The following is a 224,070-nucleotide window of genomic DNA, read 5'->3' as shown; positions in this document are numbered from 1 at the left end:
CCGCCGCTCCGAGCTGATCCGCTTTGCCGACGACTTCGAGAGCGCCGTTGGCGCCATCGTGTCGAACGTCTCGTCTTCCGCAGTGCAGCTGGAATCGGCAGCCTCGACGCTCACCCGTACCGCCGAGACGACGCAGAGCCTGTCGAGCCAGGTCGCCGGCGTCTCCGAGCAGGCCTCTTCGAACATGCAGTCGGTCGCAACCGCGACGGAAGAGCTCTCGGCTTCGGTCGAAGAGATCGGCCGCCAGGTCCGCGACTCCAGCCGGATCGCCGAAGCTGCCGTGGTTCAGGCCAAGGAAACCGACGGCCGCATCGGCAAGCTCTCGCACGCTGCTCAGCAGATCGGCGAAGTTGTGAAACTGATCACGGCGATTGCCGAGCAGACCAATTTGCTGGCTTTGAATGCGACCATCGAGGCGGCGCGGGCAGGCGAAGCCGGTCGCGGCTTTGCGGTGGTTGCCAGCGAGGTGAAGTCTTTGGCGAGCCAAACCGCCAAGGCCACCGACGAGATTTCTTCGCATATCGCCGGCATGCAGGGCGCCACCGCCGAGTCCGTCGCTGCGATCAAGGAGATCGGTGCGACCATCGGCCAGATCTCGTCGATCTCGACCTCGATCGCGAGCGCCGTCGAGCAGCAGGGCGCCGCGACGCAGGAAATCGCGCGCAGCGTCCAGACCGTGGCGCAGGGCACCCAGACCGCGGCCACCGACATCGGGCAGGTCAACCGCGGCGCCGCCGAAACCGGCTCGGCCTCGGAGGAAGTGCTGAACTCGGCCAAATCTCTCTCCAGCGAAAGCACCCGCCTGCGCGCCGAGCTCGATCGGTTCATGGCGAACATCAGGGCGGCGTAAGGCCGCTGTAGCGCCACCCTCCACTGTCGTCCCCGCGAACGCGGGGACCCATAACCACAGGGAGCGGTTTGGCGAAGACTCGGAGTTACCCGCTCGCCCGATAACCACTCCCTGTGATTATGGGTCCGGATCTGCGCTTCGCTGCGCTTGTCCGGGACGACAGCGGAGCAAGAAGCGCGAACCTCACTCCCTCCCGAACGCCCGCTTCAGCTCCACCTTCGCACGCTCCAGCCGCGAGCGCTGCGTCTTCGGCAGCGTCTTGCCGGCGCGATTGATGTAGAAGGTCAGCATCGACAGCGCCGACCGGTACGCGCCGGTCTTGCGGCGCGAGCTGTGCTCGGCCGATCGCTTCAGCGAGGCCGCGATCTTCTTCGCGCTGGTCAGCTTGAATACGCCCTGTTTGAGGTCGAGCGCGTCGCTCTCTTTTGTCACGCGCTGTGACCAGCGCTTTGGCGCGGCGCGCTTGGTGCTGTTGCGCGCGGTGCTGCGCCGGGCGCTGGTCTTCCGGCGCGCGGTCTTGTGGCCGGCTGTTTTGCGCGAATGTGTCGTCTTTCTGACATGAGCCATGCGTCAACTCCTTGCGGCTCCATCGGAAACGGGCGGTATTGGCGGCCGTTCCCAAGGGAACCTGCCTTCGCCGCAGACGTTGTCGCAGGTGGCAGGTCGAATGCCCCAGCTCCATCATCGCCCCTGTCCACATCCTGTGAACCGGGGCTGCTTTCATTGGTCAGACAACAACGCGATGGAATTGCAGCAGAGCCCAGCGTTGAATTATGGACCTGCGATCTCGGCGGCGGCCGCGACTGAGCGCATCGTCGAGACCAGCATTCCTTCGCGGCTCGACGCGCTGCCGTGGAGCGGCTTTCATACCCGCGTCGTGCTGGCGCTCGGCATCACCTGGATCCTGGATGGGCTCGAGGTGACGCTGGCCGGCGCGCTCTCCGGCGCGCTGAAGCAGAGCCCGGTGCTGCAATTCTCCAATCTCGATCTCGGCATTGCCAACTCCGCCTATCTCGCCGGCGCGGTGCTCGGCGCACTCGGCTTCGGCTGGCTCACCGACCGTATCGGCCGCAAGAAGCTGTTCTTCATCACGCTCACGCTTTATCTCTCCGCGACGGCCGCGACCGCGCTGTCGTGGGATATCGCGAGCTACGCGGTGTTCCGCTTCCTCACCGGCGCCGGCATCGGCGGCGAATATACCGCGATCAATTCGACGATCCAGGAGCTGGTGCCGGCGCGCTATCGCGGCTGGACTGATTTGGTCATCAACGGCAGCTTCTGGATCGGCGCAGCAATGGGCGCGGTTGCAGCCATCGTCCTGCTCGATCCCGCCGTGATCGGTCCCGATCTCGGCTGGCGCCTCGCCTATCTGATCGGCGCGGCCATCGGCCTCGTCGTGCTCTTGATGCGGATGTGGATCCCGGAAAGTCCGCGCTGGCTGATGATCCATGGCCGGCCTGACCAGGCCCATGCGATCGTCGATGAGATCGAACGCTCGGTGATCGGCCATGACCAGCATGCGAGCGACGGGCGCTTCGCAAAGATCCGGCTGAAGATGCGCGATCACACGCCGATCCGCGAGGTCGTGCACACGCTGTTTTTCGTCTATCGCCAGCGCGCGCTGGTCGGCCTCGTGCTGATGAGCGCGCAGGCGTTCTTCTACAACGCCATCTTCTTCACCTTCGCGCTGGTGCTGACCGATTTCTACGGCATTGGTGCCGAACACGTCGGCTGGTATCTGCTTCCCTTCGCCGCCGGCAACTTCCTCGGCCCGCTGCTGCTCGGCCGCCTGTTCGATACGCTCGGCCGCCGCACCATGATCATGTTCACCTATGGCATGTCGGGCCTGCTGTTGGCGCTGTCGGGCTATCTGTTCTCGATCGGCGCCTTGAGCGCGCAGGGACAGACCATCGCCTGGATGGTGATCTTCTTCTTCGCTTCGCCCGCCGCGAGCGCGGCCTATCTTACCGTCAGCGAGACGTTTCCGCTCGAAGTCCGCGCGCTGGCGATCGCGGTGTTCTATGCGGTCGGCACCGGCATCGGCGGCGTGATCGGGCCGGCGCTGTTCGGCGCGCTGATCGACACGGGATCGCGCACAAGCGTGTTCGCCGGCTATCTGCTGGGATCGTTCCTGATGATCGCGGCCGCGATCGTGGCGTGGCGCTATGCCGTCTCCGCGGAACGCAAATCGCTCGAACAAATTGCGCGGCCGCTCGCCTTCATGGAGTAGACTATGACATCAGAACTCGCTGAACTGGATCAGATGCGCGCCATGGCCGATGATGAAGCTCCCGACGCCGTGCCGGTGCCGCATGCGCTCGTGCCGCATCTCGGCGAAACCGCGATCCTGCTCGACATCGACGGCACGCTGCTCGACCTGATGCCGACGCCGCGCGAGGTGTGGGTGCCGCCGGGCCTGTCGGAGACGCTCAAAGCGCTGGTGGAGCGCACCTCCGGCGCGCTGGCGCTGGTCAGCGGCCGATCGCTCAACGACATCGACCTGATCTTCGCGCCGGATGTTTTCCGCGCCGTTGCCGGTCACGGCGCCGAGATGCGGCTGTCGGTCGACAACGAAGCGGACGACGTGCACGCACCGCCGCTGGACAAGGAGCTGAAGCGGCGGCTCGCTGCGATCGCCAAGCTCAGCCCCGGCATCCTGCTCGAGGACAAGGGCTATTCGCTGGCACTGCATTACCGCCTTGCGCCGCATGCGGAGAAGGCGATCTACGAATCCGTCTCGCTGATCCGCGCCGATCTGCCCAATGCGCCGATCGAGGTGCTGCCCGGCAAGTTCGTCTGCGAGATCAAGCATTCGGGCTTCACCAAGGCGAGCGGCGTGCGCGAGCTGATGAAGCACGAGCCGTTCAAGGGACGCCGCCCGATCTTCATCGGCGACGACGTCACGGATGAAACCGTGTTCGCGATCATGCCCGATATGAATGGCCTCGCCTTCTCGGTCGGCCGCCGCGCCATCGGCGTCAACGGCCACTTCGACGCGCCGAGCGACGTGCGCGCGTTCCTCGCGCACCTGCTCGACCCGAAAGCATGATCCGGACCCGAAGGGCCGCGTTGGCGCAAAGTGTCGATCGGTTTTCCGAAAGCATCATGCTCAAAATTACCTAAAGCGCGAACGCGCTTTAGGTAAAACCAAGGCAACGCCACGTCACCGACACAATAAGCCCGGCGCGGTATCATTGCGCGCCGCAATGCGTGCTGCGCGATCAGTCGCAAATACTGTCTTTGCAGTGGAATTTCAGGTTCCGCAAGGAAAACCAGTTCCAACGCGCATGCCCGATTTTGGTTTCAATCCGAAGAAATCATGACAGGAACCATATTGATGAACGGCAGTTAAACGGGGTGGAATGAACAGGAGGGGACGACCTGTGAACTTGGTTGTCGTTTCAAATCGTGTCGCGCGCGGCAAGCCCAACGAGCCCATGACGGGCGGCTTGGCGGCCGCGTTGCTTCCAGTTGTTGAACATTCAGGAGCGATCTGGGTGGGTTCCTCCGGCCGTGTGCGCGACGGCCATCAGAAGGAACCGTTTGCCGAGATCGAGGCGCTGGGTTCCGGCGCGATTGCGACGCTGGATCTGCCGGCGGCGCATTACGGCGGCTATTACGAAGGTTTTGCCAATTCGGCGCTGTGGCCGGCGCTGCATTCGCGCAGCGATCTGATCCGCGTCTCGCGCGACGACTATGTCAGCTATCGCGAGGTCAACGCCTTCATGGCGCGCGCCTTGATGCGCTTCCGCAAACCCAAGACCGCGTTCTGGGTGCAGGACTATCATTTCCTCGCGCTCGGCGCGGAGCTGCGCGATCTTTCCGTCGACGATCCGATCGGCTTCTTCCTGCATACGCCGTGGCCGGTCGCCGCGGTGATGCAGGGCGTGCCGCATCATCGCGAGCTGATCACGGCGATGCTGGCCTACGATCTCATCGGCTTCCAGACCGAGGAGGATCGCCAGAACTTCCTCTCCTATGTCGGCGGTGAGCTCGGCCTCGCCGTCGAGGATGGTATCGTGCTTTCGCAGCACGGCCGCACCCGCTGCGAGGTCTTCCCGATCGGTATCGATGCGGAGAAGTTCGCAGCCTATGCCGCGAAGTCAGCGTCGCATCCGGATGTCTCGCGGCTGCGCCGCAGCCTCAACGGCGAGCGGCTTGCGATCGGCGTCGACCGGCTCGACTATTCCAAGGGCCTCGTCAACCGCATCAGCGCGTTCGACCGGCTCTGGACCGAGCAGCCGCAGTTTTCGCGCAGCATCTCGCTGCTCCAGATCGCCAACCCCTCACGCGGCGGCATCGAGGCCTATGGCAATCTCCAGAACGAGGTCGCGCGCCTCGTCACCGACGTCAACGGCCGCCATGGCGAGGTCGACTGGACGCCGATCCGTTATCTGAACAAGGGCTTCAGCCAGGCCGTGCTCGCCGGTCTCTACCGCACCGCGCAGGTCGGCGTGGTGACGCCGCTGCATGACGGCATGAACCTGGTTGCCAAGGAATACGTCGCCGCGCAAAACCCGGCCGATCCCGGTGTGCTGGTGCTGTCGAAATTCGCCGGCGCCGCCAACGAGCTCGACACCGCGCTCTTGGTCAATCCGCACGACATCGACGGCATGGCGCGCGCCATCGCGGTCGCCGCCGCGATGCCGCTCACCGAGCGCAAGATGCGCTGGGACGCGATGATGAAAAAGCTGCGCGGCCACACCATCCAGCAATGGTCGGCGGACTTCGTCGCGGAGCTCGAGAAGTGCCGGACCGAGAAGGCCGCAGTCGCCCCGCTTGTCTCCCAGCCGCCGCAGGCGCTGCGCTGGCTGAAGTCGGCGATCTCGGGCGTGCGGCTGATTTAGCCTCTCCTCCCTCTCCCCGTTCTTACGGGGAGAGGGTCGGGGGGTGAGGGGCCTCTCTCCACATGTGAGATCCATCGAGAGACCTGTACCCCCTCACCCGGATCGCAAAGGCGATCCGACCTCTCCCCGCAAGCGGGGAGAGGTGAAGACGAAAACCTCAATAACAATACGACACGCCATCCAGGATCGCGCATTGCCGCTTGTTCGGCGCGTTGGGATCATCCAGCGGCACCATGCCCTTGCCCTGGCCGACGAACACGCCGGGGCCGACATGGATCGAGCTCTTGTTGCCGATGATCACGCTCTGATGCGGCGTCGAGCTCGAGCGCGTCCCGTCCGGCCACAGGATGGCGTTGCCCGACAGGATGCCCCGCCGCCCGTCGTCGCAGCTGACGTCGACGCCCTGCCGGGTGCAGACTTGGGCGAGGGCCGGTGCGGCAAAGGCTGAGCCAAGGGCCGAAATCAGGCTCAGCGCGGCGATGGTCTTGCGGATGGTCATGGCGTCCCCGGCGGTCATTGGTGGGCTCAGGTGAATCGTCGCGCCAAACCCTCCGCCGGTTCAGCCCCTCGGTGGTTCCGAGCGGTCTCGTGACACGCGATATTCTCGTGCAAATACAATATGTTGCGGAAAATTCACCCGATTTCTCCGCGATCCCTTGCAAAATCATCGGCGCCCCTTCAAGAGAGGGCGCTCCGGAGAGATGGCCGAGTGGCTTAAGGCGCACGCTTGGAAAGCGTGTGTGCGGGAAACCGTACCGTGGGTTCGAATCCCACTCTCTCCGCCAGTACTCCTGAAGTCCTATAAAACCTTATAAAACAAGGACTTCACGATGAGCAAGAAATCTCAAACCACACCCGCCAACCACACCCGCACTGCTCAGCAGCTTGCAGACCTCGCGACGCTGCTAGGTCTCATGCAGTCCGCTTCGAAGCTCAGCCAAGAACTTGACGTGCTCGCCAACCAAGTCGGCGGCTCGCTGGAGAAGATTGCGGAGCGGTTTGGCGTGCCATTCGGGGAGGTCCATCAGACCTTCGTGGAGCAGCGTGTGGCCGGTACGAGGGAGAGGAAGATAAAGAAGCCGCGTAGGGCTGCACCTCAGCGGTGATCAACACCATTCGTCCATCACTTCGCCGCTCAGAAGCCGCGAAGCACAGAGGGGCCTCACGGTTTCGCCGTGGGGCCTTTTCTCTGTCCTGATAGGTTTCCGTGCGCGCTGTTGTTGATATCAGGCTCGGCGCGGTTGATCGCGACGTTATTGTTAGACCGAAATGTACCGATGAAGCCCCATGCGGGACCTCACCGGCCAAGTCTGATCCGACCGCCTTAGGCGGCTTCGTGCTTCACGAGGAAGCTCTTTGCTCCTCGCCCTCTGCCTGACACGTACTCCACGCCAATCTCGTGTAGAGCCTTGCAAGTTGCGTGAGAGGCGTTACGCAGAACTGCCCTCAGTTTATCCATGCCCCTTGGCTTCAGCCCCAAAGCGCGCTGCACGGCGGTCATAGGGATATTCTCGCCGGGCTCAGTATTCCGCATCAGCGTGATCAGTCCTGCATGCGCGCTTCCCTCACGAGGTCGCAGCACTTTCGGACCATCCATCTCGAAGGACCAAGGCACCACATCGATATCAGTCATGTCGGCCTTGATGTCCGTCAGGATGGCATCGCCCATGCTGTCGGCGGGAAGGACAATGAACACCTCAGCCGCATTGCAGCCGCCGTGCTCGTCAACGACCTTACGGCATCTAATGCGGTTAATGGCCTGGATAATCTCCACGGACATTTGACGCTGCTGCATCAGGCGGCGGACGTTCGTGTAACCCTTCCACGTTGGCGCCTTCAGCCAATCATCGTCCTGCACGCCTTGGAGAGCGAAGAACACGTTCGTGGGCCATATCAGGTCGCGATAGGGCAACCCGAACAGCACCGCCGTATCATAGTCCTTCCAGTCGTTGCGGCCATCCACGGCTCCCCAATGGCCGAAGCCGACGCGCTCGAAGGGATGCTTGAACCTCTCCGCAGCGTGCTCATAGTCCTTATGGACGCAGACAAACAACGACCTCTCAGAGCCCAACTGTGCTTCAAGCGCTTCCAGCAAGCGTGCGTAGCGCGCCGCAAATGTTTTCTCCATTGTGGTCTTGCCAACACCCTTGGCTCTCGCGACGTGAAGGGTCACGTTTCGATAATTGCGAGCACCGGCACAGATAGGCTCGATTTGTGCTCTGCCTTGGAATAGCTCCCACAAGAAGTTCTGGCTGGCTGTCGCATCCAACACCACCGCACCGGGGACAGCATAGGAGACCGTGAGCGTGGAGGAGTTGAGCGAGTGGTCCTTACCGATGCGAGCATAGTAGGCCCACCGATCCGTGAGAGCTTGGATGCTCGCGAGCGTATCGTCCACCAGCTTGGCAATGTTGCGCTTGGTGTTGCCCTCCCTGATCCTCCGATCGTACTTCACCTTGCGCATGGCCTCACGCAGAGGTTTCATGGCAGCCGGGGGAGCGTTTAGTGCTTCTCTTGCCCCTCCATCCCTCCACATCAGTTTCGCCGTGCCGTCGTTGGTGTCAGATTGCGCCTGCTGTACCAACGCGTCTTTGAGCGCTTCGACGAGCTTGACTTGGTCAGGATGAGCTTGCGCGACATCAAAGGGCACACAGCCAAGGACAAACTGAAGGCTCTCCAGCGTGACTTTGTTCTCCTCCACCACGTTGGCTAACGCCTCATCAACGATGGTCAGGAGCCGACGACCTCCGTTCCACTGCACGAGGCGCGACCATGCGGCACCGGCAAAGGTCTCAGCAGCATTGACGAAGGCTTGGTGTGTCACGACCAGAACGTCATATCGCCCGATATCATCGGCATCAGTTCCGCTCTTTGAGTGATGAGCAACAGCGACGTTCGCCCCCGCCATTGCGTTGACCTGAGCAGCGAGGTCGTCGGCCTGCTTGATCAGGCGAGTCACGAGGAGCACACCCACAGGCTTGAGGTGGGCTAAAGCGTCCCGATTGCGCCTCGCCTGCATTGCCGAGTAAAGGCACGCCCCTTGTGTCTTCCCTGACCCGGTGGGGGGCTGAAGGACCTTCCAGCGCGCATCACGCTCGCTGATGTTGTCGATAATTGATCGTTCAAAGACATTCCCCATCGTCTCCCAAAGGGAGCGCAGGGAGCCTGAGGACGGCATGTGGAGCGTCTGTGTCCAATGATCGTTCATTGCGGACACGAACTCCAGCGGTGGCACGAGAGCGTACTGCTCGTGCATACCGATAACGGTAGTCATGAGTGGTGGACCTTGAGGTTGGTTTGAGATTGACGTTGGTGGCAACGAGGGGGGGCTCGTGCCTGCTCTGGAGGTCTGGCGAGGCTTGAGAGGTCAAATGCACTCCTCAAGCTCTTACCCCTCTCTCTAGAGGTTTCAGGGGTGTGTTTATTTGATCGTAGAAGACATGGCTTCAGGAGCGTCTAGGGACTCCATAGAGCCGTTTTGAGCTCTCCGGCTATCTCCCACCCGCCCTCCAACATCAGAACGCCCCAGTGAGTCCCGCTGCGAAGCCTGAGGCTGTTCTGACGATAGTTATTCGATAATTATTATGGTTGCCATTCAGAGGCCTGGAAGGTGAGTCCTAGCAGGAACAGCGACGCAGTGGCACTCACGCTGCCTTACCGGCAGCTCTTCAGCCTTTAAACGCGTGAGTGCGGCCCGCTGGAAGCCTGAGGGTCGTTCCTGATGCAGATCGCGGTCGCCTACGTACCTCACGCTGTACGACCACCAGACCGAGATTGCTTTGCTGCCTTCATAGACGCAATAAATTCTTCCAAGAACCGAAGCTCCTCGCGTTTCGCTTCGAGGTGACGCTCGCGCCGCTTGACAGATTGAACAAGCTTCAGATGGAAGTACATGAAGATGGAAAAGCACAAACTTAGGTAAGCTCGCTTTTCAACCCCGATCGCCAAAGTTGCGACGCTTAATGTCCTTTTGCCGTGTCGAATTGGCTTGGTCTTCCCTAGCTCCGCTTTGACAGTGGGGTGGTCAAAGGTGAGAAGAGTCCGTGCATGCGCAAACGCGTTTCTGATATTCTTCACGATGCTTAGGTTCTCAACTATCTCCTCGTCGTAGCGGCCAAGCGCGTAACCGAGGGCAATCTTTGAGCTAAAATCGCGTAACGGACCTGTGGGATCGGTTAAGCGGCCCCACGTACTTGCGTCTCCGTGTTTCAACTGAATGCGAAGCGCTTGCTCGATTTGGTGCTCAACCAGCGTGGCACCAAGTATCGCAGCTACCATGTCTGGAACGTCAGGCGCTTCGAGTTGCTCTACGACCGCTACATAATCTTCCTCTGACAATTCGCGACGGCTGAGATTACGAAGCTTCGGTTTTGCCATGGTTGGCCCTTTTGCAGCTTGGCAAGCGCGGCGACAAACTCGGCCGCGTGCATGATTTATCACATGAGGTTGCCCCATGTCCGCTTGCGTCCGCCACAGTGGGCTAAAGTCGTCGTTTTCATCGCCGACGAATTGGAGAAGATGAGACCTGAGCGTATAGCCAAATCCCATCTCCCTCGACCGCTAGGATCAACCGATGCGGATAATCCAGTTTACCGCTCTTGAAGGCTGCACGTTGCTGTGAGCCTGCCCGCCTGTGTTGGTGGATGACAAAGAGCCAGACACCGAAGCGCTGCCCGAGAAGCTACCAGAGACCCCAGCACTTCGCTCCTTGGTTGGAGCAGCGCTAGTTAGTGCGGCCAATCGCTATCGACGGCCGGAGCCTTTGACATAAGCCAATAGGCGTTGGAGGGCTGAGAGGCGTCGAAGGCGCGCTCTGAGCCGATCATGATGGCTTGATGGTAGGCCGCTTTGCACGGGCTGGTCCGGGGGCGGCCGGTGGCCGGGAAGGCCCCTGCCAGCTTGATGAGCGTTGGAGCGTCCCAGCCGTTGGCGTAGGCCCGTCCAAGGATGACGCGTTGAGCGAAGTGAGGGCACACACTACGGAGAAGCTGGGGCGCCTTTCGAGTGCTGTCAGGATTTGCTGTTGTCAATTTTGCGGTGAGGGATTTCTGCGGAGGGACGAGAGGCATGCATAGCGATGGGACGCTGCCCGCGTTCCTTGAGGAACCGTTTAGCGAAGCGGTCGCGCAGCAATGCCGAGTTGATCACTGCCATGAGCGTGCGTCTGTTCACGGCGAGGAAGGGTCTGCCGGTATGCCATCTGGCGAACTCGGCAAGATCGGTTTCGGTCCATCCGTGCTGGAGGACCGCCCTGAGCTTGGATAGCTCTGTGGGTGTCATGCAGGCGTGGAAGAATGCTCCGAAGTAGTCGTGAGGCTTCGTGAAGTCGATGTGTGATGGTCTCCTGTAAAGGTAGTCAAGAAAACGATCATCTCGCTGAATTGAAAGCCATAAAGGTCTCTGGAGCGCCGTCTGACGCGCGCGTTTCAATCGAACAACGGCGAAGGGCTTTAGCTGTCGTTCTTCAAGTCGATTTCAGCGGTCGTCCTTGGAATGGCGGGCGGCAGCAGGACCCATAGCCCGATAATGAGCCCTTCGTGTATAGGTACGCGCTGTAACTCTCATCCCTCTGACTTCGTTACAAGAAGTTGCTCTTCCAGCCTGCTTCGTATATACGAGGCAAAACACCTTGGAGGTCTCGTGCGGGCGGAAGATTGTAGGGCGGCTCTGGAGCGCATTAGGTGGCCCACCGGCCCCGTATGCCCGCACTGCGCGGCGTCTGGTCCTGTCGTTTCCGAGATAGGCGGCACGTCTCATCGCCCTGGTCTCTATCTGTGCTCCGAATGCAGGAAGCAATTCACCGTCACGGTTGGCACTCCGCTTGAGGGGTCTAAGCTTCCTCTTGCTGCGTGGCTTCGGGCCGCGCACATGCTCAACACGTCGCCCAAGCCGGTCACCGTGCGAGAGGTCGAGCGGGCATTGGGCGTAACCTATAAGACCGCGTGGCACATGGTGCAGAAGCTCTTAGAGGCTGTTGAGAACTATCGAGGCCCGTTGCCGCTGTTCGGCAAGACGGTTCAAATTCACGTTGAGCCTTTCCTGCCCAAGCACAGAAACAGCAAAGCAAGTTCGGCACGCAGGAGAGCAAAGAAAGCCGCAGGCACCTACAAGGCTCCCCGAGTGCCTTTAGCGGCTGGAGCACTTTCGACATTGCAGTTCACGCCGCCTGCGACTGAGGCTCACGTCGAGCGCACAGAGCGCTTCTTGCAATGGGTGTTGGTCGGCGGGAGCGGTAGATGAGTTCTGCGAAAGCTTCGAGCGTCGCCTTTCCCGACATTGGAGAACCGCTGATGTGCATGAGGTTTTGGGGCAAGCTCACGACGCGAGCCGTGATCTTGGTATGCTTTTCGACGGTATGTGCTCTTGCCGATGAATTGCCGAAAAATCTACTGCTAAAATGCGAGGGAAAGCTCACGATTATACTCAGCAAGCCAACCATCGAATCTTTGTCGCCTAAGACGTTTTCAACCACTCTAAGCTTGAGAGAGGGAGAATTGGCGGACAATGGTTCCGCATTCTTGAACACCGGAAATTGCGAACTTAAGAATGGGGTCGTCATCTGTACCGGCAAAGCTGTCTATCCGAGCACCATCGACGCAGGGAGCGAAAGCAGGGTGATGAAGTCATACATCAATCAAGAAACTGGAGAGTACAGCTTCTTCATGGAGACCACTCACCATGCTGGCCGGAACGCGACCGGTTCGAAATCGGAAGGTATGAAGTATATGCGGAATGGCGTATGTCGATCGATAGGCAAACCGATCTTCTAAGTTGAAGCAGCAAGAGGGCTTCCGTACCTCGCAAGTCCGGCATTCACTGGCACCGCCGTTTCAATGACAAGCGAGCCAGTGGCGAGTGGTTCAAGCTCACGGGCGCGGATGTGGCCGCGTTCAAGCGTCGGAAGTTCCAGTAAGCCGCGTGTTTGACCAAGATTTGCGTAAGCTAGGAGGGCCGCATGGGGGTGGATTTCGGACGTCGATTTGATGAATTGTGCCAGCAAGCGGACGCTATTGAAGCCTCTAAGAAATACGAGCAAGGTCCTTCTTATGGCGGTCACCGTATCGATCAGAACACACTCATCAATTGGTCCGTAAAGGTACGGCATCTGCTGGTCACTGTGTGCGGCGAGACCTCTCAACACTTTCGAGAGTTCGTGAAGCTCGAAGAGCCGACGATGTATACGACCAATTACGAGATATTTCGTCGACTGAGCGCGGTGCTATTGGCCGCAAAAGAAGATTTCGAGGGCGGCTATTTTTCCAGTCTCAAAACGCTCCTTCAAAGTGAAGTCTTTGACAGTGAGCTCGATCAGGCTACCGAACTACTAGCTTCCGGCTACGAAACTGCTGCTGCGGTCGTTGCAGGTGTTGTGCTGGAAACCACTCTTCGTCAGATGTGCGCCGAAAATGACTTGCCGATCGGGAAGCTCGACAAGATGAATGCGGATTTGGCTAAGGCTGGCGTCTACAACAAGCTTCGTCAGAAGCAGATCACAGCGTTGGCCGACATTCGCAACAGCGCTGCGCATGGGGACAGCAACGGCTTCAAGAGGGGAGACGTTGCCAGCATGATTAGAGACATCCAGAGCTTCCTCGCCGAACGCTGATATTGGTCAGTCCGCAAGTAGTTTTGCGACCTCGTCGGCTTCCAAGCGCTTCTTGTCGAGCAATGCGGTAGCAAGTCGCTCAACCATTGCGCGGTTCGAAGCAACAAGGTCAGAGGCACGAGCGTGCCCTTGATGCATCATCCGGACTTGCTCGTCTTCTTCGAAGTCTTCTAGTAGCTCCACCATTTTTCCGTAGTCGCCCCAGCCTGCTCCTTCGTGCGTCGGCGCGTCGAAGATCTCTTGAGCCTGTAGGCCAGCCGCGCAGATCGCAAGCTGTTCTAGTAGGTCCAGGTGGTCGGGGGTTTGAACTTCAGCAGTTCCCTTCGCATCATCGCCGCCAATCGCTATTTCAGCACCGCCAACCGCTAGACCGAGGCTCCATGCCACGACTATGTGCCCGGCCTCATGGAACGCTGCTCCCCGCTGGTCTCTCTCGCTCTTCGACTGCTCAGGGAGCATGACATTCCTTTGTGTGTTGAACGCTAGGGAGAGACCCTTTCGGGCTTTGTACATGTCGAGGGACCCTTTGCCTATCGGCGCGGCTCTCTAGGGACCGATAGCTTCACGCGCCGCTTTGGTCGAACAACAACGGCGACTTTAGACCCCAATTTTGAAATCGATTTCTCAAGAAATGTGCCAATTCATTGGGCCGGCAGGGACCCTAGAGGCCAAGGGAGCTGCCAAGCCAGCGAATGAAGGCGAGAGACCCAAGCGCCGCTTCGGAGCGAACGAGACTTCATGCTTTTATTACTGCCATCCTAAATCCGGCTAACGGCTCCCGACAATGGCTAGGCTACACTGCAAGCGAAAGCGCTTGGCACAGAGCGGAGAGTGCCGCAGATGCCGCAGCGAGCATGTTGAGGCGAGCTACCTTCCTCATGGCGGCATAGAACGCGTCAAGGCCTACGAGCGCGCCCCAGCCTGATCCAATCAGGGGAATGTTCACCGCCGCAGATGCGCCCCATAGCAGCGCCGCGAGGAATGCAAAGACGACACTGGCATTTGTCCAGTTGAGCACTTGAGCACTGACCATTGGGGCAATCTCCTAACAGGCAATGTAAAGGGCTGCACCAAGCCCGGCCAAGCTCCCAAGGATCATGCTGCGGTCCTGCACGAGGGCTGAGAGGATGACGGCGGCGATGGTGAGATGGATCAGCATGGGTCCGTTCCTGGCTGTGCTTAGGCGGCTTTAGGGAGACGATTGAGCAGCCTTGCAACGGCTGTAGGGTGCCACTCGCCCCCGCGCGGTGCACTGATGCCTTGGCGGTTGAGTTCTTCAGTGATGGCGCGGACACTCGTGACGCCTGAGCGCTTGATGCTCTCAATGATGCCCTGAAGGTCCATAGCGCGCTGTGCGGCCTTCTCTTTGATCCTCGTGATCGCTTCAGCGTTTCCGGTCTGCTTGCCCCGGAGAGCACGAGCACCGTTCGGGTTGCCCAGCTTGACGCCGCGCGCTTTCGCCGCTGCCAATGCCTTCTTTGTGCGCTCGCCTATCAGGCCGGCCTCAAGCTCTGCCACGGAGGCCATCTGTGTCAGGAGAAATTTGCCCATGGGGCCGGGAGGGACGCTTGGGAGGTCGCAGAACACCAAGTCTACATCGCTCGCCACGAGGGAGCGCAGGAGGTCAACGTTGCGCGTCAGGCGGTCCAGCTTGGCAAAGACCATCTTCGCGCCGATAGCCTTCGCGTGAGAGAGAGCCGCAGTAAGCTTGGGCCTGTCCGACTTCCGGCCGCTTTCGGTCTCGACGTATTCGGCCACCAAAGTCCACCGGCCGCCGTTGAGGTAGCTCGTGACGGCTTCCCGCTGCGCTTCGATCCCAAGGCCGCTTCGGCCCTGCTTGTCGGTCGAGACCCGCAAATAGGAGATGAATTTTCCCTGTGCCACGGCCAAAAGCCCTCATACACATTTCGATGTAACGGACGTTAGATGAATTTGTGTACAAGTCAATAAGGTTGTGCTTGCAGTTGAGAACAATTATTTGGCGGCAGTCAGGAGGGTGGAATGAGCGCAACCAAAACTGAGCAACCGGCCAAGACGGGTGGCGGACTTTCCTTGCCCGGCCAGCCGACCGAAGAGGCTCTCGCCGAGGTTGGCAGCGACGCGGGAAAGGCGTTGGTGCGGGGCTTTGGGAGGCTTGGTAACGCAGCGCTTGGCGAGTGGGTCGCCAAGAAGGAAGCAAAGGCAGAGGCTGCACGGCTTGCCATCGAAACAGATGCAAAGATTAATGCAGCTAAGGCTGTCGCCGCCGCAGGCCGCGAACAAGCGCTTGCGGACCTAGAGCATAACGCCGCCCTTCAACGGCGTGCGGAACGGCTTCGCATCGAATTGGCGCGCGAACAGTTGAATTTGGAGGCGATGGAGCGGCGCGCGCTGGAATACGTTGAGCGCGACCCTGAGAACGGCAGTGCCCGCGAAGTTGACGAAGACTGGCTCTTCAAGTTCGCCGACCTCGCTCAGAAGGTCTCGGATAGCGACGTTCAATCGTTATGGGCGCGCGCGCTCTCTTCAGTCGCCATACAGGGCGCCCCCAAGCTGTCTGCGGCCGCGCTACAGACGCTTGGATTATTTGACGCGCAGATCGCGGAAAGCTTCAGAAATTTTGTGGCTGTGGTAGCAACGTTCGGTTTCTTGCCCGAGCCTGAAGAGGGGGAGCATGATCCGCAAGGTATCAACTTAGGCATACTTCACGATTTGGGCTTGATCGACAACACCCTCTACGAGGGAACATACAGTTTCGAAGACTTCTCCTTTGAGGCGATCAAACGCACTGGACCGCTTCCTGCCGATCTGCGCAGTCACTACGCATTGACGCTGCGGGGAAGGGAGATTGCCAGCGCTGTCTTCCGTCGGTCTGAGGACGTGCCGTTGGGCGAACAGCACGAGCATCAATATCTACGTTTGATACTGCTCAATCAATTGAAACGTAAGCAAGCAGCAACGATCTTGCCAAGTCTTGCTCCTGATGGGCAACCTTGGTCGATACGTCTCACGCGGAAGAACCCTTTGACGAAAGCCAGTAGCAGCAATGACTGGAGGTCCTTCAGCGAACGGATCAGTGCTCGACTATTCAAGCTCCTTTTGTGGGCCGACGAGCGGTACGATATCGAGGCGCGATGAGCGACCAATGATAGTGAGCATGGGAGACGAGCGTACTTGAGGCGCCGCACGTGACAGCAAAGGGTCGTCAACCAACACGGAACGCTCTTGAGCGGATGGTCGGGACAAGCGTAGCCCTCAATGGCCTTCTGATCCCTGCTTCAACTCTGTCTATGGCGCTTGCTCGCTACGTGGAGAACCTTTTCGTCTGGAACGATCATGAAACCTACAAGGTCTCTTTAGTCGGATCAGCCGTCCCTATCAAATTTGCTGAGCGATATTTCTTGCTTTGCACCAATCATCAATTGCGCGGGTGTCAGCCGGAGGACGTTTCGCTGCTTGGACGGGACGGAAAACTGCTCATTACCTCCTCAGGCGTGCGCCACTTCAACGACGAGAGCAATCCGCACTATCTCGACCTAGCCGCTTTCGACTTCACTGAGCCGTGCGAGGCCCATCAGGACCTGAAGGAGCGGTTCTTTACGCTGCGGGAGGTTCCTCCAGACGCGCCCGCCACAGATATCATGTTTGCAGTCGTTGCGGGCTTTCCATCCAGCGACCAGCGATATGAACTTGAGGAAAGGAACCACATCGGCAAGGTGAAGCGAATTGTCGTCTGTCATCCTGATCCATCTTCTTACGATCCAGCGCTCATGTGCCTTCGCACGGATGAGCCGCTAGACTTCGATCCAGATGGCATGAGTGGAGGGTCGGCGTTTGTCGTCCAGGCAGTGGCTGGGGAATTTCGCGCTTACTTCGCGGGGCTCGTCGTGACAGGCGGGAAGGATCGATTTCACATCATCAAGGTGGGCGACATCTACAGATTCTTGGCGATGTTGGTCTAACTCACGTACTGGTTGGGTGAATTGCTGGAGGAGCTTTGATGGTCCATACGACCAGCGAGACGACTGACGTACTTCCCGACCTTCTAGGTCCTAACCTCACCGTTGTTTTCTGCGGCACCGCGCCAGGACGCACCTCAGCGCGGCAAGGGGCCTACTATGCTCACAAACGTAATCGGTTCTGGAGCATACTTCATGAGTGCGGCTTCACTGACCACAAACTAGAGGCGAGCGAATATGGACGGCTCAAACGATTTGGTATTGGCCTGACCGACCTGTGCAAGCGAGTTTCCGGAAACGACGACGAGTTGCCCAAAAGCGCCTTCTCGCCTGAGCGCCTTCTCGAAGCGTTGAGCACGCACAAGCCGCGCTACCTCGCCTTTACCAGCAGAACTGCTGGCCGAGTGATTTGCGGGAGTTCTGCTCAATACGGCCGCCAGCGGGCGCATCAAGCAACCGACATTTTCATCTTGCCAACTACATCGTCGAGGTGGGGTGAGCGATGGTGGAGTGAGCAAAAGAGGCATTGGCTCGATTTTGCGGAGACGGTGCGAACCTCGACCCCCACCGGGCCAGGAAACTCATCGTCTCCATGATCGCTGGTCGCGCACAATAGCACTCGGACTAAGTGATTGGCGGAAGGTTTAGTGAATTCATCGGACGTAGAGCAGCATGCAAGAGCGAAAATTCTTTGATCGAATTAGCTCGGCCCACGTGATGCCTTTAGGAGCCGACAAGGATTGGCTTCTCGGGGCAGAACGAGATGGCTTGCGCCTATTGACAGAGGAGGAGCATGAATCCGTGATCCTCTACGCGAGCTTCCAAAGCTTGCTGATCATCTCAATATTCGCGCGCGCCGCTAACCTCATCAATCCTGACAAAGACAAGCTGTACGATACCAGCTTTTATGTCGATGAAGCCTGGTGCATTCAGAAAGCGTGGGGCGGCGGACATGGGCATCAGATGTACCTTGAGCCTCCTTTCGACCTACCTGAGGAGCACCCGCTTCATGGGGCAGAGCCGATTGTATTTCGTCGGTCCTTTGAGGGCATGCCGAACTACGACCCGCCGATAGAGCTAAGTCAACAGCTTGTTCACTCACTTGGTTTGCATTTCATTGCCGAGCGGAGCGCGTACTGTCGTCTAAATTCGGAGGGTGACCTAGAGGAAGTCATCAAAGTGTTTCGCGACGCTGGCACCGGTGACTTTGACCGCAGTAGGACACTCGTGCTGATCAAGACCAAGCCCTTGGCGGAATTTATGGCAGTAGGTGGATACGCTCTTTATCGGAAGTTCGACCTGACGAGGTTCAGGCCAGGATCATTTAGCCATTGGGACAATGCGGAACGCCACTTCGATGCCCCCGACCTTTTCTACAACTCAGCGCTATCAGGTGAAAATGCGAGCTACATTCACGGCGGGCAAATCATTCGACCAAATGTCACGGTTGACGAGTTGATTGAGGAGTGGAAGCGAGAAGATGACCCAAATGCTCGTCAGTATGAAAACTTCAAAATCGACGACTGGAAAAACAAGCGGCTGGTGGAATGGTCGTGCGCGCCTTTTGAGCTAAGCAACTATTTCACAAAGTCCGAGAAGCCGTTCGAGATATCTCCCGCCTTTTTCAGCCCAGAGGTTTTGACCAAGTATAAGGCAGACCCAGACAAATACGATTTGGCAGATCGCTCCATCACTTGCCGCAATTCTTGGCATTTGAAGACCTTTGACATCAATGAAGCTGGTCAAGTTCACACCTATATAGGGTATCTCCAGAACCTACCGTTCAAGGAGCAGCAGCATTGGAAACTTCATAATGAGTGGCCCAAGGCCCCCATCTCGAAGCGCGCTTTCCAAACGGATTTCAAGGGAGAGTGGACGACCGAGAGTGATCCACTGCAATCCATGCGATATGCCGTAGCCGAGCTTGATCGTGATTCCCCGCCATGGTGGCGCGCGAGAGGGTCGCAGGTGCGCGATAGAGTGCACTATCCGGTTACGACGTCCTCGAAGGAATGGGCCGACGAGTTGCTTGCCTTGGACCAAATGCTCGTGGAAGGCTTCGTGGCGACAGAGCTTCGCAAGCTCGCAACAGCTTCTGGCGTCAAGTTCGAGCCCTCATGGCAAAGTCTCAAACTAATTCAGGAAATACTACGGTCCGAGGATAGCCTAACAGCAGATCAAATCGCGGAACCACTCAAGGAACTACACCACCTTAGAAGCAAGGTGCCGGGGCATCACACTGGAGAGCGAACGAAGCTGGAAGCGAGCGCCTTAAGAGACCATGGGTCACTCGCCGCGCACTTTCGGTCCCTTTGCGCGCGGTGTGAGGAGGCGTTCGAACGCATCATCACTACACTAACTAGCGTTCAAAGGCGGTAGGCTAGAGGCTGTGGTGGGGCTTGAACGCTCTAAGCAGCGTCTACCGCCTCCATGAATCTTTGGACCACACGCGACCTTCTCGATGGCCTCGCGGAGGTCAACAGGGGATCGAAATGAGAGCGGGTGACATTAAGGCGAGGCCGTACGACGAAATCGTCGAAACCTACAACTTAACGATTTTGACCGAGATGGGTGATTGGTCCCTGGACGGCACTGGTGACCTCGTAACGACAAAGGACGGCGACCCTCAGCACGGCGACATTGCTTACAACGGGCTATTCCGGCTCGTGCAGATGTGGCGCTATAGCGAGGCGCACCTTCGTTACCTGTTCGCGACCGTAGACGAAATGCAGTCCCAGCGCCGCGCTCTGGACGACGATTTAAACGCCGTGGGGAACAAGGCGCACGAAGAAATCATGCGTGGGCATCGGATGCCGTCCGGGGCTTTTGGCGCAGCCTTGCACGACGTGTGGGACCGACAAGCCGCAGCGGTCTTCGGCGCGGGCATTTATGCAGGTTCGCTGATGCTAATGCTCAGCACCGTTCTTCTTCGGCTCAGGGACGATATCGAGGGAAAGCGCTACTGGTCCATGATGGGGCCATCCGTCAGTGGTCACTCCATAGGAGCTATAATTGAAGCAGGAGCGAATGGCTTCCGCCATGCCGATGAGTGGGCCAAAACTCATCCTCCAACGCCACAACAGAAGCGCTCTCAGGACATTATTGCAGCAGCGCTTTCTGAGCGTCGCGAGCCCGACGAAGGCAGCCCCGGCGCGTGCGTAGAACTCTTAGCTGTGTTGAGTGGCGGCACCTTTGAAGGTCTGGCTACCAACGTGTTTACGTTCGCGCACAATCTGGCGGTCAGGTGCCGTCAAGCTCCATAGTGCTACTGAGGGTAATTGCGGGGCTACGGTTGCCCTGCCCCCTTTCTGAAGTCCCTATCAGATAATTGACGCGTTACCTCGCCAGCGACGAATTGCGCGCCCATAACTGTGTGACCAACTTCCACGCGCTTAGGCTGCTCCTTGGCATATCGGTTGCGGACATAGCGTGGCTGCGCCTCCGTTACCCTCCGCACTCTTGCAGCGTCCAGCGTTGACCACTTAGGTTCCAAGTAATTGATGAGGCGGTCGATATGGTGCCCGTAACCGTCTCTGATGTCGTTCTCGCCTAGCCCGGTTGCGGCGGCCAACGCTTTCAAAGCTAGTTCGGTGGCGAGGAGCCCGCTTTGCACTGCGCCTCTGAAGTCGTATCCGCCCGTGAGAATTGCAGCGGCGCCGTGGAGGTGCAAACGAGACAGATTGAGAAATCTTTCTACTAGTTCCATCTGTGCATAGGGCGCTCGTAGTTCACGAACACCGTATTCAAGGTCAAAAAGATCGGCGAATTGATCATGGTATGCATCAAAGGCAGCGGAGTCGCTGGCCAGTATGTGTTTCTGAACGTCTGTCAATTCAACATGGTCTATTGGAACTATCCGCACCGTTCCATATCCATGCGGGATGCCAATTCGCCCAAAGATGTCTCGGAACATGAACACGCCGATATGGCCACCTACGGCTAGATCGTGAGCGCTATAGAGCCGTGCGAATTGTGCCCTGATACGCTTGAGTATTGGCGAAGTGTAATCCCCGAATAGGCCGAATGAGACGTACCCCAATTGTCGCATTACAACGCTGGGAACGCGGAATTGTCGCTGTCGTATGTCCTCCCCAGCGGCGAATAGCTCCTCGTCGGCCTTCACCACCATCGACAGAAGGGCATCGTCTGATAGGTCATCGCTCATTGGATTGAACGCTTCCTTGTGAGAACAGAAATTCGCCCTCAATCGGCTCAAACTCGAACGGTGGAGGTTTAGGAGGTGCTTTGACAATCTGTACGGCGATCATCTTAGCAAACACGGCGCGTCTATTTGAGGACATCACCGCCCAGGCCGCGCATCTGATGCGGTAGCCCTTGTGTAGCTGAAAGGTCGGGGGCGCTGGATTGTTTTGCGCGTCAACGATAGGAGGCCATGAAACACCGAATGATGAGAACCGCAGACCGAATAGGCCGTTCTCGCACTCACCGAAGCGGCTGAAGCAGCCCAACTGCATATTAGCGCGCCGCGCACCGAGGAGCCTGAAAACGGCCTTTCGCAGAAGCTCTGCTTCTCCACGAGCGACGAGCAAGGAGAGTGAGTTCATCGTGAATACGTCGTTGGTGTCGGATGGATCGAGACCCAACCGCTCGCCCGCACGGACTATGCGCTGTATCTCGCCTATCGGAGATATGAACGCGCAGCCGCTGCCGCTCCTGGTTAGCTGGAATGTGCTGTGGGTCGCTGCTTCCATTAGCCGACTATGCGACCCCTACGCCGCCGTGCCAACTCCTGATGCAATCGTCTTCATGACTTCAGGCCCGTAATCCACTTTGTCGATGATCTTGCGAAGGTCCAAGCGTTGGCCGGTCGAGTAGACGCCATACGTGATATCCTCGCCCCTATCGTGTCCGATGATGAGTTTCACGGTGCTCTCAGGCACCTCCAAGCCCTCCATGAGGTCCACAAAAGTCTTGCGAAGAGCATGGAAGTCCTCGAAGCGCGCGCTAACACCAACATCCGGCTGCTTGCGGAAGCGCCCATAGGCTTTGCTGACGTTCCAAGAGCGCTTGTCGTCGGGACCTCCCGGCACCAGTCCGGGGAACAGATACTCATCGTTGCCCTTCAAGCGGCGCTTCAGGATGGGCACAGCGAGATTGTGGATAGGCACTTCGCGCGCGGCGGCTTCGGTCTTGCCTTCGTTGATGACGAACCAATAGCCATCGGCGCGCTTATGAACATCGACCTTCTTGAGCGAGCAAAGCTCATCAAGCCGGGCTCCGTGCAGCAGGGCAAGGCGTGTGAGGTCTGCAAGCACGTTGGCGTAGCGAGGGGTGCGATATCGACCCTTTAGGAGCTTCACTAGCTTCTCGTTGGTGAGGCCCTTCCGGGTAGCCGTCTTGCCCTTGCGCGACTTTTTGCCAACGCCGTGCTCCCGCCATGGATTGTCGCGGTTATTCGGGTCGGTAAGGCCGCTACTCATTAGCCATCGCCAGAAGGTCGAAAGCGTCGAAAGGTGCCTCTGGATCGTCTTGGGTGCTAACTTCTCATCTCTCAGCAGTTGAACGTATTCGCCCGCCTTGCGACGGTCGGTGGCTTGGATGGACGTATACTCGCCAGCCCAAACGAGATAGCGCTTAATGGCGGCCTCGTGTTGCGCCTTGGTTTGCTCCGTGCCTTCGCAGATGGTCAACCACGTTGGATAGTGGTCGCGGATGAGCGTCGCTTTGCCAGTCGCGAGACTGCGGAACAACCGCTCCGCTTCGGGGCCTTGGGCCTCCAACAGCGCTTCAGCCTCTTGGTTCACCACGTCGAGCAGTTCGCTGGCGGCAAAGCTCTCCTGATCGCCATGCGCAAGGTACTCGTTGTCGGAAGACGCGAACGCTTCACGGAAGGCGATGGCCGCGCCAATCGCGGCGGCGAGCGGGTCAGCTTGCCCCTTCTCATACATCTTGATGCGGCGCTTAAACTCAGCAACGTGGCTGTGCTTAAGCCGGTTCGCCTCCGTGAGGCTTTCCGTGCCCAGCGACTTCACAAAGCGAGGCTTGCCGTTGGCGGCTTGTCGAAGGGGCTTGGGTATCTCTACGACCACCCGCCACGTGTTGCCCTTCTTCTGAAGATACTTGGTGTCTGCCATCAAACCATACCCGAAAACCACACCTTGCTATCCAGCTAAGGCCTGATAAACAAGGGATTATTGGTCTTCAGGTGCTTTTGGTGGAGGTTCCCACTCTCTCCGCCAGTCCCCATCGAAATGTAAGGTGGATCTCTGTTTTCGACGGTCAACCCCCCGATTGCTTCCGGGTGCGACAGGCGTTGGAAAGCGAGATCCTTTCCGAATTCGGTCGAGATCCGCGCTTGACTGCGCTCGCTGGCAGAACTCGAGCCTGCAACCGCGGCTCGGTGTTGAGCAGCTAAATGCTGAGTTTACGGGCCGTCCGGGGGGTGAGTGTGGCTCCGAAGCGAATGCGGCGTGCATCCAGCGCGGACCGGCGCGCTGTCGTTACCGGTGGCGCCTGCTCCGACAGCGCCCGGCGCGGTGCCGAAACGCCGGCGGAAGCCGCGCGCAAAGTGCGTGTAGTCGCGAAAGCCGCAGGCGTAGGCAATATCGCTGAGAGGCTGACCTGTCTTCATCAACGCGCGGCGTTCGATCAGACGCGCTGCATGATCCAGACGGGCCGAACAGATGTGGTGACCGCATGTCGACCCGCGGGCCGTGAACAGCTTCTGCAAATAGCGCAGTGAAATTCCCGCCTCGGCAGCCACCTCGCGCGGAGAAATGTCCGGATCGGCAAAGCGGTCCTTGATGATGCTGCAGACGCGCATAAACAGCTTGTCGTTGTGGCGCGAGCCAAGCGGGGCGGGAGGTGCAAACAGTGCGCCGAGGAGATCGTAGACCACCAGATGCATAAATTTATCGGTCGACGCGAAAGCTGGTTCTGCATTGCCGACCAGGTCAAGAGCGAGTTGACAGAGTAGACGCGACGCTTGGGCCTGCCGAGGACCGCACGCGCCACCTTGCGGTTCGAAGCCGAGATGCGACGCCAGGCTCTGGCGCGGCACTTGCAAACCAAGCCATTGCGCGCTGTCCTGGGCCGGCGAGATGAATGTCACGGGTCTTGTGGAATCGAGCAGGATGACATCGCCAGCAGTGATATTTACGACCCGGTCGTTGTGAATGATGGTCGATTCGCCGGTATCCTGAACCGTGACGAAATAGTACTCCATATTATCGCGGCGAATGTCCAATTCCGTCCGCTCTAGACGGCTAGCGTTGCAGATGAGATCCACTGCAGCAAATCCGAAGACGCGCCGCGTGCGCACCTTGCTGGCGAAGATGTTGGTTTCGTGAGCAGGAGTAAACCATCCCCAATCGTCGCGCATTGCAGCTCGGAAACCGTCATAATCCAATTCTGGAGCGCTGAGAAAATCGTCGTTCGGGTGCATCATCCATCGCCTCCGCGGGTCTGGCTAAGCCTAATCGCACGCTTTGTAACGGCCTGCGCCGAAACCATGGGCAGCCGTTGATCAAGCTAGTGTGGCCCAAGACGCCTCCTGCTCAACTCTGCGTCACGCCAAATCACGCCCGCGAGATCGCGTCGGCATTGCCGCGAGGCGCGCCAGGCGGTGCGCGCCAGTACGGACGATTGGGCGCGATCGCCTCACGACACCTAAGGTCCAGCCGCCTAGATTCCGATCCTCGTAGTCATGCTTTGACGAGAATCGGAGACAACAATGATTACAGTGGTTGAGAATACAAAGACGCTAACGGGAGACCGGGCGCTTGTGACCGAGCAGGCAACGCAAAACGAGTCCGATCCTGCCTTGGGAGTTGCGCGGCCCGGGATTCCGGTTCCGCTTCATTGTTTGCCAGTGACGGATGCCACAGTTCTCGAGCTGTACGAGTATGTCTTCGCGCCTTGGGTGAAACTGCTCGGCCTTCGAGAGTTCAAGGTCTACCCGGGCATCGTGTCCGCGATGCTTCCGCAAAATGATGCGCTCAAATTGTCAAGCGGTGCGGTGTGTGGTCAGGCAATCATGGCGGCCATTGACTCGGTTGCGTCACTGTCTGTGGGCACGACGGGGCGCATCACCAAAGGCACCGTGTATCAGCACACTCACTTCCTGCGTCCAGCCGTCAACGACGACTATCATGTAAGAGCGGAAGTATTGCGCTTCGGCAAAGCTTCGGCCTTCACGGAAACCCGCGTTTCGTTTGCGTCCACGGGAAGGTTAGTTGCACACGCCAGCCTGGAATTCGCCTTCTGACTCGCATCCAGGGCTTCATCACCCCAACGCGCCGCTCCCGAGGTCTGTTCAAGCTCGTTCCCGGACATCCCGGTCGCGGTACTCCGCCAGTTCCTGACCAGCCATACCGGCTGATCATCTCGCAATGACCCGCAACCCTCGTCACCGGAGCCAAACCATGACTAGCACCATTCTCATCACCGGCACATCGAGCGGCTTCGGCCGCGAAACCGCCGAAAGGCTGGCGCGCGACGGCTATCGCGTGTTCGCCGCGATGCGCGACATCGCCGGCCGCAATCGCAGCCACGCCGACGCGCTGCGAAGCCAGAAAATAGGCGTCGTAGAACTCGACGTTACCGATGGCGTGTCGGTCGATCGCGCCATCGCTTCCATCCTTGCCGAGGCCGGCAAGATCAACGTGCTGGTCAACAACGCCGGCATTGCATCGGTCGGCGTGACCGAAGCCTTCACGGCGGATCAGGCGAAGGCGATCTTCGACACCAACGTCATCGGGCTCCTCCGCGTTACGCGGGCAGTGCTGCCTTCGATGCGCCGGGAGCGCGAAGGCCTCATTATCAACATGGGCTCAGTCCTCGGCCGGGTGACGTTCCCCTTCGTCGGCATCTACGGCGCGAGCAAGATGGCGATCGAAGCTTTGACCGACAGTATTCGGTTGGAGGTCTCCCAACTCGGCGTAGACGTGGTGGAAGTTCAGCCTGGCGCTTATCCGACAAGCCTGTACGCGAGCATCCAGAGGCCTGCCGACGGCGACATCACGAAGTCCTACGGCGAGGTCGGCCAGATTCCCGAAGCCATTTACAAGACCTTCACGTCAATGTTGCAGGGAAAGGACGCTCCGAAGCCTCACGACATTGCCGAGGCCGTTGCCAGGCTCGTCGGCCAGGCGAAGGGCAGTCGCGCCGCTCGGACGGTGGTGGGCACGTCGTTCGGTGCCGACAAGATCAATGCCGACATCGCGCCCGTCCAGAAGGCCGTCGTCGACGGTCTGGGCCTCGGGCATCTCGAAGCACTCGCATGATGGAGCGTTCCGGGTCGGCGACTGCCGTCGACCCGTCCTCATGCGGCGGCACGATGGCGGGCGCGCCGTGCCGGGAATAGGCCCGCGAGGGAATGAAGAAGCCAGGACGAATATCGCCAAAGCTTAGCGAGGAGAACTCAAATGCCTCTGTGGCATATCTACTGTCCGGAAAATGCGTACTCGGCCAAGGACAAGTGCGCGCTTGCGACGCGTATCACGGACCTCTACGCGGATGTCGGCCTGCCCCGGTTCTATGCAAGCGTTGTCTTTCACGAATTGCCAAGGAACTCGTTCTTTATCGGCGGAAAGGCAACGAACGATTTTGTCAGGATCTGGATTGATCAGATTGCTCGCGCAACTGCTCCCGAGCGGCGAGCGTGGTGGCTGGAGCGCGTCAACACTGCGCTCAATTCCTTCACGCGCGAGCGGGGTTATCGCTGGGAGATCCACATTGACGAAACGCCAATCGATTTCTGGACCATCCAGGGAATGAAGCCGCCTGACCCCTATTCCGAGGCTGAAAAGCTCTGGGTCCAAGAGGACCGCCCGTCAGCCTATACCTGAATGTCGGCGCAACCTACAGCGAGTTGAGCACGGCGACCCCGACGCTCTACGCGAGGCCAGGAAGAAAAACTGGACCATCATCAGCGTGAAGAACGACTGGAAGAACATTTTTTCGTTCCAGTAGCTGATGACCGAGTTGGCGGCGCGATGTGGCCGTGAACGGCGCGTGCCAGTACCGGCGAAAGGGCGCCGGCGGCTCACGACATCCGGCTTCCAGGGCCTCTAGCTTCATTCACAGCATCGAATTCAAATCGTGTTTGGAAGACAAATGCCCCTGTCAGTCATATGGCTCCTCACGTCCTTTGCGATCAGGCTGCTCGTCGTTCACTTCAAGCTCGTCATCCTTCCAGGTCTCGCGCGAAGGCGAGTTTTCGGAGGCCGGGCGCCCGAGAGGGCAGGCGAGACGTCGTCCTGGCTGATGAAGACCTCCCGCTGAATGGGTGCCCGTGCGGACAATATCCTGCCCGCATGAACGGCCGCTTGCGGCTGAAACGAAAGCGTTGAAACCGAGGACCATTCGCCATGCCTGGCTTGATGATGCAAACTCCTTTGCTCCTGTCGTCCATTCTCATGCACGCGGCGCGTTCCTTTCCCGATGTCGAGATCGTCTCCCGAACTCCCGACAAGCCCGATCACGTCACGAGCTACGGCGACCTTCTCGAGCGCAGCTCCCGGCTCGCAAATGCATTGGACTCGATCGGCATCAAGCCGGGCGATCGCGTGGCGACCCTGGCCTGGAATAGCTGTCGGCATCTGGAGCTATCCTTCGGCATTTCCGGAATGGGAGCCGTTTGCCACACGATCAATCCAAGGCTGTTCGTGGAGCAGATCATATACATCATCAACCATGCCGAAGACGTGGTTGTATTCTTCGATCTGGCATTCATCGATCTCGTACAGTCGCTGATACCGCAATGTCCGACTGTTGAAGCGTGGATATATCTGGGCGATGCTGGCGACGCGAAGATCGTGGGAGCCAAAGGCTTCCCCTCCTATGAAGGATTTCTCTCCGGGTGCTCGGAAGTTTATGCATGGCCGGAATTCGACGAGAACACGGCATGCGGACTTTGCTATACGTCGGGAACGACAGGAAACCCAAAGGGTGTGCTGTATAGCCATCGCAGCGCCGTGCTGCATTCCTGCGCTGCGGCGCTGCCGGACGCTTGCCGCATTTCTCTGCATGACACGGTCGCGCTTGTCTCGCCGATGTTTGACGTCATGTCTTGGGGAATGCCGTATTGTGCAGCGGCGACGGGTTCGAAGCTCGTGATGGCCGGACAAAACGTCGACGGTGAGAGCCTGCACAGGTTGTTCGAGGACCACGGGGTGACTTTCGCCGGCGGCGTGCCGACGGTCTGGCTGGGCTATGTTCGATACCTGCAAGGCGCCGGCGTGAAGCCGACGATGCTCAATCGCGCGCTGATTGGTGGCACGGCATATCCGGCCTCCCTGATGGAAACGCTGCAGGACGAATACGGAGTAGAAGTTCTGCATGACGGGGGCATGCTGGAGACCAGCCCGCTTGCGACGATCTCGAAGCCGCTGCGCAAGCACATAACCTCGTCGAGAGCTGAACGGCGGTCTCGCCAGGTCAAACAAGGACGTGCGCTCTTCGGTGTCGAAATCGGCATTCGCGACGGCAAAAACAGAAAATTCCCCCACGATGGCAAGGCAGTTGGCGACCTCGTGGTTCGGGGGCCCGGGATTGCCCGCGCTTATTACAGGATGCCGGAAAGCGAGCGTGCCGACAGCTGGCTTTTCACGGGTGATGTCGCCACGGTCGACAGCGACGGTTACATGCAGATTGCGGATCGTTCGAAGGGCGTCATCAAGTCCGGAGGCGAACGGATATCGTCGATCGAACTCGAAAACCTTACGATGGCCCACCCCGAAATCGTCGAAGCGGCGGTGATTGGTATTGCGCATCCAAAATGGGACGAACGCCCGCTCGTGCTTGCGGTCCGACGCCAGGGATCGAGGCTCAAGGCGCAAGATCTCCTGACCTTTTACGAGGGCAAGATCGCGAAGTGGTGGATGCCGGACGATGTTCTGTTCGTCGACGAGCTTCCGCACGGGGCGACCGGAAAAGTCGTGAAGACCAGATTGCGAGAGCTTTGCGGAAACCGCGTTTCCGCCGCGATCAGCCAGACGGGCGCCCCGCCCGCCGCCGAAGCCAACGGAGGTTCCTATGTCAGTGCGCAGCTCACTTCTCGCAGCCGCCGTCACCTTCTCACTCGCGGCCGCACACGCTAACGGCCTGCGGCCGATCGAGGGCCTGAGCATCAATCTCGGCGATGTATCCGGCGTCGCCTACTACACGGTCGAGCCCGATGGATTCCGCGTCGTCACGACTCTCGCACAGGGTGAAGCGGGAACGCCGATCCGCTTTGTGACAGTACTGGCGCCCGGTCAGCGCGTCGTTGTCTCAACGCCATACCAGGCACCCGCGCTCGAAATCAGCCGAAAGGGCGATGAACTGCTCGTCCGAAAGGCGAGCACGTTCTCCAATTCAAGGGGGGTGACTGACACTCTCTCCGCCAATGGCTTTCAAGTCGGGATCAAGCCGGATCCGCGATAGCTTTCGATCAGCGCATCGAACAACTTCAGATCTGCGCGGCTCCGCGCCATCAGCTGCGCGCCGGCAACGGCCGCGTAGATCGCGCGCGCCCTTGCTTCACGCTTGCTGGCGGGAACTGCGGCCGCGGCGAGCATCCTGGTCAGCCACGCCACGTTGACATCGGCAAAAGCCTGCACCTCGGTTTTCACCGCGTCCGGCAGATCGTCATATTCGGCCGCCATGAAGCTACAGAGGCACATGCGATTGTCCTGCTCCAGCGATCGACGAAAAAGTCCCGGATAGGCCCGGAGCGCCTTTCTTGGATCTCCGTTCGCTTTTGAAAGAGCTTCGAGGTTCGCCGCCGTATCCTCCCAGTAGCGTCTCGCCACCGCCGCACCCAGCTCGGCCTTGCCCGGGAAGTGGTGGTAGATGCTCGCAGCCTTGATGCCGACCTCGGCTCCGATGTCGCGGAAGTTCAACCCGCCATATCCGTGGGCCTGGGCCGTCCTGCGCGCTGCGGCCAGGATCGCCTCCCTCGCATTTTCGGTCATCTCGATCACCTCATCGTGTCCCTACCAAATGACAGGTAGGGATTGAAGTCCGAAAATGCGAGGAACATGTCCAGCCTACCAAATGACAGGTAGGATAACATGACCAACAATATCGTGAAAATGGACGCCACCCGCATCGCCCAGCTGATCGCTCAACGGGAGCTTTCGCCCGTCGAGGTCATGCAGGCGCACCTCGACCGCATCGCGGCGGTCAATCCCAAGCTGAACGCAATTGTCGCGCTGGCCGATAGCGCGATGGAAAGCGCTGGAAAGGCCGAGGCGGCAGTGATGTCAGGCGCTCAGCTCGGCCCTCTCCATGGTGTTCCGTTCACCGTCAAGGACGGAATCGACACGGCGGGTGTGCTGACACAGCGCGGTTCGCCGATTTTTAGAGGGCGCGTGCCTGACACCGATGCCACCGTTGTGGCGAGGTTAAAGGCCGCCGGCGCCATCCTCATCGCAAAGACGAACCCTCCCGAATTTTCCTATTCGATCGAAACCGACAATCTCCTGACGGGCCAGACCAACAACCCCTGGAATCTCGACTACACGCCGGGCGGATCGAGCGGCGGTGAATCGGCCGCCATCGCAGCGGGCATGTCGCCACTCGGTGTGGGCAGCGATCTCTCGATCTCATTGCGTGGCCCGGCAGCACATACCGGTATCGTTGGTTTTAAGGCCACGCATGGCCGAATGCCGATGACAGGTCACTGGCCACGGGTGCCGCGACGCTTCTGGCACATCGGTCCGATGGCGCGGTCGGTTCGCGATGTTGCACTGGCTTATTCCTTGATGGCCGGGCCCGACGGCGCCGACGGCTTCTCCATCAGCTCGCCCAGCCTCGACACAGGGGTGGGCACAACGTCGACCCGTAAGCTTCGCGTGGGCTGGATGGCCTCTCCAGGCTTCTTCGGGCCAATCGATCCCGAGGTCGTGGCGACGGTGAAGGCAGCGGCGCGTGCACTGACCAATGCCGGCTACCAGGTCGAACAGGTCCGGTTGCCAGTGGTGGAGCAGACCGATGCCAACAGCGTCCTCTGGCAGCTCCAGCAGATGGAAAGCCAAGCCGAGTTCGAGAAGGTCACCGCCGGCCACGAGGCCGAGATCTTCAGGCACGCCAAATTGGTCCTTGATGCACCTGATACGCCGATCGCCGATTTCGTCGCCGCCGAGCAGGCCATAGAGCGCCTTCGCGACACCTTTGCCGAATGCTTCCAGCGCTACGATGTGCTGCTATGTCCGGTGACACCGTTCCCGGCGACCAAGCATGGTCTCAACGACGTCGTGGTCGATGGCGTGACAGTCTCGCCGTTCCACGTGATGAGCGCCACATCACCGTTCAGCCTGACAGGAATGCCCGCTCTCTCGATGCGATTTGGAACGAGCCGTGACGGTCTTCCGATCGGCGTGCAGATCGTCTCGTCGTGGCTGGCGGAATCGACGGTGCTCGAGGTTGCCTCGGTCCTTGAAGACGTGAGCCCCGTCCGCAATCTTCATCCTGCGATCTAACGCTGCAGGGGGCGGGTCTTCCCGCCCCCTTCGATAGGAGCATTGAAACATGAGCGAATTCTACGAACTCACATCCCTTGCCTGCCCGATGCTCGGGACATCGGAAGTCGCCAAGGCCGCACGGGATTGGGTCACGGCGCCCGACGCCAGCGGCACGCTGTTGGGCTGCTGGCGAACGGAATTCGCTACGCTTGGGCGCCTGTTGATCCTGCGCAGCTTCGAAGCGCGAGATGCGCTGGATCAAGAACGGCGCCGCGCGTTGTTGAGCGCCAATCCGTTCAACGCCGGGCGGCTGATCACGGCGTTGGAGATGGATAGCTACCAGCGCTTTCCCTTCCTGCCGCCGGTGCAGCCGGGGGCTTACGGCGATGTCTACGAATTCCGCACTTACAAGCTGAAGCCGGGCGGACTGCCGCCGACGCTTGCGGGATGGGAGGCTGCGATCGCGCCGGCGCGGGACTACACGGCGCATTTGGTGATCAACATGTACGCGCTCGATGGACCACCCCGGATCACCCATATCTGGGGTTTCGAAAGCCTCGCGCAGCGCGCGTCGCTGCGCAGCGCCGCCTTTTCCACCAGCGTCTGGCCTCCGAAGGGTGGCCCGGAGAATGTCCTTCAGGCGGTCTCGGTCATCGCAATGCCGGAAGGCGAATAGCCAGGTCGTACGGCTGCCTCGCGACCAGCCCAGCGTCCTTAGGCCACCTTCCACCTCCCGTCTCCCGCGCGCTTCAGCGCGGGATCCGGCACCCGCACATGCGCGGCCAGAAAATCGATGAACGCGCGGACGCGGGCGGGCAGGGGGGCGGTGTGGCCGACATAGACGGCGTGGATGTCTTCGCGATCGCCGGGATTGTAGTTTTGGAGAACTGGGACAAGACGTCCGGCTTCGATGTCGGGGCCGATGTGGAAGAGGGCGAGGCGGGCCAGTCCCACGCCGCCGAGACAGAGCCGACGCGCGGCTTCGCCGTCGCTGGCGCGCGCGACTGGCGGCGGCACGATTTCCTCGGTGTGGTCGCCGCGCTTGAATGGCCAGGCGCGGATCGAGCGCGGGAAGGTCCAGCCGATGCCGCGGTGATCGGCAAGATCGGCCGGCGTCTTCGGCGTGCCTGCGCGAGCGAGATAATTCGGCGCGCCGACCACGACCATGCGGCTGGTGCCGAGCTTTCGCGCGACGAGGCGCGAGGCCCGCAGCGGCCCGGCGCGGATGGCGACGTCGGCGCGCTCCTGCATCAGGTCGATTAGCGTATCGGTCAGCACGAGATCGAGCGTGACCTCGGGGTGCTGCTCGAGGAAGCGCGGGAGCAGCGGCATCACATGCAGCATGCCGAACGGGATGTTGCAGTTGACCGTCAACCGGCCGCGCGGCGCAGCGCCCGAAGCCGCCTCGCGCTCCGCCTCCTCCATCTCGGCGAGGATGCGCACGGCGCGCTCGTAAAAGGCCCGGCCTTCTTCCGTCAGCGTGAGCTTGCGCGTCGTGCGGTTGACGAGCCGCGAGCCGAGTCGTGTTTCCAGCCGAGAGATCAGCTTGCTGACGCCCGAGGGCGTCAGGCGCAGTTTTCGTGCGGCCTGGGTGAATCCGCCGAGATCGACCACGCGGACGAAGACCTCCATCTCGGCGGAGCGGTTGGTGTCGAAACGGGCCATGTTGAATTCACGTCACAAATGATTGGATTGCGGACATTCTAATGGTTTTGCCGCGGTGCCGCTATCTGCGTGGCTCGTCTCATCCATTGGAGCCACGCATGCCTCCCGCCGTCCTCGCGCTCACCGCCGGTGCCTTCGGTATCGGCACCACCGAATTCATCATCATGGGTCTCTTGCTGCAGGTTGCCGCCGACATGCATGTCTCTGTGCCGGTCGCGGGCCTCCTGATCTCCGGCTATGCGCTCGGCGTATTCGTGGGGGCGCCAGTCCTCACCCTGGCGACGCGCAAATTGCCGCGGAAAACCGTGCTGCTGGCGCTGATGGCGATCTTCACGCTCGGCAACGCGGCCTGCGCGCTGGCGCCGAACTACGAACTGCTGATGGCCGCGCGTGTGCTGACCTCGCTCGCGCACGGCACGTTCTTTGGCGTCGGCTCGGTGGTGGCGACCGGCCTGGTGGCCGAGGACAAGCGCGCATCCGCCATCGCGACCATGTTCATCGGCCTGACAGTCGCGACACTGCTGGGCGTGCCCTTCGGCGCCTGGTTCGGCCTGATGCTCGGCTGGCGCGCGGCGTTCTGGGCGGTGACGGTGATCGGCGTGATTGCGTTTGCCGTGGTGGCTGCGCTGGTGCCCGGTCATGTCGGCAAGGGCGACAAGCCGATCTCGCTCGCGGAAGAGGTCGCGGTGCTCGGCCGTCCGCAGGTGCTGCTTGGCCTTGCCATGACCGTGTTCGGCTTCGCCGGGCTGTTCGTCGTCTTCACCTATATCCAGCCGATCCTGACGCGCTTCACCGGCTTCTCGGAGGCCGCAGTCTCGCCGATCCTGCTGGTGTTCGGTGTTGGCCTTGCGATCGGCAATGTCGCCGGCGGCAAGCTTGCCGATCGTGGCCTTCCGCGTGCGCTGATCGGCACGATCGCCGCGCTCGCGATCGTGTTGCTCGGTTTGGCCGCCGTGCTGTCGGTCAAGATCGCTGCCATCGCGCTGATCCTGCTGCTGGGCATTGCAGCCTTCGCAACCGTCGCGCCGCTGCAGCTGCGCGTGCTGGAGGCGGCTGGGCCCAGCGGCCGCACGCTGGCCTCCAGCCTCAACATCGCCGCGTTCAATCTCGGCAACGCGCTCGGCGCCTGGGCCGGCGGTGTCACCATTGATCGCGGGCTCGGCCTCTCCGCCCTGCCGCTGGTCGCGGCCGGCATAACCGCGATCGGCCTCGTGCTCGCGCTGTGGAGCCTCCAGCTCGACCGCCGGCAGGTCGCCGTCGTGGCGTGCCCGGCGGAATAGGAGCGCGATCATGGAATACCGCAATCTCGGCGCGTCCGGGCTCAAGGTCCCCGTCCTCAGCTTCGGCACCGGCACGTTCGGTGGCCAGGGACCCCTGTTCTCGGCCTGGGGCCGCAGCGGCGTGGAGGAAGCCCGCAGGCTGGTCGACATCTGCCTCGATGCCGGCGTCAATCTGTTCGACAGCGCCGACGTCTATTCGAATGGTGCCTCCGAGGAGATCCTCGGGGCCGCGATCAAGGGTCGTCGCGACAAAGTGCTGATCTCGACCAAGATGAGCATGCCGATGGGCGAGGGCCCGCTCGATGCCGGCTCGTCGCGGCAGCGGCTGCTTGCCTCGGTCGACGCGGCATTGCGCCGGCTTGGCACGGAGCATATCGACCTGCTTCAACTCCATGCCTTCGACGCGTTCACGCCGATCGAGGAGGTGCTGTCCACGCTCGACACACTCGTGCGCGCCGGCAAGCTGCGCTATGTCGGCGTCTCGAATTTCGCGGGCTGGCAGCTGATGAAGTCGCTCGCCATCGCCGACCGCCACGGCTGGCCGCGCTATGTCGCGCACCAGGTCTATTACTCGCTGCTCGGCCGCGACTATGAGTGGGAGCTGATGCCGCTCGCGCGCGACCAGGGTGTTGGCGCGCTGGTCTGGAGCCCGCTCGGCTGGGGCCGGCTCACCGGAAAGATCCGGCGCGGCCAGCCGCTGCCGGAAGCGAGCCGCCTGCACGCCACCGCACAGTTCGGGCCGCCCGTGGACGAGGAGCGTCTGTATGCCGTCGTCGACGTGCTGGACGCGATTGCCGCAGAGACTGGTCGCACCGTAGCGCAGGTCGCGATCGCCTGGTTGCTCTCGCGTCCCACGGTCTCCTCCGTGATCATCGGCGCGCGCGACGAGGCGCAGCTGCGCGACAATCTGGGGGCGGTCGGCTGGTCGCTGAGCGCGGATCAGATCAAGCGGCTCGACGAGGTCAACGCCGTGATGCCGCCCTATCCTTATTACCCCTATCGCATCCAGGAAGGCTTTGCGCGGCTCAATCCACCACCGGTGTAAAGGTCGCAAATATGGGGCGGCGATCGCGGCCTAGTAGAATGCCGCGATTGCCGTTGCGATTCCCGGCGGAAGATTCGACTCGCTCGTCAGCGTGTCCAGGAAGGCGGGATCGCCCGCCACCGTGAGGCCATCCAGCTTGATCGGATGCAGCGGCTCGGGCGCCGCCGCAGCGGAGGCCAACAGATCGGGACCGGTCCGGATGCCGTTATAGACGAGCCGCGGCCGCAGCTGGACATTGTTGCCGAACTGCTCGTCCAGCGCGAGACGCCATCCGGTGCGCGTCACCGTTCCGCCGGCGATCGCCGCCGACATCGCAAGGCTGTGCGGTTGCAGCGTGCCGAGATTGCCGAGCGCGGCGGTCAGGCGGTTCGTCGCCTCCGCCAGCGTGATGTTCTCGATCCCCGGATCCTGGTCGGGCGAGGTGAAGTCGATCACCCGCGCGCTGCTGCCGATCTTGATCGCTTCGCCGCTTCCGCCCGCCTTTTGCATGACGCTCTTCGTTCCATAGTGCGGCCGTCCGCCGATCACCACCAGCACGACATCCTGCTCGCGCGACTTGATCAGATGGCCGTAGGGATCGCCGGTGACGCCCTTGACGACCAGCAGATCGGCGAACTTGCCCTGGGCGATCGTCCCGAGCTTGGCATCCCATTTCAGGATCGTTGCCGGATTGCGCGTCGCCATCGAGACGATGTCGTAATCGCTGAAGCCGAGATTGAAATGCGCCGAGACGACCTTCGCCGCTTTCAGCTCACCCAAAAGGTTCTTGCTGCCGGATGGCGACCAGTCCGAGCCGAGCGCAATGGTGAGGCCGGCTGCGCGTGCGGCGGCGACATCGGTCGTCTTCCCGTACAGCAGCAGATTGCTCAGCGGAGACCAGACCACCTTGGCCTCGTGATGTGCCATCGTTCCGAAATCGGTCGCATCGAGCGCGGTGCAATGAATGCCGGCCAGCGACGGTTCGATCGCCCAATCGCCCGAACCGTTGCGCAAGGCCAGGAAGTGGCTGTGGGCCTTGGCATCGATGCCTTCGCTGAGATGCAGCAGGAAGCAGGCCGACGATTTCAGCTCGTTGTCGAACTTCGCCCAATCGTCGGCGTCGATATCGGGTATCTTCGAGTGCGCCCGTGGAAGGTCCGGAGGACTGCCGATCTCGGCGGCGCGCAGCGCGCCCTTGTAGTACTTGTGGATCGTGCCGCTCCAGTTCGACAGCGTGATCCCCTGGCTCGTCGTGGTGCCCGCGACCAGGCATTTGGCTTCGACGTAGCGGACCAGAGCCGGCAGCAGCGAGCCGTCATCGGCCAGCGCGATTGCGCTCATGGGGCCGGTCACGGAGGTCTTGTAGGATTTTGCGTTCTGCCACTGGTCGCGATTGCCGTAGAGCTGCGGCACCCGCCACAGCGGCAGGATGTTGTAGCTCAGATGATTGTGCAGCTCGATCAGGCCGGGATAGATGGTGCCGCCGGTCGCGACCGGAGCGACCGTCTCGAAGCCCGCCGGGGCCGGCTGTCCCTTGGGCACGACCGCGGCGATGCGGCTGTCCTCGATGAAGATCGTCCCGCTCTTGATGACGTCGCCGTCGGCCGCCATCGTCACGATCCGTCCGGTCAAGGCCCATCGCTTCGGATTAGCGGCCGGGCTCATGGGATCACTCCGTCGGGGATGGTGATCGTGATGGTGCGTCGCTTGGTCGCCGCGTCAGTGCCCTGGCGCACCGCCCATGCCGCATCACCGCGCATCCAGGCCGGCAGGCCGGCGGGTAGATCCTTCGCGATGATGTCGACGAGCTCGGCCGGCTTGAAGGCGTCGCCATAGGGCACGAGCGTCGTCGGCACATCGGGATGCCCGACCTGCGGCACGAGAGCCGCGAGCGCGGCGTTCCACTTGGTCAGCATGATCTTGGTGTTCGCGGCCTGGGTGGCGGCATCGTGCGCCGAGCTTTCCGGCCAGGTCGGGTGCGGAATGTGCTGATAGGCGAGGGTCTTGTAGGCCGCGCCATCGGACGTCTTGAGCCAGGCTTTCCAGGCTTCGTCCGCGAGGCCACCGAGCGAGACTGCGGCCTCGATGTTGCCGGACGCCAGCACGGCCTTAAGCCATTTGTTGCGATAGCCGACAATGCCCGGCTCGTTCTTGTGCTTGCTGCCGCCACTCTGTCCGTAGACGCTGTACAGGAAGGTGTTCACCATCACGTAGCTCTGCGTGATGCCGAGCTTCGCGAGGAAACCCTGGGTCCGGCGGCCTGCAGTGCCGACCAGGATCCTGCGTACGATGGTTTCGTGCTGGGCCGGATCCTGACCGACGACGAGCACGCGCGCCGATCCGTCGAGGCGGCCGCGGTGAAAGATCGGGCCCCACTCGATCCGGAAATCATGCGGATCGTAGGCCTCGGCGCCAGGGTAGTCGGCGCATAGATCGCGAAATGGTTGTTGGTCGTATCCGCTGTCGAATCCCGTGAGCATGGCAATTGCTCCGATAATGTCGCTGGCAAAATGGCTGCGTCAAAAAAAGCCGGTCGCAATGCCGCAATCTTAGCGGTAATTCACTGTTATGTTCAACCACAATATGGGTCAGGAGAGAGGACCTAAGAGGGCATCGCTGAGCGCAGCGCGAGCGGGTAATCCGCTTGATCTCCGCGATCAACCGCGCCGGCCTGGCGCCGCGCAGCCCGCGCGCCACCGGACGCCGCGACGTCGCGGGCGTGATCGGGAAAGCGCGCGGCTAGTTCGTCAGATGCGAGACGGCAATCGCCTTCTGAAACAGCGCATTCAGCGCGTCGGTGATGCTCGAATCGCTGGAGACTTCGTAATAATAGCCCGACGTCGCGCAGGACTGCATCTTGGTCGCGATCGAGCTGCGCCATGGCGCAATGTAGGTGTTGTACCAGCTGTTGTTGGTGATCGCGAGATAGGTGGTGTAGAGCACGGCGATCTTGACGCCGCGCGCCTTGATGGTGTCGCAGATCGTCGTCGTCAGCGGCTCCTGGCATCGGCCCGACGATGAGATCACGGTCTGGCTGCAATTCGACGGATAATAGTAATCGGCCACGCCGTCGGAGACGAAGAACAGCCATTTCTGCGGCGAGGATGAAGAGCCGTCGCCGGGCGTCGGAATCGCGCCGTTCATCGACGACAGGGTCCCGTCGAAATCGGTGCATATGTCGTTGTTGTAGTTGGTGTAGGGGATCGTCATCAGGTCGACGCCGGAAACCGCCGTCTTGACCGACGAGAGGCTCGAGGTGAGCGCCGAGATCGTGGTCAGGCCGATGGAGCTGCAGTCGCTGCCCATGGTGTAGACCGCCATCCGGTACTGGTTGCTGACGAGCTGGCTGGCGGTGGCGGTGTCGGTCAGCGACTGCGTCGCGTCGCGCACCAGGTCGATCCGCATCTTGATTCCGAGCTTCTTCGCGATCGAGTAATAGCTCGAGGTCTGGAGCGTCTTCTTCGAGCTCGATGTATAAATGTCATGGCAGGCGAAGGCGCAGCTGTCGGAGGTCGCGTTCTGCAGGGCCGTCATGTCGCTCGTGGTGGCGCCCAGCCCCTGCGACGGCGAGTTGTCGAGCAGCACGTAGAAGTCGATGTAGGCAGGCAGCGAAGCCGCCGCGGTCGAAGTCGCCGAGACGACGAGGGTCTTGTAGCCCACGATGCCCATGAAATAGGTCGTCAGGTTGGTCGTTGCGGTGCCCGAGGCGGTGCGTTTGGTGACGCTGTCGGTCACATCGATGGTCACCGAGCTCGCGGTCATGCCGAGTGCGGACATTTGCCCGTTGAAGACGTTCAAGGCGTCGTTCTTCGCGGTCGATGTGCTCTTCGTGATCTCGCTCTTGGCGGTGGCGACCAGCACGGCGGTGTCGAGCGCAGCCGCCAGCTTCACCTTGGCTCGCGCGGCGAGGGAGTAGTCGACGGCGGCGCCGACGAAGGACAACAGTGGCAACAGCGCTAGCGCAAAGATGATGGCGATGTTGCCGCGGCGGTCAGAAGCAAAGCGGGATAACAGGCGACGAGCATTCCCGGTAGCAAAGGTCAAGCAAACGCATCCTCGAACGAAAAACGATGCGCCAACCTAGGCCATCGAAACTTACGCAACGGTTGATCGCGACGCGAACATGCATGTCCGCGCGTTGCAGATCGTTTCTGCGATGCGCGAGAGTCCCTATAAAAATAGGCTCAGCGCGCGTCTGTATCGTTGAGTTCCGTAGTAACACGGGGGAGGCGCATGATGCGTCTTCGCGCGTCTCAATTTGCACGGACACCGCGTCGAGCGTGAGAGCGTCAACCTGTAGTGCTGCGAAAGAGACGAGATCTGTCTGTCGATTCGATCATTCCGAATCGCTTCGGGAGGCAGCGATTCGATCTCGGACGAAGCACAGGCGTTGAGATCTGTGAGAGCGTTCGAAGCGCTCGGCTGCACAGGATGACGCACCTCGGCCCGCAATGAGAAAGAGAAGCGGCGCTGGGCAAGCTGCGGCGGCGCGCTGCGATTCATTAAGCCAAATTAACTCGAATTTTAGCCAATTCACCAACAGCTGTTAGGGTTACTTCCTCGATCTCTATGCGAATTATTGTCCGCTTTACCACCCGCCTCTAACAGAGGGACGGCGGACAACGCACATGCCTCATACAGGCCAATAAGTGCGGCCCGCTCCACGCGGAGGTGGCACGATGCGAAACGAGACGATCGCTATTCACGCCGGTTACGAGCCCGAAGCCACCACGCACGCAGTTGCGGTGCCGATCTACCAGACCGCAGCCTATGCCTTCGACAGCGCCGATCATGGCGCTGCGCTCTTCAATCTCGAGGCCGAAGGTTTCCGTTACAGCCGTATCGCCAATCCGACCAGCGCGGTGCTGGAGAAGCGCATCGCCCAGCTCGAAGGCGGCGTCGGCGCGCTTGCGGTTGCGACCGGCCAGGCCGCGCTGCATTTCGCCTTCGTCAATGTCGGCGATCACGGCGGCAATATTGTTTCCGTGCCGCAGCTCTACGGCACCACGCACACGCTGCTCTCGCACATCCTGCCGCGGCAGGGCATCGCCGGCCGTTTCGCCGAGAGCGACAAGCCCGACGCGATCGCAAAGCTGATCGACGAGAACACCCGCGCCGTGTTCGCCGAGACCATCGGCAACCCCGCTGGCAACGTCTGCGACATCGAGGCGCTGGCCAAGATTGCGCATGCCCACGGCGTGCCGCTGATCGTCGACAACACGGTCGCCACCCCGATCCTGCTCAAGCCGTTCGATTACGGCGCCGATATCGCCGTGCATTCGCTGACCAAGTTTCTGGGCGGCCACGGCACCACGCTTGGCGGCGCCATAGTCGATTCCGGAAACTTTCCCTGGGCCAAGCACGCCGACCGCTTCCCGGCCTACAACAAGCCGGACGCGTCCTATCACGGCCTCGTCTATGCCGAGCGCTTCGGCCGGACCGCCTATATCGAGCGCGCGCGCAGCGTCTATCAGCGCACCATGGGCTCGGTGCTGTCGCCGTTCAACGCCTTCCTGCTGCTCCAGGGCATCGAGACCGTGGCGCTGCGCATGGAGCGCCATGTCGAGAACGCCCGCAAGGTCGCCGAATTCCTGCGCGGTGACTCGCGCGTGGCCTGGGTGAATTACACCGGCTTCCCGGACAGCCCGTATTTTCCGCTCGTCGAGAGGTACCTCAGCGGTCAGGCTTCGTCGCTGTTCACCTTCGGCATCAAGGGCGGCATGGAAGCCGGCAAGACCTTCTACGATGCCTTGAGGCTGATCACGCGCCTCGTCAATATCGGCGATGCCAAGTCGCTGGCCTGCCATCCGGCCTCGACCACGCACCGGCAGATGTCGGCCGAGCAGCAGCGCGCCGCCGGCGTGCTGCCGGAGACGATCCGCCTCTCGATCGGCATCGAGCATTCCGCCGACATCATCGAGGATATCGACCAGGCGCTGGCAAAGGCCTGTCCGTCGGCGCGCCTCCAGGCTGCGGAGTAGGCGGACGGCTCCGATGACGATCTTGATCGACAGGGATCAAGGTATAACGAGTCCGGCGCTGGTGCCGGCGGAGCGTGATCTCGCGCGCGACCATGGCGAGCTCACCATCGGTCTGATCAACAACATGCCTGATACGGCGCTGAAGGCGACCGAGCGGCAGTTCATGAAGCTGCTTCAGGCCGCGGCCGGCGCGCACCGCATCCGCTTCCACTGCTTTTCGCTGCCGTCCGTAAAACGCTCGCCGGAAGCGAAGTGGCATGTCGAGAGCGAATATTCCGATCTCGCGGATCTCAGGCGGCACAGATTCGACGGCCTGATCGTGACCGGAGCCGAGCCGGTCGCACCCGAGCTCGACCAGGAGCCGTATTGGCGGGATCTCACCGACCTGATCGACTGGGCCAAGCTCAACACGCGCTCCACGATCTGGTCGTGCCTCGCCGCGCATGCGGCGGTGCTGCATCTCGACCGTATCGAACGGCGGCGCCTGCCGGCCAAATGTCACGGCATCTTCGACTGCGAAGCCGTGACGGACGATGCCCTGACCCGCGCGGCGCCCGCGCCGCTGAAAGTCTCGCATTCGCGCCTGAACGAGATCGCCGAGAGCGATCTCGACGAGGCCGGCTATCAGGTGCTGACACGTTCGCTTCAGGCCGGCGTCGACGTCTTCGTCCGGCAATATGCCAGCCGCTTCGTGTTCTTCCAGGGCCATCCGGAGTACGATGCGTTGTCGCTCCAGCGCGAATATCTGCGCGACATCGGCCGCTATCTCGCCCGTGAGCGCGAGACCTATCCGCACCTGCCGGTGAGCTATTTTGACGCAGCCACGGAGGAAAAGCTCCTCCGCTTCGAGAAGCAGGCGAAGCACCAGCGTCATCCGGCGCTGACCAACGAGCTGCCCGCGCTGAATCTGCGCACGGATATCGCGGCCGGCAGCGCGGCGGCGGTGCTTTTCCGCAACTGGCTGCAATATCTCGGCGCGGATGCCGACGCGTCGGTCGTGCCGCGCTAGATCGGGGCGGCGGGTTCCGTTAGGACTAACGAAGTGTGAAGCTTGCCTCGGGCCGCGCACGAATGTTTGATTGAGCGAATCGGGGCAAACGGGAAATGCGGTCGTGTGGTCGGCACTCCAGGGACGCGTGAGCAATCGGCTGGCCCGGCATTTCCGCGCCGCGCCGCACCGCCTGCCCGCGCATGCGCCGATGGTGAGCTTCACCTTCGATGACGCTCCCGACAGCGCCGCAGGCGAGGGCGCTTCGCTCCTCGAAGCGCATGGCGGCCGCGGCACATATTACATCGCCGGCAGCCTGATCGACCGTCCGTCGGACCATTGGCATGGCCTGTCGAATGACGCCATCGTGCGGCTGCACCGCGCCGGCCACGAGATCGCCTGCCACACCTTCTCGCACCAGAGCTCGGCCGATCTCGACGAGGCCGCGATGGCCCGCGAGATCGAGCGCAACCGCAGTCATTTCCGCGGCATCGATTCTTCGATCGTGTTGGAGAACTTTGCCTACCCTTATGGCATCGCCTCGATTTGGCGGAAGCCCCAGCTCGCCAAAGCGTTCCGCTCGGCGCGCGGCATCCTGCCCGGCGTCAACAGCGACGTCATCGACCTCCAGTTCCTGCGCGCTTCGCCCTTGGTCAACTACGAGATCGATGCGGCCGGAGTAGATCGCTATTTCGACGAAGCCATCGCGAGCGGCGGATGGCTGATCTTCTACAGCCATGACGTCGTCGATGCCCCCAGCCCCTATGGCTGCACGCCGCACCTGATGCGCCACGCGCTGGAGGCGGCGGGGAAGCGCAGCATGCCGATCGTGACCGTCGCCGAGGCATTGCGAAGGATCGGGGCGTAGTTTTTCACCTCAGCTCAACCCCCTCAGCGCGGGCGAAGCTCGCGCGCAACGGTGCAAGCCCCGCAAACAGTCTTGCCATGCCCGCGCCAGCATGCGACTGGCCTTGTGACAAATCCCAAAGCATCGCTCCAGCACCATGTCCACATCCTCCACCGCTCCGCTGCCTGCGCCGGCCACCGGCCGTGACGCGCTGTCGGTGCTGCATTCGGTGTTCGGCCTGCCGGGGTTCCGCGGCGCACAGGGCGAGATCATTCGGCACGTTACCGACGGCGGCAATTGCCTCGTGCTGATGCCGACCGGCGGCGGCAAGTCGCTGTGCTACCAGCTCCCATCACTGCTACGCGAGGGCTGCGGCATCGTGGTCTCGCCGTTGATTGCGCTGATGCGCGACCAGGTCGCCGGCCTGATCGAAGCCGGCGTCAACGCTGCGGCGCTGAATTCGTCGCTGTCGTTCCAGGAGGCGTCCGACATCGAGCGGCGGCTGATCGCGGGCGATCTCGACCTGCTCTATGTCGCGCCGGAACGGCTGGTGACGCCGCGCTGCCTGTCGCTGCTGGCGCAGGCGAAGGTGGCGCTGTTCGCGATCGATGAGGCGCATTGCGTCTCGCAATGGGGGCACGACTTCCGCCCCGAATATGTCGGCCTCTCCATCATCGCCGAGCGCTTTCCCGAGGTGCCGCGGATCGCGCTGACTGCGACCGCCGATGAGCTGACGCGCAAGGAGATCGTCGAGCGGCTTCAGCTCACGGACGCGCCGCAATTCGTCTCGAGCTTCGACCGGCCGAACATCCGCTACGAGATCGTCGACAAGCGCAACGCGGTGTCGCAGCTCAAGGACTTCATCCGGGAGCGACATGCCGGCGATGCCGGCGTGGTCTATTGCCTGTCGCGCAACCGCGTCGAGGAGGTCGCCGCCGCACTCGACGATGCCGGCATTCCCGCGCTGCCCTATCATGCCGGTCTCGACGGAAGCGTGCGCTCGCGCAACCAGGACCGCTTCCTCAACGAGGACGGCATCGTCATCGTCGCGACCGTCGCCTTCGGCATGGGCATCGACAAGCCCGACGTGCGTTTCGTCGCCCATCTCGACCTGCCCAAGAGCATCGAGGCCTATTACCAGGAAACCGGTCGTGCCGGCCGCGACGGCAAGCCGTCGGCCGCGTGGATGGCCTATGGGCTCTCGGACATCGTGCAGCAGCGCCGCATGATCGACGAGTCCAGCGGCTCCGACGATTTCAAGCGGGTCTCGATCCGCAAGCTCGACGCACTGGTCGGTCTCGCCGAGACCGCACACTGCCGCCGCAAACGGCTGCTCGGCTATTTCGGCGAGATCGTCATGGGCGAGACTTGCGGCAACTGCGACAACTGCCTGACGCCGCCGAAGATGCGCGACGGCAAGGTGCTGGCGCAGAAGCTGCTGTCCTGCGCCTATCGCACCGGCCAGCGTTTCGGCGCGATGCACCTGATCGACGTGCTGATCGGCCGCTTGACCGAGAAGGTGACGCAGTTCGGCCACGACAAATTGTCGGTGTTCGGCATCGGGCGCGAGCTCAACGAGAAGCAGTGGCGCACAGTGTTGCGGCAGCTGGTGGCGATGGGCCATTTGCAGAGCGACAGCGAAGCCTATGGCGCGCTGAAGCTGACGGACTCTTCGCGCGGCGTGCTGCGTGGTGAGACCGAGGTCTGGCTGCGCGAGGAAGCGCCCGGCACGCGTGTCCGCGCCAGCCGCTCCAAATCCCGCCGCGGCGATCTCGCCCCGGCCGCAAACGCGCCGCAAGGCGACGTCGATCCCGAATTGCGCGCGCGGCTGCGCTCCTGGCGCTCAGACGTCGCGCGCGAGCGCGGTGTGCCGGCCTATGTCGTGCTGCACGATGCCACCATCGACGGCATCGTCCGCGCCTGGCCGACGACGCTCGACGAATTGCGCAATGTGCCTGGTATCGGCGACAAGAAGCTCGAGCATTATGGCGAAGAGCTGTTGCAGATCATCAGGACGCGGTAGGGGCGCCGCCGTTATCTCCGCTGTCGTCCCGGACAAGCGAAGCGCAGATCCGGGACCCATAACCACAGGAAGCGGTTTGACGATGACTCGCGGTTGCCAGCTCACGCCACACATCTCCCTGTGGCTATGGGTCCCCGCGTTCGCGGGGACGACAGCGGAGGGGGAGGCGAGACGCCGGTCTACTCACCCGTTCCGGAACGCATAAGCATAGCCGTTCAGCGCCGGTGCGCCGCCGAGATGCGCGTACAGGATCTTCGCGCCCTTCTCGAAATGGTCCTTCTGCACCAGGTCGATCAGGCCCTGCATCGACTTGCCCTCATAGACGGGGTCGGTGATCATGCCTTCCAGACGCGCGGTGAGGCGGATCGCGTCCTTGGTCTCGTCCGATGGCACACCATAGGCGGGATAGGCGTAGTCCTCGATCAGCACGACGTCGTCGGCGACGAGGTCCTGGCCGAGTTCGACGAGCTTGGCGGTGTTCTGCGCGATCTCGAGCACCTGGGCCTTGGTCTGTGCCGGCGTGAACGACGCATCGATGCCGATCACCTTGCGCGCACGGCCGTCCGCCGCGAAGCCGACCAGCATGCCGGCATGGGTCGAGCCGGTGACGGTGCAGACGATGATGTAATCGAACTTGAAGCCGAGCTCCTTCTCCTGCTTGCGGACCTCCTCGGCGAAGCCGACATAGCCGAGCCCGCCGAACTTGTGCACGGAGGCGCCGGCGGGAATCGCGTAGGGCTTGCCGCCCGCCGCCTTCACTTCCTCGATCGCCTGCTCCCAGCTCTTGCGGATGCCGATGTCGAAGCCGTCGTCGACGAGGCGCACATCGGCGCCCATGATGCGGGAGAGCATGATGTTGCCGACGCGGTCATAGACCGCATCCTCGTGCGGCACCCAGGCCTCCTGCACCAGGCGGCACTTCATGCCGATCTTGGCGGCGACCGCCGCGATCATGCGGGTGTGGTTCGATTGCACGCCGCCGATCGACACCAGCGTGTCGGCGTTTGAGGCGATCGCATCGGGGATGATGTATTCGAGCTTGCGCAGCTTGTTGCCGCCATAGGCAAGGCCGGAATTGCAGTCCTCACGCTTGGCATAGATCTCGACCTTGCCGCCCAGATGCTTTGACAGCCGCTCCAGCTTCTCGATGGGCGTCGGGCCGAAGGTCAGCGGGTAGCGCGGAAATTTGTCGAGCTTCATGGGATATCCCGATTGGCGTTGAGGTCTGGGGACGTCGCTAGCATCAACCCGGGAAAATGTGCTCTCGAATATTGCGCCCATATTGCGCGCTATCTTGCGAGGATGGCGGCTTCACGGCATATTCCTTCCGAATTATACCATAGATGCGGAAGCTTCTTCCATGGCCGCCCGGCTCGATCGCACTGACCTTAAGATCTTGAGATTGCTTCAGAATAACGGCCGGCTCAGCAATGCGGAGCTGGCTGAAACCGTGGCGATCAGCCCCGCCACCTGCCATCGCCGCACCCAGCGGCTGTTCGAGGGCGGCTTCATCGCGACCGTCCGGGCCATGGTGGCGCCGAAGAAGGTGGCGAAGGGCACGCTGGTGATGGTCGGCGTCGTGCTCGACCGCTCGACGCCGGAGAGCTTTGCGACTTTCGAGCAGGCGATCGCCAAGCTGAAATTTGTGCTCGACTGCCATCTCGTCGCCGGCGACTTCGACTACTTCCTCAAGATTCGCGTCGGCGACATGGAGGACTTCAACCGCATCCATGGCGAGCAGCTCATCGCGCTGCCCGGCGTGCGCCAGACCCGCACCTTCTTCGTGATGAAGGAGGTCGTCGACAACGCGCCGCTGGAGTTTTGAGCACGCGCTGGTGCTTCAACGCCACTTTTCGAATCGCACGGTCGTCACGGCAACTTCACTTGCCATGCAGGCGCACGCGCGCGAGCCTCGGCGCTTCTCAACGAGGAGATCCTGCCGTGCGCCTTCCCATTCTCGATCCCAAGGATCTGACCGCCGAACAGAAGCCGCTCTATGACGACATGCGAGCGGGCATCAAGGACCACTTCAAGGGCTTCGTGAACATGCGCGACGACGGCGCGCTGCTCGGGCCATGGAATCCCTGGATTCGCGAGCCGCGCTTTGGTGGGCCGGTGTGGGAGCTGGTCAAGGCGGTTGCGTCGAACCCGCTGCTGCCGGCGCCGGTGCGCGAGGTCGCTATCCTCGTCACCGGCTCGCATTTCCGCTCCGGCTACGAGCTCTACGCCCATGTGCTGGTCGCCGAGCAGCGCGGCCTCTCCGACGAGAAGCTCGCGACCATCGTCGCTGGCCAGCGGCCGGTCGATCTCACCAAGCAGGAAGCGGTCGCCTATGACATGGCCTCGGCGCTGGTCAGCGGCGGCGTGCTGCCGGAGCTGACCTACCGGGCGGCGGTGAAGGAGTTCGGCGAGCACGGCGCGGCCGAGCTGTCCTATCTCGTCGGCGTCTATTGCATGGTCTCGGTCACGCTCAACACCTTCGACGTGCCGGTGCCGGACTAAAAGCCGCTTCGTTCGATCACTCCGCCGCCTTGCTCGCAGGCGGCGGCGGTGCGAAGGCGATGCAGCGATTGCGGCCTTCGGCCTTGGCCTGATAGAGCGCATGATCCGCGGCGCCCATCAGGGCGTCGATGCCGGACATGCTGACGGTGGCCTCCGCGATGCCGATGCTCACGGTGAGACCGAATTGAATCTCGCCGGCGAGAACCTGCGTGCTCATCACGCGCTTGCGGATGCGCTCGGCGACAGTCCTCGCCCGCGACAGGCTGGTCTCGGGCAGCAGCACGGCGAATTCCTCGCCGCCGAGACGGCCGACGATGTCCGACTTCCGCTTGCCGTCGAGGCAGGCGGCCGCGACCGCCTTGATCGCGGCATCGCCCACCGCATGGCCGTAGCGATCGTTGACCGATTTGAAGTGGTCGATATCGAGCATCAGCACCGAGACGGCGCGATAGTAGCGCTGGAAGCGGCTCCATTCCGCATCGAGGTTGTCGAGGAAGTGACGGCGGTTGTAGAGGCCGGTGAGCGGATCGGTGGTGGCGAGCGTCTCCAGCATCGCGGCTTTTTGCGTCAGATCGGTGATGTCGACATAGGTCAGCATGCGCCCGCCGTTCAACATCGTGGTGCAATGGGCCCTGATGCGCCTTCCGTCAGGCGTCTGCAGGTCGCGCACGTGATCGCCGGCCTTGACCTCCTCGACGCGTCTTGCCGGAAATTTCGCAAGCTCGTTCGTTGGCAGATTGGGTGCGCTGGCGCGGTGCAGGCGTCGCACCAGCGACGAATAGGCAGGCCGGCTTGCGGCCTCGTCTTCGCTGACCTCCCAGAATCGCCGCATGCGCCGGTTCATGAAGGTGGCGTGCAGGTCGGAGTCGAGAAGGAGGACGCCGTCCTGGACGTTCTCCAGCGCATCCCTCAGCAGCTTCAGTTCGTCCGAGGCGCGCACGATGTCGGTGACGGGCGTATAGGTCAGCATACGTCCCCCATCGGGCAACGGCGTGACCTGGACGCGCACCACATCGCCGTTGGTGCGGCGCAGATCGATCGGCGTCGGATCGCCCGCCTCGATCACCCGGACGCGCTCCGCCACCAGGGCATCGAGCTCAGGGTCGGGCACCTCATAGGCGCCGGTGTCGCGGCCGTGATGAAGCAGCGTGAGGATGGAGGGATTGCTGTCGGCGACCTCGTCGGGCAGGCGCCACATCTGGCGAAACGACTGGTTGATCAGGCGCGCCCGGAGATGGGAGTCGAGCAGCACGATGCCGGTCGGCACATGATCGAGCGCGGCGCGCAGTGCCAGCATCTGGCCGCGCATCAGCGCGTCGGACGAGCGCTCCCGCTCCTCGCCGGTCGGGTGCTCGCTGCCAGGCCGCTCGAATGCGACTCCGACCTGGCGGTCGGATCGCCAGATCACGCGGCAGGCCAGGATCTCGCGGCCCGCGAGCCTGAGTTGGAAACGGTCGGGCACGCCGAGGCCGCTCTCCATCTCGAGCGTCGCGGCCTCCTCGGTCAGCCGGCGCACGACGCAATCGATCGAGGACTGGCCGAAATTGAAGAAAATCTTCCCGGCAAGGAACGTCCGTTCCGAGACCAAGCGGGACATTCGCAGCCTCCAACGCGAATACGATGCGACAAGCCGGCCTAGTGTCGCGCAAGGTTCCTTGCGGCGATGTAACGGAATAGAAGTTTTGGGATGAGGATTAACGATCGGTTGACGGGCGGCGCGCTTTATCCAAAATCCGCTATGGCCGCAGTCAGTTTCGCACGGCGTAGAGTGGCGTGCGCAAGGTCAGCTGATAGGCCGGCTTTGGCATCCACGCGATCTGCGCGGTGATGCCGAACAGGCGGTTGTCGTTGTCGTCCATGCGGTCGAGGTCGAGGCGCAGGATCGGCTGGGTGAAGGACTCCGCCAAGGTCCGGCCAGCGAGCTGCGCGCCGCCGAACGACTGCACGCCGAGCCGCCCGGTGAACTTCCAGTTGCTCGGCCATTGGTAATAGCCACCGGCATAGAGGATCGTGTTCGGCTTGATCCTGGCCAACTGGCTGGCGATGTCGGTGTGAGTGTACTGCACGCCCGCGAGCCAGCCTCGCGTCTCGTCCTCGTCGAGCGCGTAGTCGAATTCCAGGATGTTGTTGAACGAGTTCGTCATGCCCTGCTCGTTCGGCACCGACTGCGTCAGGGTCGATTGCAGCGTGATGGTCGGGATCTTCCCGCCGTTCTGCTGATAGAGGTCGGCCTGCACGCCGATGTTCCAGCTCGTGATGTCGAACGACGACCAGCCGCCGCCGATGTCGGTGGTCGAGCCCGACACGCCGCCATAGAGCGAGACGCGGTCGGTCACGTCGACGGTCAGCGGCAGGTCGACGGCAATGGCTTTCGCCGCCGGCAAGCCGTTCGGCAGCGTCGTGCCGCGTTGTGCTGCCAGCGCTTCGAACGCGGCCGACAAGGACGTGTTGCCGAAGCCGAGCCCGAGCGTGCCTGCGGGGATCGCCGCATAGATGGTGCGGAGATCGAGGTAGATGTTCGGGATGGCGGGCTTTGCGGGTTTGTCCTCGTCGTCATCGGCGGCGAAGGCAGCGCCTGCCGAGATCGTCAGGCCAAGCAGCCCGATCACGACGGGCAAGGCCGGACGGTATGATCGGCGAGAATGGGACACGTGACAATCCGGCGCGTGGCGCTCTGATGACGGAATCGTGTTCTAGATGGAACGTGATCATTCGCGCGGTCAAGCGCTATCCGCAAGCGGTGGACGAGGCGGATGTGCGCGGTTACCCTGCCGTGATCGCATTGACACACTCGCCGGCCAGAGTGCGGCCGGACAATGGAAGGACGACAGACATGAACACGTCACGCCGCATTTTGCTCACGGGTCTGGCGGGGCTTGCTGTTGCTCCGGCCGCGGTCGCCGCCGCCCCGTCGTCCGAGCCCGGGGACGTGACGGTCGCCGAAGAGCGCTTTGCTCGCACGATCGCCGCCGCCCATGCGCCCGATATCAACTGCGCGCGGCAGGCGGAACGGTATGCGGACGCGCACTGGCCGGAATATGTAGTGGCAGCCAGGGCGGTGATTGGCGCGCGCGTGTGAGTCGCGCTTTTATTTCTCCACCGCCCGCCTGACCTGCTCGCCGATCTGCGACAGCACGAGCTGGGCCTGTGGCAGGATCGCGCCCATGGCGTGGAAGTTGTGGACCATGCCGTCATGGCAGACGTGCTCGACCGCGACGCCCGCGGCGAGCAGCTTGCGGGCATAGGCATTGCCCTCGTCGCGCATCGGATCGAACTCGGCGGTGTGGATGATCGCCGTCGGCAGGCCCGCGAGCCGTGTCGCGCGCAGCGGCGAGATGCGGGGATCGGCGGCGTCCAGGCCCTCGGGCAGATAGTCGGCGAGATCGGCCTCGATCGTGACGCGGTCGATCAGATGGCCCTCGGCGAATTCCTCGCGCGAGGGCGAGGTCTCCTCGAAATCCAGCACCGGGCAGATCAGGCATTGCGCGACGATGGAAAGGCCGGCGCTTTGCGCGGCTTCCTGGCACACGATCGCAGCCAACGTGGCGCCGGCGGAATCGCCGCCGACCACCAGCCGTTCGGCGTCGATGCCGAGCGAAGCCGCTTCGCGCGCGACCCATTCGGTTGCGGCGATCGCATCGTCCACGGCGGCCGGGAATTGATGTTCGGGCGCGAGCCGGTAGTCGATCGAGACGAGGCGGCAGCCGGTTGCATGCGCCAGCGCCGCGGCGATGCGGTCATGCGTGGCAATGCTGCCGGCGACGAGGCCGCCGCCATGAAAGAACACGAAGCCCGGCGCGTGCTCGCCGGCGCTTGGGGGTGAATAAAGCCGATAGGACAGCGCTCCGCCGGGGCCGGGCAGCGTGCCATCTGACGCCGTCACGTCAGGCGCGTCAGCGCGCACGAATTGCATCAGCTTCGCCAGCGACTGCCGCCGCGCCTCGACGCTCGGCCGGCTCCGTGCTTGGGACCCGGCCGCAGCCATCATGGTCAACAAACGCTTTGCGAGCGGATCGAGCGGCATGGGACACTCCGTGACGTGCGCGTACTATAGCGGATTTGCTCAGTCTTACCCTCCCCTGGAGGGTATCCAAATCCCGCAGCAAATCGTTTAGAAATTGGGACAATAGTGCCGGAACATTTCCAGGGGAGGCCGGTCATGGCCGAGATCAAGAAGCCGATCGAATATTCGCCGAGCTGGACCTTCTTCGAGGGCAAATGGCACGACGGCAATGTGCCGATCATGGGCCCGCGCACGCATGCGGCCTGGCTCGGCTCGGTCGTGTTCGACGGCGCGCGCGCTTTCGAGGGCGTCGCGCCCGATCTCGACCGCCACGTCGCCCGCGCCAATCAATCCGCGATCAACTTTGGCCTGAAGCCGGTGGTCGATGCCGGAACCTGGCTCACGCTCGCGAACGAGGGCATCGCGCGCTTTGCACCGAATGCCGAGCTCTATGTGCGTCCGATGTACTGGGCGCAGAACGGCTCGGGCGGCGGCGTGCTGTTCGACCCCGAGACCACCAATTGGTGCCTGTGCATCTACGAAGCGCCGATGCCGAAGCCTGCCGGCAACGCCATCACGCTGTCGCCGTTCCGCAGGCCCACCGCCGAATGTGCGCCGGTCGAAGCCAAGGCCGCCTGTCTCTATCCGAACAATTCGCGCGCGCTCGCAGAGGCCGCCGCGCGCGGCTTCCAGAACGCACTGATGCTCGACATGCTCGGCAACGTCGCGGAGTTCGGCAATTCCAACGTGTTCATGGCCAAAGACGGCGTGGTGTTCACGCCGGTGCCGAACGGCACCTTCCTCAACGGCATCACGCGCCAGCGCGTCATCAGCCTGCTTCGCGGCGACGGCGTCACCGTGGTCGAGAAGACACTGCGTTATGCCGACTTCCTCGCCGCCGACGAGATTTTTTCAACCGGCAATTTTGCAAAAGTCGCGCCGGTGATCCGCATCGACGAGCGCGAGCTGAAGCCGGGTCCGCTCTATACCAAGGCGCGAAAACTCTATTGGGACTTTGCGCATGCGGTGAAGCTGGCGGCTTGATCTGGACGTTCCGCCGTCATGCCCCGGGCTTGTCCCGGGCATCCACGTTCTTCTTCGCCGTGATGCGTGGATGGCCGGGACAAGCCCGGCCATGACAGAGCTAAGCCAGTCGCCGAAACCGGCTGAACTGAAACGCCTGCGTCGAATCCCACGGCGTGTGATGCGTCTCGCGGCGCGTCTCGACCAGCGCGAATTCCGGCCCGAGCTCTGCGGCAAGGCTCGCGCTGTCGTGCCGCTGCACCGGCAGGCCGCTGCATTTCTCCGGACCATCAGGCGCAAACGTCGCGATGATGACATGCCCTTCTGGTTTGACCGCCGTCCGCAGGCGCTCGACATAAGCAGCCCTGTCGTGCGGGTCGGTCAGGAAGTGAAACGCCGCGCGATCGTGCCAGACATCGTAGGTCTTCATTGGCCGCCACGTCGTGGCATCGGCGACGATCCAGTCGACCGTTGAAGCGGCGGCGCCGATCCGCTTCTTGGTCGCATCAAGCGCGTCGGCGGAAAGATCCAGCACAGCGAGATCGCGATATCCGTCCCGCAGCAGCGCATCGACCAGCCGCGAGGCCCCGCCGCCGATATCGATGATGGCCGCGTCATGGTCCGGAGCGGCCGCGCGAATCATTTCGAGGGAGATCGTTGGGCTGGCCTGAAACCAGCTGACCTCGGTCTCGCCCTTGGTGGCGTAGACGCTCTGCCAGTGCGTGGTGCGGTCAGACATGGCGGCTCCGGCCTCGGCCGGGGGACAGCAGCGCGCAAGCGGCGCTGCCGGGATCAAGTGGCAATTCGCGCGTCCGCCGGAGGCGGACGCGCCGGCGCGAACGAAGGGCTACTCGTCCTTCTTCGACATCTGTTCGAGGCGCTCCTGCATTTCCTTCATCTGCTGGCGCAGGTCGTCGATGTTGCTGTCCTTGGGCGCCTCGGCGCTCGCATCGGGCTCCGGCTCGGGGCTCGCTGCCGGGCGGGGCGCGGCGAACGGCTTGAACATCGAGAAGGTCTGTTGGAACAGCTCCATGTTGCGGCGGACCTGCTCCTCCAGCGGCGCGAACGGCGTGCCGGACAGCGTGTTGGCGATCTGCTTGCGGAATTTCTCCTGCTCCTGGGTCAGCGTCGCGATCGACTGCTCCAGATATTTCGGCACCACCATCTGCATGCTGTCGCCGTAGAAGCGGATCAGCTGGCGCAGGAAGGTGGTCGGCAACAGGTTCTGGCCGGCCTTGTTCTCCTGCTCGAAGATGATCTGGGCCAGCACGGAGCGGGTGATGTCGTCGCCGGTCTTGGCGTCGTAGACCAGGAAATCTTCGCCGTCCTTGACCATGGCGGCGAGGTCTTCCAGCGTCACGTAGGTGCTCGTTCCGGTGTTATAGAGCCGGCGGTTCGCGTATTTCTTGATCGTGGTGGGTTGGTCTGATTTCGCCATGGGCTCTCACTTGCAAAACGCTGAGAACGGGAACCCGGCGGCTATGCCGCAGGGCGGGAAGAGTACGCAACGCAACAAAATAAGCATTTTCAAAGGGGTCACGCTACCGTTTTGTGCGCCACGGTTAATCGGGCAGCAAAAACATGCTTGCGAAAGCGCCAAGAACGCTATTTTGAATGCGCTGCGGTATGGATTCGGTCGTCGGCCGATTGACATGCCTCAACGACGTTAACAGGATGCCTGACGAGACTGACGGGCCTTTTCCCAACCGCCCGCCTGCCCCTTTTTAGAAAACCTCAAGCCCCAGGAGATGCCCATGTCAGACGATGTCGTCATCGTCAGCGCCGCCCGCACCCCGGTCGGAAGCTTCAACGGAGCGTTCGCGACCCTTCCCGCCCATGACCTCGGCGCCGTCGCCATCAAGGCCGCGCTGGAGCGTGGTGGCATCGAGCCCGGCCGGGTCTCGGAAGTCATCATGGGCCAGATCCTGACCGCGGCCCAGGGCCAGAACCCCGCCCGCCAAGCCTCGATCATAGCCGGCATTCCGGTCGAAAGCCCGGCCTGGGGCGTGAACCAGCTTTGCGGCTCCGGCCTGCGCACCGTTGCGCTCGGCTACCAGGCGCTGCTCAACGGCGATTCGGAGATCGTGGTCGCCGGCGGCCAGGAATCCATGAGCATGGCTCCGCACGCCCAGCACCTGCGCGGCGGCGTCAAGATGGGCGGCCTCGAATTGGTCGACACCATGATCAAGGACGGCCTGTGGGATGCCTTCAACGGCTACCACATGGGCAACACCGCCGAGAACGTCGCGCGGCAGTGGCAGATCACCCGCGCCCAGCAGGACGAGTTCGCCGTTGCCTCGCAGCAGAAGGCCGAGGCCGCGCAGAAGGCCGGCAAGTTCAAGGACGAGATCGTTCCCGTCACCATCAAGACCCGCAAGGGCGACGTCGTCGTCAGCGACGACGAATATCCGCGCCATGGCGCAACGCTCGATGCGATGGCCAAGCTCAAGCCCGCCTTCGAGAAGGACGGCACGGTTACCGCAGGCTCGGCCTCCGGCATCAACGACGGCGCTGCCGCCGTGGTGCTGATGACCGCCAAGCAGGCGGCCAAGGAAGGCAAGAAGCCGCTCGCGCGCATCGTGTCGTGGGCGCAGGCCGGCGTCGATCCGAAGATCATGGGATCGGGCCCGATCCCGGCCTCGCGCGCCGCACTGAAGAAGGCCGGCTGGAACGTCGGCGATCTCGACCTGATCGAGGCCAACGAGGCCTTCGCGGCGCAGGCCTGCGCCGTGAATAAGGACCTCGGCTGGGATACCTCGAAGGTCAACGTCAACGGCGGCGCGATCGCGATCGGCCATCCCGTCGGCGCCTCGGGCGCGCGCGTGCTGGTGACCTTGCTGCACGAGATGCAGAAGCGCGATGCGAAGAAGGGCCTCGCCACGTTGTGCATCGGCGGCGGCATGGGTATCGCGATGTGTCTGGCGCGCGACTGAACGTCGCCGGCGAGAAACTGACGCGTGCGCCGCACACCTGATTGAGTGCGTTGCACGCGACTAAAAAGGCGGCGGTTGCAAATCAAATATTCTTCGCAACTGCGCAAGCCTCGACTAAATACAAACGCCCGGCTCAACGCCGGGCGTTTTGTTCTTGATGTCCGTCAAACCAGCCGCATAATCCACCGTTAAAAACGATCACTCAGAAACGTCCGAAGAGTCCAAGGGAAGGAATACGATATGGCACGTGTTGCATTGGTGACGGGTGGTACGCGGGGCATCGGGGCTGCGATCAGCAAGGCGCTGAAGGCGGCCGGCTACAAGGTCGCGGCGAGCTACGCCGGCAACGATGCCGCGGCGGAGAAGTTCAAGGCCGAAACCGGCATCGCCGTCTACAAATGGGATGTCAGCAATTTCGATGCCTGCGCGGAAGGCGTGAAGAAGGTCGAGGCCGATCTCGGGCCGATCGAGGTGCTCGTCAACAATGCCGGCATCACCCGCGACACCGCCTTCCACAAGATGACGCTGGAACAGTGGAACGCCGTCATCAACACCAATCTCGGCTCGCTGTTCAACATGACGCGCCAGGTGATCGAGGGCATGCGTTCGCGCAAGTTCGGCCGCATCATCTCGATCTCGTCGATCAACGGCCAGAAGGGACAGTTCGGTCAGGTCAACTATTCCGCGGCGAAGGCCGGCGACATCGGCTTCACCAAGGCGCTGGCGCTGGAGAACGCCAAGGGTGGCATCACTGTGAATGCGATCTGCCCAGGCTATATCAACACCGAAATGGTGCAGGCGGTGCCGAAGGACGTTCTGGAGAAGAACGTGATTCCGCAGATCCCGGTCAGCCGGCTCGGCGAGCCCGAGGAGATCGCGCGCGCGGTCGTGTTCCTCGCCGCCGACGAGGCGGGCTTCATCACGGGATCGACCATGACCATCAATGGCGGCCAGTATCAGGCCTGATTTGGCCGCAGCCCTTTGATCCAAAAGCCTGTAGCTTCGGGCCCGACAAGGCGATAGTGAAGACGAAAATGCCCGGCCTCGTGCCGGGCATAAACGTCCTCAGAGCCTTTTGATCGATGAGCCCCCGCACAGCCACACTGATCGGACTGACCGCGATCCTGATGTGGTCGCTGCTGTCCGTGATGACGGTCGCGACCGGAAAGATCCCGGCGTTCCAGCTCGCCGCGATGACCTTTGCGATCGGCGGTCTCGTCGGTCTCTTGACCTGGATCGGCCGCGGCGATGCCGCAAAAAGCCTGCGCCAGCCGCTGGTCGTGTGGGTTGTCGGCGTTGGCGGCCTGTTCGGCTATCACGCGCTGTATTTCCTCGCGCTGCGCTTTGCGCCGCCCGCAGAAGCTGGCCTTCTGAACTACATGTGGCCGCTCTTGATCGTGCTGTTCTCGTCCTTCCTGCCCGGCGAGCGGCTCGCCTTACACCACATCATCGGCGCCGTGCTCGGCCTCGTCGGCACCGTGCTGCTGTTCGCCGGCAACACCAGCGGTTTTGCGCCGGGGGCGGTGCCGGGATTGATTGCGGCCTTCATCGCCGCCTTCGTCTGGGCGACCTATTCGGTGCTGTCGCGCCGGCTCAAGGCGGTGCCGACCGATGCGGTCGCCGGCTTCTGCCTCGCCACATCCGGGCTCGCCGCGCTGATGCATGGTGTGCTGGAAACCACGGTGTGGCCGGAGACCGCGCTGCAATGGCTCGCCGTGATCGGGCTCGGCATCGGCCCCGTCGGCGCCGCCTTCTACGCCTGGGACATCGGCATGAAGCGCGGCGACATCCGCGTGCTCGGCGCCGCCTCCTACGCGACGCCGCTGCTCTCGACCGGCTTCCTCATCGCCGCCGGGTTTGCAAAGGCCAGCGCCAACATCGCCATCGCTGCGATCCTGATCGCCGGCGGCGGGTTGATCGCGGCGAAGGACATGGTGCTGCGGAAAAGGTGATTGTCATTTCGAGTTCGCCGCTTGCGCGCCGCCTCGGAACGACAGCGTCGAGCTACGGCTCCCAGCCCTTCGGCGCCAGCTCGAACTTGGCGAACTCGAATGCGGGCGCAACAGTGCAGCCGACCAGCGTCCACTCGCCCGTGGTCTCCGCCATCTGCCAGGCATTCGCCGGCACGATCGCCTGCGGACGCTCGCCGCCGAGCAGGTCGGTGCCGAGCCGTACCTCGTGCTGGGAACAGCCGTCATGGGCGATGCGCAGCATCAAGGGGCCGCCGGCGTAGTAATGCCAGGTCTCGACCGCATCGATGCGGTGCCAGTGCGAGCGTTCGCCGCGCGCGAGCAGGAAATAGATGAGCGTCGAGCGCGAACGGCCGTTGGCATCCGTGCTCTGGTCGCGAAAGGTCTCGCGATAGTGCCCGCCCTCGGGGTGCGGGCGGAGTTCGAGGCGTGCGATGATCTCGGCTGCGGTCGGCATCGATCCCCGTCAGGACTTGTTTGTTCAGGACTTGTTTTTGCGCTCGCGCAGCTCGCCGAACACCGCGGCGGCATCCGCGCCCTTCATGTGTAGCTTGGCTGCGACCTCGGGCGCATCAGCCCGCAGGAACACGTTTGCTCGCTTCTCGTCACCAAGCAGTGAGGGAATCGTCGGCTTGTTCTCGGCCCGCAGCTTCGCCACCTCCGCCGCGCGCGCCTGGAGCGCCGCGTTATCAGGCTCGACGGTGAGTGCGAATTTGACGTTGGACGCCGTGTATTCGTGGCCGCAATAGAGCTTGAAGTCGTCGGGCAGGGCGCGGAGCTTCAACAGCGAGTCCCACATCATCGGATAGGTGCCCTCGAACACGCGGCCGCAGCCGATCGAGAACAGCGTGTCGGCGGCGAACACCGTCTTCTCATTGTCGAACACGTAGGAGATGTGGTCGAGCGTGTGGCCCGGCGTCTCGACGACGCGCGCGAGCAGATTACCGACCTTGACCACGTCGGCATTGGCAACGCGCAGATCGACGTTCGCAATCTTCGTCGTCTTGTCGTGCGGCGCGACGACGCGGCAATTGTATTTCTGCTTGAGTTCGGCGACGCCGCCGACATGATCGCCATGATGATGGGTGATCAGGATGTCGGTGAGCTGCCAGCCCTCGCGCTCCAGCGCCGCAAGGATGGGACCGGCCTCCGGCGCATCGATCGACGCGGTTGCCTTGGTTTCCACATCGTGGATCAAATAACCGAAATTGTCGTTTAAACAGTTGAAAGTACGAATTTCGGCGGCCATGACATCTCCATCGCGCTCAGCCCCGCCAGACAAATATGGCGTTAACGTTGCGCAGGCAATGCAATATTCCGCGCGCAGCAGTGCCCTTGTGCATGTTACATTGCCGTCATGAGCATCGATGTCGTCGATCTTCGCGAATTCTATTCCCGCCGCCTCGGGATCGTGGCGCGGCAAATGATCAATCGCGGCATCAGGGAGCGCTGGCCGAATGCCGACGGCCAGCGCGTGCTTGGCATCGGCTATCCGACGCCCTATCTCGGGTTGTTTCGCGAGGATGCCGAGCGCTGCATCGCCTTCATGCCGGCGGCCCAGGGCGTGCTGAAATGGCCGACGGGACGGCCGGCGCTGGCCTCGCTGGTGGATGAATTCACGCTGCCGCTTCCCGACGCCGCGGTCGACCGCATCCTGCTGATCCACGCGCTGGAGATGTCGGACGATCCGGCTGCGCTGCTGCGCGAGGTGTGGCGGGTGCTGTCGCCTTCGGGGCGCGTCATCGCGGTGATCCCGAACCGGCGGGGAGTGTGGACCCGCACCGACAACACGCCGTTCGGCCACGGCCGGCCCTATTCGCGCTCGCAGATCACCGAGCTGCTGCGCCAGACCTGGTTCACGCCGACCGCCTGGGGCGAGGCGCTGTTCATGCCGCCCTATGCCGGCGGCTGGGTGCTGAAATCGGCGCAGATGTGGGAGCGTGCCGGCGCGGCGCTGTCGCTGCCCTTTGCCGGGGTGCACATCGTCGAGGCCACCAAGCAGGTCTACCGCGCGATCCCCGCCAAGCACGAACGCGCGCGCCTCATTCCCGCACTGACCAAGCCGGTGCTGGTGCCGTCCTCGACCACGGTCACGCGGAGCTAAGGCACAAGCGTCGCCGGGACCACGGTGCGCTCCCTCTCCCGCTTGCGGGAGAGGGCTGGGGAGAGGGTGCCTCCGCAGAGAGATTCCCCGAGAGGAGAGAGCCCTCACCCGGCGCTTTGCCATAGCCGAGGCTCTGCCTCGGCGTTTCTGAGAACGGCCGCCGGAGGCGGCCTACGCCTCTCCCGCAAGCGGGAGAGGTGCAACACCGCCACCGACTGTTCTCAAACAATCGTCCCGGCGCGAGGCCGGGACGATTGCAGATCAGAAAATCAGAAAAGGCTTACTCGCCGGGCGCGAGATCGTCGCTCGAACCGGCGGGCGCTGCCTCGCGCTCGGGGCGCGGGCCGTGCGGCCGGCGCCGGCGGCGCGGATAGCGTTCGCCACCGCCGCCCTCAAAGCCGCCCTGGCCGGCATTGGCGCCGACATTCGCTTGCGGCTGTGCGCCGGTGATGAAGGAGGGCAGGCGGTCGACGCTGCCGGCATCGGCGATGACGGGCTGCGGCTGGTTCGCAGGTTGCGGCTGCGGTTGATATTGCGGCTGCGGACGATGGTCGCGTTCGCGGTGCTCGCGCGGCTGCTGGTTGTCGCGCTGATAGGGCTGCTGGCTGTCGCGGCTCTGGTGATCACGCTGGTGATGATCGCGCTGGCCCTCGCGCATGTAAGGCTGCTGCTGTTGCGGCTGCGGGACGAAGCCCGGCTCCTGGCCGAAATTCGAGAAATTCTCGCCGTCGTCCTCGCTATCGTCGCTGGTGCTGATCGGCTCGTCGCCGCGCGGCTGCTGCTGGTTCTGGCGGAACTGTTCCTGGGCCGCCGCGATCAGGCGGAAATAATGCTCGGCATGCTGGTAGTAGTTCTCGGCTGCAACGGGGTCGCCGGAGGACCGCGCGTCGCGCGCGAGCTGGAGATATTTCTCGGCGATGTGCGAGGCCGTGCCGCGGATCTTGATGTCGGGTCCGTTGGACTCGTAGACCCGGGTCATCGGGTTCTGGCCGCGCCGGTTGTTGTTGTTGTTATTGTTGTTGCGGTTGCGCATCCGCTGCTTGTTCTGACCGTTTCTCATGTCCTGCCTTTAATTCCAGCCCTAAAGGTTGCACGCATTACTGATTGCTAGGAGTGACTTGCTGACAGCGGTTCACATGTCTCGCGCGCACCGCGCGCAAGAGCGGATCGAACCCTGCCGATGTTCGTCGACCGTCGCGTTCAACAAAGACGCGTTCCCCACTCGCCAGCATCCATCGCCAGCGAACCCATTCATATCGCCTGCCGAAACAAGCCCAGCTTTGTTGCGTAAGTCTTCAAGCGCAATATCTGGCTTTCGTTCACGTTGCGGTCGGAGAGCAGCGCAGCTCCACTGGCCATCGCGCTCAACAGGACCTGCGGCTTGGAACCTATAATCAGTAACGCTCTCGCCCGAGAGCCCCGGCTTTCGCCCGTAGGTGTACGGGGCCGGCACCGATGTGTTGAGCGGAACGTAGTCGTTCCCAAGGGATATTCCAAGAGCTTTTTACAGGCCAATCGGGCTTTTATGGGGGCATTTTTCGGGCCGATACGGCTCGGAGAATGCCTCCAAGGTCGGCCTTGGGTGGCCTGTCCACCGATAACGCGGCGGCCCCCATCAAGGTTTCAATATTCCGGGCCTGGCCCTGGCCGGCCTCGACGATCAGCGCCCCGCCTGCGGCGAGACGCTCGGCCGCCTGCGGGATCAGGATGCGGTAGGCATCATAGCCGTCATTGCCGCCATCGAGCGCCAGATGCGGATCGTGCTCGCGCACCTCGATGCTCAATTTCGGAATTTCAGCTGAGGGAATATAGGGCGGGTTCGACACGATGAGGTCGAACGGGCCTTGAAGCGCCGCCGCATAAGAGCAGGCGACGAAGGCGGCGCGGCCGGACAGGCCGAGTGTGGCCGCATTATCGCGTGCGGTGTTGAGCGCGGTCAGGCTGACATCGGTGCCGACGCCGAACGCCTCGGGAATCTCGTGCAGCAAAGCGAGCAGGATGGCGCCGGATCCGGTGCCGATATCGGCGATTCGCGGGCGCCCCCCCGAAACCCTGAACTCGCGAAAAATCTCGAGCGCCAGCTCGACCACGGTTTCAGTGTCCGGCCGCGGCACCAGCGTTGCCTCGGACAGCCGGAACGGCAAGCCCCAGAATTCCCGCGCTCCGAAAATGCGGGCGACCGGCTCATGCGCGAGCCTGCGCTGCGCATAGCCTTCCAGCCGCGCAGCCTCGTCAGGTGTCAGTCGTCGCGCCGCCTGCGTCACCATGGCGGTGAGATCGAGCTCCACGGCCGCGCCGACGAGCAGGCGTGCATCGAGGCCGGGCTCCTCGATGCCCGCCGCTTGCAGCCGTGCCGCAAGCGCGCGTCGCGCGCTCTCGATGCTGTGTCTGGAATCTGTCGCCAATGGAACCATCCTGCCTTGGCATCGTGGATAGATCGGCGGACTTGCTTGCGTCAACGGAAAGGAGCGCGTTTGATCGCGCCGCGTGGCGAAGGGAGGCATCCATGACGGCCTATGACGATCAGAACGTCTTCGCAAAGATCCTGCGCGGCGAAATTCCCTGTTTCGAGGTGTTCAGGGACGACCGCAGCTTCGCCTTCCTCGACATCATGCCGCGCTCACCGGGGCACACGCTGGTGATCCCGAGGGCGCCGGCGCGCGGCATTCTCGACATCGCCGATGACGATCTCGCCGCGGTTGCCCGCACCGCCAAGCGGGTCGCGATCGCGGCGATGAAGGCCTTCGACGCGGAAGGGATCATTCTGCAACAGTTCAGCGAGCCCGCCAGCGGGCAGGTGGTGCTTCACCTGCACATGCATGTCATGCCGGTCCGGGCCGGAATCGAGCTGCTGCCGGCGCAGACGCGCAAGGAGGACATGGCCGTGCTCGCCGAGCATGCCAAGCGGATGATCGCGGCGCTTGCTGGCTGATTTGGCGTCTGACGTGATCAGCTTCGCTCCACCAACCTGCCAGCGAACTTTCCTCGACCTTCATCATCGTTTGTTCAGCGGGCGGGGTCGAAGGGGGGAGCCAATCGGACATTCGAGCGCGGCACGATCCCAGCTTCCGGCATCAGCCGCCGCCCGATAGGTGCTCTGCAGAAACGCCATGAGCGTCTCCTCAGGCTCGCTGGATTTTCGCACGAGGTCGTAGGGCAGGAGATATTCGCCGAGCTTGTTATCGAAGTATGCGCCTTCCGGCATGACCTGTCCGTCAGCGAAGCCGTTCGGGGTGGGATAGGCATAGGAATAGAAGGCCGCGAACTCCGCACCACCTCCGCCCGGCCAGAAGCCGGCGGAGGAGACCTCATCGCTATAGGCCTCGCGGGTCACGACATCAGGCAAACCCGGAACGCCGCCCGGATGAAGCGGGGCGGGACGACCGGAGAAGCGCGTCACCGCGAGATCGAAGCTGCCCCAGAAGAGATGGACCGGACTGACCTTCCCCGTGAATCCTGTCCGAAACCGATGAAAGACTCCGTTGATCGCCACGAGGGCTCGAAAGAACCGCGTCACGGCGTCCGCATCGTAGGGCCTGATTTGGCGGTCATCCCGGAACGGGATCGGATTCGGGACCTCGCTGGGCCGACCGTCGAATTCCGGTATTCCGCCGAGATGTCCTATCAGTTCGCAGAACCGGGTGTGAAATTCGGCGACGGACATTCGCCCGAGCGGCATTTCAGCCCTGCAGCCGTCGGCCGCCTCTCCGATCAGGACATGACGGCAGAGATCGAAGACGATCTCGATGCCAGATCCGTCCGGAACCAGTGAAGTCGTGAGCCCGCGTGCATTCACGTAGAAAGTCGCGTGCCAGGAATGGTTGACCCACGGCGTTCTCGCGAGCCGATACTTGCCGACAACCTGGCAATACAAATGAAGCGCAGAACAGCTTTCGCGCCATGCCTCGAAGGGGATCTCCGGCCAGATCGTGCTCATGGTGTCTTCTCCCGGCTTGGGCAAGACCTCACCTCTACGGGCGACCCGGTGTCCGCCTTGGGCACCAGTCGACATTCCGGGGTGGGGCCGCGTGTCCGCTCGCTCCTCGAAAGCAGACACCCCGAGTTTATGGGTAGACGCCCTAGACGCCAAGATAGCGTTGCAGCAGTTCCGGCTGGGCCTTGAGTTCCTGCGCCGGACCTTCGTGCACGATGTGGCCGTTATTGATGATGTAGATCCGCGTCGCCAGCGCCAGCGTTGCCGCCAGATTCTGTTCGACCAGCACGATGGTCTGGCCGGCGGCCGCGAGCTCGCGGCAGGCCTTGACGAGATCGTGGACGATCACCGGCGCAAGCCCCTCGAACGGCTCGTCCAGCAGCACGATCTTGGGATCGCGCACGAGTGCCCGTGCGATCGCCAGCATCTGCTGCTCGCCGCCGGAGAGCTCGGTGCCGCGGTTGCTGCGCCGCTCCTTCAGCCGCGGAAACATCTCGTAGATGCGCCCGAGCGGCCAACGCTTCGGCGCAGTGATGCCGGCGAGGACGATGTTCTCCTCCACTGACAGGCTGCCAAAGATGCGGCGCTCCTCGTGCACGAGCTGCATGCCCGCCTGCGCGATCTTGTGGCTCCGCCGACCGGCAACGTCGATGCCGTCGAACTTGATGCTGCCGCTGCGCGGCGTCACCACGCCCATCAGGCTCTTCAGCGTCGTGCTCTTGCCGGCACCGTTGCGGCCGAGCAGAGCCACCACCTCGTGACGCTCGACATGCATGGCGACGTCGAACAGGATATGGGAATCGCCGTAATAGCTGTTCAGGCCGTTGACCTCGATCAGGCTCATGCGGCGATCTCCCCATGCACGCCGCCGAGATAGGCCTCCTGCACCGCGGCGTTGGTCTTGATTTCCTCGGGCGTCCCCGAGATCAGCACCTTGCCCTCCTGGAGCACCGTCACACGTTCGACCAGCTCGAACAGCGAATCCATGTCGTGGTCGATGATGATCATGGTGCGGCCGCGTGCGATCGACTTGAGCAGCTTGACGGTCTCGACGCGCTCGCGCGGGCTCATGCCTGCGAGCGGCTCGTCGAGCAGCAGCAGGCGCGGCGAGGTCGCGAGCGCAAGCCCGATCTCCAGCCTGCGCTTCTCGCCATACGCAAGCTCGGACACCGGCGTGTCGGCGCGGCGGGTGAGGTTGACCAGCGCCAGCGTGTGTTCCACTTGCTCGGTCAGGCCCTTCACGCTCGAGAGCTTCTTGAACAGGTCGAGCCGGAATTTTCCGCGCAGCTCGGCGAGGGCGGCGATGGTCAGGTTCTGCCGCACCGTGAGGCCGGTGAAGAGCTGGTTGACCTGGTAGCTCTTGGTCAGCCCGAGCTGGCACACCTCTGTGACCTTCAATCCCGTGATGTCGCGTCCCTCGAACACGATCTGGCCGGAGGTCGGCGCGACCTCACAGGTCAGCATCTTGAAGAAGGTCGATTTGCCCGCGCCGTTGGGCCCGATGATGCCGCGCAGCTCGCCCTGATTGACGCTGAAATCGATGTCGCTGTTGGCGACGAGGCCGCCATAGCGCTTGGTGAGGCCGGTCGCCTTCAGGATGGGTCCGGAGTAAGCGGGGTGCTCGACCTCCTTGGCCAGCATCGGCGCTGGTGCGAGGTGCTGCGGAATCGCGGCGTCCGCAGCGTCCTGCTCCATCTCCGTATCCGTCCGCCGACGCCTGCCCGAGACGAGGCGATAGAGATCGGCCAAACCGCCGATGATGCCGCCGCGCAGGAAACAGACCAGCAGCACGAATACGACGCCCAGCACGAGCTTCCAGGCGGCACCTAACCCCAACGCGGACTGGAGGAAATCCTGGAGGAAGAGCCAGACGGTTGCGCCGACCAGCGGTCCGAACAGCGTGCCGCGCCCGCCGATCGCAGTCTGCATCACGAGCTGGCCGGAGGTGTCGAAGGTGAAGGCATCGGGCGGCATGAAGGCCTGGAGCACGCCGAGCAGGCCACCGGCGAAGCCGGCATAAGCGGCTGCGATCACGAAGGCGGTCAGCTTGTAGCCGTGGATGTTGTGGCCGACGGCAGTGGCGCGCAGCGGATTGTCGCGGATCGCGCTCAGAATCGCCCCGACCGGCGAGCGCACGATCCGGAGCGCGATGATGACGCCGACGAAATAGCACAGTGCGATGAACTGATAGAGCGACCAGCCATTGGTGAAGTGGACGGTGGTGAAGCCGAGATTGAAGCTCGGCGTCGGCACGCCCGGCAGGCCGTTCTCGCCGCCGGTGAAATCCGACAGCGGATTGAACTCGACGAAGAAGAATACTTCCGCGATCGCCACGGTGATCATCGCGAAGTAGATGCCGGTCCGCCGCAGCGCGATCAGGCCGATCAGATAGCCGGTCGCTGCAGCCGCGATCATGCCGATGATCAGCGCGCCCAGCACGTTGCCGAAGCCGGCGCGGGTCAACAGGTAGGCCGCGACGAAGCCGCCGGTGCCGTAGAAGGCGGACTGGCCGAACGAGAGCAAGCCGGTGAAGCCGAACAGGATATCGAAGCCGAGGCCGAACAGGCCCCAGACCAGGATCCGGTTCACGGTGTTGGGGGCGAAGCCGAGATGAGGCAGCACGAAGGGCGCTGCGATCAACCCGATCGCGGTCAGGGTCTCGATCAGGAACGGGCGTTGCTTGAGCATCGGGAAATCGCTTACTCGCGGCCCTGGACGCCGAGCAGGCCATGCGGTCGCACCACGAGCACGAGCGTCATTGCCGCAAACAGCATCACATAGGCATAGCCGGGGTTGAACATGGAGGTGACGCTGATGATCTCGCCGGCGATCAGGCCGCCGAGGATCGCGCCGGGGAACGAGCCGACGCCGCCGATCACCACCACCACGAAGGTCTGGACCAGGATGTCGTCGCCAATGCCGGGGGTCAGCGACACCACCGGCGCGTTGACGATGCCGGCAAAGCCGGCGGCCATCGCGCCGATGCCGAACACCACCATGAAGACGCGGTAGACGTTGATGCCGAGCGAATCGACCATCACCGAATCCTCGATGCCGGCGCGCACGATCATGCCGAGCCGGGTCCGGTACAGCACGAGGAACAGCGCGCCGAGCGCGATCGCGACGATGCCGACCACGGCGAGGCGGTAGGTCGGATAGAACATGAAGCCGAGATTGGTGATGCCCTGGAACAGCGCCGGCGGTGGCACGATCTGCGACTGGCTCGAGAAGATCAGGCGCACGAGCTCGACGAAGCAGATGCCGAGCCCGAAAGTCACCAGCAATTGGTCCTCGTGCGGGCGGTGATAGAAGTGGCGGATGATGACGCGTTCCATCACGACGCCGAGCAGCATCACGAACAGCGAGCCCGCGATGACGGCGAGGACAAAGGATTCCGTGTACTGGTAGGTGACGAAGCCGGCATAGCCGCCGATCATGAACATCGCGCCATGCGCGAGGTTGAGCACGCCGAGCGTGCCGTAGATGATGGTCAGGCCGGAGCTGATCAGCGCCAGCAGCGCGCCGAGCGCGAGCCCGTTGAAGAGCTGCGAAACGAGATTGGGCCAACTAATCATGCAATGATCGCCGTTGAGACGCGAGAGCAGCGCGCGTCAAAAAAGGTGACGCCGCAAGACCAGAGTGCGTCCCGCGGCGTCACAGGGGTTAGTCCGGCTTCAAGTGTAGTCGCCGGGATGGCAGCCGAACGCGTCCGGCTTCTGCATCAGGCCTTCGCCCGGGACGATCTCGACCACGTCGTACCAGTCTTCCTTGTTCTTCATGTCCTTCTGCTGCTTGCCCTTGACGATGATCACCGGGCGGACGCACTGGTGATCCTCGGGGCGGTAATGCACGTCGCCGACCAGCGAGGGCAGCGTCTCGCCCTTCTCATAGGCCTTGATCACGTCGGGCGGATTGAAGCTGCCGGCTTCCTCGCACATGCGGGCCCAGTGCGCGAAGCTGACATAGGCGTTCTCCGCGCCCCATTCCGGCTTGTAGCCGTACTTCTTCTCGAAGGCCTCGTTGAACATCTTGGCCAGCGGGAACTTGTCCTCGATCGTCCACCAATAGTCGGTGGCGGCGTAGACGCCCTGCATCAGGCCGCCGGTCTCGCGCGCGATGAAGGGCACCTGGTAAGGGACCACCAGCTTCATCTTGTCGAGCACGCCGAACTGTTTTGCCTGCTGGGTCGACAGCACCGCGTCGTGGCCCCAGTTGACGTTGATGAGGACGTCGGCGCCGGAGTTCGCGACGTTCAGCAGATAGGAGGAATAGTCGGGCGCGCCGAGCGGGGCGACCTGGTTGGTCACGGTGGTCCAGCCGGCGGTGGCGAGGAAGTCCTGCATCGATTTGGTGACGGTGTGGCCGTAGGTGTAGTCGGGCGTGAGATAGGCCGCCTTCTTGCCCTTGCCGAACTCCTTCACCATCACCGGTCCGATCGCCGCGGCCGCGGTCTGGCCGAAGAAGTTCTGACGGAAGCCATAGCGGACGCAGTCCTTGCCGGTGGTGTCGTTCGAGCCGGAGATGCCGCACACGAACAGCACGTGCTCGCGCTGGGCGAGCTTGTTGAGCGCGACCGCGACGGCGCTCGACGTGCCGCCGGTGATCATGATCGCCTTGTTCTCGCTGATGAAGCGCTGCTGCGCCTGCACCGCCTCGTTGGGCTTGGCCGCGGAATCGGCGACGCCGAACTTGAGCTCCTTGCCGAGCACGCCCTTGCTGGTCTTCGGCGAGATCTTCTTGATCAGGTCGTGGCCGCTGTTGATGTGCTCGATCGCGAGCTGATAGCCCTTGAGCTCGTCCTCGCCCTGCACGGCATAGGTGCCGGTGCGCGGCACCGAGATGCCGATGAAGGCGGTGGAACCCGACACGCCAGCCGGATAGGAACCGATCGCCGGCTTGTCCTCGGCAAAGGCCGGCAGCGCCGGCAGCATCGAGCCGCCGATCAGGCCTGCGGTCGTCTGCAGCAGGCCGCGGCGCGAGAGGCCACGGCGGATGAGTTTGTCAGTCATGATCGTTTCCTCCGAACATCGTTCTTGGTTGCAGGCCAAACACGACCTGTCCGGCGGCAACCGGCCTCGCTTGGCCTGCCCCCGCCGGGCACGTCACATCCGCGTGTAGTTCTTGGCCGTAAGCATTGCTTGTGAACACCTTCTGTCAATTTCGCCTTTGGTCGAACGACGAAAATTATGTCGTGAAAACATATCGGATCACGATATATATTAGTCTTTGTGAGTACGAGGCGAGCGGGTTCGGCGAGCGAAATGGCGCGGCAGACGACAGTGGCGGGTGTCCGGAAGCAACGATCCTGGTCGCAGGAGGCGGAGCGGCAGGAGGCTGCGTGGCCAAGCGGAGAGGCAGGCGACCAGCGCGCGGCGCCGCAGTCCGGCGATGCCTCCCGCCTGCCCGAGCCGCGCAACCGGCCCGCCGGCGAGCGAGGTCCGGCCGTCGGCTCCGTTCAGGCCAAGCGTGCGCCGGCGCCGATGAAGCGACTGAGCGTGCGCGCCCAGAACGTCCTCAAGGAGCTCGCGGTCGAGCTCACCGGCGAGCAGCCGCCGAAAGGAAACTGGTCGCCCTCGCGCGAGCTGCTGCGCGCGCTGACGGCCGAGCGCCTCGCGACCGCGCGCAATTGCGGGCCTCACACCGTGCGGGAGATCGTCGACTGGGCGCAGGGCTGTGGCGTGACCATCAAACCCGTGATCCGGTCCGGCGGCTCGTTGTCGGAGATGTGGGCGGAGCTGATCACCAATGCGTCGACGGGGGCCCTGACCAGTGCGGAGATCGTCAGCGCGCTCCAGCGCTCGATCCGGCGCAAGAGCGTCCGCATCCCGATCGCGTTTCAGGTCATCCTGGTCAAGATCCTGCTGTCCAGCTTCGAATAGGCGGCTGCAAGCGCCGATATTTGTGCATCTCCGCTGCCCGCCGGTTGTACGGCGGCCGCTGCTTGCTACTTTTGGCTAAGCTGCCCGCATTGCCGGGCGGCAAGGGCGGAGGCGGCACGGCATGGTTCAGGCGAAGAAGGCGCAACGCTCCACGGCGGCGATGCCTGCACGGTCTTCAAGCAACCGGACCATGCGCGACTCCGACTACGCGGCGCTGGCGCAATTCCGCTATCAGATCCGGAGCTTTCTGGCGTTCAGCGAGGCGGCGGCAGCACAGCAAGGATTGACCCCCACGCAGCACCAGGCGCTGCTCGGCATCAAGGGCTTTGTCCGTCCAGGCCCCGCAACAGTCGGTGACGTCGCGCGGTTCCTGCTGATCCGGCATCACTCCGCTGTCGAGCTGATCAACCGCCTCGCGAAGCTCGGGCTGGTCAGCCGCGTCGCCGACCCGGAAGACGCCAGGCGAGTTCATCTCAAGTTGACGAAGAAGGGCGAGCAGAAGCTCCAGGCACTCTCGCGGAAGAATCTCGAGGAGCTTCGCCGCGCCGCCAGCCCGGCGTTGAATCGACTCTTGAAGTCTTTCCGGGCGCCCAGCGACGCCTAAACGCGGGCTCAGGCCGCAGCGCCTTGCGCCGCGAGCTGCGCGGCCTGATGCTCGGTGGTCAGCGCGTCGATCAATTCGCCCAGCGCTTCACCCGCGATCACCTGCGGCAGCTTGTAGAGCGTCAGGTTGATGCGGTGGTCGGTGACGCGACCTTGCGGGAAATTGTAGGTGCGGATGCGCTCGGAGCGATCGCCGGAGCCGACCTTCTCCTTGCGCTCGGCCGAGCGCGCCGCATCGACGCGCTGGCGTTCGGCGTCGTAGATGCGCGAGCGCAGGATGTTCATGGCCGAGGCGCGATTCTTGTGCTGCGAGCGCGAGTCCTGCATCATCACCACGATGCCGGTCGGGATGTGGGTGATGCGGATCGCCGATTCCGTCTTGTTGACGTGCTGGCCGCCCGCGCCCTGCGCGCGCATGGTCTCGATGCGCAGGTCGTCGTTCTTGATGTCGACGTCGACGTCCTCGACCTCCGGCAGCACCGCGACGGTGGCGGCGGAGGTATGGATGCGCCCCTGCGTTTCGGTGTCGGGCACGCGCTGCACCCGGTGCACGCCGGATTCGAATTTGAGCTTGGAGAACGCGCCGCGGCCCTGCACCTCCGCGATGATTTCCTTGTAGCCGCCGACGGTGCCTTCGCTCGCCGAGATCACCTCGACCTTCCAGCCCTGCAAGCTGGCGAAGCGCTCGTACATGCGGAACAGGTCGCCGGCGAACAGCGAGGCCTCGTCGCCACCGGTGCCGGCGCGGATTTCCAGCATGACGTTGCGGTCGTCCATGGCGTCCTTGGGCAGTAGCGCCACGCGGATCTTCTGGACCAGCTCCTCGATCCTCGGCGTCAGCTCGTCGCGCTCGCTCTCCGCCATGCTGCGCATCTCGGCATCCGTCGCGGGATCGGCGATCAGCGCCTCGGTGTCGGCGAGCTCCTTGACCGCAGAACGATAGGCCTTCACCGCCTCGATCAGCGGGGTGATCTCGGCGAGCTCGCGGGTGATCTGCACATAGCGCTCGGAGGCGAGCTGGCCCAGCGATTCAGCCTCGAGCGAAGCATGATGCGCGAGCAGGACGTCCAGTTTGGCTTCGGGGAGTGACGACATCGGTTCAGTCTCAAAGTGCGGAAAGCGGCGCGGCGGCGGGAAGGGGCGGCAGGCCCGCTACAACGCCAGGCCTTCGGCCTCGGCAAATTCCGTCAGCTTCTGCCGGATCGAGATGCTGCCGGAGGGCGCATCCAGTAGCGGATTGAGCATCGCTTCGGCCTTTTTCGCGTCGAGGTCGATCACCATCGCCTTGACCGGGCCGAGCGCGGTCGCCGACAGCGACAACGAGCGATAGCCCATCGCGATCAGCGCCAATGCGCCGATCGGCTTGGAGGCCATCTCGCCGCAGAGCGAGAGCGACTTCTTCGCGGCGTTCGACTTGCGCGCGATCTCGCGCAGCACGCGCAGGATCGGCGCCGACATGGTGTCGAAGCGCTCGGACACCTTGGCATTGCCGCGGTCGACCGCGAACAGGAACTGGAACAGGTCGTTGGAGCCGACCGAGATGAAGTCCACCTTCTTCAGGAGCTCGTCGAGCTGGTACAGCAGCGCCGGCACCTCGACCATGGTGCCGATGTCGATCCTTTCAGGCAGCGTGTGGCCATGCTGGCGCAGGTAAGTGAGCTCGCGCTCGACCAGCGCCTTGGCGGAGTCGAATTCAGCGACCTCCGAGATCATCGGGAACATGATGCGCAGCGCACGGCCGCCGCCGGCGCGCAGCAGTGCGCGGATCTGGCCGCGGAGCAGACCGGGACGATCGAGCCCAAGCCGGATCGCGCGCCAGCCGAGCGCGGGATTCTCCTCGATCACGGCTTCCATATAGGGCAGCGCCTTGTCGCCGCCGATGTCGAGGGTGCGGAAGGTGACGGGTTTGGTGCCGGCCGCATCCAGCACGGTGCGATACAGCGCGAGCTGGTCGCTGGTGCGCGGCAGGCTCTGGCCGACCATGAATTGCAGCTCGGTGCGGAACAGGCCGATGCCGGCGCTGCCGGTGTCCTCGATATGCGGCAGGTCGATCGCAAGACCTGCGTTGATCATCAGCTCGACCTTCTGGCCGTCCCTGGTGACGCAGGGACGATCGCGCAGCGCCAGGTACTGCGCCTGGCGGCGGGCGCGGAAGCGCACGCGCTCGGCAAAGGCGGCCTCGATCTCCTGCGACGGACGCACATAGATCGACCCCGACGTGCCGTCGACGATGATGGCGTCGCCGGGATCGGCGATACCCGGCGCGTTCGGCACCTCGCCGACGGCGGGAATGCCGAGCGCGCGCGCCACGATCGAGACGTGGGAGTTGGCGGTGCCTTCCTCCAGCACGATGCCGCGCAGGCGCTTGCGGTCGTAGTCGAGCAGCGCCGCGGGGCCCATAGCGCGCGCGATGACGATGGCGTTGTCGGGCAATTGCTCGCGCGAGGGCGCGTGGTCCTGGCCGACCAGCTGCCGCATCAGGCGGTAGCCGAGATCCTCGAGATCATGCAGCCGGTCGCGCAAGTAAGGATCGGTCGAGCGCAGCATGCGCGCGCGGGTGTCTGACTGCACGCGCTCGACGGCGGCTTCCGCCGTGAGGCCGGTCGCGACCGCCTCGTGCAGCTTGTGCGACCAGCCCTGGTCGTTGGCGAACATGCGGTAGGCTTCCAGCACCTCGCGGTGCTCGCCGCCCTCCGCGACGTCGCCGCGCTCCAGCATGCGGTCGAGATCGGCGCGCAGCTTGGCAAGCGCGGTGTCGAGCCGCTTGACCTCCTTCGGCAGGTCCTCGGCGATGTAATCCTTGATGACGACGCGCGGCTCGTGCAGCACGACATGGCCGAGCGCGATGCCTTCCGACAGGATGGCGCCGACCTTCTGCGCGGAATGGCGCGCGGCGGGCTCCATGCCCGGCGGGGCCAGTGCGGACAGCTCGCCGGAGGCGATCAGCTCCGCCAGCACCATCGCGGTGGTCTGAAGCGCCTCGAGCTCCTCCTCGACATAGTTGCGCTTGGCGCGATTCTGAACGACCAGCACGCCGAGCGTATTGCCGGCCCGCAGGATCGGCACGCCGAGGAAGGAGTGATAGATCTCTTCGCCGGTCTCGGGGCGGAACGAGAAGGCCGGATGGCTCTGCGCATCGCTCAGGTTGAGCGGGGTCGCCTCGCTGGCGACGAGGCCGACGAGGCCCTCATGGGCGCTGAGCACGGTGTGGTGCACCGCCTCGCGGTTGAGGCCTTCGGTGGCGTAGAGCTCGAGCGTGTTGTCGATGCGCAGCACATAGACCGAGCATACCTCGGCCACCATGTTGGCGGCGATCAGCACCACGATCTTGTCCAGCCGCTCCTGGGCCGAGACCTGCTCCGCCATGGTTTCGCGGAGCCGTCTCAACAAGACGCGGGGACCTCCCGACGCGCTCCGCATGAACCGTCAATCTCCTCCGTCTGCCGGGCCCGGCGGTATCGGCCGGCGGCTGGCCTAAAATTCCAGAAAAACAACCAAATTGTTTGTCCGGCGCAGGCGCAAACCTTCGCTTGCACCGAATCAGCGGCCTGAACTGGGACACAGTCTGCGGCAGCCCACCCTGTTCGCCGTATAGCGAATTGAGGCTTGTTTTGCCAAGCAAAACGCCTGCCAAACGCGAAGGTGTGTACACCTTCACGTTTGCTGCGACCGCTAAGAGAAAATTAGCCCAGGCATGGTCCGCAAAAGTGCGAAGCGGTTTTCCGGAAAGACCATGCTCAAACGACAATCTGAAGCGCGATGACGGGGGGGCTTCAGCCCTGATCGAGGCCGTAGAGCGTGTGCAGGGTGCGCACCGCAAGCTCGGTGTAAGCCGTGTCGATCAAGACCGAGAATTTGATCTCGGAGGTTGTGATGGCCCGGATGTTGATATTCCGTCCCGCGAGGGCCGAGAACGCCTGGGCGGCGACGCCGGCATGGCTGCGCATGCCGCTGCCGATCACCGAGATCTTTGCGACGTCGGTGGCTGTATCCAGCCGTGCATAACCGATCTTGTCCTTGGCGGCGGTGATCGTGTCCCTGGCGCGGGTGTAGTCGGCGGCGGGCACGGTGAAGGTGAGATCGGTGGTCTTGCCGTCCTCGGACACGTTCTGCACGATCATGTCGACGTTGATGTTGGCATCCGCCAGCGGGCCGAAGATGGAGGCGGCAACGCCCGGCTTGTCCTCGATCTGGCGCACCGAGATCTGGGCCTCGTCCTTCGAAAAGGCGATGCCGGTGACGACGTGGCTTTCCATGATCTCCTCCTCGCTGCAGATCAGCGTGCCGGGCGGCTGGTTGGCATGCGGGTCGATATCCTCGGGCTTGTCGAAGCTCGAGCGGACGAAGATCGGCATGTTGTGGACCATGCCGAGTTCCACCGAGCGGACCTGGAGCACTTTGGCGCCCTGGGAGGCCAGTTCCAGCATGTCCTCGAATGCGATCTTGTCGAGCCTTTTCGCCTTCGGCACGATTCGCGGGTCGGTGGTGTAGACGCCGTCGACGTCGGTGTAGATGTCGCAGCGGTCGGCCTTGACGGCCGCGGCAACCGCGACGGCCGAGGTGTCGGAGCCGCCGCGGCCGAGCGTGGTGATTCGATTGGTCTCGGGGTTGATACCCTGGAAGCCGGCGATGACCGCGACCTCCTTGCGCTCCTGGAAGCGCTTGATGATCTCGCGGCCGTCGATGTCCTCGATCCGGGCCGAGGCATGGGCGTCGCTGGTCTTGATCGGGATCTGCCAGCCCTGCCAGGAGCGGGCCTGGATGCCCATGCCCTGGAGTACGATGGCAAGCAGGCCGGACGTGACCTGCTCGCCCGAGGCGACCACGGCGTCGTATTCGCGCGCGTCATGCATCGGCGAGGCCTCGGTGCACCAGGCCACCAGCTCGTTGGTCTTGCCGGACATCGCCGAGACGACCACGGCCACCTCATGGCCGGCATCGACCTCACGCTTCACATGGCGTGCGACGTTGCGGATACGTTCGATGTTGGCGACGGACGTGCCGCCGAATTTCATCACGAGGCGGCTCATGACGACGCGTGCATTCCTTCATAAGGATCAGTATGGTGACCCGCGCTGGACGGATGCCAGGGGATACCGACCGCGCGTATACAGAGGGGCGGGGCCGGGGGCAAGCGGGTTCCTGTGGGGCCCAATCCGGACAATGGGTTAACCGAGGTCATGGCGCGCTATATTGACGAAATCCTGCAGCCCGGCGAGCGGGTGCTGTATTCGACCAATGCGCACTGGATCTTCTATTTTCCGGCGATCGTGGCTTGGATCGTGGCCCTAGGCCTTCTGCTTCTGTCGCGGCAGACCGCGGTCGACGGGCTCGTGATTCTCTGTCTCATCGCCGCGGGCGTGGTGGCTCTGGCGGCCCTGTTCTGGACCTTGAAGGGCTGGTTCCACCGCTTCACCACCGAGACCGACGTCACCAACCTCAGGGTTGTGCACAAGACCGGGTTCATCAAGCGCCGCACCTTTGAAATGGCGCTCGACAAGGTCGAGAGTGTCGACGTCAACCAGTCGATTCTTGGACGTATTCTCAACTACGGCGACGTGACCATCAACGGCGTCGGCGAAGGCCGCGAAACCATCCGGACCATCGCCTCGCCGCTCGCCTTCCGTAGTTCGATCACCACGCGGTAGGACCGCGCGTAACCATGAGCATGCAGCAAAACACCTCCGCCACCGCAACCGCCCAGCCGGGCTCGACCGTCGACGCCGCCGAGATCGCGAAATTCTCGAAACTCTCCGTGGAGTGGTGGGACCCCAAGGGCAAGATGGCGCCGCTGCACCGGATCAACCCGTTGCGGCTCGGCTATATCCGCGACGCCGCCTGCCGCAAGTTCGAGCGCAATGTGCGCAGCCTCAATTGTCTCGGGTCCTTGCGCGTGCTCGACATCGGCTGCGGCGCCGGCCTTTTGTGCGAGCCGCTGGCGCGTCTCGGCGCGCAAGTCATCGGCGTCGATCCGTCGGCCAGCAACATCGCCGCGGCGAAGCTGCATGCCGACAAGAGCCATCTTGCGATCGACTACCGCTGCACCACGGTCGAGGAAATCGACCCGCGCGAGCGCTTCGACATCGTGCTGGCGATGGAAGTGGTCGAGCACGTCGTCGATGTCGGCGTTTTCCTCAAGCGCTGCGCCGCGATGCTGAAGCCGAACGGGCTGATGGTGGTCTCGACGCTGAACCGGAACTGGAAGAGCTTTGCGCTCGCTATCGTCGGCGCCGAATATGTCCTGCGCTGGCTGCCGCGCGGCACCCACGAATGGAATAAGTTCGTCACCCCGGACGAGCTGACGAAATACCTCCTCGACAACCGCCTCGTCATCACGGAGCAGACCGGCGTCGTCTACTCCCCCTTCGCCGACAAATGGTCGCTCTCGTCGGACATGGACGTGAACTACATGGTGGTGGCGGAAGGGATGGTGTGAGGGGGCGAGTAAGGCGCGAGCTGTATCTCCACAAATGGTGTCGTCCCTGCGAACGCAGGGACCCATACCGCGGAATCCATCGGTGGGGCGCGGTGTTGGATGCGTGGGTTGGCAGCGGTCGCCAAATTGCTCCCTGGGGTTAGGGGTCCCTGCGTTCGCAGGGACGACGGCGGTATTTGTTGCGAGAGCATCGCTCCCATGACATCCCCGCGGTTGACCGCATGCGCCTCAGCTTGCAGGTTGGCCCCGCCCTTCCTGCATTAGCCACCCCCTCATGCTCACCGTCACCAGCCTCTGGATTCCCTTTACCGTCATCGCCGCGCTCGGGCAGGTCGCGCGCAATGCGATGCAGCGGTCGCTGACCAAGCCGCTCGGGACCTGGGGCGCGACCAACATCCGCTTCCTGTTCGGCTTTCCGTTCTCGCTGCTGTTCTTAAGCGTGGTGCTGGTCGCAACCGGCGATCATATCGGCATGCCGCCGACCGCGTTCTGGCCGTGGCTGCTGCTCGGGGCGCTCAGCCAGATCGTCGCAACCGGCTTGATGCTGCTCGCAATGAACGACCGCTCCTTCGTGGTGACGACGGCGTATCTCAAGACCGAGGCGATCCAGACCGCGATCTTCGGCTTCGTCTTCCTCGGCGATCACCTGACCTGGCTGAAGGTGCTGGCGATCCTGATCGCGACAATCGGCGTCGTCATCACCGCGCTGCGGCCCGGCGGCGAGAAGAGCTTTGCCGAGTTGAAGCCGACCATCACCGGCCTCGTCGCGGCCGCGGCGTTCGCACTCTCCGCAGTCGGCTTCCGCGGCGCCATCATCACCGTGCCGAACGTGTCGTTCGTGACGGCCTCGTCCTTCACCCTGGTGCTTGGCCTGTTCGTGCAGACGCTGGTGCTGACGATCTATCTGCTCTGGCGTGCACCGGACGTGTTGCGGGGCATCCTCGGGATGTGGCGGCCGTCAATGCTGGCGGGCTTCACAGGCGCCTTCGCCTCGCAGTTCTGGTTCCTGGCTTTCGCGCTGACGGCCGCCGCCAATGTCCGCACCCTCGCGCTGATCGAGGTGCTGTTCGCACAAGGCGTCGCCTATTACTCGTTCAAGCAGCCGATCGCGCCGCGCGAGATTTTTGGGATTGTGCTGATCGTGGCGGGCGTCGCGCTGCTGGTGGGGGCCTGACTTCTCAGCCGCCGTCATGCCCGGGCTTGTCCCGGGCATCCACGTTCTTCGTGCTGTAGGAAAGAAAGACGTGGATGGCCGGGTCAAGCCCGGCCATGACGAAGAAGGGACGCCTCAGTTCCTGTCTTCCGGCAGCGTCGGCAGCGGCGAGACCTCGATACCTTCGTCGATCAGCGACTTCGCCTCTTCCGGTGAGGCCTCGCCGTAGATCGGGCGGTGCTCCTTGTCGCCGTAATGCATCGCGCGGGCTTCGTTGGCGAAGCGCTCGCCGACATTGTCGGCGTTCTTGACGATGTGGTCGCGCAGCTCCTTCAGCTTGGTGCGCAGCTCGCGCTCCTGCGCCATCAGCAGCGAGGTCGGCCCTGACGGCGCAGCCTCGGGCGTGGTCGCAGCCGCAGGCTCCGGCGGCGGCGTCGCGCGGCCGCGCCCCTTCTTGCCGACGATGCGCGGGGCCATGATCGCCTTGTCGACCTTGGCCGAGCCGCAGATCGGGCAGGTCACGAGCTTTCGCTTCACCTGCGAATCGTAGGCGGACGAACTCTGGAACCAGCTTTCGAAGTCGTGGCCGCGGTCGCAGTGCAGTGCGTAGCGGATCATGCTGATCCCCGCACGAGGTGCAGGTGATCCGGCCCCGCCTTGGGATCGGCGACGCCAAAGCGGCGGCCGTGCTGGAGCGAGGGGATCGCGCGGCGGGCGGTCTCGACCTTCGCCGGGTCGATCTTCGCCATGATGATGCCGGGCTCGACATCGCCCTCGGCGAGGATCTCGCCCCAGGGATCGATGATCAGCGAATGACCATAGGTCTCGCGCTTGTTCTCATGCAGGCCGGCCTGGGCGGCGGCAAAGATGAAGCAGCCGGTCTCGATCGCGCGCGAGCGCAGCAGCACGTGCCAATGAGCTTCCCCGGTCTTGCGGGTGAAGGCCGACGGCACCGTGATGAAATAGGCGCCGCTCTCGGCCAGCGCGCGGTAAAGCGCGGGGAAGCGTACGTCGTAGCAGATCGTCAAGCCGACGCGGCCCCAGGGCAGGTCGGAGATCACGGCGGTCTCGCCCGGCTGGTAATTGGCGGATTCGCGATAGCTCTCGCCGTCCGGCAGCTCGATGTCGAACATGTGGATCTTGTCGTAGCTCGCGAGCACGTTGCCCTCGGGCCCGATCAGGAAGGAGCGGTTGACCGCCTTGTCAGGCGAGAAGCGTAGCGCCAGCGAGCCGACATGGATGTGGATCTTCAGCTCAGCTGCGAGCGCGCGGTAGGCCTTGAGCGAGGCGTCATCCTCCTCGCTCTGCAGATGCTCGAACAGCGCCTTGCGGTTCAGCTGCATCATGTTGCTGACTTCGGGCGTCTGCACGTAATCGGCGCCATTGGCCGCCGCCTGCCGGATCAGCCTGGTGGCCTGTTCGAGGCTCGGGCCGGGCATCAGGCCGGTGCGCATCTGCACCATCGCGGCGGTGAAGGTCCTGTTGTCGCTCATGAGACGGCCTTCACGCTTTCGAGCAGACCGTCGAGCTTGCCCTCGCGATCGAGCGCATAAAGCTCGTCGCAGCCGCCGACATGGGTTCCGCCGATCCAGATTTGCGGGAAGGTCGAGCCCTCGCCGGCGCGGTCGTACATCTCCTGACGCCAGGACGGGTTCTTGGCGACGTCGAACTCCGCGAAGGTCGCCTTCTTCCGGGTCAGAAGGGACCTCGCGGCGGAACAATAGCCGCAACCCGGCCTCGTGTAGATCTCGACAGCAGCGGTCATCTCGTCCAGCGCTTTCATGTCATGAATTCATTGAATTATATGGGACGGGGGCCGCTCTCGACAACCCGGGCGAAGACCAGCACGTCGATCTGGGCCGCTTTGGCGCGGAGCAGGGCCCGCGCGCAGGCGTCCAGCGTCGCACCCGTGGTCAGGACGTCGTCGATCAGGATGATGCGGCGGCCCTGAATCTCGGCCTGATGGTCGCGGGATACCTGGAATGCGCCCTGCACATTGGTGGCGCGCTGGGCTCGCGACAGCCCGATCTGCTGCTCGGTGGCGCGCACCCGGCGCAGCACCTCGGCCCTTACTTTCACCCCGCTCTGCCGTTCGATGATGCGCGCCAGCGCCCCGGACTGGTTGTAGCGGCGGCGCCAGGCCCGCCGCCAATGCAGGGGCACCGGCACCAGCATGTCGGCGCCTGCGAGCAGCTCGCCTCCGGCGCGCGCCATCCAGCGGCCCATCGCCGGGGCCAGATCGGTGCGGTCCTGGTATTTCAGCGCATGCACCAGCGTGCGGGCGACGTCGTCATAGCGCACGGCGGCTCGCGCGCGCTGGTAAGCCGGCGGGCTTGCGATCGCCTCCATCGACAGCATCTCGGGGCCGGGGTCATAGACGAAGGGAATGCCGAGCCGCGGGCAGTAGGGCCGTTCGATGAACGACAGCTCGGCCCAGCACGAGGCGCAAACGCCTTCGCCATCGACCGGTTCGCGGCAGGAGACGCACAGCGTCGGCAGCGCGATGTCGAGCGCAAGCCGGGCCGCCCGCGCCAGCACGTGGCGGCCGGCGGTCCATGCGGCACGCAGTGGTGCGGCGATGGAACGGGCAGGGGCACTTTCGGCTTCCATGAGGGAAGGCTAGCGCCGAGCGATATTCGGCTCAAGCGGCGGAATTCGGTCTCGTGCCCCGGACGCAGCGCATCGCGCAGTGGTGCGCTGCTGAGCCGGGGCCCAGAAGCTGTGCGCGCAGAAGCATGGGTCCCGGTTCTGCGGAGCGTCACTTCGTGCCGCACCGCGTCCGGGACACGAGAGCGATTGCAATGCCCAGCATGATCGGCGTAACCAGCGGCATGGCCCAGACCCCGCAAATCCCGCCCGCCTTGTTCGATCGCGCCTTGCTGCATGCACGGCAACGGCGCACGCAGGCGCAGGGCGGGGTCACATTCCTGCTCGATCGTGTTGCCGAGGATATGTCCGACCGGTTGGCCGCGGTGATGCGGGAGTTTCATGCGCCGGTCGATCTCTGGACACCCGGGGAGGGACTTGCGGGGCTGCGGGCGCGGCTTCCTTCCATCGAGCGGATCGCGCTCGATGCGGCGGGCGCAGAGAAATTGCCCTTCGCGCCGGAAAGTCTCGATCTCGTCGTCTCTGCACTGGCGCTGCAATTCGTCAACGACCTGCCGGGCGTGCTGGCGCAAATCCGCCGCGCGCTGAAGCCGGACGGGTTGCTGCTCGCCGCGATGATCGGCGGCGACAGCCTGACCGAGCTGCGCCAAGCCTTTGCCGCGGCGGAAGCCGAATGCGAGGGCGGGGTGTCGCCGCGCGTGGCGCCGTTCGCTGATCTTCGCGACATCGGCGCGCTGTTGCAGCGGGCCGGCTTTGCGCTGCCGGTGACCGATGTCGACCGCGTCGTGGTGCGCTATGGCAATGCGTTCGCGCTGATGCAGGACCTGCGCCGCATGGGCGCGGCCAATGTGCTGATCGAGCGCCGCCGCGCGCCGAGCCGTCGCGCCACGCTGCTGCGGATGGCCGAAATCTACGCCGAGCGTTTTGCCGATGCCGACGGCCGCATTCGCGCGACATTCGACATCATCTGGCTGTCCGGCTGGGCCCCGCATGCGAGCCAGCAGCAGCCGCTCAAGCCGGGATCGGCGAAAGCGAGTCTGGCGGAGGCGGTCAAGAAGGCGGGGAAAGAGTGATCCTCATGGGAGGAGGCGCGTCAGCGCCGTCTCGAACCATGCAGGCCCGGCTCTTGCCGTGTGGCCATCCTTCGAGACGACCGCTTCGCGGTCTCCTCAGGATGAGGTCCGTGCTCACATCAGCAAATCGATCAAATGCGGGATCAGCGGAATGTCCGCGGGCGGCATCGGGTAGTCGCGCAGTCTGTTGGCGCGGACCCAGGCGAGGTTCTGGCCTTCGCGTGCGGTGACCAGCCCTTCCCAACGCCGGCAGATGTAGAGCGGCATGAGGAGGTGAAACGTCTCGTAGCCGTAGCTCGCAAAGGTCAGCGGGGCCAGGCACGGTTCGGCGACGGTGATGCCGAGCTCTTCATGGAGCTCGCGGATCAGGCTCTGCTCCGGCCGCTCGCCCGGCTCGAGCTTGCCGCCGGGAAATTCCCAGAGGCCCGCCAGCGCCTTGCCCTCGGGGCGCTGCGCGATCAGGACGCGCTTGTCAGCGTCGACCAGCGCGCAGGCCACCACTAATGTCAGTTTGAGATCGGCCATGCCAAAAATATTGCTCACTGAAGATGATCCGTAACGGTTCGTTAACTGCGTCGCGGCCGCATTTCCGGGAACCCCATAAGTCATATTTAATCGTCGGTTCCTAGGGTGGGAACTCCTAAAACCACTCTGGACCCGAGCTATGCGCGCTGCGTTTCCCACTCTCTTATGCCATTTCGTCCGCGACCGGCGTGGCAACATCGCGGTGATCTTCGCGCTGGCCTGCGTTCCCCTGATCACGGTGGTCGGCTGCGCGGTCGATTACTCGCGCGCGACGCAGATCCGGTCCAAGCTTCAGGCTGCGGCCGATGCGGCCAGCGTCGGCTCGATCGCCAAGGCCTCGCCGGCGTTTGCCGCCGCGGGCACGATGACCTCGGATGGCTCGATCGCGGTGGGCGTCACCGACGCGCAGAACATCTTCAATGCCAACGTTGCCAATCTGACCGGCTATACGCCCGGCACCGTCACGCCGACCGTGGTCAAGAGCGGCTCGACCGTCACCTCGACTGTCACGTTCAGCGCCACCGTCAACACCATGTTCCTCGGTGTGATCGGCAAGACCTCGCTGGCCCTCACCGGCACGTCGACCTCGACGGCCACCATGCCGCTCTATGTCGACTTCTACCTCCTGCTGGACAATTCGCCCTCGATGGGCGTGGCGGCGACGCCGGCGGACATCACGAATATGCAGGCAAGGACAGGTGGATGCGCATTCGCGTGTCACGACACCACCAAGGCGGCCGGCACAAGCAACTACGACATTGCCAAAGCAAATGGCATCACGACCCGAATCGACGTGGTGCGCCAGGCGAGCGCGAACTTGATGGACACAGCCAGGAACACGCAGACTTACACGAACCAGTTCAGAATGGCGATCTACGATTTCGGCGGTGCGTCAGCCACGATCGGATTGAGAAATCTGTTTTCGCTCTCGTCGAGCCTGACATCCGCCAAGACCGCGGCGGGAGGCATCGACCTGATGGCGGTGGCCGGTCAGAATGACGCTTATACTGCCGACAAAGATACGCCCTTCACCACCATTTTTCCTGCGATCAATAACGAAATCGCCTCGCCGGGACCCGGCACATCCGCCTCACCGCTGAAATATCTGTTCCTTGTATCGGATGGCGTCGCCGACGAGACCAACTCGGGCAAGACGATGTGTAGCGTCTCATCCGCTGCGTATCCACTTTACACCCCAACAAACCGCTGTCAGTCGCCGATCAATCCGGCGCTCTGCAAGACGCTCAAGGACCGGGGTATCAAGATCGCGGTGCTGTACACAACATATCAACCCCCGACCGACAGTTGGTACAGCACATGGATCGCCCCCTTCAACGCCGGGACGTGGGGGCCGTCTCCGAACAGCAAGATCGCGCAGAACATGCAGGCCTGCGCCTCGCCGGGCCTCTATTTCGAGGTGAGCCCGACCCAAGGCATCTCGGATGCGATGAACGCGCTGTTCAAGAAGGCCGTCGCCGACGCGCGGATTTCGGGGTGAGACTTGTTCACCTCTCCCCGCTTGCGGGGAGAGGTCGGAATTCGCGCGTAGCGCGGATTCCGGGTGAGGGGGTACAGGTCCCTCAACGATCTCACGTGTGGAGAGAGGCCCCTCACCCCAACCCTCTCCGCGTAAGCACGGGGAGAGGGAGAAGACTCAAGACCTGTAATCCCCGTTGATCGCCACATACTCCTTCGTGAGATCGCAGGTCATGACGCGGTCGCGGCCCTTGCCGAGGCCGAGCGAGACCTTGATCGCGATCTCCGGCGCCTTCATCGCTTCCGACACCTGGGCCTCGTCATAGTCGGGATCGCGTGCGCCGCTCTTGGCGACGCGGATGCCGTTGAAAGAGATCGAGAGCTTGTCGCGGTCGGCGGGCTCGCCGGCCTTGCCGACTGCCATCACCACGCGGCCCCAATTGGCGTCCTCGCCGGCGATCGCGGTCTTGACCAGCGGCGAGTTGGCGATCGACATCGCGATCTTGCGCGCGGACGCCTTGGTCTTGGCGCCTTCGACGGTGATCTCGACCAGCTTGCGCGCGCCTTCGCCGTCGCGGGCGACCTGTTCGGACAGGTTGGCGAGGATCTGGTTGAACGCCTTGACGAACGCCTTCAGACGCGGGTCGCTGGCGCGGCTGATCTTGGGCGCGCCGTGCGCGGCGGCAGCGCCGGTGGCGAACGCCAGCAGCGTGTCGGAGGTCGAGGTGTCGCCGTCGATCGTCACGGCGTTGAACGTGTCCTCGACACCGGCCTTGAGCAAGGCCTGGAGCGCGGCAGGGGCGATCGGCGCATCGGTGAAGATAAAGGACAGCATCGTCGCCATGTCGGGCGCGATCATGCCGGCGCCCTTGGCCATGCCGTTGATGGTGACCTTGGCCTTGCCGAGCTTGACGGTCGCAGTCGCGACCTTGGGGAAGGTGTCGGTGGTCATGATCGCCTTGGCCGCGGCGAGGTAGTCGCCGGGCTCGGCGGTCTCAGCCAGGCGTCCCAGCACGCCGTCGAACTTGGTCGCGTCGAGCGGCTCGCCGATCACGCCGGTCGAGGCCAGGAAGATCTCGCTTTCGCTGCACCCGACCGCCTTGGCCGCGATCTTCGCGGTCAGCGCAGTGGAGGCGCGGCCGGTCTTGCCGGTGAAGGCATTGGCATTGCCGGAATTGACGACCAGCGCGCGCGCCTTGCCGCCCTTCAGCTTGGCGCGGCACCATTCCACCGGCGCCGACGGGCACTTCGACTTGGTGAAGACGCCCGCGACCGCGGTGCCCTTGTCCATCACCGCCAGCAGCACGTCGGTGCGGTTCTTGTAGCGGATGCCGGCCTCGGCCGTCGCGAGACGGACCCCCGCGATCACGGGCATGTCGGGAACGTTCTTCGGGGCGAGCGGGGAGACGGTTGAGGACATCGGGGCGCCTTGGTGAGGTCTGGATATGCAGATGCCCGGCACGAGGCCGGGCATCACGAAGGCTTAGATACTCTTCACGTCACCGAAGTGACAGCGAATTCTTACTTCTTGGCGGGCGGAGCCATCTTGCTGTCGGAGGGCTTCGCCGCGTCGGCCGGCTTGGCGTCCGGCTTGGCATCCTTGGAGGCGTCGGCCTGGTCCATCCGCTCGACCTTGGCCTCAGCGCGCAGCTTGGCGACGTAATCGGCCTGAGCCTTGCGGGTGACGTAGTTCTCGATCTGGGCCTTGACCTGCTCGAAGTCCGGCGCCTTGCGGTTACGCTTTTCCTCGACCTTGATGATGTGCCAGCCGAACTGCGACTTGACGGGGTCGGAGATCTTGCCCGGCTCCAGCGCGAATGCCACGGCCGAGAATTCCGGCACCATCTGCTCCTTGGTGAAGAAGCCGAGGTCGCCGCCGTCGGCGGAGCCCGGATCCTTGGACTTCTTCTTGGCGAGCTCGGCGAAATCGGCGCCCTTGTCGAGCTCGGCCTTCACCGCCTTGGCCTCGTCCTCGGTCTCGACCAGGATGTGGCGGGCGCGCACCTCCTGCTCTCCGGTGATCTGCTTGGAGGCCTCCTCATAAACCTTCTTCATGGCGTCCGGGGTGGTCGCGGCCTTGCCCTCGCCCGCGAGCAGGCTGTCCATCAGCAGGCGGTTGCGGGCGAACGCCAGGCGCTTCTTGAACTCCTCGCTGTCCGCGATCTTCTTGTCCTCGGCGGCCTTGGAGACGATCTTCATGTCGATCAGGAACGAAAGGACGTTTTCGTCCTTGGTTGCTGGGTCCATCTGCGCGAGGCTCGGTCCGAGTTCCTCCTCGGCCATGGCGACGTCGCTCTTCTTGATCTCGGCGCCATTGACCTTCGCCAGCACCGGATCGTCGGCGGCCCGGAGCGGGCCTGCGAACGCCAGGGTCAGCGCCAGAGCGAGGCTGCCAGCCAGGGCGGAAGCAAGGCGGAAACGCTGGCCGGTGGTTACCGGGAACGAGGTGGTCATGGAAAATCCTTTTGTTGAAGCAGGGGGCTGCTCGAGCGGGGCGGACACTCGCCCAATTCAGGGGGCCTTTGCAACGCGAAAAGTCTGTCAATTTGATGAATTAGCCGCAATGCGGCCGCCGTTGACAAGGCTCGGACCCGGCCATATCTCTGCCCGGTCGCGTCCATGGCGATGGCGTTTATTTTGCTGCGTTTTTGGCCGTTGAACCCTGACTTGCCCAATTCCCACCCATATGGCGGACGACCCCCGCAGTCCGGGCTCTGGCGCCATCAGGCGTCACGGTGAGTTGATAGGCAGGCGGGTGACAACCTTTTGGCTGCCACGCGGTTAAATCGCGAACACAGGAACTGGTCATGATCGGCGCGCTCGCCCGCAAGTTTTTCGGCTCCTCCAACGATAGGCGGGTGAAGGGATACCAGTCCCGCGTCAACGCGATCAACGCGCTGGAGCCCGAAGTCTCGAAGCTTTCCGACGAGGCCCTCAAGGCCCGCACCGCCGAGTTCAAGAAGCAGCTCGCCGAGGGCAAGACGCTCGACGACCTCCTGGTCCCCGCCTTCGCCACCGTGCGCGAGGCGGCCAAGCGCACGCTCGGCCAGCGCCATTTCGACGTCCAGCTGATCGGCGGCATGGTGCTGCACGAGGGCGACATCGCCGAGATGAAGACCGGCGAAGGCAAGACGCTGGTCGCAACGCTCGCGGTCTACCTCAACGCGCTCGCCGGCAAGGGCGTCCACGTCGTCACCGTCAACGACTACCTCGCCCGCCGCGACTCCGGCTGGATGGGCCAGATCTACGGCTTCCTCGGCCTGACTACCGGCGTGATCGTGCACGGCCTCGACGATGCCGAGCGCAAGGCGGCCTATGCCTGCGACATCACCTACGGCACCAACAACGAATACGGCTTCGACTATCTGCGCGACAACATGAAGTACCGGCTCGAGGACATGGTCCAGCGGCCGCACTTCTTCGCCATCGTCGACGAGGTCGACTCCATCCTGATCGACGAAGCGCGCACGCCGCTGATCATCTCCGGCCCGCTCGACGACCGCTCCGATTTCTACAACACCATCGACGGCTTCCTGCCCCGGCTCGACAAGACCGACTATGAGGTCGACGAGAAGCAGCGCACGGTGACGCTGACCGAAGCCGGCATGGAGAAGATCGAGACGCTGCTGCGCGATGCCGGCCAGCTCAAGGGCGAGTCGCTCTACGACGTCGAGAACGTCTCCGTCGTGCACCACATCAACCAGGCGCTGCGCGCCCACACGCTGTTCACCCGCGACAAGGACTACATCGTCCGCGACAACGAGGTCGTCATCATCGACGAGTTCACCGGCCGCATGATGCCGGGTCGCCGCTATTCGGAAGGCCTGCACCAGGCGCTGGAGGCGAAGGAGCACGTCCAGGTCCAGCCCGAGAACCAGACGCTGGCCTCGATCACGTTCCAGAACTACTTCCGCATGTACGAGAAGCTGGCCGGCATGACCGGCACGGCCGCGACCGAAGCGGACGAGCTGTTCGACATCTACAAGCTCGAGGTCGTGGAGATCCCGACCAATCTGTCGATCGCGCGCCTCGACGAGGACGACGAGGTCTACCGCACGCAGAAGGAAAAGTACCAGGCGATCCTTGCCGAGATCGAGCGGGCGAACTCGCGGCTTCAGCCGGTGCTGGTCGGTACCGCCTCGATCGAGAAGTCGGAAGTGCTCGCCGAATTCCTGAAGCAGAACGGCTACAAGCAGATCGACTTCGGCAAGGAGCACGCGCTCGACAAGCTCTATGCCGCCGCCCGCGCCGGCAAGCAGGCAAAGCTGTTCGCGGTGCTGAACGCGCGCTTCCACGAGCAGGAAGCCTACATCGTCGCGGAAGCCGGCGTGCCCGGCGCGATCACGATCGCGACCAACATGGCCGGCCGCGGTACCGACATCAAGCTCGGCGGCTCGCTCGAGATGCGCCTCCAGCAGGAGACTGCCGGGATCACCGATGAGGCCGAGAAGGCCAAGAAGATCGAGCAGATCAAGGCCGACATCGAGCACTTCCGCGACATCGTGCTGAAGGCCGAGGAGACCGTCGAGCTCGAGCCGGCGAAGGGTTCAAAGCCCGCCAAGACCGTGAAGAAGCCGGGCGGCCTCTACATCATCGGCTCCGAACGCCATGAATCCCGCCGCATCGACAACCAGCTGCGCGGCCGTTCCGGCCGTCAGGGCGATCCCGGCCGCTCGAAGTTCTTCCTGTCGCTGGAAGACGATCTGATGCGCATCTTCGGCTCGGACCGTCTCGACAGCATGCTGCAGCGTCTCGGCCTGCAGGAGGGCGAGGCGATCATCCATCCCTGGATCAACAAGGCGCTGGAGAAGGCGCAGCAGAAGGTCGAGGCGCGCAACTTCGACATCCGCAAGAACCTGCTCAAGTTCGACAACGTCCAGAACGACCAGCGCAAGGTGATCTTCGACCAGCGCGTCGACCTGATGAAGGACGAGAGCGTCGCCGAGACCGTCACCGACATGCGTCACGCCTTCATCGACGACCTCGTCGCCAAGCACGTGCCCGAGCATGCCTATGCCGAGCAGTGGGACGTCGCCGGCCTGAAGGAAGAATTGAAGCGCGTGCTCGATCTCGACCTGCCGGTCGACGACTGGGCCAAGGAAGAAGGCATCGCCGACGAGGAGCTGCTGACCCGCATCGAGACCAAGGCCGACGAGCACATGGCCGCCAAGGTCGCGCAATGGGGCCCCGACGTGATGCGTTACGTCGAGAAGACCATCCTCTTGCAGACCCTCGACCATCTCTGGCGCGAGCATCTGATCATGCTCGACCATCTGCGCCAGGTCATCGGCCTGCGCGGCTACGGCCAGCGCGATCCGTTGCAGGAGTACAAGACCGAGGCCTTCAATCTCTTCCAGGAGATGAGCGCGCATCTGCGCGAGGCCGTCACGGCGCAGCTGATGCGCGTCGAGATCGTCCCGCCGGAGCAGGAAGCCCCGGTGCTGCCGGCGATGGAAGCGCACAAGTTCGACCCGAACACCGGCGAAGACGAGATGGCCCTCGCCAGCGTCACCCTCGCCCCGCAGGCCACCGACGCCGCGCTCCGCGATCCCAAGAATCCGGCCAGCTGGGGCAAGGTCGGCCGCAACGAGGATTGCCCCTGCGGCAGTGGCAAGAAGTACAAGCACTGCCACGGGCGGTATGCGTAGCTGCTAGCTGCGTTATCGAGCGCGCATGAGGCGCGAAGTTCGCGCCTCAATTCCCGCTGTCGTCGCCCGGCTTGACCGGGCGACCCGGTACGCGGCGGCGTCAGCTATGTGCGATTGCGCTGCTGCACATTCCGCCGTCGTCCCGGCGAACGCCGGGATCCATACCGCGGAATCTATCGAAGGTGCGCAGTCGTCGTACCGCGCGAGGAAGCGTAACTACTAATCTTTGAAACAACCACGTCCTGTGGTTATGGGTCCCGGCGTTCGCCGGGACAACAGTCTTCGCTTGGTTGGCTACGTCGCAACTTGGCGATACGCGCCCTTCAATTCGAACTATCGATCAAGCTCTCCAGCAGCCGCTTCAATTCGCTCGTCGACTTGTCGCCGTAGCTCTCGAGGATGTGCTCCTCCTGATCAACCGCGAGCGAGTTGAGCTTCTTGCACAGCACCTTGCCGCGGTCGGAGATGAACATCAGCACCTTGCGGCGATCGTTCGGGTCCTGCACGCGATAGACCAGCGTGTCGGAGACCATGCGGTCGATCATCTTGGTCAGCGTCGGATGGTTGAGCAGCACGGCATCGGCGAGCTCGCCCATCGAATGGCCGTTGCCATCCGACAGCACTTTCAGGATGCGCCACTGCTCCACTGGCACGCCTTCCTTGCTCAACCGCAGTTCGAGCTGCCGGTTGATCTCCCGGTTGGCTTGCGCGAGCAGGTAAGCGAGGTGTTCGGTGATCGGGGAGTTTTCTTTCGACGGTTTTGCCACGGCTAAGACTTCGTCTTGACCCAAATGAGTGAATGTCTTGCAATCAATGCTGCATCTATATGCACTTCAATTGTTGAATATTCAATATTTTCAAAATAGGATGATTGCCCAACAAAAGGGCGGAAGCCGCGGCCGCCCGAAGAACGTGCTTTCAGGTCTGGTCCCAGACAGGAGTTGGCGTGCGCGCGACGGTAAACTTCCCGGCTCACGGCGGCCCGGCGTTGCCGCCGTCCTTGCTGTTCAGGAATCTGTCGTCATCGGCGGCCGAGGGTGCGTTGTCGCCCAGCGATCACGCGTTTCTCAGGCGACGCCGCGCCAACAAGCTGCGCATCGGCGGCTTCCTCTGCTGCACCGGCTCGCCCGGAGTGTGGGGGCCTTGTGCGACCAACAGCGCGCAGCTCGCCGTCGCCGAGATCAACAAGCGCGGCGGCATTCTCGGCCGCGAGCTCGAGCTGTCGATCTATGACGCCGGCGGGCCGCTCGACGAGGTCCTGAACCGGGCCGAGCAGGCGATCGCGTTCGACGAGATCGATCTCATCGTGGGCTTGCACACCAGCGCGGTCCGCGTCGCCTTGCGCGACATCACCACGCGGCATCGCATCCCCTACATCTACACGCCGGTCTATGAAGGCGGCGAGCGCACGCCGGGCGTGATGGCGATCGGCGAGACGCCGCGCTGGCAGAGCCGGCCATCGATCCACTGGCTGGCGGATGTCAAGAAAGCAAAGCGCTGGTACCTGATCGGCAGCGATTATGTCTGGCCCTGGCAATCGCACCGTGCGGTGAAGAACTACATCAGGGAAACCGGCGGCCACGTCGTCGGCGAGGAGTTCGTTCCACTCGGCGAGGACAATCACGAGCCGCATCTGGCGCGCATTCGCGCCGCGCGGCCTGACGTGGTGCTGATCTCGCTGATCGGCACCGACAGCAGCACCTTCAATCGCGCCTTCGGCGAATGCGGCCTGGGCGCCACCACGCTGCGGCTTGCGGGAGCCATGGACGAGACGGTGCTGCTCGGCATCGGCGCCGACAACAGCGAGAACATGTTCTGCGCCTCGGGCTATTTCACCGGCACCGGCGCGCGCGCCAATGACGACTTCCAGAGCCGCTATCGCGCGATGTTCGGGCCGAATGCGCCGCCGATCGGTTCGGTCGGGCAGTCCGGGTACGAGGGCCTGCGCTTTCTCGAAGCGGTCGCCAACAAGGCCGGCTCATTGGCGATGGGTCCGATGCTGGCAGCCGGCCGCAATATCGTCTACGGCGGCGCCCGCGGGCAGGTCACCGTCCGCAACGGGCACGTGCGGATGCCGATGCATCTCGCCGAGGCCGATGGTCTCGACTTCAAGCTGATCAAGCCGATCTGACTCGCGCGACAATCCGCGGGGCACACACCGGCAAAATAATACTTGAAAAGGAAAATATTTCCGTTTTGAATGTTTTGGCGAGGCCGGTGGTGCGTGCGTCGCGCCGGGGGCGACCGCGCCCCAACGTTCGTTGCAAGAAACTTCAGGAGAGCGCCATGACAGTTGTCCTTCCCACGCCAGCCCAGCTTCGCAGCGTCGCCGAGCAGTGCGGCCTTTCGCTGACCGACGACGACGTTGCCTCGTTTCGCGGCCTGATGCAGGGCTCGATCGAGGCCTACAATCTCGTTGCCGCGATGCCCGACGAATTGCCGGAGGTGAAGTACCCGCGCACGCCCGGATACAGGCCCTCAGCCGAGGAGAACCCTCGCAATGCCTGGTATCGCAAGTCGACCGTGAAGGGTGCCGCCAGCGGCAAGCTCAAGGGCAAGACCGTTGCCCTGAAGGACAACATCATGCTGGCCGGCGTTCCCATGACCAACGGCTCGTCGACGCTGGAGGGCTATGTGCCCGATTTCGACGCCACCATCGTCACGCGCATGCTGGATGCCGGCGCCGAGATCAAGGGCAAGGTGCATTGCGAGCACTTCTGCCTGTCTGGCGGCAGCCACACCGGCTCCTACGGGCCGGTGCATAATCCGCACAAGATGGGTTACTCGGCCGGCGGCTCGTCGTCGGGTTCGGGCGTCGTGGTCGCGCTCGGCGAGGTCGACATGGCGATCGGCGGCGACCAGGGCGGTTCGATCCGCATGCCGTCCTCGTTCTGCGGCATCTACGGCATGAAACCGACCTGGGGTCTCGTGCCCTATACCGGGATCATGCCGATCGAGATCTATGTCGATCATACCGGCCCGATGACCGCAACAGTCGCGGACAACGCGCTGCTCCTCGAAGTGCTCGCCGGCGACGACGGCTACGATCCCCGCATCAAGGCGCCGAAGGTCGAGGAATACACCAAAGCACTCGGCCAGGGCGTCAAGGGCATGAAGATCGGCATCGTCAAGGAAGGCTTCGAGCAGCCGGTCGCAGAGGCCGCGGTGAATGAAAGCGTGCGCGAGGCGGCAAAACGCTTCAAGGATCTTGGCGCCAGCGTGGAGACGGTGTCGATCCCGATGCATCTGTTGGGCGGCGCGATCTGGACCCCCATCGGCACCGAGGGCCTGACCCAGACCATGATGTTCGGCGACGGCTACGGCCTCAGTCGCGGCGATCTCTATTCGACCTCGCTGATGGATTTTCATCGCGGCTGGCGCCGGCAGGCGGACTCGCTGTCGGAGACGACGAAGCTGTTCATGATGCTCGGCACCTACATCAACAACAATTTCGGCCCGCGCTTCTACGGCAAGGCGCTCAACATCTCCCGCCGGCTGACCGCCGCCTACGACAAGGCGTTCGGCGACTACGATCTGCTGCTGATGCCGACCACGCCGATGAAGGCGACCAAGCTGCCGGAGCCCAATGCCAGCCGCGAGGACTACGTCGCGCGCGCGCTGGAGATGATCTCCAACACCGCGCCGTTCGACATCACCCACCATCCCGCGATGTCGCTGCCCTGCGGCATGGTCGACGGCCTGCCGGTCGGGTTGATGCTGGTCGGCCGCATGTTCGAGGAATCCACCATCTACCGCGCCGCCCATGCCTTCGAGCAGATCGGCGACTGGAAGAAGATGTGAGCAAGACGTTGACACTGGCGGACGGAACGGCACGGCATGGCTAACGCGTTCGTCGCGGCGTTCGAAATCCTGAGCTTCGGCGCGATCATCGTTCTGATCGTGCTGGGGCTTGGGATCATCGCCAGCATGATGGGCATCTTCAACTTCGCGCAGGGCGAGTTCGTCCTGCTCGGGGCCTACATCACCTATCTCGCCTATGCCAAGGGCCTGCCGATCTGGGCGGGCATGGTCGCGGCGCCCTTTGTGGTCGGCGCGCTCGGTTTCGTGCTGGAGGCGCTGATCATCCGCCGCTTCTACGCCGCGCCGATCGTGGCGATGCTTGGCACCTACGCGCTCGGCCTGATCATCCGCGAGGCCGTGCGCGGCCTGATCGGCGGCTTCTACCTCACCGTCCCCGAGCCGATCGGCGGCTCGATCGATTTCGGCACGATCCATATCTCGGCCTGGCGCTTCACCATCATCGTCATCACGCTGCTGGTGATGGCGGGCTGCTATCTCCTGCTGTCGCGCACCAGCTTTGGCTTGCGCATGCGCGCGACGCTGGAAAATCCGTCGCTGGCGCGGGCCTCCGGCATTTCCACGCCGCTGATGTACGGCGCCACGTTTGCCTTCGGCTCCGCGCTCGCCGGCCTCGCCGGCGCGCTGATCGTACCGGTGTTCAGCCTCTATGCCGATCTCGGCCTGCGCTTCCTGATCCAGGGCTTTGTCGCGGTGATGGTCGGCGGCGTCGGCTCCTTCATCGGGCCGGTTGCGGGTGCCGGTGTCATCGGCACGCTCAGCGCCGCGCTGCCATGGATCATGGCGCCCGTCGTCGCCGACGTCCTCGTCTTCGTTCTCGCCATTGTCTTCATCAAATTCCGGCCACAGGGCCTCATCGCTGGAAAAGGGGTTTAGTCATGTTTGCAGATCGCAATCTTACGCGCCGACGCTTTCTCTCCAATCTCGCCTTTACGACCGGTGCGGTCGCAACCGGTGTCGGGAGCTGGGTGATCCCGGCGCCCTGGGCCAATGCCGCGGAAGCCCCGATCAAGGTCGGTATTGCGACCGATCTCACCGGCCCGATCGCCTATGCGGGCAACGCCGACGCCAACGTCGCGAAAATGGTGATCAAGGAGATCAACGCGGCCGGCGGCCTGCTCGGCCGTCCGCTTGAGCTCTACATCGAGGACACCGCCTCCAACGAATCCGTCGCCGTCGGCAACGTCCGCAAGCTGATCCAGCGCGACAAGGTCGACATGGTGCTGGGGGGCATCACCTCGTCGATGCGTAACGCGATCAAGGACCCGATCGTGGCACGCGGCAAGACGCTCTACATCTATCCGCAGCTCTACGAGGGCAAGGAGTGCACCCCGTACCTGTTCTGCACCGGGCCGACGCCGGCGCAGCAATGCGACGAGTTCATCCCCTGGCTGATCAAGAACGGCGGCAAGAAATTCGCGCTGCCGAGCGCCAATTATGTCTGGCCGCACACGCTGAACGTTTATGCCCGCAAGGTGATTGAATCGAACGGCGGCGAGGTGGTGTTCGAGGAATACTATCCGCTCGACCAGGTCGATTTCTCCGCGACGGTCAACCGCATCATCTCCAACAAGGTCGATGTCGTCTTCAACACCGTGATTCCGCCGGGTGTCGGCCCCTTCTTCAAGCAGCTCTATGAGGCCGGCTTCCTCAAGAACGGCGGGCGCCTCGCCTGCGTCTATTATGACGAGAACACGCTCAACATCAATCAGGCCAGCGAGATCGAGGGCCTCGCGAGCTGTCTCGACTATTTCAAGGTGCTGACCAAGGAGAACCCGTTCGACGCCAAGATCCAGGCGGCCTATGAGAAGGATTTTCCGGGCAACTTCCTGTTCGCGGCCGGCAGCGCTGCGACCGGCACCTATCGTGGCCTGAAGCTGTGGGAAGCCGCGGTGAAGGAAGCCGGCAAGATCGACCGCGAGTCGGTCGCCGCCGCGCTCGATCACGCCAAGATCGCCGAAGGCCCCGGGGGGCCGGCCGAAATGGTGCCGGGCAAGCGGCACTGCAAGATGAAGATGTACACCGCGGTCGCCAAGGGCGGGAACTACGAGATCGTCGCGCGCAGCGAGGGTCTGGTCGATCCCAAGGAATGCTAAGATCGCATGTCGAAGTCGATGGGCGCAGTGAAACAGGCCATCCCCGCCGAGATCGGCGGGTATATGGACGTCGCAATGGGTAGCAGCGGAGCGGCGGTTGAGGCCGTATCGGGGCGAAAAGTGCTGCCGATCGTGGAGGGCGTGGTGCTCGTCGCCGCGCTGATCGCGCCGCTGGTGCTGCAGGACTACCTCACGGTGTTCGCGACGCGCGTGATCATCCTTGCACTGTTCGCGCTGTCGTTCGATCTGGTCTGGGGCTATGCCGGCATCATGAGCTTCGGCCAGGCCCTGTTCTTCGGCTCGGCCGGCTATGGCGTGGCGCTGCTGGCGCGCGACCTCGACATCACCAACATCTTCCTGGTGCTGCCCGCGGGGACGTTGATCGGCCTCACCTTCGCACTGCTGCTCGGCGGCTTCCTGCTGCTGGGCAGGCACCCCTCCAGCGTGATCTTCGTGTCGCTGGGCACGCTCACCGGCTCCTACGCCGCCGATCGCCTTGCGCGCGGCTGGTACTATCTCGGCGGCCAGAACGGCATCCCCTCGATCGCGCCGATGTCGCTCGGTGGCTACGAGTTCACGGAGGGACCGGCGTTCTATTATCTCGTGCTCGGCATCCTCGTCGTCGTCTACCTGTTCTGCCGCTTCCTGGTGCGCTCGCAGTTTGGCCTCGCGCTCGCTGGCCTGCGCGAGAACGAGCAGCGCATTGCCTTCTTCGGCTACAAGGCGCAGCACCTGAAGGCCATCATCTTTGCGATCGGCGGCGCCATCGCAGGCCTCGCCGGCAGCCTCTATGCTTTCCACGAGGGCTTTGTCTGGCCTAACATGGTCGGCGTCGTCGTCTCCACGCAAGTGGTGCTCTACGTCCTGTTCGGCGGCTCCGGCACGCTGATCGGCGCCGTCATCGGCACTATCATCGTCGAGGGCGTCAGCTTCTGGCTCTCGGACAATTATCGCGACATCTGGCCGATCATTCTGGGCGTGTTGTTGCTGCTGGTGATCCTGTTCCGGCCGCTCGGTCTGATCAGCTTTGTGCTCGGCGAGCGCGAGCGGGTCGGCAGCTTTGGTGCCAAACCCAGGGCCCGCGCCAAGGAGAAGCGCAATGCTCCTTGAAGCTGCCGGCATCAAGAAGGTCTTTGGCAAGCTCACGGCGCTCGACGGCGCCGCGCTCACCGTGGGGGAGAACGAGTTTCATGGTCTGATCGGCCCGAACGGTTCCGGCAAGAGCACGCTGATGAAGTGCATCGCCGGCGCGGAGGTGCCGACCCAGGGAAAAGTCTCCTTCGTCAACACCGACATCACCGCGTTCACGCCGACTGAGCGCGCCCGCGCTGGCATGAGCCTGAAATTCCAGATTACCAGCGTGCTGCCCTCGCTGACCCTTTACGACAACATTCTGCTCGCGTTGCAGGCGCAGTCCTCGCTGTTCGACCTCGTGTTCTCGCGCACCCGCGGCGCGCTGCACGACCAGGTCATGACCATGCTGACGCAGTTTCGGCTTGCGAACCGCGCTTTCGATGCGGCAGCGGCCCTGTCGCACGGCCAGCAGCAATGGCTGGAGATCGCGATGGCGCTCGCGGGCAAGCCAAAGCTGCTGCTGCTCGACGAGCCGACCGGCGGCATGAGCCTCGAGGAGCGCCGTGTGACCGGCGAACTGCTCCAGCCGATCAAGAGGCATTGCTCGCTCGTCATCGTCGAGCACGATCTCGATTTCATCCGCGACATCTGCGATCGGCTGACCGTGCTCGACCAGGGCAAGGTGCTGGCGTCGGGCACCGTGTCCGAGATCCAGGCCAACCAATCCGTCCAGGAGATCTATCTGCGCCGTGCCTGAATTTTTGGACATCAAGCATCTCGATGCCGGCTACGGCCGCAGCCAGGTCCTGTTCGACGTCACCCTCGGCATCCCCTGGCGCGGCGGCGTCGCCGTGCTCGGCCGCAACGGCGCCGGCAAGACCACGTTGATGAAGACCATCGTCGGCGAGCTGCCGGCATGGAAGGGCGAGGTCGCTTTCGACGGCCGCGACATCAGCCGTCGCGCGACCCAGGAACGCGTGCGCGCCGGCATCGGCTATGTGCCGCAGGAGCATTCGGTGTTCGCGCGCCTGTCGGTGCGCGACAATCTCGCCGTCGGCTCGCTCGCGAAGAAGGATGCCAGCGCGGTCGACCGCGTGCTGACCATCTTCCCCAAGCTCGGCCAGCGCCTCGACCAGCCCGCCGGCACGCTCTCCGGCGGCGAACGCAAGATGCTCGCCATCGGCCGCGCGATGTTGGGTGATCCAAAGCTGTTGCTGCTCGACGAGCCGACCGAAGGCGTCTGGATCGGCGTGATCGAGGAGATCACCGAGCGCCTGATCGCGCTCGCGAAAGACATCGCCGTCATCATCGTCGAACAGCACCTCGACCTCGCGCTGCGCGTTGCCGACTACGCGTACGTGCTGGACCGCGGACGGGTCGCCCTGCAAGGCGAGGCAGGTGAGGTAAGGAGCAATCCGGAGCTGATGCGGTATCTGGCGCCGTAGGGGACGCGTCGCCCGTTCCGCAGCCGCATCTCGCCGCGGCACCTTGCCGGTCCCGTCGTCATCCTGAGGTGCGAGCGGAGCGAGCCTCGAAGGATGGGCGGCCCCCGCTGCCGCAGCCGGGCCGTCGCCCTTCGAGGCTCGCTGCGCGAGTGCCTCAGGGTGACGGTGAGAGATCGTCGGTCGACCAAGACCGGAAGAACGAGCGCCCTTACTTCACCGCCCCAAAGCGGCTGTCGAATGAGTTCGATGACACCACGGGCGCTGCGCCGGCCATCTGCTCGCTCGCGCCATCGCTCACCGACGGCTTCAGCGTCGGGCGCGTCTGGGCGAGGCGCGTGTCGGGCTTCGGAGCCTCAGTGGGCTTGGCGGCGGCGACCGCCGGCTTCGGCACGTCCTTCGCGGCGTCCTTGGATTTGTCGTGGCCCGGCACGAAACGGGTCACTGCGGCCTTCAGCCGGGATGCTGCGGTCGGCGGCGTCGTGGACGTGGTAGCCGGAGCGGCGGACGCGGTGGCTTGCGGCGGAGGCGTCGTCGTCGCCGTGGTGTCGGCGGTGCCGAGGCCCATCTTACGGCCGAGATTCGAGAAGAAGCCGCCTTGGGATTTCTCCTGGGACTTTTCGGCAGGCTGAGCTGCAGCAACGCGGGTGTTGGTCGCAGGTGCGCTGACGGCGACGACCGGCTCCTGGCTCGCGGGCGCGGTGGCGACGGCATCGAGATTGGGCTTGGGCGGATTGACGTGCCCGGGGATCGTGCCCGGCGCCTTGGCCATCGCCAGCATTTCCAGGGTCGAGCCTTCGGCGCTTTCGGACAGGCCGGTCGATCCCTCCGGAATCTTGGAGGCGAAGATCTTGTTCATGCCGCCGTCGATGCCGGTGTTCATGCGCGCCACCGGCGTGCCCTTGGCGACGAGTTTCGCGTAGGCGGCCTCGTCCTGCTGCTGCTTCTCGCGCACAGCGCTGGCGATGTCCTCGGGGATCACATAGGCCGGGCATTTTGCCGAGGCGTCGAACACCGGATCGCGCTTGGCGTCGGCCGGCTTGGCCGCGTCGAACACGTACCTCTTCTCGCAGAAATCGACCTTCGGCTCCTGCCGCGTCACCTCGAAATGATCATAGCCTTCCTTGATCATCTTCCAGAAGGCCATGTTCGGATTGTTCCGGTGCTTGGCCATGTTCACCGGCGTCATCTTGAACGGATAGGCCTGCAGCTGGAACGCCTTCTGGCCGCCGAAGAAGGATTCGCGGCCGAGCGAATAGATCTCGGCGATCTGCTCGTCGGTCATCGCGTAGCAGCCGCGCGAGGAGCAATCGCCATGCACCATCAGCTGCGAGCCGCTGCGGCCCAAAGCCTTGTCGAACGCATTCGGGTAACCCGTGTTGAACGACAGGTAGTACGCCGATTGCGGATTCATCTGGCTCGGATTGATCGAATAGAATCCTTCCGGCGCTTGGCGGTCGCCTTCGCGCACCTTGGGGCCGAGATCGCCCGACCAGCGGCAGATCGGATAGGTCTTGAGCAGCGCGAACTGGCCGTTGCGGGTCTGCTTCCAGACCTCGAGCTCGGCCTCCTGCTTGAACAGGCGCACCAGGATCGGCGATTGCAGATCCATGTTCTTCTCGACCATCGCGGCGAGAAGCTTTGGCGGCACCGGCTGATTGGCCTTGGCATTGGTCGCGAGCGAGACCTGGTCGGTATCGCAGCCGGCCAGCAGGACACTAGCCGTCATCAGCGCAACCGAAGCCAAGAGCGCGCGAGCAAGCGAACGAGAAATCAAGATGGACCCCACACCGTGCCGGGCAGAGAGCGCGAACCCCACTACGTTTGGCGCGTGACCTGACCGGAAACCGACCCGCCGTGACGGGCTCGTTCAGACCACGCTCCAGCGCTTATGCCCTGAAGCCATTGATTAAAATTCTAACCTCTGGGTCATGTGGTCGCAACCCGAGCAGGGATCACGAGGGCGTTGGCCCAGTGGCATGGTCAACAGAAACTAAATGGACGCAACTTTGGGCCGTACTTGGGCCTTTCGGCCAAAACGGTACAGAGATCGCCGATTTGGGCAAAAAAAGGGTTAACGCGGGGTTACCGGGGGCGGCTGGGGAGGTCCCGTAGGGTGGGCAAAGGCGCGAAGCGCCGTGCCCACGAGCTGTTCGTACGATGGGGAATGGTGGGGCACGCTTCGCTTTGCCCACCCTACGGCACCGAATCTAACCCGAATCAGCCCAGTTTCCGGCCGATATCGAGGAATTTCTGCCGCCGCTGCTTGCGGATGGCATCGCCGTCCATGCTGCGCAGTTCGTCGAACGCCTTGGCGATGGCCTCGCCCGTGGTGGCGATCATGGCGGCGGCGTCGCGATGGGCGCCGCCGACCGGCTCCTTCAGGATCTGGTCGATCACCCCGAAGCGGAGCATGTCCTGGGCGGTGATCTTCATGTTGTTGGCGGCTTCCTGCGCCTTGGTGCCGTCACGCCAGAGGATGGAGGAGGCGGCCTCCGGCGAGATCACGCTGTAGATCGCGTGCTCCAGCATCAACACCTTGTTGGCGGTGGTGATGGCGATGGCGCCGCCCGACATGCCCTCGCCGGTGATGATGGCGACGTTCGGCACGGTCAGCGCGAGGCACGCATCGGTCGAGCGTGCGATCGCCTCGGCCTGTCCCCGCTCTTCGGCGCCGATGCCGGGATAGGCGCCGGCGGAATCGGCGAGCGACAGCACGGGCAGGCCGAACCGCTCGGCCATCTCCATCAGCCGCACGCATTTGCGATAGCCCTCGGGCCGCGCCATGCCGAAATTGTGCCGGATGCGGCTGTCGGTGGAATCGCCCTTTTCCTGGCCCATGACGCAGATCGGCTCGCCGCGGAAACGGCCGAAGCCGGCGACCAGCGCCTCGTCCTCGCCGAACTTGCGGTCGCCGGCGAGCGGAGTGAATTCGGTGATCAGGCCCTTGATGAAGTCGTTGAAATGCGGCCGCTGCGGATGCCGCGCGACCAGCGTCTTCTGCCACGGCGTCAGGTTCAGATAGAGGTCGGCCAGCGCCTGCGCCGCCTTGTCCTCGATCCGCCCGATCTCCTCGGCGATATCGGTGCCGGAGGCCGCCAGCGTCCGGAGCTCGTCGACCTTGGAGTCGAGCTCGGCGACGGGCTTTTCGAAGTCGAGATAGCTGCGCATCTGGTCTGGCATCAACTCAATATAGGAAGGATCGGGCGAGGCGGCGAAGCGGATTTCGGCTCGATGAGAGAAGTGTAGCTTCTTCAAGGGCTTGACCTGTGCGCTGTCGGAAGCGCGGCAGTTCACTCGAAAGGCCCCGGCTCTTTCTGCGGAGATGTGGCCGAAGTCAAGGCGGTTTCGCTCCCTCCGTTGTCGTCCCCGCGAACGCGGGGACCCATAACCACAGGGAGAAATTTGGCGAAGATTGGCAGTGAACTGATCTTCCCGCGGTACCAACACCGCCCGTTACAGATAGATCACGCGGTATGGGTCCCTGCTTTCGCAGGGACGACAGTCACCTCTCCGCCAGCGGATGCAGATCGCGCACCAGGCTCTTCAGCCGCTCCTCGACCACATGGGTGTAGATCTGCGTGGTCGAGATGTCGGTATGGCCGAGCAGCGTCTGCACGATACGCAAATCGGCGCCGTTGTGGAGCAGGTGGCTGGCGAAGGCATGGCGCAGCACGTGCGGGGAGACCAGCCGGGCCTGCAAGCCTGAGGCGACCGCGAGCTCCTTGAGGTCGCGGGCAAAATGCTGGCGCGTCAGATGCCCGCTCTCGCCGAAGGAGGGGAATAGCCATTTCGCGGCGGCGAGGCCGTCTTTCTTCTTCTCGCCCTTGTTGTTTTCCTTGGCCGCCTCCGTCGCCGCGAGATAATCCGCCATCGCCTGGCGCGAGGCCTCGTTGAGCGGCACCAGCCGTTCCTTGTTGCCCTTGCCGCGCACCACGATCATGCGGGCATCGCGCTTGGCCGCTGTGCGCGGCAGCGCCACCAGCTCGGAGACGCGCAGGCCCGTGGCATAGAGCACCTCGAGCAGGCAATAGAGCCTTAAAGCGCGCAGCCGTTTCGAGGGCGATGCCTCCGCCGACTCGCTCAATTCCTTGGCGCGGCGGAGCATGCGGTCGACATCCGATATCGACAGCACCTTCGGCAGGCCGCGGCCGCGCTTGGGCCCGGACAGGATCGCAGCGGGATCATCGTTCCGGATCCGCTCGTTCAGCAGGAATCGATAGAGATGCCGCATCGCCGACAGCCGCCGGGCGACGCTGGTGGACTTGAAGCCGCGGGTGTCGAGGTCGGCGAGATAGTCGCGCAGCGTTTGCGTCTCCGCATCCGCGAAACTGTGGCCGACCCGGCCCAAAAACTCGGAGAAATCGGTGAGGTCGCGGCGGTAGGCATCGAGCGTATTGGGGCCGGCGCCCTGTTCCGCCGCGAGCATGTCGAGGAACAGGCCGGTGAGCTTGGCATCTGAGGGCTTGCTGGCAGAAGATTTGGCGCGCATGCCCGTGAGGCTAGCTCCTATTTCTTGAGAAACTTATCCGGCGGGATCGTCACCGTCATTTCCCGCGACTTGGGGCTGACGAAGTTCGCCAGCGCGAACACCACGCCATAGACGATGCCGGCAAGCACGGCGACGACCGTCAGGAAGCGGAACAGGCTGGGCATCGGGCTAGGGTCTCGAGGCGTGGCGAATTAACCAATGAAATCATCCAACATGTTCGCCGTTTCGTGGCAAGAGTCCTCTGGCGAGGCCCCCTGCAGGGTCGTATAGGTGGCCAAACCATGCCGTCTTTGGCGGCAGATTGAGCGAGATCCTGAGCGAAATTCATGTCCGACGCCGTCCTGCCGATTCCCGCGTCCCCCGAGGCCGACATCCTGTCGGCGCTCGGCGCGCGCTCGATCGTGCTCGTCGGCATGATGGGGGTAGGCAAGTCCACCATCGGCCGCCGCATGGCGGCCAGGCTCAAGCTGCCCTTCGTCGACGCCGACACCGAGATCGAGGCGGCGGCCGGCATGACCATACCTGAGATTTTCGAGCGCCATGGCGAGCCGCATTTCCGCGACGGCGAGGCCCGCGTGATCGCACGGCTGCTCGAGGGCGGACCGCTGGTGCTCGCGACCGGCGGCGGCGCCTTCATGCGCGAGGAGACGCGCAAGCGCATCGCGGCCAAGGCGGTCTCGATCTGGCTCAAGGCCGACCACGACGTCATCATGCGCCGCGTCCGCCGCCGCGCCGACCGTCCGCTGCTCCAGACGCCCGATCCGGAAGGAACCGTGACGCGCCTGCTCACCGAGCGCGAGCCGATTTACGGCAATGCCGACCTCACCATCGCCTCGCGCGACGTGCCGCACGACAAGATCGTCGAGGAGACCATCGAGACGCTGCACGCCCATCTCTGCGGCGCGCAGTCCGCCCCGCCACCTGCCGACGTCGCGAGTGCCGTACGATGACCGCGCCCCTGCAGCATTCCGATCCTGTGAACGTCGACGTCGCGCTCGGCGACCGTGCCTATGACATCGTCATCGGCCGCGGCGTGCTGGCCTCGCTCGGCGAGCGCGTCGCCGCCTTGCGCCCCGGCGTGCGCACGGCTGTTGTCACCGACCGCACCGTCGCAAAGTACTGGCTCGAGCCGACGGAAGCATCGCTCGCGGCGAGCGGCATCCCGACCTCGCGCATCGTGGTCGAGGAAGGCGAGATCTCGAAAACGTACGCGGGCCTGGAAAAGGTCAGCGAAGCCCTGATCGCCGCAAAAATCGAGCGCAACGATCTCGTTATCGCGCTCGGCGGCGGCGTGGTCGGCGATCTCGCCGGCTTTGCCGCGGCGATCCTGCGCCGCGGCGTCGATTTCGTGCAGGTGCCGACCTCGCTCCTGGCGCAGGTCGATTCCAGCGTCGGCGGCAAGACCGGCATCAATTCGCCGCAGGGCAAGAACCTACTCGGCGCCTTCCACCAGCCGGTGCTTGTGATTGCCGACACCGCCGTGCTCGACACGCTGTCGCCGCGGCAGTTCCGCGCCGGTTATGCCGAGGTCGCCAAATACGGCGTGCTCGGGGATGAGGCCTTCTTCTCCTGGCTGGAAAAGAACCATTCCGACATCTTCAAGGGCGGCTCCGCGCGCGAGCATGCGATCGCGACCTCCTGCCGGGCCAAGGCCGGCGTCGTCTCGCGCGACGAGCGCGAGACCGGCGAGCGTGCGCTGCTCAATCTCGGCCACACTTTCGGTCACGCGCTGGAAGCCGCGACCGGCTTCTCCGATCGCCTGTTCCACGGCGAGGGCGTCGCCATCGGCATGACGCTGGCGGCGCAGTTCTCGGCGAAGCTCGGCATGATCGGCGAGACTGAGGCGGCACGGGTCGAGCGGCACCTGATCGAGGCAGGCCTGCCGACGCGCTTGCAGGACATCGCGGGTTTCGCGCAGGAAGGGCTCGCGGACGCCGACGCGCTGATGGCGCTGATGGCGCAGGACAAGAAGGTCAAGCGCGGCAAGCTCACCTTCATCCTGCTCGAGGCCGTAGGCCGTGCGGTGATCGCGAAGGATGTCGAGCCGGCCCCGGTGCGCGATTTCCTGAAAGAGAAGCTCGCGCAGAAGGCATAGTGCGCGATTGAACTTCTGTTGAGTGGTGCATGGACTGGCTCGGCTTCACCATCGTCATTATCTGCCTGCTCGTCTCGGGCTTCTTCGCCGCGAGCGAGACCGCGCTGACCGGCGCCTCGCGCGCCAGCATGCTGAGGCTCTCCAAGCAGGGTAACCGCGACGCCGACGTCGTCTCTGAGCTGCTCGACATGCGCGAGCGCCTGATCGGCGCGCTGCTGCTCGGCAACAACATCGCCAATATCAGCGCCTCCGCGCTCGCAACCTCGATCTTTACGGCCTGGTTCGGCGACGTCGGCGTGCTCTATGCCACCGGCGTGATGACCGCGCTGGTCGTGATTTTTGCGGAAGTGCTGCCGAAGACCATCGCGATCAACGCGCCCGACCGCATGGCGCTCGCAGTCGCGCGCCCGATGCGGCTGACGATGTACGTGCTGGGGCCGCTGCTCAGAATCGTCGAAGTCATCGTGCGCGTGTTGATGCGCCTCTTCGGCCTCGCTGGCGAGCACCAGGCCATCCTGTCGCCGACCGAGCGCCTGCGCGGCGCGGTCGACCTTCTGCACCACGAGGGCAAGGTCGAGAAGCAGGACCGCGACATGCTCGGCGGCCTCCTGGACCTGCGCGAGCTCCAGGTCTCCGACGTCATGATCCATCGCACCGAGATGATGATGATCAACGCCGATCTGCCGCCGGAAGAGCTGGTGCGTGAGGTGCTGGCGACCGAATACACCCGCATCCCGCTCTGGCGCGAGAAGCCGGAGAACATCATCGGCGTGCTCCACGCCAAGGACCTCTTGCGCGCGATCCGCGCCTCCGACGGCGACACCTCGCGCATCGACGTCTCCACCATCGCGCTGCCGCCCTGGTTCGTGCCGGAGATGCGGCCCGTGTCCGAGCAGCTCAAGGCGTTCCGCCGCCGCAAGACCCATTTCGCGCTGGTCGTCGACGAGTATGGCGAGGTTGAAGGTCTCGTGACGCTGGAAGACATTCTGGAAGAGATCGTCGGCGACATCTCGGACGAGCACGACGTCGTCGTCGCCGGCGTGCGCGCCCAGCCTGACGGCTCGGTGGTGGTCGACGGTTCGGTGCCGATCCGCGATCTCAACCGCGCCATGGACTGGCATCTGCCCGACGAAGAGGCAACCACGGTCGCCGGCCTCGTCATTCACGAGGCGCGCTCGATCCCCGACCGCGGCCAGAGCTTTACGTTCCACGGCTTCCGCTTCCGCGTCCTCCGCCGCGAACGCAACCGCATCACCGCGCTCCGTATTTCACCGGTGCCGCGCGAGGCCGAGCTGGAAGAGGCAAAGCCGAGACGGGCCGGGACGTCGTTTTGACGCGGCAGTCGTAAGCACTGCAGCTTCCACATCGTCATGGCCGGGCTTGACCCNNCCATCCACGCCTTAATAACCGAACGAAGAACGTGGATGCCCGGGACAAGCCCGGGCATGACGACCATTTTCGATTATGTGCGAGGCCTTCCGGGGAGGGTGAAGAACCTCAGCCTTCCCCCGGCGCCTGCGCGTGTATCGCGAGCGCGTGCACGCTGCCGGAAAGTTCCGCGGCCAGCGCCGAATTTATCATGCGGTGGCGGTCGACCCGGCTCTTCCCTTTGAAGGCTTCAGATACGATATACACCCGGAAGTGCGTCTCGCCGCTCGGCCGATGGCCGGCGTGACCCTCATGCAAATGTGACTCGTCGACGACTTGCAGGCTTTCCGGCGTGAAAGCTTCCTGCAACTTGTTGCTGATAGTATCTTTCATAACCATGAGTGCCATTAAAGCGTGCGCAAGCGCCCCGTCAATTGCCGGGGTGGTCAGCTAATTGCAATGTCAAGACTTGAAGGTTTTTGCATTGCGTAGTCAAAGTCAGCCATGCCGATCGATTCATCAAAGTTCTTCGACTCCATCCGCGTCAAGCCGCGTGGCAAGCAGCCGGAAGCGAAGCCGCGCGAGACCGTGGTCGCTTGCGAATGGGCCGGATGCCAGAACAAGGGCTCGCACCGCGCGCCGAAGGGGCGCGAGAACCAGCGCGACTACTGGCACTTCTGCCTCGACCATGTGCGCGAGTACAACCAGAACTACAATTTCTTCTCCGGCATGAATGCCGACGCCGTCGCGCGCTATCAGAAGGATGCGCTGACCGGTCACCGTCCGACCTGGAAGATGGGCGCCAATGGCGGCGTCAAGAAGGGATCGGAAGCCGAGATCGACGGTGCGTTCGATCCGTTCAGCATGTTCAGCGAGATCAACGGCCGCGCCAACTGGCGCAAGGGCCCGGATGCCCAGCCCAAGGCCGAGACGCGCAAGGTGATGAACGCCGAGCGCAAGGCGCTCCAGGTCATGGGCCTCGGCCCCGACGCCACGCTCGCCGACGTCAAGACCAAGTACAAGGCGCTGGTCAAGCAGCACCACCCCGACGCCAATGGCGGCGACCGCTCCACCGAGGATCGCCTGATCGAGATCATCAAGGCGTATAATTATCTGAAGACGGTGGTGCGCGAGGCGTAGGGCTTCGCGGCCACAGTCGTAGCCAAACTCTCGGTGTCGTCCCGGACAAGCGAAGCGCAGATCCGGCAACTGTTATGTTGGGTTGGCTTTCAGGTACGGCTTTCTGTCACGCATCATGGCATTGAGGACCGTTAGCAGCTTCCTGGCGACGGCAATGAGGGCGAGCTTGGCTGGTTTGCCGGCCCGTCGCAGCCGTGCGTAGAAGGCCTTGAACGGATCGGCCCTGCGAACCGCGTTGAGCGCAGCCATGTAGAGGGCGTCACGGACGCGCTTTCGGCCGCCGGCAATCTTGCGTTTGCCGCGGAAGGCTCCGCTGTCGACGTTGAAGGGAGCCAGGCCGGCGAGCGCCGCGATCTGCTTGGCTCCCACATGTCCGAGTTCCGGCATCTTCGCGATGAGTTGCATGCAAGCCACGGGACCCACGCTAGGCAGTGAGCGCATCAATCGCGCATCGTCCGCAATCTCTCGCTCGGCTTTGATTAGTCCCCTGATGTCGGCCTCGATCTCGGCGATCTCGCCGTCGAGGACTTCAATGAGGCGACCGATGCGCTCGGCCATGGCACGGTCGTCGGTCTCGCTGCGCCGGTTCTTCTCCTGCGCGCGCATGCGAACCAGCTGATCTCGCCGTTTTGCAAGTCCCGCCAAGGCGTTGCGGGCGGGATTGGCAGTCGGCTCCGTTGCTGGCTGCATGGCCCGCGCAAAGGCTGCCAGCATTCGCGCGTCGATCGGGTCGGTCTTGGCGAGCTGCCCGCTGGCGCGCGCGAAGTCACGAGCCCGGGCCGGGTTGATCCGGGCGAAACGGATGCCGGCCTCGCTCAGCGCTTCGCGAAGCTCGAGGTCATAAACACCCGTGGCCTCGAAGACGACCAGCACATCGCATCGCCAACGCGCCGCGATCTGGGTGATGGCCTGCGTCGCGTTGGCGATGCGCTCCGGCACGCCCAGGCCTTCATCGAAGATATCGAGATATTGTTTGGAGACGTCGATTCCGACGCAACGAAGGGGTATGATCACGGTGCCTGTCCCTGTGATGCGAGGTCTGTTGGCGCAGCCTCGTGCAACTGTTCAGGTTGGTAATGGAACGGGCGGGAGACCGAGCCGGCTCACGGCGTCAAGCGCCAAGGACCCAACGGCTTCCCGCCCAACCCATCCTGACAGACTTCCAAGACACAGGGACCCATAACCCCAGGGAGAGGTTTGGCGAAGACTCGTAGTGAAATAGTCTTCCCGTGGTATTCACACCGCCTCTCGCCGATAGATCACGCGGTATGGGTCCCTGCATTCGCAGGGACGACAGCGGAGTATTTGGCTCCGCCGCCGCCTCTTGCGCTCGTTACTCGCCTCACGCCTCCGGCATCGCCCCTACATAGGACGAGCTCGGCCGGATCAGCCGCCCGGTCCGCTGCTGCTCGCGCGCATGTGCGGTCCAGCCTGCGCTGCGCGCCACCGCGAAGATCGGCGTGAACGCCTGCCGCGGGATCGCCAGCGCATCGAGCAGGATCGCGGTGAAGAACTCCACATTCGTCTCCAGCGGCCGCTCCGGATTTTTCTTGCGCAGGGCTTCGCGGATATAGGCCTCGACCTCGCCGGCAAACGGCAGATCGGTGCCGTTGGATGCCAGCGCCTCGACCGCGGTCTTGAGCACGTCGGCGCGCGGATCGCGCACGCGATAGACGCGGTGACCGAAACCCATCATCCGCTCGCCGCGCGCCAGCGCCGCATCGACCCACGGCTGGATGCGCTCGCGCGAGCCGATCGCGTCCAGCATTTCCAGCACCGGCTCCGGCGCGCCGCCATGCAGCGGGCCGGTGAGCGCGCAATAGCCGGCGGTGACGGCCGCGAACAGATCGGCTTGCGTCGAAGCGACGACACGCGCGGTGAAAGTTGAGGCGTTCATGCCGTGGTCGCTGGCCGTGACGAGATAGGCATCCAGCGCGGTCACCTCGCGCGATGCGGGCGCGCGCCCATGCAGCATGCGCAGCGTATCGGCGGCGTGGCTCACGGTCGCATCGGGCGCGATGGGATCGAGCCCTTTCGCGCGCCGCACCAGCGCACCGGCGATCACCGGAAACGCGCCGACGATGGTGGCTTCATGCTCCAGCCCGTGCTCGGCGCGAAGCCCCGCGACGGCCGCGCGGAACCCGTCGATGATGCCCATGCCGCGCGTCGCCGGCAAAAGCTCGTCCAGCCGCGCGAACGCGCGGTCGCGCGCTGCGCCCAGGCTCGCCCGGACATTGGCTTCGGTGAGCGCGGTCTTGCTGGCGCCGTTCCAGAGCCGGGCGGTGACCCCCTCAAAGCTCGATTTGGCGGCGAGGCGGCCGACATGCTCGCCGGCGATGATCAGTTCGCCGCGCTCGCCGTCAACATGGCTCAGCGCGGTCTCGGCCGCAGGAACGCCGTCCAGTCCGATCTGGCTTTTGGTGAGGTGGATGTTCATGGCCCAATCTCCTTTGCACTGCACCCGGAGAAAATCGGCCCTCTCGACAGATTGATCAATCTTGATTACATAAATCAATATGAATAATTCCGAAGAGCTCTACCTCTCCGCCCGGGAGGCCGCCGCCGAGCTCGCGATCTCGCCGGCCACGCTCTACGCCTATGTCAGCCGTGGCCTGATCCGCTCCGAGCCGACGCCGGACTCGCGCAAGAACCGCTACCGCGCCGAGGACGTCCGTGCCCTGAAGGAGCGCCGGGTGCCGTCGCCGGAGCCGCGCGGCCTGCGCAGCTTCGATGCCGACCTGCCGGTGATGGACACGGAAATCTCGACCATCACCGAGGAGGGCGCGATCTACCGCGGCGTGAACTGCGTCGATCTCGCCGAGAACGACACGCTGGAGCACACCGCAACGCTGCTCTGGGACGTCTCCGACGTCGATCCCTTCGCGCCGGACAATCAGCCTGCGACGTCCGACGAGATGCGCGCGATCGCGGAAGCCGCGCGCCGGGCGGCGCCGATCGACCGCGCCATCGCCGTGCTGGCGCTTGCCGCCAGTGCCGATCCCCGCGCCTTCACCCGCGCGCCCGATGGCCGCGCCATGGTCGGCGCGCGCATCGTCCGGCTGCTGGTTGCGACCATGCTCAACGCCGAGCCGTCAGCCGAGCCGCTGCATCAGCAGGTCGCGAAAGCCTGGGCGGCGGACAATAAGCACGCGCCCGATCTGATCCGCCGCGCGCTGGTGCTGCTGGCCGATCACGAGCTGAACGCCTCGACCTTCACCGCGCGCTGTGCGGCGTCCACCGGCCTCAACCTCTATGACTCCGTGATTGCCGGCCTTGCTGCGCTGAAAGGCCCCAAGCATGGCGGCGCCGGCGTGCTGGCCTCGCAGCTCGTCAAGACGCTGATCGACCGTGATGTCGAGCCCATGGTGCGCGAGCGCGTCGCGCTCGGCGAGCGCTTTGCCGGCTTCGGCCACGGCGTCTACAAGCGCGGCGATCCCCGCGCGCAATCGCTGCTGAACGCGCTCGCCCGCGCCGGCGCACCGCGAAAATTCACCCGCGAAGTGCCGGAGCGGATCATCGAGGCGACCGGCGAGCTCGTGAATATCGACTACGCGCTCGCGGTGCTCGTGCACGCGCTGCGGCTCCCTGCTGGCAGCGAGCTCGCCTTGTTCGCGATGGCCCGCAGCGTCGGCTGGATCGCCCATGCCAGCGAGCAGTTGCAGTTCGGGAAGTTGATCCGGCCGCGGGCGAGGTATGTCGGGCCGGCGCCGGGGAGGAGGGCAGGCAGCTAGAATCTCTGTGAGCGCGTCGCTCTCCGCTGTCGTCCCTGCGAACGCAGGGACCCATAATCCCAGGAAGCGGTTTGGCGAAGACTCGTCGTTCGGTACTCCAGCCGGTCACAATCGATAGATCACGCGGTATGGGTCCCTGCGTTCGCAGGGACGACACCTGTTATGTGGCGGCTACGCCGGCGGCTTGGCCGCCGCAGCCACATCGCCACCCCTCCGCCGGCGATAGATCCACAGCGCCACGCCCACCACGATCGCCACCGCCACCACCGTCAAAATCCACATGTGCTTGAACGGATGCCCATGGTGCGGCACGCCGAAATATTGGTGGAAGGCCGACACCGCCAGCACGCCCGGCAGCACATGCGCGGGGGCCCAGACCAGGATCGCCGGGATATTCACTGCATAAAACCGTGCCGGCGCCATGCCCAGCGCGCCGGCCGTCACCGGCACGAAGGCGCGGATCGGGGGCACGAAGCGAGCGAAGAACACGGCCCAGGTGCCGAAGCGCTTGAAGAAGCTTTCGCTCTCGGCGACCACGCGCGGGTAATTGGTCAGCGGCCAGGCGGTGAGGATCTCGCGCTGGCGCCGGTGCCCGATCCAGTAGGCCGAGCCGTCGCCCAGCACGGCGCCGAGCGCGGCCGCCAGCAGCACCCATTGCAGCTTCAGCTCGCCGCCCGGAACCAGGGCGCTCAAGGCCAGGATGATGGTCGAGCCGGGAATGACCGATCCCACCACAGGCACGGCTTCCAGCAGCGCCGCCAGGAACAGGGTCAGATAGGCCAGCCACGTATGGACTGACACGAAGGAGATGAGGGGATCGAGAAAGGACGTCACGTCGTCTCTGTGGCGGTCGGGTGGACTTCGGTTCACCCTTGGGTTTATCCCGGGGGTTCGGACCCTACATAAGTAAGGGCAGGCGGCAAAAGTGCCATTTGCGCGGGCAGGATGGCCGTTCAGGTTCGAAATTCGAGCGTGATTCGCAAGGCAGCCCTCCAAAAACTGCGTTCCTGACCTATCTAAATGAAAAGACAACGGAACTTTGATTGGCACGCGGGCTTCTGCCGGCACGTTGTCTCTGATAGGTTCGCAGCCGCACCCAGCCGCAGCCAACGTGCAAATAACTGGTCTCGGGACCGCCCGGGGCCTCGGAGGATTGATGACGACCGCCGCCATGTCCAAAGTTGAGGAAGTTTCCGGTCTGCCCGACATGAAGGTGTCGGTGCGCCAGGTGTTCGGGATCGACAGCGATCTCGAAGTGCCGGCTTATTCCGAAGTCGATCCTCATGTGCCCGAAGTCGATTCCGACTATCGCTTCGACCGCGCCACCACGCTCGCCATTCTCGCCGGCTATGCGCGCAATCGCCGCGTGATGGTGACCGGCTATCACGGCACCGGCAAATCCACCCATATCGAGCAGGTCGCCGCCCGGCTGAACTGGCCGTGCGTGCGCGTCAACCTCGACAGCCACATCAGCCGTATCGACCTCGTCGGCAAGGACTCCATCGTGGTCCGCGACGGCAAGCAGGTCACCGAATTCCGCGACGGCATCCTGCCCTGGGCGCTCCAGAACAACGTCGCGCTGGTGTTTGACGAATACGACGCCGGCCGTCCGGACGTGATGTTCGTGATCCAGCGCGTGCTGGAAGTCTCGGGCCGCCTGACGCTGCTCGACCAGAACAAGGTGATCAAGCCGCATCCGGCGTTCCGCCTGTTCGCGACCGCCAACACCGTCGGTCTCGGCGATACTTCGGGCCTCTATCACGGCACCCAGCAGATCAACCAGGGCCAGATGGACCGCTGGTCGATCGTCACCACGCTGAACTATCTCAGCCACGACGAGGAAGTGGAGATCGTGCTGGCCAAGGCCAAGCACTATCGCACCCAGGAAGGCCGCGACATCGTCAACAAGATGGTGCGCCTTGCCGATCTCACCCGTAACGCCTTCGCCAATGGCGATCTGTCGACGGTGATGAGCCCGCGCACGGTGATCACCTGGGCCGAAAACTCCGACATCTTCGGCGATATCGGCTTCGCGTTCCGGGTCACCTTCCTCAACAAGTGCGACGAGCTCGAGCGTCCCCTGGTCGCCGAGTTCTATCAGCGCTGCTTCAATGCGGAGCTGCCGGAATCGGCAGTCAACGTGGCGCTCAGCTAGACCATGCCGACCGTCTCCGTCGAGCGCACCATTGGGACCACCAAGAAGGCTGTGCTCGCCGGGCTCGGCGCCTACAACGACGAGAAGTTTGGCAAGCAGAAGGTCAAGAGCATCGCGGTCGCCTTGAAGGACGGCCGCAAGATCGTCGGCGGCATCGTCGGGCACCTCTGGTCCACGGTTCTGTTCATCCAGTATTTCTGGATCGAGCAGAAGCAGCGCGGCAAGGGCCATGGCACGAAGCTGATCGCGGCGATCGAGGACGAGGCACGACGGCTCGGCGCGATCCGGGTCCATGTCGATACGATGAGTTTCCAGGCGCCGGGCTTCTATCGTTCCTGCGGGTACGGGGAATTCGGCACTCTTGACGGCTATCCCGGCGGCGTGACGCGCCATTCGTTTACGAAGTCGCTATGAGCACATCATCATCCAACTCCAAATTCCGTAATACCAAGGAAGCGCCGACCGAGCCGTTCAAGCGCTCGGTCGCCTCCTGTCTCAAGGCGATCGCCAAGGCGCCCGAGCTCGATGTCTCGTTCGCGGCCGAGCGCCCGGGCCTTGCCCCCGGCAAGGCGCGGTTGCCGGAGCCGGCGCGGAAAATGACCAAGCGCGATGCGGCGATCGTGCGCGGCCACGCCGATTCCATCGCGCTCAAGCTCGCCTGTCATGATCCCAAGGTGCACCGCAAGCTGATGCCCGGCAATCCGCAGGCGCGCGGCGTGTTCGAGGCGGTCGAGCAGGCCCGCGTCGAGGCGATCGGCGCGCGCCGCATGGCAGGCGTTGCCAAAAACCTCACCGCGATGCTCGACGACCATTTCCACCGCGGCAAGTTCGACGAGATCACCGACCGCGCCGACGCGCCGCTGGCCGACGCGCTGGCAATGCTGGTGCGCGAGCGCCTGACCGGCATGGCGCCGCCTGCGGCCGCCAAGAAGATGGTCGATCTCTGGCGTCCCATCCTGGAAGACAAGATCGGCAGGCGGCTCGACCGGCTCGACGGCGTGGTCGAGGACCAGACCCGGTTCGGCGATGCCGTGCATGATCTCTTGTCGGCGCTCGAGCTCGGCGACGAGCGCAACGCCGATAGCGAGGACAATGACGAGAACGACGAGAACCAGGACGGCGACAACGATCAGTCCGGCGCCGAGGGCTCGCCCGATTCCGATGCCGCGCAGGAGATGAGCGCAGACCAGGCGCAGGCCTCATCCGAGGAGATGAGCGAGAGCGCCATGGAAAGCGCGCAGGCGTCGACCTCCGACACCTTCGACGACGGCGAGCTCGGCGACGACGAGACGCCGGGCGAGGCGACGCGTCCGAACGCGCACGGCAAGAACGAGCCGCGCGGGCCGGAATATCACGCCTTCGCGCCGAAATTCGATGAGGTCATCTCCGCCGAAGACCTCTGCGACCATGACGAGCTGGAGCGCCTGCGCGCCTATCTCGACAAGCAGCTCGCGCATCTGCAAGGTATCGTCGCCCGCCTCGCCAACCGGCTGCAGCGCCGGCTGATGGCGCAGCAGAACCGCGCCTGGGAGTTCGATCTCGAAGAGGGCATCCTCGATCCCGCGCGCCTGTCGCGCGTGGTCACCGATCCCTATCACCCGCTGTCCTTCATGCACGAGAAGGAGGCGACGTTCCGCGACACCGTCGTGACGTTGCTGCTCGACAATTCCGGCTCGATGCGCGGACGCCCGATCACGGTCGCCGCCACCTGCGCCGACATCCTCGCGCGCACGCTGGAGCGTTGCGGCGTCAAGGTCGAGATTTTGGGCTTCACCACGCGCGCCTGGAAGGGCGGGCAATCGCGCGAGGCGTGGCTTGCCGCCGGCAAGCCGGCCAATCCCGGCCGCCTCAACGATCTCCGCCACATCATTTACAAGTCGGCGGATGCCCCCTGGCGCCGTGCGCGGAAGAATCTCGGCTTGATGATGCGCGAGGGTCTCCTCAAGGAGAACATCGACGGCGAGGCGCTGGATTGGGCGCACAAGCGCCTGCTCGGCCGGCCCGAGCAGCGCAAGATCCTGATGATGATCTCGGACGGCGCGCCGGTCGACGATTCCACGCTGTCGGTCAATCCCGGCAACTATCTCGAGCGGCACCTGCGCCACATCATCGAGGAGATCGAGACCCGCTCGCCGGTCGAGCTGATCGCGATCGGCATCGGCCATGACGTCACGCGCTACTATCGCCGCGCGGTGACGATCGTGGACGCGGAAGAACTCGGCGGCGCCATCACCGAGAAGCTCGCCGAGCTCTTCAGCGAGACCAACACCGCACCAACCCAGCCGGCCGGTCGCCCGCGACGCAAATTGCATTCGTGAGCACGCAACCATCCCGCCGCAGCCTTCTCGGCCACGCGGCGGCGGGATTTTCCATTCTAGCAATCCCGCGACTTGCGCGGGCGCAGCCTGCGAGCGAGCCGGCGCTGCGTCCGGCGCAGGTCGAGCACGCCGTCACCGCGCCCGTCAGCATCGAGGTCAACGCGCGGCAGATCCCCTCGTTCGAGCCGCGCGATCGTTCGCACGTGCGCTTCGGCTCGCTGGAATATCGCAGCGGCCTCGTGCTGACTTCGCCGCATCGCGGTTTCGGCGGCCTGTCCGCGCTCCGTTTTCTCGACACGAAGGGCGAGCGCTTCCTCGCGCTGTCCGACCAGGGCAGCTGGTTCACCGGCAGCATCCGTTACGCCAGTGGCAAGATGGTCGCCCTCGACAATGTCGAGGCGGCGCCGATGCTCAATGGCGAGGGGAGGCCGATCACCGAGACGCGCTACTGGTACGACACCGAGTCGCTCGCGCGTGACGGCAATGTCTTTTATGTCGGGCTCGAGCGCGTCAACCAGATCATGCGCTTCGATTTCGCCAAGGGCGGCATCGGGGCGCGCGGCGAGGTGGTGCCGACGCCGGCCGCGATCCGCAAGCTGCCGAGCAACAAGGGGCTGGAGGCGCTGATCTTCGTGCCGAAAGGCCAGCCGCTGGCCGGCACCCTGATCGCGTTCTCCGAGCGCGGGCTCGATGCCGACGGCAATCTGATGGCGTTCCTGATCGGCGGTCCCAGGCCCGGCCAGTTCAGCGTGCGCCGCACCGACAAGTTCGACATCAGCGATGCCGTGCTGCTGCCCAGCGGCGAGCTGCTCATCCTCGAACGCAAATTCTCCTGGTTCACCGGCGTCAACATCCGCATCCGCTCAATTCCGTTGAAGTCCATCGCGCCGGGCGCGGTGGTCGACGGCCCCGCGCTGTTCGCCGCCGATCTCGGCCACGAGATCGACAACATGGAAGGCATCGACGCCCACGTCACCGCCGAGGGCGAGACCGTGCTGACGCTGGTGTCGGACGACAATTTCTCGCTGCTGCAACGGACGCTGCTGCTGCAGTTCACGCTGGTGGAGTAATTCTCCGCTGTCGTCCCGGGGCGTGCGAAGCGCGAACCCGGGACGACAGCGGAGGTGGGCGCTAGCAGCGGAGATTGAACTCGCGCGTACGAGTCCGCTACATACATCCATGCCCCTTCGCGCCATCCTCGCCTTCATCCTCATGCTTGCCGCGCTGCCTCAGGCGCACGCCACGGCCGAGCACCAGTACAAGAAGGGCGAATACGCCATCATCCAGGGCGGCCGTGCGCCGAATGGGAAGCTCTCGGTCGCCGCCCATGCCGGCGGCGAGGCCGGCCGCGAGGGTTTTCGGCTCTATCTCATGGCGGAGCCGAGCCATCGCCGGCTGATGACGCTCGACAATGTCGATGACGACAACATCCTCGACACCGCGCCGGACGCCTTCCACGCCGCCTGGTCGGCCGACGCGCGCACTGTCGCGGTGAGCTTCCGCACCGAGCGCCATATCGTCACCTTGAACCTCTACGCCGTCGAGGGCGGCCACGCGCGCCTGCTCAAGGGGCCGGACCTGTTCCGCGACGTCACCGGCCGCAGCATCGACATCAAGACCGACGGCGACATGCGCACCTCCGTGCCGGCGCTGACCTGGCAGTCGCCGCGCCGTTTTCACCTCACGGAGTACCGCGTGTTCGTGCTCGACGACCTGGCGCTCGCGGACAAGCTGGGGGTGTTCGGCAAGGCGACGAAACGCGAGGGCGGCGGCAACACGATCCAGTTTTCGGCGGAGGCGGATGGCGAGATCTTGCCCGATGGCAGCGTGCGTATGGGCAAACCCGTGCCGGGGAGGTTCGAGGAGCTGGAGTAGGGCAGCCGCAATGCATGCCGTCCCGGTCGGCCATGCTGCCCGCGCAACTGGCAATTCGCCATCGGCCTACTAAACTTCATGCAATCGCTTCCATCCCTCCATCCCCGGAACCTTCCCGCATGAGCGCCCTGTTTTCCCCGATCAAGCTGCGCGGCCTGACGTTGAAGAACCGCGTCGTGGTGTCGCCGATGTGCCAATATTCGGCCGACGACGGCGTCGCCACTGACTGGCACTTCACCCACATCAACAATCTCAGCCTGTCGGGCGCGGCGATGTTCTGCATCGAGGCGACCCATGTCGAGGCGATCGGCCGCATCACGCCGGGCTGCCTCGGGCTCTACAGCGATGCCTGCGAGGCCGCGCTGAAGCAGATCCTCTCTTCCGTGCGCAAGCATTCCTCAACCGCGGTGGCGATGCAGCTCGCCCATGCCGGCCGCAAGGCGTCGAGCGCGCGGCCCTGGGACGGCGGCCAGCTGATCCCGGTCGAGCACGGCGGCTGGCAGACGGTGGCGCCAAGCGCGGTGCCGCACAAGGAGGGCGAAGCCGCGCCGCTGGCGCTGGATGCGAGCGGTCTCAAGCGCATCCGCGACGCCTTCGTCGACAGCGCCAAGCGCGCGATGCGGATCGGCATCGACGCGATCGAGCTGCACGGCGCGCACGGCTATCTGCTGCATCAGTTCCTCTCGCCGGTCTCCAACAAGCGCACCGACGAATATGGCGGCTCCTTGCAGAGCCGCATGCGCTTCCCGCTCGAGGTCTATGACGCGGTGCGCGCCGTCGTCCCGCACGACAAGCCGGTGGGCATGCGGGTGTCGTCGACCGACTGGGTCGAGGGCGGCTGGGACCTGGGTCAAACCATCGAGTTCGCGAGCGCGTTGAAGGCGCGCGGCGTCGACTGGATCGATGCGTCCTCCGGCGGCGTCTCGCCGCTGCAGAAGATTCCGCTCGGCCCCGGCTATCAGGTGCAGTTTGCCGAGGCCATCAAGCGCGAGACGGGATTGCCGACCATCGCGGTCGGCCTCATCACCGAGCCGAAGCAGGCGGAAGAGATCGTCGCCAGCGGCAAGGCCGACATGGTCGCGCTCGCGCGCGGCCTGCTCTACGACCCGCGCTGGGCCTGGCACGCCGCCGCCGAGCTCGGCGGCGAAGTCGAAGCCCCGCCGCAATATTGGCGCTCGCAGCCCTCGACGCAGAAGGCGCTGTTCGGCAAGACAACGTTCGGGGCGCGGTGAGGGCGCTGCGCGCGTGATGTATGTCTGTGGCGCGATGACCGCGCCACACCGCCCCTGTCGTCCCTGCCTAGTGCGCAATTGCGCACGGGGAGCAGGGACCCATACCGCGTGATCTCACGATAGCGCGCTGTGTGCGTTGACAACTCAACTAAGAGTCTTCGCCAAACTGCTTCCTGTGGTTATGGGTCCCGGATCTGCGCTTCGCTTGTCCGGGACGACAGCGGAGGATGTGGTGTCCACCTCACCTCCCTCACGCCTCTCATCACGCGACCTCACGTATCCGTAAAACTCCTCAGCTTTCGCGGTCCGCAAAACTGGCCTAACCTTGCATCCCGGGGCATCACGGAGGCCGGCCCATGCGGTTTCGTGTCCGGAAGACTGCCCATGTGTTCGAGCGCGTGGGCCTTGCGATGGCAGGCGCGGCATGCGGGCTGTTCGTCGGCGCCTATGTCGGCTCGTCGATCGCGCACCTCACCACGCAGGGTTTCCTGCTGACGATGATGGTGCTGGGCTTCATCGGCTTCTATCTCGGCATCGACACGCCGCAGCTTCCCTTCGACGACGCGCACAGCCAGATCGACGCCGCGGAATTCTTGAGCGCCGCCGGCACGCTCTGCGCCACCTTCACCGCGCTCGCCTCCGTCGCCGTGATCGTGCTGCGGCTGGACCCGCACATCGCCTGGACCTGGCTCGTCCTGCTTGGCTGGATCGCCGGCGTCGCCATGCAGATCGTCGCGGGAACGAAGGCGAGGATGCGGAAGTAGTTTTCTGACCCTCCCGCACCGTCATGACCGGGCATAGCCGTCTGAAGGACGGCGTCGCTTCCGCTCGCCTATGACCCGGCCATCCACGTCTTTGCATCCGTGCCCAAGAAACGTGGATGCCCGGGACAAGCCCGGGCATGACGACCCATTGGGAGGGCTACGAAGCCGACAGCTAGAACACCACGCCCACGCGCGTGCCGCGCTTCCAGGCGATGCGGCAGCGCTTCTTCGTGTTCACATGCAACAGCTCGAACCGGTCGGGGATCTTCACCTGCCCGCCGAGATCGACGCAGGCCCCGCCGGGCGAGTAGTCGATCAGCGTGCAGGGGATCACCGGCGCGCGCGGGTCGGTGATGATCTTGGCCTGGCGGGACACCAGGCCTGCGGGTTTGACGCGGACAAATTTTCGCGGATGCATTGGCACATCTCCTCCAATTCCGCTGCTTACGGCGGGCTCTGTGCAGGATGATGCAGAGGAGTTGATGCGATGATGCTAAGGCGGGCCGGAGAATTTTAACGAAAAGTGGCGGCGAATGGAGAAACCGGCGGTAGCGAGGTGCTCCGCCGTCCACCCCAAACTCCCCTGTCGTCCCTGCGAACGCAGGGACCCATAACCCCAGGGAGAGGTTTGGCGAAGATTCGTCGTTCGGTACTCCTGCCTCCTGCGACCGAGAGATCACGCGGTATGGGTCCCTGCGTTCGCAGGGACGACACCGGTGATGTTGCACGCCACTGCCTCCATCATCGTCGCCATCACCCCCCTCACGCCACGTGCTCCTCCACCGGCGCGTCCGCATGCGGCGGCACCGGCATCGGCACGGTGACATATTCTTTCGGCAGGTTCACCGGCCGGTAGTCCGGCTCCACCGCCATCCGCTTCAGCACGCTCTCATGCACATGCGCGCCTTCGGGAATGACGCGCGGCTCGCAATCGGGGATGTAGAAGCCGAGCACCACCGTCCTGTCAGGCCATTCCTTGTACTTCGCGCTCTTCGGCAGATATTCCAGCACGCGCCAGGCCGTCGTCATCGAATTGTGCAGCGCGCCCGCCTTGCCGGTGTAGGCCGGCGCGACATATTTGAACGGCGAGTTCTTGCGCTGCACGCCCCAGGCGAGCTGGTTCACGGTGCGCGGGTTGAAGTTCAGCCCGGCCTTCGCCGCTTCCTCGATCATCCAGATCAGCGGATATTTGGACTCCGCGCTCTCGGCTTCCGGATAGCCGCCGCCGACGTCGCAATGCACGCCGGCGAACCACACCTGCAAGATGTCCTGCGGCTCCTTCTTCTCGTCGGGCACATAGCGGTTGCGCCAGTATTCCTGCGGCTCCTCGTACTGCTTGAGGCGGAACATGCAGCGCCGCTCGTCGATCGCGATCGCCTGCCGGAAGATTTTTACGCTCGGATTGCGCAGCGTGAAGGCGAGCTCCTCCAGGCTGAACACGAAGAAGAAATTGTCGCGCCGCGGCACAATCACGCTCGCCACCGTGTCCCAGACGCCGATGAAGTGGATGGTCGGCCAGCGCGTCGAAGTGATGCGCGCGAACTGGGCGGCGAGGTCGAACGTGTCCTTCGGCAGCGGCCCCTGGTCGTCGACCGCGACGTCCTGGAGGTCGGAGATGGAGTTGCCGCGCCCGGTGCCGGAATATTGCTTGTAGGCGACGAGCCCCGAGCCTGCGAGGTTCGCCTGCTCCGGCGAGATCAGGCCGATCTTGTGGATCAGCCCCGCCAGCACGCGAACCGTGTAGGCACCGCGTGAAAAACCGAACAGATAGATGCGGTCGCCCGGCGCGTAGTGCTCGATCAAAAAGCAATAGGCCGACAGCACGTTGTCATCGAGCCCGTAGCCGGTGGCGAGCCCCAGCACCAGATTGATGTTGGCCTTCCAGCGGTGCCACGTCGTCGGCTCCGTCACCGTGCCGACCCCGGGATCGTAAAACACCATCTGCCGCGGCTGCGTCTTGTCGGTCTTGCGCAGGCAGCGATAGAGCTTCAGGACATTGGAGATGTTCTCCGAGATCTCGTTGCCGGTCCCGTCACAGCAGATGACGAGGTTTTTCGGCTCGGTGTTGTGTGCGTGCTCCACAGGTCTGCCCCTCCGGGAAATGCTACCCCGACGAGTATAGCGGAACTGCGCGACGGAGAGGAGACGGTGGTGCTCTTACCCTCCCAGGAGGGCAGGGGCTATCGCATGTGGCTTGCATGATGCGGCGGCATCATAATCCCCAAGAGGAAAGAGCCCTCACCCGCCGCGCTCTGCGGCAACTAGGGTACGGGCGTGGAAAGCAGCTGCCGTCCTGGCCTGGTGCGCGATTGCGCAGGGGAGGCAGGACCCATAACCACCGAAATGAGTTGTTGTGGATATTTGTGCCACGGCGTGCGCGGCCAGGAGCTGGCCGGGGTGATGGACGACGTCGAGGTGGGTTTGTGCGCTTCGCGCGATCATCGCGTTGCCGGGCAACCAGCGAAAGGATTCCCCCATGACCCTCACCAGCGGCCGCTACATCGGCCTCGAATACGACCGGATGATCGTGCTGTTCTCCATGCAGGACGGCCCGCAGGAGATCGGTTGCGCGATCTCGACCTCGGCGATGGACGATCTCGAACGCGGCCCGAAGGTCGCCCCCGAGCAGCGCGAAGCCCAGTTCAGCCGCCTGCGCGACCGCATCGAAGCCTGCGCCGCCAGCAAATACCGCGCCTGCGAGTTCGAAGGCACCCCGCCGGGCATCGTGCTGCGGAGCATCGATTTTCGGAGCTAGGGGAGGGGGCTATCGCGGCTGCGTCGCATCATCTGTTGACATTAACCACTCGTTAACCATGCCGGCGCCTAATGGGGACGACTGGGGGTCACCATGTCGGCCCATGTGACGCGACCGCAATTGATGCCTGTTTCGGCCGATCGAGCCCTTGGCTCGCTCAACCGGCTGGCGGTTCGCGCCACGGCTGTCCTACGGAGCAAAGCAATGTTCGGGAAGGACGATCTAGTGGACAATCTCAGCCGCGATCTCGATCGCGCACGCGCAAGACGCGATGCACTCGCATCCGAAGCCACCACCCTGACGGCCCAGATCGCCGAGATCGAAGCCCGCCTTTCGGAGGAGAAGAACAGGCGGGAGCGTGATCGCGTCCTGGCCGAAATCGAAGCGATAAAAACGCGAATCATGCAAGCCGCCGGCGCGTTTGCCCCGGTCGTCGATGGTCTCTCCAAGGCGATCGCGCAGGCTTCGGCCGTCGTGCCCGAGGCGCGCGAGCTCAAGAGTTTCCTGGTGTCGGTGGCGACCGAAATCGACACCGTGCTCGATCCCCTGTTGCGTGAACTGGACCAGCGCGCGGACGCCGTGCGAACGGGACACGCCGTGCTGGACCTCCCGAGCTCGGCCAGCGAAGCGCCCATCGAGCCGCCAAAAGAGGCGGGCGATCGCCTGCTTCGCTTTCCGGCATGGCTGTCTCGCGACAAGGAGACGGAAAAACGGGAAGCAGCGGAGAGCCCGCGCAGCACCGCAGCGTGAACGTAGCGGGTGGCTTCCTCGTGGCGCATCCTTCGAGACGCCCGCCTATGGCGGGCCCTCAGGATGAGGTCGCGTCTTGCGGCGTGATATCAGACCCTCATGGTGAGGAGCCCGCCGAAGCGGGAGAGTTGTTGTTTTGCTCCGTCATTCCGGGGCGCGCCTCTTGGCGCGAGCTACGGTGCGCAATTGCGCACCTGAGAATCCATACTCACGATGGTGGTTATGGATCCTCAGATGCGCAATTGCGCATCATAGCTCGCGACTTCGTCGCGCCCCGGGATGACGACCTGTCGTTGACCCACCGCTCAGTTGGCGGCGCGGCGCAGGAAGGCCGGGATATCGAGAACGCTTTCGTCGGCCATGTTGCGCGGGGATGATCGGCCGTAGAGATCGAGTGTCTGCAGAGCCGCCTGGCGCGCATGGTCCTGATTCGGCCTTGCCGGTGGCCCCACGGGGTGATGCGGCTGCGGGCGGAGCGGCGGGCTTTCCACTTGCGGCAGCGCTGCACCGCGCTCGATGCGATCGGCGATGCGGCGGCTGTCGTTGCGCAACCGGCCGGCGAGCTGCGTGAGCGCGGTTTCCACCGCCGGCGCCTGGAGCGCCGGGTCGACATTGTCGATCCCGGTCGCCACCACCGAGACGCGGACGATGCCTTCGAGGCTTTCATCGAACGAGGCGCCGACGATGATGTTGGCGTCCGGATCGGCCTCGTCGCGAATGCGGGTGGCGGCTTCGTCGACCTCGTACAGCATGAGATCCTTGCCGCCGGTGATGGAGATGATGAGGCCACTGGCGCGCTTGATCGAGGGGTTCTCGATCAACGGATTGGAAATCGCCGCCACGGCGGCCGCGAGCACGCGTTTCTCGCCGGACGCCTCGCCCCGTCCCATCATGGCCTTGCCCTTCTCCCGCATCACGGAGAGAACATCGGCAAAATCGAGATTGATCAGGCCTTCCTTGACGATGAGGTCGCTGATGCAGGCCACGCCCGAATAGAGCACCTGGTCGGCAAGGGCAAAGGCATCGGCGAACGTGGTCTTCGCGCTGGCGACGCGGAACAGATTCTGGTTCGGGATGATCAGGAGGGTGTCGACCGTCTTCAGCAGCTCCTCGATGCCGGCTTCGGCAAAGCGCATGCGGCGCTGGCCCTCGAAGTAGAACGGCTTGGTGACGACGCCGATGGTGAGGATGCCGAGCTCGCGCGCGGTCCTGGCGACGATCGGTGCAGCCCCGGTGCCGGTGCCGCCGCCCATGCCGGCCGTCACGAACACCATGTGTGCGCCGGTCAGATGCTCGCGGATCGTATCGATGACCTCCTCGGCCGCTGCGCGCCCGAGTTCGGGCTGCGAACCGGCGCCGAGGCCTGCGGTGACGTTGGTGCCGAGCTGGATCAGGCGCGTCGCCTTCGACATGGCAAGCGCCTGCGCGTCGGTGTTGGCGACGACGAACTCGACCCCTTCCAGCCCGGCCGTGATCATGTTGTTGACGGCGTTGCCGCCGGCGCCGCCGACGCCGAACACGACGATGCGGGCCTTCATCTCGCGAATGTCGGTGATGTCAGTCATTCTGTCCTCGCGGTTGCTCCGGCGGCCGGGAATGGGGAAAGGTTCAAGTGCTACCTGCGAGCCGCGCGGTCTGCTTGCACGATCGAAGCGGCCAGTCGTCCCAATCGAAGCGCGCCCTGTCCCGCGACCCCGCCGCCAGGGCGGCGACCGGTCCGTAACTCCGCCACTTCGTCTTCCAGTCGTGCCGCCCACGCATTGGCTGCCGCCGTCTCGGCCGCCGCCTGCATCAGCTCGGCGGCCAGCCGATCGGCGCGCTCGCGCTCGCGCTCGAACACGGCCCTGTAGGCGGTTGCGACCTCTTCGAGCCGCGCGACCTCCGCCTTGAGTGCCTCGATCTCCATAGCGTTTTCGAGCGAAGTGGCTACCGGTTCGCGCAGGGAAAGCGCGTCAGAATAAGAATCTGGAGCCCCGTTCGGACTCGGTCCGAACGGAAATGGCTCTAACGCCTCCATCCTTGCCGCGGCGGCATCGGTGTGGCTTGCCTCGCGGGCACGTCGCGGGCGGGGCGTGTAGCGAAGCTCGCATAAATCAACGGTGATCAGGGCCTTGCCGTCATCCGACCGCGAGCGCGGCCACCGGCGACGTCTCGCCAGCGAACGCGCGGCCTCGCGCGAGATCTTGAGGCGGGCACTGAGATCGGCATACGTCAACAACGCAACGCACATCGGCGCTTCTCCTGGAGCAAACCGGGAAGGCATTTCGAGCTAATGATGGCTGGACGATTACCGCAGGCTAGGCTGCGTTGGTTAACGGACGGTTAACGGGCGCGAGGTGGCGTTTACGGGGGCCCGTCACCGAGCCGACCCCGGGATCGCAAAGCACCATTTGCCGCGGCTGCGTCTTGTTGGTCTCGCGCAGGCACCGATCGAGCTTCAGGACGTTGGAGATGTTCTCCGAGATCTCGTTGCCGGTTACGCATTCCCAAGTTCGTCCAATCGGCATGCGGCTCGATATATTAAGCTTCGCCGGTTGCTGCTTCGATTATCTGGGCCCTGAGCGCGATCAAGGCTTGCTAGGAGCAAGGGCTTTAAATCGCGAGCGCGCCTGTAGCCGGTAGGAAGTCCCTGGAGTGCAGTTGCGAAGAGAGCGTCGCTCTCGATGTCTGTTGGTGCACGGACATTCCCTGAGAGAAGCCCTGATAGAATTCGTGCAGGTTTGCCAGTGGGCTCTTTGTGGGCGGTTGATTTACGAAGAAGTCTTTGCACGAGAGCGTCGCGATTGGCTGGATAGGTTGCGACCTGCTTTCGAAGGTCGTCTATGATTTCGCCAACTGGTTGCTTCGTTTGCTTGACGTAGTACCAGGCTGGTAGCCATTTTCGCTGCGAATGAGCTTGAAAATGCACATACTGTGTTGGGTCGGAAACCTTCTCGTCTCTCAGAAAATTTCTTATGACCGCGTCGGCCGTGACGTTATCTCTAATTATGTTTGCTCGCTTGCGTTCTGTTGCATCTAGCGGCTCTACGTCTCCGATTAGTCGTAGAGCTGGTGCGCCCTTGAGTTCCGAAAATTCACCTTCGCGGATGAACTGAATATTCGATAGGAGGGACTTGTCGATTACAAGGTTGCCGCTTTTCCCGCTCACCTCTCCGGTGTCTAAATTCAGCGTTGCATCGGTTCCGGCGGCAATGCGCGCCATTTGATGGCTGAACGCTGCCACGGCTCTTTGCTCTCGATCTGAGATGATTTTGCGCAGCTCGCCCGGTTTGATCGCGCGTGTTTCTCCAACGTATCGATAATACACGGTGCCTTCTCGGACTTCCGTCCCGATATTCTTCAGAGCGATAACGGGGGCTCCATCGTGCCTTTCCACATGCATAATGCCGATGGTTTTGCCTGAAAGCAGAAGTGTCGCTGTGGTTGTTCGCGGAACTGGATCCAGCGAGCCTGCGAGTGAGCGATTTATCTCTGCAGGATCGGTTTTGGCAAATGTATCGTCGGGAAGACCCTCAACGAGTAGAGTTTTGTCGGTGACGCCAAAGAAGAGATAGCCTCCTTGGTTGTTTGCTAACCCTGCGATCGATCGGATGACATCCGCGAAGCGTGTCTCGGGCGACACTCGAAAGCTGCGCTTGCATTCCGTGAAATCCGTTTCGCCGGGGACCAATGCCCAGCCGGCAGACGTTTCGTGAAACATGCGCATAAGGCGTGAGCGGTCGAGCGGCGAGGTCAGGGCGTGACCAGAGCCTGATCGAGAGCTATTCCAGGTCTGGAGGAACTGGTCGAGTTCTTCTTGGGGCGCTTCCTCGACATTGGCGCCATACTTCTTCTGCTTGATTTGAGTGATGCGGCCAGGACTAATTAGTCGATTGGGAAGATTGAAATAGAAGTGGATGGCGTCATTTTTGAATCCTCTTAGGAGCATTGCTTTTGCGAGTGCGATTTCACGATCGCTCAAGGTTCGAGGACGAGCCGCCATATCTGCCTAGCGTTCCAACTCAGGGACAACTTTAGCGCGACACTAGAGTATGGCGTTTCGCTTTGGAAAGGGATGTGCCGCATTTACAGATGAAGCGGCTACCGTTGCGCATTGGAAAGAAGAAACAAAAACGGCCGGATCTTTCGATCCGGCCGCAACGCAAAACTCGACTGGCTAAGCCTACGCCACGCGACGCAACTCAGCCCCCTCCTTAAATGGAAATCTTAGCTGGCCTTCTTCGCCGGCGCGGTGTCGCCGACCTTCTTCTGGATGGCGCGCTTCAACTCCAGGGCGCGCGGCGACAGGACGTCGGCGTTGGCCTTGAGCAGGAAGGCATCGAGGCCGCCATTGTGGTCGACGCTCTTCACCGCGTTGGTGGAGACGCGCAGGCGCACGTTGCGCTCCAGGGCTTCCGAGATGAACGTCACGTTGACGAGGTTCGGCAGGAAGCGGCGCTTGGTCTTGATGTTGGAGTGGCTGACCTTGTGGCCGACGAGGGGGCCCTTGGCCGTCAGTTCGCAGCGGCGAGACATGGCATAGTTCCTTGGTTCGAGCCCCCAATGAGTTGCGGCCGCCATTCGGGGCGCCACAGGGGCAAATTCTCTGTCCTTGCAGGGAGCGGGCGGACGTATAGGGGGGAAGGGGCGGGACGTCAAGGTTTTGGGCGGGGTTTTGGGGCCGCGCTCTGCCCCACCACGGTGTCATCGCCCGGCTTGACCGGGCGATCCAGTATTCCACCGGCCGCGCGGCTGGAACCGAGAAGCTGCGGCGTATTGGATGCCCCGCCTTCGCGGGGCATGACGACGGAATGGGTGGTGAGAGGGTGCGCGCCCCTGATGCGCCCCGATCACCAAAACGGCAATGATTGAAACCCCTTACCATCACATAAAGGGCGCAATCGGGCTTGAAAAGTCCGGTCAGGTTCCAGGCTGGATGCCCGGACACATTGCCCGCCGCGGTTTTTGGCTTAAGTAACAACCGTCGCGCCCCGATTGGATCGTTTCGTGCCCAGACCTCCCCGACTTGCGTCCCGGCCGCGCTCGGCTCGCCGGCTGGCCTTCTCGACCCTTTGCGGGCTCGCGCTCGCGTGGGGCGCCGAGCCGGTGGCGGCGCAGGGCAAGCTCGAGGCGCAATATGAGGCGACCCTGGCGGGCATTCCCGTCGGCAAAGGCGCCTGGAACATCGATATCGGCGACGACGTGTTCGCGGCCGCAGCCTCCGGCGGCACCACGGGGCTCTTGAAGTCGTTCGCGGGCGGGTCCGGCACCGGTGCCTCGCAGGGGCGCGTCGTCAACGGCGCGCTGGTCGCGACCGGCTACCAGGCCTCCACCACCACCTCGAAGAAGACCGAAGAGATCCACATCACCCTCGACAAGGGCAATGTGAAGGAGTTCGGCATCGTGCCGGAGCCGCCGGTCGATCCTGATCGCATCGTCGTCACCGACGCGCATCGCCGCGGCGTCTGGGATCCGATGACGGCCTCGCTGCTCCGCGTGCCCGGCACCGGCGATCCCGTGACGCCCGATGCCTGCCACAACGCCGCGCCCGTCTTCGACGGCCGCATGCGCTACGACCTCAAGCTCGATTTCAAGCGGATGGAGACGGTGAAGGCCGAGAAGGGCTATCGCGGCCCGGTCGTGGTCTGCGCGCTCTATTTCGTCCCCGTGGCCGGCTACATCCCCGACCGCCCGGTGATCAAATACCTCGCCGCCCAGCGCAACATCGAGATCGCGTTTGCCCCCGTCGCCGGCACGCGCATCCTGGTCCCGTTCTGGCTGAAGGTCCCGACGCCGCTCGGCCCGGCGATGCTGGAAGCCACCAGCTTCATCACCTCGCCCCAGCCCCCGCGCGTCGCGAAGACGCAGTAGGTCTTTAGCCGCGCACTCACCTCTCAGACCGTCACCCTGAGGTGGCCGCTTCTTCAGCGGCCCTCGAAGGGCGACAGCCCGGCTGTTCCCGCGCGAATAGCCCGGCATGCCGCCCGATCCGGGCCGTCCATCCTTCGAGGCTCCCGACGCGATGCTGCGCACCGCGCCACTCGCACCTCAGGATGACGGATCGGCAGGATTTTTCACGCTCTATCAACGCCTTACCCGCCGTTACCCCGCCCTTCCGGCGGCGGGCCGGTTCTACTGTGCATGGGGTTGTTTTCGCGAAATGGGTTTGGGCGCCTGGAACAGGAATCCATTTGACTCCTTCCCAATTCTGATTCGACTCAGGCTCGTCCCCAACTTAAGCATTTCCGTCCTCAAATCGTCGCTTGTGCGGCACCCCAAAACTCCATCTAGTGCACACGCAAAACGAGTCCCGCGACATGTTGCGTGAACGTAACAGGACTCAATGGGGAGTCAGCGATTCGGCCGCGATTCGTTCTAGAGTCGTTCCGAAGCTTAAGAGAACGGGAAAAGCGTCGCAAAGTGAGACAGTTGCGCGAGGTTTGGGGAGCGCGCTCCCACGCGATCGGTGGTGCGTCCCGTCATCCTGAGGTGGCCGCTTCTTCAGCGGCCCTCGAAGGACGACGGGCCCGGCTGGTGCCACTCGGCTGGCATCCGGGCCGTTCATCCTTTGAGGCTTCCCGCACGGCGCGATGCGCCGCACGGCTCGCACCTCAGGATGACGGGATTGGGCACGAGCCCCCAACACGCCTCATCCAGCACTGACATTCGCCCAAATCGCCATTACCTAATCCCCCAGACATGCCCTTCTCTTCCTCCCCCTTCGCTTCCGAGCGCGCACCCGGCGCGGGCGTCACTGCGGTGCTCGGGCCGACCAACACCGGCAAGACCCATCTCACCATCGAGCGGATGCTGGCGCATCCCTCCGGCATGATCGGCCTGCCGCTGCGCCTGCTTGCGCGCGAGGTCTACAACAAGATCGCCGACCGCGCGGGCATCGAGAGCGTCGCGCTGGTCACGGGCGAGGAGAAGATCAAGCCGAAGAACCCGCGCTATTGGGTCTCCACCGTCGAGGCGATGCCGCGCGATATCGATGTCTCCTTCCTCGCCGTCGACGAGGTCCAGATCGCCTCCGATCTCGAACGCGGCCACGTCTTCACCGACCGCATCCTCAACCGCCGCGGCCGCGACGAGACGCTGCTGCTGGGCGCAGCGACCATGCGCCCGATCATCGAGCGGCTGTTGCCGGGCGTCTCCATGATCACGCGGCCGCGCCTGTCCAGCCTCGAATTCGCCGGCGACCGCAAGATCACGCGCCAGCCGCGCCGCACCGCCATCGTCGCCTTCTCGGCGGATGAGGTCTACGCCATCGCCGAGCTGATCCGCCGCCAGCATGGCGGCGCTGCCGTTGTTCTGGGCTCGCTGTCGCCGCGCACGCGCAATGCGCAGGTGGCGATGTTCCAGAACGGCGATGTCGATTACCTCGTCGCCACCGACGCCGTCGGCATGGGTCTCAATCTCGACGTCGACCACGTCGCCTTCGCCTCCGACCGCAAGTTCGACGGCTACCAGTTCCGCCGCCTGACGCCGGCCGAATTCGCGCAGATCGCCGGCCGCGCCGGACGCGCCACGCGCAACGGTACTTTCGGTACGACAGGGCGCTGCGCGCCGTTCGAGCCCGAGCTCGTCAACGCGCTGCAGAATCACACCTTCGATGCCGTGAAGATGTTGCAATGGCGCAACTCGAAGCTGGATTTCTCCTCGCTCGGCGCGCTCCAGGTGTCGCTGAACTTGGCCCCCGGCCACGAGGTGCTGACGCGTGCGCCGATCGCCGAGGACATGCGCGTGCTCGACCACGCCGCCCGCGACGTCGAGGTGCGCGATATCGCGCATGGCAAGGCCGCCGTGGAGCGGCTCTGGGAGACCTGCCAGGTCCCGGATTACCGAAAGCTGTCGCCGGCCGCCCATGCGGAGCTCGTGACCACGCTCTACGGCTTCCTGATGCAGAAGGGCTGCATCCCCGATTCCTGGTTCGCGGCCCAGGTCGACCAGGCCGACCGCATCGACGGCGACATCGACACGCTGTCGGCCCGGATCGCGCAGATCCGCACCTGGACCTTCGTCGCCAACCGCCCGGACTGGCTGAAAGACCCCGAACGCTGGCAGGGGATCGCGCGGGAGGTCGAAAATAAATTATCGGATGCGCTCCATGAACGCTTGACTGAGCGTTTCGTTGATCGTCGGACCAGTGTATTGATGCGCCGCCTGCGGGAGAACACGAGCTTGAATACTGAAATCGGCAAGACCGGCGAAGTCATCGTCGAAGGCCATGTCATCGGCCGCCTCGATGGCTTCACCTTTGCACCGGATGCGGCGGAGGCCGGCTCCGATGCGAAAGCCTTGCAGGCTGCAGCGCAAGCGGTGCTCGCCGGCGAGATCAATGCGCGCGCCGAAAAACTGGGCAACGCGCCGGACGACCAGTTCGTGCTGACCTCGGAGGGCATGATCCGCTGGACCGGCGATGCCGTGGCGCGGCTGTCTGCCGCAGACGACGCGCTGCATCCGCGCATCCGGATCATCTCCGACGAGCGCCTCACCGGCGGCCCCCGCGAGAAGGTGCAGGCGCGCCTCGAGCTCTGGCTCAAAACGCATATCGAAAAGCTGCTCGGGCCGATGTTCGAGCTGTCGAAGGCCGAGGACGTCACCGGCATTGCCCGCGGCATCGCCTATCAGCTGGTCGAGGCGCTCGGCGTTTTGGAGCGTCCGAAGATCGCGAACGAGCTGAAGGATCTCGACCAGCCCTCGCGCGCGACCTTGCGCAAATACGGCGTGCGCTTCGGCGCCTATCACATCTATTTCCCCGGCCTCCTGAAGCCCGCCGCGCGTGCGCTCGCTGCGCTATTGTGGGCGCTGAAGCAGGACAATGTCGATCTGTCCTCGCTCTCGGGCGCGCAGCATCTGGCATCATCCGGCCGCACCTCGTTCCCGGTCGACAAGCAGCTACCGCGCGATGCCTATCGCGTGCTCGGCTACAAGCAGGCCGGCGAGCGCGCCGTGCGCGTCGACATCCTGGAGCGTCTTGCCGATCTGATCCGCCCGGCGCTGGCCTGGCGCGAGAACTCGCCCGGCGAAAAGCCCGCCGGCGCATTCGATGGCCGTAGCTTCGTGGTGACGCAGGCGATGACCTCGCTCACCGGCTCGGCCGGTGAGGATTTCGCCTCGGTGCTGCGCGCGCTCGGCTATCGCATGGAGAAGCGTCCGCCGCTGCCGGTGAAGCCGGCAGCGCCTGCCGCCGAGACAGTTGCGGCCGAGACGCCGCCCACTGAAGGCAGCGCGGAGACCTCGACCGAGACCGCCGCTGAAGCCGTCGCCGGTCTGCCGGCCGAGGCCGCCGCTTCTGATACGCCAGTTGCTGAACCCGTCACCGTCGAAGACGCGCCCGGCATGGAGCAGCACGACGAGCCCGCGCACGAGGAGCCGGCGCTGGAAGCCTCGCCCGAGGCTCCCGTCACGCCCGAGGACGCTCCAGGCATCGCTCCGCCGGCGGAAGAAACCGCTGCGCCCACGGAGGCTGCCGGTCTTGAAGCCGCTCCTGCCGAGACCGCTGCAACGGAAGCCGCCGCATCGGCGGATGCCGCTGCGCCCGTCGAGGCTGTTGCTACGCCCGCCGAGCCCGAGCTGGTCGAGGTCTGGCGTCCCGGCGGCCGTCACGAGGATCGCAAGCCGCGCCACGAGCGCCATCGCCACCAGCGCCATCACAACCAGCCGCGTCCGCAGGCCGGTGCTGAAGCGGGCGCCGCGCCCGGTGCAGCGAGCGCCGCGCCCGGCGAAGCTGCTGAAGGCGCGAAGCCGGGCCATCGTCACGGCGGCGGTCATCGCAGGGATGGCAGGGATTTCCGCAAGGGTCGCGAAGAGGGTGGTGGCGAGCGCCGCGAGCAGCGCAGCGACAACAACCGCCGCTTCGAGGGCAAGGATCGCGATCGTGACCGCGATCGCAACAAGGGCAAGCCGGGCGAGCGCGAGCACCGTGGCGGTCGCGACCGCGACAAGGGCCGCGATCGTCGCGACCGCGAGTCCGGTCCCTCGCTCCGTCCCTACGCCTCGAGCGCCAACCCGCGCGAGCGCGATCGTCCCATCGATCCGAACTCGCCGTTCGCCAAGCTCGCCGCGCTGAAGGAACAGCTGTCCGGTCGGAAGGAGTGATCCCACGACCGAGCGGCAGCGCATCGACAAATGGCTGTGGCACGCGCGGGTGGTGAAGGCGCGCACCTCCGCGGCCGAGCTCGTCGAGTCCGGCCACGTCCGCGTCAACGGCGCCCGCGAGACATCGCCGGGCCATGCGATCAAGCTCGGTGATGTCCTTACCATCGCGCTCGATCGCACGGTGCGTGTGTTGAAAGTTACCGCCTTCAACGAACGCCGCGGCGATGCTGCCTCGGCCCGTGTGCTCTACGAGGAGCTGAGCGAAGGCAATCCAGGTTCTCGGGGCAATTAATTGCGCTTCGAATTCATTTCTTGGTCGATCAACCACATAAAGCCGTCATGATCGGGGCTTCCCGACCTTGCGGCGCCGGGCCATCCGCGCTACGCAAGCCGCGACTTTTAAGAGAGCTTTTCGGAGCGTTGGATGACTTACGTCGTCACTGAAAACTGCATCAAGTGCAAGTACACCGACTGCGTCGAGGTCTGCCCGGTCGATTGTTTCTACGAGGGTGACAACATGCTCGTCATCCATCCGGACGAGTGCATCGATTGCGGCGTGTGCGAGCCGGAATGCCCCGCCGACGCCATCAAGCCGGATACGGAACCGGGCCTGGAAAAGTGGCTCCAGGTCAACGCCGACTACGCCAAGAGCTGGCCGAACATCACCCAGAAGAAAGAATCACCCGCCGACGCCAAGGAATTCGACGGGATGGACGGCAAGTTCGAGAAATATTTTTCTCCGAACCCCGGTTCCGGAGACTGAATCGGGTCCAAACTTAACCCTAATACCTTCGTCGGCGCCGAAAACCAGTCACAAAAGCCCCTAAATCATTGATTTTTGCGGGAAATGTGCTATATTGGGCACATTGAGCCGAACCCCGTCAGCCCCGTTGGCCCCTCTGGGTTCCCGTGAAACCAAAATGTCGAACAGGGGCGTGGCAGTTTCCGCGCGCAGGCTGTGTCACAGAAAACGCGTAAAAAGAGTACTTCAGCGAGGGCTTCCCATAAGGAGGCCAAAAAAGTCGCCGCGGCCAGCCGTAGCGCATCCAAGGGTCGGACCGCGACGAAGGCGCCGGCTGCAAAGTCCTCGAAGAACAAAAGAAGCGCAATGCCTAACAAGTCTGCCAAACCGGCCGCGAAAGCGACCGTTGCCAAGCCTGCTGCTGCCAAGCCCGCTGCTGTTAAGGCTCACGCTGCCAAGCCCGCCGCGCCGAAGGCCCCCGTTGCAGCTGCGCCTGCCAAGGCTCCCGTCGCTGCTGCCGCCAAGCCGGCCGTGAAGCCCGCTGCTGCGCCGAAGGTCGAGGAAAAGAAGGTCGTGACCCAGCGTCAGGGCTTCAAGGCCAACGAATTCGTGGTCTATCCCGCTCACGGCGTCGGCCAGATCCTGGCCATCGAGGAGCAGGAGATCGCCGGCGCGAAGCTCGAGCTGTTCGTCATCAACTTCATCAAGGACAAGATGACGCTCCGCGTTCCGACCGCCAAGGTCGCCAACGTCGGCATGCGCAAGCTGTCCGAGCCCGCGCTGGTCAAGAAGGCGCTGGAGACGCTCAAGGGTCGCGCCCGCGTCAAGCGCACCATGTGGTCGCGCCGCGCCCAGGAATACGAAGCGAAGATCAATTCGGGCGACATCGTCGCGATCGCGGAAGTCGTGCGCGACCTCTACCGCTCGGAGTCGCAGCCGGAGCAGTCCTACAGCGAACGCCAGCTCTATGAAGCGGCGCTCGATCGTCTGTCCCGCGAGATCGCGGTGGTGCAGCACTCGACCGAGACCGAAGCGGTCAAGGAGATCGAGGCCCAGCTCGCGAAGAGCCCGCGCCGCACCAACGCCAAGGCGGAAGCTGCCGACGGCGAAGGCGAGAGCGATGCCGAGGGCGATGCCGACGATACGGATGGCGACGACACCACCGTCGCCGACGAGGCCGCGTAAGCCCACGTCGATCGCAAGAGATCAAAAGCCCGGCCGCTCGGCCGGGCTTTTTGTTTGAGAACGCGGTGGCGATCAGCTTTCGTGTGACCGTGGTCAGGCCGGGAAACGGTCGCCGAACATCGGCAGGCCGCTGCGCGATTGCGCCTGCGTTGCTTCGTCCTGGATGACGTCCCAATGCTCCGCGAGCATGCCATCCTCCAGCCGCACGATATCGGCAACGACCCATGCGGCCGGCGCGCCAATCCCGCTGAAGCGTCCATGGAGAATGACGAAATCGCCGCTCGCTGCCGCGACGTGGTTCTCGTAGCGCAACGTGGCGGGCAGACCCTTGACGAGGTCAAACAGCCCGTCGCGGCCCGGCGGGATATGAGCGCTGTGCTGGATATATTGCGCGGACCAGAGGCGCTCGGCCGCGGCGTAGTCGCGCTTGTTGAAGAGCGTGTCGAATGCGTCGAGGACGAATTTGACGCGGTGATCCTGGCCGGCCCCGCTCATGACTGTGCTCCTCCGTTACTTCCTGATCAGCGGAATCTGCAAATTGGTCGGCCGGTTCTGCTCGGTATCGAAGCCGCGGCCGTCGATATTGCGGGCGCCCCAGAACAGCAGGCTGCCACGGAGATAGACGAGGTCGTACTCCATGAAGTTCGTGCCTTGCTGGAGACCGAAGGGCGCGAATGTCTTGCCGAAGATGCTTTGGGGTGTATCGACCGTCCACGGCGCGTATCCGGCTGAGGCGACCTTGTTGAGGAGATCGGCAAACCCTATCGCCAGCGGCGTGACCTCGTAGGCTTCGTCGGCGACGAAGTCGACCTTTTGCGCACCGGGGGCGATCGGATGTGCGCCCCGCCACAGCATGTGCCCGCCGATCCTGATGCGGGCCAGCGGCACCGCCCCGAACGGATCGGCCGAGTTGACAATCTCGAGCTCGAACCGGTCGGACGGCTGATATTTGAAGGTGCGCTTGAGATAGAACGGCTTGAGTGAGCCGTCAGAATTCTTGGCCGCGCTCGGCCGCACTTCCGGTGCGATGCTCTCCCACTCGCCGAGCATCGCCTGCTTCAACCCTGCCACATCCGTTTCCATGCCGTTTGCCTTCGATTGATCGTTGGGGGATTGCGCGGCGGCTTCGCCAGCTCCCGCCAGCGCGAGGATCAGCAGCGCCGTTTGAATGCCTTTGAACATGCGGAGCTCGCTCCCGTACGGTGCCTGAGGCGCGTCCTGCCTGCGAGGCAGACCTCGCTGACGGTGGCTATACGGTCGGCTGGCTGTGCTGAAAAAGACTTTGTAAGCTGGGCCCATGCCCGATGAGCATGGGAGATCGCGATGGAGCTTCGGCATCTCCGATACTTCGTTGCCGTGGCCGACGCAGGCAGCCTGACTGTTGCGGCCGAGCAGAAGCTGCACACGTCACAGCCGTCGCTCAGCCGTCAGATCCGTGACCTCGAGCAGGAGGTCGGCGTTCCCTTGATGAGCCGCAGTGCCCAGGGCATCGCGCTGACGGCGGCGGGCAGGGCCTTTCTCGATCACGCCAGAATGGCGCTGCTGCAGGCGGACGCCGCAAAGGAAGCCGCGCTCCATGCCGCGCAACCGCCGAAGCCGGCTTTCTCGCTTGGCTTTCTGTCGGGCGCCGAGATCGACCTGCTGCCGGAGGTGGATCGCGTCTTGCGCGATGCATTTCCCGGCATCGACATCCGCCTGTCGAGCGACTACTCGCCTTCACTCGCCAGGGCACTGATGCGGCGAAAGCTCGATGCCGCCTTCATCCGGCCCGAAGAGAACATGGGGGATCTGGCCTGCCGGCGCGTGCGCACCGATCCGCTGGTCTTCGTCTTTCCCAGCGATCACCGGCTAGCTTCACAATCCGCAGTGGCGCCTGAGGAGATCAAGGGCGAGACCTTCTACCTGCCTTCCAAATCCGCGCCCGCGGTGCGCCGCATCGTGCTCGACTATCTTGGCCGGGCCGGTATCGACCTCAAGCCCGACCGCGAAGTGCACAACGTCGTCCACGCGATCTCGATGATTGCATCGACTCGCGGCGTCATGATGCTGCCGGCCTATACCAGGCGATATCTGCCCGAGACCATCACGACCCGGCCGGTGCGGGGAGAGGCGCCCACGCTCGACCTCGTTGTCGCCTATCACAAGGCGAACAAGTCTCCGATCCTGAAGCTGCTTCTCTCCAAGGTTGGCTCGCTCGCGGGGGCGGCGGGTTCGTGAAGCCGCAGGGACCCGCGACATATTCGGCGTCGTCCCGGGGCGCGCGAAGCGCGAGCCCGGGACGACGGCTCATTTCACCGGCCGCTTCTCGAGCTTTCTCGCCAATGTGCGCCGATGCATCCCCAATCGCCTGGCCGCTTCCGAGATATTGAAGTCCGTTTCGATCAGCGTCTGGTGGATGCGCTCCCATTCCAGCGTCTTGATCGAGGTCGGCCTCGTGTCGAGCGCGACTTCGGCGTTGCCTTCGGCCCTGTTGAAGGCGGCCTCGATGTCGTCGGTGTTGGACGGCTTGGCGAGATAGTGGCAGGCGCCGAGCTTGATCGCTTCGACGGCGGTAGAGATGCTGGCAAAGCCTGTCAGCACCACGATCAGCATCTCCGGATCGTGGGTGTGCAGTAGCTCGACGCAGGCGAGTCCGGAGGCACCGCCGAGCTTGAGGTCGACCACGGCATGGCCGAAGGAGCGCTCCTCCAGCACCTTGCGCACCTCTTCGATCGAGGCCGCCAGCACGACCTCGTAGCCGCGGCGCTCGAACGAGCGCTTCAGCGTGCGCGCGAAGCCGGCATCGTCCTCGACGACAATGAGCGAGCGGTCAGGTGTCAAACTTGTCTCCGATCGCGAGCGTTGCGAGCGGCAGCGTCAGGCGGACGGTGGCGCCGCGCTTCCTGTGGTTCTCGGCGGTCACGCTGCCGCCAAGCTTGCGCACGACGTTGACCACCAGGAACAGGCCGAGCCCGCCGCCGGCGCGGCCCTTGCTCGACTGATAGGGTTTTCCGAGCTGCGCCAGCATCTCCGGCGCGAAGCCCGGGCCGCGGTCGCTTATCGCCAGCACGAGATTGTCGCCCTCGCGCTCGGCCACGAGCTCGACCCAGTCGCGCGAGACCTCATAGGCGTTGTCGAGCACGTTGAAGATGACCTGTTTCAGCGCGATGTCGGAGACGATCGCGACATCCTCGCCGAAGGTGTTGACGAAATAGAGGGTGCGCGCCGAGCGCGCGTCGCGCCATTCTTCGACCAGCGCGGTGACGAACGCCGTTACCGTGGTCGGCGAGGAGCCTTCGCCGCGCGCTTCGCCGGCCGATACGAGGATGCCCGTGACGATGGTCTTGCAGCGCTGCAGCGAGGTTTCCATTTCCGAGAGATCCTCGGCGAGCTCCTGATCGGCGGCGAGATCCGGCATGCGGCGCCAGTCACTGAGGATGACCGAGAGCGAGGCCAGCGGCGTACCAAGCTCATGCGCGGCGCCGGAGGCGAGCAGCCCCATGCGCACGATGTGGTCCTGCTCGGCGGCATGCTGGCGCAGCGCCGCCAGATGCGCATCGCGTTGGCGCAGATTCCTGTTGATGCGGGTGACGAATACGACCAGCAGCACCGCATTGAGCACGAAGCCCAGCAGCATGCCGGCGACCGTGAGCGTATAGGTCTCGCTCAGCGGGTTCGGCGGCAGGTCGAGCGGGCGATAGGCGATCGTCAGCCAGACGAAGCTGGCGCAGGTCAGCGCGACCAGCGACCAGGTCGAGCGGGCATCGAGCAGCACCGCACCGAGCGTCACCTGAAGCAGGAACAGCGAGGTGAAGGGATTGGTGGCCCCGCCGCTGAGGTAAAGCTGCGCGGTGAGCGCTGCGACGTCGAGCATCAAGGCGACAAGCAGCTCGTTGCTGGAGATCGCGGCGCGATGGCGCACCCAGATCAGGCTGGAGACATTGAGCAGCACCAGCGCGCCGATCACCGCGCCCATCCGCTCCAGGGGCAGGGGAATGCCGAGCCAGAAATGCACGCCGCCGATGGTCACGATCTGGCCGACCACCGCGGTCCAGCGCAGCTGGATCAGCAGCGCCATGTTCTTGCGGTTGGTCTCGTCGTCGGTCGGCGCAGCGCCGATCAACTCGCCGCGCGCGTCCGCCTGCGATTGCAGCGTGACGGCGCTACCCGCAAGCGTCTGCGTTCTTCCGTCGTCAGGCCTGTTCGACGATCGTTTCAGCATCTGATCCCGTCCTGCGGGCGGCGGCATCGGGCCCGCCTTCCGGTTCGTGGACGAAGCGCGTGCGGCGGAACAGCCCGCCGCCGAATGTGACGAAAAGCTTGCCGGCCAGCATGAAAGCCAGGGAAAACCACGTCAGCGCGTAGATCAGGTGGTTATTGGGAAAGCGGATCACGGTCAATCCGCCGATCGGCCCGCCGGCGGTTTGTGATCCGGCGTCAGCATCGACGAAGAACGGCGCGGCGTGGGTGAGGCTGCGTGCCGCCGCAATCGCGGCGACATCGCGCGAATACCAGCGGTTGTGCTGGGGCACATTGTTCCGGAGGAATCCGCCTTTCGGCTCGGTCATGCGCAACAGGCCGGTGATCTCGACCTTGCCGTCGGGATTGCCGCTCTGGCGCGTCGATGCGTCGCGCCGCTCGGACGGCACGAAACCGCGGTTGATCAGGACCTGCGTGCCGTTATCGCGCTGAAGCGGCGTCAGCACCCAATAGCCGGGACCCTCCTCGGTGACGGCCTGAACCAGCGTCTCGCGATCGTGCAGGAAGCGACCGGCGAGGCGGACGTGCCTGTATTCGTCGTTCGCGGCGGTGACCGCAGGCCATGACGCTGGCGCGGGAATCGGCTCGGCCGGGGCATGGACGCGCTGCTCGACGCGGTCGATCAGCGCCAGCTTCCAGGCGCGGCGCTCGACCTGCCAGATGCCGAGCGCGATCAGAAGGACAATGGCGGTGAGCGAGAGGACCGTGAGCCACAAAGAGGGGCGCGCAGTCTTGCCGCGCGTCCCCTCTGCCTTGCCCGTCACGGTCCCGGTGTCGCTCACTTCATTCCCGTCATCTGGTGGATCGGCATCATGTTGCTGTTGAGGTGGTTCATCACCCACAGCGACCCGGACAGCGCGATCACCACCATGACGATGGTGAAGATCAGCGCCATCATGCTCCAGCCGTTCTCCGACGTCGTGTTCATGTGCAGGAAGTAGATCATGTGCACGACGATCTGCACGACCGCGAACGCCATGATGACCAGTGCGGTGATCTGCTTGCTCGGCAGTGCCCCGCTCATCACCAGCCAGAACGGGATCGCGGTCAGCACGACCGAGAGCACGAAGCCGAGCATATAAGTCGAGAACGTGCCGTGGGCGTGGCTATCGCCGTGGTGATGGTCGTGCGCGCCGGCTGCGTGGGTATCGGTGTTCATCGCAGGACTCCCAGGAGATAGACGAAGGTGAAGACGCCGATCCAGACCACGTCGAGGAAGTGCCAGAACATCGACAGGCACATCAGGCGGCGGCGGTTGGCCTCGATCAGGCCGAACTTCCAGACCTGCACCATCAGCGTCACCAGCCAGATCAGGCCGCAGGAGACGTGCAGGCCGTGGGTGCCGACCAGGGTGAAGAAGGCGGACAGGAAGGCGCTGCGCTGAGGGGTAGCGCCTTCGTGGATCATGTGGGCGAACTCGGTGAGCTCGATGCCGATGAAGGCGAGACCGAACAGGCCGGTGATCGCCAGCCACATCTGGGTCTGGGCGACCTTGTTCTGCTGCATCGTCAGCATGGCAAAGCCGTAGGTGATCGACGACAGCAACAGCATCGAGGTGTTCACCGCGACCAGGTTGAGGTCGAACAGGTCTTTCGGCGCGGGGCCGGCGGCGTAGTTGCCGCCGAGCACGCCGAAGGTGGCGAACAGGATCGCGAAGATGAGGCAGTCGCTCATCAGGTAGATCCAGAAGCCGAGCGAGGTGCTGTAGCCTTCCGGATGCGGGTGTTCGTCGGCGAGGTAGAACATCGGCTCGCCGGTTTGGGTGGGATTGACAGCGATCGTCATTTACTTGGCTCCGGCGAGCAGTTTGGTGCGCGCGTCTTCGGTCCGGATGACGTCTTCAGCCGGAATGTCGAAGTCGCGGTGATAGTTGAAGGTGTGGCCGATGCCGACGGCGAGCATCGCGATGAAGCTCACGGCCGCCAGCCACCAGATGTACCAGATCAGGCCGAAGCCCATTGCGGTGGCGAGGCCGGCGAGGATGATGCCGGTGCCGGTGCTGCTCGGCATGTGGATCGGCTTGAACCCGGTGAGCGGACGCTGGTAGCCGCGCTTCTTCATGTCCCACCACGCGTCATTGTCGTGAACGACGGGGGTGAAGGCGAAGTTGTAGTCCGGCGGCGGCGAGGAGGTCGCCCATTCCAGCGTACGCGCGTCCCAGGGATCGCCGGTGACGTCCTTGAGCTGCTCGCGCTTGAGGAAGGAGACCGCGAACTGCATCAGCATGCACATGATGCCGAGGAAGACGAGGCCGGCGCCGATCGCGGCGACGACGAACCAGATCTGCAGGGACGGATCGTCGAACACGCGCAGGCGGCGGGTCACGCCCATCAGGCCGAGCACATAGAGCGGCATGAAGGCGAGATAGAAGCCGGTGACCCAGAACCAGAACGACAGCTTGCCCCAGAACGGATCGAGCTTGAAGCCGAACGCTTTCGGGAACCAGTAGTTGATGCCGGCGAACGCGCCGAACACCACGCCGCCGATGATCACGTTGTGGAAATGCGCGATCAGGAACAGGCTGTTGTGCAGCACGAAGTCGGCCGGCGGCACCGCGAGCAGCACGCCGGTCATGCCGCCGAGCACGAAGGTCAGCATGAAGGCGATCGTCCACAGCATCGGCAGCTCGTAGCGGATGCGGCCGCGATACATCGTGAACAGCCAGTTGAACATCTTCGCGCCCGTCGGGATCGAGATGATCATCGTGGTGATGCCGAAGAACGAGTTGACGCTGGCGCCTGAGCCCATCGTGAAGAAGTGGTGCAGCCAGACCAGGTACGACAGGATGGTGATGACGACCGTGGCGTAGACCATCGAGGTGTAGCCGAACAGGCGCTTGCCGGAGAAGGTCGAGGTCACCTCGGAGAAGATGCCGAAGGCGGGGAGAACCAGGATGTAGACCTCGGGATGACCCCAGATCCAGATCAGGTTCACGTACATCATGGCGCTGCCGCCGAAATCGTTCGTGAAGAAGTTGGTGCCGACGTAGCGGTCGAGCGAGAGCAACGCGAGCACGACGGTCAGGACGGGGAAGGAGGCGACGATCAGGACGTTGGTGCAGAGCGAGGTCCAGGTGAACACCGGCATCTTCATCATGGTCATGCCGGGGCAGCGCAGCTTGACGATGGTGCAGATCAGGTTGATGCCCGATAACGTCGTGCCGACGCCGGCGACCTGTAGCGCCCAGATGTAATAGTCGACGCCGACGTCAGGACTGTAGCCGATGTTGGACAGCGGCGGATAAGCCAGCCAGCCGGTACGGGCGAACTCGCCGATGAACAGCGATGCCATCACCAGCACCGCGCCGCCGACCGTCATCCAGAAGCTGAAATTGTTCAGGAACGGGAACGACACGTCACGCGCGCCGATCTGGAGCGGCACGACGTAGTTCATCAGGCCAGTGACCAGCGGCATCGCCACGAAGAAGATCATGATCACGCCGTGGGCGGTGAAGACCTGGTCGTAGTGATGGGCGGGGAGGAAGCCTTCGGAGCCGCCGAACGCGAGCGCCTGCTGCGCACGCATCATGAGGGCGTCGGCGAAGCCGCGCAGCAGCATCACGATGCCGAGGATCATGTACATGATGCCGATGCGCTTGTGGTCGACCGTGGTGAACCATTCGCGCCAGAGATAGCCCCAGAGGCGGAAATAGGTCACGCCGGCAAACAGCGTGATGCCGCCGAGCGCGACCACTGCGAAGGTGCCAACCAGGATCGGCTCGTGGAACGGCAGCGAATCGATGCCGAGTCGGCCGAAGATGAGCTTGAGAAGATCAGGAGACATGCTGGATCTCTTTAGGAGTCTGACTTCGGACGCTGTCCGAGGAAGAAGGACGAGGACTTCAGCGGCGCGAAGATCGGCCGCTTCAGGCCGGCGCCAAGCAGCGGCGCGGTGTCGAGGGGGGCCTTGATCGACGCGGTGCTCTGGCCCTGCGGCGCTTCCGGCGTGCAGGTGCCGGCGACGAAGGTCGGCTCGGGTCCGAACGGCGTGCCGCGGCGGGCGTACTTGTCGTAGGTGAGCGGCAGGGTGTTGTTCAGGCCCTCATGGCCGTTGCCGCCCTTGGCGTCGATCGCCATCATCTCGCTCTGGCACATCTTGCCGGTCTCGACGCACATGTTGAGGATCAGGCGATAGAGATCGGCATCGACGGTGCCGTAGCGGCGCACCGGCTCGTTCTCGCTGGGCTTCTCGAGCTGAAGATATTCAGCGCGGCCGAGCGAGCCGCCGGCCGATTTGGCCTGCGCGACCCAGGCATCGAAGCCCTTGTCGTCGAGGCCCTGGAAGTTGAAGTGCATGCCGGAGAATCCGGCGCCGCTGTAGTTCGCCGAAAAGCCCTTGTAGGTGCCGGCGTGGTTCACCACGGCGTGGAGCTTGGTCTCCATGCCCGGCATCGCGTAGATCTGGCCGGCGAGCGCGGGGATGTAGAACGAGTTCATCACCGAGGAGGCGGTGATGCGGAAGTTGATCGGACGATCGACCGGCGCGGCCAGATCGTTGACGGTGGCGATGCCATAGTCCGGATAGATGAAGAGCCACTTCCAATCGAGCGCGACGACGTCGACCTCGAGCGGAGCCTTGGACTGGTCGATGGCCTGCTCCGCCTTGATGCGGCCGAGCGTGCGATAGGGGTCGAGCAGATGCGTGCCCATCCAGGTCAGCGCGCCAAGGCAAACGATGATCAGAAGTGGCGCCGACCAGATCACCAGCTCGAGCTTGGTCGAGTGGTCCCATTCCGGCTCGTAGCGGGCCGAGGCGTTGGACTGGCGGTAGCGCCAGGCGAAAAGCACCGTCAGCGCCATCACGGGGACGACGATCAGGAGCATCAGGACGGTGGAGATGATGACGAGGTCGCGCTGCTGGGCAGCGATGTCGCCGGCTGGCGCCAGCACGACGTAGTTGCAGCCGCTGAGCGCGACTGCCAGGGGTAGTAGCGCCAGGATCTTGAGACGAGACACGGGCCGAGCCTTTGAGAATGAGTTTCCTTTGCGGGGCCAACGGGTAGCTGCGGCGCAACAATCCGGACATTGGACAATTTGTCCAATGTTGCAGTGCGGGATGTTGGGTCAGACAGGTCCAGATTGCCTGGCGTTCGCCGGGCGGTCGGCTTTGGTTTTCAGGACGTTAAGGGCGCACGAATGGCGACGGCACAGACCCCCGCAATGGCAGACCTCCACTCGGGCGAGCACGGCCACGACCAGGCCAGTCCCGGCGAGATCGCCATCGGCGTCATCATCGGCCGCACCTCGGAATTCTTCGACTTCTTCGTGTTCGCGATCGCCTCGGTGATCGTGTTCCCGCGCCTGGTCTTCCCGTTCACGAGCGAGCTGACCGGCACGCTCTATTCCTTCATGATCTTCGCGCTGGCCTTCATGGCCCGGCCGATCGGCACCGTGATTTTCATGACCGTCGATCGCAGCTACGGCAAAACCGCCAAGCTGGTCTCGGCGCTGTTCCTGCTCGGCACCGCCACCGTCGCGCTCGCGTTCCTGCCCGGCTATCACGACATCGGCGTCGCCGCGATCTGGCTGCTGGCACTGGCGCGCATCGCGCAGGGTCTGGCCTGGGGCGGCGCCTGGGACGGCATGGCTTCGCTGCTGGCGCTGAACGCGCCGCCCTCCAAGCGCGGCTGGTACGCGATGGTGCCGCAGCTCGGCGCCCCGCTCGGGCTGATCGTGGCGAGCGCGCTGTTCGCCTATTTCGCGGGCAACCTGTCGGCCGACGATTTCTTCGACTGGGGCTGGCGCTATCCGTTCTTCGTCGCCTTCGCCATCAACGTCGTGGCGCTGTTCGCCCGCCTGCGCATGGTGACGACCGAGGAATACGCCTCGCTGTTCGAGACCCGCGAGCTCCAGCCCTCGCGAATCTCCGAGACGGTCGCGCGCGAAGGCCAGAACATCATGCTCGGCGCCTTCGCGCCGCTGGCGAGCTTCGCACTGTTCCACATGGTCACGGTGTTTCCGCTGTCCTGGGTGTTCCTGTTCACCCGCGAGAGCCCGGTGCGCTTCCTGATCATCGAGATCGTCGCCGCCGTGTTCGGCGTCGCCGCGATCGTGGCCTCGGGCGTGATCGCCGACCGCGTCGGACGCAAATCGCTGCTGATGGGATCGGCGATCGCGATCGCGATCTACAGCGGTTTTGCTCCGCAGCTGCTCGACGCCGGCGCGTTCGGCGAGACCATCTACATGGTGATCGGCTTCATCCTGCTCGGCCTGTCGTTCGGCCAATCCTCGGGCGCGATCGCCTCGAATTTCAGGCAGGCCTATCGCTACACCGCCTCGGCGCTGACCTCCGACATGGCCTGGCTGTTCGGCGCCGGCTTCGCGCCGCTGGTCGCGCTGCTGCTCGCCACCAATCTCGGCGTCATCGCCTCGGGTGCGTATCTGCTGTCAGGCGCGTTCTGGACCTTGCTTGCGCTCTGGCTCAGCGGCCAGCGCGAGGCCGGCGATATGGACGCGGGCTCCAGCTCGTAAGCTCGAGCCTGGTGGGGTGGGCAAAGGCGCGCAGCGCCGTGCCCACCACCTCTCAATGATTGCGCGCAAGAATGGTGGGCACGCTTCGCTTTGCCCACCCTACGGCAGCGAGATTTGTAGCTCGAGATCCCCGGTCTGCGCTTAGCGCGCGTCAATCCGCCACGATCTTCACGCGGTCGCGCACCTTCACCTGCGCGGTGCGATCGAGCCCGTTCAGCACGCGGAACCGCTCGGCGGGATGATCGACGCCGGCCATGCGGTGGGACAGCGATTCCACGGTGTCGCCCGGCTGCACCGTGATGACCTTGATGCGCAGCGGACGCGCGGCCTGGATCTCGTCGAGCGTCAGGCGGCGGAATGAGTTGACGGTCTCGCGGGCGTTGCGCTCGCTCTCGGTCGATTTCTGCCGGGCCGCGAAGATGAAGCGGTAGACGTCGCTGCCGAACCGCAGCGCGTAGACCTTGAACTGCCACTGGTCGCCCTTGGCGGTGACGGAGGCGGCCGGAAAACCGTTAATCGTGATGTCCTCGGTCGAAGCCTTCTCGACGCCCTCCATCCAGCCCGAATTGAGGTAATCGCCGAGCGACTGCTCGGCCGGCACACGCACGACGTCGAAGCGCATCGCCTGCGAGCCGCCGTCGCGCACGCCGATCACCGCCTGCGCGGTGTTGTCGAGCGTGAAATTGTCAGGCGCCTGGAAGGTGAAGCCGAGTTTCGGATGCAGGAATCTGCGGCCGCGGACGAAACCTTCGCTGGGATCTTCGCCATAAACGAGGTTGTCGATGGCGGCGAGATAGCTCTCGCGGTCGCGCTCAGCGCCCTCGGGCGCAGAATATTGCCGCGCGATGGTCTGCGCATTCTGCACGCGCTCCGGCGTTGCCGGATGCGACGAGGTGAAATCCTGCGCGCGCGGATCGAGCGAGGTCTTGCCGGCCTTCAGCTCGGCATTGCGCTCCATCGCCGAGAGGAAGCGTGCCGCACCATAGGGGTCGAAATGCGCCTTGGCGGAAATGCCGACGCCGATGCCGTCGGCCTCGAACTCCTGATTGCGCGAGAAGCTCGCCATGGTGAGCTTGGTTTTGGCGAGCGCGAGCGCGGTGAGATCGGGATCGTTGCTCATGTCGGTGACGACGCGGGTGACGATCGCGGCCTGGCGCGCCTGGTCCTCGCGCATCGCGGCGTGCTTGGACAGCACATGCGCCATCTCGTGGCTGAGCACGGAGGACAATTCCGAGGTGTCGCTCGCGAGCGCAAGCAGGCCGCGCGTGACATAGAGCTGGCCATTCGGCAGCGCGAACGCGTTCACCGCGCCGGAATTGAGGATGGTGACCTTGTAGCCCTGGTCGGGGCGGTCGGACGCCGCGACCAGCCGGTCGACGGTCTTGCTGACGAGCGATTCGAGCCTGGGGTCGTCATAGGTGCCGCCATAGCTCGCCAGGATGCGCTCGTGCTCCTTTTCGGTGGCGGGGGTCTGCGCGACGGCCGGCTTCGGCTTGGGTAGCGCAACGGTCGGCGGGGCGGCCGCGGTCTGGAACCGGTTCATGTCGCCGCAACCGGCGAGAAGGCCGCCCAGCGCAAGGCAAAGCGCGGCCGGCGCAGCCCGCAGGCGGCGGCAATCACCTCGTCCGTGCCGTTCTAGCACCCCATTCACGTCGATTAACCCGTGCCCGGCCGTTAAGGCCTTACCCCAGTAGGCTCGTTTGCGCCCAGCAATTCAACCTGTCCCAAGAGACGCACGTCGATACGCGGCCCCGTCGTTCCCTCAATCCAGCCCCGGACTCGAATCCGTTTATTCTCCAGGGACTTAAGGGCGATCCCCGCGCCCTCGAAGGTCGGTAACGCGCGCTTTGAAATAGTCACGGCAAAGCCGCGTGTCCAGTTCCGTCCGAAGTTGAGGTAGGTCGTTGCCCCAGCTTGCCGGACCGACAGGACTTTGCCCTCGACCACCATAAAGCGCCCGATCCTGGCCAAAATATCGTCCGAACTTTCCGCGTTTTTTATGGCCGACGGGTCAGCCCAACTGCCCATTTTTTGGCGCCGGGCCTCGGCCTCCGACGCCATCAGGGCCGCGGCGCAGTCCTTGTCCGTGATCTCGGCGGAGACGATGGCGTCGCCCTGGGCAAGCAACATGGCCTGCACGGAGATGTCGTTTTCGCCGATGAACATGAGTGCGCCCTGCCGGCCGTAGCGGTCGGGCGTGTCGTCATTGCCGCGCAGGACCACGTCGCGGCCGGCGAGCAGCGATGTCAGCGCCTGCTTGGTCTTCGCCGTCGCCTCGATTCCGGAGAGGCGGACCTCGCGTCCGTCGTCAAGACGCACGCTGCGCACATCGGTAATCGCGGCGACGCGGCCCTCGCCCAGCGTATCGAATTGGCACGGCGCGGCGAGCGCCGTGTCACCCGCGACGAGAAAAAATGCGACGATGGGATGAAGCAGTCGCGTCACGTGACCCGGAGAGGTTGCGTTACGCGATCATCTTAACTCAAACGTAGCGAACGACGAAGGGGCACTCGTAGGGTGGGCAAAGCGAAGCGTGCCCACGTCTGTGGTTCGTGGCGCCGGCTCGTGGGCACGGCGCGAAGAGTGCGCCTTTGCCCACCCTACGGCAGTTCGCGTGATGCTACGTCATGGCCTCACGCATCGCCTTGCTTCGCTCGCAATGACAACGCGGAAACATCTTGCGTCTTCCAGCCATTCCGCTTTGCGGAAAACATGGGTGGCAATCATGCGCGCGCAACGTCCCCGCGCTTGCTGCGCTGTCGCGCATGCGGCATGATCGCGACAACAGCAAATAACCAAGCCGCCATAAGAGCAACGGCGCGATAACGGGAGGTCATTTTCCATGAAGCATATTTTGTCCGGCATTTTTGCCGCCGCGTTTGCCCTGAGCGCGAGCGCCGCCGCGCAAGCCCAGGACAAGCCGCCGCTGAAGATCGGCGGCATCCTCGACATGTCGAGCCTCTATGCCGACATCACCGGCCCCGGCAGCGAGACCGCGGCCAAGATGGCGGTGGAGGATTTCGGCGGCGAGGTGCTGGGACGCAAGATCCAGGTGCTCGCCGCCGACCATCTCAACAAGGCCGACCTGTCCGCCAACATCGCGCGCGACATGATCGACAATCAGGGTGTCGAGATGATCTACGACGTCGCGGCCTCCGCGACCGCGCTTGCCGCGGGCGAGATCGCGAAAGCGCGCAACAAGATCATCATGTTCAACGGCCCGGGCTCGATCCGTCTCACCAACGAGGCCTGCGGTCCCTACACCATCCATTACGTGTTCGACACGTTCGGCCAGGCCAACGTCACCGGCCTCGCGGCCGTGAAGTCGGGCCTCGACACCTGGTTCTTCCTCACCGCCGACTATGCCTTCGGTCAGGATCTGGAGAAGGACACCAGCGCCGTCGTGACCAAGACCGGCGGCAAGGTGCTCGGCAGCGTGCGCCATCCGCTCAACACGTCGGACTTCTCGTCGTTCCTGCTCCAGGCGCAGTCCTCCAAGGCCAAGGTGATCGGCCTCGCCAATGCCGGTGGCGACACCGTGAACGCGATCAAGCAGGCCGCCGAGTTCGGCATCACCAAGGGTGGTCAGAAACTGTCGCCGCTGCTCGCTTTCGTCACCGACATCGATTCGATCGGGCTCGAGACCGCACAGGGCCTGCTGCTGGCCGAGGCCTTCTACTGGGACATGAACGACGAGACGCGCGCTTTCTCGAAGCGCTTTCAAGAGCGCGTTAAGCGGCCGCCGACCTCGGCACAGGCCGGCGTCTATTCCTCCGTCACGCACTATCTGAAGGCGGTGAAGGCGGCGGGTACGACCGACGCCGCCGCGGTCATGAAGGTGATGAAGGAGACGCCGATCAACGACTTCTTCGCTCATAACGGCAAGATCCGCGAGGACGGCCGCATGGTCCACGACATGTACCTGTTCGAGGTGAAGAAGCCGTCGGAATCCAAGGGCCGCTGGGACGATTACAAGCTACTCGCCACCGTGCCCGGCAGCGAAGCGTTCCAGTCGCTGGAGCAGTCGCGCTGCCCGCTGGTGAAGAAGTGACGCGAAGCGTCATCCCGGGGCGCGCGTAAGCGCGAACCCGGGATCTCGAGGTTCTACTCGCTTCGCGAGCCCCGGAACGACGCTCAAAACAACAACAAGGGAGGCCTCCCATGAACGACATGGTCCTGCAAAAGCTCGAAGGCGGGCTGCTCACCATCACCATGAATCGCCCGGAGCGGAAGAACGCGCTCAATCCCGAAATGGTGGCCGGCCTCGTCGAGGCGGCGCGGCGCGCGGCTGACGATCCCGAGGTGCGCGCGGTGCTGTTCAAGGGCGCGGGCGGCTCGTTCTGTGTCGGCGGCGACGTCAAGTCGATGGCGGCCGGCCGCGCGCCGCTGCCGTTCGAGCAGAAGCTTGCGAACCTGCGCCGCGGCATGGAAGTCTCGCGCATCCTGCACCAGATGCCGAAGCCCGTGGTGGCGCAGCTCGACGGCGCCGCGGCCGGCGCCGGCCTGTCGATGGCGTTGTCCTGCGACCTGCGCATCGCCAGCGAGTCCTGCAAGATCACGACCGCCTTCGCAAAAGTTGGCTTCTCCGGCGATTACGGCGGCACCTATTTCCTGACCCAGCTGCTCGGCAGCGCGCGGGCGCGCGAGCTCTATCTGATGTCGCCGGTTCTCACCGCGAAGGAAGCGCACGCGATCGGCATGGTGACGAAGGTCGTGCCCGATGCCGAGATCGATACCGCCGCGCACGAGCTCGCGCGGTCGCTGGCGCAGGGTCCCTCGATCGCGCTCGGCTTCATCAAGCGCAACATCAACAATGCCGAGCATCTGGCGCTGGAAGATTGCTTCGATGGCGAGGCGATCCACCACACCCGCTGCGGCGACACCGAGGACCACAAGGAGGCCGCAAAGGCCTTCGTCGAGAAGCGCAAGCCGACCTTCAAGGGCGCATGACGATGGCGCCCTATATGCGGCTGCGGCAGATCTGCCTCGTCGCGCCGCAGCTCGCGCCCGTGATCGCGGATATCGCGGAGATCATGGGCCTTTCTGTCTGCTATCGCGACGGCAACGTCGCCAAATACGGCCTGGAGAACGCGCTGCTCCCGGTCGACACGATCCTGCTGGAGGTGGTGGCGCCGTTAAAGGGCGGCACCGCGGCCGGCCGCTTTATCGAGAAGACCGGCGGCCGCGGCGGCTACATGGCGATCTTCTGCTGCGACGATCCGGACGAGCGCGGCCGCAACGCCGATGCGCTTGGCGTGCGCACCGCCAATGTGATTGACCACGCGCCCTATCACGGCGTCCAGCTCCACCCCCGCGACTGCCGCGCCGCCTTCATCGAGTTCAACCACACCGAAGGCAGCGATGACAACTTGGGTCCGTACCCGCCGGCCGGGCCGGGCTGGCAAAAGTTCATCCGCAAGGATGTCACCGAGGCGCTGACTGCGGTGGAGATGCAGAGCCCTGATCCGCAGGGGCTGGCGGAGCACTGGGGCAAGATCACCGGCGTTGCGCCGAATGGCAAGGCCGAATTGAAGCTGCCCAACGCCACCTTCCGCTTCGTCAAGGGCGCCAGCGAGATCATGAGCGCGCTGGAGTTCCGGGTGGTCGACATCGCAAGCGTGCTGCATGCGGCCAAGGCGAAGGGGCTGGCAGTGGCGGGCAATGAGTTTTTGCTGGGCGGCGTGACGTTCCGCGTGAGTTGATTCCCTCGTAGTGATCCGTCACCCTGAGGTGCTCGCCTCTTCGGCGAGCCTCGAAGGGCGACGGCCACCGGCGGGGCCGTTCATCCTTCGAGGCTCCCCGCACGGTGCGTTGCACCGCGCGCCTCGCACCTCAGGATGACGGATAACGGTGCTGCGGATGCAAAGAAGAACAAGAAGGGGTTACGCCATGCCGCATCCGCTCGACAGCTTCTTTGCCCCCGCAAGCATCGCGCTGATCGGCGCCTCGCGCGATCACGAGAAGATCCCGGGGCGGCTCCTGTCGATGCTGCGCAAGAACGAGTATCCCGGCAAAATCTATCCGGTGAACCCGAACTATACCGAGATCGACGGGCTCGCCTGCTACAAATCGATCGCGGAGATCGGCGCGCCGATCGATCTCGCCGTCATCATCATTCCCGCCCGCGCGGTCCTTCCCGCGCTCGAGCAATGCGCCGCCGCCGGCGTGAAGAACGCCGTCATCATCTCCTCCGGTTTTGCGGAAGAAGGCGGCGACAGCGCGGCGATGCAGGATGCGATCGCGGCGCTGGCGAGGCGCACCGGCATGCGGATATCAGGCCCCAACGCCGAGGGCTTTTTCAGTCAGGTGCAGCGCGTCGCCGCGACCTTCAGCCCCGCGGTGGACGTCAAGCCTGATGTGGTGCCGCTGGTCGCCACGACGAAGCGGATCGGCATCGTCGCGCAGAGCGGCGGCATCGGCTTTGCGTATTATCATCGTGCCAAGGCGCTCGGCATCGCCGTGAGCTACGTCGTCAGCGCCGGTAACGAATCCGATCTCGGCGCCGGCGAGTTCCTGGACTACCTGGTGCAGGACGCCGCGACCGATGTGATCCTGTTGTTCATCGAGGGCATCCGCGACGTCGAAAAATTCCTCGCGGCCGCGCGGCGCGCCGGGGAGATGAAGAAGCCCGTCATCGTCACGAAAGTCGGCCGCTCCGGCGCCGGGATGCGCGCCGCGGCCTCGCACACCGCAAGCATGGCGGGATGGTCAGCGGCTTACGACGCCGTGTTCGCGAGGTACGGGTTCATCGTCTCGAACGATCTCGACGAGGCGCTGACGATCGCGGCGGTGCTGGCGAGCAATCCGCTGCCGCAAGGCGATCGCGTCGCGGTGGTCACCGTCTCCGGCGGCGCCGGTATCTGGGGCGCCGACGCGGTGGCGCTGCGCGGCCTGCAGGTCCCCGAATTGTCCGAACGGATCCAGACGGAGATCAAGACGCTGATGCCGTCCTACGGCACCGCGCGCAACCCTATCGATGTCACCGCGCAAGGCGTCACCTCCGGCGGCTTGCAAAAGAGCGTCGATCTGCTGACTGTCTCCAACGAGGTCGATGCGATCCTGGTCGTGCTGTCGCTGTCGAGCGAGGTGCGCAAGCCCTTCAAGGAGGAGGAGCTGACGCCGGTGCTGGCGGCGCAGAAGAAGCCGGTGGTGTTCTATTCCTACACGGTGCCGTCCGACTTCGCGCGCCGCGAGCTCGCCAAATCCGGCGTCGTCGTGCTCTCGGGGCTCACCCATGTCGGCGTCGCGATGCGGCAGCTCGTCGATTACGCAAAATTCAGCCTGCCGAAGCCCACGGACGAGACGCGGCTGCCGGCGCGCGATCTCTCCGCCCATTTGGCATCGCGCACTCTGTCCGAGGCCGACAGCAAGGCGCTGCTTCGCGCCGCCGGCATCGAGCTGCCGGACGAGGTGCTTGTGAAGGACAAGACCGAGCTCGACGATGCGGTCGCCAGAATCGGCTTTCCGCTGGTGATGAAGATCCAGTCGCCCGATATCGCGCACAAGAGCGAAGTCGGCGGCGTGCGCGTCAACATCAGCACCAAGGGCGAAGTGTTTCTGGCATTCGAGGCGTTGCTGGCCAATGCGCGCAAGCAAAAGCCGGAGGCGACGCTCCAGGGCGTGCTCGTCGGCCCGATGGCCAAGCGCGGCGTCGAGATCATCGTCGGCACCATGACGGACACGACCTTTGGCCCGATGGTCATGGTCGGCCTCGGCGGCATCACCACGGAGTTGTTCCGCGACGTCGTCTATCGCCCGGCGCCTGTCAGCGCAGAGGAGGCGGGCGCAATGCTGGCGGGCCTGAAAGCCGCGCCGCTGTTGAATGGATTTCGCGGAGCGGCAAGAGCGGATGTGTCGGCGCTATCGCAGTTGATCGCCGATATCTCCGTGCTCGCCGCACGGCATGCGCAGGAGATCGCGGAGATCGAACTCAACCCGGTGCTGGTGCACGCCGAAGGCCAGGGCGTGACGATCGTCGATGCGCTGGTCGTGGGGCGGAAGTAGCGTGCAGGGCGCAGCTGTCGTCCCGGACAAGCGAAGCGCCGATCCGGGACCCATAACCCCAGGAAGATGTGGTTACGGGGACTCGGGGTTATCGCTTTCGCGCCGCAACTCCTCCCTGTGGTTATGGGTCCCTGTGTCTTGGAAGTCTGTCAGGATGGGTTGGGCGGGAAGCCGTTGGGTCCTTGGCGCTTGACGCCGTGAGCCGGCTCGGTCTCCCGCCCGTTCCATTACCAACCTGAACAGTTGCACGAGGCTGCGCCAACAGACCTCGCATCACAGGGACAGGCACCGTGATCATACCCCTTCGTTGCGTCGGAATCGACGTCTCCAAACAATATCTCGATATCTTCGATGAAGGCCTGGGCGTGCCGGAGCGCATCGCCAACGCGACGCAGGCCATCACCCAGATCGCGGCGCGTTGGCGATGCGATGTGCTGGTCGTCTTCGAGGCCACGGGTGTTTATGACCTCGAGCTTCGCGAAGCGCTGAGCGAGGCCGGCATCCGTTTCGCCCGGATCAACCCGGCCCGGGCTCGTGACTTCGCGCGCGCCAGCGGGCAGCTCGCCAAGACCGACCCGATCGACGCGCGAATGCTGGCAGCCTTTGCGCGGGCCATGCAGCCAGCAACGGAGCCGACTGCCAATCCCGCCCGCAACGCCTTGGCGGGACTTGCAAAACGGCGAGATCAGCTGGTTCGCATGCGCGCGCAGGAGAAGAACCGGCGCAGCGAGACCGACGACCGTGCCATGGCCGAGCGCATCGGTCGCCTCATTGAAGTCCTCGACGGCGAGATCGCCGAGATCGAGGCCGACATCAGGGGACTAATCAAAGCCGAGCGAGAGATTGCGGACGATGCGCGATTGATGCGCTCACTGCCTAGCGTGGGTCCCGTGGCTTGCATGCAACTCATCGCGAAGATGCCGGAACTCGGACATGTGGGAGCCAAGCAGATCGCGGCGCTCGCCGGCCTGGCTCCCTTCAACGTCGACAGCGGAGCCTTCCGCGGCAAACGCAAGATTGCCGGCGGCCGAAAGCGCGTCCGTGACGCCCTCTACATGGCTGCGCTCAACGCGGTTCGCAGGGCCGATCCGTTCAAGGCCTTCTACGCACGGCTGCGACGGGCCGGCAAACCAGCCAAGCTCGCCCTCATTGCCGTCGCCAGGAAGCTGCTAACGGTCCTCAATGCCATGATGCGTGACAGAAAGCCGTACCTGAAAGCCAACCCAACATAACAGTTGCCGGATCGGCGCGCGCCTAAGGCGCGCTTGTCCGGGACGACACTGAGTGTGACGTGAGAGCCTCGAGCCCCTCAGCTGTCCCACCCGCTCCCCTTGATCCCGGGGTTGGCATAGACGATGCCGCCATCGACCGCGATGGTCGCGCCCACCACGTAATCGCCTGCGCGCGAGGCGAGATAGATCGCGGCGCCCGCCATATCCTCGTCGGTGCCGATGCGCCCGGCAGGCACGCGGGTGGCGACCTCGTCGCCATGGTCGCGGGCGGCGCGGTTCATGTCGGACTGGAACGGGCCCGGCGCGATCGCCGTGACCACGACGTGGTCGGAGATCAGCTTCACCGCCATGCGCCGGGTCAGATGGATCAGCCCGGCCTTGCTCGCGGCGTAGGAATAGGTCTCCATCGGATTGACGAAGATGCCGTCGATCGAGGCGATGTTGATCACCTTCGCCGGCCGCTCGGCGGAAGCTGCTGCGCGCAGCGGCGCGGCGAGCGCCTTGGTCAGGAAGAACGGCGCCTTGACGTTGAGGTTCATCACCTTGTCCCAGCCGCTCTCCGGAAATTCGTCGAACTCCGCGCCCCAGGCCGCACCGGCATTGTTGACGAGGATGTCGAGCTTGGCCTCGCGCTTCTTGAATTCGCCGGCGAGCAGCTCGGCGCCGGCCAGCGTCGAGATGTCGATCGGCAGCGCGATGCATTCGCCGTCATAGCGCGCGGAGAGCTCCTTTGCGGTCTCCTCGCATGGTCCGGCCTTGCGCGCGGTGATGTAGACCTTCGCCGCGCCGGCGCTCAAGTATCCAGCCGCAATCATCTTGCCGATGCCGCGCGAGCCGCCGGTGACGAGCGCGATGCGGCCTTTGAGCGAGAACAGGTCGTTGAACATGGTTGCCTCCCTGGGGTTGGCGGCCGTTTTGGGCGGGGAGGCGAGGGGAGTCAAGGAAGGCGCCGAGTGTGGTGCCGCGGCGGCTCAACAAACTCAGTGTCGTCCCTGCGAACGCAGGGACCCATAACCCCAGAAAGTAGTTTGGCGAAGACTAGTCGTTCGGCTTTCGACCAACCCCACTCGGTGGATTCCGCGGTATGGGTCCCTGCGCCACGTGCGCAATTGCGCACTAGGCAGGGACGACAGCGGATATTGGAGCAGCTACGCCGCGGCGATCCGGCGAAAGCCGTTCCACATCGCAGTCGCAGCGCCGGAGGTCAGCACCGGCAGGATGCGCGTGTCCTGGTAATTGCCGTTAAGTGAGACGCGCGGCAGCGCGGTCATGTGGCCGGCGTTCTCGGCGAACAGCATGCCGGGCCGCGTCGTCACCGCGGTCTTGAAGCCGGCGGATGCGGCAAGGGCAAATTCGCGGTCGCCCGCGGCTTCACGATCGCCGTAGGGATAGGCGAAATGCAGCACGGGGCGCCCTAAGGCCTGCTCGATCCGTGCGCGGCTCACCGCCATCTCCTGCGCGGCGATGTCCTCGGCCTGCTTGGCGAGATTGCAATGGCTGATGGTGTGGGCGCCGATCGTAACCAGCGGATCGGCCGCAAACGCCTTCACCTCGTCCCAGGTGAGGCACAGGCTGCGGCACAGCGCTTCCATGTCGACGCCGTATGTGGTGCAGAGCGCCTCGATCTCGCGCTTGAGGTCGTGCTCGCCCGGCAGCGCGCGCAGCCAGTCGTGCAGGCGGTCGAACGCGGCCTGCTTTGCGGCCGGCGTGCTCGCATCGAGGCGCAGAGCGGAATTGCCGATCTGAACGTCGATCTGCTCGGCCTTGGCGATGACGGCCTCCAGCGCCGCCCACCACAGCCGTCCGGATCCTTCCGCGAAATCGCTGGCGACATAGACCGCCAATGGCGCGTCAAATTCCCGCAGCACCGGCAGCGCATAGTCAACATTGTCGCGATAGCCGTCGTCGAGCGTGAAGGCGGCGAAGCGGCGGTCGAACCGGCCCTGGACCAGCCGCTCGTGCAGCTCGTCCATGCTGACGATGTCGATGTCGCGCGAGCGCAGATGGCATAGCGTGGCACGCAGGAATTCGGGGGTGACTTCGAGATGCCGGTTCGGCTGGAACGCGCCCTCGCGGGCCGGACGCACGTGGTGCAGCATGAATATGGCGCCGACGCCCGACAGAAGCGGGCGCAACAGGTGGTGCGCCCCGCTGAAATAGAGTGCTCCCAGCCCGGCGCGGATGACGTTATTGCGGAGTTGTTTCATTGCAGGCTGGCCGACCCCAGGCATTCCGCCCTCAACTTAGGGTGGGACCCTTGAAGAAAAAGTTATTCCAATTGTCCAGGCAGGGCCTTCGGAAGGACGCCATTTCCGGTTTGACAGCCCGCCAAGGGTTTGTTTTGTCTCCGGTTCCAGAGTTCGGGTCGTCGAATGCAGAAGCTTTTCTTGTGGGCCAGCAAATGGTGGCCGGGGCTCATTCCCCTGGCCGTCATGTGGGGATTTGCGGCCTGGAATAATACCTTGCCGGTCGAGGCGGACCTCTCCGCCCGCAGCACGGCAGCGCTCAAGGACACCGTCCTGGACAAGACCCGGATCACGGTGGACGGCCGCGACGTCAGCCTGGCCGCGGAGGCCTTTTCCGAGGAAGGGCGCCGCGACGCCGTGATGGCGGTCGAGATGGTTCCCGGCGTGCGTCTGGTCGACGACCTCACCCGCCTTGTTCCTGAAGCAAAACCTTTCGTCTGGAATGCCGAACGCGACGTGGTGCGGGTGACGCTGTCGGGCTCCGCGCCGTTGCCCTCGATGAAGCAGCGGCTGACCGAGGCCGCCCGCAAGGAGGTCAATGGGGTCGAGGTCGCCGATCAGATGGGCCTGGCGCGCGGGGCGCCGCCGCGGTTCGAGGCAGCCGCGATGCTGCTGCTCGACCAGATCGGCAAGCTCAAGGACGGCAAGATCACGATCACTGATACCAAGGTCAACCTGTCGGGCATGGCGCGTGAGCTCGGCGGCCGCGAGGCGATCGCCGCCGCGCTCAAGAACCTGCCCGAGGGCTTCTCGGTCGCCGCCAACGACATCAAGGCGCCGCCCTACATCTTCCAGGCCTACAAGGACCCGGTCGCCGCGACCGTGACACTGACCGGCTACGTGCCCGACAACAACGTGCATGCGGCGATCGCGACCAGCGCGTCGCGCAAATTCTTCGGCGAGAAGGTCGTCGACAATCTCAAGGCCAGCATCGGCGCGCCCGGCTCGTTCAACACCGCCGTGGTCGCGGCGCTCGGCGCGCTGTCGCGGCTGTCGACCGGCACGCTCGTCGTCTCCGATCGCGAGGTGAAGCTGTCGGGCGATGCGCTCTATGAGGGCGCCGCCAACGACATCCGTGCAGGGCTCGGCAAGGACTTTCCGAAGAACTGGCAATACAAGCCCGAGATCACCGTGAAGCCTGCCGCCGGCCCGGTCGACGGCACCGTCTGCCAGCAATTGTTCACCGAGCTCCTGAACAAGGGCAAGATCCGCTTCGCGACCAAGCGCGCCGACATCGATCCGGATTCCGCCGGCATTCTCGATCACCTCATCGAGACCGCGCTACGCTGCCCCACCACAAATATCGAGGTCGCTGGCCACACCGATGCCGACGGCGAGGATTCCTTCAACCAGGCCCTCTCGGAGAAGCGCGCGCAGGCGGTGATCGACTATCTGGTCAAGGCCGGCCTGCCCGCCACCCGCTTCACCGCGGTCGGCTACGGCGCCACGCAGCCCCTTGCCGGCAACGACACCGACGACGGCAAGGCGCAGAACCGCCGCATCGAATTTCTGGTGAGGTGACGATGCCCTATCTCGTCTCATTCCACATGGGCTGGCTGATCGGTTCGCTGCTGCTCGGCTTTTGCATGGGCTGGATCTCGGTGGTCCAGCGTGGCAACGGCACTTCGAAAGTGACCGCGCGCTGGCTCGCCGTGCTCGTCGCAGGCCTCGTCGCGGTCTCGTTCGCGCATGTCGTCCCCGGCCGCTTCGGCTACTGGCTCGACCTCGGCCTGATCATGTTCGCCTGCTATCTCGTCGGCTGCACCATCGGTGCCTTGCTGCGCGACCGCGTGGTGTCGCGGAGCCAGCCTGTGGCTTGAGGCCCTGGTTCGAGTCATTTGAGTGAGGTAGCCACCGCTCTCTCGCTCCCTCCCCCCTTGCGGGGGAGGGTCGGGGAGAGGGGTCCCCTCTCCCTAACCCTCCCCCGCAAGGGGGGAGGGAACGTACCTTCATCGGGCGACAGACGAGGGCTAATTCCCAGATCCAACAATAACGGTCAGATCGGGATGTGAAGTTACGATGCGCTTAGAGCACGCTTGACATCAATACGTACGTACGTATTATTCAACTTATGCCAAAACCCTCGCTCAAAGACGCCATCCTCGATGCCGGCCTGAAGGTCATGTTCCGGACCGGCTATCATGGCACCAGCGTGCGCGACGTCACCGCTGCGGCGGGCGCGCCGCAGGGGTCGTTCACCAACCATTTCCGCTCCAAGGAGGCGTTCGCCTCCGAGGTGCTCGACCGCTATTTCGGCGTCACCAGGGGATTGGTCGCCGAGGCGCTCGAGGACACCTCGCTGACGCCGCGGGCGCGGCTGAAGCGCTATCTCGACATCATCAGCGGCCGGCTCGAGGCCGACGGCTACGGCCGCGGCTGCCTGATCGGCGACCTCAGCCTGGAGGCCACCGGCAGCAGCGAGCTGCTGCGCGCGCGCCTTGCCGAGATTTTTGCCGAATGGCGCGTGCCGTTCGCCGCCTGCATCCGGGATGCCCAGACCAGCGGTGAGATCGCCTCCGATTTCGCGCCCGAGGAGCTCGCCGATTTCCTGCTCGCATCCTGGCAGGGCGCCATCCTGCGCATGAAGGTCGACCGCAATCCCAAAGCGCTCGAGCGATTCAAGACCATCGCATTCCAAACCGTGTTCAAGGAGCTGACATGACCAAGCAGATCGAGATCCGCACAGCGTCCGTCCTGGGAAGCAACGTGGCCTATCGCGAGGCGGGCGCGGAAGGCGCGCCGGTCGCGCTGTTCCTGCACGGCAATCCGACCTCGTCGCACATCTGGCGCAACATTTTGCCGCTGGTGTCGCCGGTCGCGCATTGCATCGCGCCAGACCTCATCGGCTTCGGCCAGTCCGGCAAGCCCGACATCGCCTACCGCTTCTTCGATCACGTCCGCTATCTCGACGCGTTGATCGACGAACTCGGCATCTCCTCGGCCTATCTCGTCGCGCAGGACTGGGGCACCGCGCTCGCGTTCCATCTCGCCGCGCGCAGGCCTGAGCTCGTGCGCGGACTTGCCTTCATGGAGTTCATCCGGCCGATGCCGACCTGGCAGGATTTCCACCACACCGATGTCCCGGAGGAGCAGGATCACGCCGAGGCGGCGCGGGCCGTGTTTCGCAAGTTCAGGACGCCGGGCGAGGGCGAGGCCATGATCCTCGAGGCGAACGCCTTCGTCGAGCGCGTGCTGCCCGGCGGCATCGTCCGCAAGCTGGGCGAGGACGAAATGGCGCCCTATCGCGCGCCGTTCCCGACGCCGGAAAGCCGCCGGCCCGTTCTCGCCTTCCCGCGCGAGCTGCCGATCGCAGGCGAGCCTGCCGATGTCTACGCGACGCTGCAATCCGCGCATGCGGCGCTGGCCGCATCATCCTATCCAAAGTTGCTGTTTTCGGGCACTCCCGGCGCGCTGGTTGCGCCGGAATTCGCCGAGCGGTTCGCGGCCTCGCTGAAGCACTGCGCGCTGGTCCGGCTGGGCGCGGGATTGCACTTTCTCCAGGAAGATCACCCCGAGGCGATCGGTCGCTCCGTCGCCGGCTGGATCGCCGGCATCGAGGCGATGCGTCCGCAGCTCGCGGCTTGAGAGGCGCAGGCCGCCTTTGGTGGCCGCTCCAAGAGGCCCCAAGGCAATGCCTTGGCGTGGCGAAGCGTCAGGTGAGGGTTTTCTCCTCTGGGGGCCCTCGATTACGGAGATACCCTCTCCCCAACCCTCCCCCGCAAGCGGGGGAGGGAGCATACCTCCGTCGTGGCGTGCCTGGGATCAGAGTGTTGCGCTGCGGTGCACGCCCGCAATCTCCGCAGCCTGTCGGCGCGCCGGAAAATCTGTGTACGCCTTTCGCCCTCTTTCAACCGGCAGGCGCGCCCCATAGATTGATTTCGGCTTAAGGCGTGACGGAACATTGTGCGGCCGAAATCATCAAAACTTCATGGCGCTTGCGCAGGATTGCTATGGAGATTCGCCTCGAGCCTTGCCGCCGAAAGCGCCAAACCGTGCATCCGGAGTCCGCAACGTGCCTAAAACATTGAAGGCACGAGTTTTTGTTCGAATTGCTGAATTCCACTCGGCCCCAAAACGCGCTAGTGGAGGGGCGGGGGGCATGCGCGATGCCGGAGCCGGCGGCGAGGGTTCGTTGAGTGCCAGTGCGTCGTCCGCCTGTTCGCCGGCCACCCCGGCCGTTGAAGCGTTGTTCGAGGTCTAGATGCTGGAAGCCATACGCAGGGCGATGTCGTTTCTGCGCCAGAAGCAAATCCTGCACAAACTTGGAGTTGTGATCAGCGTCGCGGTCATCGGCATCGCTTGCTATGTGCTCTACCACATGCTGCGCGGCATCGACTTCAACGAAGTCCTCGAGGCGATCAAGAGCACCGAGCCGCGCCAGATCGCGATGGCGGCGCTGTTCGTCGCCGCCGGCTATTTCACCCTGACCTTCTACGACCTGTTCGCCGTGCGCGCGATCGGTCATTCCCACGTGCCCTATCGCGTCAACGCGCTGGCCGCCTTCACCAGCTATTCGATCGGGCACAATGTCGGCGCCAGCGTCTTCACGGGCGGCGCGGTGCGCTATCGCATCTATTCGGCCTATGGCCTGAACGCGATCGACGTCGCAAAAATCTGCTTCCTCGCCGGCCTGACCTTCTGGCTCGGTAATGCCGCCGTGCTCGGCCTCGGCATCTCCTATCATCCGGAGGCCGCCGCTTCGATCGACCAGCTTCCGGCCTGGCTGAACCGCACGCTGGCGATGATGATCATCGTGGCCCTCGTCGCCTATGTGGTCTGGGTCTGGACCCAGCCGCGCGTGGTCGGCCGCGGACCCTGGACCGTGGTGCTGCCGGGCGGCCCGCTGACGCTGCTCCAGATCGCGATCGGCATCGTCGATCTCGGCTTCTGTGCGCTCGCGATGTACGTGCTGGTCCCGGACGAGCCCAATCTCGGCTTCGTCGTGGTCGCGGTGATCTTCGTCTCGGCGACCCTGCTCGGCTTTGCCAGCCACTCGCCCGGCGGCCTCGGCGTGTTCGACGCCGCCATGCTGGTCGGCCTCTGGCAGATGGACCGCGAGGAACTCCTCGGCGGCATGCTCCTGTTCCGCGTCCTCTATTATCTGTCCCCCTTCGTCATATCTGTAATCTTGCTGACGTTTCGCGAAGTTATAATCGGCGCACGATCGAAGCGTTTGCAGCAGGCGGCGCTCAAGCTCGACCCCGGCCCGGCGCGTGAAGCCGCCTATGTGAGAGAGCGCAGCGACAGCGGCGCCTGACCTGCGCCGAGCCCCTAGGAGAAGCCCGCACCGATGGCGATCGACGCCCCATCGTCTCCCTCCGCGCAGCCCTGGTCCGACCGGCTGCGCCATTCCACCGTCATCCTGATCGCCGCAGCGCTGACGCTGTCGGTGGTAGTCTCGCTCGGCGAATTGTCGGTGATGCGCGCTGCGACCGTATTCCTCTGCATCGCCGCCGCGGCGCTGATCCCCTGGCGGTTGCACGACAATGCCGCCTCGCGCGACGACACCCGCCGCGTCAACCCGGTCGAAAGCGCGGCGGTCGCCGCAGTGGTCGCCGGCATGCCCGATCCGGCGGTGCTGCTCGACCGCGCCGGCCGCGTCATCCATCTCAATGCCGCAGCCGCCCAGCTCGCGCCGGCGCTGCGCAAGAACGAGCTCGCCCAGTTCGCGCTGCGCTCGCCGGAGATCATCACAGCGCTACGCGAGTCGATCGCGACCACCGAGCCGCGGCGCGCGACCTATCTCGACCACGTCCCGGTCGACCGCTGGATGGAGCTGATCATCACCCCGGTGCCGGTTCCAACCAGCTTCGGCGGCGCCGACAAATGCATGCTGATGACTTTCCACGACCAGACGCCGCTGCGCCGGGTCGAGGAGATGCGCGCCGACTTCGTCGCCAATGCCAGCCACGAGCTGCGCACGCCGCTGGCCGCGCTGTCCGGCTTCATCGATACGCTCCAGGGCCAGGCCAAGGACGATCCCAAGGCGCGCGAGCGTTTCCTCGGGATCATGCACAACCAGGCCACCCGCATGGCGCGCCTGATCGACGACCTGCTGTCGCTGTCGCGGGTCGAATTGTCGGCCCATGTGCGGCCCGACACCCTGGTCGACCTGCTGCCGATCATCTTCCAGGTCGCCGACGGGCTGGAACCGCTGGCGCGGGAGCGCCAGGTCGAGGTCGAGACCCATCTGCCGGAGACCCCGGTGATGATCGCCGGCGACCGGGAGGAGCTGCTGCGCCTGTTCGAGAACTTGATCGAGAACGCGCTCAAATACGGCGCCTCGGGCGGACGTGTCATCGTGTCGCTGACGGTTCCGGCAGCCACTGATGGAACTCAGGAAATCCGGGTCCTGGTACGCGATTTCGGCCCTGGCATCGCGCCCGAGCACCTGCCGCGCCTGACCGAGCGGTTCTACCGGGTCGATGTCGGCGACAGCCGCTCGCAGGGCGGGACCGGGCTCGGATTATCGCTGGTGAAACATATTCTTAACCGTCACCGCGGCCGGCTTTTGATCGAAAGCGTGCCCCGGCAGGGCGCCACCTTCACCGCCTGTTTTCCCCAGGTGAAGACCCTGACACAGAGCTGAAAGCCAAACGATTTCAATCGTTTGACTGTGTCATCCGACTGTCACGAAACCTTCGTAAAAGCACAGCCGACTGCTCCTAAAGGGGCGGCGCGGGGAGCGCGATCGGGCGCGGATGGCGCTTCGCTCCCCTGTATGGAGACCAGCATGAATTTCATCAAAACTATCGTCGCTGCTGGCTTGGTCGCCGCAACGACGACGGCGGCGTTCGCTGCCGATATCACGGGTGCCGGCGCGACTTTCCCGTTCCCGATCTATTCGAAGTGGGCTGACGCCTACAAGAAGGAGACCGGCAACGGTCTGAACTATCAGTCGATCGGTTCCGGCGGCGGTATCAAGCAGATTCAGGCCAAGACCGTGACCTTCGGCGCCAGCGACGCGCCGCTCAAGGCCGAGCAGCTCGAGAAGGACGGCCTCGTTCAGTGGCCGATGGTGATGGGCGCGATCGTCCCCGTCGTCAACCTCGAGGGCGTCAAGGCCGGCGAGCTCGTGTTCGACGGCGAGACCCTCGCCAACATCTATCTCGGCAAGATCACCAAGTGGGACGACGCCGCGATCAAGAAGCTCAATCCGAACGTGAAGCTGCCGTCGGACGCGATCACCGTGGTCCGCCGCTCGGACGGCTCGGGCACCACCTTCAACTTCACCAACTACCTCTCCAAGGCCAGCGCGGACTGGAAGAGCAAGGTCGGTGAGGGCACCGCGGTCGAATGGCCGGTCGGCGTCGGCGCCAAGGGCAACGAAGGCGTGTCGGGCAACATCAGCCAGACCAAGAACTCGATCGGCTATGTCGAGTACGCCTATGCCAAGCAGAACAAGCTGACCTACACCGGTCTCGTCAACAAGTCCGGCAAGCCGGTTCAGCCAACTGTCGAAGCCTTCCAGGCGGCCGCTTCGAACGCCGACTGGGCCAAGGCTCCCGGCTACTACGTCATCCTGACCGACCAGCCCGGCGACAAGTCCTGGCCGATCACCGCGGCGACCTTCATCCTGATGCACAAGGAGCCGGCTGATAAGGCGGCGTCGAAGGAAGCCATCAAGTTCTTCGCCTGGGCGTTCAAGAACGGCGCCAAGGCGGCCGAGGAGCTCGACTACATCCCGATGCCCGAGAGCGTCGTGAAGCTGATCGAGAAGACCTGGTCGGCCGACATCAAGAGCTAAGCTCTCCTGTTCCGGAAGGCGGCGCGGCTGCGAAAGCCGCGCCGCTGGTCCGGAGCTCTCGCGAACGATCGTTCTCCGGGCCGGTGCCGCAATGGCGAACCATCCGGGGCACGCGACAGCAACTTAAAAAAACGTATAGTCAGTACAGGGGATCGGCGTGGCAGAGATGGCTGTCGAGAGCAATGTAGTAGATGCCGCCGGACCGTATGATCGCGCCAAGGCATTGAGCGCGTTCAAGCTCGGTGACCTCACCTTCTACTGGATCACGCGCCTCAGCGCGATCTCCGTGCTGCTGATCCTCGGCGGCATCATTGTTTCGCTGATCGTCGGTGCCTTCCCGGCGATGAAGGAATACGGCATCTCCTTCTTGTGGACGCAGCGCTGGGCGCCGTCGGCAGATCCCCCCGTGCTCGGCGCGCTCGGCCCGATCTACGGCACGCTCGTCACCTCGTTCATCGCGATGGCGATCGCCATTCCGGTCGGACTTGGCATCGCCATCTTCCTCACCGAGCTCTGCCCGCAATGGGCGCGCCGCCCGATCGGCATGGCGATCGAGCTGCTCGCCGGCATCCCCTCGATCATCTACGGCATGTGGGGCTTCTTCGTGCTGGGCCCGTTCCTGGCCAACACCTTCCAGCCGTTCATGATCAAGATCTTCGACGGCATCCCCGTGCTCGGCGCGATCTTCGCAGGTCCCCCGTCTTATCTCAGCCTGTTCAACGCCTCGCTGATCCTCGCCATCATGGTGCTGCCCTTCATCACCTCGATCTCGGTCGACGTGTTCAAGACGGTGCCGCCGGTGCTCAAGGAAGCCGCCTACGGCGTCGGCTGCACCACCTGGGAAGTCGTCCGCAGCGTCGTGATCCCCTACACCCGCGTCGGCGTCATCGGCGGCGTCATGCTGGCGCTCGGCCGCGCGCTCGGCGAGACCATGGCGGTGACCTTCATCATCGGCAACTCGTTCCGCATCTCCTCGTCGATCTTCGCCCCGGGCACCACGATCTCGGCGGCGATCGCGTCCGAGTTCGCCGAAAGCGACGGCCTGCACCAGTCCGGCCTGATCCTGCTCGGCCTCCTGCTGTTCGTGCTGACATTCTTCGTGCTCGCAGCCGCGCGCCTGATGCTGCTGCGTCTCGAAAAGAAAGCGGGGAAGTAACATGAACCCGATTTACGCACGCCGCCGCCGCATGGACATCGTCATCCGCGCGCTCTGCCTCGCCGCCGCCGCCTTCGGCGTCACCTGGCTCGCGCTGATCCTGCTGACGCTGTTCTACAACGGCCTGACCGGGCTCAACCTCCAGGTCTTCACCGAAAACACCCCGCCGCCCGGCTCGACCGAGGGCGGCCTACTCAACGCCATCGTCGGCTCGGTGATCATGACCGTGCTCGGCGTCGGCATCGGCGCGCCGCTCGGCATGTTCGCCGGTACCTATCTCGCCGAGTACGGCCGCAACGACAAGCTGACCTCGGTGATCCGCTTCATCAACGACATCCTGCTGTCGGCACCCTCGATCATCATCGGCCTGTTCATCTACGGCGCTGTGGTGGTGCCGATGCGCGGCTTCTCGGCGATCGCCGGCTGCCTCGCGCTCGCCGTGATCGTCATTCCGGTGGTGCTGCGCACGACTGAGGACATGCTGCTGCTGGTGCCGAACGCATTGCGCGAGGCGGCCTCCGCGCTCGGCCTGCCGCGTTCGCTGGTGATCAAGCGCATCGCCTATCGCGCCGCGCGCTCGGGCCTCATCACCGGCGTGATGCTGGCCACCGCCCGCGTCGCCGGCGAGACCGCGCCGCTGCTCTTCACCGCGCTGTCGAACCAGTTCTTCAGCCTGAGCCTGAACAAGACGATGGCCAACCTGCCGGTGACCATCAACAACTTCGTGCAGAGCCCCTACGCCTACTGGAAGCAGCTCGCCTGGAGCGGCGCCCTGCTGATCACGTTGACCGTGCTTGCCTTGAACATTGGCGCGCGCATCCTGAGCGCCGAGAGGACCGCAAAATGAGCGATATGTCAGTTACCGTCAGTACGCCCGTTCAGCACGGCTCGCAGCCGCTACCCGAAGCCCCGGCCAAGGTGACGGTGCGCAACCTCAACTTCTATTACGGCGAGCATCACGCGCTGAAGAACATCAACCTGACGCTCGGCACCAACCGCGTCACGGCGTTCATCGGCCCGTCGGGCTGCGGCAAGTCGACCCTGCTGCGCATCTTCAACCGGATGTACGACCTCTATCCGGGCCAGCGCGTCACCGGTCAGTTGATGCTCGACCAGACCAACATCCTCGACCCCAAGCTGGACCTCAACCTGCTGCGCGCCCGCGTTGGCATGGTGTTCCAGAAGCCGACGCCGTTCCCGATGACGATCTACGAGAACATCGCGTTCGGCATCCGCCTCTACGAGAAGATCTCGAAGTCCGAGATGGACGACCGCGTCGAGAAGGCGCTGCGCGGTGGCGCCCTCTGGAACGAGGTCAAGGACAAGCTCAACGCGTCCGGCCTGTCGCTCTCGGGCGGCCAGCAGCAGCGCCTCTGCATCGCCCGCACCGTCGCGGTGCGGCCCGAGGTGATCCTGTTCGACGAGCCCTGCTCGGCACTGGACCCGATCTCGACCGCCAAGGTCGAGGAGTTGATCCAGGAGCTGTCCGAGAACTACACGATCGCGATCGTCACCCACAACATGCAGCAGGCGGCCCGCGTCTCTGACAAGACCGCCTTCATGTATCTTGGCGAGCTGATCGAGTTCGACGACACCAGCAAGATCTTCACGTCGCCGAGCGATCGGCGGACGCAGGATTACATCACCGGCCGGTTCGGCTGAGGAGACGGGATATGGGTTCTGAACATACCGCAAAGGCCTTCGACACCGACCTCCAGGAGCTCACGCGCCTGGTCGCCGAGATGGGCGGCCTCGCCGAGCGCATGATAGTCGATTCCGTCGACGCGCTGATCCGCCGCGACGTCGCGCTCGGCCAGCGCGTGGTCGCGACCGACGCCGAGATCGACGCGCTCCAGAAGAAGATCGAGGAGCGCGCCGTTCTCACCATCGCCCGTCGCCAGCCGATGGCGGTGGACCTGCGCGAAATCGTCGGCGCGATGCGCGTCGCGACCGATCTCGAGCGCATCGGCGACCTCGCCAAGAACATGGGCAAGCGCGTCGCGGCGCTGGAGACGGACTTCCATCCGCTCAAGCTGTTCCGCGGCCTCGAGCACATGACCGACCTCGTGCAGCAGCAGGTTAAGTCGGTGCTGGACGCCTACGCCGCGCACGACCTGCCGGCGGCGATGGCGGTGTGGAAGGGCGACGAGGAAGTCGACGCCATCTGCACCTCGCTGTTCCGCGAGCTCCTCACCTACATGATGGAGGATCCGCGCAACATCTCGTTCTGCATCCACCTGATGTTCTGCGCCAAGAACATCGAGCGCATCGGTGACCATGCCACCAACATCGCCGAGACCGTGTTCTACATGATCGAGGGCCAGGCGATCACCGACAAGCGGCCGAAGGGTGACATGACGACCTTTGCCACAACGGTCCCGAATAGCTGAAGAGTCAAGGAGCGACGACACCATGGGCGCACGCATTATGGTGGTTGAAGACGAGGAAGCTCTCACCGAGCTGCTTCGCTACAACCTCGAAGGCGACGGCTATGACGTCGAGACGGTGATGCGCGGCGACGACGCCGACACCCGTCTCAAAGAACACATCCCCGACCTGATCGTGCTCGACTGGATGCTGCCGGGCCTCTCCGGCATCGAGCTGTGCCGGCGGCTGCGCACCCGCCCGGAGACCAAGCAGCTGCCGATCATCATGCTCACCGCGCGCGGCGAGGAGAGCGAGCGGGTGCGGGGGCTTGCGACCGGCGCCGACGATTACATCGTCAAGCCGTTCTCGGTGCCGGAGCTGCTGGCGCGCGTGAAGGGCCTGCTCAGGCGCGCAAGCCCGGAGCGGCTCGCCACCGTGCTCGCCTATGGCGACATCGAGCTCGACCGCGACAAGCGCCGCGTCGCGCGCTCGGGCCGGCCGATCGATCTCGGCCCGACCGAATATCGCCTGCTGGAGTTCTTCCTCGAGCATCCGGGCCGCGTGTTCTCGCGCGAGCAGCTGCTCGACAGCGTCTGGGGCCGTGACATCTACATCGACGAACGCACCGTCGACGTGCATATCGGCCGCCTGCGCAAGCTGCTCAATCTCGGTCGTGAGCAGGACCCGATCCGCACTGTCCGCGGCGCCGGCTACGCGCTCGACGACCGCTTTGCGAAGGCGGAGCAGACGTAAGAACGATTGCAAGCGAGCAAAATAAAAGCGCGCCAAGTGGCGCGCTTTTTTATGTCACGGGTCGTCCCGGTCGCGTGCCGGGACGATGTCGTTTGAAGCAGCGTTCAGCGCGTGCCGGGCTTTGCCGGCGCACGGCGACGATCCGCCGCCGGCTGGTAGGCGACGCGCGAGTGCTGCGCGCAATAGGGCAGGCCGGAAAGCGCCTTGCCGCCGCAGAAGAAGAAATCCGGGCTCGAGGGATCGCCGACCGGCCAGTGGCAGGTCGCCTCGTTCAGCTCCAGCAGCGACAGCCGCTGGCTCATCGGCACCACGTTATCGTAGGTGACCGGCTCGGCCTCCACCTCGACCTCGAAGGCCTGCGCCAGTGCGGTGTTGCCGCGCGAGATCGGACGGCTCACGCGCATCATGTGCTGCGCGGGGCGGGCCTTGCGCGGCCGGGGCGCTGCCGATGAGGGGCTCTTGGCGCGGCCGGACAGGCCGAGCCTGTGCACTTTGCCGATCACGGCATTGCGGGTCACATTGCCGAGCTCGGCCGCGATCTGGCTGGCCGAAAGTCCGGCCTCCCAGAGCTTCTTCAGCTGCTCGACGCGATCATCGGACCAGGTCAAAACCGTCATTGCACCCTTTCCCTCGCTGCCGGCCAGCCATCCTGGGGCCTCACAGCGAATGCCTAAGCCTTGAAAAACCCGTGCCGCCAGAATCCCTTAAGGCTCGCCGGGCACGCAGGATGCGCCCGAACGTTTACGCCGGTACATGAGGACTCTTGGGATCAGAACTGCTGCACGAGATGTCGTATCTGACAGTCCAAACGCTACAATATGGCGTGACTCGCGCGCAAGAGTCCGCCGACTCGCTTCCACATGTTCCGTGGTGAAAATCCCGCAAAATCGGCACCGCAAGACTACGGATTCAGCGTTTCCCGGGGCTTTCGGGCGGCATTGACACCCGTCTCACCAGGCATAAGATAGTCGCACGTGCCGCCCTTAAAAGGCGGCACGTTTCGTTTTCCGGGCCGGTCAATGGTGCGTTGCGCAATGCACTCAAGCCGTCCGCAACATCCAAGTGATCGTCATGACCAACAGCGCCGCGCCGCATTTGCTCCCCGTTTTCGCCAGGGCCGACCTCGGTTTCGAGCGCGGCGAAGGCTGCTGGCTGATCGCGACCAATGGCGAGCGCTATCTCGACTTCACTTCGGGCGTCGCGGTGAACGCGCTCGGCCATGCCCATCCCGCGCTGGTCAAGGCGTTGCAGGAGCAGGCGACGAAGCTGTGGCACATGTCGAACCTGTTCCAGAGCCCCGACGGCGAGAAGCTCGCCGCGCGCCTGTGCAGCGAGAGCTTTGCGGACTTCGTGTTCTTCTGCAATTCGGGCGCCGAAGCGCTGGAGGGCGTGATCAAGCTGGTCCGCCATCATCACTTCTCCAAGGGGCATCCGGAGCGCTACCGCATCATCACCTTCGAAGGCGCCTTCCACGGCCGCACGCTGGCAACACTGGCTGCAACGGGATCTGCAAAATATCTCGAAGGTTTCGGTCCGCCGATGGACGGCTTCGACCAGGTGCCGCATGGCGACATCGAGGCCGTGAAGAAGGCGATCGGCCCGCAGACCGCCGGCATCCTGATCGAGCCGATCCAGGGTGAGGGCGGCGTGCGTTCGTCGCCGCCCGCCTTCCTCAAGGCGTTGCGCCAGCTCTGCAACGAGAAGGGCCTGCTGCTCGCGTTTGACGAGGTGCAGACCGGCATGGGCCGCACCGGCGATCTGTTCGCGCATCGGCGCACCGGCGTGACGCCTGACGTGATGTCGCTGGCGAAAGCGCTCGGCGGCGGCTTCCCGATCGGCGCGGTGCTGGCGACCGCAGAGGCGGCCTCCGGCATGGGGCCCGGCTCGCACGGTTCGACCTTCGGCGGCAATCCGCTCGCGATCTCGGCTGCGAACGCCGTTCTCGACGTCATGCTCAAGCCCGGCTTCTTCGATCACGTGCAGAAGATGTCGCTGCTGCTCAAGCAGAAGCTCGCCTCCGTGATCGACCGTCATCCCGACGTCGTCAGCGAAGTGCGCGGCGAGGGGCTCCTGATCGGCATCAAGGCCGTGGTGCCCTCCGGCGATCTGGTCGCGGCGCTGCGCAACGAAAAATTGCTCACGGTCGGCGCCGGCGACAATGTCGTGCGTTTCCTGCCGCCTCTCATCGTCACCGAAACCGAGATCGAGGATAGCGTCGCGCGGCTCGAGCGCGCCTGCACGGCCCTTGCCGGCAACAAGCGGGCGGCAAGCTGATGAGCAGTTCACCCAAGCATTTCCTCGACATCAACGAGCTGCCGCTGACGGAGCTCAAGCGCATGCTCGCCGCATCCTCCGCGATGAAGGCGAAGCAGAAGGCGCACCAGCCGGTGAAGCCGCTCGAAGGCAAGACGCTGGCGATGATCTTCGAGCGTCCCTCGACCCGCACCCGCGTGTCGTTCGACGTCGCCATGCGCCAGCTCGGCGGCGAGCCGATCATGCTCACAGGCGCCGAGATGCAGCTCGGCCGCGGCGAGACCATCGCCGACACCGCGCGCGTGCTGTCGCGCTATGTCGATGCCATCATGATCCGCATCCTCAACCACGAGGCGCTGCTGGAGCTTGCGCAACATGCGACCGTGCCCGTGATCAACGGCCTGACCCGGCGCTCGCATCCCTGCCAGGTGATGGCCGATCTCATGACCTATGAGGAGCATCGCGGCCCGATCGAGGGCCGGACGGTGGCCTGGACCGGTGACGACAACAACGTTCTCGCTTCTTGGGCGCACGCCGCCGAGCGCTTCAAGTTCAAGCTCAATGTCGCAACGCCGCCGGAGCTCGCGCCGAAGAAGGTGATGCGCGACTGGATCAAGGCGACGAACGCGCCGATCGTGCTCGGCACCGATCCGGAGGCGGCCGTAAAGGGCGCCGATTGCGTTGTCACCGACACCTGGGTGTCGATGGGCGACAAGGAAGGCGAGCACCGTCACAACGTACTCAAGCCTTACCAGGTCAATGCCAAGCTGATGTCGCTGGCCAAGCCCGACGCGCTGTTCATGCACTGCCTGCCGGCTCATCGCGGCGAGGAGGTCACGGATGAGGTGATCGACGGCCCGCAATCGGTCGTGTTCGACGAGGCGGAAAACCGCCTGCATGCGCAGAAGGGCATTCTGGCCTGGTGCTTCGACGCGGTGAAGTAGGCGCGTTGGAATTCGCCGCGGCCGCCTCATACACTATCGTCGTCCCTGCGAACGCAGGGACCCATACCGCGGTCACTCTCTTGTGGCAGGCTGGCAGAGGCTGACCAGTCTTCGCCGAACTGCAGCCTGTGGTTATGGGTCCCGGGCTCGCGCTTCCGCCTTCGCCCTTCGGCGGACAAGTCGCGCGCCCCGGGACGACATCGAATTTGCGTTATCGCGTGCCATGATCACTGCTCCCGGAACACGCTGCTCTGCAGCCCTTCCATTTTCGCCCTCCGACCCCAGATAAAGCGCCATGGTTTTCCAATCCCCTGACATGAAAACCGGGCCTGAAGGCCCGGTTCGCGCGCCATCAGCGGTTCCGATCGATGACGCTGTGCTGCCCTACGAGGTCGACGCGCTCGACGTGCGCGGTCGCCTGGTGCGGCTTGGTCCCGCGCTCGACGAGATCCTGACCAAGCACGATTATCCGGCGCCGGTCGGCAAGCTGCTCGGCGAGGCCATCGTGCTGACGACGCTGCTCGGCTCGGCGCTGAAATTCGAGGGCCGCTTCATCCTGCAGGCCCAGACCGACGGTCCGGTGTCGTTCCTGGTGGTCGACTACCAGGCGCCGGATCGCCTGCGCGCCTATGCGCGCTTCGATGCCGCGCGCCTTGGTGATGCCAGGGATTCCGGCGCGCTGCTCGGCCACGGCCATCTCGCCATGACCATCGACCAGGGTCCCGACATGAGCCGCTACCAGGGCCTTGTCGCGCTCGACGGCGGTAGTTTGGAAGATGCCGCCCACGAGTATTTCCTGCGCTCCGAGCAGATCCCGACCAAGGTGCGCCTTGCGGTCGGCGAGGAGTGGCGCAGTAGCGACGGCGGCAAACATCGCTGGCGCGCCGGCGGCATGCTGATGCAGTTTCTGCCGAAAGCGCCGGAGCGCGCGCGGCAGGCCGACCTGCATCCCGGCGACGCCCCGGAAGGCGCCGAAGTGCACAGCATTGCCGAGGACGACGCCTGGGTCGAGGCGCGGTCTCTGATCGAGACCGTCGAGGATGTCGAGCTGATCGATCCGGAGCTGTCCGGCGAGCGGCTGCTCTACCGTCTCTTCCACGAGCGCGGCGTGCGCGTGTTCAAGCCGTTGTCTCTCAAGGCGCAATGCTCCTGCTCGCGCGATGCAGTCGCGTCCATGCTGAAGAGTTTTTCGCCTGACGATCGCGCCGCGATGGTCAAGGACGACAAGGTCGTCGTGACCTGCGAGTTCTGCAGCTCGGTGTATCAGTTCACGCCGGATGAGGCGGGCGTCGAGGACGCGTAAGGGTACTGCCGGTCAAGTGCTCGGTGCCGTAGGGTGGGCAAAGGCGCAAAGCGCCGTGCCCACCATGCCACCGCACTCGCGATGTTGATTGGTGGGCACGCTTCGCTTTGCCCATCCTACGGCACCGCCCTAGTTCAACACCCGCTTGCTGTCCGGGCTGTCCAGCGAGAACGTCGGCACCTCGATCTCGAAACGCTCGCCGCTTTCGCTGACCATCTGGTAGCGGCCGGTCATGAAACCGGAGGCGGTCGAGAGCGGCACGCCCGAGGTGTATTCGAAGCGCTCACCGGGGGCGAGGATCGGCTGCTCGCCGACCACGCCCTCGCCCTTCACCTCCTGCTGGCGGCCGGAGGCGTCGGTGATGATCCAGTGCCGCGTCTTGAGCTGCACGGTCTCCTCGCCGGAATTGGTGATGACGATGGTATAGGACCAGAAAAAGCGCGAGCGGTCGGCCGACGATTGCTCCGGAACAAAGTTCGGCTCGACGGTCACTTCGATCTGGCGGGTCACGGCGCGGTACATGACCGCCATCATAACGAAATCCGGCTCCGGAACCAAACGCCCGAGGTGGTTTTCACGACATCGTCCCGCCAGAATTCGCGAGGAAGTAGACCCCCAAATGTGATCCGGCCGCTTTGCGAGATAATGGCCGGAGCTGTAAACTCCTTCATGCGTCGCGACTTGCGCAAGGGTGTCTAGGCCCCGATGACCATTGCCGACCAAGTGACGGGATCGATCGCGGGAACCGCAAAACCGCGCGCGGCCGCCCCGGCCATCTCGCTGCCCGCCATCGGCGAGCGCGAGCTCCGGCTCGACCTGTTCCGCGGCCTCGCGCTGTGGCTGATCTTCATCGACCATCTGCCGCCGAGCCTTCTGACCTGGTTCACGATCCGCAATTACGGCTTCAGCGACGCCACCGAGATATTCATCTTCATCTCCGGCTACACCGCCGCCTTCGTCTACGGCCGGGCGATGCTGGAGAGCGGCTTCGTCATTGCCACCGCGCGCATCCTGCGGCGCGTCTGGCAGATCTACGTCGCCCACGTCTTCCTGTTCACGATCTTCCTCGCCGAGATCTCCTATGTGGCGACCAGCTTCGAGAACCCGCTCTACACCGAAGAGATGGGGATCATGGATTTCCTCAAGCAGCCCGACATCACCATCGTGCAGGCGTTGCTGCTGCGCTTCCGCCCCGTCAACATGGACGTGCTGCCGCTCTACATCGTGCTGATGCTGGCGTTGCCGCTGATCCTGTGGTCGATGAAGTGGAAGCCCGACGTCACGCTGGCGCTCTCGGCCGTGCTCTATGCGGTGACCTGGGAATTCGATCTCTACTTCTCCGCCTATCCGAACGGCTTCTGGGCGTTCAATCCGCTCGCCTGGCAATTGCTGTTCGTGTTCGGCGCATGGTGCGCGCTCGGAGGTGCGCGGCGCATGTCGCGTATCCTGGCCTCGCCGGTGACGATGTGGATCGCGATCGCCTATATCGTTGCGGCGTTCTACGTGACGCTGACCTGGTACGTGCCGCAGCTTTCGCATTTGATGCCGAAGCGGCTCGAGCAGTGGATGTATCCGATCGACAAGACGGACCTCGATGTGCTGCGCTTCACGCATTTCCTGGCGCTGGCCGCGCTCACCGTGCGCTTCCTGCCGCGGGAATGGCCGGGCCTGAAATCGCCCTGGCTGCGCCCGCTGATCCTGTGCGGCCAGCACTCGCTCGAGATCTTCTGCCTCGGCGTCTTCCTCGCCTTTGCCGGCCATTTCGTCCTGGCCGAAGTCTCCGGCGGCGCGGTCATGCATGCGCTGATTAGTCTCTGCGGAATCCTGATCATGTGGGGCGTGGCCTCTGTCATTTCGTGGTACAAGCGCGTGGCTGACAAGAGCGGTGCGAAAACCAAAAACGCCGTCGGCAACGCCGATCTGGCGGGAGGGGGCTGATGAAGGCGAAGGTTCTCCTGAGCCTGGTCCTGCTATGCGGTAGTCTCGCCGCGCCCCAGGCGCGCGCGGGCGATGCTGCGTCTGCTGCCGCTCCTGCCGCGCCGGCAGCCTGCGAATTGCCGTCCTATCTGCTCACCAGCGAGAGCCAGCTTCCCAGGGTCGCCGATGCGGTTAAGACGGGCAAACCGCTCGAAATCCTCGTCATCGGCAGCGGTTCGACCAGGATTCCGGCCTCGGAGGACAGCTCCTATCCCGCGCGGATGCAGGTCATTTTGAAGGACAAGTTGCCGCCGCCAGAGGTCGTGCACGTCTCCGTAGAAATACAGAGCAAGAAGACGGCCGAGGAGGCGGCCGGGACCTTCGTTAAGCTGATGGAAGCAAAAAGGCCTACTTTGGTCATCTGGCAGACCGGGACCGTGGATGCTATCCGAGCCATCGATCCCGACGATTTCCGCGGCGCTGTGACCTCAGGGGTTGCCGCGCTGCAAAATGCAGGGGCTGACGTCGTCTTGATGAATTTGCAGTACAGCCCGCGTACCGAAACCATGATCTCGGTGCCGCCATATCTCGACAACATGCGGGTGGTGGCGCAGGAGCATGACGTCCCGCTGTTCGATCGTTTCGCAATCATGCGGCAGTGGAATGATCAGGGGCAGTTCGACCTGTTCAGCCCGTCCCGCGGGCCAGAGCTGGCGAAACAGGTCCATGATTGCCTGGGCCGGGCGTTGGCACAGTTCGTGATCGACGCTGCCCATCTGGGGCCGGCCCAGCAGCAGAATTGAGGACTAGCGTTAATGAGTACCTTCCGCCCTTTTTGCCTGACGGCATCGCTGGCTGCGCCCGCGGCGGCGGCGCTGCTGTTGCTGACTCCGGCCTCGCAGTCGCGCGCGCAGGCGCAAGCCGCGCAGGCGACACCCGCGCCCGCGCCATCGGCTAATTCCGCACCGCCCGCCCAGACCACCGTCGCCGCGACGTCACCCGAGCAGCGCGGTATCACATCGCGTGCCATCGACAAGGTGAAGCAGGTCGCGAAATCCGCCGGCGACATCCTTAGCCGCGTGCCTTGCCTGCCTCCCAAGGACGCGAACAAGGGCGGCCCGAAGGCGATGGGCTCGCTGCCGCATGTCGCAAGCAAGCTCGTCGCCGGCCAGCCCGTCGTCATCGTCGCGTTCGGCTCGTCGTCGACCGCGGGATTTGGTGCGAGCTCCCCGGAGTTCAACTATCCGAACCGTCTCGCCGCGCAGCTGCGCCGGCAATATCCGACCGCGGACATCACCGTCGTCAATGCCGGCGTCGGCGGCGAGGACGCGCCCGAGATGATGAAGCGCCTCCAGAAGGAGGTGATCGACGTGCATCCGGATCTGGTGATCTGGCAGGTCGGCACCAACGCCGTGCTGCGCAACCTCGATCCCGGCGACACCGCCAAGATGGTCGAGGACGGCATCGCCCGCATCCAGGCCGCCGGCGGCGCCGACATCGTGCTGGTCGATCCGCAATATTCGCCGGCCGTCAACCAGCGCAAGGAGAGCGCCGGCAAGATGGTGAAGCTGCTCGGCAAGGTCGCCGAGCTCCGTCACGTCGGCATTTTCCCGCGCTTCGAGGTGATGCGCGACTGGCACGAGAACCAATCGATTCCGGTCGAGAGTTTCGTGATCGCCGACGGCCTGCACATGAACGATTGGGGCTACGCCTGCTTCGCCCAGCTGCTCGGCGACGATATCATCCGCTCAGTCGGCCAGATCAAGATCGGCGTGAACGTGCCCGCTGACGTGCGGACGTATCGGCCGATGTAGAAGCGAATAGGGAATGGCGAGTAGCGAATAGAGATCTATTCGCCACTCACTATTCGCCATTCGCCCGTCACGCCTTCTCCAGCGCCGCCGTCAGATCCTCGATCAGATCGTCCGCATGCTCGAGGCCTGCGGAGAAACGGATGAATCCCTCGCTGATGCCGAGCGCGGCACGGTCTTCCGGCTTCAGGCGCTGATGCGTCGTGGTCGCCGGATGCGTGACGAGGCTCTTGGCATCGCCGAGATTGTTCGAGATCTTCGCAAGCTTGAGCTCGTTGAGCACGCGGAACGCCGCCGCCTTGCCGCCCTTGACCTCGAAGCCGACCAGCGTCGAGCCGCCGCGCATCTGCTTCTTCACCAGCGCCGCCTGCGGATGATCGGCGCGACCGGGATAGACCAGCCGCGAAATCTTCGGATGGCTCGCCAGTGCCTCTGCGATCCGCGCAGCCGTATCGGTCTGCGCGCGCACGCGCACGCCGAGCGTCTCAAGGCCCTTCAGGAGAACCCACGCGTTGAACGGCGAGATCGACGGGCCGGTCTGGCGCATGAAATTGTGGATGTGCTCGGCGATGAAGGCTTCCGACGACAGGATGATGCCGCCAAGGCAGCGGCCCTGGCCGTCGATGTGCTTGGTCGCGGAGTAGACGACGACGTCGGCGCCCAGCGCGAGCGGGCTCTGCCAGATCGGCGTCGCGAACACGTTGTCGACGACGAGCCGCGCGCCGCCCTTGTGCGCGATCTCGGCGATGCCGGGAATGTCGAGCACGTCTAACGTCGGGTTGGTCGGACTCTCCAGGAAGAACGTCTTGGTGTTGGGCCTTACGGCCCGCTGCCACTCGTCGAGATTGGCTCCGTCGACCAGCGTGGTCTCGATGCCGTAGCGCGGCAAGAGGTCCTGGATGACGTAGAGACACGAGCCGAACAGGGCGCGGGAGGCCACCACGTGATCGCCGGCCTTCAGCGGCGCCAGGATCGCCGTGGTCACCGCGGCCATGCCGGTTGCCGCCGAGCGGGCGGCTTCGGCGCCTTCGAGCTCGATCATGCGGCGCTCGAACATCGCGATCGTCGGGTTGGAGTAGCGCGAATAGATGAAGCCGGGGTCCTCGCCCTTGAACCGCGCCTCGCACTCCTCGGCGCTGTTGTAGACGTAGCCTTGCGTCAAAAACAGCGCCTCCGACGTCTCGCCATATTGCGAGCGCAGGGTGCCGGAATGGACCAGGCGGGTTTCGGGACGGTAGTTGGCAGGCGACTTCGACATAGGACCCTCCGATATGACCGCCTCGTCGAAAACGGTCACAAAAAAACCGGCCTGGATATCTCCACGGGCCGGGATCACAGAGGTCCCCGGCCTGTTTAGCGACTTATTTAACGTGGCTGCAAGCCGGCCGGCTCAAATCACCACGGGATAAGTGATGCTCATATTCCGCAATGCCCTTTCCGTCAAGGCGTCCATCGGATAGCCGTAAAAGGCTAGTATTTCCGGCATGTCCGGATGCGTTTGCCCCCTGATGAGGACCCCCGGTTGAGCTTTACGGTTGCCGCCGACGCCAATGGTATCCTGCCCGACCGCATGATCGCGGCGATGGCGGAAGCAGGCCTCATCCTGCCCGAATACGATTTCGTCGAAAGCCAGATCCAGCCGGCAAGCCTCGATCTGCGCCTCGGGGACATCGCCTATCGCGTCCGCGCCAGCTTCCTGCCAGGCCCCGGCGCCACCGTCGCCGAGCGCATCGACGAATTGAAGCTGCATGAGTTCAGCCTCGCCGACGGTGCGGTGCTGGAGACCAACTGCGTCTACATCGTGCCGCTGCTCGAGAGCCTGGCGCTGCCGCCGGAGATCGTCGCGGCCGCGAACCCCAAGAGCTCGACCGGCCGGCTCGACGTCTTCACCCGCGTCATCGCTGACGGCACCCGCCGCTTCGACATGATCGGCGCCGGCTATCACGGCCCGCTTTATGCCGAGATCAGCCCGAAGACGTTTCCGGTGCTGGTGCGCGAGGGCTCGCGTCTGTCGCAGGTGCGCTTCCGCACTGGTGACGCCATCCTCAATGCCGACGAGCTCGACGGCTTGCATGCTGCCGAGCGCCTCGTCGACATCGACAATGCCGATCTCTCCGGCGGCGTCGCCGTCTCGGTCGATCTCTCTGGCGAGAAGGCCAACGGCTTCGTCGGCTATCGTGCCAAGCGCCACACCGGCGTCGTCGATGTCGATCGCCGCGCCGGCTATGCGGTGGAAGATTTCTGGGAGCCGATCTCGGCCCGTCCTGATGGTAGCCTGATCCTCGACCCCGGCGAGTTCTATATCCTCGCCTCCAAGGAAGCGGTGCAGGTGCCGCCGGATTACGCCGCGGAGATGGTGCCGTTCGATCCGCTGGTCGGCGAATTCCGCGTACACTATGCCGGCTTTTTCGATCCCGGCTTCGGCTATGCCGGCGCTGGGGGGCAGGGCGCACGCGCCGTGCTGGAAGTGCGCTCGCGCGAGGTGCCGTTCATCCTCGAGCACGGCCAGATCGTCGGCCGTCTCGTCTATGAAAAGATGCTCGCGCGTCCCGACGCGATGTACGGCCAGCGCATCGGTTCCAACTACCAGGCGCAAGGCCTCAAACTATCGAAGCATTTTCGGGTGTAGCAGCACACTCCGCTGTCATGCCCCGGCTTGACCGGGGCATCCAGTACGCCGCGGCCTCTCGATTTGATCACGTCCGCTTCGGAGTACTGGATCGCCCGATCAAGTCGGGCGATGACACCGAATGTGTGGCAGGATGCGCAACGAAATCCAGCGACATGCGAGGTCTCACCATGACCGATCAATCCCACCTCGACGCAAGAATCCTCAACGACGCCGCGGACGCGCTGATCTATTCCGATCGCTCCGGTACGATCACGCGCTGGAATCGCGCATCGACCGCGCTGTTCGGCTTCTCCGCGGACGAAGCGCTCGGCCAGAACCTCGACCTCATCATTCCCGAACATCTGCGCGCCGCGCACTGGAAAGGATTTGAGGCTGCGCTCGCGAGCGGGACGATGAAGCTTGCGGGCAAGCCGACGCTGACGCGCGCGCTGCACAAGAGCGGGCGCAAGCTCTACATCGAGATGACCTTCGCGCTGGTGCGGGATCCCGGCGGCGCGGTGCAGGGATCGGTGGCGATGGCACGCGACGTCACCGAGCGCGTCGAGCGAGAGCGCGCCGCGAGGCTTGCACAAAATTCGTGATGCGGAATTGACGGGCCGCCGCGCAGGGCGTCCTGCATAAGCGTCAGGTTGCCTGCTACCAGTCGCAGTGACACACTCGATCAAAACCACGATCGGGAGTGAACATGACCGCAGCAGTAGATGCCGCGCAAGCCGCACAATGGAAGCGCTGGCGCGCGGTCGCAGACCTCTATCACGCCTATTTCACCGGTCTCATCCTCACGGTCGTCACGCGACGCGGCACGGCGGATGCGGCGGAGTTTGTCTTCCGCGTGTTCCGTCGCCAGCAGCAGGAGCGTTTCCTGCCCGGGCTCAAGAAGCTCGGGATCGATCATCTGCCGCCGGCGGTGGCCGCCGCGCAATATCACTACCTCTCCAATTGGATCAGCGGCGTGCATGTCGAATACATGTACGAGAGCGACACCAAGGCCTGGATCCGCTATCCGCCGCCGCGCTGGATCTGGAAGGGCACCGCGATCTGCGGCGTGCCGGGCGAGGTGAGCCGCGCGATGCTGCGCGGCTGGCACGCCAACAACGGCGTCGCGCTCGGCGATATCAGGCTCGGCTTCGTCTGCACCAAGCAGAGCGTCGATGGCCAGGACGGGCTCGAAGGCTACTATCATCAATACGACCATCCCCTCGAGCTGGATCAGCGCCTCGTCTTCGCGCGGCATCTGGAGGCACCGTTGTTCGATGCCAAGACAGCGCCCGAGCTCCCTGTCGCGAGTTGGCCAAAGCCGCGGCTTGAAAAAGCCTATCGCAACTACGCGATGGAATATGTGCGCACCGCAGCTCCCGTGATGGTGCAGCTGTTCGGGCCGGAGGATGCCGGCTATCTCCTGCATCTCACGGGCAAGCTGATCGGCATGCAGTATTTCGATGAGGTCGCGGCTGCGCTGTCGATGCGCCGCGGTGGCGCGGGCGATTTCGCATCGTTCCTGAACGCGCTGTTCGCCGCGCAGGATGATGCGACAGAGACCACACAATCCGAAGGCAGCTTCGAAATCCGCCAGCAGAGCTGGAAGCTGATGGACGATGTCGCCGATTATCACCGGACCTGCGCCAAGGTGCTCGAAGGATTGTTCGAGGGCCTCGCCGCGGGATGCGGCCGGCATATCGGTGTACAGACGCGAGCCACCGCCGGTGGACGTCCGCCGCTGGTCTGGACGATCGGATAGCCGGCGCTGCCGCCGCGCACTTCGCCTCTCCCCGCGTGCGGGGAGAGGCCGACGCGCGTAGCGCGGCGGGTGAGGGGGGACTCTCCGTGAGTCTAGCTGTCACCTTCCTTGCGGATGGGGCCCCTCACCCCGACCCTCTCCCCGTAAGAACGGGGAGAGGGAGAAGAGAGGGAGAGGAGCCGCAATTCCACGGGCTGGAATGCGATGCCGCAGGGCACGCCTGCACCTGACGCAGGAGGAATCGGCAATGGCCGTGCTAACAACCACCGCAGCGCCTTCCGCGCGAAGTCATTGATTGGCACACCTGTTCATTGCCGCGCCGCAAATGGCGCCTGCGCCCGGGAGAGGACATGTCCGACATCGCCGAAATCCCGGTCGATGAGCAAGAGCGCCCGCTGCCACCGCCTCCGCCTCCCGTGAAGAGCGCGCTGACCGACGGGCCGATCCTGCGCACGCTGCTCTCTCTCGCCTGGCCGAACGTGATCGCGCTGTCGGCCGGCACCTGCACGGTGATCGCGGAGACCTCCTATATCGGCCGGCTCGGCGTCGAGGCGCTGGCTGCGATGGCGCTGGTGTTTCCGACAGTGATCCTGACCATGACGATGTCCGGCGGCGCCATGGGCGGCGCGGTGGCTTCCGCCATCGCACGCGCGCTCGGCGCCGGCGATCGCGAGCGTGCCGGCACGCTCGCCGTGCATGCGATGCTGATCGGCATCAGCTTCGGCCTCGTCTTCATGCTGGGCATGCTGATCTTCGGGCCCAGGGTGCTCGAAATGCTCGGCGGCCGCGGCGATGTGCTGACGCACGCGATCGCCTACACGCAGGTGTTTTTCGGCGGCGCGGTGCTGCCCTGGCTGCTCAACACCATGGCCGGCGTTTTGCGCGGCACCGGCAACATGAAGCTGCCGTCGTTCCTCATCCTCAACTCCGCGGCCTGGCAGATCGTGCTCGGCGGTACGCTCGGCCTCGGGCTCGGCCCTGTGCCGCAGCTCGGCATGCGCGGCGTCGCGGCCGGCGCGCTGATCGCCTACTCCATGAACATCTGCATCATGGGCTGGTACCTGTTCTCCGGCCGCGCCCGGATAGCACCGAAGCTGCGCGGACTTCGCATCCAATGGGCGATGTTCTTCGACATCCTGAAGGTCGGCGCCATCGCCTGCTTCTCGCCGCTGCAATCGGTGCTGACGATCTCGATCTTCACCCACATGCTGGCGAAGTTCGGCACGGCGATCCTCGCCGGCTATGGCATCGGCGCGCGGCTGGAGTTTTTGCTGACCTCGATCGCATTCTCGTTCGGCATCGCCTGCGTGCCGATGGTCGGCATGGCGATCGGCGCGGGTCGCATCGCGCGAGCCCGGCGCATCGCCTGGATCGCCAGTGCCGCCGCCTTCGTGGCGGTCGGCACGCCGGCATGCCTGGTTGCGATCTTCCCCGACCTCTGGGTCAACATCTTCACCGACAGCGCGGCCGTGCGCGCGGCGAGCCATCAATATCTCTCGACGGTCGGGCCGTTCTACGCCTTCTTCGGCCTTGCCACGACGATGTATTTCTCCTCGCAAGGTGCGGCGAAGGTGATCGGCCCGGTGCTGGCACAGACCGCGCGGCTGATCTACATCTCGGCCGTCGGCTGGTGGCTGTCGACGCACGACGCCACCGCGCAGAGCTTCTTCTGGCTGGCCGCAAGCTCGATGGTCCTGCTCGGCCTGCTCTCTTGCTCCAGCGTCGTGCTGACGCGCTGGGGACCGCGCGACAGCAAGCCGACGATCAGGCCGGTGCTGTCGGCCGCGGATTAGGCGCGTCAGCCGGATTTTTGTTTCCGAATATTTCCATTCGTCGCCTGGCAATACCGGGTAACGACGGCTGCGCCTTGCGAAGGCTCCGCGCCAGCTCCTGCGAACAATTTCGCCGCGAGTCCACCAGAAGCACGGAAGCCCACATGACCTCGATTTCGTCGCTCTCCTTCCACCATCACCACGCATCGCCATTGCAGCGGCTGCAAGACGAGCTGCAAACGGAAGTCAGTTCCGGCGCGATCAGTTCGACCGATCAAACGGCGCTGTCGTCCGCGCTCGGCGATATCGATTCCGCCTTGCAATCGAGCACGACCGGCGATCAGTCCAGCGGCAGCCGGCTGTCGCCCGGCGCGTTCGGTTCGAAGATCGATGATCTCATCCAGCAGGAGGTTTCGAGCGGTAAGCTGACCGATCAGCAGGCCACCGAGCTGCAAGGCATCTTCAAGGCGGCGTTCTCGCAAGGACCCGGCGGGCCGGGTGGCGCAGGCGGACCGCCTCCCGGACCGCCGCCGTCGGACGGCTCTTCCGTCAGCGACACGGATAGTTCATCGAGTGGCAATCCGCTGGTGGACTTGCTTCAGCAATTCCTTCAGTCGCTGACAAGCTCGCTCACGGATTCGACCTCGTCCAGCGCGACGGGATCAGGCGATACGACGACCGGGAACAGCACGGATAGTTCGTCAAGCAGCACGTCGGCGACGGAGCTGCTGCAACAATTTCTCCAATCGCTGAAGAACTCGCTCGACGATCAGACCTACAGTGCGGGATCGAGCGACGCGGCGACTGCAAACGCTTCGTTGTCCGGCGTCCTTCTCAACGACCGGGTCTGATAGCCCCCGACGCATCACGCCCCTGACCCGGTGCAACCATCCTTCGTGCCCCGAAGGATGGTTGCTTCGTTTTCCGGAGCTGCCAAGCGGCGGTACTGCGCGCGTGCGATCTAGCGATGTTTGTGGCGGCGATGGCCGCCACCGCCGGCATTGGCGAGCCGCATCAATTGCGGGATCATCGCCATCATGTCACCGCCGCCGGCGCCGCCGAGCATGCCCATGATATCGCCGCCGCCCATGCCGCCGAATCCGGCCGGCATGGTGCCGCCGCCCATCGGCATGTAGCCGCCGTAATTGGGCGCGCCGACCCCCCCGCCGAGATTGCCGCCGGCGAGGCCGCCAAGACCACCACCAAACCCGCCGCCGCCATTCTCAATCATGCGGCTCATCATCGGGCCCATGGTCCGCATCAGCATGGCGAAGCGGCGCTTGCCCATCTTCGCCTTCATCATCTCCAGCATCGGCGCCATCTGGGTCATCATGTCCTCGCCGCCGGCAGCGCCGCCGCCGAGGAACTGCGCCTTTGCCGGCGCGCTCGAAATCGAAAACAGCAGCAGCACGGCGGCCGCCTGGCAGATCACCTTGTCCGCACCTCTCATGGCCTGCTCCTCGCGTGCGCGGCGCCGCCGGGAGAGCGGAGCCAACCGGACGCACGCGGCCATGGTTACGGCCGCCGAAGAGAGGGCTCTGTGCCTGAAGTCACAGAGCGTGTTCAGGCCGCGGGCGGAAACGCCTTGTGCATCGCGACGACGGCTTCCTTCGTCTGCCCCTGCACATAGGGCGCAAGCTCGTTCGGCAGCATGTCGATGATCCAGACCAGGCGGCAGCTCTTGTCGCCTTCGGCGATCACCTGCACCGAGGCGCTGTAATGCTTCAGCCGTTCGCTGTCGATCGCATACACCAGCCGCTGCCGGGCATCGTCGCAATCGACCAGCACCTCGCGCGCGACGGAGCCGTTAGCGAAGGTGACGATGCGCGCATCGCCATCGAGCGTGCAGGCGGTGACGAAGCCCGGCACCAGCCGCTGAGGCAGCGCGCCGAAATCGCGCACCGCGTCCCAGACGTCGCTCGCGGAGGCGGAGAGGGGAATGTCGTTGTGGATGGAGGCCATGGGAGTTTCCTCAAATGCGGTATTGGTAGGGTGGGCAAAGGCGCGAAGCGCCGTGCCCACCATTGATGGTTGGTGGGCACGCTTTCGCTTTGCCCACCCTACGAAAGCGCGTGCGCGGCTAGCGCTCACGCACAAACCGCCTCGACATTGTTGCCATCGGGATCGATCAAGAACGCCGCGTAATAGGTCGGGCTGTAATCCTTGCGCGGCCCGGCGCCGCCATTGTCGCGGCCGCCGCTCTTCAAGCCCTCACTGTGAAACGCCTTGACCGCGTCGTGATCCCCGGCGCGAAACGCGATATGCGCGCCGTCGGCCTTGCGTCCCTTGTTCAGGTGCAGCCACAACGCGGGCTCTCCCTTCGGCCCGAAGCCGGCATAGCCGTCGCCGCTGGAGCACAGGCCATAGCCGAGCGGCGCCAGCACCGCGGTGTAGAAGCGCGTGGCGGCGTCGAGGTCGGCAACGCGCAATCCGATGTGGTCATACATAGTCGTCTCCATTTGCAAAGCGCGCCGCAACTGGCGCGCGCCGGAGACGAAACTAGTCAGTTGAGGGCAAGCTGCTCTTGGAGAATCTTGCGCTTTCCCTTCGAGGCCTGCCGGAACTTGGTCGGCGATACGCCGGCCGCGCGATGAAACGTGCGGACGAAGTTGGAGAGGTCGCCGAAGCCGACGTCATAGGCGATGTCGGTGACGGCGATGTCGTCCTCAGTAAGCCGGCGCGCCGCATGCCGCAGCCGCGAGCGCACCAGATATTGATGCGGGGTGACGCCAAGCACGGCGGAGAACAGCCGCAGGAAATGGAACGGGCTGAGGCCCGCCTGCTTTGCGGTCTGTTCGAGATCGACCTCAGTATGCGAATTGTCATCGATCCACAGCGCAGCCTCGACCGCGCGGCGTCGGTCGCGTGCGGTCGGTGTGGCCTGCTTGCGCGCCTTGCCGGAGACGATCTCGACAAAGCGGCCCGCAAGAATCTGGCCGATCTCGTCGAGGCCCAAGTCGCTGTTGCCATCTGCTGCCGTCTGGGCGAGCTCGCCCAGCACCATCAGCTCGGGCAGCGGCGGCGTCGCGCCGACCTGCCAGACCTCGCGCCACCCGCCGAGGGCATCGACCAGGTCCTCGCTGAATGAGAAGCCGAGGCAGACGTCGCCCGAGACATGCTCATGCGTGCAGGTGTATTCCTCGCCGGGCGCGCCGACCAGCATCGATCCCGCCACCAGCTCGAAGAAGCCGGCGCGGCAATGGCAACCGAAGCTGCCGGAGCGGACATAGCCGATGGAATGGCCGGTGCGGCATTCCGCAAATGGCGTGTCGTCCGGTCCCGCATCGCAGCGAAACTCGGAGACGGTCATCGAACGTGTCGTCAGCAGCGTGGTTGCGTCCATCCCGCCTATCTAGGGATGATCCGGACAAGTGTGTAGCGGTTGTCCGACAAGATCATGCCCAAAAAACAAAGCTAAGGCGCGATCGAGATCGCGCCTTAGCTCGGTCTCGAAGGGGCAACGGGCAACAGCACCTCGAACAGCGTCTTGCTGGCGACCGGGTGGGCGCCCTCCAGCGACAGCAGCCGCCGCTTGGAGATCACCCCGCCGTAAGGCGAGATCCGGTCGGTGTAATTGCCGGCCTCCAGCACCCGGTGGCAAGGCACGATCAGCATGTAGGGATTTTTCGCGATCGCCTGCGCCACCGAATGCGCGGCGCCGGAGGCGCCCAGCGCCTTGGCGATCTCGTGGTAGGTGCGCGTCTCTCCGCGCGGGATCGTGCAGGTGTATTCATAGACCCGCCGGTTGAAGCCGGGCACGCCGCCGGCGTCCAGGCCGACCTCGGAGAAATCGGGATCGCCGCCTTGCAGCAGGCCCACGATCCCCTCGATCGCCAGCTCGGCGTTCTCGGATGGGCGCTGCTCGCGCGCTTCGGGATGGACTTGGAAAATCCGACGGCGGGTGTCGATCTCCCGCGCCTCGGGCAATTGCACGGCAACGACGCCGGTGCTGCTCCAGATGATGCCGCAGCGCCCGATCGCCGTGTCGAATATCGCGTAAGCACGCCCCACCATGCGCACGCCCCACTCAGTGCACGTCTCTCCCCAGACAGGCGATCATAACACCGCCACAATCGCGCGCACCTGGAATCTTGCCAAAACCTTAAGAAGCGTCCGGCCGAGTGCGCCAAATCGCTTGGCGGCGCGCGCCGTCTCGGCTAATCAGGTCGGGCGTGAGCAACGCATCCGCGGGCGTAGTTCAATGGTAGAACGGCAGCTTCCCAAGCTGCATACGAGGGTTCGATTCCCTTCGCCCGCTCCAAGCTTTAGTTCGGTAAGCTCTGCAGGAATTCGACAAGCGCCGCGTTCACCTCCGTCGGCCGTTCCTGCTGCGTCCAGTGTCCGCAGCCTGGCAGCATCCTGATCTCGCGCAGCTGCGGCACCCATTGCTTCATGTTGGCGAGGTGCTCGGCGGCGCCGGGGAAGGCGATGACCATGTCGTGGTCGCCGGCGACGTAGAGCGCGGGCACGACCACCTTCACGCCCTCGAAGGCGCCCACCAGCTCCCAGTTGCGATCGATGTTGCGGTAGTAGTTGAGCGGTCCGCGAAACCCGCTGCGGGCGAATTCGGCGGCGTAATAATCGAGATCGGCGGCGCTGAGCCACGACGGCAGCGGCACCTGCACCTTCGGCAACATGCCGTCCTTGCGTGAGACCATGCCGACGCCAGCGGTCCGCCCCTGACGCTCGGCATTGGCGCGGATCGCTGCCACTCCTTCGCCGGAACCGCCGAAGAGCATGGCGCCGAGCGTGGCACGTGGGTCGCGTTCGAACTCGGCTTCGGCGACTCCAGGCTCCTGGAAGTACAGCTGATAGAACTGCGCGTCCGCCGTCTGTGGCATGACGCTGGTCGGCCGCACCTCGCTGCGCGGCCGATAGGGCACGCTGAGAATGGCGGCGGCGCGGAAGCGATCGGGCCGCAGGCGCGCGGTGTGCCAGGCAATCGTTGCGCCCCAATCGTGGCCGACGATGACGGCATGCTTTGCCGCGAAGGCATCGAGCACGCCGACGAGATCGCCGACCATATGGAGGATCGTGTACTGGTCGATCGCTTCGGGCCGATCGCTCTTGCCGTAACCGCGCATGTCGGGCGCAACTGCATGGTAGCCGGCCGCCGCCAACGCCTCGAGCTGGTGGCGCCAGGAGTACCAGCCTTCCGGAAAGCCGTGGCACAGCAACACCATGGGCCCCTCGCCCTGCTCGGCGACGTTGAGGCTGATGCCATTGGCCTTGATCGTCCGCTGCGTCGGCTCGCCCATGTCGTCGCCTCCCGGGTCCATCGTGGTGGGGCGCATCCTAGTCGGCCCTACAGGCCCCGCAAAGATTCTAATATATTAGCTCTCGCCCCCCGGCACGCGCGCCTCGCCAGCCTTAAGCTTCTCCCCGCCCGATGGGCGCGGTCCTCCTGCCGGGCAAAGTTCGGATGAAGACCAGGACCTGCAAAGAGATGGACCAGCAGAAACTCGACCGTGCAATCGGTCGTCGCTTGAAGACGTTGAGGACGCAAGGCGGCATGACGTTGAACGAGCTGGCAGTGCGCTCCGGCGTCAGCCGGGCCATGATCGGGCGGGTGGAGCGGGCGCAGAGCAGTGCGACGGCCGCGCTGCTCAACAAGCTCTGCGCCGCGCTCGACGTCACCCTCAGCGATGTCGTCGCGCTCGCGGAGAAGCCGCCGGAGCGGCTGATGCGCCTGGCCGACCAGCCGCATTGGCGCGATCCCGACAGCGGTTACCGGCGGCGTCATGCCTCGCCGCCGGATGCGGCCAGCGGCATCGAGATCATTGTCGTCGACCTGCCGGCCGGCGCGCGTGTGTCCTACAGCCCGTGGGGCCGCAACGCCTTCACCCAGCAACTCCTGATGCTGGAAGGGGCGGTCTGCGTGCATATCGACGCCAAGTCGGTGCGCCTGCGCGACGGCGACTGTCTCGACTTCGACGTGATGCGTGCGGTGACCTTCGAGAACGAAACCAAACAGGATGCCCGCTACGTCATCATCACGCGGCGCGGCACGTCTTACGGGAAAATGTGATGCCCCTGATCGTGCGGGACGCCACGCTGGAGGATGCTGCGGACATCCTCGCCATCTACAATTATGCCGCGCTCAACACCACGGCGGTCTGGACCGACGGCCCGGCTGATCTGGCGTCGCGGCGCGCGTGGATTTTCGCGCGGCAGGAGGCCGGCTATCCCGTGCTGGTCGCGATGAAGGGCAGGGAAGTCGTCGGCTTCGCCTCGTTCGGTGATTTCCGCCCGTTTCCCGGCTACCGCCACACCGTGGAGAATTCGGTCTATGTCAGCGAGCGACATCATCGGCTTGGCGTGGGCCGCAGCCTGATGGCGACGCTGATCGAACGCGCCACGGCGTTGAACAAGCATGCGATGGTGGCCGGCATCGATGGCGCCAACGCCGCCTCGATCGCCTTGCATGCCTCGCTCGGCTTCGCAGAGGTTGCCCGCATGCCTGAGGTCGGCTGCAAGTTCGGCCGCTGGCTCGATCTCGTCTTCATGCAGAAGCAGCTCGCAAGCGGCGTGCGGCCGTGACGATGCAGATCCGCACCGGCGACACCTTCGATCCGCGCGTCATTGCGCTGCTCGATCATCACGTCACGGCGGCCCGGGCGCAGACCGCGCCAGGCAGTGCCCATGCGCTCGATCTGGCCGGCCTTCGTGCGAGCGACGTCGCGTTCTGGACCGGCTGGGACGGCGAGACGCTGGTCGCCACCGGGGCGCTGAAGACGCTTTCCGCCGACCATGGCGAGGTGAAGTCGATGCATACGCTTAAGACCACGCGGCGGCGCGGCTTTGGCGGCCAGATGCTCCGCCACATCATCGCGGAGGCCCGCGTGCGCCGTCTGGAACGGCTCAGCCTCGAGACCGGCTCGTGGGATTATTTCAAGCCCGCGCACGCGCTCTACCAGGCGCACGGCTTTGTGCTTTGCGGCCCGTTCGAGGGCTATGTCGAAGATTCCAACAGCCTGTTCCTGACGCTGGATCTGACCGGCGGCTAGCCCGGCCCGGACGCAACCGGGGCACGAAAATATTTCATCGCCCCTCAAAATGAGTTGCGCACCTCAAAACGCCTCTGCTAGCCTTCAGCCATGGCTGAAGACGCTCTCACTGCCACTGCGCTGACGCTGAAGGACATCGCCCGTCAGGCGGGCGTGAGCCTCGCGACCGTGGACCGAGTGCTGCACAACCGGCCCGGCGTGCGGCCGGACACGGTCCGGCGCGTCAGGGAGGCGATCGAGCGCAATTCCTTCCAGCCGCATGTGGCGGCCGCCGAGCTCGCCCGCGGCCGCGCGCGCCGCTTCGCCTTCGTGATGCCGTCGGGGCCGAACCCGTTCATGCAGCAGATCGAGGCCTATCTCGGCGAGATGTCGGCCTGGCTCTCGGCCCGCCGCCTCAATGTCGAGATGGTCGCGACCGACGTGTTCGACCCCTCCGTGCTGGCAGCCTCGCTGGAGGCGCTGTCGGACGATTATGACGGCGTCGCCGTGGTGGCGCTGAATCATCCCGGTGTCCGCGCCGCGATCGACGATCTCGTCGAGGCCGGCACCAAGGTCGTCACCCTGGTCTCGGACGTGCCGTCCTCGCGCCGCCACCATTATGTCGGCATCGACAATATCGCCGCGGGCCGCACCGCCGGCGCATTGGTCGGGCGGCTGGCCGGCGGGCGCTCCGGCAAGGTCGCGATCGTCGCGGGCTCGCAGGGTCTGCGCGATCACGCCGAGCGCATTTTCGGCTTCAACCAGGTCATGGCCTCGGAATTCCCTGACCTCAGCGTGCTGCCAGTGCTGGAAGGGCGCGACGAGGACGACCGTTCCGAGCAGCTGCTGGCGCGGCTGTTGGGCAGGCATGCTGACATAGTCGGGCTTTATAACGTCGGCGCGGGCACACAGGGCGTTGCCAAGGCGTTGAACGACAAGACGTTGAGCGAGGCCGGCCGCGACAAGGTCGTGTTTGTCGGGCACGACGTCACCGCGCTGACGCGCCGGCTGCTGCTCCAGGGCGTGATGGATGCCGCGATCTCGCAGAATCCGGGACATGAGGCGCGTGCCGCGGTGCGCGTGCTGCTCGCGCTCGCGCGCGGCGAGCCGATCCTGCGCGAACAGGAGAAGATCAGGATCGACATCGTGATGCGGGACAATCTGCCTTAGCGGCAGCGGACTTTGAACGACACATGGCGGACAAGGCGACTTCAAGATCGCTCACCGGTGACAGGCAAAAGGGAGGATGGCGTGTATCTCGGACTGGACATCGGCACGTCCGGTGTGAAGGCGGTGCTCGTGAATGCAGCCGGCGCGGTTATCGCGACGGCGACGCGCGAGCTTGCGCTGTCGCATCCGGCGCCGCTGTGGTCCGAGCAGGACCCCGATGCCTGGGTCGATGCGGCGATCGGCGCGGTCGATGATCTCGCGCGCCATCATCCGCGCGAGGTCGCGCGGGTCGCCGGCATCGGGCTATCGGGGCAGATGCATGGCGCGACGTTGCTCGGCGAGGATGGACGGCCGCTGCGCCCGGCGATTCTCTGGAACGACGGCCGTTCGCAGGCCGAATGCGTGGCGCTGGAGCGGCGCTGTCCGTCACTGCACATGATCGCCGGCAATCCGGCGATGCCCGGTTTCACCGCGCCAAAGCTGCTCTGGGTCGCGCGGCATGAGCCGAAGATCTTCGCGCGCGTCGCAAAGGTGCTGCTGCCAAAGGCCTATGTGCGCTATCGGCTGACCGGTGAGATGGTCGAGGACATGTCGGATGCGGCCGGCACGCTATGGCTCGATGTCGGCGAGCGCCGCTGGTCAGCCCTGCTGCTGCATGCGACAGGCCTCGATCTTCACCACATGCCGCGCCTCGCCGAGGGCAGCGAGGTCAGCGCGACGCTCGCGCCGGAACACGCGCGGCGTTGGGGCATGGCGAAGGACGTCGTGGTGGCCGGCGGGGCCGGCGACAACGCGGCGAGCGCGATCGGGCTTGGCGCGATCGCGCCGGGCGATGCCTTCCTGTCGCTCGGCACATCGGGCGTCGTCTTCCGTGTCACCGATCGCTTCGCGCCGGCGCCGGCTTCGGCCGTGCACGCCTTCTGCCACGCGCTGCCCGGCCTCTGGCACCAGATGGGCGTGATGTTATCCGCCGCGGCCTCGCTTGCCTGGCTCGCCGGCGTGATGGAGACGCCGGCCGCAGCGCTCTTGGCGCCGCTCGGCGAGCGCGTCGACGGGCCGAGCCCGATCAAATTCCTGCCCTATCTCGACGGCGAGCGCACGCCGCACAACGACGCCGCCGCGAGCGGCGCCTTCGTCGGCCTGCGGGCGGCGACCGGGCGCGGCCAGATCGTGCAGGCCGTGCTCGAAGGCGTCGCCTTCGCCGCGCGCGACAATCTGGCGGCGCTCAGCTCGGCCAGCGGGCCGATCACTGAACTCGATCTGGTCGGCGGCGGCTCGCGCTCGCCGCTGTGGGCGCAGATCTGCGCCGACGTGCTCGGCATTCCCGTCCATCGCGTTGAAGAGGGCGAGGTGGGTGCCGCGCTCGGTGCCGCACGGCTCGGACGGCTCGCCGCCACCGGTGAGCAGCCGGCTGATGTCTGCACCCGCCCGAGGCGGCTTGCGAGTTTCGCACCCCGTCCATCCGTGACCGCCGCCTATGACGAGGCCTATCGCCGCTGGCGCGCGCTTTATCCCGCATTGAAGGAGACGATTTAAGTGAACGCGCCAGCCAGATTCTTCGATGCCAGCACGCCCGTTACCTTTGCGGGCAAGGATGCGGCGAACACACATGCCTTCCGCTGGTACGACAAGGACCGCATCGTGCATGGGCGCAGGCTCGAGGATCATTTGCGCTTTGCGGTCTGCTATTGGCATTCGCTGTGCTGGCCCGGCGGCGATCCCTTCGGCAGCGAAACGTTCCTGCGGCCGTGGCATCACGGCAGCGACGCAATGGCCCAGGCCCGCGCCAAGGCCGATGTCGCCTTCGAGCTGTTCCGCCTGCTCGACGTCCCGTTCTTCACCTTCCACGACGTCGATGCCGCGCCGGAAGGCGCTTCGCTCCGCGAGTCCGTCGCCAACCTCAACGCGATCGCCGATCTGTTCGAGGAAAAGATGGCCTCGGCAAAAGTCCGCCTGCTCTGGGGCACCGCCAATTTGTTCACGCATCGCCGCTACATGGCGGGCGCGGCGACCAATCCGGACCCCGATATCTTCACCTATGCCGCAGGCCAGGTCCGCGCCGCACTGGAGGTGACGCATCGGCTCGGCGGCCAGAACTATGTGCTGTGGGGCGGGCGCGAGGGCTACGAGACGCTGCTCAACACCGATCTCAAGCGCGAGCTCGACCAGCTCGGCCGCTTCGTCTCGCTGGTGGTCGAGCACAAGCACAAGATCGGTTTCAAGGGGCCGATCCTGATCGAGCCGAAGCCGAAGGAGCCGACCAAGCATCAGTACGATTTTGACGTTGCCACCTGCTGCGGCTTCCTCGAACGCTACGACCTCCTCAACGACGTCAAGCTCAACATCGAGCAGAACCACGCGATCCTCGCCGGCCACTCCTTCCATCACGAGGTCGCGCTCGCCGAGGCGCTCGGCGTGTTCGGCTCGCTCGACATCAACCGCGGCGACGATCTGCTCGGCTGGGACACCGACCAGTTCGCGATGAACGTTCCCGAATTGGCGCTGGTGTTCCACGAGATCCTGAACCGCGGCGGCTTCACCTCGGGCGGGCTTAATTTCGACGCCAAGATCCGCCGGCAGTCGATCGATCCTGACGATCTGATCCATGCCCATGTCGGCTCGATGGATGCCTGCGCGCGCGCCTTCCTTGCCGCCGCCGACATGCTCGATGGCGGTGTGCTCACGACGCCGATCGCGACGCGCTACGACGGATGGGCCGGCCCAGAAGGTCGCGCCATTCTCGGCGGTCAGCGCTCGCTCACCGATCTCGCTGACCGCGCGATGAGCTCCGGCTTCGACCCGCAGCCGTGCTCGGGCCGGCAGGAATATCTGGAATCCCTGGTCAACCGCTACGTCTGAGGAACGCCGCTGATGACAAAGGCTGACGCGACGACACCGATCCTCGAGCTCTCCGGCATCGGCAAGGAGTTCGGCGCGATCCGCGCGCTGCACGATGTCGACATGCAGGTCTTTCCGGGCGAGGTGGTCGGCCTGATGGGCGACAACGGCGCGGGCAAGTCGACGCTGGTCAAGATCATCGCCGGCAATTTCCGCCCCACTCATGGCGAGATGCGCTTTGCCGGCAGTGCGGTGCATTTCAACCGGCCCGTCGATGCCCGCGCGGTCGGTATCGAGGTCGTCTATCAGGACCTCGCGCTCGCAGACAATTTGTCCGCAGCCGCCAACGTGTTTCTCGGCCGCGAGTTGAAGCGCAAGTTTGGACCCATCGCCCTGCTCGACCACAAGGCGATGGCCGCGCGCGCGCTGGACTTGTTCGGCGAGCTGCGCTCGGAGACGCGCCCCGACGACCTCGTCAAGCAGATGTCCGGCGGCCAGCGTCAGGCCGTCGCGATCGCGCGGACGCGGCTGTCCAATGCGCGGCTGGTCATGATGGACGAGCCGACCGCCGCGATCTCGGTGCGGCAGGTCGAGCAGGTGCTCGGCCTGATCCACCGCCTGAAGGAGCAGGGCGTTGCCGTGATGCTGATCTCGCACCGCATGCCCGACGTGTTCGCCGTGTGCGACCGCGTCATCGTCATGCGCCGCGGCGAGAAGCGGGCCGACAAGCCGATCCACGAGACCTCGCCGGAGGAAGTCACCGCCCTCATCACCGGCGCGAAGGAGGCGGCGTGATGGCCATGCCCATGGAATCCCCGATCACCTTCTCCAACGTCGGCAAGATCAGATGGTGGCAGCGCGGCATCTTCGCCTCGCAGACCGGCTACGTGCTGCTGGCGCTCGCGGTGTTGCTGGTGATCATGCATTTCGCCAGCCCGTACTTCTTCACCGAAGGCAACATGCAGAACGTGGCGAAGAACTTTTCCTTCATCGCCATCGCCACCCTCGGCGTCACCTTCGTCATCATCACCGGCGGCATCGATCTCTCGGTGGGATCGATGATGTGTTTTTCCGCCATGATCACCTCGATGGTGATGACCGAGCTGTCGGCGCCGGGATCACCGCTGGTGCACATGGCGGCCGATGGCAAGACCGTGCTGGCCAACGTGCCCGGCCTGATCCTGCTGGTGTCGATCCTCGCCGGCCTTGGCGTCGCGCTGATCGCCGGGCTCGTCAACGGCTTCTGCATCGCCGTGCTCGGCCTGTCGCCTTTCGTCACCACGCTCGGCATGCTCTCGATCGTGCGCGGGCTCGGCTATGTCGTCTCCAACGGTCGCGGCAGCTTCCCGGGCGGGCCTGACGCCGATTATTTCTACGCGCTGACCTCCGGCGACGTGCTCGGCGTGCCCGTGCCGTTCATCTATCTCGTGATCCTCGCGCTGGCGATGGCGGTGGTGCTGCACCACAGCGCGTTCGGCCGCCACGTTTTCGCGCTCGGCGGCAACGAGAAGGCGGCGGAACTGACCGGCATCCCGGTGGTACGGGTGAAGATCGAAGTCTACGTGATCTGCGCGCTCGCCGCGGGCCTCCAGGGCATCATCATCTCCGGCTGGCTCGGATCCGCGCCCGCCAACATGGCGACCTCCTATGAGCTCAACGTGATCGCGGCCGCCGTGATCGGCGGTGCCAACCTCGCCGGCGGCATCGGCGGCCCGCTCGGGGCCATCGTCGGCTGCGTGCTGCTCGAGGTGATCCGCAACGGCCTCGTGCTGGCGCAGGTCTCCTCCTACTGGCAGCAGACGCTGGTGGGCGTGATCATCATCCTGGCCGTGCTGGTCGACCGCATCCGCTCGCGGATGACCTGACGTGACGTCGTCCCGGGAAGGCAATGAAAACGCCGCCTGTCCGCTTCCCGGGCGCTTTCGAGAGGATGGGCACCAAACAAGGGTGGAGGAGACAATGAGGAAACTTCTTCTTGCCGGCATCGCCGTTGCGATGATGGCGACGCCGGCGTTCGCCGCGAACTATCGCTTCGTCATCGTGCCCAAGGCGATGAACAATCCGTTCTTCGACTTCGCGCGCGACGGCTGCCTGAAGCGCGCCAAGGAGCTCGGCAACATCGAATGCATCTACAAGGGGCCGGTCGAGCACGAGCCGGCAACGCAGGCGCAGATCATCCAGGACTTCGTCACCCAGAAGGTCGACGGCCTCGCCATCTCGGTCGCCGACGTCGCGGCCATGACCAAGTCGATCGAGGCGGCAACCGCAGCCGGCATCCCCGTCATCACCTTCGATGCCGATGCGCCCGGCTCGAAGCGCATCGCCTATATCGGCACCAACAACAAGGAGTTCGGCGTCGCGCTCGGCAAGCAGCTCCTGAAGATGCGGCCCGATGGCGGCAAATACGCGATGGTCTCGGGCGGTCCTGGCGCCAAGAACCTCGCCGAGCGCGTCGACGGCGTGCGCGAGGCGCTGAAGGGCTCGAAATGGACCGAGGTCGCGGGCTCTCCGACCTTCTGCAACGACGATCCTGCGCTGGCGGTCCAGCAGATGACGGACATGCGCACCGCAACGCCTGACCTCGCCGCGATCGTTCCGATCGGCGGCTGGCCGATGTTCGCCCCCGAGGGCTTCAAGGCCTTCGCCTCCAGGAACAAGAAGGACATCGACAGCGGCAAGTTCACGCTCGTCGTCGCCGACACGCTGAGGATGCAGCTCGAGCTGCTGCGCGATGGTTACGCCAATGCCCTGGTCGGCCAGCGTCCGTTCGAGATGGGCGAGAAGGCGATGGACACGCTGCTCGCCATCAAGAAGGGCGAGAAGGTGCCAGAGATCGTCTACACCGGCCTCGATCTCGTCACCAAGGACAACGTCGCGCAGATGCTGAAGTAGGAGCGCCGCCAGCCCCGTGCTCCTGCGTGCTCCCCCGCTTGCGGTTTCCGCAGGCGGGGGAGATGATCTTTGGACGGCCAGAAGAAAATCGGAAGAATTGGAATGAAACGCTCGCGGCTCGGCCCTCTCGATATCACCTCAATCGGCCTCGGCTCCGCCCCGCTCGGCGGATTGTTCAGTCCCGTCAGCGATGCCGATGCGGAGGCGACGGTCGCGCGCGCCTGGTCGGCCGGTATCCGCTTCTACGACACCGCGCCGCTCTACGGTTTTGGCCTGGCCGAGCGCCGGCTCGGCGGGTTCCTGCGGCAGCAGAAGCGCGACTCCTATGCCATCTCGACCAAGGTCGGCCGTCTGCTGCGCGCTCCCGATGGCGGCGCCGCCGAGGACGAGCACTACAAGGGCACGCCGATCGAGCGGCCGGTGTTCGATTTCAGTTATGACGGGGTGATGCGCTCGGTGGACGAGAGTCTTGCTCGCCTCGGGCTCGACCGTATCGACGTCCTGCTCGTGCACGATCCCGATGATCACTACGACGCCGCCGTCGCCGGTGCCTTCCGTGCGCTCCAGCGCCTGCGCGACGACGGCACGGTCAAAGCGATCGGCGCCGGCATGAACCAGTCGGAAATGCTGGTTCGCTTTGCGCAAGCCGTGCCGGTCGATTGCTTCCTGCTCGCCGGCCGCTACACCCTGCTCGACCAGGGCGCGCTGGATGCGCTGTTTCCGCTCTGTCAGGCGAAGAACATCGGCATTTTGCTTGGCGGCATCTACAACAGCGGCATTCTGGCCAATCCGCATGCGGGTGCGAAGTTCAACTATCAGGACGCCGATGCGACGCTGGTCTCACGGGCAGTCGAGCTCGATGAACTCTGCCGCAAGCACGGCACCGAGCTGAAGGCCGCCGCGCTTCAGTTCTGCATGACCCATCCGGCCGTGACGGTGGCCGTGATGGGCGCACGCAACGCGGCCGAGGTTGCCGATAACATCGCGATGTCGGAGAAGGTCGTGCCGCAGGCCTTCTGGCAGGAGCTGCGCGCGCGAAACCTCGTCGACGCAAGGGCGCCGCTGCCGGGCGGAGCGTGAGCCATGATCATCGACGCTCACCAGCATTTCTGGGATCCCGCGCGCGCCGACTATCCCTGGATGGATGCGCCCGAGCTCGCGCCGATCCGCCGTGCTTTCGGTCCCGCCGATCTCGCGCCGTTATTGAAGGCGAACGGCATCGACGCGAGCATCGTGGTGCAGTGCCGCTCCGCGCTGGAGGAAACCGAAGAGTTCTTGCGTATTGCGCATGCGACGCCCTCGGTGATCGGCGTGGTCGGCTGGGCCGACCTGACGGATGTCATCCTCGGCGAGACGCTGGACCGGCTGCGTGCGGCGCCCGGCGGGAAGAAGCTCATCGGCATCCGCCACCAGGTCCACGATGAAGCCGATCCCGACTGGCTACTGCGCGAGGACGTCCAGCGCGGCCTCACCGCGGTGTTTGCCCGCGATCTCGCTTACGATTTCCTCGTCCGTACCCGCGAGTTGCCGGCCGCGATCGCAACCGCGCAGGCCTTCCCGCAGGCACGCTTCGTGCTCGACCACGCCGCCAAGCCTCCGATCGCCGATGGCGGCAACGACGAATGGGCCGATCGCATCAAAGCGTTGGCTGCCTGCGGTAATGTCTGGTGCAAGATCTCGGGCCTCGCGACCGAAGCTGCCTGGGACGATTGGGATACGGAGCGGCTGTTCCCGTTCGTCGCGCATGCCGCCACATGTTTCGGCGAGGACCGTTTGATCTTCGGCTCGGACTGGCCAGTGTGCCTGCTTGCGGGTAGCTACGGCGAGATCAAGGGCGCGCTGGAGGCGTGCCTCGCGAAGCTCGGGCCGAATGTGCGGGAGAAGGCGTTCGGGGCGAATGCGAAGGCGGCGTATCGGTTGGCCGTGGAATGATTTGGTGGGCGCAAAGCTCGCGCCCACCAAAGGTGTCGTCCCTGCGAAAGCAGGGACCCATAACCCCAGGGAGATATTGGCGAAGATCGGTCGTTCGTTACTCCTGCCTCTCGCAATCGAGAGATCACGCGGTATGGGTCCCGGCGTTCGCCGGGACGACGGCTGAGTTTGAGGTGGCACCCAGCCCCTCACGCGCCCGCGGGCACCTGATCCAGGAATCCCGTGACGCTCCTGATCCGCCCGTCCTTCAGTACGGCGAAGTCCGTGCCCTTGATCGGGCTGTCGACACCATCAGGGCCAAGACCCCACGAGAAGCGTAGATGGTCGCCATAGCCGTTGGGCTCGCCGATCAGCTTAAACCTGAAATCGGGAAAGCGCTGCTGCACGCCTGATATCAGCGCGTCGATGCCATCAGCGCCGTCGCCCTTCATCAGCGGATCGACATAGCTCGCATCCGCCGTCCAGGTCTCGCTCAGCAGCTCGCGCCGGCGGCTCGTCGTGCGCTCGTTCCAGAGATCGATATAGCAGTGGGCGATGGCGGTGTGGTCGGTCATGTTGCTCTCCTTCGATGGCGCCGTGAGGTTCGGCTGACCTGACTATCGAAGGATTGCGCGCGCCGATCGATTACCTCGGAGGTCATCGGCGCGCGCCAATTTGAAACGCGAAAATTACTTCGCCGCCGTCACCATGATCTCGACGGTGTATTGCGGAGCGGCCAGCTTGGCCTCGACCGTGGCGCGGGCCGGGGTGTTGCCGGGCGAGACCCAGGCGTCCCACACCGCGTTCATCTCGCCAAACGTCTTCATGTCGGTGATGTAGATCGTGGCCGAGAGCAGTTTTGACTTGTCGGTGCCGGCCTTGGCGAGATGGCCGTCGATGGTGGCCAGGATGTCCTGGGTCTGCTTCGTGACGCTTTCGCCGGCGGCCTTGGTGGCGACGACGCCGGCGAGATAGACGGTGTTGCCGTGCACGACGACCTGGCTCATGCGCGGACCGGTTTCGAAACGCTGAATGCTCATTAGGGATCTCCTGCTGGAATGGCGGCTCTGTCTAGCGCAGCGCCCTGCCGCGTGCCACCCCGGGCACGCATGCGTTGCCGGACACGCATGCGTTGCCTGCCAATGCATGCGTCGTTCACGGAAACTGACTGAAAAAAGTCCAGATCGTCTCGGCGCCATCGATGTCGCCGTTCTGCGGTCCGAGCAGCCCGGTCGCGACCCTCGGGAAGCGCGCATCCGGAGCGAAGCCGGGCATGCGGTGGCCGCCGCCCTTGACGCGATAGAGCACGACGTCGTGTCCCTTGGGACAGCGCGAGGTGATCCGCGTCACCGTGGACTGCTCTGCAGGCGCCTTGTCGGGCAAGTCTGTTACTTCGCCGTCATCGATCTCGCAGCCATTGAGCTTGCGCCAGAACGCGAGCGTCTCTTCGGTCGACCAGAACCCGTCTGCGGCAAAATAGCTCGATCCGCGTCCGCCTTCGTACGGCACCAGCGGGTCGGCGGTCCCGTTCATGAGCAGCATCGGCAGTGGCCGCGACGGATGACAGGTGACCGCGGTTTCCTCGGTGAGGTTCATGACCACACTCGCGGCCGCCGCAAACAGATCGGCGCGGGCGCAAGCGAGCGTCATCGCCATGGCGCCGCCATTGGAGATACCGGTGATATAGACGCGTTTCGGATCGGCGGTGCCGTTCGCCACGAGCTTCTCGACCAGCTTCGCGATGAAGGCGACGTCGTCGGTGCCGGGCGGCGGACCACGCAGCGCGGGTCCCGCCTTCGTTCGCGCATCGGCCCAGGCGTGGTTGAGCCCGTCAGGGAACGCCACGGCAAAACCTTCACGCTTTGCGACCTGCGGCCACGCTGTCCGCGCGACCATATCGGCGCCGCGCTGGGTCTTGCCGTGCAGCACGACCACGAGTGGGACACTGCGTTTGGCCGGCAGTTGCACGGTGTAGGACCGCATCACGCCGTTGACGTCGATGGTGTCGGCGGACGCAGCCGGGGCAGCGGCGAGACCCGCTACAAGCGCCCCGATCAACGTCCACCGCCGCATGATCTACCCCACCGCCTTCGCCGCTGCGCGGCCCGCATTGCGGCCGGAGAACAGGCAGCCACCGAGGAATGTGCCCTCCAGCGAGCGATAGCCGTGCACGCCGCCGCCGCCGAAGCCGGCGGCCTCGCCGACCGCATAGAGGCCGGGAATGACGCTGCCCTCCTGGCCGAACACGCGGGAGTCGAGATCGGTCTCGAAGCCGCCGAGCGTCTTGCGGGTGAGGATGTTGAGCTTGACCGCGATCAGCGGTCCCTGCGCGGGATCGAGGATGCGGTGCGGCGAGGCGGTGCGGATCAGCTTGTCGCCGATATAGCGCCGCGCATTGTGGATGTTCATCACCTGCGCATCCTTGACGTAAGGATTGGCAATCTCGCGGTCACGCGCCTCGATCTGCATCCTGATGTGCTCGAGCTTGAGAAGATCGCTGCCCGCGAGCTTGTTCATGGCGGCGACGAGATCGTCCAGCTTGTCCCGCACGATGAAGTCGACACCGTGGCTTTTGAACGCTTCCACCGGCGCCGGCGCGCCCTTGTTAGTGGCGCGGCGCAAGGTCATGCGCCAGCTCTTGCCGGTGAGGTCAGGGTTCTGTTCCGACCCCGACAGCGCGAATTCCTTCTTGATGATGCTCTGGGTCAGGACGAACCAGGAATAATCATAGCCGGTCGACATGATGTATTTCAGCTGGCCGAGCGTGTCGGAGCCGGGGAAGAGCGGCGCCGGCAATCGCGTGCCTGTGGCGTCGAACCACATCGAGGAGGGGCCGGGCAGGATGCGGATGCCGTGCCGCGGCCAGATCGGCGACCAGTTCTGGATGCCTTCGACATAATGCCACATGCGGTCGCGGTTGATCAGCCGCGCGCCCGATTTCTCGGTGATGCCAATCATTCGACCGTCGACGTGTTCGGGCACGCCGGAGATCATGAACTTCGGCGGCTCGCCCAGCCGCTGCGGCCAGTTCGCGCGCACCAGATCATGGTTGCCGCCGATGCCGCCGGACGCCACGATCACGGCCTGCGCTTTCAGCGAAAACTCGCCGACCACGTTGCGCGAGGAGCTCTTGCCGCGCTCGACATTGTCGGGCGCGAGGATCGAGCCGCTGACGCCGTCCACGGTGCCATTGGTGATGGAGAGCGCGTCGACACGATGGCGGAACTTGAAGCTGAGGCGGCCGCTCTTCGCCGCTTCGCGCGCGCGGCGCTCGAACGGTTCGACGATGCCTGGCCCGGTTCCCCAGGTGACATGGAACCGCGGCACCGAATTGCCGTGGCCCATCGCATCATAGCCGCCGCGTTCGGCCCAGCCGACCACGGGGAAGATGCGATGGCCCATCGCGCGCAGCCAGTCGCGCTTCTCGCCGGCCGCGAACGCCACATAGGCCTCTGCCCATTGGCGCGGCCAAAAATCCTCGTCGCGGTCGAAGCCGGCGGTGCCGAGCCAGTCCTGCATCGCGAGCTCGAAGGAGTCCTTGATGCCGAGCCGGCGCTGCTCCGGCGAATCGACCAGGAATAATCCCCCGAACGACCAGAACGCCTGGCCGCCGAGCGATTGCTCGCCTTCCTGGTCGACCACGATCACGCGCTTGCCCGCGTCCGCAATCTCGGTGGCGGCGACGAGCCCCGATAGTCCCGCGCCGACCACGATGACGTCCGTTTCCTCAGCCATGCTTTCCCCCCTCCATGAGTTCCCCCCTGTAATTGTCCGGATTGAAGCCAACGGTTGTAACTGAGATCAAGGGCGTGGCGCGTAAGACCTCGTTAACTGTTCCACTTTGGGATAGAGACCGGCCGGGGTGCAGCGCCGCCGCAACACTGGATTTGAATTTGTTTTGATCAAGCCGGCCTGCCTAGACAAAACCTTGGTTACGACGGACGCTAGCACTGCATCACCACCTGACACGCAGATTCGAATTCGACCGGGGCGGGGAAAATGAAGTTTCTGACGGGGTTGCTTGCGGCGGTTCTCTTGATCGTGGGCATGGGAGCTTCTCATGCGGTGGTCCGCATCGCGGATGACCGGGGCGGCCGGATTGGAACCTACGTCGACAGATACCAGGACCTCAGGCAATCGGGGGAGACGGTCATCATCGACGGCCTCTGCGCCTCGGCCTGCACCATCGTCCTCGGCGCCATCCCGCATGACCGTATCTGCGTAACCTCGAGCGCGACGCTCGGCTTCCACGCCGCCTGGGATTTCGGCAGCAACGGCCGCGCCGTCACCAATCCCGAAGCAACCCAGATGCTCTATGCGATGTATCCCTCGCAGGTGAAGCGCTGGATCAGCCAGCGCGGCGGCCTGACCCCGCACATGCTGTTCCTGAGGGGCAAGCAGCTCCAGGCCATGTACAAGCCCTGCTACATGGACGCCCAGGCTTCGGCGATCAAGCCGGCACGCCGGCCTCTCCCGCAACCGGAGCAGGTCGAGACCGCCCGGGGCCAGCTCCTTCACTGACACCACAGGCGTTTGGCTCGCCAGCTGCGTCTTACCTGCTTGGCGGCGCCTTGCCCGCAGGCGGGCTAAAGCCTATCTGAAAGCCTGGGAACCGGGCCTTCGCCCCCAACGTTGTCATGGCTCAACCGCTGCACCCGGGACATCCGTTACAGGACAATTCGTCCACTGCCGGCCGGGCGCCGACCGTGCTGCTTTTGGCAGGCGCTGGTGTCGGCGGGCTGATCGTGCTCGGCGCGCTGGCGCTCTGGTTCCACTATGGCAGCCAGGTGTTCTTCGAAATGATCAGGACCGGCTTTGCCGCCTGCTTCTGATCCGCGACAGGAAGTTTTCCGCTCATGAGCTCCACCGCCCGTCCGCTGGTGATCGCGACCGCCTTCGCCGCAAGCCTTGTCCTCGGGCTGCTGATCATGTTCTGGGCCATGGGCGGGGTCAGCAAGGTGGCGCAGCCGGCCGCAATCGGCGGCCCATTCCAGCTCACCGACCAGAACGGCAAGGCCGTCACCGACAAGAGCCTGAAGGGCAAGCCGACCCTGATTTTCTTCGGCTACACCCATTGCCCCGACGTCTGCCCGACCTCGCTGTTCGAGATGTCGGAAGTGCTGCGCGCGATGGGCAAGGATGCCGACAAGGTCAATGCCGTCTTCATCTCGGTCGATCCCGAGCGCGACACGCCGGCGACGATGAAGGACTATCTGTCGAGCTTCGATCCCCACCTCGAAGGGCTGTCCGGCGACCCCGCCGAGACCGCCAAGGTGATCACCTCCTACCGGGTCTACGCCAAGAAGGTCCCGACCAAGGACGGCGACTACACCATGGACCACACCGCGCTGATCTACCTGATGGACCGCGACGGCCGTTTCGTCTCGCCGTTCAACCTGAAACGGACCCCGGAAGAGGCCGCGGCCGATTTGAAGCGGTATCTTTAGTTTGGCGGGCCGATCGGGCCCCGGTCTCGGTTTAACCTCTCCCGCTTGCGGGAGAGATCGGCGCGTAGCGCCGGGTGAGGGCTCTCTCCTCTTGGGGGTCTCGCCCAGAGGAGACACCCTCTCCCCGACCCTCCTCCGCAAGCGGGGGAGGGAGCGCACCTGCATTCCGCGCTCGCGTTCCCGGCGGGATGGTCTATAAGGCCCTCCGATCCCAATGAAATTCATTACTTTCCCGCCGATGGCCCCGTCGCGACAGGCAAAACCGTCCAAAATCGTGCGCCGCGCCCTGCTTGGACTGGCCGCGGCCGTCAGCCTGCTCGCGGGCCTGTCCGGTGCGAACGCCCAGGCCCCGGCCAAGCAGCCTCCGGCGGCGCCCCAGGCCACGCCGCAGGTCGCGCCCCAGGCGGCCCCGCAGGCGGTGCCCGGCTTCTGGGACCCGCGGCGCCGGCCGGAGCGGCCGGACCTGTCGCGCCTGACCGTGATCCGCTTTCTGACCGAGACCGACTATCCGCCGTTCAACTACACCGGCGCCGACGGCAACCCGGCCGGCTTCAACGTCGATCTCGCCCGCGCGCTGTGCGAGGAGATCAAGGTCACCTGCACGGTGCAGATGCGCCGCTTCGAGACGCTGGTCGACGCGCTCTCCTCGAACCGCGGCGATGCCATCATCGCCTCCATGGCGGTGAGCCCGCAGCTGCGCGCCCGCGTCGACTTCACCGATCCCTATTACCGGGTGCCGGCGCGCTTCGCCTCGCGCAAGGACGCGGTGATGCCGGAGATCCGCCCCGAATATCTCGAGGGCAAGAAGGTCGGCGTCATCGCCGGCTCCGCGCATGAGGCGTATCTCAAGGCGATGTTCACCGACGCCGAGCTGCACGGCTATCCCAACGACGATGCGCTCCGCGCCGCACTTCGCAAGGGCGAGGTCGACTTCATCTTCGGCGATGCCATCTCGCTGGCGTTCTGGATTAACGGCACCGATTCCGGCGATTGCTGCGCCTTCTCCGGCGGCCCCTTCGTCGAGAGCCGCTTCTTCGGCGAGGGCATCGGCATCGCCGTCCGCAAGGGCAACGACGTGCTGCGCCAGGCCCTGAACTGGGCCCTGTTTCGCGTCTGGGAAAAAGGCCGCTACACCGATCTGTGGCTGCGGTATTTTTCGGTGAGCCCGTTTTAGCTTCTTCTTCGCCTCTCCCCGCGTGCGGGGAGAGGCCGGATTGCATCGAAGATGCAATCCGGGTGAGGGGGACTCTCCGCGAGTCCAACTCTCACCGTGATCGCGGAAGCAGCCCCTCACCCCAACCCTCTCCCCGTAAGAACGGGGAGAGGGAGTCACAGCGGCGACAGTCGCACCAACTTTTGCATTCTGCCCGGAAATCGCTATTTTCCGCGGCCCGGAGGCCCCTGATGTCCGTTATCGATCTTGCCGCGAACCCGAGCGACCTGCGTGCGCTCGCCGAACAATCCAACGCCTGGCCGTTCGAGCAGGCGAAGGCCATTGTCGCGCGGCTGAAGAAAAGCCCGAAGGACGAGGTGCTGTTCGAGACCGGCTACGGCCCGTCCGGCCTGCCGCATATCGGCACCTTCGGCGAGGTCGCGCGTACCTCGATGGTGCGCCATGCCTTCCGCGTGCTCACCGAGGACAAGATCAAGACGCGCCTGCTCGCCTTCTCGGACGACATGGACGGCCTGCGCAAGGTGCCCGACAACGTGCCGAACAAGGATCTGCTCGCGCAATATCTTGGACGCCCGCTCACGGCCGTGCCCGATCCCTTCTCGAACGAATATCCCTCGTTCGGCGCGGCGAATAACGCGCGCTTGCGCGCGTTTCTGGATCACTTCGGCTTCGACTACGAGTTCGCGAGCTCGACCGACTATTACAAGTCCGGCCGCTTCGACGCGACGCTGCTCAAGATGCTCGCCGCCTACGACAAGATCATGGCGATCATCCTGCCGACGCTCGGCCCCGATCGTCGCGCGACCTATTCGCCGTTCCTGCCGATCAGCAAGACCAGCGGCGTGGTGCTGCAGGTGCCGATGATCCGCCGCGATGTCGCAGCGGGCACGGTGACCTATGTCGATCCTGATACCAACCAGGAGGTCGAGACGCCCGTCACCGGCGGCAACGTCAAGTGCCAGTGGAAGGCCGACTGGGCGATGCGCTGGGTCGCGCTCGGTGTCGACTACGAGATGGCCGGCAAGGACCTGATCGACTCCGTGAAGCTCTCAGGCGCGATCGCGAAAGCACTCGGCGGCACGCCGCCCGAAGGCTTCAACTACGAGCTCTTCCTCGACGAGAAGGGTCAGAAGATCTCGAAGTCGAAGGGCAACGGCCTTACCATCGACGAATGGCTGCGCTACGCCTCGCCGGAATCGCTGTCGCTGTTCATGTATCGCGAGCCGAAGGCGGCCAAGCGGCTGTTCTTCGACGTCATCCCGCGTCAGGTCGACGACTATCAGCAATTCATCGACGGCTTTCCCAAGCAGGACGGCAAGCACCAGCTCGGCAATCCCGTGTGGCACATCCACAATGGCCATCCGCCGCAGGGTGACATGCCCGTCACGTTCCAGCTGCTGCTGACGCTGGTGTCGTCGTCGAATGCGGAGAATGCCGAGACGTTGTGGGGCTTCATCGGCCGCTATCGTCCCGGCGTGAGCCCCAAGACGCATCCCAAGCTCGACGCGATGGTCGGCTACGCCATCAACTATTATCGCGACTTCGTTGCGCCGACGAAGCAGTTCCGCGTGCCAACTGATACCGAGCGCGCCGCGCTGCAGGATCTGCGCGATGCGCTCTCGCAGCTGCCGCAGGACGCTTCCGCCGAGGACATCCAGAACGTCGTCTACGAGATCGGACGCCGCGAGCCGTTCCTCGACCAGGTCAAGAAGGGCAAGGATGGCCGTCCGGGCGTGACGCTCGACTGGTTCAACATGCTCTACCAGGTGCTGCTCGGCCAGGAGAAGGGCCCGCGCTTCGGCTCCTTCGTCGCGGTCTACGGCGTACAGAACGCGGTCAACATGATCGACGGCGCGCTGGCAAGGAGTGCGTGAGGCTTCATCGTCGTCCCCGCGAAAGCGGGGACCCATAACCACAGGGAGAAGTTAGGCGAAGATTCGTAATTGCGATTACGTTGGTACGAAGACCGCCGCTCTCCGACAGATCACGCGGTATGGGTCCCGGCGTTCGCCGGGACGACAGCATTCGTTAGAGCCTCCGCTCAGATTGATCTTAGCACGAAGCGCCGATTGTCCTTCTGCACGGGACGCGCGTTCATCGGATAGAGCTTTGCGAACGCGGCGACATCGGCAGCCTACACCTGGATCGGGTCGGCGAGCAGCAGCCATTCCACCACCTCCGAGCAGGGCGGCGTCATGGTGCGGTCACGACGCCATCACTGGCTCGCCCACACGATCCGCGCGATCCACGCCACATCGCTCGTCGCGAGTGTGCGCTCGCCCTGCGTCGCATCGAGCGGCCGCAAGTCCAGCGCCTTCGCCGTGCGGCGCGTCAGCGTTGCGACCGTCACCTCGCCCGCCCTCGTCTTCACCACCACGCGGTCACCCTTGCGGATCGGCGCGCCGGGCGAGATCAGGATGATGTCGCCGTCACGATACACAGGCGCAAGCGCATCGCCGGACATCTCCAGCGCGAAACTGTGGCCGTCTTCGGCATTGGGAAGCGCGGCCTCGGTCCAGCCTTTGCCGGATGGAAAGCCTGATTCATCGAAGGCGCCGCTCGCGCCGGCCAGCGCGAACCCGAGCAGCGGGACGACGCGGTCCTCGCTCGGCTCGTCGCCGATCAGCCGGGCGAAACTGTCGATCGAAGCACCCGTCGCCGCCAGCGCCTTCGCGATCGATTCGGTCGAGGGCCAGCGCTCACGGCCGTCGGAGGTGACGCGCTTGGATCTGTTGAATGTGGTGGGGTCGAGCCCGGCGCGTTTGGCAAGGCCGGACGGCGACAGGCCGGCACGCTCCGCCAGCCGATCCAGCGCGACCCAGATCTGGTCGTGAGTCAGTATCCTCTGCGCTTTGGCCTGTCTGACCATCGAAGGTCCAGCCCGTCGCAACTCAGGAAAACTGTCCGCAAATCAACCGGTTTTCCGCTTTTCGCGCAAGAGGCGGTGGCTAACTCTTGAGTTCGGCGGGGGCCGCCTTTACGGTCGCGCCGGGTTTTGAAGGCCCCCAAGAGACGAAAAAACTCAAAAGACTCAAAGAGCAAACAGGGCTGCGTAAGCGGTGGTCAAGATCTACAAAATCTGTCCGGCCTCGGCCTGGCGCGAGGCGGAACGGCAGGGCGTGTACCGGGGTAGCGCGGACGACGCGCGCGACGGATTCATCCATTTCTCGACGGCCTCCCAGGTTCCCGAGACCCTGCGCAAGCATTATTTCGGGCAGCGCGCGCTGTTCCTGGTCGAGGTCGACGGTGATGCGCTCGGCAGCGAATTGCGCTGGGAGCGCTCGCGCAATGACGAGCTGTTTCCGCATCTCTATGGCGAGCTCGATCTCGGCGCCGTGATCGCGGTGATGAACCTCAATATGCGCTCCGATGGCGGCCACGACACACCGGAGCTTCTCCCGTGATCCGCGCCTTCGACGCTTTCTCGCTGCCGGTGCTGCGCTGGCTCGATCCGGAGGATGCGCATCGCCTGGCGATCCAGGGCCTGCGCTTCCTGCCGCCGGTCAAGCCGCGCCCTGACGATGCCAAGCTCGCGGTGCGCGCCTTCGGCCTCAACTTTCCCAATCCGGTCGGCATGGCCGCGGGCTTCGACAAGAGCGCCGAGGTGCCCGACGCCTTGCTGCGGCTCGGCTTCGGCTTCGTCGAGATCGGCTCGGTCACGCCGAAGCCGCAGGCAGGTAACCCGCGACCGCGGCTGTTCCGGCTCGAGCGTGACGAAGCGGTCATCAACCGCATGGGTTTCAACAATGACGGCGCAGAGGCAGCTCTGCGCCGGCTCGCCGCGCGCGCGCAGCATGGCGGCATCGTCGGCGTCAATGTCGGCGCCAACAAGGATTCGCCTGACCGCGTCGGCGATTACGTCAAGCTGATCGAGACCTTCGCGCCGGTGGCGAGCTACTTCACCGTCAACGTCTCCTCGCCGAACACGCCGGGCCTGCGCAATCTTCAGGAAGGCGCGCTGCTCGACGATCTGCTCGCGCGGGTGATCGACGCCCGCGAGCGGGTGCGCCAGAAGGCCGGCGATACGCCGGTTCTGCTCAAGATCGCGCCGGATCTCAGCCTCGCCCAACTCGACGACGTCGTGCAGGTCGCGCGCTCGCGCAAGGTCGACGGCATGATCGTGTCGAACACGACCATCGCGCGGCCGAGCACGCTGCGCGAGGAGATGCGCGCCAGGGAGCAGGGCGGCCTGTCCGGCCGGCCGCTGTTCCGCCTGTCGACGCGCATGGTCGCGGAGACCTATGTGCGGGTCGAGGGCGCATTTCCTCTCGTCGGCGTCGGCGGTGTCGACTCCGGCGGCGCCGCGCTGACGAAGATCCGCGCCGGCGCGAGCCTGATTCAGCTCTATTCCTCGCTGGTCTACAAGGGCCTCGGCCTCGTCGACGAGATCAAGCGCGACCTTACCTCGACGCTGCTGCGCACGGGACGGGATTCGCTGTCGGAGATCGTCGGCGCCGATGCTGCGACGCTCACGGCGGAAGACTGGCCGGGGATGTAAGCTCTTCGCCTCTCCCCGCTTGCGGGGAGAGGCCGGAATTTGCGGGAGCAAATTCCGGGTGAGGGGGACCCTCCGCGAATCCCACTCTCACCGCTCCTGCGGAGACTCTCCCTCATCCCAACTTTCTCAGAGCGAGCTCTGCTCGTCTCGCCCCCGCAAGCGGGGAGAAGGGGAAGAAAACGTCGCCCTGAACAGCGCCGGATAGCGCGCACCCTGCAATCCGCCGCGCGCGATGTAGAACGCGATCAGCGCGCACCACAGCCCCACATTGCCTAGAGATTGCAGCGCCAGCCAGGTGCCGAGGAAGATCCCGAGCGAAGCCAGCATCAGGTTGCGCATCTCGCGCGCCCAGGTCGCGCCGACATAGATGCCGTCAAAGCCGAAGGCGAACACGCCGGGGATCGGTGCGAGCACGATGAACGGCAGGAAATCGCGCGCGGCGCGGCGAACGTCCTCGCTCGCGGTCATGAAGTTGATGATGTTCTGGCCGAACAGTGCGAATACCACCGCAACGACCATGGCAAAGCCGAGGCCCCAGGAAAGCACCAGCCGGGTCGAATCCGCAAAACCCTTTGCGTCGCGCGCACCGAAGGTGCGGCCGCAGAGCTGCTGGGCCGCATTGGCAAGGCCATCGAGGAAGAAGGCGCTGACCAGCAGGAAGTTGTTCAGCACGGAATTCGCCGCCAGCGTGACGTCGCCGGCGCGCGCGCCCTTGGCGGTGAAGAACAGGAACACGGTGATCAGCGCCGCGGTGCGGACCAGGATATCGGAATTCACCGCCAGCATCCGCATCAGCTTGGCGCGGTCGAACAGCGTCGCGCGGGGAACGGCAAAGCCGCCATGCGCATAGCGCCGGCAAACGACGATGCCGAGCGCGAAACCGACGCCCTCCGACAGCAGCGCGGCGATCGCCGCACCGGCGATGCCGGTGTCGTAGACGAGCACCAGCAGGATCGTCGCCGCCATGTTGATGAGGTTGATGACGACCTGGAGCGCGAGCGCCGGATTGGCGCGGGCCTGCCCGACCAGCCAGCCGAGGATGACATAATTGGCAAAGGCGAACGGCGACGACCAGATCCGGATCATGAAATAGGTTTTTGCCGCGTGCGTGACGCCCGCGCTGCCGCCCATCAGGTCGAACAGCACGGCAGAGAGCGGCAATTGCAGCGCGATCAGCGCCGCACCGATCAGCCCTGCGACGATGAAGCCGCGCACCAGGATCACGATCTGCTCGCGCGTTTCGCCCGCGCCGAGCGCCTGCGCGGTGAAGGCGAGCGTGCTCATGCGCAGGAAGCCGAACAGCCAGAACAGGCAGTCGAAGATCACGGAGGCCATCGCGACGCCGCCGAGCAGGGCGGCATCGTCGAGCCGCCCGATCGCCGTGGTCGAGACCACGCCGATCAGCGGCGTCGTCAGGTTCGCGACCATCGCGGGACCGGCGATGGCGAACACCTGGCGGCTGCCGATCTTGAGGGGGACGGGCGCGTGCATGTCAGAGCACGAGCACCATGCCGTCTTCAGCGGCGAGATGTTCGACGTCGTCCAGGCGCGACAGCATGTCGTCGCTCATATGGGTGAGGACGAGGCGTTTTGCGCCGATGGCGGGGAGGTGCTGTTCCAAGGTCTTCAGGCTGAGATGGTTCTTGACCACCTTCTCGTACATATAGGCCTCGGCAATGAAAAGGTCCGCGCCATGCGCCAGCGGAATGAGCGCCCCCGTCCATTCGGTGTCCGCGCTATAGGCGAGCGTGCGGCCCTCGGCTTCGACGCGGTAGGCGAGGAAGGGACCGCCGGATTCGCCGTGCACGACCGGGTAGGGCGTCACCGTCACCGCGCCAAAGCTTCGGCTTTGCTCCGGTGCGAGCGCGACGATGTTGAGCTCGAAGCGCTGTTTTGTCTTCGAGGAATGCTCGAACAGTGCCTCCATCACCTGCGCCAGCCGTGCCTCGATACCCTCAGGCCCCGCGATCGTCAGCGGCCTCGTCCGCCGCGAGAATTGTGCGTCGAGCAGAAAGAACGGCAGGCCGGCGAAATGGTCGCCGTGGAAATGCGTGATGAGGATGAGATCGATCTCGTTACGGTCGATCTTGAGCCGCTTCAGTGCCGGCAGAGCCGACGCGCCGCAATCAATCAGGAAGTTCGCCGTGCGACCCGAGATATGGAAGCAGGTGTTGAGCCTGCCGCTGGAACCGAAGGCGTCACCGCAGCCGACGAAACGCAGTTGCATCGGCTGCGGGCTCCCTGAGTACGACCCGGACTTAGCGGCGCGGCGCGCCGAAGATGCGCGAGAGCAGCCAGATCGGGATCACGATGACCGCGCCGAGCAGGAAGTAGCGCCACAGCCAGTTCACCGCATCGAAGCCGAGATCCCAGAGCCGCTGGAACAGCAAGCGAATGCTGTAGATGATATTCCAGGGATCGAAGCCGATTGCAGCGAGCACGACGCCGACCAGGATCGAGAGCAGGACCAGCCGAAACGCGACCGCCAGCGGCGAGCCGCCGAGAAAGCGGTGCAGGCCGTCGCTGCGGCCGGCCGGCAAATCTCTGACGTCTTGGACCATCGCAAACTCCTCGGGCGGATTCGATCCCATTATAGGGCACGGCGGGGGACATGGGGAACCCGTGAGGGGGCGTCAATCGGGTTACGGGAGTTTAATTCGGAATTTGATTTAGGTGCATTACCGGCCGCGGGCTCGGTCACCTCTCCCGCTTGCGGGAGAGGTCGCGCCCCGGGCGATGCGAAGCATCGTCCCGCGCGCGGGTGAGGGCTCTCTCCTCTAGGGGAATCCCACTGCGGAGACACCCTCTCCCCCAACCCTCTCCCGCAAGCGGGAGAGGGAGCGCACTACCTTCGTGGCGGCATCACGCCTCAATCTCCGCCGTCTCCGCCTTCAACATCCTCTCCAGCGTTTCCAGTCTGTCCGCCTCGCGCGGCGGCTTGTCCCAGCGCAGGCGGCTGATGCGGGGAAAGCGCATCGCGACGCCGGATTTGTGCCGCGGCGAGCGCTGCAGCCCCTCGAACGCGACCTCCAGCACCAGGCCCTTGTCCGCCTCGTGCACGACATGGCGGACGGGGCCGAACTTTTCCGTGGTGTTGCGGCGGACGAAGCGGTCGATCTGCAACAGCTCCTCGTCGGTGAAGCCGAAATAGGCCTTGCCGACCGGCACCAGCTCGTCGCCGCTCTTGCCTTCGGTCCAGACGCCAAACGTGTAATCGGAGTAATAGGATGAGCGCTTGCCGTGGCCGCGCTGCGCATACATCAGCACGGCGTCGATGATGTGCGGATCACGCTTCCACTTCCACCACTGGCCCTTTGGCCGTCCCGGCAGATAAGGCGCATCGCGCCGCTTCAGCATCACGCCCTCGACGGCGTCCGCGTCTTCGCCCGCGCCGGCACTTGCGGGATCGGCGCGTGCCGCGGTGAGCGCGTCCCAGCTTGCAAAAGGAACGGTCGGCGAGAGATCGATGCGGGGATCGTCCAGCTTCTTGATGAAGGTCTCCAGCCGTTCGCGCCGCTCCGCGAACGGCAATTCGCGCAGATCGTTCTCGTCGTCACCGAGCAGATCGTAGGCGCGCAAGTGAATCGGAAACTCCTTGATCAGCTTGGGCGAGACGACCTTGCGGTTGAGCCGCTGCTGCAGGACGTTGAAGCTTTGGACGCGGCCTTCGCGCAGGATCAAGAGCTCGCCGTCGATCGCGCCGGGCAGCCGCAGCGACGGCACGAGATCGGGAAAGCTTCCTGTGATGTCCTCGCCGGTGCGCGAATAGAGCCGCGCGGTGATGTGGCCGCGGTCGTCGCGGCCGGCCACCGCCTGCACGCGGATGCCGTCCCATTTCCATTCGGCGATGTAGTCGGCGGGATCGAGACTTTGGAAATCCGCGTCCTCGATCGCGTGCGCCAGCATCACGGGCCGGAACGGTGCGGGATCGCGATTGACCGGCTTGTCGGCGCGTCCTTCCAGCCAGGCGAACAGGTCGAGATAGGGCGGCGCAAGGCCTGGCCAGATCAATTCGACCTCATGCGGGTCCTTGTCGCCGAGCGCTGCGGCGGCAGTCTTCGCCAGCCGCGCGGAGATGCCGATGCGCAGCGCGCCGGTGACGAGCTTCAAGAGCGCCCAGCGGCCGGTTTCATCCAGCTCGTCGAGCCAGCGTTCGAGCTGCTTTGGCAGCTCGGTCTTGCCGAGTGTGCGGAGCGTGGTGACGACTTCGGTCAGCGTCGGTGGGGGAGGGTTGTTGTGGTTGCTTGGGTGAAGCGCATCGCTGGCATCTCGCCCGCGGTACCCCTCTCCCTGACCCTCCCCCGCAAGGGGGGAGGGAACGGTGAGAGCGGTGCGTCCATCACGCGATGATTCACTGTCAGTCGTCGCGTTCAATAGCTGCCGCGCACGCAACTGCGCTCCCTCCCCCCTTGTGGGGGAGGGCGGGGGAGAGGGGTGGCCCGGAAAAGATTGTGCGTTGTTCTGCGCCTTCGGCCACATCAGCGCGACCGTCTCCGAGAGGTCGCCGACATAGTCGTAACTCAACCCGAACAGCACCTCATCTGTCCGCGATGCGATGAGGTCGCGGATCAGCGCCGGCTTGGCGTGCTTGAAGCTCAGCGCGCCGGTGAGCGCGGCCAGTGCATAGCCGCGGTCGGGATCGCCGACCTCGCGAAAATAGCCGGTGATCAGCCGCAGCTTGTTGTTGCGGCCGGGCTCGTAGGCGAGGCGGTCGAGAAGCTCGGCGAAGCGGTTCATGCCTCGGCCTCATCGGCAGTCGGCGTCTCGCTCTCCTCCTCGTCGCCATAGCCGACGAGATCGAGCGGCTGTGCTCGCAAACCTTGCGTCTTGCACCAATGCACCATCGCATCTTCCTGGCCGTGGGTGACCCAGATCTCGCCTGCGCCGGTCGCCGTGATCGTGGCGGTGAGACCGTCCCAGTCGGCGTGGTCGGAGATCACCAGCGGCAATTCGACGCCACCCTGCCGCGCCCGGGCGCGCACGCGCATCCAGCCCGAGGCGAAGGCGGTGACAGGGTCAGGGAAGCGCCGCGTCCAGATATCCGACGTGGCCGAGGGCGGCGCCAGCGTGATGGTGCCGGCGAGCGCTGCCTTCTTCACGCCCTTCACCGGCCTGAGCTCGCCGAGGTCGATGCCGCGGCTCTGATAATATTCGGTGATCTTCTCCATCGCGCCATGCAGATAGATCGGCGCATCAAAGCCGGCCTGCCGCAGCAGCGCGATCACGCGCTGCGCCTTGCCAAGCGAATAGGCGCCGACGAGATGGGCCCGCTCCGGAAACAGCGCGACGGAGGCCAGCAGCTTCTTCACCTCATCGGCCGCATTGCCGTGCCGGAATACCGGCAGGCCGAACGTCGCCTCGGTGATGAAAACGTCGCAAGGCACGAGCTCGAACGGCGTGCAGGTCGGGTCGGGCGCGTCCTTGTAGTCGCCGGAGGCGACGATGCAGGTGTCCTTGCAGGTCACCGCGATCTGCGCCGAGCCCAGCACATGGCCGGCCGGGTGAAACTTGACCTTGACGTCGTCCAGCCTGATCTCCTCGCCATAGCGGATGACTTGCGTCGAGCCGGCGAAATTCTCGCCATAGCGTAGCCGCATCATATCCAGCGTTTCCTGCGTCGCCAGCACGGCGCCATGGCCGGCGCGGGCATGGTCGGAATGGCCGTGGGTGATCACGGCCCGCTCCACGGGACGGACAGGATCGATGTGGAAGCCGCCGGGCTTGCAGCACAGGCCGGCAGCAGCTGGCAGCAGGATGTCTTGAGGACGCATGGTTGTCATATAGGGAGCGGTCGCTCCAAATTAACCCGTCATGCGCGGGCTTGCCGTCTCCGCTAGGCTTCGCCGGCCCAGTAGTGTAAAAGCCCGCCGAAGCTAATTAGCGGAGGCGGGACCCGCGCATCCATCCTCTTAAAGAGTTGCTTTTTTGATGGATTGCCGGGGAAGCTCGGCAATGACGAGCCAAGTTCCCGATGCCCCTCCGCCTTTTCCTGACCTCCGGCGATCTCATGGCCGACCGCCGTTTCGAGTTCGCGCGCGACCTCCAGCTCAAGGGCGACCTGCCCGCCGCCGCCGACCTGCTGGAGCAGGCGATCGAGCTTGCACCTGAGTTCACCTCGGCCTGGTTCACGCTCGGCGAGATCCGCCAGCAACTCGGCGAGCGTGACAAGGCGATCGAGGCCTTCCGCAGGGCGCGCGCCTCCGATCCCGAGGATCAGCACGGCGCCGGCCTTCATTTGATGCGGCTCGGCGACACTGAGATGGCGGAGATGCCGAAAGCCTATGTGCAGGCGCTGTTCGACCAGTATGCGCCGCGCTTCGAGCACGCGCTGATCAACGATCTCGGCTACCGCGCGCCTGCGCTGATCTTCAAGGCGGTGCTGGCCGCGCGCGTCGCCGCGAAGAAGCCGGCCTTCTTCAAACGCACCATCGATCTCGGTTGCGGCACTGGCCTAGCGGCCGCAGCCTTCGCCAAACAGGTCGACCATTTCATCGGCATCGACCTGTCGCCCGGCATGATCAAGGAGGCGCGCACCACCGGGCTCTATGCCGAGCTCGAAGTCGCCGACATGATCGAAGGCCTCCGCACCAAGGCTGACGCGAGTGCGAACCTCGTCGTCGCCGCGGACGCGTTCGTCTATCTCTCCGATCTCGCGGCTGTTCTCACTGAAGCGAGGCGCGCGCTCGTATCCGGCGGCGTGCTCGCCTTCACGCTGGAGACGCATGACGGCAGCGGCATCGTGCTCGGCGAAGGTCTGCGCTATGCCCATTCGGCGGAATATGTCCGCGGCGCCATTGCGAAAGCCGGGCTCAAGCTTCTCACACTGGAGCCGGCCTCGCCGCGCAACGAGAACAACGAGCCGGTGCGCGGCCTCGTCGTCGTCGCCGAGAAAACTTGAGTCTAGGCGCTGCAACTCGCGTGATTTGAGCGTCATTGCGTCGCAAAGCGACGACTTCCTACTTGCGAGCGATGCTGCCTTCCCAGCACAATGCGCGCACCAGGGAGAAAACAACAATGACCAAGAATCCATCGCGGCGCGATTTCAGCGCCGGTGCGCTCGCCACCATCGCCGCCTCCACTGTGCCCGCGCCGTATGTCTGGGCCGCGGAGAAGAAATACGATGCGGGCGCCAGCGACACCGAGATCAAGATCGGCCAGACCGTGCCGCATTCCGGTCCCGGCTCGCTCTACGGCGTGCTCGGGCGTATCGGTGAAGCCTATTTCCAGATGCTGAACGAGAAGGGTGGCATCAACGGACGCAAGATCAAATTCCTCACCATGGACGATGCCTATAGCGCACCGAAATGCGTCGAGGCGACACGGCGCCTGGTCGAGCAGGAGGAAGTGCTGGCGCTCTACGGCTCGCTCGGCACCGCGCCGCAGACCTCCGTGCACAAATACCTGAACTCCAAGGGCGTGCCGCAGCTGTTGCTGAACACCGGCGCGTCGAAGTGGAATAACCCGAAAGAGTTCAAATGGACGATGGCGGGCCTGCCGCTCTATCCGACCGAGGCGCGCATCCTGGCCCGGCACGTCGTTGCCGTGAAGCCGAATGCCAAGATCGGCATCCTCTACCAGAACGACGATTTCGGCCGCGACTTCCTCGGGCCGTTCAAGAAGGTGCTGGCTGACGCCGGCGGCACCGCGCAGGTGATCATGGAGCAGACCTATGATCTCACCGATCCCACGGTCGATTCCCAGCTCATCAATCTCTCGAAGTCGGGCGCCGACGTCTTCTACAACATCACCACCGGCAAGGCGACGTCGCAGTCGATCCGGAAAGTCGCCGAGCTCGGCTGGAAGCCGTTGCAGCTGCTGTCGGCCGGCTCGACCGGCCGCTCGATCCTCAACGCCGCGGGCCTCGAGAACGCCACCGGCATCGTCGCCATCCGCTACAACAAGGAGGTCGGCCTGCCCAAATGGGAGAAGGACCCCGACGTGATGGCGTTCGAGGAGCTGCGCAAGAAGTACATGCCGACCATCGACCCCGACAACACCATCGCGTTTGCCGGCTACGGCCAGGCCGTCACCATGGGCGAGATCCTGCGCCGCTGCGGCGACGACCTCACCCGCGCCAACGTGCTGAAGCAGGCCTCCAACCTCAAAGGCTTCCATTCGCCCTATTTCCTCGACGGCGTCACCTATGACTACACGCCCGAGGACTACACGCCGATGAAGACGCTCTTCATCTCGACCTTCAGCGGCAAGGATTGGGACATCTCCGACAAGCCGATGTCGGAGTAGGAAAGGGCAGCGTACGCTGCTGTCTCTTCCCCTCTCCCCGCTTGCGGGGAGAGGGTAGGGTGAGGGGGAGCCTCCGCGGGGACGGAGGCAGCTGCCCTTGCGGAGACTCCCCCTCACCCGGAATTCGCGCTGTCGCGCAAATTCCGGCCTCTCCCCGCAAGCGGGGAGAGGCGAAGGAAAGCCCACCCCCTCGACGAACCCAGCCCCACGGCTTACCTGTGATGCCGTGCCGCCCCGCATCCTCAAAATCCCGGCCGAGCCGGCCACGCTGCTGCCCGACCGCTTCAACGCGTGGTTCGCGGCCCGCGGCTGGTTGCCGCGTGAGCATCAGCTCGCGCTGCTGGAGAAGGCACGCGAAGACCGTTCCGCGCTCTTGATCGCGCCTACCGGCGCCGGCAAGACGCTGGCTGGATTTTTGCCGACGCTGGTGGAGCTCTCGGCGCAGCCGGTCGAACGCAACGCCGGCGCCAAGCAAAACCTCGTCTCCACCGGCCGCACCGTGCAACGCACCGGCGGCCTGCACACGCTCTACATCTCCCCGCTCAAGGCGCTTGCCGTCGACATCGCACGCAACCTCGAGAGGCCGATCGCCGAGATGGGGCTGCCGATCAAGGTCGAGACCCGCACCGGTGATACGCCAGTGTCGCGGCGCCAGCGGCAGCGGCGTTATCCGCCGGATGTCCTGCTGACGACTCCGGAGCAGCTCGCACTCTTGCTCTCCTCCGATGACGCGCCCTTCCTGTTCGGCTCACTCAAGCGCATCGTGCTCGACGAGCTGCACGCGCTGGTGACATCCAAGCGCGGCGATCTGCTCTCGCTGGGCCTTGCGCGCCTTTGGCGCCTCGCGCCGCAGATGCGCGCGATCGGCCTGTCGGCGACGGTGGCCGAGCCGGACCAGCTTGCGCGCTTCCTGGTGCCGCAGCCCGAAGGCAAGGAGGTCGCAGCCGACATCGTCGTCGCCGGCGGCGCCGCGCCGCCAGAGGTCGAGATGCTCGATACCCGCGAGCGGCTGCCCTGGGCGGGCCACAGCGCGCGCCACGCGCTCCCCGAGATCTACGAGCTGATCAAGGCGAACAAGACCACGCTGGTCTTCGTCAACACCCGCAGCCAGGCCGAGATGCTGTTCCAGAATCTCTGGAGCATGAATGACGACGGCCTTGCCATCGCGCTGCATCACGGCTCGCTCGACGTCGCACAGCGGCGCAAGGTCGAGGACGCGATGTCGGCGGGACGCCTGCGCGGCGTGGTCTGCACCTCCTCGCTCGACCTCGGAGTCGACTGGGGCGATGTCGATCTCGTCGTCAATATCGGTGCGCCCAAGGGATCCTCGCGCCTGATGCAGCGCATCGGCCGCGCCAATCACCGTCTCGACGAGGCCTCGCGCGCGGTGCTGGTGCCGGCCAACCGGTTCGAGGTGCTGGAGTGCCGCGTCGCCATCGACGCCATCGCCGAGAACGCGCAGGACACGCCACCCTTGCGCACCGGCGCGCTCGATGTGCTCGCCCAGCACGTGCTCGGCTGCGCCTGCGGCGAGCCGTTTTTCAGCGACGAGCTTTATGGCGAAGTCCGCACCGCCGCGCCCTACGCAAACCTGTCGCGGCAGGATTTCGACGACGTCGTCGATTTCGTCGCCTCCGGCGGCTACGCGCTGAAAACCTATGAGCGCTTCGCCCGCATCAAGCAGGACAAGGAGGGCCGCTGGCGCGTCGCCAATCCCAAGGTGCGGCAGAGCTACCGGATGAATGTCGGCACTATCGTCGAGGACGACATGCTGAAGGTGCGGCTGGTACGCTCGCGCAGCGGTGGAACGGGGTCGACCGGCGTGATCGCGCGCGGCGGCCGGTTGCTCGGCGAGATCGAGGAGGCCTTCATCGAGGGTCTCAGCCCCGGCGACACCTTCGTGTTCAGCGGCGAGGTGGTGCGTTACGAGACCCTGGTCGAGGACCAGGTCTATGTCTCGCGTGCGCATGACAAGGACCCCAAGGTGCCGTCCTATATGGGCGGCAAGTTCCCGCTCTCGACCTATCTTGCCGAACGCGTCCGCCGCCTGCTCGACGATGGCCGCGCATGGAAGGGCTTGCCGGAGCAGGTGCGCGACTGGCTGTCGCTGCAGAAGGACGTCTCGCGCGTGCCAGCGGTGCGCGAGCTCCTCGTCGAGAGCTTTCCGCGCGCCAACAAGCATTACATCGTCTGCTATCCCTTCGAAGGCCGCCTCGCGCATCAGACGCTCGGCATGCTGCTGACGCGGCGGCTTGAGCGCGCCCGCGCGCGGCCGCTTGGCTTCGTCGCCAATGAATATGCGGTGGCGATCTGGGGGCTCGGCGATCTCTCTTTCATGATCCGGGACGGCCGGATCGACCTCAACGCGCTGTTCGCCCCCGACATGCTCGGCGATGACCTCGAGGCCTGGCTCGCCGAATCCGCGCTGATGAAGCGCACGTTCCGCAACTGCGCCATCATCTCCGGCCTGATCGCGCGTCGCCACACCGGCGAAGAGAAGAGCCGCCGCCAGGTGCTGTTCTCGACCGATCTCGTCTACGACGTCCTGCGGAAACATCAGGCCGATCACGTCCTGCTGCGCGCCGCCCGCGCCGATGCCGCCACCGGCCTGCTCGACCTGCGCCGCCTCGGCGACATGCTCGCTCGCATCCAGGGCCGCATCACCCACCGGGAACTCGACCACGTCTCCCCGCTCGCCGTCCCCGTGATGCTGGAAATCGGCCGCGAGTCAGTCTATGGCGAAGCTGCAGACGAGCTGTTGGCGGAGGCCGCCGACGAGCTTGTCAAAGAGGCGATGTCGTAGACGGCAAGAATGTATTTTCGGGGCACAACTCTCTCCACACCGTCATGCCCGGGCTTGACCCGGGCATCCACGTCTTCCTTGCAGCGGCAAGAACGTGGATGGCCGGGACAAGCCCGGCCATGACGGAGAACGTTGCGCTATCGATCTCTTTGACCCGCACCCTGGACGTGGCCGGCATCTCGCTCCACACCGATCTCTCCGGCGCGCTGTTCTGGGAAGAGCAGCGCCTGCTGATCGTCTCCGATCTGCATCTGGAGAAAGGCTCCAGCTTTGCCACGCGTGGCGTGTTGCTGCCTCCTTACGACACGCTGGCAACGCTGAGCCGTCTCGCTGCTGTCATCTCCTGCCACAACCCACGCACCGTCATCGCGCTCGGCGACAGCTTTCACGATCGCACCGCGCATGAACGATTGTCCGCTGACGACCGCGATGCCGTCGCCGCGCTCCAGACCGGCCGCGACTGGATCTGGATTTCTGGCAATCACGATCCCATGCTGCCGCGCGATCTCGGCGGCACCGTCGCCGACGAAGTCGCGATCGGCCCGATCACGTTCCGCCACGAGCCGACCGGCGCGCATGGCGAGATCGCCGGCCATCTGCATCCGAAGGCCCGCGTCTCCGCGCGCGGCCGTTCGATGGAGCGGCGCTGCTTTGCCAGCGACGGGATGCGCGCCGTGATGCCGGCCTTCGGCGCCTATGCCGGCGGCCTCAGCATCCGCGATGCGGCGTTCGCAAAGATTTTTCCGAAGAACGGTTTCGTCGCCCATCTGCTCGGCGACCGCCGCGTCCACGCGATCGCGGCCTCGCGCTGTTATTGAGTTCCCGCGCCTTCGCGAACCGAAATTGGGACAGCGCTACATTCGGTATTTATCCGGAGTCGCCGAAGTCGATTGCGACCTCTAACTTGGCTGCTGCCGGGGCTGGAATTTCGCATCCCGAACAAGAATTGCAACCGGCAAGGGGTCGTCGCAAGGCGGCCCCTTTCGATTCCCGCATCCGCAGTCGGGGATTCGAGCACCTGCATTTCGGGCGGCCACACACAACATCGCCGCTGTTCTGGAACAAATTAAGAACACTTTAGCAAGTCTTTGATATATCATTGTGATTCGGCACGTTGCCGACACAATATCTAGCGTCTGTCAGACTCTGCGAGGACTACATGTCCAACATTGCCTTTGATCAGTTTGCCCTCACCCGGATCGCCGATTTCGCGCGCTCGCTGTCGCGGCTGCATCAGACGGCGCGGCGCTTTGCCGTCGATGACGACCAGTTCGACCGCGAGTTCAACGCGGTGTGCCAGTCGATCTGGGGCTACACCATCGACGACATCAGCGACGATCTGTTTTCGCCCGAGGATCATCTGTTCCTCGATACGCTCGACGAAGCGCATGCGCGCATCTTCGCGGCCGAGCAGGGCTACGACCTCGTGGACGAGGCCGGCATGCTGACGGACTGGTGGGGCTTCTGCTGGATGATCCTGGCCGAGCAGCGCGGATTGCTGACGGCCGAGAACCGCGCCGCCGCACGCGCGGCGATCGAGGAGAAGTATCTGGCCGCGCCGAATGTGATCGGGGTGATTATCGGGAGGTGACCCGTCATTCCGGGGCATCGCGCCGCGATGAAGGTGCGCAATTGCGCACCTGAGAAGCTGGAGATTCCGGGTTCGACGCTGACGCATCGCCCCGGAATGACAACTCTTTCTGCTAATCCAATCCCGCCCGCTTCGCCGGCTTCTGCGTCTTCGGCACCGTCACGTCAGGCAGCGCCTCGCGCACGATCTCGGCCGGGGCCGGCGCATCCGCCGACACCGTTTCGGCGCGCACCGGCGCCACCTTCATCTCGCCGAGGCGGGCGCGGACCTGCGCGGTGAGACCGGGATAGGAGGCGACCGGCGTGAAGTCCGCGGCCTGGTCGTTGCCGACGCGGATACCGGTATAGGCGACGAGGCCGTCACTGGTCGCGATCACGTCGCCGGCCTTCAGCGAGGAGTCCAGCGCCAGATCGACCGGCGCGAGGCCGACCGGCTCGCGGCCGTTGCAGGTGCAGTCCGACCGCAGCGCCTTGCGATAGGCAAATGCGTTCTCGCTGTCGGCGTAGCGTTCGCCGGTCTGCGAATATGCGCCGTCGATCGAGGAGCCGAAATAGACCTTGGTCGCGGTCGCGGGACAGAATGCCTGACACATCTGCGCGGGCGAGGCGAGCCCGCGCATCAGCGGAAAATATTTGCCGTCGCAGCTGCGCACGCAGAACGCAGGGCCGGAGCCGCCGGCCGCCGCCGAGCGTGTCGGCGGCACATATTGCGGGTTTGCGGCGTTCTGCTGGCCGGTGAAGGGGTCGGAGTAGGAGCTCGCCTGCTGCGGCACGTCACGCTGCGGCCGCTGCTGCTGCAGGCCGCCGAAGAAGAAGTCGAACAGGCCTTCGGCCGAAACCGGGGCGGGAGCCGCGAGCATTGGAGCCGCAAGGAGGCTGGCTACCAGCATGGCGCGACGCTGCCGCCGCGTATGGGACAAGTGTGTACGCAATGCTCACTCCACCCGACGCTACTGAACCGGCCGAAACCTTTGAGGTCGCAGCACGCGATTCACCATAGTGCGCGATGGTAAATGAGCAGTTGAGCAGAGGCGGTTTCAAGACGAGGTGGTGGCCTCTTCAAGGCCATGCGCAGCTTTCGAACGATCGTTGCTTCCGGGACACGCCCGGGCATGCGGCCAAGAATGTTCCGGAGCTTTACGCCTTCAAAAATTCCGACGCCTTGTACAGCGAGCGGAACGGCAGGCCGGCCGCGCCGAACGTGTCGGTAGCGCCTTCCTCGCGGTCGACCATGGTCAGCACCAGCACGACTTCGGCGCCGGTCTCGCGCACGGACTCCACCGCCTTCATCGCCGAGCCGCCTGTCGTGGTAACGTCCTCGACGATGACGACACGCTTGCCAGCCAGCGTCTCGCCCTTGGGCAGGCCTTCGATCGCGAGCTTGGCGCCATGCTCCTTCGGCTTCTTGCGCACGAAGAACGCCGCGATCGGATGGCCCTTGATCCAGGAGATCTGCGCCAGCGCGCCGGCGAGCGGCACTGCGCCCATCTCGAG

Annotated in this window: 212 protein-coding genes, 2 tRNA genes, 3 pseudogenes and 1 riboswitch (2 of these 218 only partly in view); of the genes and pseudogenes, 126 read left to right on the top strand and 91 right to left on the bottom strand. The window is 64.3% G+C overall.

The window, feature by feature from the left end:
- Positions 1–850, top strand: partial view of a methyl-accepting chemotaxis protein gene (locus tag BRAGE_RS0137180; RefSeq protein WP_027563541.1) — the 3' end only. Its footprint begins 1,184 nt before the window's first position; 850 of the gene's 2,034 nt are visible here — the last part of the coding sequence; the start codon falls outside the window, past its left edge; its stop codon occupies positions 848–850.
- 183 nt (positions 851–1,033) lie between these two features.
- On the opposite strand, the gene BRAGE_RS53825 is transcribed toward BRAGE_RS0137180, so the two are convergent.
- Positions 1,034–1,417 (bottom strand): DUF3175 domain-containing protein, encoded by a 384-nt coding sequence (locus BRAGE_RS53825; RefSeq protein WP_027563540.1) that lies wholly within the window; start codon positions 1,415–1,417, stop codon positions 1,034–1,036.
- 175 nt (positions 1,418–1,592) lie between these two features.
- Here BRAGE_RS53825 and BRAGE_RS0137170 point away from each other — a divergent pair, with 175 nt between their 5' ends.
- From BRAGE_RS0137170 to BRAGE_RS0137160, 3 genes are all read left to right on the top strand, one after another.
- Positions 1,593–3,080, top strand: coding sequence for an MFS transporter (locus BRAGE_RS0137170; RefSeq protein ID WP_027563539.1), 1,488 nt, complete (start codon positions 1,593–1,595; stop codon positions 3,078–3,080).
- Positions 3,081–3,083: 3 nt separating this feature from the next.
- Positions 3,084–3,899 carry a trehalose-phosphatase gene (gene otsB / locus BRAGE_RS0137165; protein ID WP_027563538.1) on the top strand — a complete coding sequence of 272 codons (816 nt, stop codon included), beginning with the start codon at positions 3,084–3,086 and terminating at the stop codon, positions 3,897–3,899.
- Positions 3,900–4,233: 334 nt separating this feature from the next.
- Complete coding sequence (locus BRAGE_RS0137160) at positions 4,234–5,697, top strand: trehalose-6-phosphate synthase (protein ID WP_027563537.1); 1,464 nt, start codon at positions 4,234–4,236, stop codon at positions 5,695–5,697.
- A gap of 157 nt (positions 5,698–5,854) precedes the next feature.
- Here BRAGE_RS0137160 and BRAGE_RS0137155 read toward each other — a convergent pair whose 3' ends face one another.
- Complete coding sequence (locus BRAGE_RS0137155; protein ID WP_027563536.1) at positions 5,855–6,196, bottom strand: hypothetical protein; 342 nt, start codon at positions 6,194–6,196, stop codon at positions 5,855–5,857.
- 196 nt (positions 6,197–6,392) lie between these two features.
- On the opposite strand from BRAGE_RS0137155, the gene BRAGE_RS0137150 reads away from it, so the two are divergent.
- Positions 6,393–6,482, top strand: a tRNA-Ser gene (locus tag BRAGE_RS0137150).
- Positions 6,483–6,527: 45 nt separating this feature from the next.
- A complete protein-coding gene (locus BRAGE_RS0137145) occupies positions 6,528–6,803 on the top strand; it encodes a hypothetical protein (protein ID WP_027563535.1) in 276 nt (91 codons plus the stop codon).
- A 218-nt stretch (positions 6,804–7,021) separates the two neighbouring features.
- On the opposite strand, the gene BRAGE_RS0137140 is transcribed toward BRAGE_RS0137145, so the two are convergent.
- Together BRAGE_RS0137140 and BRAGE_RS0137135 are read right to left on the bottom strand one after the other, a co-directional pair.
- Positions 7,022–8,971 carry a hypothetical protein gene (locus BRAGE_RS0137140; protein WP_231164179.1) on the bottom strand — a complete coding sequence of 650 codons (1,950 nt, stop codon included), beginning with the start codon at positions 8,969–8,971 and terminating at the stop codon, positions 7,022–7,024.
- Positions 8,972–9,444: 473 nt separating this feature from the next.
- On the bottom strand, positions 9,445–10,074 hold the full coding sequence (locus BRAGE_RS0137135) for a hypothetical protein (protein ID WP_028146485.1): 630 nt from the start codon (positions 10,072–10,074) through the stop codon (positions 9,445–9,447).
- 1,116 nt (positions 10,075–11,190) lie between these two features.
- Here BRAGE_RS0137135 and BRAGE_RS58110 point away from each other — a divergent pair.
- The 5 genes and pseudogenes from BRAGE_RS58110 to BRAGE_RS57350 form a co-directional block, all read left to right on the top strand.
- Positions 11,191–11,481, top strand: a pseudogene (locus BRAGE_RS58110) (transposase); the annotation flags it as partial.
- Positions 11,482–11,565: 84 nt separating this feature from the next.
- The gene (locus BRAGE_RS57355; RefSeq protein WP_027563531.1) at positions 11,566–11,937 is read left to right on the top strand and encodes a hypothetical protein; all 372 of its coding nucleotides are present in this window, start codon (positions 11,566–11,568) and stop codon (positions 11,935–11,937) included.
- Positions 11,934–12,467: a hypothetical protein gene (locus tag BRAGE_RS0137120; protein ID WP_027563530.1), complete on the top strand. Its 534-nt coding sequence runs from the start codon at positions 11,934–11,936 to the stop codon at positions 12,465–12,467. The genes BRAGE_RS57355 and BRAGE_RS0137120 overlap by 4 nt, the downstream gene beginning before the upstream one ends.
- A gap of 41 nt (positions 12,468–12,508) precedes the next feature.
- Positions 12,509–12,610 (top strand): GIY-YIG nuclease family protein, encoded by a 102-nt coding sequence (locus BRAGE_RS57805; protein ID WP_347336538.1) that lies wholly within the window; start codon positions 12,509–12,511, stop codon positions 12,608–12,610.
- A gap of 42 nt (positions 12,611–12,652) precedes the next feature.
- Positions 12,653–13,303 carry a hypothetical protein gene (locus tag BRAGE_RS57350; protein WP_027563529.1) on the top strand — a complete coding sequence of 217 codons (651 nt, stop codon included), beginning with the start codon at positions 12,653–12,655 and terminating at the stop codon, positions 13,301–13,303.
- A 6-nt stretch (positions 13,304–13,309) separates the two neighbouring features.
- Here the strand turns inward: BRAGE_RS57350 and BRAGE_RS0137110 are convergent, their stop codons facing one another.
- From BRAGE_RS0137110 to BRAGE_RS0137095, 3 genes are all read right to left on the bottom strand, one after another.
- Positions 13,310–13,816, bottom strand: coding sequence for a hypothetical protein (locus tag BRAGE_RS0137110; protein ID WP_028146482.1), 507 nt, complete (start codon positions 13,814–13,816; stop codon positions 13,310–13,312).
- A gap of 280 nt (positions 13,817–14,096) precedes the next feature.
- Positions 14,097–14,336, bottom strand: a complete 240-nt coding sequence (locus tag BRAGE_RS0137105; protein WP_027563527.1) for a hypothetical protein — start codon at positions 14,334–14,336, stop codon at positions 14,097–14,099.
- Positions 14,337–14,482: 146 nt separating this feature from the next.
- Positions 14,483–15,187: a recombinase family protein gene (locus tag BRAGE_RS0137095; RefSeq protein WP_027563526.1), complete on the bottom strand. Its 705-nt coding sequence runs from the start codon at positions 15,185–15,187 to the stop codon at positions 14,483–14,485.
- Positions 15,188–15,304: 117 nt separating this feature from the next.
- On the opposite strand from BRAGE_RS0137095, the gene BRAGE_RS0137090 reads away from it, so the two are divergent.
- The 5 genes from BRAGE_RS0137090 to BRAGE_RS0137075 all read left to right on the top strand — a co-directional run bounded on the left by BRAGE_RS0137090 (position 15,305) and on the right by BRAGE_RS0137075 (position 20,504).
- On the top strand, positions 15,305–16,420 hold the full coding sequence (locus BRAGE_RS0137090) for a DUF2806 domain-containing protein (RefSeq protein ID WP_027563525.1): 1,116 nt from the start codon (positions 15,305–15,307) through the stop codon (positions 16,418–16,420).
- A 50-nt stretch (positions 16,421–16,470) separates the two neighbouring features.
- Positions 16,471–17,244: a hypothetical protein gene (locus BRAGE_RS0137085; protein WP_141263269.1), complete on the top strand. Its 774-nt coding sequence runs from the start codon at positions 16,471–16,473 to the stop codon at positions 17,242–17,244.
- Positions 17,245–17,282: 38 nt separating this feature from the next.
- The gene (locus tag BRAGE_RS53815; protein WP_084334859.1) at positions 17,283–17,837 is read left to right on the top strand and encodes a mismatch-specific DNA-glycosylase; all 555 of its coding nucleotides are present in this window, start codon (positions 17,283–17,285) and stop codon (positions 17,835–17,837) included.
- Positions 17,838–17,913: 76 nt separating this feature from the next.
- Positions 17,914–19,620, top strand: coding sequence for a hypothetical protein (locus BRAGE_RS0137080; protein WP_027563523.1), 1,707 nt, complete (start codon positions 17,914–17,916; stop codon positions 19,618–19,620).
- 113 nt (positions 19,621–19,733) lie between these two features.
- A complete protein-coding gene (locus BRAGE_RS0137075) occupies positions 19,734–20,504 on the top strand; it encodes a hypothetical protein (RefSeq protein WP_027563522.1) in 771 nt (256 codons plus the stop codon).
- 23 nt (positions 20,505–20,527) lie between these two features.
- Here BRAGE_RS0137075 and BRAGE_RS0137070 read toward each other — a convergent pair whose 3' ends face one another.
- The 3 genes from BRAGE_RS0137070 to BRAGE_RS0137055 form a co-directional block, all read right to left on the bottom strand.
- Positions 20,528–21,406 carry a hypothetical protein gene (locus BRAGE_RS0137070; RefSeq protein ID WP_027563521.1) on the bottom strand — a complete coding sequence of 293 codons (879 nt, stop codon included), beginning with the start codon at positions 21,404–21,406 and terminating at the stop codon, positions 20,528–20,530.
- A 565-nt stretch (positions 21,407–21,971) separates the two neighbouring features.
- Positions 21,972–23,336 carry a DUF6538 domain-containing protein gene (locus BRAGE_RS0137060; protein WP_027563519.1) on the bottom strand — a complete coding sequence of 455 codons (1,365 nt, stop codon included), beginning with the start codon at positions 23,334–23,336 and terminating at the stop codon, positions 21,972–21,974.
- 290 nt (positions 23,337–23,626) lie between these two features.
- Positions 23,627–24,649 (bottom strand): helix-turn-helix domain-containing protein, encoded by a 1,023-nt coding sequence (locus BRAGE_RS0137055; RefSeq protein ID WP_084334857.1) that lies wholly within the window; start codon positions 24,647–24,649, stop codon positions 23,627–23,629.
- Positions 24,650–24,934: 285 nt separating this feature from the next.
- On the opposite strand from BRAGE_RS0137055, the gene BRAGE_RS0137050 reads away from it, so the two are divergent.
- From BRAGE_RS0137050 to BRAGE_RS53810, 5 genes are all read left to right on the top strand, one after another.
- Positions 24,935–25,468 carry a PaaI family thioesterase gene (locus BRAGE_RS0137050; protein WP_051395265.1) on the top strand — a complete coding sequence of 178 codons (534 nt, stop codon included), beginning with the start codon at positions 24,935–24,937 and terminating at the stop codon, positions 25,466–25,468.
- A gap of 157 nt (positions 25,469–25,625) precedes the next feature.
- Positions 25,626–26,486 carry an SDR family oxidoreductase gene (locus BRAGE_RS0137045; RefSeq protein WP_027563516.1) on the top strand — a complete coding sequence of 287 codons (861 nt, stop codon included), beginning with the start codon at positions 25,626–25,628 and terminating at the stop codon, positions 26,484–26,486.
- Positions 26,487–26,627: 141 nt separating this feature from the next.
- The gene (locus BRAGE_RS0137040) at positions 26,628–27,050 is read left to right on the top strand and encodes a tautomerase family protein (protein WP_027563515.1); all 423 of its coding nucleotides are present in this window, start codon (positions 26,628–26,630) and stop codon (positions 27,048–27,050) included.
- Between the two features lie 522 nt (positions 27,051–27,572).
- Positions 27,573–29,303: a long-chain-fatty-acid--CoA ligase gene (locus BRAGE_RS50870; RefSeq protein ID WP_084334855.1), complete on the top strand. Its 1,731-nt coding sequence runs from the start codon at positions 27,573–27,575 to the stop codon at positions 29,301–29,303.
- Entirely contained in the window at positions 29,239–29,628 is a 390-nt protein-coding gene (locus BRAGE_RS53810) for a hypothetical protein (protein ID WP_231164180.1), read from the top strand. Before BRAGE_RS50870 ends, BRAGE_RS53810 begins: the two co-directional genes overlap by 65 nt.
- Here the strand turns inward: BRAGE_RS53810 and BRAGE_RS0137025 are convergent.
- Positions 29,598–30,158 (bottom strand): TetR/AcrR family transcriptional regulator, encoded by a 561-nt coding sequence (locus BRAGE_RS0137025; RefSeq protein ID WP_027563514.1) that lies wholly within the window; start codon positions 30,156–30,158, stop codon positions 29,598–29,600. The genes BRAGE_RS53810 and BRAGE_RS0137025 overlap by 31 nt on opposite strands.
- 99 nt (positions 30,159–30,257) lie before the next feature.
- On the opposite strand from BRAGE_RS0137025, the gene BRAGE_RS0137015 reads away from it, so the two are divergent.
- Both BRAGE_RS0137015 and BRAGE_RS0137010 read left to right on the top strand, forming a co-directional pair.
- Complete coding sequence (locus BRAGE_RS0137015) at positions 30,258–31,667, top strand: amidase (protein ID WP_027563513.1); 1,410 nt, start codon at positions 30,258–30,260, stop codon at positions 31,665–31,667.
- Positions 31,668–31,716: 49 nt separating this feature from the next.
- Complete coding sequence (locus BRAGE_RS0137010) at positions 31,717–32,325, top strand: NIPSNAP family protein (RefSeq protein WP_027563512.1); 609 nt, start codon at positions 31,717–31,719, stop codon at positions 32,323–32,325.
- A 38-nt stretch (positions 32,326–32,363) separates the two neighbouring features.
- On the opposite strand, the gene BRAGE_RS0137005 is transcribed toward BRAGE_RS0137010, so the two are convergent.
- Positions 32,364–33,314 (bottom strand): LysR family transcriptional regulator, encoded by a 951-nt coding sequence (locus BRAGE_RS0137005; protein WP_027563511.1) that lies wholly within the window; start codon positions 33,312–33,314, stop codon positions 32,364–32,366.
- Between the two features lie 98 nt (positions 33,315–33,412).
- Here BRAGE_RS0137005 and BRAGE_RS0137000 point away from each other — a divergent pair, with 98 nt between their 5' ends.
- Together BRAGE_RS0137000 and BRAGE_RS0136995 are read left to right on the top strand one after the other, a co-directional pair.
- Positions 33,413–34,594 carry an MFS transporter gene (locus BRAGE_RS0137000; protein WP_027563510.1) on the top strand — a complete coding sequence of 394 codons (1,182 nt, stop codon included), beginning with the start codon at positions 33,413–33,415 and terminating at the stop codon, positions 34,592–34,594.
- A 10-nt stretch (positions 34,595–34,604) separates the two neighbouring features.
- Positions 34,605–35,639, top strand: a complete 1,035-nt coding sequence (locus tag BRAGE_RS0136995) for an aldo/keto reductase (RefSeq protein WP_027563509.1) — start codon at positions 34,605–34,607, stop codon at positions 35,637–35,639.
- A gap of 30 nt (positions 35,640–35,669) precedes the next feature.
- Here the strand turns inward: BRAGE_RS0136995 and BRAGE_RS0136990 are convergent, their stop codons facing one another.
- The 3 genes from BRAGE_RS0136990 to BRAGE_RS0136975 all read right to left on the bottom strand — a co-directional run bounded on the left by BRAGE_RS0136990 (position 35,670) and on the right by BRAGE_RS0136975 (position 39,662).
- On the bottom strand, positions 35,670–37,283 hold the full coding sequence (locus BRAGE_RS0136990) for an amidohydrolase family protein (protein WP_027563508.1): 1,614 nt from the start codon (positions 37,281–37,283) through the stop codon (positions 35,670–35,672).
- Positions 37,280–38,098: a uracil-DNA glycosylase gene (locus BRAGE_RS0136985; protein WP_027563507.1), complete on the bottom strand. Its 819-nt coding sequence runs from the start codon at positions 38,096–38,098 to the stop codon at positions 37,280–37,282. The genes BRAGE_RS0136990 and BRAGE_RS0136985 overlap by 4 nt, the downstream gene beginning before the upstream one ends.
- 259 nt (positions 38,099–38,357) lie before the next feature.
- Positions 38,358–39,662 carry a TadE/TadG family type IV pilus assembly protein gene (locus BRAGE_RS0136975; protein WP_027563506.1) on the bottom strand — a complete coding sequence of 435 codons (1,305 nt, stop codon included), beginning with the start codon at positions 39,660–39,662 and terminating at the stop codon, positions 38,358–38,360.
- Between the two features lie 635 nt (positions 39,663–40,297).
- On the opposite strand from BRAGE_RS0136975, the gene BRAGE_RS0136970 reads away from it, so the two are divergent.
- From BRAGE_RS0136970 to recQ, 4 genes are all read left to right on the top strand, one after another.
- The gene (locus BRAGE_RS0136970) at positions 40,298–41,599 is read left to right on the top strand and encodes an O-acetylhomoserine aminocarboxypropyltransferase/cysteine synthase family protein (protein ID WP_027563505.1); all 1,302 of its coding nucleotides are present in this window, start codon (positions 40,298–40,300) and stop codon (positions 41,597–41,599) included.
- Between the two features lie 13 nt (positions 41,600–41,612).
- Entirely contained in the window at positions 41,613–42,608 is a 996-nt protein-coding gene (gene metA, locus BRAGE_RS0136965) for a homoserine O-succinyltransferase MetA (RefSeq protein ID WP_027563504.1), read from the top strand.
- A gap of 103 nt (positions 42,609–42,711) precedes the next feature.
- Positions 42,712–43,455 carry a polysaccharide deacetylase family protein gene (locus BRAGE_RS0136960; protein ID WP_027563503.1) on the top strand — a complete coding sequence of 248 codons (744 nt, stop codon included), beginning with the start codon at positions 42,712–42,714 and terminating at the stop codon, positions 43,453–43,455.
- A gap of 136 nt (positions 43,456–43,591) precedes the next feature.
- A complete protein-coding gene (gene recQ, locus BRAGE_RS0136955) occupies positions 43,592–45,457 on the top strand; it encodes a DNA helicase RecQ (RefSeq protein ID WP_027563502.1) in 1,866 nt (621 codons plus the stop codon).
- 183 nt (positions 45,458–45,640) lie between these two features.
- Here recQ and BRAGE_RS0136950 read toward each other — a convergent pair whose 3' ends face one another.
- Positions 45,641–46,657, bottom strand: coding sequence for a 1-aminocyclopropane-1-carboxylate deaminase (locus tag BRAGE_RS0136950; RefSeq protein WP_027563501.1), 1,017 nt, complete (start codon positions 46,655–46,657; stop codon positions 45,641–45,643).
- A 160-nt stretch (positions 46,658–46,817) separates the two neighbouring features.
- Between BRAGE_RS0136950 and BRAGE_RS0136945 the strand changes: the two genes are divergently transcribed.
- A complete protein-coding gene (locus BRAGE_RS0136945; RefSeq protein WP_027563500.1) occupies positions 46,818–47,282 on the top strand; it encodes an Lrp/AsnC family transcriptional regulator in 465 nt (154 codons plus the stop codon).
- A 116-nt stretch (positions 47,283–47,398) separates the two neighbouring features.
- Complete coding sequence (locus tag BRAGE_RS0136940; protein WP_027563499.1) at positions 47,399–47,959, top strand: carboxymuconolactone decarboxylase family protein; 561 nt, start codon at positions 47,399–47,401, stop codon at positions 47,957–47,959.
- Between the two features lie 16 nt (positions 47,960–47,975).
- On the opposite strand, the gene BRAGE_RS0136935 is transcribed toward BRAGE_RS0136940, so the two are convergent.
- Complete coding sequence (locus tag BRAGE_RS0136935; protein WP_027563498.1) at positions 47,976–49,556, bottom strand: sensor domain-containing diguanylate cyclase; 1,581 nt, start codon at positions 49,554–49,556, stop codon at positions 47,976–47,978.
- Positions 49,557–49,707: 151 nt separating this feature from the next.
- On the bottom strand, positions 49,708–50,610 hold the full coding sequence (locus BRAGE_RS0136930) for a hypothetical protein (protein WP_051378263.1): 903 nt from the start codon (positions 50,608–50,610) through the stop codon (positions 49,708–49,710).
- A 182-nt stretch (positions 50,611–50,792) separates the two neighbouring features.
- Here BRAGE_RS0136930 and BRAGE_RS0136925 point away from each other — a divergent pair, with 182 nt between their 5' ends.
- Entirely contained in the window at positions 50,793–51,038 is a 246-nt protein-coding gene (locus BRAGE_RS0136925; RefSeq protein WP_027563496.1) for a hypothetical protein, read from the top strand.
- A gap of 9 nt (positions 51,039–51,047) precedes the next feature.
- On the opposite strand, the gene BRAGE_RS0136920 is transcribed toward BRAGE_RS0136925, so the two are convergent.
- The gene (locus BRAGE_RS0136920) at positions 51,048–51,983 is read right to left on the bottom strand and encodes an alpha/beta hydrolase (RefSeq protein WP_027563495.1); all 936 of its coding nucleotides are present in this window, start codon (positions 51,981–51,983) and stop codon (positions 51,048–51,050) included.
- A 135-nt stretch (positions 51,984–52,118) separates the two neighbouring features.
- Here BRAGE_RS0136920 and BRAGE_RS0136915 point away from each other — a divergent pair, with 135 nt between their 5' ends.
- The gene (locus BRAGE_RS0136915; protein WP_027563494.1) at positions 52,119–53,006 is read left to right on the top strand and encodes a branched-chain amino acid aminotransferase; all 888 of its coding nucleotides are present in this window, start codon (positions 52,119–52,121) and stop codon (positions 53,004–53,006) included.
- 100 nt (positions 53,007–53,106) lie between these two features.
- Here BRAGE_RS0136915 and BRAGE_RS0136910 read toward each other — a convergent pair whose 3' ends face one another.
- Positions 53,107–53,724 carry a class I SAM-dependent methyltransferase gene (locus BRAGE_RS0136910; RefSeq protein ID WP_027563493.1) on the bottom strand — a complete coding sequence of 206 codons (618 nt, stop codon included), beginning with the start codon at positions 53,722–53,724 and terminating at the stop codon, positions 53,107–53,109.
- A 108-nt stretch (positions 53,725–53,832) separates the two neighbouring features.
- The gene (gene phaR, locus BRAGE_RS0136905) at positions 53,833–54,423 is read right to left on the bottom strand and encodes a polyhydroxyalkanoate synthesis repressor PhaR (protein ID WP_027563492.1); all 591 of its coding nucleotides are present in this window, start codon (positions 54,421–54,423) and stop codon (positions 53,833–53,835) included.
- A 316-nt stretch (positions 54,424–54,739) separates the two neighbouring features.
- On the opposite strand from phaR, the gene BRAGE_RS0136900 reads away from it, so the two are divergent.
- The 3 genes from BRAGE_RS0136900 (at position 54,740) to yddG (ending at position 57,870) form a co-directional block, all read left to right on the top strand.
- A complete protein-coding gene (locus BRAGE_RS0136900) occupies positions 54,740–55,918 on the top strand; it encodes an acetyl-CoA C-acetyltransferase (protein ID WP_027563491.1) in 1,179 nt (392 codons plus the stop codon).
- A 240-nt stretch (positions 55,919–56,158) separates the two neighbouring features.
- On the top strand, positions 56,159–56,884 hold the full coding sequence (gene phbB, locus BRAGE_RS0136895) for an acetoacetyl-CoA reductase (protein ID WP_027563490.1): 726 nt from the start codon (positions 56,159–56,161) through the stop codon (positions 56,882–56,884).
- Positions 56,885–57,000: 116 nt separating this feature from the next.
- Positions 57,001–57,870 (top strand): aromatic amino acid exporter YddG, encoded by an 870-nt coding sequence (gene yddG / locus BRAGE_RS0136890; protein ID WP_027563489.1) that lies wholly within the window; start codon positions 57,001–57,003, stop codon positions 57,868–57,870.
- 52 nt (positions 57,871–57,922) lie between these two features.
- Here the strand turns inward: yddG and BRAGE_RS0136885 are convergent, their stop codons facing one another.
- Together BRAGE_RS0136885 and gloB are read right to left on the bottom strand one after the other, a co-directional pair.
- Entirely contained in the window at positions 57,923–58,345 is a 423-nt protein-coding gene (locus BRAGE_RS0136885) for a cupin domain-containing protein (RefSeq protein ID WP_027563488.1), read from the bottom strand.
- Between the two features lie 24 nt (positions 58,346–58,369).
- Positions 58,370–59,137: a hydroxyacylglutathione hydrolase gene (gloB, locus tag BRAGE_RS0136880; protein WP_027563487.1), complete on the bottom strand. Its 768-nt coding sequence runs from the start codon at positions 59,135–59,137 to the stop codon at positions 58,370–58,372.
- A gap of 108 nt (positions 59,138–59,245) precedes the next feature.
- Between gloB and BRAGE_RS0136875 the strand changes: the two genes are divergently transcribed.
- Complete coding sequence (locus BRAGE_RS0136875) at positions 59,246–59,992, top strand: methyltransferase domain-containing protein (RefSeq protein ID WP_027563486.1); 747 nt, start codon at positions 59,246–59,248, stop codon at positions 59,990–59,992.
- Between the two features lie 280 nt (positions 59,993–60,272).
- Here BRAGE_RS0136875 and BRAGE_RS0136870 read toward each other — a convergent pair whose 3' ends face one another.
- Complete coding sequence (locus BRAGE_RS0136870; RefSeq protein WP_027563485.1) at positions 60,273–61,052, bottom strand: DUF4167 domain-containing protein; 780 nt, start codon at positions 61,050–61,052, stop codon at positions 60,273–60,275.
- Positions 61,053–61,515: 463 nt separating this feature from the next.
- Positions 61,516–62,406 carry a peptide chain release factor N(5)-glutamine methyltransferase gene (gene prmC / locus BRAGE_RS0136865; RefSeq protein WP_027563484.1) on the bottom strand — a complete coding sequence of 297 codons (891 nt, stop codon included), beginning with the start codon at positions 62,404–62,406 and terminating at the stop codon, positions 61,516–61,518.
- A 92-nt stretch (positions 62,407–62,498) separates the two neighbouring features.
- Between prmC and BRAGE_RS0136860 the strand changes: the two genes are divergently transcribed.
- On the top strand, positions 62,499–62,924 hold the full coding sequence (locus BRAGE_RS0136860) for an HIT family protein (protein ID WP_027563483.1): 426 nt from the start codon (positions 62,499–62,501) through the stop codon (positions 62,922–62,924).
- 63 nt (positions 62,925–62,987) lie between these two features.
- On the opposite strand, the gene BRAGE_RS0136855 is transcribed toward BRAGE_RS0136860, so the two are convergent.
- The 5 genes from BRAGE_RS0136855 to BRAGE_RS0136835 form a co-directional block, all read right to left on the bottom strand.
- Positions 62,988–63,929: a DUF5996 family protein gene (locus tag BRAGE_RS0136855; RefSeq protein ID WP_027563482.1), complete on the bottom strand. Its 942-nt coding sequence runs from the start codon at positions 63,927–63,929 to the stop codon at positions 62,988–62,990.
- 142 nt (positions 63,930–64,071) lie between these two features.
- A complete protein-coding gene (locus tag BRAGE_RS0136850; RefSeq protein ID WP_027563481.1) occupies positions 64,072–64,770 on the bottom strand; it encodes an ABC transporter ATP-binding protein in 699 nt (232 codons plus the stop codon).
- Positions 64,767–66,614: a branched-chain amino acid ABC transporter ATP-binding protein/permease gene (locus BRAGE_RS0136845; protein ID WP_027563480.1), complete on the bottom strand. Its 1,848-nt coding sequence runs from the start codon at positions 66,612–66,614 to the stop codon at positions 64,767–64,769. The genes BRAGE_RS0136850 and BRAGE_RS0136845 overlap by 4 nt, the downstream gene beginning before the upstream one ends.
- 11 nt (positions 66,615–66,625) lie before the next feature.
- Positions 66,626–67,501 carry a branched-chain amino acid ABC transporter permease gene (locus BRAGE_RS0136840; protein WP_027563479.1) on the bottom strand — a complete coding sequence of 292 codons (876 nt, stop codon included), beginning with the start codon at positions 67,499–67,501 and terminating at the stop codon, positions 66,626–66,628.
- Positions 67,502–67,600: 99 nt separating this feature from the next.
- The gene (locus BRAGE_RS0136835) at positions 67,601–68,935 is read right to left on the bottom strand and encodes a substrate-binding protein (RefSeq protein WP_027563478.1); all 1,335 of its coding nucleotides are present in this window, start codon (positions 68,933–68,935) and stop codon (positions 67,601–67,603) included.
- 252 nt (positions 68,936–69,187) lie between these two features.
- Between BRAGE_RS0136835 and BRAGE_RS0136830 the strand changes: the two genes are divergently transcribed.
- A complete protein-coding gene (locus BRAGE_RS0136830) occupies positions 69,188–69,805 on the top strand; it encodes a hypothetical protein (protein WP_027563477.1) in 618 nt (205 codons plus the stop codon).
- 121 nt (positions 69,806–69,926) lie between these two features.
- Positions 69,927–70,409, top strand: a complete 483-nt coding sequence (locus BRAGE_RS0136825) for a MarR family winged helix-turn-helix transcriptional regulator (protein WP_027563476.1) — start codon at positions 69,927–69,929, stop codon at positions 70,407–70,409.
- 8 nt (positions 70,410–70,417) lie between these two features.
- Here the strand turns inward: BRAGE_RS0136825 and prfA are convergent, their stop codons facing one another.
- The 3 genes from prfA to BRAGE_RS0136810 all read right to left on the bottom strand — a co-directional run bounded on the left by prfA (position 70,418) and on the right by BRAGE_RS0136810 (position 75,438).
- The gene (gene prfA, locus BRAGE_RS0136820; protein WP_027563475.1) at positions 70,418–71,503 is read right to left on the bottom strand and encodes a peptide chain release factor 1; all 1,086 of its coding nucleotides are present in this window, start codon (positions 71,501–71,503) and stop codon (positions 70,418–70,420) included.
- Between the two features lie 57 nt (positions 71,504–71,560).
- Positions 71,561–73,828 carry a phosphoenolpyruvate--protein phosphotransferase gene (gene ptsP, locus BRAGE_RS0136815; protein ID WP_027563474.1) on the bottom strand — a complete coding sequence of 756 codons (2,268 nt, stop codon included), beginning with the start codon at positions 73,826–73,828 and terminating at the stop codon, positions 71,561–71,563.
- 353 nt (positions 73,829–74,181) lie between these two features.
- A complete protein-coding gene (locus tag BRAGE_RS0136810) occupies positions 74,182–75,438 on the bottom strand; it encodes an aspartate kinase (protein ID WP_027563473.1) in 1,257 nt (418 codons plus the stop codon).
- Positions 75,439–75,588: 150 nt separating this feature from the next.
- Between BRAGE_RS0136810 and BRAGE_RS0136805 the strand changes: the two genes are divergently transcribed.
- From BRAGE_RS0136805 to BRAGE_RS0136795, 3 genes are all read left to right on the top strand, one after another.
- Positions 75,589–76,056 carry a PH domain-containing protein gene (locus BRAGE_RS0136805; RefSeq protein ID WP_027563472.1) on the top strand — a complete coding sequence of 156 codons (468 nt, stop codon included), beginning with the start codon at positions 75,589–75,591 and terminating at the stop codon, positions 76,054–76,056.
- A 14-nt stretch (positions 76,057–76,070) separates the two neighbouring features.
- The gene (gene ubiG / locus BRAGE_RS0136800) at positions 76,071–76,844 is read left to right on the top strand and encodes a bifunctional 2-polyprenyl-6-hydroxyphenol methylase/3-demethylubiquinol 3-O-methyltransferase UbiG (protein ID WP_027563471.1); all 774 of its coding nucleotides are present in this window, start codon (positions 76,071–76,073) and stop codon (positions 76,842–76,844) included.
- A gap of 274 nt (positions 76,845–77,118) precedes the next feature.
- Positions 77,119–78,018: an EamA family transporter gene (locus BRAGE_RS0136795; RefSeq protein WP_027563470.1), complete on the top strand. Its 900-nt coding sequence runs from the start codon at positions 77,119–77,121 to the stop codon at positions 78,016–78,018.
- A 114-nt stretch (positions 78,019–78,132) separates the two neighbouring features.
- On the opposite strand, the gene BRAGE_RS0136785 is transcribed toward BRAGE_RS0136795, so the two are convergent.
- From BRAGE_RS0136785 to BRAGE_RS0136770, 4 genes are read right to left on the bottom strand one after another with little or no spacing between them, the layout of a single operon-like run.
- Complete coding sequence (locus tag BRAGE_RS0136785; RefSeq protein WP_027563469.1) at positions 78,133–78,615, bottom strand: DUF1178 family protein; 483 nt, start codon at positions 78,613–78,615, stop codon at positions 78,133–78,135.
- Complete coding sequence (locus BRAGE_RS0136780) at positions 78,612–79,490, bottom strand: carbon-nitrogen hydrolase family protein (RefSeq protein WP_027563468.1); 879 nt, start codon at positions 79,488–79,490, stop codon at positions 78,612–78,614. The genes BRAGE_RS0136785 and BRAGE_RS0136780 overlap by 4 nt, the downstream gene beginning before the upstream one ends.
- Positions 79,487–79,762, bottom strand: a complete 276-nt coding sequence (grxC, locus tag BRAGE_RS0136775; protein ID WP_027563467.1) for a glutaredoxin 3 — start codon at positions 79,760–79,762, stop codon at positions 79,487–79,489. Before grxC ends, BRAGE_RS0136780 begins: the two co-directional genes overlap by 4 nt.
- Before the next feature lie 35 nt (positions 79,763–79,797).
- Positions 79,798–80,607: a ComF family protein gene (locus BRAGE_RS0136770; protein ID WP_027563466.1), complete on the bottom strand. Its 810-nt coding sequence runs from the start codon at positions 80,605–80,607 to the stop codon at positions 79,798–79,800.
- A 200-nt stretch (positions 80,608–80,807) separates the two neighbouring features.
- Here BRAGE_RS0136770 and BRAGE_RS0136765 point away from each other — a divergent pair, with 200 nt between their 5' ends.
- Positions 80,808–81,677 (top strand): methyltransferase domain-containing protein, encoded by an 870-nt coding sequence (locus tag BRAGE_RS0136765; protein WP_181411731.1) that lies wholly within the window; start codon positions 80,808–80,810, stop codon positions 81,675–81,677.
- Between the two features lie 114 nt (positions 81,678–81,791).
- Here BRAGE_RS0136765 and BRAGE_RS0136760 read toward each other — a convergent pair whose 3' ends face one another.
- Positions 81,792–82,202, bottom strand: coding sequence for a (deoxy)nucleoside triphosphate pyrophosphohydrolase (locus BRAGE_RS0136760; protein ID WP_027563464.1), 411 nt, complete (start codon positions 82,200–82,202; stop codon positions 81,792–81,794).
- 139 nt (positions 82,203–82,341) lie between these two features.
- Between BRAGE_RS0136760 and BRAGE_RS0136755 the strand changes: the two genes are divergently transcribed.
- The gene (locus tag BRAGE_RS0136755) at positions 82,342–83,700 is read left to right on the top strand and encodes a TadE/TadG family type IV pilus assembly protein (protein ID WP_027563463.1); all 1,359 of its coding nucleotides are present in this window, start codon (positions 82,342–82,344) and stop codon (positions 83,698–83,700) included.
- A 156-nt stretch (positions 83,701–83,856) separates the two neighbouring features.
- On the opposite strand, the gene argJ is transcribed toward BRAGE_RS0136755, so the two are convergent.
- Both argJ and BRAGE_RS0136745 read right to left on the bottom strand, forming a co-directional pair.
- Positions 83,857–85,098 (bottom strand): bifunctional glutamate N-acetyltransferase/amino-acid acetyltransferase ArgJ, encoded by a 1,242-nt coding sequence (argJ, locus tag BRAGE_RS0136750; RefSeq protein WP_027563462.1) that lies wholly within the window; start codon positions 85,096–85,098, stop codon positions 83,857–83,859.
- A gap of 101 nt (positions 85,099–85,199) precedes the next feature.
- Positions 85,200–86,132: a peptidylprolyl isomerase gene (locus BRAGE_RS0136745; RefSeq protein ID WP_027563461.1), complete on the bottom strand. Its 933-nt coding sequence runs from the start codon at positions 86,130–86,132 to the stop codon at positions 85,200–85,202.
- Positions 86,133–86,485: 353 nt separating this feature from the next.
- Here BRAGE_RS0136745 and secA point away from each other — a divergent pair, with 353 nt between their 5' ends.
- Entirely contained in the window at positions 86,486–89,326 is a 2,841-nt protein-coding gene (secA, locus tag BRAGE_RS0136740; protein ID WP_027563460.1) for a preprotein translocase subunit SecA, read from the top strand.
- Between the two features lie 323 nt (positions 89,327–89,649).
- Here secA and BRAGE_RS0136735 read toward each other — a convergent pair whose 3' ends face one another.
- Complete coding sequence (locus BRAGE_RS0136735) at positions 89,650–90,093, bottom strand: MarR family winged helix-turn-helix transcriptional regulator (protein ID WP_025576502.1); 444 nt, start codon at positions 90,091–90,093, stop codon at positions 89,650–89,652.
- 179 nt (positions 90,094–90,272) lie between these two features.
- Between BRAGE_RS0136735 and BRAGE_RS0136730 the strand changes: the two genes are divergently transcribed.
- The 7 genes from BRAGE_RS0136730 to BRAGE_RS0136700 all read left to right on the top strand — a co-directional run bounded on the left by BRAGE_RS0136730 (position 90,273) and on the right by BRAGE_RS0136700 (position 97,760).
- Positions 90,273–91,457, top strand: a complete 1,185-nt coding sequence (locus BRAGE_RS0136730) for a substrate-binding domain-containing protein (protein ID WP_027563459.1) — start codon at positions 90,273–90,275, stop codon at positions 91,455–91,457.
- A 155-nt stretch (positions 91,458–91,612) separates the two neighbouring features.
- The gene (locus BRAGE_RS0136725) at positions 91,613–93,127 is read left to right on the top strand and encodes an amidase (RefSeq protein WP_027563458.1); all 1,515 of its coding nucleotides are present in this window, start codon (positions 91,613–91,615) and stop codon (positions 93,125–93,127) included.
- A gap of 36 nt (positions 93,128–93,163) precedes the next feature.
- Complete coding sequence (locus BRAGE_RS0136720; RefSeq protein ID WP_027563457.1) at positions 93,164–94,021, top strand: branched-chain amino acid ABC transporter permease; 858 nt, start codon at positions 93,164–93,166, stop codon at positions 94,019–94,021.
- A gap of 2 nt (positions 94,022–94,023) precedes the next feature.
- A complete protein-coding gene (locus tag BRAGE_RS0136715; RefSeq protein WP_027563456.1) occupies positions 94,024–95,241 on the top strand; it encodes a substrate-binding protein in 1,218 nt (405 codons plus the stop codon).
- Between the two features lie 6 nt (positions 95,242–95,247).
- Entirely contained in the window at positions 95,248–96,351 is a 1,104-nt protein-coding gene (locus BRAGE_RS0136710) for a branched-chain amino acid ABC transporter permease (protein WP_027563455.1), read from the top strand.
- A complete protein-coding gene (locus tag BRAGE_RS0136705; RefSeq protein WP_027563454.1) occupies positions 96,341–97,072 on the top strand; it encodes an ABC transporter ATP-binding protein in 732 nt (243 codons plus the stop codon). The genes BRAGE_RS0136710 and BRAGE_RS0136705 overlap by 11 nt, the downstream gene beginning before the upstream one ends.
- Complete coding sequence (locus tag BRAGE_RS0136700; protein WP_027563453.1) at positions 97,065–97,760, top strand: branched-chain amino acid ABC transporter ATP-binding protein; 696 nt, start codon at positions 97,065–97,067, stop codon at positions 97,758–97,760. Before BRAGE_RS0136705 ends, BRAGE_RS0136700 begins: the two co-directional genes overlap by 8 nt.
- A gap of 208 nt (positions 97,761–97,968) precedes the next feature.
- On the opposite strand, the gene BRAGE_RS0136695 is transcribed toward BRAGE_RS0136700, so the two are convergent.
- The 4 genes from BRAGE_RS0136695 to BRAGE_RS50865 all read right to left on the bottom strand — a co-directional run bounded on the left by BRAGE_RS0136695 (position 97,969) and on the right by BRAGE_RS50865 (position 102,413).
- Complete coding sequence (locus BRAGE_RS0136695; protein ID WP_051378590.1) at positions 97,969–99,486, bottom strand: L,D-transpeptidase family protein; 1,518 nt, start codon at positions 99,484–99,486, stop codon at positions 97,969–97,971.
- Positions 99,487–99,977: 491 nt separating this feature from the next.
- On the bottom strand, positions 99,978–100,940 hold the full coding sequence (locus BRAGE_RS0136690) for an acetyl-CoA carboxylase carboxyltransferase subunit alpha (RefSeq protein WP_027563451.1): 963 nt from the start codon (positions 100,938–100,940) through the stop codon (positions 99,978–99,980).
- 322 nt (positions 100,941–101,262) lie between these two features.
- Entirely contained in the window at positions 101,263–102,249 is a 987-nt protein-coding gene (gene xerD, locus BRAGE_RS0136685; RefSeq protein ID WP_027563450.1) for a site-specific tyrosine recombinase XerD, read from the bottom strand.
- A 17-nt stretch (positions 102,250–102,266) separates the two neighbouring features.
- The gene (locus BRAGE_RS50865; protein WP_035730492.1) at positions 102,267–102,413 is read right to left on the bottom strand and encodes a hypothetical protein; all 147 of its coding nucleotides are present in this window, start codon (positions 102,411–102,413) and stop codon (positions 102,267–102,269) included.
- A gap of 162 nt (positions 102,414–102,575) precedes the next feature.
- Between BRAGE_RS50865 and BRAGE_RS0136675 the strand changes: the two genes are divergently transcribed.
- From BRAGE_RS0136675 to BRAGE_RS0136665, 3 genes are read left to right on the top strand one after another with little or no spacing between them, the layout of a single operon-like run.
- Positions 102,576–103,199, top strand: a complete 624-nt coding sequence (locus tag BRAGE_RS0136675; RefSeq protein WP_027563449.1) for a shikimate kinase — start codon at positions 102,576–102,578, stop codon at positions 103,197–103,199.
- Entirely contained in the window at positions 103,196–104,344 is a 1,149-nt protein-coding gene (aroB, locus tag BRAGE_RS0136670; RefSeq protein ID WP_027563448.1) for a 3-dehydroquinate synthase, read from the top strand. The genes BRAGE_RS0136675 and aroB overlap by 4 nt, the downstream gene beginning before the upstream one ends.
- Before the next feature lie 29 nt (positions 104,345–104,373).
- Entirely contained in the window at positions 104,374–105,678 is a 1,305-nt protein-coding gene (locus BRAGE_RS0136665) for an HlyC/CorC family transporter (protein WP_027563447.1), read from the top strand.
- Between the two features lie 163 nt (positions 105,679–105,841).
- Here BRAGE_RS0136665 and BRAGE_RS0136660 read toward each other — a convergent pair whose 3' ends face one another.
- On the bottom strand, positions 105,842–106,111 hold the full coding sequence (locus BRAGE_RS0136660) for a BolA family protein (protein WP_027563446.1): 270 nt from the start codon (positions 106,109–106,111) through the stop codon (positions 105,842–105,844).
- 105 nt (positions 106,112–106,216) lie between these two features.
- On the opposite strand from BRAGE_RS0136660, the gene BRAGE_RS0136655 reads away from it, so the two are divergent.
- The gene (locus BRAGE_RS0136655; protein WP_027563445.1) at positions 106,217–106,852 is read left to right on the top strand and encodes a J domain-containing protein; all 636 of its coding nucleotides are present in this window, start codon (positions 106,217–106,219) and stop codon (positions 106,850–106,852) included.
- Between the two features lie 72 nt (positions 106,853–106,924).
- On the opposite strand, the gene BRAGE_RS0136650 is transcribed toward BRAGE_RS0136655, so the two are convergent.
- Together BRAGE_RS0136650 and BRAGE_RS0136645 are read right to left on the bottom strand one after the other, a co-directional pair.
- Complete coding sequence (locus BRAGE_RS0136650) at positions 106,925–107,866, bottom strand: IS110 family transposase (RefSeq protein WP_028146478.1); 942 nt, start codon at positions 107,864–107,866, stop codon at positions 106,925–106,927.
- Between the two features lie 328 nt (positions 107,867–108,194).
- Positions 108,195–109,289, bottom strand: a complete 1,095-nt coding sequence (locus BRAGE_RS0136645) for a citrate synthase/methylcitrate synthase (protein WP_027565039.1) — start codon at positions 109,287–109,289, stop codon at positions 108,195–108,197.
- A 79-nt stretch (positions 109,290–109,368) separates the two neighbouring features.
- Between BRAGE_RS0136645 and BRAGE_RS0136640 the strand changes: the two genes are divergently transcribed.
- Positions 109,369–110,583: a citrate synthase family protein gene (locus BRAGE_RS0136640; protein WP_027565038.1), complete on the top strand. Its 1,215-nt coding sequence runs from the start codon at positions 109,369–109,371 to the stop codon at positions 110,581–110,583.
- A 171-nt stretch (positions 110,584–110,754) separates the two neighbouring features.
- Here the strand turns inward: BRAGE_RS0136640 and BRAGE_RS0136635 are convergent, their stop codons facing one another.
- A complete protein-coding gene (locus BRAGE_RS0136635) occupies positions 110,755–111,417 on the bottom strand; it encodes a DedA family protein (protein WP_027565037.1) in 663 nt (220 codons plus the stop codon).
- Positions 111,418–111,739: 322 nt separating this feature from the next.
- On the opposite strand from BRAGE_RS0136635, the gene cobS reads away from it, so the two are divergent.
- The 7 genes from cobS to BRAGE_RS0136600 all read left to right on the top strand — a co-directional run bounded on the left by cobS (position 111,740) and on the right by BRAGE_RS0136600 (position 118,927).
- Positions 111,740–112,738: a cobaltochelatase subunit CobS gene (cobS, locus tag BRAGE_RS0136630; RefSeq protein WP_027565036.1), complete on the top strand. Its 999-nt coding sequence runs from the start codon at positions 111,740–111,742 to the stop codon at positions 112,736–112,738.
- Positions 112,739–112,741: 3 nt separating this feature from the next.
- Positions 112,742–113,152, top strand: coding sequence for a GNAT family N-acetyltransferase (locus BRAGE_RS0136625; protein WP_027565035.1), 411 nt, complete (start codon positions 112,742–112,744; stop codon positions 113,150–113,152).
- Positions 113,149–115,056, top strand: coding sequence for a cobaltochelatase subunit CobT (gene cobT / locus BRAGE_RS0136620; RefSeq protein ID WP_027565034.1), 1,908 nt, complete (start codon positions 113,149–113,151; stop codon positions 115,054–115,056). Before BRAGE_RS0136625 ends, cobT begins: the two co-directional genes overlap by 4 nt.
- A complete protein-coding gene (locus BRAGE_RS0136615; protein ID WP_027565033.1) occupies positions 115,053–116,126 on the top strand; it encodes an esterase-like activity of phytase family protein in 1,074 nt (357 codons plus the stop codon). The genes cobT and BRAGE_RS0136615 overlap by 4 nt, the downstream gene beginning before the upstream one ends.
- Positions 116,127–116,235: 109 nt before the next feature.
- Positions 116,236–116,931, top strand: a complete 696-nt coding sequence (locus BRAGE_RS0136610) for a hypothetical protein (protein WP_027565032.1) — start codon at positions 116,236–116,238, stop codon at positions 116,929–116,931.
- Between the two features lie 119 nt (positions 116,932–117,050).
- Complete coding sequence (locus tag BRAGE_RS0136605) at positions 117,051–118,163, top strand: NADH:flavin oxidoreductase/NADH oxidase (RefSeq protein ID WP_027565031.1); 1,113 nt, start codon at positions 117,051–117,053, stop codon at positions 118,161–118,163.
- A 356-nt stretch (positions 118,164–118,519) separates the two neighbouring features.
- The gene (locus tag BRAGE_RS0136600; protein ID WP_027565030.1) at positions 118,520–118,927 is read left to right on the top strand and encodes a hypothetical protein; all 408 of its coding nucleotides are present in this window, start codon (positions 118,520–118,522) and stop codon (positions 118,925–118,927) included.
- A gap of 172 nt (positions 118,928–119,099) precedes the next feature.
- Here BRAGE_RS0136600 and BRAGE_RS0136595 read toward each other — a convergent pair whose 3' ends face one another.
- Both BRAGE_RS0136595 and BRAGE_RS50860 read right to left on the bottom strand, forming a co-directional pair.
- Positions 119,100–119,345, bottom strand: coding sequence for a PilZ domain-containing protein (locus tag BRAGE_RS0136595; protein WP_027565029.1), 246 nt, complete (start codon positions 119,343–119,345; stop codon positions 119,100–119,102).
- Positions 119,346–119,689: 344 nt separating this feature from the next.
- Positions 119,690–121,009, bottom strand: a complete 1,320-nt coding sequence (locus BRAGE_RS50860) for a DUF2235 domain-containing protein (protein ID WP_035730488.1) — start codon at positions 121,007–121,009, stop codon at positions 119,690–119,692.
- A gap of 394 nt (positions 121,010–121,403) precedes the next feature.
- On the opposite strand from BRAGE_RS50860, the gene BRAGE_RS0136585 reads away from it, so the two are divergent.
- A complete protein-coding gene (locus BRAGE_RS0136585; protein ID WP_027565028.1) occupies positions 121,404–121,682 on the top strand; it encodes a DUF1488 domain-containing protein in 279 nt (92 codons plus the stop codon).
- Positions 121,683–121,886: 204 nt separating this feature from the next.
- Entirely contained in the window at positions 121,887–122,432 is a 546-nt protein-coding gene (locus tag BRAGE_RS0136580) for a hypothetical protein (protein ID WP_231164183.1), read from the top strand.
- 305 nt (positions 122,433–122,737) lie between these two features.
- On the opposite strand, the gene ftsZ is transcribed toward BRAGE_RS0136580, so the two are convergent.
- The 5 genes and pseudogenes from ftsZ to rpmB all read right to left on the bottom strand — a co-directional run bounded on the left by ftsZ (position 122,738) and on the right by rpmB (position 126,947).
- Positions 122,738–123,997, bottom strand: a complete 1,260-nt coding sequence (gene ftsZ / locus BRAGE_RS0136575; RefSeq protein WP_027565026.1) for a cell division protein FtsZ — start codon at positions 123,995–123,997, stop codon at positions 122,738–122,740.
- A 50-nt stretch (positions 123,998–124,047) separates the two neighbouring features.
- Positions 124,048–124,338 (bottom strand): hypothetical protein, encoded by a 291-nt coding sequence (locus BRAGE_RS57345; protein ID WP_245161740.1) that lies wholly within the window; start codon positions 124,336–124,338, stop codon positions 124,048–124,050.
- 415 nt (positions 124,339–124,753) lie between these two features.
- Positions 124,754–124,939 (bottom strand): annotated as a pseudogene (locus BRAGE_RS58105) (hypothetical protein); the annotation flags it as partial.
- Positions 124,909–126,414, bottom strand: coding sequence for an AlbA family DNA-binding domain-containing protein (locus BRAGE_RS53800; RefSeq protein WP_084335137.1), 1,506 nt, complete (start codon positions 126,412–126,414; stop codon positions 124,909–124,911). The gene BRAGE_RS53800 and the pseudogene BRAGE_RS58105, both read right to left, overlap by 31 nt.
- A 224-nt stretch (positions 126,415–126,638) precedes the next feature.
- A complete protein-coding gene (gene rpmB / locus BRAGE_RS0136565) occupies positions 126,639–126,947 on the bottom strand; it encodes a 50S ribosomal protein L28 (protein ID WP_027565024.1) in 309 nt (102 codons plus the stop codon).
- A 471-nt stretch (positions 126,948–127,418) separates the two neighbouring features.
- Between rpmB and BRAGE_RS0136560 the strand changes: the two genes are divergently transcribed.
- The 5 genes from BRAGE_RS0136560 (at position 127,419) to BRAGE_RS0136540 (ending at position 134,439) form a co-directional block, all read left to right on the top strand.
- Positions 127,419–128,282: a DUF3108 domain-containing protein gene (locus tag BRAGE_RS0136560; protein ID WP_027565023.1), complete on the top strand. Its 864-nt coding sequence runs from the start codon at positions 127,419–127,421 to the stop codon at positions 128,280–128,282.
- Between the two features lie 828 nt (positions 128,283–129,110).
- Positions 129,111–132,512, top strand: a complete 3,402-nt coding sequence (locus BRAGE_RS0136555) for a helicase-related protein (RefSeq protein ID WP_027565022.1) — start codon at positions 129,111–129,113, stop codon at positions 132,510–132,512.
- Positions 132,513–132,534: 22 nt separating this feature from the next.
- Positions 132,535–132,804 carry an RNA-binding S4 domain-containing protein gene (locus BRAGE_RS0136550; protein ID WP_084335135.1) on the top strand — a complete coding sequence of 90 codons (270 nt, stop codon included), beginning with the start codon at positions 132,535–132,537 and terminating at the stop codon, positions 132,802–132,804.
- Between the two features lie 132 nt (positions 132,805–132,936).
- Positions 132,937–133,275, top strand: coding sequence for a ferredoxin FdxA (gene fdxA / locus BRAGE_RS0136545; RefSeq protein ID WP_025033361.1), 339 nt, complete (start codon positions 132,937–132,939; stop codon positions 133,273–133,275).
- 345 nt (positions 133,276–133,620) lie between these two features.
- Entirely contained in the window at positions 133,621–134,439 is an 819-nt protein-coding gene (locus BRAGE_RS0136540) for a CarD family transcriptional regulator (protein ID WP_084335133.1), read from the top strand.
- Positions 134,440–134,532: 93 nt separating this feature from the next.
- On the opposite strand, the gene BRAGE_RS0136535 is transcribed toward BRAGE_RS0136540, so the two are convergent.
- Positions 134,533–134,934 carry a nuclear transport factor 2 family protein gene (locus BRAGE_RS0136535; protein ID WP_027565019.1) on the bottom strand — a complete coding sequence of 134 codons (402 nt, stop codon included), beginning with the start codon at positions 134,932–134,934 and terminating at the stop codon, positions 134,533–134,535.
- 15 nt (positions 134,935–134,949) lie between these two features.
- Positions 134,950–135,777 carry a hypothetical protein gene (locus tag BRAGE_RS0136530; RefSeq protein WP_245161739.1) on the bottom strand — a complete coding sequence of 276 codons (828 nt, stop codon included), beginning with the start codon at positions 135,775–135,777 and terminating at the stop codon, positions 134,950–134,952.
- On the opposite strand from BRAGE_RS0136530, the gene BRAGE_RS0136525 reads away from it, so the two are divergent.
- Complete coding sequence (locus tag BRAGE_RS0136525; protein ID WP_027565017.1) at positions 135,763–136,656, top strand: LysR substrate-binding domain-containing protein; 894 nt, start codon at positions 135,763–135,765, stop codon at positions 136,654–136,656. The genes BRAGE_RS0136530 and BRAGE_RS0136525 overlap by 15 nt on opposite strands.
- 69 nt (positions 136,657–136,725) lie before the next feature.
- Here BRAGE_RS0136525 and BRAGE_RS0136520 read toward each other — a convergent pair whose 3' ends face one another.
- Genes BRAGE_RS0136520 through cyoA form a run of 7 tightly spaced genes read right to left on the bottom strand, consistent with a single transcriptional unit; the run spans position 136,726 to position 143,633 of the window.
- Positions 136,726–137,259: a response regulator transcription factor gene (locus BRAGE_RS0136520; protein ID WP_027565016.1), complete on the bottom strand. Its 534-nt coding sequence runs from the start codon at positions 137,257–137,259 to the stop codon at positions 136,726–136,728.
- Positions 137,249–138,640, bottom strand: a complete 1,392-nt coding sequence (locus BRAGE_RS0136515; protein ID WP_027565015.1) for an ATP-binding protein — start codon at positions 138,638–138,640, stop codon at positions 137,249–137,251. The genes BRAGE_RS0136520 and BRAGE_RS0136515 overlap by 11 nt, the downstream gene beginning before the upstream one ends.
- Complete coding sequence (locus BRAGE_RS0136510; protein WP_027565040.1) at positions 138,612–139,460, bottom strand: SURF1 family protein; 849 nt, start codon at positions 139,458–139,460, stop codon at positions 138,612–138,614. The genes BRAGE_RS0136515 and BRAGE_RS0136510 overlap by 29 nt, the downstream gene beginning before the upstream one ends.
- A complete protein-coding gene (gene cyoD, locus BRAGE_RS0136505; protein ID WP_027565014.1) occupies positions 139,457–139,837 on the bottom strand; it encodes a cytochrome o ubiquinol oxidase subunit IV in 381 nt (126 codons plus the stop codon). Before cyoD ends, BRAGE_RS0136510 begins: the two co-directional genes overlap by 4 nt.
- Positions 139,834–140,463, bottom strand: coding sequence for a cytochrome o ubiquinol oxidase subunit III (gene cyoC / locus BRAGE_RS0136500; RefSeq protein WP_027565013.1), 630 nt, complete (start codon positions 140,461–140,463; stop codon positions 139,834–139,836). Before cyoC ends, cyoD begins: the two co-directional genes overlap by 4 nt.
- Positions 140,464–142,461 (bottom strand): cytochrome o ubiquinol oxidase subunit I, encoded by a 1,998-nt coding sequence (cyoB, locus tag BRAGE_RS0136495; protein WP_027565012.1) that lies wholly within the window; start codon positions 142,459–142,461, stop codon positions 140,464–140,466.
- Between the two features lie 11 nt (positions 142,462–142,472).
- On the bottom strand, positions 142,473–143,633 hold the full coding sequence (cyoA, locus tag BRAGE_RS0136490; RefSeq protein ID WP_027565011.1) for a ubiquinol oxidase subunit II: 1,161 nt from the start codon (positions 143,631–143,633) through the stop codon (positions 142,473–142,475).
- 180 nt (positions 143,634–143,813) lie between these two features.
- Here cyoA and BRAGE_RS0136485 point away from each other — a divergent pair, with 180 nt between their 5' ends.
- Positions 143,814–145,148 (top strand): MFS transporter, encoded by a 1,335-nt coding sequence (locus BRAGE_RS0136485; protein ID WP_027565010.1) that lies wholly within the window; start codon positions 143,814–143,816, stop codon positions 145,146–145,148.
- Between the two features lie 151 nt (positions 145,149–145,299).
- Here BRAGE_RS0136485 and BRAGE_RS0136480 read toward each other — a convergent pair whose 3' ends face one another.
- Both BRAGE_RS0136480 and BRAGE_RS50855 read right to left on the bottom strand, forming a co-directional pair.
- The gene (locus BRAGE_RS0136480) at positions 145,300–146,691 is read right to left on the bottom strand and encodes a M48 family metalloprotease (RefSeq protein ID WP_028146479.1); all 1,392 of its coding nucleotides are present in this window, start codon (positions 146,689–146,691) and stop codon (positions 145,300–145,302) included.
- Between the two features lie 131 nt (positions 146,692–146,822).
- Positions 146,823–147,593, bottom strand: a complete 771-nt coding sequence (locus tag BRAGE_RS50855) for a thermonuclease family protein (protein WP_084335131.1) — start codon at positions 147,591–147,593, stop codon at positions 146,823–146,825.
- 397 nt (positions 147,594–147,990) lie between these two features.
- Between BRAGE_RS50855 and BRAGE_RS0136470 the strand changes: the two genes are divergently transcribed.
- From BRAGE_RS0136470 to BRAGE_RS0136450, 5 genes are all read left to right on the top strand, one after another.
- Complete coding sequence (locus BRAGE_RS0136470; protein ID WP_027565008.1) at positions 147,991–149,199, top strand: ABC transporter substrate-binding protein; 1,209 nt, start codon at positions 147,991–147,993, stop codon at positions 149,197–149,199.
- 110 nt (positions 149,200–149,309) lie between these two features.
- Entirely contained in the window at positions 149,310–150,098 is a 789-nt protein-coding gene (locus tag BRAGE_RS0136465) for an enoyl-CoA hydratase (RefSeq protein WP_027565007.1), read from the top strand.
- Positions 150,099–150,100: 2 nt separating this feature from the next.
- Positions 150,101–150,850, top strand: coding sequence for a hypothetical protein (locus BRAGE_RS0136460; protein WP_027565006.1), 750 nt, complete (start codon positions 150,101–150,103; stop codon positions 150,848–150,850).
- Positions 150,851–151,037: 187 nt separating this feature from the next.
- The gene (locus BRAGE_RS0136455) at positions 151,038–153,152 is read left to right on the top strand and encodes an acetate--CoA ligase family protein (protein ID WP_027565005.1); all 2,115 of its coding nucleotides are present in this window, start codon (positions 151,038–151,040) and stop codon (positions 153,150–153,152) included.
- Positions 153,153–153,442: 290 nt separating this feature from the next.
- Entirely contained in the window at positions 153,443–154,384 is a 942-nt protein-coding gene (locus tag BRAGE_RS0136450) for an IS110 family transposase (RefSeq protein ID WP_028146478.1), read from the top strand.
- 77 nt (positions 154,385–154,461) lie between these two features.
- On the opposite strand, the gene BRAGE_RS0136445 is transcribed toward BRAGE_RS0136450, so the two are convergent.
- Entirely contained in the window at positions 154,462–155,271 is an 810-nt protein-coding gene (locus BRAGE_RS0136445; RefSeq protein ID WP_027564832.1) for an SDR family NAD(P)-dependent oxidoreductase, read from the bottom strand.
- Positions 155,272–155,532: 261 nt separating this feature from the next.
- Entirely contained in the window at positions 155,533–156,591 is a 1,059-nt protein-coding gene (locus BRAGE_RS0136440; RefSeq protein ID WP_027564831.1) for a polysaccharide deacetylase family protein, read from the bottom strand.
- A 165-nt stretch (positions 156,592–156,756) separates the two neighbouring features.
- Between BRAGE_RS0136440 and BRAGE_RS0136435 the strand changes: the two genes are divergently transcribed.
- From BRAGE_RS0136435 to phoB, 12 genes are all read left to right on the top strand, one after another.
- A complete protein-coding gene (locus BRAGE_RS0136435; protein WP_027564830.1) occupies positions 156,757–158,151 on the top strand; it encodes an OmpA family protein in 1,395 nt (464 codons plus the stop codon).
- A gap of 2 nt (positions 158,152–158,153) precedes the next feature.
- Positions 158,154–158,450, top strand: a complete 297-nt coding sequence (locus BRAGE_RS0136430; RefSeq protein WP_027564829.1) for a hypothetical protein — start codon at positions 158,154–158,156, stop codon at positions 158,448–158,450.
- 251 nt (positions 158,451–158,701) lie between these two features.
- Complete coding sequence (locus BRAGE_RS0136425) at positions 158,702–159,292, top strand: TetR/AcrR family transcriptional regulator (RefSeq protein ID WP_027564828.1); 591 nt, start codon at positions 158,702–158,704, stop codon at positions 159,290–159,292.
- On the top strand, positions 159,289–160,215 hold the full coding sequence (locus tag BRAGE_RS0136420; RefSeq protein WP_027564827.1) for a haloalkane dehalogenase: 927 nt from the start codon (positions 159,289–159,291) through the stop codon (positions 160,213–160,215). The genes BRAGE_RS0136425 and BRAGE_RS0136420 overlap by 4 nt, the downstream gene beginning before the upstream one ends.
- Before the next feature lie 616 nt (positions 160,216–160,831).
- The gene (locus tag BRAGE_RS0136415) at positions 160,832–161,887 is read left to right on the top strand and encodes a lysylphosphatidylglycerol synthase domain-containing protein (protein WP_027564826.1); all 1,056 of its coding nucleotides are present in this window, start codon (positions 160,832–160,834) and stop codon (positions 161,885–161,887) included.
- 33 nt (positions 161,888–161,920) lie between these two features.
- Positions 161,921–163,219: an ATP-binding protein gene (locus tag BRAGE_RS0136410; protein WP_027564825.1), complete on the top strand. Its 1,299-nt coding sequence runs from the start codon at positions 161,921–161,923 to the stop codon at positions 163,217–163,219.
- A gap of 144 nt (positions 163,220–163,363) precedes the next feature.
- Positions 163,364–164,377: a phosphate ABC transporter substrate-binding protein PstS gene (gene pstS / locus BRAGE_RS0136405; RefSeq protein WP_027564824.1), complete on the top strand. Its 1,014-nt coding sequence runs from the start codon at positions 163,364–163,366 to the stop codon at positions 164,375–164,377.
- A 166-nt stretch (positions 164,378–164,543) separates the two neighbouring features.
- On the top strand, positions 164,544–165,533 hold the full coding sequence (gene pstC, locus BRAGE_RS0136400) for a phosphate ABC transporter permease subunit PstC (protein ID WP_027564823.1): 990 nt from the start codon (positions 164,544–164,546) through the stop codon (positions 165,531–165,533).
- A gap of 1 nt (position 165,534) precedes the next feature.
- On the top strand, positions 165,535–166,380 hold the full coding sequence (gene pstA, locus BRAGE_RS50850; RefSeq protein ID WP_035730482.1) for a phosphate ABC transporter permease PstA: 846 nt from the start codon (positions 165,535–165,537) through the stop codon (positions 166,378–166,380).
- Positions 166,377–167,195, top strand: coding sequence for a phosphate ABC transporter ATP-binding protein PstB (pstB, locus tag BRAGE_RS0136390; protein WP_027564822.1), 819 nt, complete (start codon positions 166,377–166,379; stop codon positions 167,193–167,195). Before pstA ends, pstB begins: the two co-directional genes overlap by 4 nt.
- Before the next feature lie 11 nt (positions 167,196–167,206).
- On the top strand, positions 167,207–167,923 hold the full coding sequence (gene phoU, locus BRAGE_RS0136385) for a phosphate signaling complex protein PhoU (RefSeq protein WP_027564821.1): 717 nt from the start codon (positions 167,207–167,209) through the stop codon (positions 167,921–167,923).
- Positions 167,924–167,945: 22 nt separating this feature from the next.
- Positions 167,946–168,653: a phosphate regulon transcriptional regulator PhoB gene (gene phoB / locus BRAGE_RS0136380; protein WP_008143479.1), complete on the top strand. Its 708-nt coding sequence runs from the start codon at positions 167,946–167,948 to the stop codon at positions 168,651–168,653.
- 104 nt (positions 168,654–168,757) lie between these two features.
- Here phoB and BRAGE_RS0136375 read toward each other — a convergent pair whose 3' ends face one another.
- A complete protein-coding gene (locus tag BRAGE_RS0136375; RefSeq protein WP_027564820.1) occupies positions 168,758–169,270 on the bottom strand; it encodes a GcrA family cell cycle regulator in 513 nt (170 codons plus the stop codon).
- Between the two features lie 454 nt (positions 169,271–169,724).
- On the opposite strand from BRAGE_RS0136375, the gene BRAGE_RS0136370 reads away from it, so the two are divergent.
- The 3 genes from BRAGE_RS0136370 to BRAGE_RS0136360 all read left to right on the top strand — a co-directional run bounded on the left by BRAGE_RS0136370 (position 169,725) and on the right by BRAGE_RS0136360 (position 173,153).
- The gene (locus tag BRAGE_RS0136370) at positions 169,725–170,927 is read left to right on the top strand and encodes an aspartate aminotransferase family protein (RefSeq protein WP_027564819.1); all 1,203 of its coding nucleotides are present in this window, start codon (positions 169,725–169,727) and stop codon (positions 170,925–170,927) included.
- The gene (argF, locus tag BRAGE_RS0136365; RefSeq protein WP_027564818.1) at positions 170,927–171,850 is read left to right on the top strand and encodes an ornithine carbamoyltransferase; all 924 of its coding nucleotides are present in this window, start codon (positions 170,927–170,929) and stop codon (positions 171,848–171,850) included. The genes BRAGE_RS0136370 and argF overlap by 1 nt, the downstream gene beginning before the upstream one ends.
- Before the next feature lie 295 nt (positions 171,851–172,145).
- Complete coding sequence (locus BRAGE_RS0136360; RefSeq protein ID WP_027564817.1) at positions 172,146–173,153, top strand: Hsp33 family molecular chaperone; 1,008 nt, start codon at positions 172,146–172,148, stop codon at positions 173,151–173,153.
- A gap of 129 nt (positions 173,154–173,282) precedes the next feature.
- On the opposite strand, the gene apaG is transcribed toward BRAGE_RS0136360, so the two are convergent.
- Positions 173,283–173,675 carry a Co2+/Mg2+ efflux protein ApaG gene (apaG, locus tag BRAGE_RS0136355; RefSeq protein WP_027564816.1) on the bottom strand — a complete coding sequence of 131 codons (393 nt, stop codon included), beginning with the start codon at positions 173,673–173,675 and terminating at the stop codon, positions 173,283–173,285.
- 183 nt (positions 173,676–173,858) lie between these two features.
- Here apaG and BRAGE_RS0136350 point away from each other — a divergent pair, with 183 nt between their 5' ends.
- Genes BRAGE_RS0136350 through BRAGE_RS0136340 form a run of 3 tightly spaced genes read left to right on the top strand, consistent with a single transcriptional unit; the run spans position 173,859 to position 176,884 of the window.
- Positions 173,859–175,091, top strand: coding sequence for an OpgC domain-containing protein (locus BRAGE_RS0136350; protein WP_027564815.1), 1,233 nt, complete (start codon positions 173,859–173,861; stop codon positions 175,089–175,091).
- On the top strand, positions 175,091–175,873 hold the full coding sequence (locus BRAGE_RS0136345; protein ID WP_027564814.1) for an SGNH/GDSL hydrolase family protein: 783 nt from the start codon (positions 175,091–175,093) through the stop codon (positions 175,871–175,873). The genes BRAGE_RS0136350 and BRAGE_RS0136345 overlap by 1 nt, the downstream gene beginning before the upstream one ends.
- A gap of 12 nt (positions 175,874–175,885) precedes the next feature.
- Entirely contained in the window at positions 175,886–176,884 is a 999-nt protein-coding gene (locus tag BRAGE_RS0136340) for an SGNH/GDSL hydrolase family protein (protein WP_027564813.1), read from the top strand.
- Between the two features lie 67 nt (positions 176,885–176,951).
- Here BRAGE_RS0136340 and BRAGE_RS0136335 read toward each other — a convergent pair whose 3' ends face one another.
- Positions 176,952–178,139 carry an O-succinylhomoserine sulfhydrylase gene (locus BRAGE_RS0136335; protein ID WP_027564812.1) on the bottom strand — a complete coding sequence of 396 codons (1,188 nt, stop codon included), beginning with the start codon at positions 178,137–178,139 and terminating at the stop codon, positions 176,952–176,954.
- 74 nt (positions 178,140–178,213) lie between these two features.
- Positions 178,214–178,293, bottom strand: a riboswitch (SAM riboswitch).
- A gap of 80 nt (positions 178,294–178,373) precedes the next feature.
- On the opposite strand from BRAGE_RS0136335, the gene BRAGE_RS0136330 reads away from it, so the two are divergent.
- From BRAGE_RS0136330 to BRAGE_RS0136310, 5 genes are all read left to right on the top strand, one after another.
- Positions 178,374–179,510, top strand: coding sequence for a 2'-deoxycytidine 5'-triphosphate deaminase (locus tag BRAGE_RS0136330; RefSeq protein ID WP_108914738.1), 1,137 nt, complete (start codon positions 178,374–178,376; stop codon positions 179,508–179,510).
- A 170-nt stretch (positions 179,511–179,680) separates the two neighbouring features.
- Positions 179,681–180,094, top strand: coding sequence for a PAS domain-containing protein (locus BRAGE_RS0136325; protein ID WP_027564810.1), 414 nt, complete (start codon positions 179,681–179,683; stop codon positions 180,092–180,094).
- Positions 180,095–180,198: 104 nt separating this feature from the next.
- Positions 180,199–181,251, top strand: a complete 1,053-nt coding sequence (locus tag BRAGE_RS0136320; protein WP_027564809.1) for a hypothetical protein — start codon at positions 180,199–180,201, stop codon at positions 181,249–181,251.
- A 350-nt stretch (positions 181,252–181,601) separates the two neighbouring features.
- Positions 181,602–183,044, top strand: coding sequence for an MATE family efflux transporter (locus BRAGE_RS0136315; protein ID WP_027564808.1), 1,443 nt, complete (start codon positions 181,602–181,604; stop codon positions 183,042–183,044).
- Positions 183,045–183,187: 143 nt separating this feature from the next.
- Positions 183,188–183,874 carry a hypothetical protein gene (locus tag BRAGE_RS0136310; protein WP_027564807.1) on the top strand — a complete coding sequence of 229 codons (687 nt, stop codon included), beginning with the start codon at positions 183,188–183,190 and terminating at the stop codon, positions 183,872–183,874.
- Positions 183,875–183,984: 110 nt separating this feature from the next.
- Here BRAGE_RS0136310 and BRAGE_RS0136305 read toward each other — a convergent pair whose 3' ends face one another.
- The 5 genes from BRAGE_RS0136305 to BRAGE_RS0136285 all read right to left on the bottom strand — a co-directional run bounded on the left by BRAGE_RS0136305 (position 183,985) and on the right by BRAGE_RS0136285 (position 187,037).
- Positions 183,985–184,473, bottom strand: a complete 489-nt coding sequence (locus BRAGE_RS0136305; RefSeq protein WP_027564806.1) for a hypothetical protein — start codon at positions 184,471–184,473, stop codon at positions 183,985–183,987.
- 113 nt (positions 184,474–184,586) lie between these two features.
- A complete protein-coding gene (locus BRAGE_RS0136300; protein ID WP_027564805.1) occupies positions 184,587–184,985 on the bottom strand; it encodes an SRPBCC family protein in 399 nt (132 codons plus the stop codon).
- Positions 184,986–185,110: 125 nt separating this feature from the next.
- On the bottom strand, positions 185,111–185,470 hold the full coding sequence (locus BRAGE_RS0136295) for a VOC family protein (protein ID WP_027564804.1): 360 nt from the start codon (positions 185,468–185,470) through the stop codon (positions 185,111–185,113).
- A 56-nt stretch (positions 185,471–185,526) separates the two neighbouring features.
- The gene (locus BRAGE_RS0136290) at positions 185,527–186,366 is read right to left on the bottom strand and encodes a helix-turn-helix transcriptional regulator (RefSeq protein WP_027564803.1); all 840 of its coding nucleotides are present in this window, start codon (positions 186,364–186,366) and stop codon (positions 185,527–185,529) included.
- A 95-nt stretch (positions 186,367–186,461) separates the two neighbouring features.
- Complete coding sequence (locus BRAGE_RS0136285) at positions 186,462–187,037, bottom strand: methylated-DNA--[protein]-cysteine S-methyltransferase (protein ID WP_027564802.1); 576 nt, start codon at positions 187,035–187,037, stop codon at positions 186,462–186,464.
- A 173-nt stretch (positions 187,038–187,210) separates the two neighbouring features.
- Between BRAGE_RS0136285 and BRAGE_RS0136280 the strand changes: the two genes are divergently transcribed.
- Positions 187,211–187,284: transfer RNA gene (locus tag BRAGE_RS0136280), tRNA-Gly, on the top strand.
- 4 nt (positions 187,285–187,288) lie between these two features.
- On the opposite strand, the gene BRAGE_RS0136275 is transcribed toward BRAGE_RS0136280, so the two are convergent.
- Positions 187,289–188,281, bottom strand: a complete 993-nt coding sequence (locus BRAGE_RS0136275; protein WP_027564801.1) for an alpha/beta fold hydrolase — start codon at positions 188,279–188,281, stop codon at positions 187,289–187,291.
- A gap of 188 nt (positions 188,282–188,469) precedes the next feature.
- Between BRAGE_RS0136275 and BRAGE_RS0136270 the strand changes: the two genes are divergently transcribed.
- From BRAGE_RS0136270 to BRAGE_RS0136220, 11 genes are all read left to right on the top strand, one after another.
- Entirely contained in the window at positions 188,470–189,051 is a 582-nt protein-coding gene (locus BRAGE_RS0136270) for a helix-turn-helix domain-containing protein (RefSeq protein WP_027564800.1), read from the top strand.
- The gene (locus BRAGE_RS0136265) at positions 189,051–189,563 is read left to right on the top strand and encodes a GNAT family N-acetyltransferase (protein WP_035730478.1); all 513 of its coding nucleotides are present in this window, start codon (positions 189,051–189,053) and stop codon (positions 189,561–189,563) included. The genes BRAGE_RS0136270 and BRAGE_RS0136265 overlap by 1 nt, the downstream gene beginning before the upstream one ends.
- 2 nt (positions 189,564–189,565) lie before the next feature.
- Positions 189,566–190,030, top strand: a complete 465-nt coding sequence (locus BRAGE_RS0136260) for a GNAT family N-acetyltransferase (protein WP_027564798.1) — start codon at positions 189,566–189,568, stop codon at positions 190,028–190,030.
- 90 nt (positions 190,031–190,120) lie between these two features.
- Positions 190,121–191,179, top strand: a complete 1,059-nt coding sequence (locus tag BRAGE_RS0136255; RefSeq protein ID WP_027564797.1) for a LacI family DNA-binding transcriptional regulator — start codon at positions 190,121–190,123, stop codon at positions 191,177–191,179.
- 81 nt (positions 191,180–191,260) lie between these two features.
- Positions 191,261–192,715 carry a xylulokinase gene (gene xylB, locus BRAGE_RS0136250; protein WP_027564796.1) on the top strand — a complete coding sequence of 485 codons (1,455 nt, stop codon included), beginning with the start codon at positions 191,261–191,263 and terminating at the stop codon, positions 192,713–192,715.
- A complete protein-coding gene (xylA, locus tag BRAGE_RS0136245; RefSeq protein ID WP_027564795.1) occupies positions 192,716–194,038 on the top strand; it encodes a xylose isomerase in 1,323 nt (440 codons plus the stop codon). It begins immediately after the preceding gene.
- A 12-nt stretch (positions 194,039–194,050) separates the two neighbouring features.
- Entirely contained in the window at positions 194,051–194,812 is a 762-nt protein-coding gene (locus BRAGE_RS0136240) for an ATP-binding cassette domain-containing protein (protein WP_027564794.1), read from the top strand.
- Positions 194,812–195,882 carry an ABC transporter permease gene (locus BRAGE_RS0136235; RefSeq protein ID WP_027564793.1) on the top strand — a complete coding sequence of 357 codons (1,071 nt, stop codon included), beginning with the start codon at positions 194,812–194,814 and terminating at the stop codon, positions 195,880–195,882. Before BRAGE_RS0136240 ends, BRAGE_RS0136235 begins: the two co-directional genes overlap by 1 nt.
- A 94-nt stretch (positions 195,883–195,976) precedes the next feature.
- A complete protein-coding gene (locus BRAGE_RS0136230) occupies positions 195,977–196,909 on the top strand; it encodes a sugar-binding protein (RefSeq protein ID WP_027564792.1) in 933 nt (310 codons plus the stop codon).
- Positions 196,910–197,011: 102 nt separating this feature from the next.
- On the top strand, positions 197,012–197,989 hold the full coding sequence (locus tag BRAGE_RS0136225; protein WP_027564791.1) for an aldo/keto reductase: 978 nt from the start codon (positions 197,012–197,014) through the stop codon (positions 197,987–197,989).
- 3 nt (positions 197,990–197,992) lie between these two features.
- Positions 197,993–198,841 (top strand): amidohydrolase family protein, encoded by an 849-nt coding sequence (locus BRAGE_RS0136220; protein WP_027564790.1) that lies wholly within the window; start codon positions 197,993–197,995, stop codon positions 198,839–198,841.
- Between the two features lie 188 nt (positions 198,842–199,029).
- On the opposite strand, the gene BRAGE_RS0136215 is transcribed toward BRAGE_RS0136220, so the two are convergent.
- The 4 genes from BRAGE_RS0136215 to BRAGE_RS0136200 form a co-directional block, all read right to left on the bottom strand.
- The gene (locus BRAGE_RS0136215) at positions 199,030–199,395 is read right to left on the bottom strand and encodes a nuclear transport factor 2 family protein (RefSeq protein WP_027564789.1); all 366 of its coding nucleotides are present in this window, start codon (positions 199,393–199,395) and stop codon (positions 199,030–199,032) included.
- Between the two features lie 114 nt (positions 199,396–199,509).
- Positions 199,510–199,860, bottom strand: coding sequence for a RidA family protein (locus tag BRAGE_RS0136210; RefSeq protein ID WP_027564788.1), 351 nt, complete (start codon positions 199,858–199,860; stop codon positions 199,510–199,512).
- A 115-nt stretch (positions 199,861–199,975) separates the two neighbouring features.
- A complete protein-coding gene (locus BRAGE_RS0136205) occupies positions 199,976–200,893 on the bottom strand; it encodes an alpha/beta hydrolase family esterase (RefSeq protein ID WP_027564787.1) in 918 nt (305 codons plus the stop codon).
- A gap of 3 nt (positions 200,894–200,896) precedes the next feature.
- The gene (locus BRAGE_RS0136200; RefSeq protein WP_027564786.1) at positions 200,897–202,555 is read right to left on the bottom strand and encodes an FAD-binding dehydrogenase; all 1,659 of its coding nucleotides are present in this window, start codon (positions 202,553–202,555) and stop codon (positions 200,897–200,899) included.
- Positions 202,556–202,819: 264 nt separating this feature from the next.
- Here BRAGE_RS0136200 and BRAGE_RS0136195 point away from each other — a divergent pair, with 264 nt between their 5' ends.
- The 5 genes from BRAGE_RS0136195 (at position 202,820) to BRAGE_RS0136175 (ending at position 207,315) form a co-directional block, all read left to right on the top strand.
- Positions 202,820–203,341 carry a hypothetical protein gene (locus BRAGE_RS0136195; RefSeq protein ID WP_027564785.1) on the top strand — a complete coding sequence of 174 codons (522 nt, stop codon included), beginning with the start codon at positions 202,820–202,822 and terminating at the stop codon, positions 203,339–203,341.
- A gap of 116 nt (positions 203,342–203,457) precedes the next feature.
- Positions 203,458–203,652: a hypothetical protein gene (locus BRAGE_RS0136190; RefSeq protein WP_027564784.1), complete on the top strand. Its 195-nt coding sequence runs from the start codon at positions 203,458–203,460 to the stop codon at positions 203,650–203,652.
- 24 nt (positions 203,653–203,676) lie between these two features.
- Positions 203,677–204,267 carry an SCO family protein gene (locus tag BRAGE_RS0136185; RefSeq protein WP_027564783.1) on the top strand — a complete coding sequence of 197 codons (591 nt, stop codon included), beginning with the start codon at positions 203,677–203,679 and terminating at the stop codon, positions 204,265–204,267.
- 238 nt (positions 204,268–204,505) lie between these two features.
- Positions 204,506–205,441 (top strand): transporter substrate-binding domain-containing protein, encoded by a 936-nt coding sequence (locus BRAGE_RS0136180; protein ID WP_027564782.1) that lies wholly within the window; start codon positions 204,506–204,508, stop codon positions 205,439–205,441.
- A 230-nt stretch (positions 205,442–205,671) separates the two neighbouring features.
- The gene (locus BRAGE_RS0136175) at positions 205,672–207,315 is read left to right on the top strand and encodes a lysine--tRNA ligase (RefSeq protein ID WP_027564781.1); all 1,644 of its coding nucleotides are present in this window, start codon (positions 205,672–205,674) and stop codon (positions 207,313–207,315) included.
- 167 nt (positions 207,316–207,482) lie between these two features.
- Here BRAGE_RS0136175 and BRAGE_RS57335 read toward each other — a convergent pair.
- Positions 207,483–207,635 (bottom strand): annotated as a pseudogene (locus BRAGE_RS57335) (carbonic anhydrase family protein); the annotation flags it as partial.
- A gap of 21 nt (positions 207,636–207,656) precedes the next feature.
- Positions 207,657–208,310 carry a S24 family peptidase gene (locus BRAGE_RS0136170; protein WP_027564780.1) on the bottom strand — a complete coding sequence of 218 codons (654 nt, stop codon included), beginning with the start codon at positions 208,308–208,310 and terminating at the stop codon, positions 207,657–207,659.
- Positions 208,311–208,500: 190 nt separating this feature from the next.
- Here BRAGE_RS0136170 and BRAGE_RS0136165 point away from each other — a divergent pair, with 190 nt between their 5' ends.
- Positions 208,501–208,845 carry a DUF952 domain-containing protein gene (locus tag BRAGE_RS0136165; RefSeq protein ID WP_027564779.1) on the top strand — a complete coding sequence of 115 codons (345 nt, stop codon included), beginning with the start codon at positions 208,501–208,503 and terminating at the stop codon, positions 208,843–208,845.
- Positions 208,842–209,939 (top strand): quinone-dependent dihydroorotate dehydrogenase, encoded by a 1,098-nt coding sequence (locus BRAGE_RS0136160; RefSeq protein ID WP_027564778.1) that lies wholly within the window; start codon positions 208,842–208,844, stop codon positions 209,937–209,939. Before BRAGE_RS0136165 ends, BRAGE_RS0136160 begins: the two co-directional genes overlap by 4 nt.
- Positions 209,940–210,065: 126 nt before the next feature.
- Here the strand turns inward: BRAGE_RS0136160 and BRAGE_RS0136155 are convergent, their stop codons facing one another.
- From BRAGE_RS0136155 to BRAGE_RS0136135, 5 genes are all read right to left on the bottom strand, one after another.
- Positions 210,066–211,430: an MATE family efflux transporter gene (locus BRAGE_RS0136155; RefSeq protein WP_027564777.1), complete on the bottom strand. Its 1,365-nt coding sequence runs from the start codon at positions 211,428–211,430 to the stop codon at positions 210,066–210,068.
- Between the two features lies 1 nt (position 211,431).
- Positions 211,432–212,166 carry an MBL fold metallo-hydrolase gene (locus BRAGE_RS0136150; protein ID WP_027564776.1) on the bottom strand — a complete coding sequence of 245 codons (735 nt, stop codon included), beginning with the start codon at positions 212,164–212,166 and terminating at the stop codon, positions 211,432–211,434.
- Positions 212,167–212,197: 31 nt separating this feature from the next.
- Positions 212,198–212,500, bottom strand: a complete 303-nt coding sequence (locus BRAGE_RS0136145) for a DUF6460 domain-containing protein (protein WP_027564775.1) — start codon at positions 212,498–212,500, stop codon at positions 212,198–212,200.
- Between the two features lie 301 nt (positions 212,501–212,801).
- The gene (locus BRAGE_RS0136140) at positions 212,802–214,676 is read right to left on the bottom strand and encodes an ATP-dependent DNA ligase (RefSeq protein WP_027564774.1); all 1,875 of its coding nucleotides are present in this window, start codon (positions 214,674–214,676) and stop codon (positions 212,802–212,804) included.
- A complete protein-coding gene (locus BRAGE_RS0136135) occupies positions 214,673–215,710 on the bottom strand; it encodes a ligase-associated DNA damage response exonuclease (protein ID WP_027564773.1) in 1,038 nt (345 codons plus the stop codon). The genes BRAGE_RS0136140 and BRAGE_RS0136135 overlap by 4 nt, the downstream gene beginning before the upstream one ends.
- A 200-nt stretch (positions 215,711–215,910) precedes the next feature.
- Between BRAGE_RS0136135 and BRAGE_RS0136130 the strand changes: the two genes are divergently transcribed.
- The 5 genes from BRAGE_RS0136130 to BRAGE_RS0136110 all read left to right on the top strand — a co-directional run bounded on the left by BRAGE_RS0136130 (position 215,911) and on the right by BRAGE_RS0136110 (position 222,577).
- Positions 215,911–216,837: a class I SAM-dependent DNA methyltransferase gene (locus BRAGE_RS0136130; RefSeq protein ID WP_027564772.1), complete on the top strand. Its 927-nt coding sequence runs from the start codon at positions 215,911–215,913 to the stop codon at positions 216,835–216,837.
- A gap of 116 nt (positions 216,838–216,953) precedes the next feature.
- Positions 216,954–218,183, top strand: a complete 1,230-nt coding sequence (locus BRAGE_RS0136125; protein WP_027564771.1) for an ABC transporter substrate-binding protein — start codon at positions 216,954–216,956, stop codon at positions 218,181–218,183.
- Positions 218,184–218,409: 226 nt separating this feature from the next.
- The gene (locus BRAGE_RS0136120; RefSeq protein ID WP_027564770.1) at positions 218,410–220,986 is read left to right on the top strand and encodes a ligase-associated DNA damage response DEXH box helicase; all 2,577 of its coding nucleotides are present in this window, start codon (positions 218,410–218,412) and stop codon (positions 220,984–220,986) included.
- Positions 220,987–221,105: 119 nt separating this feature from the next.
- Complete coding sequence (pdeM, locus tag BRAGE_RS0136115) at positions 221,106–221,804, top strand: ligase-associated DNA damage response endonuclease PdeM (protein ID WP_027564769.1); 699 nt, start codon at positions 221,106–221,108, stop codon at positions 221,802–221,804.
- Between the two features lie 341 nt (positions 221,805–222,145).
- Positions 222,146–222,577 carry a hypothetical protein gene (locus BRAGE_RS0136110; RefSeq protein WP_027564768.1) on the top strand — a complete coding sequence of 144 codons (432 nt, stop codon included), beginning with the start codon at positions 222,146–222,148 and terminating at the stop codon, positions 222,575–222,577.
- Between the two features lie 112 nt (positions 222,578–222,689).
- Here the strand turns inward: BRAGE_RS0136110 and BRAGE_RS0136105 are convergent, their stop codons facing one another.
- Together BRAGE_RS0136105 and pyrE are read right to left on the bottom strand one after the other, a co-directional pair.
- Positions 222,690–223,466 (bottom strand): DUF2865 domain-containing protein, encoded by a 777-nt coding sequence (locus BRAGE_RS0136105; RefSeq protein WP_035730473.1) that lies wholly within the window; start codon positions 223,464–223,466, stop codon positions 222,690–222,692.
- A 247-nt stretch (positions 223,467–223,713) separates the two neighbouring features.
- Positions 223,714–224,070, bottom strand: partial view of an orotate phosphoribosyltransferase gene (gene pyrE, locus BRAGE_RS0136100; RefSeq protein WP_018647906.1) — the 3' portion only. It continues 207 nt past the right edge of the window; only the last 357 of its 564 coding nucleotides appear in the window; the start codon falls outside the window, past its right edge; it ends in the stop codon at positions 223,714–223,716.

Origin of the sequence: Bradyrhizobium genosp. SA-4 str. CB756, from assembly GCF_000473125.1 — a bacterium.
GTDB classification, from domain to species: domain Bacteria; phylum Pseudomonadota; class Alphaproteobacteria; order Rhizobiales; family Xanthobacteraceae; genus Bradyrhizobium; species Bradyrhizobium arachidis.
Note: the sequence above shows the minus strand (reverse complement) of the source record. Positions and strands in the feature narration are given on the sequence as shown.

What these genes read in the sequence shown, in the direction of transcription:
- BRAGE_RS0136985 (WP_027563507.1), bottom strand. Translation starts at nt 38,098, where the DNA reads ATGCTCACGGGATTCGACAGCGGATACGACCAACAACCATTTCGCGAT.
- BRAGE_RS0136375 (WP_027564820.1), bottom strand. Translation starts at nt 169,270, where the DNA reads ATGACGGTTTTGACCTGGTCCGATGATCGCGTCGAGCAGCTGAAGAAG.
- BRAGE_RS0136260 (WP_027564798.1), top strand. Translation starts at nt 189,566, where the DNA reads ATGCAGATCCGCACCGGCGACACCTTCGATCCGCGCGTCATTGCGCTG.
- pstB (WP_027564822.1), top strand. Translation starts at nt 166,377, where the DNA reads ATGAGCGATATGTCAGTTACCGTCAGTACGCCCGTTCAGCACGGCTCG.
- BRAGE_RS0136580 (WP_231164183.1), top strand. Translation starts at nt 121,887, where the DNA reads ATGTTCGGGAAGGACGATCTAGTGGACAATCTCAGCCGCGATCTCGAT.
- BRAGE_RS0136345 (WP_027564814.1), top strand. Translation starts at nt 175,091, where the DNA reads ATGAAGGCGAAGGTTCTCCTGAGCCTGGTCCTGCTATGCGGTAGTCTC.
- metA (WP_027563504.1), top strand. Translation starts at nt 41,613, where the DNA reads ATGACGATCTTGATCGACAGGGATCAAGGTATAACGAGTCCGGCGCTG.
- BRAGE_RS0136430 (WP_027564829.1), top strand. Translation starts at nt 158,154, where the DNA reads ATGCCCTATCTCGTCTCATTCCACATGGGCTGGCTGATCGGTTCGCTG.
- BRAGE_RS0136310 (WP_027564807.1), top strand. Translation starts at nt 183,188, where the DNA reads ATGACCTCGATTTCGTCGCTCTCCTTCCACCATCACCACGCATCGCCA.
- BRAGE_RS0136140 (WP_027564774.1), bottom strand. Translation starts at nt 214,676, where the DNA reads ATGAACCGCTTCGCCGAGCTTCTCGACCGCCTCGCCTACGAGCCCGGC.
- BRAGE_RS53800 (WP_084335137.1), bottom strand. Translation starts at nt 126,414, where the DNA reads ATGGCGGCTCGTCCTCGAACCTTGAGCGATCGTGAAATCGCACTCGCA.
- BRAGE_RS0136655 (WP_027563445.1), top strand. Translation starts at nt 106,217, where the DNA reads ATGCCGATCGATTCATCAAAGTTCTTCGACTCCATCCGCGTCAAGCCG.
- BRAGE_RS0136175 (WP_027564781.1), top strand. Translation starts at nt 205,672, where the DNA reads ATGTCCGTTATCGATCTTGCCGCGAACCCGAGCGACCTGCGTGCGCTC.
- BRAGE_RS0136145 (WP_027564775.1), bottom strand. Translation starts at nt 212,500, where the DNA reads ATGGTCCAAGACGTCAGAGATTTGCCGGCCGGCCGCAGCGACGGCCTG.
- BRAGE_RS0137040 (WP_027563515.1), top strand. Translation starts at nt 26,628, where the DNA reads ATGCCTCTGTGGCATATCTACTGTCCGGAAAATGCGTACTCGGCCAAG.
- BRAGE_RS0137155 (WP_027563536.1), bottom strand. Translation starts at nt 6,196, where the DNA reads ATGACCATCCGCAAGACCATCGCCGCGCTGAGCCTGATTTCGGCCCTT.
- BRAGE_RS0136220 (WP_027564790.1), top strand. Translation starts at nt 197,993, where the DNA reads ATGATCATCGACGCTCACCAGCATTTCTGGGATCCCGCGCGCGCCGAC.
- phoB (WP_008143479.1), top strand. Translation starts at nt 167,946, where the DNA reads ATGGGCGCACGCATTATGGTGGTTGAAGACGAGGAAGCTCTCACCGAG.
- BRAGE_RS0136470 (WP_027565008.1), top strand. Translation starts at nt 147,991, where the DNA reads ATGAAGCATATTTTGTCCGGCATTTTTGCCGCCGCGTTTGCCCTGAGC.
- BRAGE_RS0136305 (WP_027564806.1), bottom strand. Translation starts at nt 184,473, where the DNA reads ATGAGAGGTGCGGACAAGGTGATCTGCCAGGCGGCCGCCGTGCTGCTG.
- pstS (WP_027564824.1), top strand. Translation starts at nt 163,364, where the DNA reads ATGAATTTCATCAAAACTATCGTCGCTGCTGGCTTGGTCGCCGCAACG.
- pdeM (WP_027564769.1), top strand. Translation starts at nt 221,106, where the DNA reads ATGACGGAGAACGTTGCGCTATCGATCTCTTTGACCCGCACCCTGGAC.
- BRAGE_RS0136480 (WP_028146479.1), bottom strand. Translation starts at nt 146,691, where the DNA reads ATGAACCGGTTCCAGACCGCGGCCGCCCCGCCGACCGTTGCGCTACCC.
- secA (WP_027563460.1), top strand. Translation starts at nt 86,486, where the DNA reads ATGATCGGCGCGCTCGCCCGCAAGTTTTTCGGCTCCTCCAACGATAGG.
- BRAGE_RS0136530 (WP_245161739.1), bottom strand. Translation starts at nt 135,777, where the DNA reads ATGCCGAAGCTCCATCGCGATCTCCCATGCTCATCGGGCATGGGCCCA.
- BRAGE_RS0136110 (WP_027564768.1), top strand. Translation starts at nt 222,146, where the DNA reads ATGTCCAACATTGCCTTTGATCAGTTTGCCCTCACCCGGATCGCCGAT.
- cobT (WP_027565034.1), top strand. Translation starts at nt 113,149, where the DNA reads ATGAGCACATCATCATCCAACTCCAAATTCCGTAATACCAAGGAAGCG.
- BRAGE_RS0136515 (WP_027565015.1), bottom strand. Translation starts at nt 138,640, where the DNA reads ATGCTGAAACGATCGTCGAACAGGCCTGACGACGGAAGAACGCAGACG.
- pstC (WP_027564823.1), top strand. Translation starts at nt 164,544, where the DNA reads ATGGCTGTCGAGAGCAATGTAGTAGATGCCGCCGGACCGTATGATCGC.
- BRAGE_RS0136425 (WP_027564828.1), top strand. Translation starts at nt 158,702, where the DNA reads ATGCCAAAACCCTCGCTCAAAGACGCCATCCTCGATGCCGGCCTGAAG.
- BRAGE_RS57350 (WP_027563529.1), top strand. Translation starts at nt 12,653, where the DNA reads ATGGGGGTGGATTTCGGACGTCGATTTGATGAATTGTGCCAGCAAGCG.
- BRAGE_RS0136445 (WP_027564832.1), bottom strand. Translation starts at nt 155,271, where the DNA reads ATGTTCAACGACCTGTTCTCGCTCAAAGGCCGCATCGCGCTCGTCACC.
- BRAGE_RS0136805 (WP_027563472.1), top strand. Translation starts at nt 75,589, where the DNA reads ATGGCGCGCTATATTGACGAAATCCTGCAGCCCGGCGAGCGGGTGCTG.
- BRAGE_RS0136465 (WP_027565007.1), top strand. Translation starts at nt 149,310, where the DNA reads ATGAACGACATGGTCCTGCAAAAGCTCGAAGGCGGGCTGCTCACCATC.
- BRAGE_RS0136210 (WP_027564788.1), bottom strand. Translation starts at nt 199,860, where the DNA reads ATGAGCATTCAGCGTTTCGAAACCGGTCCGCGCATGAGCCAGGTCGTC.
- BRAGE_RS0137080 (WP_027563523.1), top strand. Translation starts at nt 17,914, where the DNA reads ATGCAAGAGCGAAAATTCTTTGATCGAATTAGCTCGGCCCACGTGATG.
- BRAGE_RS0136610 (WP_027565032.1), top strand. Translation starts at nt 116,236, where the DNA reads ATGCCCCTTCGCGCCATCCTCGCCTTCATCCTCATGCTTGCCGCGCTG.
- BRAGE_RS0136265 (WP_035730478.1), top strand. Translation starts at nt 189,051, where the DNA reads ATGCCCCTGATCGTGCGGGACGCCACGCTGGAGGATGCTGCGGACATC.
- BRAGE_RS0136135 (WP_027564773.1), bottom strand. Translation starts at nt 215,710, where the DNA reads ATGCGTCCTCAAGACATCCTGCTGCCAGCTGCTGCCGGCCTGTGCTGC.
- BRAGE_RS0137090 (WP_027563525.1), top strand. Translation starts at nt 15,305, where the DNA reads ATGAGCGCAACCAAAACTGAGCAACCGGCCAAGACGGGTGGCGGACTT.
- BRAGE_RS0136935 (WP_027563498.1), bottom strand. Translation starts at nt 49,556, where the DNA reads ATGTCCCGCTTGGTCTCGGAACGGACGTTCCTTGCCGGGAAGATTTTC.
- BRAGE_RS0136920 (WP_027563495.1), bottom strand. Translation starts at nt 51,983, where the DNA reads ATGCCGCTCGATCCGCTCGCAAAGCGTTTGTTGACCATGATGGCTGCG.
- BRAGE_RS0137005 (WP_027563511.1), bottom strand. Translation starts at nt 33,314, where the DNA reads ATGGCCCGTTTCGACACCAACCGCTCCGCCGAGATGGAGGTCTTCGTC.
- BRAGE_RS0136130 (WP_027564772.1), top strand. Translation starts at nt 215,911, where the DNA reads ATGCCCCTCCGCCTTTTCCTGACCTCCGGCGATCTCATGGCCGACCGC.
- BRAGE_RS0136910 (WP_027563493.1), bottom strand. Translation starts at nt 53,724, where the DNA reads ATGTCTGACCGCACCACGCACTGGCAGAGCGTCTACGCCACCAAGGGC.
- BRAGE_RS0137075 (WP_027563522.1), top strand. Translation starts at nt 19,734, where the DNA reads ATGAGAGCGGGTGACATTAAGGCGAGGCCGTACGACGAAATCGTCGAA.
- BRAGE_RS0136335 (WP_027564812.1), bottom strand. Translation starts at nt 178,139, where the DNA reads ATGTCGAAGTCGCCTGCCAACTACCGTCCCGAAACCCGCCTGGTCCAT.
- BRAGE_RS0136860 (WP_027563483.1), top strand. Translation starts at nt 62,499, where the DNA reads ATGACGGCCTATGACGATCAGAACGTCTTCGCAAAGATCCTGCGCGGC.
- BRAGE_RS0136595 (WP_027565029.1), bottom strand. Translation starts at nt 119,345, where the DNA reads ATGCATCCGCGAAAATTTGTCCGCGTCAAACCCGCAGGCCTGGTGTCC.
- argJ (WP_027563462.1), bottom strand. Translation starts at nt 85,098, where the DNA reads ATGTCCTCAACCGTCTCCCCGCTCGCCCCGAAGAACGTTCCCGACATG.
- grxC (WP_027563467.1), bottom strand. Translation starts at nt 79,762, where the DNA reads ATGACCGCTGCTGTCGAGATCTACACGAGGCCGGGTTGCGGCTATTGT.
- BRAGE_RS0136875 (WP_027563486.1), top strand. Translation starts at nt 59,246, where the DNA reads ATGAGCATCGATGTCGTCGATCTTCGCGAATTCTATTCCCGCCGCCTC.
- phoU (WP_027564821.1), top strand. Translation starts at nt 167,207, where the DNA reads ATGGGTTCTGAACATACCGCAAAGGCCTTCGACACCGACCTCCAGGAG.
- BRAGE_RS0136725 (WP_027563458.1), top strand. Translation starts at nt 91,613, where the DNA reads ATGACAGTTGTCCTTCCCACGCCAGCCCAGCTTCGCAGCGTCGCCGAG.
- BRAGE_RS0136420 (WP_027564827.1), top strand. Translation starts at nt 159,289, where the DNA reads ATGACCAAGCAGATCGAGATCCGCACAGCGTCCGTCCTGGGAAGCAAC.
- BRAGE_RS0136585 (WP_027565028.1), top strand. Translation starts at nt 121,404, where the DNA reads ATGACCCTCACCAGCGGCCGCTACATCGGCCTCGAATACGACCGGATG.
- BRAGE_RS0137010 (WP_027563512.1), top strand. Translation starts at nt 31,717, where the DNA reads ATGAGCGAATTCTACGAACTCACATCCCTTGCCTGCCCGATGCTCGGG.
- BRAGE_RS0136320 (WP_027564809.1), top strand. Translation starts at nt 180,199, where the DNA reads ATGACCGCAGCAGTAGATGCCGCGCAAGCCGCACAATGGAAGCGCTGG.
- cyoD (WP_027565014.1), bottom strand. Translation starts at nt 139,837, where the DNA reads ATGAACACCGATACCCACGCAGCCGGCGCGCACGACCATCACCACGGC.
- BRAGE_RS53815 (WP_084334859.1), top strand. Translation starts at nt 17,283, where the DNA reads ATGGTCCATACGACCAGCGAGACGACTGACGTACTTCCCGACCTTCTA.
- BRAGE_RS0136195 (WP_027564785.1), top strand. Translation starts at nt 202,820, where the DNA reads ATGAAGTTTCTGACGGGGTTGCTTGCGGCGGTTCTCTTGATCGTGGGC.
- BRAGE_RS0136945 (WP_027563500.1), top strand. Translation starts at nt 46,818, where the DNA reads ATGGCCGCCCGGCTCGATCGCACTGACCTTAAGATCTTGAGATTGCTT.
- BRAGE_RS0136705 (WP_027563454.1), top strand. Translation starts at nt 96,341, where the DNA reads ATGCTCCTTGAAGCTGCCGGCATCAAGAAGGTCTTTGGCAAGCTCACG.
- BRAGE_RS0136785 (WP_027563469.1), bottom strand. Translation starts at nt 78,615, where the DNA reads ATGATCCGCTACGCACTGCACTGCGACCGCGGCCACGACTTCGAAAGC.
- BRAGE_RS0136235 (WP_027564793.1), top strand. Translation starts at nt 194,812, where the DNA reads ATGGCCATGCCCATGGAATCCCCGATCACCTTCTCCAACGTCGGCAAG.
- BRAGE_RS0136340 (WP_027564813.1), top strand. Translation starts at nt 175,886, where the DNA reads ATGAGTACCTTCCGCCCTTTTTGCCTGACGGCATCGCTGGCTGCGCCC.
- BRAGE_RS0136460 (WP_027565006.1), top strand. Translation starts at nt 150,101, where the DNA reads ATGGCGCCCTATATGCGGCTGCGGCAGATCTGCCTCGTCGCGCCGCAG.
- BRAGE_RS0136720 (WP_027563457.1), top strand. Translation starts at nt 93,164, where the DNA reads ATGGCTAACGCGTTCGTCGCGGCGTTCGAAATCCTGAGCTTCGGCGCG.
- BRAGE_RS0136990 (WP_027563508.1), bottom strand. Translation starts at nt 37,283, where the DNA reads ATGAGCCCGGCCGCTAATCCGAAGCGATGGGCCTTGACCGGACGGATC.
- BRAGE_RS0136645 (WP_027565039.1), bottom strand. Translation starts at nt 109,289, where the DNA reads ATGAACATCCACCTCACCAAAAGCCAGATCGGACTGGACGGCGTTCCT.
- BRAGE_RS0137070 (WP_027563521.1), bottom strand. Translation starts at nt 21,406, where the DNA reads ATGAGCGATGACCTATCAGACGATGCCCTTCTGTCGATGGTGGTGAAG.
- xerD (WP_027563450.1), bottom strand. Translation starts at nt 102,249, where the DNA reads ATGCGCGCCAAATCTTCTGCCAGCAAGCCCTCAGATGCCAAGCTCACC.
- BRAGE_RS0136155 (WP_027564777.1), bottom strand. Translation starts at nt 211,430, where the DNA reads ATGCACGCGCCCGTCCCCCTCAAGATCGGCAGCCGCCAGGTGTTCGCC.
- BRAGE_RS50865 (WP_035730492.1), bottom strand. Translation starts at nt 102,413, where the DNA reads ATGCCCAGCCTGTTCCGCTTCCTGACGGTCGTCGCCGTGCTTGCCGGC.
- BRAGE_RS0136410 (WP_027564825.1), top strand. Translation starts at nt 161,921, where the DNA reads ATGGCGATCGACGCCCCATCGTCTCCCTCCGCGCAGCCCTGGTCCGAC.
- BRAGE_RS0137045 (WP_027563516.1), top strand. Translation starts at nt 25,626, where the DNA reads ATGACTAGCACCATTCTCATCACCGGCACATCGAGCGGCTTCGGCCGC.
- BRAGE_RS0136765 (WP_181411731.1), top strand. Translation starts at nt 80,808, where the DNA reads ATGATCGGCGTAACCAGCGGCATGGCCCAGACCCCGCAAATCCCGCCC.
- BRAGE_RS0136660 (WP_027563446.1), bottom strand. Translation starts at nt 106,111, where the DNA reads ATGGTTATGAAAGATACTATCAGCAACAAGTTGCAGGAAGCTTTCACG.
- BRAGE_RS0136840 (WP_027563479.1), bottom strand. Translation starts at nt 67,501, where the DNA reads ATGATTAGTTGGCCCAATCTCGTTTCGCAGCTCTTCAACGGGCTCGCG.
- BRAGE_RS0136555 (WP_027565022.1), top strand. Translation starts at nt 129,111, where the DNA reads ATGCCCTTCTCTTCCTCCCCCTTCGCTTCCGAGCGCGCACCCGGCGCG.
- prmC (WP_027563484.1), bottom strand. Translation starts at nt 62,406, where the DNA reads ATGGTTCCATTGGCGACAGATTCCAGACACAGCATCGAGAGCGCGCGA.
- prfA (WP_027563475.1), bottom strand. Translation starts at nt 71,503, where the DNA reads ATGTCGTCACTCCCCGAAGCCAAACTGGACGTCCTGCTCGCGCATCAT.
- BRAGE_RS0136665 (WP_027563447.1), top strand. Translation starts at nt 104,374, where the DNA reads ATGGACTGGCTCGGCTTCACCATCGTCATTATCTGCCTGCTCGTCTCG.
- BRAGE_RS0136525 (WP_027565017.1), top strand. Translation starts at nt 135,763, where the DNA reads ATGGAGCTTCGGCATCTCCGATACTTCGTTGCCGTGGCCGACGCAGGC.
- BRAGE_RS0136485 (WP_027565010.1), top strand. Translation starts at nt 143,814, where the DNA reads ATGGCGACGGCACAGACCCCCGCAATGGCAGACCTCCACTCGGGCGAG.
- BRAGE_RS0136600 (WP_027565030.1), top strand. Translation starts at nt 118,520, where the DNA reads ATGCGGTTTCGTGTCCGGAAGACTGCCCATGTGTTCGAGCGCGTGGGC.
- BRAGE_RS0137055 (WP_084334857.1), bottom strand. Translation starts at nt 24,649, where the DNA reads ATGATGCACCCGAACGACGATTTTCTCAGCGCTCCAGAATTGGATTAT.
- BRAGE_RS0136770 (WP_027563466.1), bottom strand. Translation starts at nt 80,607, where the DNA reads ATGGAAGCCGAAAGTGCCCCTGCCCGTTCCATCGCCGCACCACTGCGT.
- gloB (WP_027563487.1), bottom strand. Translation starts at nt 59,137, where the DNA reads ATGGCCGCCGAAATTCGTACTTTCAACTGTTTAAACGACAATTTCGGT.
- BRAGE_RS53825 (WP_027563540.1), bottom strand. Translation starts at nt 1,417, where the DNA reads ATGGCTCATGTCAGAAAGACGACACATTCGCGCAAAACAGCCGGCCAC.
- BRAGE_RS0137050 (WP_051395265.1), top strand. Translation starts at nt 24,935, where the DNA reads ATGATTACAGTGGTTGAGAATACAAAGACGCTAACGGGAGACCGGGCG.
- rpmB (WP_027565024.1), bottom strand. Translation starts at nt 126,947, where the DNA reads ATGTCTCGCCGCTGCGAACTGACGGCCAAGGGCCCCCTCGTCGGCCAC.
- BRAGE_RS0136695 (WP_051378590.1), bottom strand. Translation starts at nt 99,486, where the DNA reads ATGACGGCTAGTGTCCTGCTGGCCGGCTGCGATACCGACCAGGTCTCG.
- BRAGE_RS0137015 (WP_027563513.1), top strand. Translation starts at nt 30,258, where the DNA reads ATGACCAACAATATCGTGAAAATGGACGCCACCCGCATCGCCCAGCTG.
- BRAGE_RS0136915 (WP_027563494.1), top strand. Translation starts at nt 52,119, where the DNA reads ATGGCCGAGATCAAGAAGCCGATCGAATATTCGCCGAGCTGGACCTTC.
- BRAGE_RS0136640 (WP_027565038.1), top strand. Translation starts at nt 109,369, where the DNA reads ATGAATAATTCCGAAGAGCTCTACCTCTCCGCCCGGGAGGCCGCCGCC.
- BRAGE_RS0136745 (WP_027563461.1), bottom strand. Translation starts at nt 86,132, where the DNA reads ATGACCACCTCGTTCCCGGTAACCACCGGCCAGCGTTTCCGCCTTGCT.
- BRAGE_RS0136190 (WP_027564784.1), top strand. Translation starts at nt 203,458, where the DNA reads ATGGCTCAACCGCTGCACCCGGGACATCCGTTACAGGACAATTCGTCC.
- phbB (WP_027563490.1), top strand. Translation starts at nt 56,159, where the DNA reads ATGGCACGTGTTGCATTGGTGACGGGTGGTACGCGGGGCATCGGGGCT.
- BRAGE_RS0136780 (WP_027563468.1), bottom strand. Translation starts at nt 79,490, where the DNA reads ATGAGCGACAACAGGACCTTCACCGCCGCGATGGTGCAGATGCGCACC.
- BRAGE_RS0136970 (WP_027563505.1), top strand. Translation starts at nt 40,298, where the DNA reads ATGCGAAACGAGACGATCGCTATTCACGCCGGTTACGAGCCCGAAGCC.
- BRAGE_RS0137110 (WP_028146482.1), bottom strand. Translation starts at nt 13,816, where the DNA reads ATGTACAAAGCCCGAAAGGGTCTCTCCCTAGCGTTCAACACACAAAGG.
- BRAGE_RS0136125 (WP_027564771.1), top strand. Translation starts at nt 216,954, where the DNA reads ATGACCAAGAATCCATCGCGGCGCGATTTCAGCGCCGGTGCGCTCGCC.
- ptsP (WP_027563474.1), bottom strand. Translation starts at nt 73,828, where the DNA reads ATGCGGAGCGCGTCGGGAGGTCCCCGCGTCTTGTTGAGACGGCTCCGC.
- BRAGE_RS0137000 (WP_027563510.1), top strand. Translation starts at nt 33,413, where the DNA reads ATGCCTCCCGCCGTCCTCGCGCTCACCGCCGGTGCCTTCGGTATCGGC.
- BRAGE_RS0136325 (WP_027564810.1), top strand. Translation starts at nt 179,681, where the DNA reads ATGACCGATCAATCCCACCTCGACGCAAGAATCCTCAACGACGCCGCG.
- BRAGE_RS0136275 (WP_027564801.1), bottom strand. Translation starts at nt 188,281, where the DNA reads ATGGGCGAGCCGACGCAGCGGACGATCAAGGCCAATGGCATCAGCCTC.
- BRAGE_RS0136885 (WP_027563488.1), bottom strand. Translation starts at nt 58,345, where the DNA reads ATGCCGACCGCAGCCGAGATCATCGCACGCCTCGAACTCCGCCCGCAC.
- aroB (WP_027563448.1), top strand. Translation starts at nt 103,196, where the DNA reads ATGACCGCGCCCCTGCAGCATTCCGATCCTGTGAACGTCGACGTCGCG.
- BRAGE_RS0136185 (WP_027564783.1), top strand. Translation starts at nt 203,677, where the DNA reads ATGAGCTCCACCGCCCGTCCGCTGGTGATCGCGACCGCCTTCGCCGCA.
- yddG (WP_027563489.1), top strand. Translation starts at nt 57,001, where the DNA reads ATGAGCCCCCGCACAGCCACACTGATCGGACTGACCGCGATCCTGATG.
- BRAGE_RS0136710 (WP_027563455.1), top strand. Translation starts at nt 95,248, where the DNA reads ATGTCGAAGTCGATGGGCGCAGTGAAACAGGCCATCCCCGCCGAGATC.
- phaR (WP_027563492.1), bottom strand. Translation starts at nt 54,423, where the DNA reads ATGGCGAAATCAGACCAACCCACCACGATCAAGAAATACGCGAACCGC.
- BRAGE_RS0137170 (WP_027563539.1), top strand. Translation starts at nt 1,593, where the DNA reads ATGGAATTGCAGCAGAGCCCAGCGTTGAATTATGGACCTGCGATCTCG.
- BRAGE_RS0137140 (WP_231164179.1), bottom strand. Translation starts at nt 8,971, where the DNA reads ATGACTACCGTTATCGGTATGCACGAGCAGTACGCTCTCGTGCCACCG.
- BRAGE_RS0136360 (WP_027564817.1), top strand. Translation starts at nt 172,146, where the DNA reads ATGGTTTTCCAATCCCCTGACATGAAAACCGGGCCTGAAGGCCCGGTT.
- pstA (WP_035730482.1), top strand. Translation starts at nt 165,535, where the DNA reads ATGAACCCGATTTACGCACGCCGCCGCCGCATGGACATCGTCATCCGC.
- BRAGE_RS0136170 (WP_027564780.1), bottom strand. Translation starts at nt 208,310, where the DNA reads ATGGTCAGACAGGCCAAAGCGCAGAGGATACTGACTCACGACCAGATC.
- BRAGE_RS0136270 (WP_027564800.1), top strand. Translation starts at nt 188,470, where the DNA reads ATGGACCAGCAGAAACTCGACCGTGCAATCGGTCGTCGCTTGAAGACG.
- cyoB (WP_027565012.1), bottom strand. Translation starts at nt 142,461, where the DNA reads ATGTCTCCTGATCTTCTCAAGCTCATCTTCGGCCGACTCGGCATCGAT.
- BRAGE_RS0136105 (WP_035730473.1), bottom strand. Translation starts at nt 223,466, where the DNA reads ATGCTGGTAGCCAGCCTCCTTGCGGCTCCAATGCTCGCGGCTCCCGCC.
- BRAGE_RS0137135 (WP_028146485.1), bottom strand. Translation starts at nt 10,074, where the DNA reads ATGGCAAAACCGAAGCTTCGTAATCTCAGCCGTCGCGAATTGTCAGAG.
- BRAGE_RS0136690 (WP_027563451.1), bottom strand. Translation starts at nt 100,940, where the DNA reads ATGCCAGACCAGATGCGCAGCTATCTCGACTTCGAAAAGCCCGTCGCC.
- BRAGE_RS0136870 (WP_027563485.1), bottom strand. Translation starts at nt 61,052, where the DNA reads ATGAGAAACGGTCAGAACAAGCAGCGGATGCGCAACCGCAACAACAAT.
- cyoC (WP_027565013.1), bottom strand. Translation starts at nt 140,463, where the DNA reads ATGACGATCGCTGTCAATCCCACCCAAACCGGCGAGCCGATGTTCTAC.
- BRAGE_RS0136240 (WP_027564794.1), top strand. Translation starts at nt 194,051, where the DNA reads ATGACAAAGGCTGACGCGACGACACCGATCCTCGAGCTCTCCGGCATC.
- cobS (WP_027565036.1), top strand. Translation starts at nt 111,740, where the DNA reads ATGACGACCGCCGCCATGTCCAAAGTTGAGGAAGTTTCCGGTCTGCCC.
- BRAGE_RS0136825 (WP_027563476.1), top strand. Translation starts at nt 69,927, where the DNA reads ATGGTTCAGGCGAAGAAGGCGCAACGCTCCACGGCGGCGATGCCTGCA.
- BRAGE_RS0136435 (WP_027564830.1), top strand. Translation starts at nt 156,757, where the DNA reads ATGCAGAAGCTTTTCTTGTGGGCCAGCAAATGGTGGCCGGGGCTCATT.
- BRAGE_RS50870 (WP_084334855.1), top strand. Translation starts at nt 27,573, where the DNA reads ATGCCTGGCTTGATGATGCAAACTCCTTTGCTCCTGTCGTCCATTCTC.
- BRAGE_RS0136255 (WP_027564797.1), top strand. Translation starts at nt 190,121, where the DNA reads ATGGCTGAAGACGCTCTCACTGCCACTGCGCTGACGCTGAAGGACATC.
- otsB (WP_027563538.1), top strand. Translation starts at nt 3,084, where the DNA reads ATGACATCAGAACTCGCTGAACTGGATCAGATGCGCGCCATGGCCGAT.
- argF (WP_027564818.1), top strand. Translation starts at nt 170,927, where the DNA reads ATGAGCAGTTCACCCAAGCATTTCCTCGACATCAACGAGCTGCCGCTG.
- BRAGE_RS0136440 (WP_027564831.1), bottom strand. Translation starts at nt 156,591, where the DNA reads ATGAAACAACTCCGCAATAACGTCATCCGCGCCGGGCTGGGAGCACTC.
- ubiG (WP_027563471.1), top strand. Translation starts at nt 76,071, where the DNA reads ATGAGCATGCAGCAAAACACCTCCGCCACCGCAACCGCCCAGCCGGGC.
- BRAGE_RS0136290 (WP_027564803.1), bottom strand. Translation starts at nt 186,366, where the DNA reads ATGGACGCAACCACGCTGCTGACGACACGTTCGATGACCGTCTCCGAG.
- BRAGE_RS0136350 (WP_027564815.1), top strand. Translation starts at nt 173,859, where the DNA reads ATGACCATTGCCGACCAAGTGACGGGATCGATCGCGGGAACCGCAAAA.
- BRAGE_RS0136715 (WP_027563456.1), top strand. Translation starts at nt 94,024, where the DNA reads ATGTTTGCAGATCGCAATCTTACGCGCCGACGCTTTCTCTCCAATCTC.
- BRAGE_RS0136540 (WP_084335133.1), top strand. Translation starts at nt 133,621, where the DNA reads ATGCCTAACAAGTCTGCCAAACCGGCCGCGAAAGCGACCGTTGCCAAG.
- BRAGE_RS0137025 (WP_027563514.1), bottom strand. Translation starts at nt 30,158, where the DNA reads ATGACCGAAAATGCGAGGGAGGCGATCCTGGCCGCAGCGCGCAGGACG.
- BRAGE_RS0136415 (WP_027564826.1), top strand. Translation starts at nt 160,832, where the DNA reads ATGCTGGAAGCCATACGCAGGGCGATGTCGTTTCTGCGCCAGAAGCAA.
- BRAGE_RS0136455 (WP_027565005.1), top strand. Translation starts at nt 151,038, where the DNA reads ATGCCGCATCCGCTCGACAGCTTCTTTGCCCCCGCAAGCATCGCGCTG.
- BRAGE_RS0137120 (WP_027563530.1), top strand. Translation starts at nt 11,934, where the DNA reads ATGAGTTCTGCGAAAGCTTCGAGCGTCGCCTTTCCCGACATTGGAGAA.
- BRAGE_RS0136230 (WP_027564792.1), top strand. Translation starts at nt 195,977, where the DNA reads ATGAGGAAACTTCTTCTTGCCGGCATCGCCGTTGCGATGATGGCGACG.
- BRAGE_RS0137105 (WP_027563527.1), bottom strand. Translation starts at nt 14,336, where the DNA reads ATGGTCAGTGCTCAAGTGCTCAACTGGACAAATGCCAGTGTCGTCTTT.
- BRAGE_RS0136810 (WP_027563473.1), bottom strand. Translation starts at nt 75,438, where the DNA reads ATGAGCCGCCTCGTGATGAAATTCGGCGGCACGTCCGTCGCCAACATC.
- BRAGE_RS0136205 (WP_027564787.1), bottom strand. Translation starts at nt 200,893, where the DNA reads ATGCGGCGGTGGACGTTGATCGGGGCGCTTGTAGCGGGTCTCGCCGCT.
- BRAGE_RS0136845 (WP_027563480.1), bottom strand. Translation starts at nt 66,614, where the DNA reads ATGCTCAAGCAACGCCCGTTCCTGATCGAGACCCTGACCGCGATCGGG.
- BRAGE_RS0136830 (WP_027563477.1), top strand. Translation starts at nt 69,188, where the DNA reads ATGGCGCGGCAGACGACAGTGGCGGGTGTCCGGAAGCAACGATCCTGG.
- BRAGE_RS0136755 (WP_027563463.1), top strand. Translation starts at nt 82,342, where the DNA reads ATGCGCGCTGCGTTTCCCACTCTCTTATGCCATTTCGTCCGCGACCGG.
- BRAGE_RS0136200 (WP_027564786.1), bottom strand. Translation starts at nt 202,555, where the DNA reads ATGGCTGAGGAAACGGACGTCATCGTGGTCGGCGCGGGACTATCGGGG.
- BRAGE_RS0136150 (WP_027564776.1), bottom strand. Translation starts at nt 212,166, where the DNA reads ATGCAACTGCGTTTCGTCGGCTGCGGTGACGCCTTCGGTTCCAGCGGC.
- BRAGE_RS0136535 (WP_027565019.1), bottom strand. Translation starts at nt 134,934, where the DNA reads ATGAGCGGGGCCGGCCAGGATCACCGCGTCAAATTCGTCCTCGACGCA.
- BRAGE_RS53810 (WP_231164180.1), top strand. Translation starts at nt 29,239, where the DNA reads ATGTCAGTGCGCAGCTCACTTCTCGCAGCCGCCGTCACCTTCTCACTC.
- recQ (WP_027563502.1), top strand. Translation starts at nt 43,592, where the DNA reads ATGTCCACATCCTCCACCGCTCCGCTGCCTGCGCCGGCCACCGGCCGT.
- fdxA (WP_025033361.1), top strand. Translation starts at nt 132,937, where the DNA reads ATGACTTACGTCGTCACTGAAAACTGCATCAAGTGCAAGTACACCGAC.
- BRAGE_RS0136285 (WP_027564802.1), bottom strand. Translation starts at nt 187,037, where the DNA reads ATGGTGGGGCGTGCTTACGCGATATTCGACACGGCGATCGGGCGCTGC.
- BRAGE_RS0136760 (WP_027563464.1), bottom strand. Translation starts at nt 82,202, where the DNA reads ATGGCCGATCTCAAACTGACATTAGTGGTGGCCTGCGCGCTGGTCGAC.
- BRAGE_RS0136675 (WP_027563449.1), top strand. Translation starts at nt 102,576, where the DNA reads ATGTCCGACGCCGTCCTGCCGATTCCCGCGTCCCCCGAGGCCGACATC.
- BRAGE_RS57345 (WP_245161740.1), bottom strand. Translation starts at nt 124,338, where the DNA reads ATGGAGATCGAGGCACTCAAGGCGGAGGTCGCGCGGCTCGAAGAGGTC.
- BRAGE_RS0136835 (WP_027563478.1), bottom strand. Translation starts at nt 68,935, where the DNA reads ATGACTGACAAACTCATCCGCCGTGGCCTCTCGCGCCGCGGCCTGCTG.
- BRAGE_RS57355 (WP_027563531.1), top strand. Translation starts at nt 11,566, where the DNA reads ATGCTCAACACGTCGCCCAAGCCGGTCACCGTGCGAGAGGTCGAGCGG.
- BRAGE_RS0136850 (WP_027563481.1), bottom strand. Translation starts at nt 64,770, where the DNA reads ATGAGCCTGATCGAGGTCAACGGCCTGAACAGCTATTACGGCGATTCC.
- BRAGE_RS0136180 (WP_027564782.1), top strand. Translation starts at nt 204,506, where the DNA reads ATGGCCCCGTCGCGACAGGCAAAACCGTCCAAAATCGTGCGCCGCGCC.
- BRAGE_RS0136215 (WP_027564789.1), bottom strand. Translation starts at nt 199,395, where the DNA reads ATGACCGACCACACCGCCATCGCCCACTGCTATATCGATCTCTGGAAC.
- BRAGE_RS0136370 (WP_027564819.1), top strand. Translation starts at nt 169,725, where the DNA reads ATGACCAACAGCGCCGCGCCGCATTTGCTCCCCGTTTTCGCCAGGGCC.
- BRAGE_RS0136225 (WP_027564791.1), top strand. Translation starts at nt 197,012, where the DNA reads ATGAAACGCTCGCGGCTCGGCCCTCTCGATATCACCTCAATCGGCCTC.
- BRAGE_RS0136315 (WP_027564808.1), top strand. Translation starts at nt 181,602, where the DNA reads ATGTCCGACATCGCCGAAATCCCGGTCGATGAGCAAGAGCGCCCGCTG.
- BRAGE_RS0136900 (WP_027563491.1), top strand. Translation starts at nt 54,740, where the DNA reads ATGTCAGACGATGTCGTCATCGTCAGCGCCGCCCGCACCCCGGTCGGA.
- BRAGE_RS0137145 (WP_027563535.1), top strand. Translation starts at nt 6,528, where the DNA reads ATGAGCAAGAAATCTCAAACCACACCCGCCAACCACACCCGCACTGCT.
- BRAGE_RS0136950 (WP_027563501.1), bottom strand. Translation starts at nt 46,657, where the DNA reads ATGAAGCTCGACAAATTTCCGCGCTACCCGCTGACCTTCGGCCCGACG.
- ftsZ (WP_027565026.1), bottom strand. Translation starts at nt 123,997, where the DNA reads ATGACTGACATCACCGACATTCGCGAGATGAAGGCCCGCATCGTCGTG.
- BRAGE_RS0136995 (WP_027563509.1), top strand. Translation starts at nt 34,605, where the DNA reads ATGGAATACCGCAATCTCGGCGCGTCCGGGCTCAAGGTCCCCGTCCTC.
- BRAGE_RS0136795 (WP_027563470.1), top strand. Translation starts at nt 77,119, where the DNA reads ATGCTCACCGTCACCAGCCTCTGGATTCCCTTTACCGTCATCGCCGCG.
- BRAGE_RS0136330 (WP_108914738.1), top strand. Translation starts at nt 178,374, where the DNA reads ATGCGTTTGCCCCCTGATGAGGACCCCCGGTTGAGCTTTACGGTTGCC.
- BRAGE_RS0136925 (WP_027563496.1), top strand. Translation starts at nt 50,793, where the DNA reads ATGAACACGTCACGCCGCATTTTGCTCACGGGTCTGGCGGGGCTTGCT.
- BRAGE_RS0136855 (WP_027563482.1), bottom strand. Translation starts at nt 63,929, where the DNA reads ATGAGCACGATCTGGCCGGAGATCCCCTTCGAGGCATGGCGCGAAAGC.
- BRAGE_RS0136295 (WP_027564804.1), bottom strand. Translation starts at nt 185,470, where the DNA reads ATGTATGACCACATCGGATTGCGCGTTGCCGACCTCGACGCCGCCACG.
- BRAGE_RS0136625 (WP_027565035.1), top strand. Translation starts at nt 112,742, where the DNA reads ATGCCGACCGTCTCCGTCGAGCGCACCATTGGGACCACCAAGAAGGCT.
- BRAGE_RS0136300 (WP_027564805.1), bottom strand. Translation starts at nt 184,985, where the DNA reads ATGGCCTCCATCCACAACGACATTCCCCTCTCCGCCTCCGCGAGCGAC.
- apaG (WP_027564816.1), bottom strand. Translation starts at nt 173,675, where the DNA reads ATGTACCGCGCCGTGACCCGCCAGATCGAAGTGACCGTCGAGCCGAAC.
- BRAGE_RS0137060 (WP_027563519.1), bottom strand. Translation starts at nt 23,336, where the DNA reads ATGGCAGACACCAAGTATCTTCAGAAGAAGGGCAACACGTGGCGGGTG.
- BRAGE_RS0136605 (WP_027565031.1), top strand. Translation starts at nt 117,051, where the DNA reads ATGAGCGCCCTGTTTTCCCCGATCAAGCTGCGCGGCCTGACGTTGAAG.